Origin of the sequence: Nocardiopsis listeri NBRC 13360 (assembly GCF_001570765.1) — a bacterium.
GTDB lineage: Bacteria > Actinomycetota > Actinomycetes > Streptosporangiales > Streptosporangiaceae > Nocardiopsis > Nocardiopsis listeri.
In genome coordinates this window covers 1-163,369 of the sequence record NZ_BCSH01000008.1, presented here as the reverse complement: position 1 = coordinate 163,369, position 163,369 = coordinate 1, and the positions used below count along the sequence as shown (strand labels likewise).

Below are 163,369 nucleotides of genomic sequence, written 5' to 3'. Positions count from 1 at the left end.
GCCCCACCCCCACACCCCACACCCGCACGACCACCAGCAAGGCCCTACCTTGGTTCCCGTCTTCGCCCCTTCCCGTTCGGTCCCATCCGGCCCCATCCCATCCCATCCGGTTCCGCTCCTCCCTCTCCAGCTCCAAGCCTCCACGCCCCCGAAATCCCCTCAAGCCCTCGAACCCTCACCTCAACCTGAGCGCCGCAGGCGCCAGGCCGGCGGCTGTTCCTCGTCGTGGTCCGCCCCCGATTCAGCGAATCGGGAACGTACCCGCGCACCACCCAACTTGCCGCGTTCCAAGTGAATGGTCCCGCCGGTGGTCTCCACCGCGTGGCGCACGATGTCCAGGCCCAGCCCGGTCGAACCACCTCCGCTGCTGCCGCGTCGCAACGCCGCGGTCGGATCACCAAAACCCGGTCCGGCGTCCTCCACCAGCAACGAAACCCATCCCGCGTGTCCCACCAGGGTCACCGCGAACGGGCTTCCGGTAGGGGTGTAGCGGAACACGTTGCCAACCAGGGCGTCCAGCACCGCGACGCCTTCCTCCCTGCCGAGTGCGACCCGAGTCGGGTGCGGTGGCAGGTTCACCTCCACCTTGCGCCCCTGGTCCTCGGCCAGCACCGACCAGAACCCCATCCGGTCGAGGACGACCTCTGACAGGTCGCACTCGGCTACTCCCGCTCCGGCCCCCGCATCACCCTCGGCTCCGACCACGCCTTCCGAGGCCTCCTCGACCTCCCTCGGGCGCACGTTGCGGATGATCTCGTCCACGTCGCGTTCCATGACGGCCACGGCCCCGCGAATGCGTTCGCCCTCCGCGCCGGGCAGGGACTCGGTGTCCAGGCGCAGCGCCGTCAAGGGGGTGCGGAGCCGGTGTGAGACGTCCGCGGCCATCTCGCGTTCCTTGGCCAGCAGGTCCTGCACTCGATCACCGATCGCGTTGATGGAATCTCCCAGAGCCATCAGGTCGCGCGGGCCGCTCACCTTGATGCGGGTGTTCAATCGCCCGCGCCCGATCGCCACCGCGGTTCGCGCCAGTTCGCGTAGTGCCCGACGTGAGGGGGCGCTCAGCCGGTCGGTCAGCACCACCGCGCCGATGACCACCAGCGCCGCCACCGGTACCGACCACCCCAGACCGCGGCCGAGGGCGGCGGCCACCTCACCTCCGGGTCGGAACACCTCCACCACCGCCGGTTCGCCCCCCGGCGTTCGAGTGCCCACCAGGAGGGCCCGGCCACCCTCGACCCGGACCTCCCGAACCCGCTCGGAAACGGCACCCCCGTCGACCCCGACGCCTCCGACCCCGAGAGCCGCCACGTTCGCGTCCCCCGTCCGGCTGGCTCCCACAGTCTCCCCTCCGGGCAGGTGCACCGCCAGGTGCCCCTGGGCCCCCGCCGGTGTGGAGGCCACCAGTTCGCGCAGTACCTCGGGTTCGGCGTCGACCGTGACCACGGCCGCCACCAGGTCCGCCTGCGTGCGCGCCTCCACCGTCGCGCGGTCGGCGGTCTCCTGCCACGCCCACACCGCGGTACCCGCCAGCACGCCCGACGCCACCAGCGTCGCCACCAGGGCGGCGGTCCGTGCCAGCAGTCCCCTCACCGGGGAGCCTCCAACTTCAGCCCCACCCCGCGCACTGTGTGCAGGTACCGGGGTCGGCTCGCGCTCTCCCCGAGCTTGCGGCGCAGCCAGGACATGTGCACGTCGATGGTCTGGTCGTGGCCCATGTAGGGATGTTCGTGCCAGACGGCCTCCACGAGTTCGCGCCGGGTCACCACCCGCCCCTGGCGCTCGGCCAGGTAGGCGAGCAGGTCGAACTCGCGCCGCGACAGCGCCAAGGTCTTCCCCGCCAGGGTCGCCCGACGTTGGGCCAGGCCGATGCACAACTCGCCCACGGTCAGTTCGCTCTGCTCGGTCGCGTCGGCCCCGCCCCGGGAGGAACGTCGCAGCAGCGCGTTCATTCGGGCCGCCAACTGGGCGCTGGAGAAGGGTTTGACCACGTAGTCGTCGGCCCCGTCGTTGAGCAGCCGCACGATCGAGGGTTCGTCGGCGCGCGCGGTCGCCACGATCACCGGAACGTCACTGTGGCCGCGCAGCATGCGCAACGCCGAGGCCCCGTCCAGGTCGGGCAGGCCAAGGTCCAGGATGACCAGGTCGGGTTCGTGTTCGGCGGCCTGCCTGAGCGCGTCCAGGGCGGTGCCGACCGGGAACACCACGTGTCCCAGTTCGCGCAGCGCCCGCACCAGGGCGTCACGCACCATCCGGTCGTCCTCGACCAGCAGCACGGTTGCCATGCGGACACGGTAACGAAGGGGAAAGTCCGCCGCGATGGTCCGAGACCACCTGGACCCCGAATCGAGATGCGGAGGAAGCGGAGTCGAGGCTTCCTCGGGGGGAGGTCCCATTACTGTCTTGGCAAACGGTCGGCGGTGGCCCGCCTCACATCCCACCGGCCCGGCCCTGACCCACAGGGGGCGTCGATCGGGCGCCCGTCGTTCGGAGGTGTCGTGGCGGAGATCGTGATCGAGGGCCTGGGCAAGGTCTACCTGGACGGAACCCGCGCCGTGGACGACCTTTCCCTGGAGGTCCAGGACGGGGAGTTCCTGGTGTTGGTGGGCCCCTCCGGCTGTGGCAAGACCACCGCTCTGCGCATGCTCGCCGGCCTAGAGAGCGTCACCGAGGGCACGATCCGTATAGGTGACCGCGTCGTCGACGACGTGCCCGCCCGTGACCGAGACGTCGCCATGGTCTTTCAGTCCTACGCCCTGTACCCGCACCTGAATGTCTACGAGAACATCGCCTTCGGGCTGCGACTGCGCAAGGTCCCCAAAGCGGAGATCGACCGTCTGGTGCGCGAGGTCGCCGAGGTCCTGCGGCTGGAGGAGCACCTCACCCGCAAACCCGGCAACCTCTCCGGGGGCCAGCGCCAGCGCGTGGCCATGGGCCGGGCCATCGTCCGTGAACCCAGGGCCTTCCTCATGGACGAGCCCCTGTCCAACCTGGACGCCAAGCTCCGCGTGCAGGTGCGCGCCCAGATCGCCCGCATCCAGCGCGATCTCGGTGTCACCACCGTCTACGTCACCCACGACCAGACCGAGGCGATGACCCTCGGCGACCGGGTCGCGGTGATGAAGCGCGGCGTCCTACAGCAGGTCGGCCCGCCCCAGGAGCTCTACGACCGCCCCGACAACCTGTTCGTCGCCGCTTTCGTGGGTTCTCCCGGCATGAACCTGATGTGCGTGGAACTCACCGAGGACGACGGCCGGTTCCGCGTCCACATCGGAGATCAGACCCTCGACCTCCCCGACGCCCTGCTGCACCGCCGCCCGGCCCTGCGCGCCCACGCGAACCGGAAGGTAATCGTCGGTATCCGCCCCGAGGACATGGAGGACACCGGGATCGTCGGCGCCGCCGAGGGAGCCACCCTCACCTCCGTCGCCGACCTGGTGGAGGCCATGGGCTCCGACGTCCTGGTGCACTTCCCCCTGGACGCGTCTCCGGTGGTCACCGAGGACACCCGTGAACTCGCCCGCGACGCCGGCGCCGACGAGACCCTCCCCGCCGTCGATCACGGTGTCGTGTGCGTGGGCCGCTTCAGCCCGCGCACCCACGTGTTCGAGGGGCAGACCATCACCGTCGCCGTGGACACCGACCGCATCCACTTCTTCGACCCGGCCACGGGCATCGCGATCGACCACTCCTAGAGGAGCATCCCCTATGCGCCCCCGACCCCCCCCGCACCCGCCTCCGCTCTCGACCCCTCGCCCGCACCGCCACGGCCCTGCTCGCCCTCGGCCTGACCACCACCGCCTGTGGCGACGGCGGTGGTCTTCCCGCCGACTCCGCCCTGGCAGGGCAGCGCCTGGAGATCGTGGGCCCCTGGGCGGGCGACGAACAGCGCGCCTTCGAACGCGTCCTCGCCGTCTTCGAGGAACGAACCGGGGTCACGGTCTCCTACAGCGGTGCCGGCGACGACCTCCAGACCCTCCTGCAGACCCGCATCCAGGGCGGCGACGAACCCGACGTCGCGCTCATCCCACAGGCCGGCCTCATCGAACACTTCGCCGACGAAGGGGCGCTCGTTCCCCTCACCACCGACGTCGTCGACGCCCTCGACGAGAACATGGCCGGCGCCTGGACCGGGTTCGGCTCGGTGGAGGGCACCCCCTACGGCGTCTACCTCAAGGTCGCCGACAAATCCCTGGTCTGGTACAACGACGCGCTCTTCGCCGAGATCGGCGCCGTGCCCCCTCGGACCTGGGACGAGTTCCTCGAACTCTCCAACGACCTCGCCGACATCGGCGTCAGCCCGCTGTCCATCGCCGGCGCCGACGGCTGGGTGCTCACCGACTGGTTCGAGAACGTCTACCTGCGCACCGCCGGCCCCCGGATGTACGACCGGCTCGGCCGGCACGAGATCCCCTGGACCGATCCCAGCGTGGAGGTCGCCCTGGAGACCCTGGCCCAGGTCTGGGGCCAGGATCGCCTGATGTCGGGCGGCCGCGGCGGCGCGCTCCAGACCGACTTCCCCACCTCGGTGGTGGACGTCTACGGCGACGACCCCGACGCGGCCATGGTGGTGGGCGCCGACTTCATCGGCGGGGTGGTCATCGCGGGCACCAACGCCACCGTCGGCGACGACGCCCGGGTCTTCCCCTTCCCTCCCATGGAAGAGGGGGACGACTCCGTGGTCGTGGCCGGTGACGCCGCCGTGGCCATGAACGATCGCGCGGCCACCATGGAACTACTGCGTTTCCTGGCAGGCGCCGACGCCGCAGGGGAGTGGGCCGCCATCGGCGGGTTCGTCTCGCCCAACCGGCACCTGACCGCTGACGACTACGCCGACCCGGTCACCGGTCGGGTCGCCGAGCGGGTCGTCCGGGCCGGTGACGGTGTGCGCTTCGACCTGTCGGACCAACAGCCCACCGTGTTCGGTGCCACCGTCGGCGACGGCATGTGGCAGACCCTCCAGGACTTCCTACGCGACCCCTCCGACGTGGAGGGGACCATGTCGCGCTTGGAGGAGGAAGCCACCCACGCGTACGGCGAAGGATGAGCATGCCCCACGACCTCCCCTCGGACCCTGCCGACCACCGCGCCTCCCGGCCGCGCCGCGTCCTGGGTCCGGCGATCCTGTTCCTGCTGCCCGCGCTGCTGTTCCTCGCCGTGTTCCTGCTCTACCCGGCCGCGTACTCGGTGGTGCGCAGCCTCTACGACGCTTCCGGCGCACGGTTCGTCGGGTTCGACAACTACGCCCACATGTTCACCGACGACCGCACGCTCACCGCGATCCGCAACACCGGGATCTGGGTGCTGGTCGCCCCCGCCCTGGTCACAGGGCTGGGTCTGGTCTTCGCCGTCCTCACCGAACACGTGCGCTGGGCGACCGCCTTCCGGGTCCTGCTGTTCATGCCCATGGCGATCTCCCTGTTCGCCTCCGGCATCGTCTTCCGGCTCGTCTACGACGAGAACCCGGGCCGTGGCGTGGTGAACGCGGCGATGGTGAGCGTGCACGATGCCTTCAGCACCCCTTCGGAGTACCCCGGCGCCGCGCCTCGCGAGGCCTTCCTGCTCCCCGACACCACGCTCGGCGGCTTCAGCGGTACGCACACCCACGAACCCGGCCGCGTCGTCGAACTGCCCATGGTGGGGGTGCGCCCCGACGACCTGCCCGAACAGGCCTCCCCGGCCTCCGTCCCCGAACCCGCCGACCCCTTCGACAACGCCGTGCGGGGCGTGGTGTGGTTGGACGTGGACCTGGACGGCGACCCTGGTGTCCTCGACGACGGTGAGTACGGCATGCCCCGCATGACCGTGCAGGCGGTTCAGGACGGCCGGGTGGTCGCCTCCACCACCACCGGCGACGACGGCCGCTTCACCCTGCCCCGGACACCACCCGGCGAGTACACGATCCACCTGGCCGCCGACAACTTCACCGAACCCTTCCGCGGCCTGACCTGGCTGGGCCCCACCCTGGTCACACCGGTGCTCATCTCCTCCTGGGTGTGGATCATGACCGGGTTCGCGGTCACCTTCATCGCCGCCGGGCTGACCGCCATCCCGCGCGACGCCCTCGAAGCCGCCCGGGTCGACGGGGCCACCGAATGGCAGGTGTTCCGCAAGGTCACCATTCCGCTCCTGGGGCCCCTGCTGCTCGTGGTGTTCGTGACCTTGACGATCAACGTGCTGAAGATCTTCGACCTGGTGTTCGTCATCGCGCCCGGATCGGTGCAATCGGACGCCGGTGTCATCGCCCTGCGCATGTGGCAGGTCTCCTTCGGCGCGGGCGGCGACCAAGGCCTGGGTAGCGCACTCGTGGTCCTGCTCATGGTCCTGGTCCTGCCGATCATGTACTTCAACATCCGCCGGTTCCGACGGGAGCGCCCATGACCACCCCGGCCAAGAAGTCGCCCTCGGTCGTCGAGGTATCGGTCACCGGCGCCCCGCGTCGCGGCACCGCCGCGCGCCTGGTCGGCGCTCTGGGATCGGGCGCCCTGCGACTCCTCCTGATCACCGTGGCGCTGTTGTGGATGGTCCCGCTCATGGGCCTGCTTTTGGTGTCACTGCGATCGGGGGCCGACAACACCAACAGCGGCTGGTGGACGGTGCTGCTCAAGCCCACCGAGCTGACCCTGGCCAACTACCAGGGTCTGGTCCAGGACGGCGTCGTCCTGCGCTCGTTCCTCAACACCGTCTACATCTCGGTGCCCTCCACCGTCCTGGTCGTGGGGATCGGCGCGATGGCCGCCTACGCCCTGGTGTGGTTGGACTTTCCCGGACGTGACTGGATCATGGTCGCCGTCGTGGGCCTGCTGGTGCTGCCGGTCCAAGCGGCCCTGATCCCCATCTCCCGGCTCTACGGTGCCCTGGGCGTCTTCGGTTCCATCACCGGCGCGATCCTGTTCCACGTGGCCTTCGGACTGCCCTTCGCGGTGTTCCTGCTGCGCGACTTCTTCGTGGGCATCCCCCGCGACCTGCTCGAAGCGGCCCGCATGGACGGGGCCCGCGAGTGGCGGATCTTCCGCAAGGTGGTCCTGCCGGTGTCCCGGCCCGCCCTGGCCTCCCTCGCGGTCTTCCAGTTCCTGTGGGTGTGGAACGACATGCTCGTCGCCCTGGTCCTCACCAGCCCGGATTCGGCACCGCTGACCGTGGCGCTGCGTTCCGACCTGCGCCAGTTCGGCACCAACGTCGACGTCCTGGCCTCGGGCGCGCTCCTGTCCATGCTGGTGCCACTGCTGGTCTTCTTCGTCTTCCAGCGCCACTTCGTACAGGGCGCGTTCGCCACCTCCCCCAGATGAGGCCCCCGGCGAGGCCGCGCCGCAGTCAGGGCGGTGGTGGCTCCGGGGCGCGCTCGCCGGCCATCCACAGACCCAGGGCGTGCCGGTCCACCAGGACCATCCCGTCGCCGGCCTCGCGCACCGCCTCCGCGGTGAACCCGTTCGAGGCGACGAACATGCCCAGGTAGCCGCGGTGGCTTCCGGCCAGCGCGCCCAGGAACGCCCGCACCTCGTTGGGTGGCACCGGTTTGCGCCAGCGTTTGCACTGCACGGCCAACGCCCTACCGTCGGGGGTCTGCGCGCGCAGGTCCACCCCGCCGTCGGAGGCCCCGCCGACCACCGCCACCCGCGTGTACCCGTGGGTGCGCAGCAGCCGCGCCACGTACCGCTCGAACTCGATCCCCGACATCGTGTCGATGCCGGCGATCGCGGTGCGCGAGACGATCCACCGCTCCCGGGCCAGACGCAGCCGCGACCACACCCACCAGCCCACCGCGGTAGTCGCGAGCACGACCACCACACCGACGAACAGCCACACGAGTGGGCGATCGGCGTTGTCCCGCAACCACCCCAGCCCCAGCAGGAGCACCACCAGCGCCAGTGGCAGCGAACCACGGACCCACCGGACCCACCGTCGTCCGCGCCCGCGCCGCCTGCGTCGACTCCGCCGTACAGTCACGTTCCTCCCAAGGGGTGGGGACAGAGGATGGGAGACATAGCGGGGCACATCTTCGCACGGGGCACCGACGTTTTCGGGGCGGGCCCCCAAGGACGTGGGACCGGACCGTCCCCGCGCACTGCCACAATGGCCCAGGCGTGGTGTTCGCACACGGGGGTGCGGACCGTGAGCCACGAGACACGGGGGTGGAAGCTGTGGTCGAACGCGCGGCGCTGGATCTGGACGCGCTCACCGTCAGCGACCGATTCCGCCTGTTCAACTTCACTCGGCGCGACGACCACGTCACCTACCTGTGGATCCTGCGCGCAGTGGACCGGCGACGCGAGGTCCACCAGGTCCAGGTCGGCGCGCACGAGGTCGAGTCGACCCTGCGCGAGCTCGCCGCGCACCACCTCGACGCCCCCGTCATGGACGCCCCCGGTCTGCGCCGCCGTCTCGACGAACTCGCCACCGACGGCGTCGTGCACCGGTTCGACGACGCCTCCCGCGCCGGCAGCCTGGCCGGCTACCGCAACCGCCAGTCCGTCTACCAGTTCAGCGAACTCGGCTACCGCGCCTACCGGGCCGTCGAAGGCGTCCTGGGTGCACGCGTGGAGGACGTCAACCTCTCCCGCCTGGTCTTCTCCGACGTGCTGGAGGACCTGGGCGCCCTGTCGGAGGCCAACCGCACCGGCCGCGTGGAGGACGTCTACCGTCGCCTGTCCCGACTGGACTCGGTCATGGAGGACATGGGACGCCGCTCCGCCCAGTTCCACGTCACCCTGGGCGAGATCCTGCGCTCCACGGAGGCCTCGCCCGAGGTCTTCCTGCGCCACAAGAACGCCCTGCTCGTCCACATGTCCGACTTCATGGCCGAACTGGATCGCTACCTGCCCCGTCTGGACCGGGCCGTCCACGAGGTCGAGGCCACCGGCCTGACCACCCTGCTCTCCCGCGCCGTCGACGCCGACGAACGCCTGTTCATGGATCGTTCCGAGCGACTGGAGGACTGGCACCGCCGCTGGCGGGCCCTGCGCGCCTGGTTCGCCACCGAGGGCGGGACACCCACCCGGGCCGCCGAACTCGGGCAGGCCACCCGCTCGGCCGTCTCCGGCGTGGTCGCGCTCCTGCGCCAGATCACCGAGGCCCAACGCGGCGGCGTCAACCGCTCCACCCAACTGCGCCACCTGGCCGCCTGGGTGTTCGACACCCCCGACGACGGCGCCGCCCACGCCCTCATGGGCGCCGCCTTCAACACCCGCTCCGCCCGCCACCTGGGCGTGGCCCACGAGGACGGCGACGAGTTCTCCCCCGCCGACTCCTGGCACGACGCCGCCGGGGTGGAGGTCTCGGTCACCCTGTTCCGCAACGACCGCTCGCCCACCCCGGGCGTGCCCAAACCGGTCCGCCGGGACCGGGGCGCCCGCACCGAACTGCGCCGCCGCCAACGCGAGGACCGTGAGACCGAACGCGCCTCCGCGCGACGCCTGGTCCAGGACGGCGCGCACGAGCGCGTCCTGGACGACAGCGACACCCGCGTCCTGCTGCGCCTGGTCACCAAGGCCCTGGAATCCCGGTCCGTGGTCGCCGGACGCCTGAGCTCGGCCACCGGAGACGACGCGGGAACGCTGGTGCGGCTCGTGCCCAGCGACCAGGGCGCCACCGTGCGCACCGTCCAAGGTGACCTCCACCTGCCCGGGTTCCGCCTGGAACTGGCCACCAGGAAGGGGAAGTGATGGCCAAGGTCACCCGCCCGCGCGTTGCGGACGTGGATCTGGGCAGCTACCAACAGGCCGTGCGCAGAGTCCTGACCTGCGACGTCATCACCGCCGCCCGGCCGCGCCCCGGCGTACTCGACCAGGTCCTGTTCTGGGCCGACCAGATGGCCGAGGACCTGCGCGTGCTGTTCGGCTACCGGCTCATCGCCACCACCGACCACGTGCGACTGGTACGCGAACTCGACCTGCTCGACCCCACCCAGCGCCAGGTCTTCGCGCGCAAGGGCAAGCCCTTCGACCGGCGACGCCTGGCCTACCTGTGCCTGGTCCTGGCCTCCTTCCAACGCTCCCAGGTCGAGATCAGCCTCGGCGACCTGGTCCGCCGCTTCACCCCCTCGGCCAACGACATCCAGGGCCTGGGCTACGACCCCACCGACTCCACCCACAAGGCCGCGCTGGTCGACGTGGCCCATTGGCTGCTGGAACGCGGCGCCCTGCACCTGTCCGATGGTTCGGTGGAGGCCTGGGCGCGTGGTGGCGAACACGCCGACGCCCTGTTCGACATCGACCACGAGACCTGCGAGATCCTCTTCCGTCCCAGCCGGCCGGTCCAGCACCTGCACAGCGCCGCCGGGCTCCTCGACGACCCCCTCGGCCCGGACGCCGCCCCCGAACGGGTGGCCCGGCGCGCCCGCCGCCTGCTGGTGGAGTACCCGGTGGTCTACTACGCCGACGTCGAACCCGAGGTCGCCGCCGCCCTGCGCACCAAAGACCTGGTCACGGAGGTGGCGCGCCTGACCGGCCTCCAACCCGAACGCCGCGCCGAGGGCGTGCTGCTGGCCGACCCCGGCGGAACCTTCACCGACCGCGCCTTCCCCGGCAGGGGAGGGGCGGTGACCCGCGCGTCCGGCCTGCTCCTGGCCCAGATCGCCGACCACTTCGAGGAGTCCTGGGCCGCACTGACCCACCTGCCGGCCCCCGGCCCCGTGCACGAGCAGGTCGACCTGGTCGGTCGGGTCGACTCCGGGGTTCCCAGGGACGCGGTCGTGGCCGAACTCGCCTGGGACCGCTCCGAGGGCCTGCCACACCCGGGCGAATCGACCCTCGCGCCCCTGGTGGAGCGCGAACGCCTGGAGGAGATGGTCGCCGACCTGTTCGAGGAGTTCGGCGCCTCGTCCTTCACCGTCGCCTGGCAGCGCGACCCCCACGGCCTGCTCGACGCGGCGCTGGACCTGCTGTCCGACCTGTCGCTGGTGCGTCCGGTCCCGGGCGGGGTCCTGGTCACCCCCGCCGCGCTGCGCTACCGCAACATCCGCGGGGCGCTGCCCGAACGCCCCGACACCGGCCTTTTGCCCTTCGGCCCCATCGAACCGACGGCCGAACCCACCACCGAGACCGTGCCAGACCCAGGAACCGAGGACACCGCACCATGATCCGCAGGAGCGACCGTTTCCGACCCGAGCGGGCGGGGATCGTCAACATCTGGGACTACCTCGACGAGGAGTTCGTCTTCGCCGACGGGCGTCTGGTGCTGCGCGGACACAACGGTTCGGGCAAGACCAAGGCGCTGGAGGTCCTGTTCCCCTTCATCCTGGACGGCTACACCGACGCCCGCCGACTCGACCCCTTCAGCGGCCAGAACCGCACCATGAAGTCCAACCTGCTCTACCGGGGCGACGAGTCCGCCTACGGCTACGTGTGGATGGAGTTCGCCCGCGAACGCGACGAGGCCGAGCGCGCCGAGGTGGAGGGCGGTGCCACCGAGACCGTAACCCTGATCATCGGGCTGCGCGCCCACCGCCACCGCGATGGCGTCATCCCCTCCTTCTTCGTCACCGACCAACGCCTGGGAGTCGACTTCGGACTGCTCTCCGCCGACGACCGACCCCTCACCGAACGCCAACTCAAGACCGCCCTGGGCGAGGACTCCCACCACAACAGCGCCGCCGACTACCGCCGCGCCGTGGACGCCCGCCTGTTCGGACTGGGTGATCGCTACGTCCAACTCCTGGACCTGCTGCTGGCCCTGCGCCGCCCCCTGCTGGCCAAGGACCTGGACCCCGAGAAGGTCTCGCACACCCTCACCGGCGGCCTGAGCCCCCTCGACGAGACCCTCGTCGACCAGGCGGCCCGCGACTTCGCCAACCTCTCCGCCGTCCAGAGCCGCTTCGCCGCCGCCAACGCCTCCCACGAGGCCGCCCGAACCTTCGGCGACGTCTACTCCGACTACCTGGCCCTCAACGCGCGCCACCGACTGCTGCGGGTCGAGGCCGCCACCGAACAGGCCGACGCCCACGCCCGCACCGTCGCCGAGGCCGCCGAAGAACTCCACAAGGCCTCCGCCGACCGCGACCGGGCCCGTGCCCGGGCCGAGGAACTGGGCAAGCGCTCCGCCGAGCTGACCGCCGAACGCGACGCCCTACGACAGCACGACACCCTCCGCGACCAGCAGGCCCTCCAGGTTCGAAGGTCCGGCCAAGAGGAACGCGCCCGTCGCATCGCCACCCAGCAGAGCCGGGTGCGCGGCCAAGAGGAGGAGATCACCCGCCTGAGCGGTGAGGCGGGCCGCGTCGCAGACCGGGTCGACCGCGAACTCGCCCGCGCCGAGGAACTGCGCGTCGAACTCGTCGGGGCCGCCGAACGCTCCGGCATCGTCCACGACGCCGAGGGAGAGGTCGACACCGGCGACGACCTGCCCGAGACCGCCAAGGCCCGGGCGAGCGCCCGACTCGACGACGTCCGCGCCGTCCGCGAGCGCCTGCGCGACCAGGAACGCGCCGAGGAGGGCCGCCGCCGCGCCGAGACCGCCGCCTCCCGCTCCGAACAGACCCTCGGCGAACACGAGGGCGCTTGCGAGGCCGCCGAACACCACCTCGCCCAACGTCGCCGAGCGGCCGCCGAGAACCTGGACGCCTGGGCCCGACGCTGGGACGTCACCGGGACGGACGGCCCCCAGACCCTGCGCGCAACCCTGGACACCTACGGCGAACCCGGCACCCCCACCCTCGCCCAGGTCTTCGACGAACAGGTGCACGAACACCGGCTGGAGACGGCCGCCCACGTGCACGGCCTGGAGGCCGAACGCGAGAACCTGGGCCGCGAACTCTTCGAGGCCCGCCGCGAACGCGACCACGTCGCCGCCGAACGCGACGACGCCCCACCCGCCGACCCACTGCGCCCCGAGCCCCGCACCGACCGGCCCGGCGCGCCCCTGTGGCGACTGGTCCGCTTCCGCGAGGACCTGCCCGCCCAACGGGGCGCCGCCATCGAGGGCGCCCTGCACGCCGCCGGACTGCTGACCGCCTGGATCCACCCCGACCCCGCACTCACCCACCGGGCCCTGGACACGGCCGAGGCCGACGCCCACCTGCTGCCCACCGGCGCGGCCCCGACCGGCCCCACACTGGCCGACGTCCTGGTCCCCGAGACCCAGGAACACGTACCCACCGACGTCATCGCCGCCGTCCTGGCCGACGTCCCCCTCACCGACGACGACGTACCGGACGCCCCGGCCCCGGACGTGCCGGTCGGCGTGGACACCCGAGCACGCTTCCGCCTCGGCCCACTGGTCGGGGCCCACCCCAAGCCCGTCGCCGAGTTCATCGGGGCCACCAACCGCGCCCAACGGCGCCGCGAACGCCTGGCCGCCTGCGACACCAGCATCGACGAACTCACCCGACGGTGCGCCGAACTCGACGACCGGCTCGCCCGGGCCGGCGAACGACTCCAGGACTTCGCCCACGCCCGCGTCGACCTGCCCGAGGCCACCGACGTCGCCAAGGCCGTGCGCGCCCTCGAACACCACTCCACCCTCCTGGCCTCCGCGCGCGCGGGCCGCGCCGAGGCCCGCCGCGAACTCGACGCCGCCATCGCCCAGGTGGAGGCCGAACGCCGCAAGGTCCGCGCCTTGGCCGCCGAACGCGCCATGCCCACCGGACCCGAGGACGTCGACGCCGTCGCCGCCGCGCTCGACGCCTTCACCGAGACCGCCCGCGCCCTGCACGGTGCCCGCGCCGACATCGCCGAGTACACCCGCGACCTGGAAGAGCGCCGCGACACCATCGCCCGGCTCACCGAAGCCCTCGAAGGCGACCGGGCCGAACTCGACCGAGGCCGGGCCGACCACGAACGCGAGACGGCCGAGCTGGCCACGCTGGAGGCAGCCATCGACGCCCCGGCCCGAGAACTCCTCGACCGGCTCGAACACACCGAATCCGAACTGCGCGAGGTCGGCGAACGACACCGCGACGCCGAAAGGGAGGCCTCCGACGCCCACGACCTGGCCGTTCGATCCGAGACACTGCGCGACAGCGGCGGCCGGTCGCTGACCGAAGCCCTGGCCACACTCTTCGAACACACCGCGGCCCTCTCCGCGCTCACCCGACCCGCCGTGCGCGCGGTCCTGGACGTGGACACCTGCGGCACCTGGCCCGCCCCCGACCAGTGGCCCGCACCCGAGCAGGCGGCCCAACGCCTGCTCACCGGCGAGGTCGACTCGGTCCGTGACACCCTGCCCGGCGACGCCGCCGCGCTGATGGACGCCCTCACCGAACGCGTCGGCACCGCCAAGGTCACCGACGGCGAGCTCAAGAGCGCCGGAACCCGCATGTCCCAGGCCCTGCGCACCTTCCAAGAAGCGCTCGGCGGCGACGCCGAGGGCTACCGGGTCGACCACGAGGTCGGCGCCAGCGGCCTGGTCACCGTGCACGTCAACGACGAGAACGGACGCACCCCCGTCTCCGCGTTCACCCGCGCCGTGGCCACGCGTGTACAGGAACAGGGCGCCCTCCTGCGCGAAGAGGAACAAGGACTCCTGGAGGACGAACTGCTCGGCGGCATCGCCCAGCAGATCCACGAACGCGTCCGCACCGCCAAACAACTGGTGCGCGCCATGGACCGCGACACCCGTGCCCGCCCCATGTCGTCGGGCACCCGGGTGGGCATCCGCTGGTCCCGCTCCGACGGACTCGGCGACCACCAGCGCAAGGCCGCCGAACTGGTCGGCCGCGACGGTGACGGACTCGGCCCCCGCGGACTGGGGGAGTTGCGCGGGGTCCTGCGGCAGATGATCCGCGACTACCACGCCGCCCACCCCCGGGCCGGCCACAAACAGGTGCTGTCCGCCGTACTGGACTACCGCACCTGGTACCGGTTCGAGCTACGCCTGGCCGTACCCGGCAAGGACGAGGTCACCCTCACCAAGAACAAGCACGAACAGATGTCCGGCGGTGAGAAGTCCGCCGCCATCCACCTGCCGCTGTTCGCCGCCGCCAACGCCCTGTACACCTCGGCCACCCCCACCTGCCCGCGCGTGGTCGCCCTCGACGAGGCCTTCGCCGGCATCGACGACCGCTACAAACCCGAACTCATGGGCCTGACCGTCACCTTCGACCTCGACATGTTCATGACCGGCCACGACCTGTGGGTGCACTACGACAGCGTCCCCATGGCCGCGCACTACGACATGCACCACGACAAGGCGAGCGGTACCGTCTCCGCCCTGCTCATGCTCTGGGACGGCGAACAGACCCTGGACGCCGACGCCGGGTTCGCCGGCAACGAAGAACTCGCCGCCGAACTCCTGGGCATCACCCCGACCCGGTATGTCCCTCGGTCCACGGCCGGGACTCTCCTGGCCGAGGCGGAGGCCGCCACATGAGGCCGGGCGCGCTCCGACCGACCCTGGTGCTTCCACGCCCATCACCTGGGGGGTAACGTGCTGCCGGCCGGAAGGAAGCCCCCCGGACACCACGTGGGAAGAAGTACACGATGACGATCGTCAAGCAGGTCGCCGACTTCGTCGGCAGGTGGTTCGCGCTCCTGGTCCTGTTGGGGGCCGTGGTGGGCCTGGTCGTACCCGACCAGGCCTCCCACCTCACACCGCACGTGTCCCTGCTGCTCGGCGTCATCATGTTCGGCATGGGGCTGACGATGCGCCCGGCCGACTTCGCCATCGTCGCCCAGTACCCACGGGCCGTGGTGCTCGGCGTGCTCGCCCAGTACACGATCATGCCGCTGCTGGGCTGGGGCATCGCCCACCTGCTGAACCTGCCGCCACAGCTGGTGATCGGCATGATCCTGGTGGGGGCGTCCCCCGGCGGGACCGCCTCCAACGTCATCGTCTACCTGGCCCGCGGCAACGTCGCCCTGTCGGTGGCCATGACGTCGATCTCCACCATGCTCGCGCCGTTCGTCACCCCGCTCGTGGTGCTGATCCTGGCCGGATCCACCCTGGACGTGTCCATGGCCGACATGTTCGTCTCCATCCTCCAGGTCGTCCTGCTCCCGGTGGTGGCCGGCCTACTGCTGCGCACCTTCGCCGACCGCGCCGTGTCCAAGGTCCTGCCGATCCTGCCGCTGGTGTCGGTCACCGGCATCGTGTTCGTCGTCGCCGGCATCGTGGGCGCCAACGCCGACGCGGTCCTGAGCACCGGACTCCTCCTGGGCCTGGCGGTCATCCTGCACAACACCCTGGGCCTGGGACTGGGCTACCTCGTGGGTGCGCTCGGCAAGCTGCCCGAGACCTCCCGCCGCGCCCTGAGCGTGGAGGTGGGCATGCAGAACTCCGGGCTCGCCGCGACCCTGGGCGCCACCCACTTCGAGCCGCTCGCCGCCCTGCCCGGCGCCCTGTTCTCGGTCTGGCACAACCTGTCCGGCGCGCTGGTGGCCACCTACTGGGCGCGCAAGGACCCCAAGGACGAGGAGCCCAAGGACACCGACGAGCCGACCGAACCCGAACACGACTGACCTCGGGACTTGCCCGACCTCGGGCCCTCATGCCAGGCTCTGGCCCCGATCGTCCCCCGACCAGGAACGGAAAGAACCAAGGTGGGCAAGAAGAAGAGCAAGCGCAAACCCGGCAGGGGACGCACCGAAATCCACCGCGGCCCCACCCGCGACCCGGGCGCCACCGGCAACGTGGGCTGCTACTTCATCTTCGCGGCGATGCTGGTCATCGGTCTGATCGTGGTGCTCCTGGAGGTCTTCGCCTGAAGTGGGAGGCCCTACCCCCACGCCCGCCACGACACACGCCTGATCCCTGACCTCAACCGGACACGGTACGATCACGCGAAGTAGCCGTGCGCTCACTCTCGCCCTGCCAGTCTGGGCACATGTTCGAGCGATTCCGTCTCTTCGCCCCGTGCTCCGGGCTCCTGTTGTTCACGCTGCTGTCCACCCCCGTGGTGTTGGTCGAACGCACCGTCGCCTGGGCGACCCTGCCGACCCCACCCGGACTCACCGCCCCGGCGACCTGCCCGGGTGTCCACCCGCGCATCCCCCACCCCCGCAAACCCCCGCACTGCCGCCACTGAACCCGGGAGAGAGCATGAAACCCAGAAGACCCATGCCCACCTGACCCCCAGGTGGGCCCGAACAGCCCGCTGACCCCCGTCAGTGACTGACGGGGGTACCAACTCGGGAGTCTGCCGGAGACACTCGGGGCTCTACGGACCGGATCGGCCCCGCCGCGATCGGGGCCCGTGGAGCTCCCGAACCCCGGGAGCCCCACACGTCCCGTCCCCCATTGGCTCACCAGGAAGGGGCGGGAACTACCCAGAGAATCCCAAGCAACCCGCGAGGTCGGTATCCCAAGGGTTTAGGACAGGAAACTTCCAAAAACCCAGAACCCGACTCTGAACTGCGAAAACACGCCCCCGGCCCGCGTTTCGGCGCGGGCCCTCATCCACCCGACAGCGGCTCCGGCGCCTCCACGCCGCTCATCCACCGAGCCAGGGCGTCCCGATCCACCAACACCATGTGCCCCTCGCCCTGCGCCGCGGCGGCCTCGGTGAAACCGGACGAGGACACGAAGACCCCCTCGTAGCCCTCATAACCGCTGTGCAGCACACCGATGAACGCACGCACGTCGTTGGGCGGCACCGCGTGGTTCCACCGCTTGCACTGCACCACGACCTCCCGGCCGTCCGGAGCACGTCCCACCACGTCCGCCCCGCCGTCGTCGGCGCCGCCCACCACGGTCACCGCCGTGTAGCCGCTCACCCGCATCAGCATGGCGACGTGCTCCTCGAACTCCACGCCCGTCATCAGGTCGACCTCGGACAGATCGACCCGCTCCAGGGCCCGGCGTTCCCTCGTCCGAAGCCACCGCCCGCGTATCCACCAGACCAGGAACGCGCCCACCAACGCGCCCGCCGCCCACAACATCGGACGCGCCGCGCTCTGCGCCACCCACGCGCCCACCATCAGAGCCACGACCAGGGCCAGGATCACCGCGTGCCGGTGGCGCCACACCAGTCGCCACTCTCGGGGGCCCTTGGTCTCACTGTCGGGGGAGATACCTGTCATGGAGGGCACCTTCCCGCTGTCCGGTCGACCTCACCGCTCACCGACAGATGTCGCTGTGTCCCTCGCCACCCCGTTCGCCAGGCCTGCCCGATAAGGTCTCGATCGAGGTGTTCTGTCCTTTTCTTTGGAAGGTGAGAGAGACCGAGTCATGAGCGAACATCGCAGGATCCTGGACCGTGTGTACGCCCTGAAGAACCCCCAAGAGGCCGAGAGCGCCTACGACGAATGGGCGGCCACCTACGAACACGACACCACCGAGGGCATGGGTTACGCCGCGCCCACCCACGCCGCCGAACGCCTGAGCGCCCTGCTCACCGACCGGCCCGAGGCCGAGGTCCTCGACGCCGGCTGCGGCACCGGGCTGGTCGGCGCCGCCCTGTCCGGCCACGGATTCGAGGTCATCGACGGCTTCGACCTCTCCACCGCCATGCTCGACAAGGCCCGCGCCAAGGGCCTCTACCGCGACCTCGCCAAGGCCGACCTCACACAGCGCCTGCCCGCCGGGGACGACGCCTACGACGCGGTCATCTGCGTGGGCACCCTCACCGAAGGACACGTGGGCCCCGAGGCCTTCGACGAACTCGTCCGCGTCGCCCGCCCGGGCGCCCCCATCGTCGTCACCGTCCTGGACCGCATCTGGGAACCCTCCGGCTACAAGGCCAAGGTCGAGGCCATCGAAGAGGCCGGCCTGGCCCACCTGGAGGAGTCCACCCCGCAGAGCGTCTACCACGTCAAGGAGAACATCACCTGCAACCTGGTGGTCCTCCGCGCCCAGTAGCCACCGCCCCGCCCCGCCGCCCACCCCGGGCGGCGGGGCGGGTATCCCTCAGAGCGTGTCCTCGCACATACGGGTCAAGAAGATTCCACTGGTCGGACTCTCGGATCAGGTCCTGGTAGCCATCGTCCACCCCAAGCCCTCCCGCAGGGAAGTGGGCCCCGCCAGGAGGGCTGACCGAACGGGAGCGGCGTGTCCTTCCGACGTTGCCCACCTGCTCCCGGTCGCGCGGGAACGAGCACGAAACACGTAGCGAACACCGCTCGGAGGCTGTTGGCTCAGGATCCACTCGGCCTCTCGGGCCTCGCAGTCGAGGCGACCGGGGAGTGTATCGATGGGTACGACTCCTGCCGCCACCGAATTTGCTGGACCAAGCCCACGCAGAGCGGTCGGTCGACGTGTCGGGGGCGATGAAGCTTCTCGGCCGGCTCTCCGAAGAGTGGAAGGGGACGGGCCCGTTCCTGAGCCCGGCGGATGGGGAAGGCCTGAACCTTTAGCTCTCCTCGGCGTAGTCCTCAAGGTACACCGGAATGATTCTCTCCAAGAGCCGACGGTCCGCTTCCGTGAGGTTCTCGGGGAGGATGAGAAGGGCGTGCTTTCCCTCGCGCAGAGGGAGCTTCAGCTCGACCTTCTCCTTCTTGGGTCGAGGAGTGGTCTGGAGCTTCCGAGTGCCCTTGTCCCCGCTCTTCCGTTTGGTGGGTGCTTCCCATGCGGCGGGGTCTCTTAGGTAGTCTCCGTAGGAGAGAACAGCCCTTCTGAAGACGTACTCATAGGTGTCCAGAGTGGACTCCTTGAGCTGCGGGTTGGTAGTGCGAAAGAGATGGACCGCATGCTCGATGTCCAGTTCTAGGACATTGATTCTGGAGGGATCCTTTCTCAGGCTCTCAAGAACGAGTTGGCAGGCGCGCACGTGCTGCTTGGCTGTGGACTCGGTCATTTTCTTGCTGTCCTTCGCCCACTCCCAGAGTTGGATGAAGTTTTCGCCGTTGGCCCTTGGTGTCATCGCGTATCCCGTCTGCTCATGCTCCTAGAAAAAGGATAGGGGATGTACGGAGCTAGGGCAGGATACAGGGAGGATATTCTCGCTTTCAAAGAACGATGTTATGAGAACTCCGCCTTTTGTTCCTATGCGCATCCTGTCGGTCACTCTGTGTTCGGGTTGTTGTTTCGGGGGAACGAAAGGAGAGCCTTCGGTGTGCGCGAGCGGAGGTATGTCCTTCCGTAACAGTTCGCGTGCGGGGGCCCGTGGTGATGCTCTGGGGCCGGGAGTGGAATCTCCCGGCCCCAGGTCTTCAGCCTCGGCTCAGCAGTGACTCCAAGGCGTGCGACGCCGCGTCTCGACGAAGCCGATCGTGGAAGTACTGGTTGCGGTAGTTGCGCAGGCAGCTGTAGCAGGAGGTCTCCACCCCGCAGTCACACGCCGTGACCCGGTCCAAGGCCGCCTTCAGGACCTCGGGGAAGTTCGCGGCGATCCGAGTGGCGCCGCCGGCACCACCGGGAACCGTGTCGAACAGCACCAGGGCCATGGTGCCCGGCGTCCTCCGGAAGGTCGCCCCGTCGATGTCGTCACGGCTGATGTCCAACGCCGAAGAGGCGCCCTCCAGCAGCGCGTACAACAGGGAGTACCGGACCGGTTCGGAGGCGCGTCCGATGTCCAGACGGCCACCGAAGGAGATCTCCACGATGTCGGTCTCGTACCGATGGGCCAGGGAGAGATGGGCGAGTGGGCCCTGGCACCGATTCCCCTTCAATGGATTCTCGTGCTCGGTGGGCGTCTTGCCGGTGGCCGTCCCGGTACCCCAGCCGCACCAGCCACAGATCAGGAAACCGCTTCCTCTGGGGCCGTCGGAGATCGCCACCAACTCACCTCTGCTGCCCGCCTGACACAGGACCTCGCCCCCACCGGGCAGGGGCCAGATGTGGTTCTCGGGATCGGCCGCCAACCGCAGTACGTTGGTGGAACCATGCCAGGAACGCTGCGGGGGCGTCATTCCCGCGGGTTGCACCTTGGCACCGGCGACGAAGCCGAACTCGGGAACGATGTACTTGGTCCTGCCTTCTCGGGCGGCCACACCGCAGGAGCGACACACACCTTCCAGTGGGTCCTTGGACTCCTCGTAGAAACCACAGTCGGCGCACACCCGGTAGTGGTGGGGGTGCAGTTCACGTCCGGGGAGCCGGTAGATGCCCGCCGAGGTCCACTTCTTCCCGCCCGCGATGATGGAGCTTCCAGGGGCGTACTCGTAGATGGCCGAACTACGGTCCCGCGCCAGTTCCAGGCGCCTGCCGACGGGCTCTCCCGAGTGATGGGTGCGCAGTTCGACGGTGTCCACCGGGAAGCCGTACTTGGGCAGCACGTTGCGAGTGGCCAGGAAACCCAGGAGCGGGCGCCGTACCACCGTGTTGATCGTCTTACCGAATCGCTCCGCCAACATGTCCTTGCGTGCCTCGAAGGCCTCCACCCGGCGCCGTTCGAAGTCCTCGACGTCTTGGGTCACCTCCAGATGGATCCTCTCCAGGAGCTCGGTGAGTCCGCCGACCCAGCCGCCTCCCGCCACGTCGATCTCCTGCGCGATCTCCGCGGGCAGGATCCTGAGCAGGGCCTCGGTGACGTGGCCCGGCACGGGGGAGAGGAAGTCGACGACCCGGGTGGCGGGAGCCGGCCGGTCCTCGTCGCCGGACAGGAAGAACTCCCCCACCTTGTTCCAGGACTCGCCGGTGGTCTGGAACCAGTACCGGAAGAACGCCGCCATCGCCACCGAGTGCGCGTGCCGGCGATCGATTCGGATGTTGGCGAGCGGCACGTAGGGCGCCCGCACCTCTCCGGCGATCATCTTCTCGGGTTCCTGGTATCGGAACAGGTCGTGGGAGCGACGTTGCGCGTAGGTGACCACCAACGCCGCGGAGTCCGAGCGCCGTCCGGCCCGCCCCGCACGCTGTACGTAGTTGGCCGTGGTGGGTGGCATGTTGCGCATGAACACCGACTGGAGCTCACCCACGTCCACACCGAGTTCGAACGTGGTCGAGCAGGACAGCGCGTTCACCCGACCCCTGACGAACTCCTGCTGCACGTTCGCCGCCTCCCGCGCCGACCACTGCGCGGTGTGCTCCTGAGCGGTCAACGCGACCGGGTTGAGCGTCCGGTACAGGTGCCGGTAGTGGTCGGTGTCCTTGTCGGCGTCGGGGAGGTCGTAGGGGCGCAACGTTCCGGGACAGTTCATGGTCGGACACACACCGCGCACCGACACCGGATGCAGACGCCGACAGGCGTCGCACTGGTAGGGGGCCTTCTCCGGAGTCACCAGGGACACCTCCAGCCCCTCGTGGTCGACCTGGTAGAGCGTTCCCAGCACACGATCGTCCGTCGAGACGAACCAACCCTCCGGCATGTCCCGGAGCAGGTCCCACACCTTCTCCAATACCTTCCGCGCCGGTGCGTCGTCCTCGGAGACCCCCAACCTCTTCAAGACCCGTTCCAGGTAGTTGAGCCGTCGGTTCTGCCCCGAGGTCGGCACCCAACTGATCACCTTGCGCGCACGGTCGGCGCCATCTCGACGCACGTACACCGGACCGAGCCGGGGCATGAACGCCTCGTCGTCGGCGGCCACGCCCTCGGGCATGCTGAGGGCGCCCTGTTGACGCAACGTGCGCACCAGTTCCCCGAACAGGTCCCACACCTCGTCCTCATCCAGCCCGAGCCACTCGGTGAACGCCCGAGGCAGAGACACCCCCTCGGGACGGGTCAGGTCCGCCCTGAGCAGGCCGCGTCCCTCCAACGACTGGCGGTCGTCGGTACTGACCAGCTCACTCATCACCCAGGGACCGACCCTGGACGCGCGCTGACGCTTGGACACCTTGCGACCGAACAACCCGGCGCGCTTGGCGGCTTGAGCGGTCTCGTCGATCAGGTCGTCGATTCTCAGCTCATCGCCCGGGTCGTGGATCGTGGTCATGCCCTCCAGGACGAGACGCCGGTGCTGGAACGTTCCATAGCTGGTCTCCAGGTAGGGCGCGAAGAACGCTGCGGCCTGGCGGCTGTCGTTGAACATCAGGAGCTTGCGTCCACCCCCGGGTTGGTCGGCGACCTGGGCGTCCGTGTCCTGGGGCAGAGCCTGGTACAGCGCGGTGGCCACGACGGCGGCGGAGGCGTCGTTACCGCTCTCGAACCGGCGCAGGGTGTGGGTGCCGAGCGCGCCACAGTTCAAACACCTGGCCGCGCGGTCTCCCTGGGTCTTGATCAGTCGGACCTCGCGTAGGGAACGATCGGGACACTCGATCGCGCACGAGCCGGAGGGTGAGCCGAGTAGGGAGCCGCAGCCCACGCACAGGTAGGCGTTCCGGGTACTGACTCTGCTCGCCTTCTCCAGGGTGTCGTCATCGTCGTCGACGGTGATCGGCGTGCCGCCCAAGTGCAACCACTCGGGCTTCTTCTGCCGCGAGGTTTGTGGGAGAAGCCGTTCCCCGCGCCCCTCCGCTTCGATGCTCCCCACCAGGTACAGGTCCCCGCACCTTTTGCAGGAGCCGATCTCGAAGCTGGGCGCCGAGCAGGTCTCGCAGGTTTCGTGCCGGGCCAACGACACGTGCGGTCCCTGGTCGGTCAGACAGGCGAACGCGCCGTCGGTGGCCCGGGTGAACAAGTGGTATCGGGCCGACAACAGCGGTGTGCCGTCGGTGTCGCGGATCATGCTGGCCAACGCGACAAGGTCCGCCAATGCCCGTACCCGATCGGTGGCGGTCAATCCTTCGGTTCCGGAGGCGGTCTCGGGGACCGCGTCGAACAGCTCCTCCGCCAGCTGCTCCAGAGGCTTGGGCCCGCCACGGGCCAACAACACGCGCAGATGTTGCAACCGGCGTTCCCCGGCCAGGAGCGTGAAGGCGGAAGGAGCCTCGGCTCCGTGTTCGGCCGCGACGCTTCGCAGGGCGCGGCCGGGATCGTCGTCCTCGCGTACGTTGCGGTAGTCCAACGCGGACAGCGGACCCCATGTGGAGTGGGGCATGGTGTCCTTGTGGGTGGCACGGATCAGGTCCTGCCTGGTGGGATCACCGTCCTCCCAGTCGAATGGTGCGTCGAAGAGACGCTGTGCGAAGGTGGTGACCGCGCTCGCGTCGTCGCCGACGGTCGCGCTGGTGGCGATGCACTGGAGTTTTTGGCCCCGAGCGACACGATCACGCAGCCGGCGCAGCAGCATCGCCAGTTCAGCGGCCTTGGCCCCGTCGTAGACGTGCGCTTCGTCCACGGCGATGAACTTCCAGTGTCCGGCGTGCTCGCCCTCGAACAGGTCCAGGTCCGCCGGGCGCAACAGCAGGTACTCCAGCATCGCGTAGTTGGTCAGCAGCAGATGCGGCGGGCTCTTGCGCATCTGCTCCCGGCTGAGGAGTTCGTTGGGCGGAGGGTTCTGGCCCGGGTGCAGGGCCCTGAAGGAGTCCAGGGCCTGCTGTTCGGTCTCCTTGGTCTCCCCGGTGTAGCGACCGAAGGTGATGTGCGGGCTGGTGGCCAGCAGCGTCTCGCGCAGTCGTTTGAGCTGGTCGTTGGCCAGCGCGTTCATCGGATACAGCAGGATGGCTCGAACCCCGGGGCCCAGCTCGCCGCGTTCGTGCTCGGCCTGGAGTTCGTTGAGGATCGGCAACAGGAAGCTCTCGGTCTTCCCAGATCCGGTCCCGGTCGCCACCACCAGGTTGCGGCCCTGACGGGCCTTGCGGATCGCCTCCTCCTGGTGGTTGTACAGCGGTCGGTCGAGATGGACGGCCGGGCCGGTGGGCGAGGCGAACCCGGGGGAGAGGACACCCTCCTCGACCAACTCACGCGGTGCTCGACCGGTTTCGTAGGCCGGGGTGGCCTCCAACAGCGGCCCCTTGCTCAGCAGGGGGCTACCGGCGATCTGCTCGGAGAGCGCGTTCGCCAGGGACGGGTCTCGCAGCGGCAGCAGCGAGCCCAGGTAACGGCGGTAGCCGTCACCGATCATCGCGCTCACGTCGATGGGGTCGAATCGGGAGGTCATCGGTTCTGCTCCTTGGCGATGTGGGCGCGTTCGGCCCCGGCGAGGGCCAGTTCGGCCAGGACGATGTCGATGCGGACGAGGTCGGGGGCGTGCCGGGCCAGGTCCCCCCAGACGGCGCGTTGCCCACGGGCCAGGGAGGTGAAGGCGGGCACTCCGCGTGCGGCCAATCGTGCGGACAGGGCCAGGGCCAGGGACGCGGCGGGCAGGTTGCGCCATCGGGCGGCGCCCGGGGCGTGGCGTGGTTCCAGCAGGTCCAGGACGGGGCGTCGGTAGGTCTGGTCGAGGCGTTTGGCCAGGTGCAGCACGTTCCCGGCGATGGCGGGCGCGGCGGAGCGCATCCGGTGCATGGCGGGTCGATCACGCGCGCTGAACAGTCCCAGAGCGGCCTGGGTGCGCGAGTCCTCGTCCAGCAGGGCGCGTGGGACCACTCGGGCCGCCTGCCAGATCGCGGTGACCTGGTCCGGTGACATCCGGGCCAGGTGCTCGGCGTTGGCGTCGAACCTGCCCGCGCCCGAGGCCGGGTCCGCTTTCCCCCGAAGCAGGGTCATGGCGATCCCACCGCACCGCCGTTCCAACTGTTCCATCAGCTCGGCGTGGTCGGGGTCGGAGACCTCGGCGTCGATCAGGGGCATGAGGTCGCTGGTGGCCAGGGCGGCCGCCGCGGGCAGACGGTGCCATAGTTCCGCCGCCTGCCGCACGGGCACGCGTCCACCCGCCGGAGAGGCGACGAGTCCTCCGGTGACCAGTGCCCATACGCTCTCGGCGGCGGACAGGTCGGCGTCGCCGTGGGCCATGAGCGCCGGAAGCGGTGTGTTGCCCAAGGCGTCGGCACAGGCGATGATCCGCTCCGGGGGCACACCGGAGCTGATCAGGAGGTCGGAGGCCCCCAGCACACGCCACAGGCGAACGGCGTTGTCACGCGAAAGGGGAAGCGAGTCCAACCCGTCCCCGGTGGCGAAGGCGGCGCACAGCCTTTCCTCCTCCTCGTCGGAACCGGTGGGTCGTCCCCCGGCCGGACAGCCCAACACGTTCGGGTCGTCGCTCTTGGGCCAACGGGGATGGTCGGTGACCGACCACGGGTCCTCCACGGCCAACAGCAGACGCATTGGACCGGCTTCGCGCAGTTCGTCGGGAAGGGGGATGCGCCCGTCCGTGGGCACGGCCAGCACGACCGGTGCCCGCCATGGCGCTCCGCGCAGGTACACGGCCGCGCTGACGTCGTCGATGCCGGCGAACCCTTCGAGTTCGATCACCCCGCCGCGGACCTCCGCGCCGCTCGCGAACCTCCTGGGCCGCACGACGGCCACGGGCATCGGTGTCGAGCCATGACCCACGACCAGACGCAGATGGCGCCGCGCGGCGGCCGTCTCCACGAGCTGCCCGAGGGGATAGCGGTGCGTGTTCGTCCCGAGCACCGAGACCGCCTCCACCCGCTGGACGACGTCCGTTCCCTGCAAGGCGAGCAACTGGCCCGGATCCGGTTCGCCCTCGGGCACCCGCACGAGCAGGTCACCGGACTCCGCGATGGACTCACAGTCCAAACGCGCGGCTTCGACCCGCCACCGCGGGGACGTCTCTCCGGTGGTGAGCAGACGCAGGTGCGGGGGCTCGACCAGTAGGGACACCACCGAGGTCCCGGCGCGCACCGTGACGGGACGGGCCACCTCCTGAGGACCGAACCGCGGATGGGCGGGCTCGACCTCGACACCGTCGGCGGCGCCCAAACGCGTCTCGGCCGGCGCCAGTCCTCCTGGTTCGATGACGCGCACCCGCGGTGCGTGCCGGGCGTCGAGCCCCTCGACGATGGTGATCTGCCGGCTCAACCCACGCCCGAGCGGGCCCCGAACGTTCACGGTGTAGGAGCCCACCACGGGCGATCGCAGGTCCGCCAGAAGGACGACGACCTCACCGGAGTCCGCCCGTACGCGAGAGATCAGGCGGCCCTCCTCCGCCGACCGCACCTCCACCGACCACTCCACCGACACGCCCTCCGCATCGGGCAGGACCACGGAGGGTCGGTGCGGATACACCGGTGCCCCGAGCGGGGTGGTCGCGCCGGGAACCGGTTCGGGCAGTTCCAACCGGGGTCGCTCCCGACCCTGGGCACGGTGGTGGGAACCCCCTTCCAACCGGATCGAGTCGCCTCGGTACAGCCGTAGCCGGCGCAGGGACCACCCCTCCCAGCCATAGGGCACGTCGAACCCACCACCCAGGTCCGCCACCGTCTCGGACTTTTCGAGCACGTGGTCGCCGGGATGCATCACCCATACCGGTCCGGGCGACAAGGTCGCGTCGGTACCGGTCAACGCGCCGGAGTCGTCGAAGACCAGGAGTGGGTCCAGCGGATCGATCAGGTCCAGTTGCTCGCGTACCCCGAGCCCCTGCGGGGTGACGTTCACCGAACGGGTGGGGCCGGCGAGCGCGAACACGGTCGGTTCGGCCGCCGCGCCCCAACGACGGCGGGTACGCACGGTGTGGGTGCCCTCGTCGGTGGTGACCTCCCACGAGACGTCGAGGTCGTCGGTGCCGTCCAGGACCGGCAGGACGACGTGGATTCCGTGGACGAAGGGGTCCAGACGCAGACGTGCCCGGGCCGCGCGGGGCGTGGCGGATTGCCAGAGCGGCTGTCGGGGGAGGGCGCCCCGACTCGCCGCGCGCTCCAACGCGGCTACCGCCGGGGCGTGGAACCGCTGGGGTAGCCCCACCTCCCGAGGAGCGGCGTCGGGGTCCTCGCGCAGGAGGTCCATCAGTTGCATGCACCGCTCGATGGTCTCCAGGGCGTAGTCACCGCCGGAGGAGATGAACCTGTCGGCCGGCATGTCCATATCCCGGAGCCGGTGACGACCGGAGACGGCCCACAGGTGGAACCCGTAGGCGTCCAACCCGGGTTCCACCGCGCTCCGGTGCAACAGCAGGTCGAAGACGTCCCCCAGACAGTAGGTGGGGATGCCCGAGTGCATCAGGATCGGATCCACGTAGGGGTAGGTCATCCCGGGGAAGGTGTCCACGCCCAGGATTTCCAGGGAGCGCAGGAAACGGGTGCCCCAGGCCTCGGTCTTGCGACGGGAAACGGGGACCTTCGTGCTCTCCCACAACGCCGGCCAGAAGGTGCCGTGGGCGTAGTGCCGGGTGGCCACCCCCACGGTGACCGCCGCTAGACAGGCGGGCCAATGGTGCAGGTTCGAGCGCCCGTAAACGTCGAGTTCCCGGGTGAAGATCGCCCCCAGCGCCCGAGCCGCCTGGTCGAGTTCCTTCACGTTGAAGGGGGACTCGGAGACGAGGGAGACCGACTCCAGGCGCGGACGCCACTCGGCCTCGCGAACGTCGAGCAACTGCCGTGGCGTGACCTTCCGCGGGTGGGCTTCCGGTTCCTCCTGCTCGAAGGGCAGGGGAAGGGGCAAGGACATGGCCGGACTCCAGGGGGTGTGTCGTCGGATGGAGCGGTGATGCCGATGCCATCAACATAGGGACCGGGTGAAAACATTGTCAACCTGAGTAAGGCTGTGGTGTACTGTTCACGACCGAGGAAAGGAGGCTTCGATGGCGGAGAACACGAGCGTCACCGCGGCCGACATCGCGCGTATCGCGCAGGTGAGCCGGACCACGGTCAGCAATTGGCGCCGACGCCACGGGGACTTTCCGGATCCCGTCGGGGGCAGCGGGAACCGGGTGCTGTTCGACCTGGACCAGATCGAACGGTGGCTCGCGGACAGCGACCGCATGCCCGAACGCGCGCCCCACGAACAGGTCTGGGAACGGATCCGGGTGACGTCCACCGAGGACGGCGACCTGGGAGAGGTCGTCGCCGACGTCCAGGAACTGTTGCTCCACCTGTCCCAGGGGCGGGCCACGAAGAAGGCGGTGGACCGGGTGGCCACCCACCAAGGAGGAACCGACCTGGCCGAAGCCGTGCGAGGAGCGGCCACCACCCCGGACGCCGCCCGGGAACTGTCCGCACACCTGCACGAGGCCTACCTGGCCGCCTTGGGCGGCAAGGCGCACCTCACCCCCGTCCCACTGGCGCGGTTGATGGTCGACCTGGCCGACGTACGCGGAGCCGAGGTGTTCGACCCCGCCTGTGGCACGGGCTCCCTGCTGCGCGCCGCCTCGGAGGAGGGAGCGGTGGGCCTGTACGGACAGGAGGTCGAGGAGGCCGGCGCACGCCTGGCCCGGGCACTGGTCGGGCTGGTGCCCAGCGGAGCCCCGGGACGGGTCAGGGGAGGAGACTCCCTCATCGCCGACGCCTTCGACGGACGTCACTTCGACGCGGTGCTGTGCAACCCGCCCTTCAATCAGCGCGACTGGGGCGCCGACGAACTCGCCTACGACGAACGATGGGCCTACGGGGTCCCACCTCGCTCCGAATCCGAACTCGCCTGGATCCAACACTGTCTGGCCCACACCCGCCCCGGCGGCCGCGACGTCGTACTCATGCCCCCGGCGGCCGCCTCCCGGCCCTCGGGCCGCCGCATCCGGCGGGAACTGCTGCGGCGGGGCGCGCTGGCGGCCGTCATCGCTCTGCCGATCGGCGCGGCCGCGCCCCTGCACGTGGGGCTGCACCTGTGGGTGCTGGAACAGCCGGAGGCGGAGGCCGTGCAGCGGCATCGGGTGCTTTTCGTCGACACCGAGAGCAATCGGGGTGGGGGAGAGGACCGCAGGCCCGCGGACTGGGACGAGCTACGCGATCGAGTGGGTCGGAGTTGGCGAACGTTCCTGGACGGGCCCGACACGGTGGTGGACGAGACAGGGTTCAGCCGGGCCGTGCCCGTGGTCGAACTGCTGGACGACAGTGTGGACCTGACCCCGCAGCGCCACCTTCCCGCCGCCGTCCCCGAGGTGGGCCCGGCCCAGGCGCACGAGTGCGTGGGCAAGGTCAGACGAAGACTCCTGCGTACTCTGGAGGACACACGTTCGTCCGTCCCCGGTGTCGGGTGGGGCGCTCGGGAGCCGGGGGAGTGGCGGATGACCACCCTCGACGACCTGGCCCGGTCCGGGGCCTTGGCCGTCTACCGGGCACCGGTTGTGCCCGTCGTTGATCTGGACGAGGGCACCGGGCCAAGGGTGTTGACCCCCGGCGACGTCAACGGGGGTGGCGAGGCGAGCAAGCGCCTCGCCGAACCGGTGGACCCGGAGACCACGGGGCACCAGGTGATCCAGGACGGGGACGTGCTCATCCCTTCGGCCATGACCAGGAGCGGGGCCTCCAAGGTCCGGGTGGCCGCCGAGGTCGACAGCGGTGCGCTTCTGGGAAACCAGTTGTATCTGGTGCGCCCGGACCCCGCCCACATCGATGCGTGGTTCTTGGCCGGCTTCCTCGCCGATGAGGACAACCTGCGCCGGGCCGGGCAGGGCTCGACGATCCTGCGCGTGGACTTTCGGCGGTTGCGCGTGCCGCTGCTGCCGCTGGAGGAACAGCGCCGCTACGGCGCCGCGTTCCGCGAACTGCACGAGTTCCGGCATCGGCTGGAGCATGCCCGTGAGGTCGCCAATGAACTGGGAGAACGCCTCACCAGCGGACTGCGAACGGGGCTCTTGGAGCCGCCGGTCGAGCCGCCGGCGGGCGACGAGGAAGCCGTGGAAGAGGTCACGGGCGCCCCGTGAATCAGACAGACTTGAACCAACCCCGCTGCATGCCCCTTCAGGCGCACACCCCTTCGAAAGGACCCCGGTGAATTCGAGTACCCATCAGGAGATGGTGAGTTTTATCTGGTCGGTCGCGGACCTGCTCCGCGGCGACTACAGGCAGTCGGAGTACGGCAAGGTCATCCTGCCGTTCGTCGTTCTGCGTCGCTTGGACTGTGTCTTGGAGCCGACCAAGCAAGCGGTGTTGGACGCACACGAGAAGTTCAAGGACAAGCCGGTCCACCACGAGTTCGTGCTGCGGGCGTCGGGGCACAGCTTCTACAACACCAGTCCGTTGACCTTCGAGCGCATCGCCGCCGACCCCTCCCAAACGGCGAACAACCTCACTCACTTCATCAACGCTTTCTCCTACAACGCCCATGAGGTGCTGGAGAAGTACGAGTTCGAAGGTCAGATTCGGAAACTGGACAACTCCGGCCTGCTCTACCAGGTGGTGGGCAAGTTCGCCGACCTGGACCTGTCTCCGGATCGGATCTCCAACGTCCAGATGGGTTACATCTTCGAGGAGCTTCTCCGTAAGTTTTCCGAGATGTCCAACGAGACCGCTGGTGAGCACTTCACCCCGCGTGAGGTCATCAAGCTGATGGCCAATCTTCTCTTGGCTCCGGATGAGGACGTTCTACGTACTCCCGGCATCATCCGCCAGATCCTGGACCCGGCCTGTGGCACCGGCGGGATGCTCACCGAGATGCACGATCACATCACGGCTCTGAACCCGGATGCCAAGGCGGTCGTGTTCGGCCAGGAGCTCAACCCCGAGTCTTGGGCGATCTCGCGATCGGACCTGATGATCAAGGGACAGGACCCCGAGCACATCAAGTTCGGCAACTCCTTCAGCCACGATCGGCACCAGAGCCGCAAGTTCGACTACATGCTCGCCAACCCGCCTTTCGGTGTGGAGTGGAAGAAGGTCAAGGACGATGTGGAGGCCGAGTACGAACTGGGTTCCTCCGGTCGTTTCGGGGCCGGTCTGCCGCGTATCAATGACGGGTCGCTGCTGTTCCTGCAACACATGATCTCCAAGATGAAGCCGGTCCAGCTCGACGAGGAGGGTGAGAAGCGTGGCGGTAGCCGTATCGCCATCGTCTTCAACGGATCCCCGCTGTTCACGGGTGCTGCTGGCTCCGGTGAGTCCGAGATTCGCCGCTGGATCCTGGAGAACGACTGGCTGGAGGCGATCGTCGCCCTGCCGGATCAGTTGTTCTACAACACCGGCATCTCCACCTACTTCTGGGTGCTGACCAACCGCAAGGACCGCGCCCACGAGGGCAAGGTCAAACTGATCGACGCCCGCGAACACTGGACCAAGATGCGCAAGTCCCTGGGGGAGAAGCGCAAGGAGATCAGCGCCGAGCAGATCACCGAACTGACGCGGTTGTACGCGGACGCGCTGGGAGTGGTCGAGGACCCCGAGCTCCCGCTGCACGGCAAGGTGAAGGTGTTCGGCAACGAGGACTTCGGATACCAGCGCATCACCGTGGAAAGGCCGCTGAAGCTGCGCTTCGAGGTCACCGAGGAGACGCTGGTGGAGCTCGCCGCCGCGCTGGACAAGGGCAAGACCACCGCCAAGTACGAGCAGAAGACGGAGCTGGTCGAGGCGATGCGGTCGCTGGTGGGTAGTGAGCCGAGCTTCAAGAAGACGGAGTTCGCCGATCGGATTCAGCAGGCTTTGGCCGAGGGCGGCATCGCCAAGCCGCCGACGCCGGTGATGAAAGCCGTGTGGGGTGCGGTCTCGGTGCGGGACCCCGAGGGTGAGGTTCAGAAGAAGAAGGGGCAGCCGGAGCCGGACGCGGACCTGCGCGACTTCGAGAACATCCCGCTGGACGAGGACCTCGACGCTTACATGGAGCGCGAGGTTCTGCCGCACGTTCCGGATGCGTGGGTGGATTATTCGAAGACGAAGATCGGCTACGAGATTCCGTTTACGCGGCACTTCTACGTGTACACGCCGCCTCGTCCGCTAGAGGAGATCGACGCGGAGCTGAAGGAACTTGAAGGCGAGATCCAGCGGTTGTTGGGAGAGGTGACGAAGTGAGTCCTGTTGATAGCTCTGTTCCCTTGTGGTCTATTGCTCGTGAAGTTCGCCGTGTAGTTGAACCGCGTGCTCTTGGTGAGCAAGTAATTCATTACAGTATCCCCTCGGTAGATGCTACGGGAGGTGGATTGGTTGAGGATTCCTCTACAATCCAATCAGCCAAGTTTCATCTCTTCGGGGACGAACTCCTTGTAAGTAAGCTCAACCCTCGCAAAACTCGTGTGGTTGAGGTGCAAAGCCACGAGCTTCCGGCTGTGGGATCTACGGAGTTCGTTTCTCTCGTTCCTTGGGGGTGTGATCGCCGGTTTCTAGGTTACCTGTTGAAGTCAGAGACGACTCGCCAAGAGTTGGATTCCCGCGTTCAATCAGTTACGAGAAGCCACCAGAGAGTTTCACCAGAAGAGGTACTACGCCTCTCTGTCAAGCTCCCTCCTCGGGATGATCAGCGACGCATCACTGACTTCCTCGATGCTGAGGTTGCTCGGATTGATGCGCTGGTGGCTGCAAAAAAGCGCGCTTCTGATCTAATTGATGAGCGAAGGGTGGCTCTCACGTCGAAGCTGTGCCTTCGCGGTGTGCGTGAGTATCCCGCCGTGAAGGATAGTGAAATTGGCCCATTGGGCACTGTTCCTTCACATTGGAGTGTTGTTCGCAATAAAAACCTTATTAGGGAGGTCAGTGATCTATCGGTTGATGGTTTTGAGGAGCTTTTGACAGTTTCTCATTTGACGGGGGTGACTCCTAGGTCTGAGAAGAATGTTTATATGTTCATGGCAGAGTCCATGGCTGGTTATAAGAAATGCCAGTCAGGTGACTTGGTTATTAATACTCTATGGGCGTGGATGGGGGCGCTGGGATTTTCAAAGTATGATGGAATTGTCAGTCCGGCGTACGGTGTTTATCGGTTCACGTCCGATGGCCTCCTGTCGGATTATTTTGACCTCCTTTATCGTACTCCGGAATATGTTTGTGAAATGACTCGTTACTCTAAGGGTGTCTGGTCATCACGTCTGCGTCTATATCCAGAGTCATTTCTTGCTCTTGGTGTCCCTGTTCCACCGCTGGACGAGCAGAAGGAGATTGTTCGAACGTTGGAGGAGGAGTTGGAGCCTGAACGGCGTCTCCAGGAGAAGATCCGGCAATCAAACTCCCTCCTGCTCGAACGACGACAGGCGCTGATCACCGCCGCTGTCACTGGTCAGATCGATGTCACCACCGCGCGAGGAGCTGACGTGTCATGAGTCCCGTGTACGACGAGAGCACCTTCGAGAGCCACATCGTGGCCTCGATGCTGGACCGTGGTTGGACCCAGGGCGACAACAGCTCTTACAGGCCTGAGCTGGCCCTGGACACCGCCCAGCTCTTCACCTTCATCGGTGCCACCCAGCCCGACACCTTCGAGGAACTGGCCACCCGTTGCGGCGGCTCCCAGGACCAGGCCCAGGCCACCTTCGCCAAGACGCTCGCCAAGCGAATCGACACCGAGGGCACCCTCCACGTCCTTCGTAAGGGCATCACCGTCGAAGGGCTGAAGTTTGCTCTCGCCTACTTCAAGCCCTCACACACCATCGCTGAGAACGCCCTCGCCGACTACGACGCCAACCGGCTCAGTGTCACCCGACAGCTGCGTTACGCCACACGGGACGACAGTCAGGGCAGAGCGCTGGACCTGGGACTGTTCGTCAACGGTGTCCCCGTAGCCACCGCCGAGTTGAAGAATCCCCTCACCGGGCAGAACGTCAACGACGCCAAGCACCAGTACGTCCGTGACCGGGACCCGCGCGAACTGCTCTTCAACAAGCGCGCCCTCGTACACTTCGCCGTCGACCCCGATCTGGTGTTCATCACCACCAAGCTCGCCGGCAAGGACACCCGCTTCCTGCCCTTCAACACCGGTTCCGAAGGGCCGGGGAACACCGGTGGGGCCGGCAACCCACTCCCCGCCGCCGACCAGAGCGGATACCGCACCGCCTACCTGTGGGAAACGGTCTGGGACGTCGACAACTGGCTCGACCTTCTAGAACGCTTCATCCACGTCAAGCGTGGCAAGGACGACAAGGGCCGCCGACGCGACACCGTCATCTTCCCTCGCTTCCACCAGTGGCACGCCGTGCGCCGCATGGTCGACCACGCCGCACGCCACGGCGCCGGGAACAACTACCTCATCCAGCACTCGGCCGGCTCGGGCAAGTCCAACACCATCGCCTGGCTCGCGCACCGGCTCTCCTCCCTGCACACCCCCGCCGACGTCTCCCTCCTGGACCCGGCCGCCGTCGCCAAGGGCCTCCAGCCCAACACCCCCGTCTTCGACAAGACCGTCATCATCACCGACCGCTCCGTCCTGGACAAACAACTTCAGGACACCGTCGGTGACTTCTCTCAGGTCGAAGGACTGGTCGGGCGGATCAGCGGCAAGGGTGGTTCCAAGTCCGCCCAGCTCGCCGAGGCACTGTCCACCTCCACCAAGCGCATCATCGTCGTCACCCTCCAGACCTTCCCCGCCCTGCTGGAGTACCTCAAGCGCGAACCCACCGAGATCCGGGGCGGCCGGTTCGCGATTGTGGTCGACGAGGCCCACTCCTCCCAGAGCGGTGAAGCGGCCAAGGACGTGAAGAAGGCCCTACGCGACCTGGGCCTGGACACCGACGACGACACCGACGACGACGGCGCTGAGACCAACGGCGAGGTCACCCCCAAGTCCACCGAGGACGCGCTACGCGAATCGGCCGCCTACCGGGGCCGTAGCGCCAACCTGTCCTACTTCGCCTTCACCGCCACTCCCAAGCACAAGACCCTCAACCTGTTCGGCGTGCGCAACGAGGCCACCGGTCTCTACGAGCCCTTCCACACTTACTCGATGCGCCAGGCCATCGAAGAGGGCTTCATCCTCGACCCGTTGCGCAGCTACATCACCTACGGCACCCAGTACCGGCTGCTGAACGCCAACACCGAGGACCGTGAGGTCGACGCGGCCAAGGCCAAGTCGCAGCTGGCCAGGTTCGCGCTGTTGCACGACTCCACGCTCGCCCAGCACGCCGAGACCATCGTGGAGAACTTCAACACCGTCACCCGCAAGCAGATGGGTGGGCGGGCCAAGGCCATGGTGGTCACCCGGTCCAGGCAGGCGGCCCTGTCGTTGTACGAGGCGATCGGTAGCTACCTGAAGGACAGTGGTGCTCCCGACCCTGGCGCCCTCCTCGCGGTCTCTGGATCCTTGAAGAACCGAGCAGGCGAAGAGGTCAACGAGCAGAAGATCAACGGGTTCCCAGAGGGTGAGCTGCCGCAACGCTTCGCCGCCACCCTGGCCGATGACCCCATCGCGGTGAAGCGCAACGGTAAGGAGTACCGGCTCCTCATCGTCGCGGACAAGTACCAGACGGGCTTCGACCAACCGTTGTTGACCACGATGTTCGTGGAGAAGTCCCTCAAGGGTGTGGCGGCGGTGCAGACCCTGTCCCGGATCAACCGGACCCACCCGCTCAAGTCCCAGAGCGACCTGCGGGTGCTGGATTTCGTCAACGACGCCGAGGAAATTCGGGACGCCTTCCTGCCCTACTACGAGCAGGCGGTCACCGCCGAGGCCGACCCCGACATCCTGCACACCATCGCTCACCGGGTCACATACGAGTTCAACGTGCTGGTCCGGGACGAGATGCAAGGGTTCGCCGATGCCTTCCACAAGCTGGACGTCCAGCCCGGTGCCGACAACCTGAAGAACCACCCCGAGCTCAACAGGTTCACGGCCCTGGCCGTCGAGCGGTTCGCTGCCTTGCTGGAGAGTGAGGAAGAGGACGAACGCACCGACGCCGATCGCTTCCGCGCGGACTTGAACGACTACGTCACCAAATACGCCTTCCTCTCCCAGATCATGCGCTACCCGGATACGGATCTGGAACGTCTGTACCTGTACGGCCGGTTCCTGCTGCGTGTGCTGCCCGCCCGCAAGGATGGGGGAGTGGACATCGGTGAGGTGGACCTGAGCCACCTGAAACTGTTCCGCAAGGGCGAGAGCGACCTGAAGCTCAGTTCCGATGAAGACCAGGAGCTACCCGGGTTCTCGGACGGGGCCGGCAGCGCCTACGACCCGAAGAAGGAATTGCTCTCGGAGATCATCGAGATCTTCAACGAGCACTTCGGCCAGGACCTCAGTGAAGCCGACAAGCTCATGATGGAGGAGCGCCTCCAGACGGTCATGGATGATCCCGATGTCGAGATGGCCGCCGTCAATAATGATGAGGGCGCCTTCCGGCACAAGTTCGACCCGGCGATGAAAGAAGCTGTCATGGATCGCTACGAGAGCGGGGCCGACTTCACCAATCGCTACATCGGTGAACCGGATTTCCAGAGCTCCATCAACCGAGCGATGAGTCGGGCGGCCTACCGGCTGCTTCGCCAACGCAACGGCCTCAGCGCTGCCTGAGGGAGGCTTGGCCGTCTCCGGAAGCGGCGGCCCCTCCGGCTGCAAGTCAGCAGGAGGGGCTGAATATCCGTGATCTTGTACCTGTGGTAACCCTCGGTGCCACCACAGGTACAAGATCGTTGAGGAGGGGAATGGCTAGCGGGGGTCAGACGCCCTTGGCGGTGCCGAGGAAAGCTTGCCACTCACCAGCGTCGAAGAAGAGCGCCCCGAGCTCGCGGCTCTGGGTGTCTCTAACCCCGGTGACCGGCCCCTCGGCAACCTCCACGCAAGCGCCTTGTTCGACGCTGTAGCTGGAAGTGCGGAAGTCAGTCGGTAGGTGCGCCGCCTCCACACAGTTGTTGTCGCCTCCGCTATAGCTGGACTTGAACCACTGGATCATCGGTACTCCCTTGCCAACGAGTCGATGCGGTCCATCGTGTCAGACGGTGAAAGCGCGGCCTGGCTCAGGTTCTTAAAGGCTTCTCTGTAGCGGCTGACGCTCTCAACACTCTCAAGGTACAAATCGCCCATCATGCCCTCGATGTAGACCACATCAGGGTATTGGTCCTCAGGGAACGAGAAAATGGTGAAGGCACCTTCCATGGCCGTGTGCGCGCCTGAACCGAACGGGAGCAGGCGTAGCGTCGCTGATTGACTGCTTGCGGTCTTGTGCAGAGCCTCCAGCTGTTCGGCCATGACCTCTCTGCCGCCGATAGCACGCCTGACCACGGCTTCGTTGAGGATGAAATCCAGGTGGAGGGGCTTTTCTCGCTCGAAGATTCTTTGCCGTGCCATGCGTGCCGAGACACGGCGCTCGACGCTCTGCATGTCATACCCGGGGCGTAGGGCTTGGATGATGGCGCGTGCGTACTTCTCTGTCTGGAATAGACCCGGAACGAGTTCTGAGGAGTAGTACCGGATCAGGTTGGTCTCGTCTTCCAGGGCGACGAACGATCCGGTGAAGACATCCTGGTAGGAAGTCCACCAGCCTCGCTTCTTGGCATCCTTCGCCAGCTGGATGAGGGCTTCCCGCTGAGGGCTGGCCACACCGTAGAGGTCGAGCAGCCCCTGGATGTCCAACCAGTTCACCCGAGGGCTACGCGCGTTCTCTAGCCGGAAGAGTTTGGAGACGTGCCAGTCCATGTGGGCGGCGACCTGCTCTTGGGTCATCTTCGCCTCGGTCCGGAGTTCACGCAGGGCCTGAGCAAGCCGGTACTGCCGCACGGTGGGGATCGGTTCAGCCATCGCGTCCTTCGTTCTTCAGCGTCGTGTTCTGACTCTGGCGTGCCTGTGAACTGCGTTCTTGTGCCCAAAACGGATCTTCTTGGGTAATCTACACGCCTTTAACTTGCAGGCTTGTAAGTTGATGCCTGCTGGGTTTTACTGTAGTCGGCTTCACACACTCCGTGGTGCTGAAGCCGTGAATCACGGCCGGGAAGCTGACGTCGCTGATGCCAGGCGACTTCGGTCTCTCTTCAGGTCGTGGAGGTCGCCTGGCTACGGGTTGGTGACCACAAGAAAACGGGCTCTGGGGGCGATTACGGCGCCCCCAGAGCCCAACGACAACACAGGACTCTCTGCATGAGGAGTTGTGCGTCATGAACATTGTGCCGCGTCCCCGCGCGCCGTTCCACACCCCCACCCCGCCCTTCGCCGGGCGCCGGTGGGCTTCGCGCGCCTACCCGGGCGATCTGGCCCAGGCTTCCTGGGTTCGTGAAGATCTGCGCGCGGATCTGTACCGCATCGAAGGCCTGTGCTCGGATCTGACCGACACGGTGATCCTGTGCGCGAGCGAGATGTTTTCAAACGCGTGCGATCACTCTCGCTCGGGTCAGCTCGATGGCCGGGCCATCCGGAACCTGTTCATGCCCGACGCACACACCTTGTACGTGGGCATCATCGACGACGGGGCCCGCACCGACGCCCCCACCTTCCCCCACATCCCGCACCAGCGCACCGTCACCGATTGGGAAGAGGCCGAACGGGGCCGGGGCCTGCTGCTCATCGACCACCTGGCCACCCGCTGGGGTAGCCGAGCGGTGGTGGACTTCCCGTTCTGCGCCGGCCTGGGCACCCTGGTCTGGGCCGAGTTCACCCTCACCACCGCCGCTGACACCACTGGCAGCACCGGGGCTCAGGTATGAGCCCGGGACCGGTCTCGGCCGAACTCCGAGCGGTCCTGGACGCACCCCGCGGCCGGCGTTTCTCTCGCCCCCACGCCCCGACTACGACCGCTCTCGCCCGCGAACAACGTCTCCTGGCCCAGATGGCCGACAACCCCCACGGGGTCCTCCCACTCTGGGCACCCCTGTACTCCACCCGCATGACCGAAGACGAGCGTCGCGCCCACGAAGTTCCTGAACTCTCCGAGCGTCCTGAGAGCCCGTGGAAACCCACACCTGCTCCGCAATACCGGCCGCGGCCCACGATCCCGCGCCCCAGGCCGGCCCCGGACGACGGCCCGCCCCCGCCCCGGCCGCCGCGCCCACCACTTCCGCGTCGGCCCCGCCGCCCGCACAGCCACCGCAAACCCCGTCGCCGCCACTCACGGGTGGGGTGGCGCCTGTGCGGCTACGCCCTGGCCACCGCCGCCGGAGCCCTGGCCCACCACCTGGCCTCACCCCTGCTCTAAGAACCACCCGACCCAGCCACCACAGGGCCGCGCCGCACCCAGCCCGGCGCGGCCTCCAATGGCCCATCCTGGTGTTTCGCGATCGCGGTAACGTCACCACCATGGACGCGATGGAAACCCGCCAGGGTCGCTGGGTGGTGCACGCAGAGCGCAGCCTGTACGACAACCCGTGGGTGAGGTTGGGCAAGGCCGACATCACCACCCCCTCGGGGAGCAGGTTCGAGCACCACACCGTGACCCTGCCCTCGGCCGCGGTCATTGCGATCCTGGACCAGGGCGAGGAACACGTCCTGATGAGTTACCGGCACCGCTTCGTGCCCGACGTATGGGGGTGGGAGCTCCCCGGAGGACTCCTGGACCCTGAGGAGAGCCCAGAACAGACCGCTGTCCGGGAGGCCTTGGAGGAGACCGGACACCGAGTCGGTTCGGTGGAGCACGTGGCCACGTTCGAGCCGATGATCGGCACGGTCCGCAGTCCCCACCACGTCTTCGTTGGGCATGAGGCCGAACTGGTCGCGGACCCGACCGAGTTCGACGAGGGTGTCTACGAGTGGGTGCCCCTGCTCAAGGTCCGAAGCCTGATGGGGGAGGGGAAGGTGCAGAGTTCGGGCACTCTCGTCGCCCTACTCCACCTTCTTGTCTCCTGACAGGACCCGGGCCCCAGCAACCGGGACAAGCGAGCGCGTGGGCGGACCGAACCGGAACGCTCGGACGACTCGACGGCGCGTCGTGCCTGTCGGCGGGCCTGAGTGAGGTCACCATGAGCGGAATAGGCCAAGGCCAAGTCGGTGCGTAACCTGGCCTCGGCACGCCCCAGCCCCATGGGCGCGATCCCTTCCAAAGCCCGAGAAAGGTCCTCGATCGCCTCGGTGTGCCCGAGGCGTGCCGAACAGTGTTCCCGTCAGCGCAGCAGATGGGTGTGGCCCAGCATGAGAAAAGGCAGCGCGGCATCATCCGGTTGTTGAGGAAGGAGAGCGAAAGCCCGCTCCAAAGCTCTCTAGGACTCGGACTCCTGGCCCAGACAGGCGCGCACTTCTCCTCCGGTGGTCCACAGCAACGAACGCGACAGCGAGGGCAATGACCCGTGTCCGTTGGCGCGCGGATTCCAGTACCGCGAGCGCCTCGCGTTTCCTGCCGCTATCCAGCAGCACGTAGATCTACTCGGCACCCACATGGGCCGGCGGTATGGATCTGAACCGCGAGAATTCCGGTCCCTGGGTAAGTCCAAGAGCAGTCTCGGTCAGACCCTCGGCATGACGAATCGGATCTCATGGGCGGTCGAGCCATCCCTTTGTCCGATCGAGGCCCTTTGACAGCATGCTCGTCGTCGTGACCCCGTCGAATCGCCATTCGAGGACACAGAAGCCGTGTTGCCGGGCAGGGTGGGCGGTGGGTCGTGCCCGAGGCGGCCGGGGCCCGTACGATGACGGGCCCCAGAGGCTCAAGTACAAGTCAGTGACTCTGCGGCATGGCGGCCTTCTCCTGTCTGTCGCGCATCCTGGTGACCATGGCGATGGTCACAGTGGCGAAGAGTCCCAAGATGGGCAGGCCGATCCGGGTGAGTGTCCACAGGCCCTGTCGCATTCCGGCGTTTTCGACAACATCCTTGGAAGCGATACCGAACTCGGTGTCCGGATTTTCGCAGACGATGTCATGGGTGCCGGTCTCAGTGATCTCCAAGGTCTGGACCAGGTCCCATTCCTCGGCCCCGAAATCGTAGCCACTCGTCCCCTGCCGGTGGGATTCTCCGCGAGCGCCAGAGGGAGTCGTGACCGTGCAAAAGCCCTCGAACGTCAGACCATAGACCCCGAGTTCACCGATGTCCTCTTCCTCGACGTCCAGCCGGACCTCCAGATTACGGCCTACTTCGCTGATGAAGTCGGGTGTGGGATGACGTACCCAGGGGCCCAACACGAGCAGGATTCCGAAGACCACCAGCGTGACGGCGGCGCAGACCAAACTCGCGACGTAGCCGCTGCGCAGAGGACGCTCACGTGGAGCCTTCGGGGACTTGGGGGACAGGGGCGCGGAAGGGGAAGACATGGCGACATTATGGCAGTGGGTCACGACCAAGAGTGAGTGACGGATCGGTGATGCCTCTGGGGTAGCTGTACCTAGAGATCGGGGCCGGTAGCCGCTTGTCCGATTGAGGACCTCCGGCTGCGAGCCTCACTCCGCGACCCCCGTAGGATCGCCATTCGATGACGCATGAGCCGCGTGGCCGGGCCGGTTGGCGATGGGCCGCGCCCGAGGCGGATTGGGGCCCGGTGCACACCACACCCGAGCGGATCGCCGGCCGGTACGAACTCGTCGGTAGTATCAGCACCGGCGGCATGGGGCAAGTCTGGCGAGGCTACGACACCGTCCTCGACCGCGAGGTCGCCGTCAAGGTGATCCGTCCCGACGCGGTCGCCGACCCCAGGCTCTACGACGAATACGCCCGCAGGTTCAAACGCGAGGCCCGTGTCACCGCCCAGATGGAGAACCCCGGTGTGCCCGCCGTCTACGACGCCGCCATCGACAAGGACAAGGGCTCGCTGTACCTGGTGATGCAGCTGGTGCACGGGGTCTCGCTCTCCGACACCATCAACGAGGCGGCACCCCTGCCGGTCGCCACCGCGGCGGCGGTGGCCGCCCAGATCTGCGCCGTACTCTCCGAGGCGCACGCGGTCCCCATCGTGCACCGTGACCTCAAACCCGGGAACATCATGGTGGCCGACGACGGCACGGTGAAGGTGCTGGACTTCGGGATCGCCGCCGTTCTGCGCACCGACGTCACCCGCCTCACCCAGACCGGCACACCCTTGGGCACCTACGCCTACATGCCCCCCGAACAGGTACGCGGCCTCCCGGCCACCCCCGCGAGCGACCTCTACTCCCTGGGGTGCGTCCTGTACCAGATGCTCACCGGGCAATCGATCTTCCCCGACGACTACACCGTCTTCCAGTTGCAGGTCGCACACGTGGGGGAGACCCCGCTCCCTCCCTCGGTCCACTTGGACGGGCTGCCCCAAGACCTGGAAGAACTCACCCTGGACCTGCTCGCCAAGGACCCGGAGGACCGCCCCGCCTCGGCACAGGACGTCTACGAACGCCTCGTCCCCCATCTACCGCTACCCGAGCCGTCCGTCCCGGACCGGCCTCTGCCTCCGGGAGCCCTCCCCGACCCCACCCGCCCCTACCGGCGCCCGATATCGCCCCGGCCCAAAGCCGTCATGGTCGCCCCGACCAAGCCACTGCCGCCCAGGTCGGGGGAGACCACCTTCGGTGCGGCCCCCATCGTCGGCCTGGCCCCGGGCGAACTGGCCGAAGCCGACCAACACGCACAGGCGCTCATCGAGGAGGGGCGCGTCACCCAGGCCATCGGTGTCCTGGACGACGTGATCGACCCGGCCGCCACCGCGCTGGGAGCAGAGTCCGCCCAGGTCGTGGAACTACGTCTGTTGCGGGCCAACGCCCTGGCCATCAACGGGGACGCGCGCCGAGCCCTGCCGGAATTCACCGACCTGGCCGACATCCTCGAACGCCAGGCCGGTTCCCGGGACGAACGAGCACTCCTCTGCCGCCAACAGGCCGTGTACTGCATGGCGCAACTGGGGGAGAACACCCGGGCGCTTCGGGAAGCCGAACACGTCCTGGACCGGTTCCGGCGCGTCTTCGGGGAACGTTCCGAGGACGCCCTGGACCTGCGCAGGGAGATGGCCATGTGGAGACTTCGCTCGGGTGGGACCGAACAGGCCTCCTCCGAATTGCGCTCGCTGTACGCTGACCTGCGCGCGGCCTACGGCCCCGGTGCCCCCGAAACCCTCCAGATCGCCGAGCTCCTGGTCAGGCTGGGAGACGGTCCCCGCTGACCCCGGACCCAGGCCACCCCAAAGCCGCAACAGCCAGAAGGAGACCTCCCCCATGCCTCAGCTCTTCCTGGGACAGCAGTTCTTCGAAAGCGGAGAGTACGACGAGCTTCCGCCGTCGGCGCGCAAGAACGTCCGGCTCGCCATGGAGAAGTTCGGCCTGCTCACCCCGGCCGAGCTGAAGGCCGACAAGGGCCTCAACTTCAAACCGCCCAAAGCGCGTCGCAGCCGCGACATCTTCACCTTCAAGGTGGACAACTTCTACCGCGGCGTGGTCCTGGCCCCGCCGAGCGGTGACAGTTACGTCCTGCTCAAGGTCATGAACCACGACCCCGCCTACGACTGGGCCAACAAACAGGACGCCGACGTCAACCGGCTCACCGGCTCGGTGGAGATCTGGGACGACGAGGGGCTGGACCGCCTGACCTCCGGGCTGGAGGAGAAGACCGATCCGGCCGCCGCTGGACAGGGCCTGTTCGCCCAGGTCTCCGACGGGGACCTCCGCACCCTGGGCCTCAGTGAGAAGGTGCTGCGTGCGGCCCGCACCGTCGTGGATTCCGACGCTCTCCCCGGCATCGTTCCGCTCCTGCCCGAGGACCAAGCCGAGGTGTTGCAGTACCTGGCCGCCGGATTCTCCGTGGAGGAGGTCTGGCGCGACATCGTCGCCCACCGCCCCTCCGGCCCGGTCAGCGGCGACATGGACACCGCCATCCGCAACACACCCACCCGTGTGCGTCTGGTCTCGGGTCTGGACGAGTTGGAGGAGATCCTCTCCCAACCCTTCGCTGCCTGGCGCATCTTCCTGCACCCGGCGCAGCGCAAGGTCGCCTACAAGGCCAGCTACCCCGGCAGCTACCAGGTCACCGGGGGACCGGGCACCGGAAAGACCGTGGTGGCCATGCACCGGGTCAAACACCTGCTCACCTACCTGCGCCCTGACGAACGCATCCTGCTCACCACCTTCACCAACGCCCTCGCCGACGCCCTGGGGACGGGGATCCGTCGACTCGTCGACGAGCCCGCACACATGGAGCGGCTCGACATCACCACCGTCAACTTCCAGGCCAGCAAGGTCCTGACCGAGGAGAACGGTGGGCGTGCCCCGCGGTTCATCAGTGACGTCCAAGAGCTCGACCGCTGGCGCACGATCGTCCAGGACCAAGGTCTGGAGTGGAACGCCGAGTTCCTCCAACAGGAGTACCGGCACGTCGTCCTCGCCCAGCGTCTGGACACCCTGGAGGAGTATCAGGACGCCACCCGTAGCGGAAGGGGAAGCCGTCTCGCCGCTGCACAGCGGGAACGGGTGTGGAAGGCCATGACCGCTTTCACCACCGGTCTGGACGCCGACGGGACGCAGACCCACCTTCGCGGCTGCGACCTGGCTGCCCGAGTCCTGGAGGAACGAGGTCCGCGCTTCCGACACGTGGTGGTCGATGAGGCCCAAGACTTGCACCCCGCCCAGTGGCGGTTCCTGCGCGCCGCCGTGACGCCCGCGCCCGACGACCTGTTCATCGCCGGTGACCCCCACCAACGCATCTACGACGCGAAGGTCTCCCTGAAGACCCTCGGCATCAACGTGGTGGGCCGTTCCCAGCGGCTGCGCCGCAACTACCGCAGCACCCAGCAGATCCTCACCTGGTCCCGGCCGTTGTTGGACGGGTCGAAGGTGGAGTCTCTGGCCGACGGTGGAACCGAGTCCCTGGCCGGATACCGCTCGGCGCTCCAAGGACCCAGGCCCACCACCTACGCCGCCGCCGACCACGAGCAGGAACTGGACGGGCTCGTGGAACGGGTGCGTGAGTGGATCGACGCCGGGGTGGAACCGTCATCGGTGGCGGTGGCCACCCGGGTCCGGTGGGTGGCCAAGGACGTGGTGACCGCCCTGAAGGAGGCCGGGATCCAAGCGCGCGATCTACGTGGAGCCGACGAGGAGACCCCCGGTGTGCGCGTGGGCACGATGCACTCGCTCAAGGGCCTGGAGTTCCGGTGTGTCGCCGCGGTCGGGGTCTCCGACGGAGCGGTGCCCAACCCCAAGGCGATCACCCCCGAAGAGGTGGACGAACTCCAGCACAAGGCCGACATGATGGCGGAGCGGTGTCTGCTCTTCGTGGTGTGCACCAGGGCACGCGACCACCTGCACATGTCCTGGCACGGCGCACCGAGCCCCTTCCTGACCGAAGCTGGCATCGCCTGACCACGCGTTTCGGATAGAGGATCGTAACGGCGTTCAGGCGGGCCCAGGTCGGGCTCGGAAGGGCCGAAGTCCTCTTCAAAACGCCACGCTCGGACCGTCGACCGCCGTGCACTCGGCGGGCTTTTCACGAAATCACAGGGCCTCACCGGTCCCCAGTGAGAGGGCTCTCAACACCGGACCACCGGCGGCGCTCACACCACCGGCCACGTTCTGGCTGAAGGAGCCCTCATCGATCCCGATGTCACCGCCGCTGGACCCCTTCGATTCGGCCTCTCGCAGCACCTCGTCCGTGAGTGGTTCGAGTTCGACCAACGCGGGTCCTTCCCCGGGGGCTCGACTTCGATGGCCGGATAGTCTCCCGAATGCGATGCGTACACCGCGCGGGCATCCTCCACTACGCGGTACCGCCACAACTCCCCACCTGTTCCCCCGCCAGCGCCGCGGAGCCGTCCTCCCAGGGGAGCGGCAAGACCGACAGGTACCGAAACGGTGTCGATGAGCCGAGCCTCCTCCGGGACCCCCACAGCCAACTCATCGGCTCGACCCGTTGTGGGTGGTGGCATCAGCCGTGGAATGATTCGTGCCCGAAGACAGCCCGCAGCCGGCCAAAGGAAGAAACAGCGCCGCGCGCACCACCGCGGACAGTCGGGCCCGTCCCACCACACCCTCATGATCTGTCCTTCACCACTTCTCCCAAGCCGTTCCCAAGGTCCCACGAAGTCATCGACCGTGCTCTTCGACCGACACCTTGGAGACGGAAGCGGAGCCCTCTTCGTTGAATTATTCCAATGTCGCCAGGACCCCCATCGCAGTTCTCCCCGGCGATGCCGAACACCTTCAGAAGACCGCGGAACGCTTCGCGGCTATTCACCAGGAAGCGGAACCGGCTCATGCCCAATACGTCCAGCCCCTGAACCAGAGCGAGATCGCCCTCGGTGTCGATCAGCGCCCAACCCTAGAAGCCTCGGCCCTTGGTCCGTTTCCAACGGGGTCGCGCTGCCATACGGGGCCGGGTGGTTCTTCTCCGCACCCAGGGGACTGTCGCAGGGGAGCCCTACAGTCGACGACCATGGAACTCTCAGAAGCACGATCCCTCCAGCTTCCCGCCGGCCGTATGGTGTCCCCGGCTCAGGGGGAGCCGATCCTATGGCTGAGTGACGCTCCGGTTTCATCGGGCCTGTGGTCTCGGATGCTCGCCGAACATTCCCGTTTCGGTCTGTGGCCCTTGTTGCTGGATGGGCGTCACCACGAACCCGATCGACCATGGGAGTCACAGGAGTTGACCGTCTCAGGGTTCTCCCGTCTCACTGAGCATGACCCGGAGGAACTGCTCACCACGTGGTGGAACGAGCACGCTCACGTCAAGGACGGTGTTGCCCCTCCGGAGTCACTGGAGACCGCGCCGTTCGGGCTCTGGCCGGGCCGGGCGCCCGCCCATGGCGTTCAGCGAGGAGCCGCTGAGCAGAGGGCGTGCGAATACGCCGAACTCCTCGTGGAGTACAGGCACGGCTACAGACTGGGGCTGGTCCGAGCCAGGTCGGGGGCCGAGGCGATGACCGAGTCCGGATGGACGGGGCCGCTCAACTACGACAATGACACGGCCGTGTTCGCCTGCGTGGTGGCCGACTGGGAGCGCCGCTTCGGCGCGAGAGTTCTGGGCTTGGGGTTCGACACCCTGACCCTGAGTGTGGCCGCCCCACCCACCGACATCGATCAGGCTCTGCGCGTGGCGGCCGAACACTTCGCGTTCTGCCCGGACAACATCCTGCAGAATCCTCCGCACCGACTGAGAGCCTACGCCGAAGCCTTGATCGAACGTCCCCTTTGGAACTTCTGGTGGGACTGACCGTGTCCGGACACCCGGACGGACAACGGCCGCACACACGCCGTGCAACCGACTCTGGCGGAAAGTTCCGCCGAACCGGAGTGCGTTCGGCACCGCGGCCCATGTCGAGGGTGGGGTGCCCTCTCGGCACGGGTGGGACCTCCGGATAATGGTGGCTCATCACGACGTGAACCGGCACGACGATCACGCCGTGTTCGCCATGGCGTCGACCGATCGGATACCGGACTGACATGCGTGCCTACCTATCCTTCCTGACCACCAACCGGCGACCGCTGCTGGGCTGCTTCGCCCTCTTCCTGTTCTCCGCCTTCGGTCAGACCTTCTTCGTCTCCCTCTTCTCCGCCGACATCCGCCAGGACCTCGACCTCACCCACGGCCAGTTCGGTTCCCTGTTCATGCTCGCGACCCTGGCCGGTGCCCTGGCGATGACCCAACTGGGCAAGGTGGTGGACCGTCACGGCGCCGGGCGGATCGTTCCCGCGCTCACGCTGATGCTGGCGTTGGGTGCCGCGATCATGGCGCTGGCCACGCAGGTGTGGATCCTCTTCCTGGCCCTGTTCGTCCTGCGGCTGTTCGGGCAGGGCATGATGACCCACACCTCCTTCACCCTTACCGGACGGTGGTTCGACCGGGAACGTGGCCGTGCGACTTCGGTGGCCACCCTGGGATTGAACGTCGGTGAGGCCGTGCTGCCGCTCGCGATCGTCGCCCTCCTGGCCGTCGCGGGATGGCGGGAGGCGTGGTGGATCGTGGCCGCGCTGCTCCTGTTGCTCGTGTGGCCGATGTCCGTTCTCATGCGTTGGAAGCGTACGCAGACCGGCGCGGTCGATGGTCGACCGGTGACCGGGGTCCGCGGTTGGACACGACGTCAGACTCTGCGGGACCCCTACTTCTACCTGCTGCTCGCCGCCATGGCCGCACCGGCTCTGGTCGGTAACACCGTGTTCTTCCACCAGGCGTACCTGACCGAACTGCGTGGGTGGTCCCCGGCCCTGTTCGCCTCGGCCCTGTCGGTCTACGCGGTCACGACCGTGGTGTTCAACCTGGTGGGAGGCGTCCTCGTCGACCGCCTCACCGCACTGCGGATCGTCCCCTTCTACCTGGTTCCCCTCGGCCTGGGGCTGCTCGTCCTGGCGACGGTGGAAGGGCCATGGAGCGTCGTGCTGTTCATGCTGCTGTACGGGATCACGAACGGGTTGTCCCTGAGCCTGTTCGGGGCGGTGTGGCCGGAGGTGTATGGGGTGGAACATCTGGGCTCCATCCGGTCGATCATCGTGGCGGTCCTGGTGTTGGGATCCGCTGCGGGTCCCGGTGTCACCGGGCTACTGATCGACGCCGGCGTCGGTTACCCGGCCCAGGTCATGACCCTGGGCACCTACTGTCTGCTGGCCTCCGCCGCCGCGGCGTGGTTCGTCTCGCGTATCCGGACTCGACTACGGGATGAGCGGATCGAGGTGGTGTGAACCGGCCGAGCACCATGGACTGAGGAAACCCGGTACCTGGACGCCGTTCCGTCTCTTCGTCGACCTCGCGCGCGGCGTCCTCCTGGGGTGACCCACCCTCCATCACGCCGCCGATGGGGATTTCATGGCCCAGGTCTCGGTCATGAGGCGATGCCGCCACAGAGACAGGACGCTGCCCTTGCCCGCCCGAAGCGGGCCGGGTGCTTCCGACAGGATCGACCGGAAGCACCCGGGGCACGCGTTCCTTGGGTCAGGCCAGGCCGAGACGGTAGCGGCCGGTTTCGCTACGTCGACCGTTCCGGTAGGCCCATCGAGACGGTGGTCGAGACGGGTGACCTCCAGCGCGATCTCCTTGGAAACGGTGGCGGTCACCTTTTCCAGTGGAAACCCCGGAAGAGGCCTCTGGGCAGGGAGTACCGGTGGTCATCCAGGCCGGTTTCACACAGGTCGGGTGAAACGCGGCTAGGGCGGCTTCACCGAATGCCTTGCCCGGGTCGGTCACCAGCTGCCGGGGGAGGTGCCGAACGGCGCCTGCGAAGCCCCGTCAAGGGACCTCCACCACGGCTACCTCGGGTGCCGATTCCGCTGACAGGTCGATCACGGTCAGTTCGGTGTTCTCGGGAACGTCGAACACCAGCTCGTACTCGGTGCTGTTGCCGGGGTTGGTCTCGTCCGCGAAGGCGCAGATGTTGTCTTCCGTGGAGTACTGGGTGCCGTTTTCGGAGTACGCGTACACCCCTTCCCAGGAATCCGACGGCGGGTAGGCCGGCGTCGACCCCACGTTCTGCGCCCTGATGGTGAGCACGTGGTACTCGCCCGACGCGGAGTACTGCTCACCACACGAATCATCGTTGTAGGTGGCCGAAGTGCGCGAATCGGTGACCTCGTAATCGAACACACCGTCGCTCGGCTCGCCCTCCGGAGGCCCGGCGGGTACTTGGGAGCCGGTGGCCGGCGAACGTATTCGTGATCGTCCCGCGGCGGATGACCCGGCGGTATTCGACATCGAGTCCGGCCACCGATCCGCCACCACCTCGCGTTTCCGCTCGACCTGTCCGGCGAGACCGCCCTCCGGCGTGCTCCGCATTCGTGACTCACCTTCTCGGGGCGTTCCGATTTTGTGGACATGGGCCGGACGATCCTTCCGCGCTGCGTGCTCTCGTCTTGGTGCTGTCGAGGCCACCTGTTGGTGCGGACGGGGCCGTTCACGCGCCCCGGTGGCCGATGGGGGTGGAGGGCGGGGAGATCGCGGGGGTGATGGCCGCCGGCGTAGGAGAAGGGGCGAGAGGCTCCAGGCGTACGGTCTCGTTTTCATCGCAGCCGGTCAGGAGCAGGCCGAGGGTGGCGGTGACGAGGCCGAGGCAACTGCGCATGGGAACTCCTTGAGCTGGTGTCGTATGTGAACACTATAGGGTTAACTAGGTTCACATATACATGGTGTATGTTGTGTGAAGCGATGATAAAGAGTCTTTCCCGCCTCGCTCCCGATCCTCGGCGGAGTCGACTCCGCCGGTATCCACATCCACCAGACCGGAGTGATCCCATGAGTTACGGCCACTACCCCCACGGTCGACCCGCTCCCGGTCCCCGACCGGGCATGTCCACCGGTGCCAAGTTCGGCCTCGGATGCCTCGGATGCCTCGGGTGCTTGGGCATGGGCGTGATGGGTTTCTTCGCTCTGCTCTTCCTCGGAGCGCTGGTGTCCACCACCGACGACGGGGGTGACACCACGGTGGCCGACGCCCCGACCGGTACCGACGAAGAGGGCGGTGGAGGCGAGACGGAAGACGAGGGCGCGGAAGATGCGCAGCCCGAGGAAACGCCCCCGAGCCTGGGAGAGAGCATCGAGCACGGAGACTGGGAGATCATCGTGCACGCGATCGAGTACGACGTCCCCACCGCGCAGCTCGACGAGTTCTTCGCCGAGGAGCCCTCGGGGCAGTGGGTCACCGTTGAGTTGACGGTGAAGAACATCAGCGGTGAGCCGCGGTCGTTCGGTGAACGAGACCAGGTCCTCATGGACGAGGCCGGTTCCATGTACCGGTATGAGCTGTGGGCCTCCACGCTGTTCGGCTTCGACACCAACCCCGGTTCCGAAGAGACCGGCGTGCTCGCCTACGACGTGCCGGTCGACTTCGAGGTCGACCACATGCTGGTCAACGGACAGGGCGGCTTCGCCGATGGAGTCCGCGTCGACCTGGACTGAGCCGGGCCGTGGGCCTTCGACGTTGAGGCTCTGGTTCGCAATCCCTCGTCCGAGTGAGTCAAGAGTCCTTTCCGGTTCGGAATTCGGTGCGGACGGCACCGGGAAAGCGGTGATCTGCCATGGCCGATGATTCGGTGCGCACGGAGGACGGTGCACTCGACCAGGTGCGGGAGGGCGGCCGTAGAAGGCCGCCGCTGCCCCTGGTGCTGATCGTGGTCGGGGCGCTCGGCGTGGGAGCCCTCCTGGGGTGGTCGTCGCGAGTGCCGGAGCGCACACCGGTCTACCTGGAGTTGTCCGAACGGCACGAGTCGGCCGGATCCGACCTGGAACAGGCTCTGGAGAAGGAACTGGACTACCAGGACACCATCAGTGGTCTGCGCGAAGAGGTGGAACAGCTTGAACGCCCCTTCCGGGAGCTGGACGAACGCGAGGACGGATTGGACGACCGGGAGGAAGGGATGGACACCCGAGAGGGTGAGCTCGACGACCGTGAAGGCGATCTGGACGAACGCTCCGAAGAGCTGGACCAGCGAGAAGAGGACCTGGACACCAGGGAGGGCGAGGTCACCGACCTGGAGACCGAGGCCGAGGAGAACAGTTTTCCCGGTTCCGGGACCTTCCTGGTGGGCGACGAGATCTCACCGGGAACCTACCGCTCCGAGGGCACCTCGAACTGCTACTGGGCCAGGCTGTCCGGAACCGACGGTTCCTTGGATTCCATCATCGCCAACAACTTCGGCGGCGGCAGCCAGATCGTGACCATCAGCGGTTCGGACGTGGCCTTCGAGACGAGCGGCTGCGGTGAGTGGAACCGGGTCTGAGTCTCGGGCGGTCCTTGAACCCGTGGCTCGATGCCGACCAGGGTTGTTCGTCTCGGGTGGACGCCCTCCCTTGCGACACCGCTGCGGGACGTGTCGTCGAAGGTCAGTGGGCCAGAGTGCGCCTTGTCCGCACCGAGATTCAATTGTTAACTATATTCACAAGCAGTCCGTGTATGGTGCTATCTGTGAAGTGATCGATGTCCTTGATGATCAAGACGACGGAGCAGCCCTCCCGGTTTACCGGGGTGGGTGAAATGCCCCCAGAGGCGAAGCTTGTCCTGAATCCGCATGTCCCTGCGGCCCCGTCGTGAGAACAAGCCCTGCCTCTGACATCGATCCTTCCGATTGCCTGGTTCTCCGGCCGAACTTCGTAGGAAGGTCGCTATGGAATTCTCCGAGAAGGTCTCCGCTCTCAGCACCAAGGTGCAGAACCAGCGGGAGATGACTCAGACCGAAGAGGCGGCCAAGACCGCCTTCGTCATGCCCTTCATCGCGACGGTCCTCGGATACGACGTCTTCGATCCGCGTGAGGTGGTCCCCGAGTTCACCGCCGATGTGGGGGTGAAGAAGGGGGAGAAGGTCGACTACGCCATCATGCGCGACAACGAAGTACAGATGCTCATCGAATGCAAGAAGTCGAACGGGACTCTGACGATCGAGAACGCCTCACAGCTGTACCGGTACTTCTCCGTCACCAACGCGCGGATCGCCGTCCTCACCAACGGCGTCGAATACCAGTTCTACACCGACCTCGACGCGCCGAACCGGATGGACTCCAGGCCGTTCATGGTGCTCGACCTCGGTGACGTCGACGAGAGCCTCCTTCCCGAACTGCGCAAACTCACCAAGTCGTCCTTCGACCTGAATTCGGTGATCGACGCCGCCGAGAAGCTCAAGTACATCGGCGCGATCAAACGCACCTTGGCGGAACAGTTCCAGGAGCCCGAGGACGAGTGGGTCAAGTTCTTCGCCGGCCGCGTCTATGACGGATCCTTCACCAAGCGGGCGCGCGAGCAGTTCACCCCGCTGGTCCAAGAGGCCGCGTCCACCTTCCTCGACGACCAGGTCAACATCCGGCTGAAGAAGGCCTTGGAGACGACACGTCCCCAGTCCGATTCGGCGTCGATCGACAGCGCGGAGGTCGCCGAGGAGGACCTGGTCCGAGGCACCGGGATCGAGACCACCCTGGAGGAGCTGGAGGGATACCAGGTCGTCAAGGCGATCGCGTGCAGCGAGGTCAAACCCCAGCGGATCGCACAACGGGACTCCAAGAGCTACTTCGCGATCCTGCTGGACGACAACAACCGTAAGCCGATCGCGCGTTTGCACTTCAACGCCAAGTCGAAGAAGTACCTCGGCACCTTCGACGCGGAGAAGAACGAGACCCGCCATCCGCTGGGATCGATCGACGAGATCTACCTCCACGCCGACAAGATCCGTGAAGCGGTACGCGCTCATCTGGAATGAGGGCCGTGATTCCTCTCCTCCTCTGGCCGGTTGTTCAGCTGTTCGGTGCTCCCGTGTCGGGGCTCTGCTCCGTCGGCACCGCCTGTGAACCGGCCCAGGTGGTGGAGAAGAAATGGAGGGCCGCCTCGTAGAGCACACCCGGAGCACGCACGTACAGGCAGGGGGAGTGCCGCCCGTGCCTACCCCGGTCGTAGAAGGTGATGTAGGCGGCCTGGTCCGTGACGATGACGCGGTACAGATGAGGCAGATCGAATCGGCGGAGTTCGATCCCCTCCCGGCCCTTCGCCACGGAGCTCAGATAGGAGGTATTGGCGCGGATCTGGTTTCTCAGCAGATCGGGGGTGAACCCCGGGTCGATGGGTTCCAGCTCCGCGGCCCGAAGCGCCAGCCATTCGCCGGGAACCGCGTCGGGATCGGGCAGCAGCACCCGCACGGATTCGACCCGGCCGGTGGTATCCGACCACAACGGCGTGAAAACGTCCCTGGTGAGGGTGTTGCCCCGGCCGGTCAACACCCTCACCCAGCGAGCCCGCGCCAGATCCCGAGCCACATCCTTCTCCGCCGACGACTGCCGTCGGTACACGCGGTGCACACCGGTTCCGGTCAGCCGGGCGAGTAGGGCCACCAGCCACCAACGAGGGCGGGAGGATCGCATCCACCCCACGAGGACGAGGATCATCGTGGCCAGGATCGAACTGAGCACACCGAGGACGAACGCGACCATGTGATCACTTCCCTTGTTCGGATCGCTGGGGACCAGAGCGGGTCAGAGTAGATACGGGAGCAGTTCGTGGACGACGTGCGCCGCGTTGTGCGCGGCCAGAGCATGGGCGTCGTCGTCCTTCTGCGCGTCCGCTCCGTCCGAGATGCCCCGAACCACGACCCAGTCCGGGTTGCCCTCATCGCGCACCGAGTTCTCCTGCCAGAACTGGCTGAGCCCGCCCGACTCCATGTCCACGGCCATGACCTTGTCGTTGTAGTGCTTCAGCCACTGCCGCTCTTCGGCGTCTTCGTGGGCGATCACGGCCTCCCCTGAACCGATCAGGCCATGGTGGACCTCGAAGCTGCGCTTACGGTGCCCGTCGACACGGCCGCGGATCACCGCCGGCTCTCCCCGGTCGGTGAAGTAGGCGTTCGCCGCGTGGACGACGCGGGCCGGTGCCTGCCGTTCCTCACCACGGCGCTGAACGCGGTCGCCGGCCGTGATCTTGCGTGAGTCGTAGTAGACGATCCGGGTCGAGACGATGACGTCACCGATACGGCCACCGCCGGCGCGGCTGGGGGAGCTCCCAAGTCCGCCTCCGATGCCGACCAGGACCCACAGACGTGGGGAGAAATGGTGGCGCAGATGGTCCAGTGCCGACATCACCGAGCGTTGCCCGGGACCGAGGGTCTGGGTGGCCACCACGCTCGCCGTACCACTTTCGGTGGAGACGTCACCGGCGCTGAAGAACAGGCCTTCTTGTTTGCGGGGCCGCTCCAGTCCCAGTTCGTCGAGGATCGCTCGTGTCTCCACGGGCAGGATCGTGACGATTCCGACGTCCTTCCGTTGGTCGGACTCGGAGTGCGCCGAGGAGGTGCGTACCTGGGAGGGCCGTGTGGGGTCCGAGGGCGTGATCATCTTCGCCTGGTCGCCGACCGCGGTGTTGGTGAAGCTGTTGGTTCCGCCCATGTTGACGATGCCACTGTTGTTCGGAGGTTGGTGGAGGCTCATGCGGCTTTCCCGTTCTGTGAGTCATTGGGGGTGGAAGGAGGGTTCTGCGTCTGCTGGTGCGCCTGGTCGCCGACCGCGGTGTTGGTGAAGTCGTTGGTTCCGCCCATGTTGACGATGCCGCTGTTGATGATCTGTAGCGCGCGATCATCGAAGTCGGAGACGTCGACACCGTGAGAGTCGAGGAAGTCGCTGGTGGCTTTGAGCAGCCGCTGTTCGACGTTCTTGATGTGGCCGAGAAGCGTGGTCTTGTCGAGTTGGACCTTGCTCCAGTCCTCCGCCAATTCCTGGCGAACGCTGATTCGACTGCCGATCCCGATATTGCGTCGAGGAACGAGGGTGAAGTCGATGCCGCGGAGCACCAAGGCCCGGTGTAGGAGGCCGGAGAGGGCCTTGGCCAGGTAGAACGGGTAACGGGTGATGCGCCCCAGTGAACGGATGTGGCGAGGGAGGCGGAACAGGTCGTGCCAAGCGGCACTGACGATGGCCCGTTTTCCGTGCTGGCCGAACTCTTCCGCCTTACGGAAGTCGTCCGGATTACGGGTCAGTGCGCAGGCCGCGAACGCCAGGCTCAGCGTTCGGCCACGCACCCTTACCTGGAGCAGCACCGTGGCGACCAGCTCTCCTCCCGCGTCGGGGACGCTCACTTCGAGGAAGTGCTGGTGCGCGGAGTCCTGTCGGTCGATGATCCGGCGCATCGCGACCGGATCCACCGATTCCCGCAGGATGGAGCGGTCAGTGGACACGTCCGAATGGGAGACGTAGATACGGTCGCGTACCTGCGCCGGAAGACGGACGTTCTCATGGTCCTCCCGAAGGTCGGCGACGGCCGCGCGCAGGTGGTCCATCAGTTCGTGCGGCTTGAAGGGCGGGTGCCGGTGTTCCCGTTCGTGCAGGGGTTTGTCGTCGCTTCCCTTGCGCAGGAGTTGGACACTCATGGGTGGATTCCACTGGTGGATCAGTTCCCCCGCTCCGATGAAGGGTGATTCCTCACCGAAGAGCGTGAACACACCCGCATCTTCGTCCTCGCCGTCCTTCTTGTGGGCGGGGCGCTGATAGACCACACAGGGATGCTTCTGCTGCTCGTCGACGACCTTCTCCCGATGGGAGAGGCGCTTGGGTCTGAGAGCGGTGGCCTTGTGAGCGTGGTTGATGCACGCCTGGCGCAGACCACCGACGATCGCGGTGAGGAGGGCGACGGCGCAGCCCAGGTAGAGGGCCAGAGTTCCCTGAATGGGATGGGAGAAGGCCAGGACCATCATGGCGAGGGCAAGGACCAGGGCGAACGCGCCAGTGTTCTTGAGACGTTTGCTCTCCTCCCCGTACTTCCAGCTGGACCTGGAAGGCAACTTCGGTCGACGCTTGCGCCTCTTCTTCGTCAGTAAGGGCTCTTCGGGTCGTGTGAGCTCCTTGGAGATCCGCCAGGCGTGGTCAAGGAGTACGAGAAGTACGTATCCACCGGCGACCAAGAGGGTCGTCACCGTCAACCCCCAGAAGTAGGGCGCGGCGAGGGCGGTGAGCAACCCCGACCTCGACAACGAGGTCAGGTGCAGGGACAACCACGCGTGGCGCATCACCGGAACGAGGTCGAATTCGTAGGAGGGGGCCGCGCGTCGTGAAGGGGCCGTACACACCTGTTTGATGACGAGGTCTCGGAAGTCCTCGTCGATGTGCACACCGGCACAGAGGTGACGGGTGGCCCCGGTCGGTTCCTCCTGTTCCGGAGGAGGGCGAAGGACAGGGGATGGAGAGACGTGAGCGGTGATGGACATGCACTTCTCCTGTGCCGATCCAGTTAAGGTCGGGATGACCATAAGTGGATCGGATGATTAAAGTCAAGATGACCTTTAAGGGGGGCGTAGTGGACGAGCGCTTGGCGCGAGCCGTTGACGTGGGGTTGTCCCTGGTCACGGTGGACCTGGCCATCTTCACCATCAGGAACGGGGCGTTGATGGTCCTGTTGATCGAGAGAGGGGAGGAGCCGTTCCAAGGGTGCTCGGCCTTGCCCGGCGGGAGGGTCCGAAGACAGGAGACCCTCGACCAAGGTGCTCGGCGCGAACTCTTGGAGGAGACCGGGATCGACGGCTCTCGGCTTCACCTGGAACAACTCGGTGCCTTCGGCGATCCCGGCCGTGACCCGCGGGGGCGGGTCGTCACCATCGCCTACCTGGCCTTGGGGGCGGACCTGCCCGAAGCCGTGGGAGGAAGTGACGCGGCCCATGCCCACTGGGTGCCGGTGGGGGAGATCCTGGAAGGTCCCCTCCTCCTGGCCTTCGACCACGACCGCATTCTCGGCGATGCGCTGGAGCGCGTTCGGGAGAAGCTGGAGTACACCACCGTCGCCACGGTCTTCTGCCCCGAACCGTTCACCCTCAGCGAGCTAAGGGAGGTCTACGAAGTGATCTGGGGGCGTGAACTGGATCCCAGCAACTTCCGACGCAAGGTCACCAAGGCGGAGGGGTTCGTGGAACCCAGCGGGGGGCAGCGCGCCCAGCGGGCGGGGCGTCCGGCCGCCCTGTACCGCAAAGGAGGCTCTTCGTTGCTCACACCGCCTCTGCTGCGTTCGGCCTCCTGAGCGGGGAGGGGTGGCTGCCCGCGCGGCCGGGTCGCGTTCGCTGAGAAGACGAACGAATCCGAACCGGTGAAGTTGCTCGACGCTACGTCCCCAGGCCATCTTCAACGCGTTCGAGCTCAGCGAGGGCGGAAATCTTGTCCTCAGCGGTCATAGCGAGAGGACGCTGCTCGCCTCTGACGTCGAGCGGGAGACGAGCGAGGTGCCGGCCGGTGGCCCGAGACGGTGCCTATGGGCTACCTTGATCGGCAGTGACACGGGGTGCCCTGAATCCACTGATTCGGGCTGAGATAACACCCGTCGAACCTGATCCGGGTCATACCGGCGAAGGGATGTCCGTACACGGCCGGTGGTATCGGTGGTCGAAGGGACGCCTTCGCCCATGTCAGAAAGGCCACCGATGAGTTCTTCCCGCACCGCGCTCCCCATCGACCAGCAGACGGTCGTCGTCACCGGCGGGGCCCGAGGGCTCGGGTCCCGGCTGGTCCAGGCCTTCCTGGGGCAAGGCGCCCGTGTGGTGATCAACTACCTCCACAGTGCCGAAGCAGCCGGCGAGCTCACCGCCACCCACCCCGATCGCGCCTTGGCCGTGCGAGCGGACGTGCGCGATCCCGAACAGGTCGCCGCGATGGTCCAAGCCGCGGAGGGCCATTTCGGCTCCTCCATCTCCACCGTCGTCAACAACGCGCTCGCCGACTTCTCCTTCAACGGCGACGCACGGCCTCACGCCGACACGCTCACCCCACAACACCTCGACCAGCAGTTCAGCGGTACCGTCCACGGCGCACTGAACACCGTCCAAGCCGCCCTGGTCTCCATGCGCGGCCAGGGGTTCGGTCGGGTCATCAACGTGGGCACCAACCTGTTCCAGCACCCGGTGGTCCCCTACCACGACTACACCGCGGCCAAGGCGGCGCTGTTGTCGCTGACCCGTACGCTCGCCCATGACCTGGGCCCCGACGGCATCACCGTCAACATGGTCTCCGGTGGTCTGCTGCGCACCACCGACGCCAGCTCCGCCACCCCCGAGGGCGTCTTCGACATGATCGCCTCCTCCACACCGCTGCGCCGGGTCACCACCCCTGCCGAGTTCGCCGACGCGGCCCTGTACTTCGCCTCCCCTTGGGCGCGCGCGGTCACCGGTCAGAATCTGGTCGTCGACGGCGGGCTGGTGATGAATTGATGGCCTCCGCTCCCGCGCCCGACCAGGATCCCGACCGCCGGATGCACCTCAACCTGTTCATCTTCGGCTGCGGTCACCACAAGGCCGCCTGGCGTCACCCCGACTCGCCGGCCGAACGGATCGGTGACATCACCTACTTCGAAGGACTGGCCCGCACCGCCGAACGCGGCCGCCTGGACGCGGTGTTCTTCGCCGACGGCCACGCCACAGGCGACGTCGCCAGTGGCCCGTGGTGGTTCCTCGAACCATTGACCACTCTGGCGGCTATGAGCCGGGCCACCCGGCACATCGGTCTGGTCAGCACCGTCTCCAGCACGTTCTACACGCCCTTCCACGCGGCACGCCTGCTGGCCTCCCTGGACCACATCAGCGGAGGACGAGTGGGCTGGAACGTGGTGACGTCCATGTTCGACACCGAGGCCCGCAACCACGGATACGAGCGGATGCCCGCGCACCAGGAGCGCTACGCGCGAGCAGAGGAGTTCGTGGAGGTGGTGCTGGGGCTGTGGGACTCCTGGAGCGACAAGGCCTTCCAGTATGACCGGGACGGGGTCTTCGCGGACCCGGACCTGGTGCGCCCCATCGGCCACCGGGGAGAGCACTTCCAGGTCGACGGACCGTTGAACGTGCCGCGCCCGGTACAGGGCAACCCGGTGCTGTTCCAAGCGGGCTCGTCGGAGCAGGGACGCACGCTGGCGGCCCGCCGCGCCGAGGCCATCTACTCCGTGGCCTATGACCTGCCCAGCGCCCAGGACTACTACGGCGACGTCAAGGCGCGGATCCGGCAGGCGGGCCGCGACCCTCGGTCCGTCGCCATCATGCCCGGACTGGTCACCTACGTCGGTTCCACCGAACGGGAGGCCCGAGCCAAGCAGCGCGAACTGGACGAATTGCTGCCGACCGAGGAGTCATTGCGGCAGCTGGGCCTGTTCACCGAACAGGACTGTTCTGACTGGGAGTTGGACGCGCCGGTTCCCGAGCTGCCGTCACTGGAGGAGTTCACCGGTCCCAAGGGACGCTACGAGACCATCTTGCGCATCATCGACTCCGAACGGCCCACGGTGCGGCAACTGCTGGGCCGTCTGGCCGCCGGCGGCGGACACTGCACCATGGTCGGAACGCCCGAGCAGATCGCCGATCGGATGACCCGGTGGTACGAGAACGGTGGCGCGGACGGGTTCAACCTCATGCCGCCGTCGTTGCCGGGCGGGATCGAGGACTTCGTGGACCATGTGGTTCCCGTCCTGCAACAGCGAGGGCTGTTCCGTCGCGAGTACGAGGCGGACACGCTTCGGGGCCATTTGGGTCTGGAACGGCCGCCGTCACCGCACTGAATACGGTCGGGAGGTCCGGGAGACGGGAGGCCTGAAGAGCCGTCCTCGACCTGTCCGGACCCTCCCTGCCCGTAGGAGAGGCGCGCGGCAGCAATCGTCTCAGGGCTGCTGAGGGCCGGCAGACCACCGTGTCGGGAGCCCCGTTCGGATGTGACCGCCTTGCCCCGAACCCTGTGTGCCGAGCACGTCGCCCTGTTGGAGAAGGTGGGCTTCCGGAAAGGGGACCCACCGCTGTAGCGCACCTCACGGAGGGAGGGCGTTACAGCGGTGGAAATCGCTTTCCCTATCGTGTGATCACGGGATGACCACTGGCGATCGAGACCCGGTTGAACGCGTTGATGAGCGTGGTCGTCCACTCCACCGCGGAGATCTGGGCGGTGGTCAGGTGGGCGGCCGCACGGGCGTTGATCGCCTGCCGATCGACGGTGGGGTCGATGACGGTGAGGGACTCCGCCAGGAGCAGAGCGGCCTTTTGCATGTCGGTGAACACGCCGGCCTCACGCCAGGACGGCAGCACGTCCAGGACGCTCTGCTTCACCCCGGCCTTGCGGGCCTTGGGAACGTGGATGCTCAGGCAGGTCGGGCACCCGTTGATCTGGGACACCCGGACGTTGATCAGCTCGATGGTGTCATCGCCCAGACTCGCCTCGTGCGAAGCGGCCCGGGAGGCCACGGCCGCCTTGCCGAGCGCCTTGTACACCGTGGGGTGTTCCTTGTCGATGTAGGGACGCTCCGCGCTCATGCCTGCTCCTCGGTCGTCTTCTGGACCAGCTGCAGGTCCGCGGGCCTCGGCTTGCGGAACCTGCCGCCCTGGGCCGTGTACTCCTCGCCGTGCTCCTTCGGGTACTTGGCGAACAGTGGGCACACGGGTACGACGGTGATGTTCCTGCGGACGCTGTCGGCCAGGGCCTGGCGCATCACGAGTCCGCCCAGACCCCGCCCACCGAACTCCGGTGAGACCTCGGTGTGGAAGAAGACGCGTTCGTCCTCGCCTTCCGGCGGGTCGATGAAGTCCGCGCGGCCCGCGAGGGTGCCGTCCTCCAGGGTCACGGTATAGGCGCTGATGGCGCGCGTTTCGTCAAGGGCGATATGCACGACAGCGCCGGTTTTGTCGGTCTGTGGCTCGGTCATGGCGAAGACCTCTCCATGGGGATCGTGCCGGTCCGGTCGATGGCTGGCACGACGGCGCCTCGGCCCGGCGGGGTGGGTGACCGGGGTGGTTCAGTCCTGGATCTGTGCGTGGGGCGGTGGGTTCTTCCTCGGCCTCATCCTGACCGGTGGCAGTTCAGGGGCGGGGATCCACCCCATCCCTTCGCGGTTCTTTCCCGGGCCGCCGTGACCCACGTAGCCTTCGACGCGACCGAACCGCTCACCGTGGTTCTGCCATTCCTCTCTGTACTGCCGGATCTCCTCGGTGGTACGGCCCAGGAAGTTCCACCACATGACGAGCTCTTCGGTGAAGGGGGCTCCTCCCACGAGCACGAGCCTGGCCGGCTCGTCACCGCCGTTGGCGATACGCAGGTTCCGGCTCCCCACACCGGTGTAACCCACGGCGTCCTTGGGCACGCGCACGCCCTCCAGCGTGATGGCCTCGCCCGTGTCCACCAGCAGGCCGTGCTCGAATCCGGAATCGACCGTCAGGTCGAGGGCCGCGCCGGGATCGAGCCTGATCTCGGCCCCCACCAGCGGCGAATACATGCTCACCGGGGACTGTGAACCCAGCAGTGAACCGAGGAAGACGAGCGCGGAACCGCCGTCGAAGGTGACGGGCTCGGGGACGAAGTGCTCGAAGTCGCGGCCCGGCCGGTTGCGCGCCTCCTCGGGGAGGGCGATCCAGAGCTGCACCCCGTGGAGTCGGTCGGTGTCCTCCGTGGAGGTCTGGGAATGGCAGATGCCGGCGCCGGCGGTCATCAGGTTCATCTCACCGGGAAGGACGTGGGCGCTGTTGCCACCGGAGTCGATGTGGGCGACGGTACCTTCGAACAGCCAGCTCAGCGTCTGAAGTCCCGTGTGCGGGTGCGGAGCCACGTCCATACCGCCGCTGGCCGATACGTCGTCCGGCCCGTAGTGGTCGATGAAGCACCACGCGCCGATCAACGAACGCTGCCGTTGCGGCAGGGTACGGCGCACGTTCATGGCACGCGGTCCGCCCAGGGGCACGTCGCGGGCGGTGATGAGCTCGACGGGAGCTCCACCCTCCCGCTCGGCCCACGGCCCCGGAAGGCCACCATCGACGCACACGTGGGTGTCCGGGTTCGCCTCGGGGTTGGTCATCGGGCTGGTCCTTCCGCCGCGGGTTCGGATACGACGGTTGTGATCTTGATGATCTCTCCTCCAGGCCAGGCAGGTGTAGGAGCGTGCAAGCTCCGCCTGTACTCAGCCCCAAGGTACGCGCACGCGCCTTCCTCGCGCCAAGGCCCTACCGGGAGGTAACGGGCGGACTACGGCGTGGAATGACAGCGGCCGCCACAGTCCGGGCTGTGGGGCCTTGCACCCGATGTCAACGAACCAAGATCACGATGCGAAATCTCCGTGAGTGACCAGCGGTCGAGGCATGAGCCTTAGAGCGTGTTTGAGAAGGGTCAGGAAATGAGGTCTTCGCTCGTCCAAGCACGCTGACGGACGGTATCTCGTCCTCGGGCGAGGCGTCGGGCCATCTGACCGATCGCGGCCCAGCGCACCATCGCCTCGGACACCGCCGGGTCGCGCTCGTAGTCCCGTGCCAGACGACGGTGAGCGGTCAACCACGCCAGCGAACGCTCCACCACCCACCGCCGCGGGATCACCGCGAACCCCACCTGGCCAGGAGCCTTGCGCACGATATGCACAGTCGTGGCCACGAACCTCTCCGCCCAGGCCACCAGCTTTCCCGCGAACCCCGCGTCAGCGAACACGAACCGCACCGGCGTGCACAGGTACAGACTCAACAAGGTGGTCCTGGCCCCGTCCCGGTCCTGAACCGAGGCAGCCATCACGCACACCACCAGCAACAACCCCAGGGTGTCGGTGACGATGAACCTCTTACGGCCGTTGACCTTCTTGCCCGCGTCATAGCCCCTGGTCCCCTGGCCGACGGTGTCGGCGCCCTTGACGCTCTGGGAGTCGATGATCCCCGCCGAGGGCTCGCCCCCGCGTCCTTGAGCGGTGCGCACCCGACGGCGCAGCACGGCCATGACCTGCTCGGTGACCGTGGCTTCCTCCCAGCGGGAGAAGTACCAGTACACGGTTTGCCAGGGTGGGAAGTCCACGGGCAGGTGCCGCCAGGAACAGCCGGTACGCACCACGTACAAGATCGCGTCCACCACGTCGCGGCGGGGGTGCTTCTCGGGTCGGCCTCCGGTGTTGGCCGGTGGGAGCAGGGGCTCGATCAGGGCCCACTGCTCATCGGTCAGGTCAGAGGGGTAGGTCGGGCGTCGCGGCATGGGGCTCATGCTTGCGGCCTGACAGCAGCAGCGTGGGGGAAGTGCCCGGACCGTTACCCCTTCTCAAACACGCTCTTAGGGTTCGTTCGATGTTCCTGCTCAGCTCACCTGCGACGAGTGCGGTCTGTTTTTTCAGGTAGAAGGGTCGGTCTGCCATGGAGTTCTGTGAAACCACAGGTACCCGAATCCCTATACGTCCGCTTCCCCAGCGAGCTTTTGTCGGAGCCAGGTGGGTATGTGTTCGTAGTCGCGAGGAAAGTACTTGAGGTCGTTGGTGTATCCCCATGCCGCGGGAAAGAGAATGTGAGGGTCTTCGTCGTAGTTATATTCGACCTGGAAATTTCCAGGTCGAGTGATTGTGAATTTAATCGAAAACCAGGCTCCCTCGCCTTCTCGATACATCCCTGCGCGCAAGTTGTCGAGTAAAGGTCCGATAGTATTAGGACCCCAGCCTGCTATGTTTTTTCCGTATGTATCGCGCACCTGAAACTTAGAAGAACTGTGGTCGATTACGGCGTTGCTTCTATACATTATGTTTTTCCATCCTTGTGGTGCCCGCAAAAGAATGGACTGGCAGATCTTCTTGATTAGGTCAAGCTGTTGAGTTTGATTAAGGTGTCCCCTTTTGAAAAATTTGCTTACCAAAGGATGTTCCTTGTGTCAATTAAGCGGTGGTAGGTTGCTGTACCGCTGAGGTTCCAGTGAGGTGATCCCAGCGGGTTTCATTTCAGGCGTCCATGCTCGAAACACGTGAGAACGAGCGCGGCTCTGACGATGCCTCCGATCTTGCCGGGGCTGGCGGTGATGACGCCGATGCCAGCACCCTGATATCCCAGGTCGGCCAGCGTGGGCAGGCCTTGGGCCGCAGGGGCGTAGAGCGCACTGAGCACGTGGGCGCGGGTCGGGGGCAGGCCGTTCGCTGATCGGGGCTCGACACCATTGATGAACAGGGGAAATCCGTCCGGTTCCATGACGCCTTGGAGGTTGCCTCCGTGGTGGCGGGACTTTCCCGAGTACCAGAGGTCGATGCTGCGACCCTTGAGGCTGGTGGTCTTCTCCAGGCAGCGGTCGGTCAGGATCACCATGTCGTCGAGTACTAGGTGGCCCGCGCTCGCCTTGTGGGCCTCGTGCCGTGCTTGGCGAAGGTCACGGTCCTGATCGGCGAGTTCGTAGGTGGCTTGGTCGATGTAGCGGTAGCCGGTGGAGCGGCCGATGCCGTGGTCGCGTGCCAGGGTGGCAGGACCGGTCCCCTCGGGGAAGTGGCGCAGGGCCATCACCGCTTGGTGGAAGCAGGTCAGGGCGCGGGTTCGGTTACGGGTACCACGGAGCTTGCGTTCGGCGGGCAGAAGGCGGGAGAGGAAGAGAACGGCTTCCCTGGGGACGTCAAGGATGGCACTATAGGCGACCAGGTGGAGCCTTTCACGGTAGCCCGGCAAGATTCGATACCTCGCCTTCTGCCTGGGGCTCACGTCTATGTCTGCCGAACGGTCATATCTCCACTCGAGTCCCGATTTCCGCTTTCCTCCTATCTCAGGGACGCTGGGATCACCTCATTGTAACTGAATCCTTCCGAATTGGCTTCAGGGGTGACTATTCCATATTTTTCTGGTTCGGCAAAATAAGTGGGGTCTCCCGGGATGGTATCGGTCCCTAGTATCCCCTCGATTTCCTTGAGTGCTTCAGATAGGCGCGTTTTGTTGTTGTAGTAAACTTTTGGATGTGGTTTTCCTGAAAAATCGAACCACATCCAAATGTCATGTCGGACTCCGAGTGCCACACTGATATCATCTGGATCCAGGAGAATTGAGACATCGACAAGACGGTTTACTCTCTTCTTCTCCCCATCAGCGTTGATCCAGTACCCTGAGCCCAGAAGTTCGATCTGGCCCACATGTGTATCCGTATGGCCTACCGGTTGGCTCTCCGTGATTCGCTCAGTAATGAACTCTTCGTTCAACCTTTGGAGATCGCAAAGGGAGACCCGGGAGCGAAATCCGATCGAACCTTGTCCGTGTCGGTGCCAGGATATTTGTATCCCGGCAAGTTCCATAAGGGCTTTTTGGTCGAGGGCTCTGGATATTGACAGCGTCATAGCAGAAGCACTATCAAGGACTTTTCCATTCTCAATTTCGACATACCAGCCCCAGGAAGCAATTTCGCTAGATGCGCTGAGTATCTGAGTCATTTAAGACCTAGTCCGGGTAGATTTGTGCGTCTTCCGGAACGGTCATGACTCCGTCTAACCTGCGGCAGGTTCGGTCTGTTTCGTCCAGGCGGGAGAAATGGGATTCCGTGGTGTTCTGCGAAGCGATATGCAACCGAATCCCTACCCATCCGCTTCTCCATCGAGCTTTTGTCGGAGCCAAGCAGGGATGTGTTCGTCGTTGCGAGGAAAATACTTGAGGTCGTTGGTGAAGGCTGGGCCGGTGAGAGTCGGGATTTCAGGATCCTCATAGTTGTATTTTACGGAGAATCGTCCGGGACGGGTGACGGAGTAGCGAACCGAGAACCAGGTTCCTTTTCCATCTCGGTAGAGGCCCGCCTTCAAGTCCTCGAACAACAGGTTGATCTCAGCTGGTTCGCTGGATTCGAGGGTGTCCCCGTTTTGGTGTTTGACCGTGTACGTGGTGAACGACTGATCGGCTACCGAAGCGCGGGTGTAAAAAATCTCAGCCCAGTTGTCAGGTGCCTCTTCGACCATTTTCCGGCCAATTTTCACCAAAAGCTCTTGTTGCTTTGCTGGATCCAGTTGCTTCCCGGTGAGTTCGAGAAGTCCTGCATCTGAGTATCGTTTTCCCATGGATTACTCCTCTTCTTGGTGAGAGATGGTCGTGGCAGTCGGCCCCGAGACTGCTTCGCAATCCATCACTCGCTCCTATTATCACTCGGATTGCATGCGGGGTTCCTCGCTGAGTTTCTGTTGGAGCCAGGCAGGGATGTGATCGTCTTCTCGAGGGAAATACTTAAGGTCGTTGGTGTACCCCAATGCGGCAGGGAAGAGGATATGAGGATCTTCATCGTAGTTATATTCGACGTGGAATTTTCCAGGCCTGAGGATGGTATAGCACATTGAGAACCATGTGCCTTCTCCTTTTTGGTACATGCCAGGGCGAAGCTCCCTTAATAGAGGATTCAGTGTGCTTGGCCCCCAGCCGGCTATATTGGCGCCATGTTCATCTTCCACACGATAATCGGACGAGCTGTGATCGAATACTGAAGCCCTTTCGTATACAATTTTCGCCCACCCTTGGGGTGCCTTGTCTAGAAGTTCATGGCCAATCTTATTGAGGAGTTCTAGCTGCTGATCGTGGCTTAGGTGCCCCCTTTTGAAATGCTTGCTGGCCAAGTTTTACTCCTTGTTCTAATGCAATGGTGGAAAGTTCTCATAGTCTAGTGGCTTCATGGGTACGCCATTAATGCTCCATTCGATATGGAAGGAGGATGGCGGTGGGTTGATGAACTTGCCAGATTTGGGTGGATATTCGATCCGAGGCATGCTTGGATCGAACTCGCTAGTGATCTTCGCCTGGATGTCGGGCTTTCCAGGTTTTAGGGCAACCGCATCGTTCCATTCACCATTATTGAAATCCGGATTATTGAAATTATGCCATTCGTCTCCATGTTTCAGTAGTCCGCGCCAGCTGCGCTCCAAGTTATAGAATGACCCGTCGATCGTCCCGTGTTCTTCGGGGAGTCGGTCCGAGAAGGCGGTATTGGTTTGATTTTGGTTGATGTCGAAACGCATGGGAGGCATATTAAGAATCTCTCCCGGCCCAAAGAACTGTGTGCCGAAGAGATGTCCTCCCTGAAATTCAACTTTCTGATATTGAGGAACCTCTCCCGGTCCTAGCTATCGTTTTTCTGTCCCTGGGCTCCTCGTAGGATTTTCGTTGGAATCGGTCAGAGGGGAGGCAGACTACTTCAGGGGAGGTCTGTAAACCAAGGGGTGATCATCATTATCGAACCGTGATGCTATCTCCCATTTTGTCCTCCGGGCGAGAAGGTCAAAGAAGGCCTGAACCTTTTCGGGTGCGTCCATCCATCGAGCCTGGTCAACATCTATGACCGTGGGGTAGTCGTCGCTGACGTCGGCTTCGATTCCGATCGTAATTCTTCCCACTTCTGGGCGCACCCCCTCGAAGGAAAATCGGAAATCTCCTTCGATGATTTCCTGCTCTGAGGTCAATTCTGGGAAGTCTCGAATTTCATTCAAAGCATCATTGAGCTCAGCGGAAATCCAGATGAACTCTACTCTCGACATGTCACTCCTTAGGGCCAGACAATCACGTAACCGTCGCCAATGATGATCAATTCATCTAGGTCTCCTCCATTTTGATGCAGGGTCCGCCCAATGGATTTCATGACTGTTTCGCTGTCGACTTGAGGCCCACGCAAATCCAAGGCCATCATGCTCGACTGCTTCCTCCCTTTTCGGATGTTCGCTTCAATGGCTCGGGGGCTACTGGATTCGAGAATTTTGAATTCAATTGTTTTTTCTGTGCCCGAAATGACGGCATCCGGAGTTGTTCTCCCGTCCACTGTCGATTCAGTGACCGACTGGACCCTTAGCCCGTGATCCAAGAGGAATTGAGCAACTTCTCGCTCCTTGGACTCAAAGCTTTCCCAACCTTCATCGATCAGGCCGTCGCGTCGCAGGTCGTCAACCGAAACTTGGGATTCTGAATATCGGCCCGGAGCAGTCTGATCGGGACGAGGGACTCTGCCTTCCGTGTCCACCTTATTCGGAAAAACATCCAGTAGTCTTTCCTGGTTTTGCGTCGGCGAGTTCGTGGCATCCTCGCCATCGCCGGTGCCGTCACCACGGTCGTTGGTGCCATCATCGCCGAGTCCGGTGCGGTCGTGGGGAGGTTGGTCGCCCCCACCTTCGCCTCCGCTGCCGGTGGCGGGTGTGGGTTGCTCGGTCTCCTCGCGTGGACCGGTCCTGCCCCGTGCATCATTATCGTGGTGCTGGTCGGGAACGTCGTCCTGGCGGTCGGACCCATCGTCGCGGGGTCCTTGACCGCCCTCCTCATTCCGGGGAGTGCTGGAGCCCTCGGATTGGGGGTCGTTGCCAGAACGCGGCTTCGACGTGGAAGTCTCCAACTCCCGGTCGGGGTTTCTCTGTGCGTCCGTGTCTTCGCGTCGAGACGGGGATGCTGACTGATCGTCCCCAGCAGGACGACGTTGAGAGTCTTCGCTGCGGGGGCGGTCGCTCGACCCCTCGCCTTCCTGCGACGGGCTGCTCTCGTCCCGATGTGGTGTGGTCGGGGCCTGAGGGGCCGAAGCGTCACCGGAAGTGGGACGGTCTGTAGGGGGAGATGGCGTGGGCCGGTGCTGGTTCGGGTCCAGCAGCGATTCCTGCGTCATCGCGAGTTGGTCGGCGAAGCGCTCGGTGGTCGGCGTGGCGCCATCCGGACGATCCTGAGGGAGCGGGCTGCTGGGCCAGCCCTCGGCCCCGGGCCCACCACGCGCCCTGAAAACGTCGGAGCTCTCTGAACCGGATCCGCCAGAGCCGGTGCCAGGGGACCCGCCGGAGCCGGAATCCCCGGAGGGCATGTCCACCCCCGACCCGACCACGATCTTGACCAGCTTGAGCGGTAGACCTCCGGTCATCATCACCGCGTTGGTGGCGATGGTGGTGTTGGAGTAGGCGACGCCGTCCTCACGGGTGGACCAGGCGGTATGGCCTTCGATCAGCTCGTCCTTGGTGTCTCCTATGTTGTCGACCCACCGGTCCCACCCGGCGCCGGCCCCTTCTTGCCCGTCTTCGCCTGGTTCCCACAACCACCCGTGCTCGTCGTGGATACCGATCAGAGCGGCTGTGTCCATCCCCGCGTCGATCCAGGCGGCCTTGGCGTTGTCCTTGCGGCCGGTCGGATCGAAACGCCACCCGTTGTCGGGATGCCAGAAGCCGATTTTGGACTGGAACCCCACTGCTGTTCCCCACAGCACGTCGGTGACCACCGTGTCCCACACGGCTTGGCCGTAAGGGTTGTCGAACTTCGCCAGGTCGGGATGGAACTCCTCCCTCGCCCAGTTCGCGACGTTGTTCACCGTGTTGTTCACGTAATCGAAGGACAGTTCCGGGTCCAGCGGATCCATGTCGACGTCACCGGCGTCGGTGGGCAACCCGTAGACGAGAACGTCATCTCCGCTCGCCTGGTCGGGGGAGGCATAGGCGGGTCCGTCGAAGAGGTTCGAGATCCGGGTGGCACAGTCGTTCTCGGCCTCGTTGAAGGTGGCCCAAGCTGCGTTGACCGCGCTCTTGAGTCTGAGGTTCTCCTGCAGGGCCCACTCGTCGGTTTCGTCGTCCTTGTCCAGCCACCACAGCTTGTTGTCGTGGTTGCGGTTCCAAAGACTCTGGGCCTCGATCTTGAGGGTGTTGAGTTCGCCCCTGGCGGTTTTTGCGGCTTCGGCGAGATCTTCCAACGCGCCGGCGACGGTGGCCAGGTCGCTTTCCAGGCCATCACCACGGTCCACGACCGGGTCCATCTTGGCGAAGAGCGTCTCGCTCTCGGGGGCCTCGTAGTGGGCTTGGAGTCCCTGCCAGGTGGAACGCATGTCCTCGGCCCCACTGGCGATGTCCTCCCCGCCGCTGCGTAGCGTTTCAGCGGCGTAGTTGAGGGACCACACGTCGGTCAGGGGATAGGGAATGGCCTCAGGGTCGATCAGCGTGAACGGATTGGGGTCCACGCCGTCCTGGGGCTCGGTGGGTTCGAAACTCACCAGGAAGCCTTCCGGGGAACTGGAGCGGGGGTGGGGGTGGGGTTGGTCAGGGGGAGGTCAGAGGTCGAGGTTCTCCGCGGTGCCCGCCTGGCGTTGTGCTTCGGCGGCCATGTCCTCCTGGCCCTGGGTATAGGCCGTGGTGGCGTCGGTGGCGCCCTGAAGACAGGACAGGCTCCGTGTGAACATGGCGTCGGTTTCGCCGCTGAAGTGTTCGAAGAATCCGGATAGGGCGGATTCCACCGGTGGGCTCTTGGCATTGGACAACGCCATGTCGATCCCGTCCGAGGTGGAGTCGATGGTGGAGGAGAAACCTCCTCCTTCCAAACCGATCTGGTCTCCGAGGTCGGTCAGTACCAGTGAGACCCCGTAGACGTCGATGCTCCATTCGCTCATCGGTCCTCCTTGCCGGGGGAAGGGGTGAAACGGTGGGGGTGGAACTCCGCTCCGGGGTCGCTCTCCACCTGGCCGGCGGCGATACGGTCGGCCTCGATCATGTCCTGCTCGATGACGTGCGCCCTCAGGCGGTTCAACGAGGTGCGGACACCACCGACGGCTTTGGCCATCCGCTTTCCGATGGGTTTGGTGCCGAGCCGTTCCTTGCCGGTCTTGGCGAGCTGTGGTTCCTTGAGACGCTCAGCCGTGGACGTGGGGCGCGCAAACCCGGACGTCGCACCGTCGTCGACACCCTCAGGAGGCTCGACCATCTCGAATTTCATTCAGGAGCCTCCTCGGTTCTTTCCTGACCCCGCGGGGGTCTGTGGCCTTACCTCAGCAGTATGCACATAGGGGGTGACTCTCCATGAAGGGCCATGGTTCGTAGGAAAGGTACATCGATGCGATTGAAGAGGCAGCGCACCGGTATTCGTCGCAGAACATGCAGATGAGAAAGCTGAAACCCTCAAAAAAGTGACGCACGGCACTTTTTCTCGTTGGTGGTCTTCGTTGGAGTCAGGGGCGCCGAGCAGGCTGCAACGGGCGTGCCTCTCCTCAGGTCGACGCGAACAGGTGGGCCGATTGCCGCTGGGCGAGATCCAGTGCGCGCAAGGGGGCGCTCGCGTCCGCCAACACCGGATACCAAACCGCCTGCTTGTCGCCCTCACCCAGGAGCACACCCGGAATGGGTCCGGCCTGGGCGGCGCCAGATCCGATACGGAGCAGGTGGTCAGGTCCTATCGCGAGCCCGACCGGAACGGCGGGTCCCGTCCATACCGGTTCGTAGGTGAGGTCGGGGCGACCGGGAAGCCGGCGCACCCGCAACGCTCCCAAGAGCCCCTCCCCGGCCAAGTTCTCCACCAGGGTGGGGAGTTCCTCGAAAGGCACCGTGTTCTCGTTCTCGAACCCGATGACCACCGAAATTCGCTCCAGGACTTGACTTCCACGCCAGGAGAGACGGGACTGTCCCGAGAACGCAGGACCCTGATCCAGCGGTCCGGACAGGTACAGGATCCATGGTCGGGGCCTGCGGCGAAGAGCCGATTCGATGATTCGCGCACGGTCCCAGGCCAAGAGCGCGGGCTCATGCGGGCCCCAGACCGATGGTTTCGCTCCGGTGAGGTGCTCGGTGATGATCTGCGTGGCCCGACCCAACTCCGGGGTGAAGGGGTCTTGATGCAGAACGGACACGTCCACCACCAGGTGGGTTCCCGATGTTTCGGCGAAGTCGGCGAGGAACCCAGAGACCGGTGCCGCGTCGGGGTGCCTTGCGGTCCAGTTCGGCCCGACCGGTTCCTCGACCGGCCGGAAACCGTAGGTCTGGTCCCAGTGCACGGCCAGTCCGGTGAGGCCGTCGAAGTGTCCACCATCCTCGCCCTGAACGACCCAGCGCCCTAAAGGGCCGGCCAGGAAGGCGCGGGTCGCGTAGGTGAGCCGTGCGGTGGCAGGGGTGAGTACCTGTAGCGTCTTCTCCCGTCCGTATGTGGTCACCGCGTCGCTGAGCCAGGAGGAGAACGGCACCACGTCCCGATCCTGGGCGACCAGGAGCGCCCGGTCCGCAGTTCGCTCGGCCGCGGGGTGCCGGGTGTCCTCTCGCAGGTCGAAGTCGGCCCTTCCCGAGGTCCACACCGCCCCGCCGAGGCGTAGCGCGAGTCCATCGGAGAACCGATGCGCCACTTCACGGCCCTGTTCGTCGGGGCATGCGCGGGTCTCCATCCACCAGTAGGACTCCGGGAGGCCGGCCACGACGTCCTCGCCGAGCAGACGGACTACGTCGTCGGTTCGCTCCACCTCCCGGCCGGGCTCCAGGGTGGCCAGCAATCGCCCGTCCTGGTCTCGAACCTGGAGGACGTCAGTGTTCCCGTGCCAGTGCAGTCGCAGTTCCGGATCGACGTCCTGCAAGGCGTCGACGATCGCCTGTTCATCGGGGCGTCCACCGACCAGGGCCACCACGTCGTAGCTCAACGACTCTCCTTCGTTGTCCGGCGAGGGTGACCGGCCATCGTCTGAAACAGCCACGGGCGGGCCACTTTTCGTGGCTGAGCATAACCAGATCCCCACGGAACATCCGACGCGTCCCCTTGAGCCCTCGCTCCCCACCGGCTAGTACGGTCGGCTTCCGAGCTGGGAAGCCGACCACTGTACGTGTTCGCGGATCCTGCCCTGGTCCTCGGGAAAGACGGTTTCCCAGTCGTGCTCCAGGGGGATCCAAGCGGCCGGTTGGCCGTCCTCCTCGGACAAGGGGAGGGCGCGGTCGATGGTCGTCACGTATGAGAGACCCAGCGTGGGTTCCCAATCCGAACGGTAGGAACGCACACTGACGGCGGCGGGCACGGGATCGAGCTTCCCGGCCACGCCGGTTTCCTCCAGGAGTTCGCGAGCGGCCGCTTCGATCGGTGTTTCCCCGAAGTCGACCTTGCCCCCGGGAGGTACCCAGCCGCGCCGGCGGTGCCGAACGAGTAGGACATGGCGGTGCTCGTGATCGAGTGCCCAGACCTCCGCCGCGATGGGTGGAATGGACCCGTGGCGTGCTTGCTCCAGCCAGGCACGGGCGTTGTCGAACTCTTGGGTGGCCCGAAGGGTGTCGGCCGACACCGCGTCCAGGGTTCTCGGTGTGATGGGGGAGCGTGTCACCCGAACGACTGTAGAAGAAATGTCCACCTGGGTCGGGTGGAGCGCGCCCCTGAGAATTCGGACGTGCCTGTCAGCGTGGTGGTCGTTCGAGAGGAGATGCCGATGGGAGGCATTCGTTTCCACGCCGGGTACCGAGTCCGGTTCTAGGATGACGGGCATGACTGAGGACAAGGTACGGCGTGGGCGTCCACGCAGTGAGGCTTCGCGGCGGGCCGTGCTCGAGGCGACCGCGAGGTTGGTGGGCGCCAAGCCCTATGACGATCTGACGATCGAGGGGATCGCCGCCGAGTCAGGGGTGGCCAAGACGACGATCTACCGGCGGTGGAACTCCAAGGCGGAGATCGTGCGCGAGGCGACCCTTTCCGGGTTTCTTCGGGTCGGAGGTCTGGAGGTGGGGGACACCGGGGACCTTCGAGCGGATCTGCTCGCCTGGGTGTTGGGATTGCGGCAGGAGGCGTTCGACCCCGATCACATGAGCCTGGCGCGCGCGGTGCTCTCGGCGGATCTGGACGCGGTGGGGCGGAGCGCCGAGGGCTACGTCGGGGTGTGGGACGACCGGCACCTTGTTCAACGGCTGCACAGGGCGGCCCAGAGCGGTGTCATCGAGCCCAAGGAGGACTTCTCGGCGGCGGCGGCTTCCCTCAGCCACACCATGGCGGTTCGCATCCTGGCGGGGGTCCAGCCCTCTGAGCAGTGGTGCGAGGATCTCGTCGATCTCGTTCTCAGGGGTTTGTCAGGGTGAACCCTGATATTCGATACGCTACGTAGCGTTTAGTATTGCCGTCATGGCACTACTACTCCATCGTCTTGGGCGCCTGGCCGCGCGCCGGGCCAAGACCGTCATCGCGTCATGGTTCGCCCTCTTGTTGCTCGCGTTCGCGGCCGTCGCCGGCTTCGGCGGGCAGCTGACCACCGAGATATCCCTGCCGGAGCTGGAGACACTGGAGGTGGCGGACCGCGTCGATGAGGAGTTCCCCGACTCCGAACTCGCCGGAGGCAGCGCCGACGTGGTGGTGCGAACCACGAACGAGGCGCCGTTCACCGCAGAACAGGAAAGCGCTCTCAGGCAACTGATGGAGCGACTCGAAGACCACGAACCCGTCACCACGGTCGCCGACCCGTTCGCCACCGAGACCGACATCGCCGCCGGATACGACGAGATCGACACCGCACGCGAGGAACTCGACTCCGCCCGAGCGGAGATCGACACCGCACGAGAGGAGACCGAACCCGCGCGGGAACAGATCGAAGGCGCACAGGAAGACCTCGACGAGGCCATCGAGCAGGCCCGCGACGACGGCACCCACGAGGCCGCCGCAGCCGAGTTCGAACAACGCCAAGAAGAGCTCGACCAGGCCCTCACCGAGCTCGAGGCCGCCGAGCAGGACCTGGAACAGGCCGAGCGTGAACACACCGAAGGCGGCGCGGAGCTGAAGCGCGCCGAGGCGATGCTGGAACTCGTCGAGGACGCTGCACTGGTCTCCGACAACGGAGACACCGCCATCATCACCCTGCGGTTCGACGGCGAACTCGACGGCGTCGCCCCCGAACGTCTCGACGAACTCACCGACACGCTCACCGAAGCCGACATCGACGGCGTGGAGTTCCTCACCGGTGAGGAACTCTCGGTCCAAGAAGCGCACCTGATGAGCATCGTCGAAGTCATCGGCCTCGTGGTGGCCACCGTCGTGCTGTTCGTCATGCTGGGCACGTTCATCGGCGTCGGCCTTCCGCTGCTCAACGCGCTGCTCGGCGTCGGAGTGGGCGTGCTGCTGACCGTGTCCGCCTCGGCGTTCGTGGACATGATGGCCATCACGCCGACCCTGGGTCTGATGCTCGGCCTCGCGGTGGGCATCGACTACGCGCTGTTCATCCTGCACCGGCACCGCACCCAGCTCAAACAGGGCATGAGCGTGGCGGACTCCATCCCGCTGGCGAACGGCACGGCCGGCAACGCGGTGATGTTCGCCGGAGCCACCGTCATCATCGCGCTGCTGGCGCTCAACGTCACGAGCCTGCCCTTCCTCGGCATGATGGGGACGGCGGGCGCGTTCTGCGTGGCCATCGCCGTGCTCATGGCGATCACGATGACCCCGGCACTGCTGTCCCTGGTCGGTCCACGGATCCTCGCGCGAAGGGAACGCAGGGCCCTGGAGGAGGTGTGGCACGAAACCGTCGCCGGCGAGGCACCCGCACGTGAAACCGCGATCGACCGGCCGATGAGCACCCCCAAGGCGATCGGTGTCGTGGTGCTGAGCCTGGTCGGATTGGCCGTACTCGCGGTGCCCACCCTCGACCTGCGTCTGGGCCTTCCCGACAACAGCGCCCAACCGGAGGACACCGCCCCCTACCAGGCCTACCACGCCACGGCGGAGGCCTTCGGAGCCGGCTGGAACGGCCCCTTCCTCGCCGTCGCGGACCTTCCCGGTGGTCTTGGGGACGAGGCCGCCGAACAGTACCGGATCGACATCGCCGAGGAACTCGGGCGGCACTCCGGCATCGTTTCGGTGATGCCGGTCGCCCTCAACGACGAGAACACGGTCGCGGCCTTCCAGATCATCCCCGTGGACGGCCCCACTGCCGAATCCACCGAAGCGCTGGTGCACGAGTTCCGTGACGGTGACCCGCTGGAGGGAACCCGGCTGGACGACGCGGAGCTGTCGGTCGCCGGTTGGCCCGCGGCCAACATCGACATCTCCGACATCATCGCCGACGCGCTACCGCTCTACCTGGTGTTGGTCATCGCCCTGTCCCTGGTGCTGATGATCATGGTGTTCCGGTCCCTGTTGTTGCCGGTGATCGCCACCCTCGGCTTTATCGGATCCTTCGCCGGGGCGATGGGAGTCGTCGTCGCGGTGTACCAGTGGGGCTGGTTCGGTGGGCTCTTCCCCTTCGGTGATCCAGGGCCCGTGCTCACCTTCATGCCGGTCCTCGCGGTCGGTGTGCTCTTCGGGCTGGCCATGGATTATCAGCTCTTCACCGCCTCGGGGATGCGCGAGGCCTATGCCCGGGGATCGGACCCACGGCTCGCGGTCCGACAGGGTCTGCGCGCGGGACGTTCGGTCGTCGTCGCGGCCGCGCTGATCATGGCGTCGATCTTCGCGGGTTTCGCGTTCAGCCCGGATCCGATGTCGGCTCCCTTGGGACTGGGGTTGACCGTGGGTGTGCTCATCGACGCCTTCGTGGTCCGACTGCTGTTGGTGCCCGCCCTGCTGCACCTGTGCGGGCCCGCCGCCTGGTACCTCCCGAAGTGGCTCGACCGGATCCTGCCCGACGTCGATGTCGAGGGCGCGGCGTTGGAACGGCCACAGGCCCCCCGGGCCTTGGATGGGCCCGCCGAACGAGTCGGCGCGGGCCGGCCCTGAACCCGTTCCGTCAGGGCGGTGGTCATCGGGTCGACGAGGATGGGGTGGCCGCCGGTCCGTGAGCCCGCCGCGTCGGCTCGGCCGCGGGCGGGCAAGGGACGAAACGGGTCCGTACACGGGCTCCCGTGGTCCGGCGCGTGACCCGAGTGGCGGAATGGATACACCCGGGGGTATGTTGTCATCCACAGGGTGAAAGGAGGCCGATATGAAGCCTGAAATGGTGGGCGACGCGATCACGCGACTCAAACGCGCCCAGGGCCAACTCTCCGGTGTCATCTCCATGATGGAGGAGGGGGAGGACTGCACGGCCGTCCTCCAGCAGTTGGCCGCGGTCTCCCGCGCCCTGGACCGGGCCGGGTTCAAGATCGTCGCGAGCGGCATGCGGCACTGCAACACCGCGCGCGAGCGGGGTGAGGAACCCGAGCTCACCGAGGAGGAGCTGGAGAAGCTCTTCCTGGCCCTGGCCTGACGCTTCGCGGGTGTGCGACCCATGGGCGCGCACCCGCGAAACGAACCTTTGTGAGGCACCCTTGTTCTCGATCAAGGTGCACCCCTGGCCTTCGGATACTCCCCCCGGTATAGAACGAACTCGGACGTCACTTTCTCGCACCAAGGGCCCCATCCGTTCTCCAGATACTCCCCGGGGTATCCAGGTCGGATTCGTCACCACGGAAGGAAAATCATGAGCGACCACGACATCGACGCGCGCACCGTGCGCGACCTCCTCGAAACCGATCCGCACACCCTGCTCGTGGACGTGCGCACCCCCGCCGAATACGAGAGCTCCCACATCCCCGGTGCGATCAACCTGCCCTTGGGTCGCGTGGACGCGCACCTGGAGCGCATCGTCACCGACGCCGACGGCCGCCTCGTCCTGGTCTGTCAGTCCGGAAACCGGGCCGGGCAATGCCGGGACAAGCTGGCCGGGGCCGGGCTGAGCGACACGGTCGTGATGAACGGCGGCATGAACGCCTGGGAGGCTCAAGGCGCCCCCGTCGTGCGGGGACGTCAGAAGTGGGCGCTCGAACGCCAGGTCCGGTTGGTGGCCGGCACCATCGTCCTGACCTCCGTACTCGTCTCCCTGGCGTGGCCCCCCGCGGTGGCCCTCGCCGGGATCGTCGGCGCAGGACTGGCCTTCGCGGCCGTCACCGACACCTGCGCCATGGGCATGGCGTTGGCGCGTCTGCCCTACAACCGGCCCTACAACGACGTCGACATCGAGGACTCCCTCTCGCGGATCGGCGCTCGCCGTTGAGCCCCGTGGCCAGGGTCGAACCTTGCCCCTTGGATACTCCCCGGGGTATCGATCCCGCGTGGGCACACCACCTCGAACTCTCCACACCGAACTCTTCGTCCAAGGAGTGAACATGTTGCTGGAACGCGTCTACGACAACGACCTCTCCCAGGCCGGCTACTTCATCGGCTGTCAGGCCAGGGGAGAGGCCATCGTGGTCGACGCCCGTCGAGACATCGACGACTACCTCGACCTGGCCCGCGCACACGGCATGCGGATCGTGGCCGTGACCGAGACCCACATCCACGCCGACTACCTCTCCGGCACCCGTGAACTCGCGGCGGCGACCGGCGCCACGGTGTACGTCTCCGGGGAAGGCGGCCAGGACTGGCAGTACGGCTTCGAAGCGCGAAGACTCCGCGACGGCGACACCATCACCATCGGCAACGTCACCGTGCGTGCACGCCACACACCCGGACACACACCCGAACACCTGTCGTTCCTGGTCACCGATGGCGCCTTCAGTCAGGAACCGGGCTACATGCTCTCCGGTGACTTCGTCTTCGCGGGGGACCTGGGCCGCCCCGACCTGCTCGACGCGGCCGCCGGAGGGATCGACACCCGGTTCGAGGGCGCACGTCTGCTCTTCACCAGCCTGCGCGAGGTGTTCCTGACCCTGCCCGACCACGTACAGGTCCTGCCCGGACACGGCGCGGGCAGTGCCTGCGGTAAGGCCCTCGGCGCGCTCCCGGCCACCACGGTCGGCTACGAACGGCTCAACGCCTGGTGGGGGCCGTACCTGCGCGAAGACGACATGGACGGCTTCGTCGGGGAACTGCTCGACGGCCAACCCGACGTCCACGCCTACTTCGCGCGGATGAAGCGTCAGAACAAGGAAGGGCCGCGGATCCTGGGACCGCTCACCCCGCCGCCCGAACTCGGCACCGAGGAGATTCGGAAGTCCCTGGACCAGGACGCGATCGTCCTCGTCGACACCCGATCCCACACCGACGTCCACCGGGGAACCGTGGCCGGGGCGCTGAACATCCCCGGCCCGGACAAGGCCGCGTCCTTCGGGGCCTGGACCTATGATCCCGAGACCGAGACCCGGCCCCTGGTGCTGCTCACATCCGACGCGGACGACGCCCGTAAGGTGCGCGACCATCTGCTCCGCGTGGGCATCGACCGCGTGGCCGGTCACACCACGACGATGGAGGGCCTGCCGACTTTCGTGCCGGAACGCCTCGCCCCGACCGAGCTGGCCGAAGCCGACGTCGCACTCGTCCTGGACGTGCGCAACAGGACCGAACACGCCGAGGGGCACATCCCGGGATCACGGCAGCTCAGTGCCGGTCGGGTCCTGTGGAACCTCGACGCTCTGCCGAACGAGGGCACCATCGTGAGCTACTGCCAGGCGGGCGCGCGTAGCTCCGTGGCGGCCGGGGTGCTGCGCCGTGCCGGATACCACGTCGTCGAGCTCGACGGAGGGTACTCGGACTGGGTGGCACGGGGGCGAGGTCGGTCCGCCCCCGAGACGATCAGCGGTTGATCACCCCGACCGGGGCGGTGCCGGACCCGCTGGCCGGTCCGCCGGGGGAATGGCACCGCCCCGCTCCCTTGACGGCGGCCGGTCGTGTCCACGGCGCCCGGCCTCGAGAAGAAAGTCGAACATGGAGTTCCAACCGGTCCTTGTCCTGGGCCTCGCGGTGGTGGTCGGGCTCGCGCTCGGTCTGCTCGGAGGCGGCGGTTCCATCCTGATGGTCCCGCTGTTGACCTACGTGGCGGGGATGGAGCCCAAGGAGGCCATCGCCGCGTCCCTGTTCGTCGTCGGTGTCACCTCATTGGTCAGTACGTTCACGCACGCGCGGGCGGGCAACGTCCGTTGGCGCACCGGGCTGGTGTTCGGAGCCTCCGGTATGGCGGGGGCCGTCCTCGGCGGACTGGTGGGCGGGTACCTGCCCGGCGCTCTGCTGATGATCGCCTTCGCCCTGATGATGGTCGCCACCGCCGCGACCATGCTCCGGGGGAGGGCCGGGGCCACCGATCGGGCCGAAGAACCCGGAGCGCTTCCCCTGCGACGGATCATCCCGGACGGTGTGGCGGTCGGGGCGATCACCGGGCTCGTCGGTGCCGGGGGAGGATTCCTCGTCGTGCCCGCCCTCGCTCTGCTCGGTGGCCTGGCCATGCCGGTGGCGGTGGGAACCTCCCTGCTCGTGATAGCGATGAAGTCCTTCGCCGGACTCACCGGCTACCTGACGAGTGTGAGCCCGGACTGGGCGTTGGTGGTGATGGTGACCGCCGCCGCGATCGCGGGATCGCTCGTGGGCTCGCTCCTGACCTCCCGAGTGCCCGAGGCCGCACTGCGTAAGGGTTTCGGGGGTTTCGTGCTGGTCATGGGCGTGCTCGTACTGACGCAGGAGCTCCCGGATCCCTTCGGTCCGATCCCGGTGGTGGCCGTGGCGGTCCTGGCCGGGGTGGTGCTGGTGTGTCGCCTGATCGGTGATCGTTGTCCGCTGGTGCCACTCCTGCGAGCACGGAGCTGACGGCGACTCGCCGATGCCACTTCAGCCTCGCGAGACCTCGGGGAGTCGGCCACCGCCGACCACTCCGGCCAGACCCAGGGCGGCGAGGAAGAGCAGCGTCCACTCCACGCCCAAGAGCGTCAGCAGCGAGCTGACACCGCCTACCACCAGCAGGATCAGCCCCATCGCCGAGTTCGACACCGCCACGTAGGTGGTGCGCAGGTCGCCTTCGGCCATGTCGATCACGTAGGTCTTGCGGCCCACCCTGATCCCTGTGTGCGTCAGCGTGAGCAGGAAGTACGCCCCGATGAAGACGGCAGACCCCCACGCGGTCTCTCCCCTGAAACCTGGCAACGACACCACCAGTACCAGTACCAGGATGATGGCCGAGGCGATCGCGGCCCCGAACGTCATCAGTTTGCGGCTCGACCAGTCGGCGAGCCGGCCCGACAGGCGACCGCCCACCAGGGCCGCGACCCCGGAGGCGATGACGTACCCGCCCAGACCGGACAGACCGGTGGTGCCCGAGTCGGTGGCCAGGGTGACCACGAACGGTGGGCTCAGGGCCGAGACCAGCAACAGACCGCGCACCGTGACGAAGTGTCGGAAGGCCCGGTCATCGCGCAGCAGGCGCAGGGTTTGGACGAACCAGTCGTGCCACCGCACCGGCTCGTGGTCGGAGGCCCTCCCCGATCCTTCGGCCGCCGAAGCCGACTCGTCGGCCGGTTCCCGAACCCCCGCGTAGACCCAGGCCACACCCGCCCACAGGACGGCGCCACCGGCCAGGACCCAGGCGAGCCGGCCGGCGTCCAGGTCCTCCCCGCCCAGTACCCGGATCGCCACCCCCAGGGTGATGGCCACGAGCCCGGCGGCGGTGGTGGCCAGCCCGTTGATCTGCCCGCGTTCGCCGCTGGGAACGGTGCGCCCTTGGACGTCCTTGGAGGAGATCGAGCACAGACACCGGCCCAGGGAGAAGATCGCCAGGGCCACCACGATGACCACACCGGCGGCGAGCCCCTGCGCGAGCGCGGCCGTCGCCGCCATCACCGCCACCGACATCGCCTGGACCAGCGCACCGAAGACGAACACCCACTTGCGGTACCGCACCCGCAGGATCAGGGGGGTCAGCAGTGCCTGCGGCAGCATCGAACCGGATTCACGGATGGGCACGAGCAATCCCACCAGTGCCGTCGGCACACCCAGGGCGTGGAAGAGCCAGGGCAGCACGGTCGAGGCGTTGACCGTCTGGTCGCCGGAGGACTGTAGGGCGTTGGCCGACACCAGGCGCAGGCCGTTGCGCGCGACGTCGGCGCGTACGGGATCGGGCAGGTCGGACTCGCTCTGCCGATCGCGTCTGACCAGAGCTGAGTAGATTCTCTCGGTCGGGGTCATGTCCTCAACGCTAGGGATGGAAGGTGTCGTGGCCCGGGTGCGCCACTCCGGATCCGGGGTGAATCCGGGTACATAGTGGAACCCCTACCCCCCGTTCGTTCATCGAAGGCCGACTTCGACGAAGAGTCGGATCTAAGAAAGGAGCGCCGAATTTTGGGTACCTACGCCGTTACCGGAGCCGCTTCGGGCATGGGCGCCGCGAGCGCCGCCGCCTTGACCGAGGCCGGGCACACGGTCATCGGGGTCGACCTGCGCGACGCGGAGATCATCGCCGACCTGGGCACCCAGGAGGGACGCGCCGGAGCGGCCGAAGGGATCCTCCAAGCGAGTGATGGGTCCCTCGACGGAGTCGCGGCGGTCGCGGGTGTGGGGCCCGACATGAAGGACCCCGCCGCCGTCATGTCCATCGACTATTTCGGCCCGGTCGCCCTGTTGGAGGGGCTGCGGCCGGCCCTGGCCCGCTCCGAGGCCGGGCGGGCCGTGGTGATCGGATCCAACTCCGCCACCACCGTGCCGTTCATCGACCAGACCCTGGTGGACCTGGCCTTGGCCGGTGAGGAGGAGGCCGCCCGCGGGCACGCGGTCCGAACGCAAGAGGACGTACCCGACAAGGTCCGGGCGTTCGCCCCTTCCATCAGCGCCTACGCCACCTCCAAGTTCGCGCTCGCCCGATGGGTGCGCCGCACCGCGGTCACCCCCAGGTGGGGTCGCGAAGGCGTGCTCCTCAACGCGATCGCGCCCGGCGCGGTGCTCACCCCGCTCATGATCGGTTCGACCGGCACCGCCCCTGACCCGGACTCCTTCAACACCCCTATGCCGCTGGGCGAGTTCGGTCGCCCCGAGGAGGTCGCGTTCTGGGTGCACCAGTTCCTGCGCCCCGAGGCCCGTTTCACCACCGGGTCGGTCCTCTACGTCGACGGCGGTACCGACGCCGCCATACGTCCCGAGGACTTCCCCACGGCGATGACGCTCTGAACCTTCCAGAGGAAGCGGCGCACCGGAGGGTGCGGCCGGACCGTCTCGGGCGGATACTGGGACCATGGCGATCATCTACGACGCGACTCTGACACCGGACAAACCGACCCTGATCGGTTCCTGGCTGGATGGTAGACCGTGGACGGGAGAGGGGCCCGACGAGGTTCTGGGTACCTACCGGTTCGACGATCCGAAGGGAGAGGTCGGGGTGGAGGTGTTCCTGCTGCGGCGCGCCGGCCACCTGCACCACCTCCCACTGACCTACCGGGGTGCGCCCCTGCCCGATCACGAGGAGTACCTCGTGGGAACCCTGGAACACTCCGTCCTGGGGGCGCGCTGGGTCTACGACGGCACCGCCGACGAGGTGGCGCTCGACTGTTTCCGGCGGGCGCTGAACGGCGAGCAGGAACAGGCGGAACTGGAGGTCTGGAAGGACGGCCGTTCGGTGGGGCGACGTCCACAGAAAGTGCTGATCACCAGGGAAGCCGGTGAGGAACCCGAGGTCGGTGAATCCGGCGATCGGGTCCTGGTCCCGCACGTGCTGGAGTCCGAGCCCCGAGGAAGGTGGCGGCTGCGTGCCAGGTGGGACGGAGGGGAGGCAGTGGTCGCCGCGCTGACCTGACCGTTGGTCCCAACCGGCCGTGTCCCCGTCCGCCCTCGCTTCACCGGCGAGGGCGGACTGCGGATAGGTTCGAACCCGTGAGCGTCGACACATGGGATCGGGTCGCCCGCGTCGACCGGAGGGCACGGATCGCGGGCGCCGCCCTGTTCTTGACCAACGGTGCCCTGTTCGCCAACCTCGTCCCCCGGTTTCCCGAGATCAAGGCTGACATCGGTATCGACAACGCCGTCTACGGCGTGGCCGTGGCGGCCTTCCCCCTGGGGGGCGTTCCTGGCCGGTCTGGCCGCCGCGGTACTGGTACGGCGGTTCGGGTCGGCGAACGTGGCCGTGGCGGGCACCGTCCTCACCGGGTTCGGGTCGATCACGGCCGGTCTGGCGCCCTCCACCGCCGTCTTCGTGGCGGGACTGTTCTTCGCAGGGGCCATGGACGCGGTCACCGACGTGGCCATGCACGTTCACGGCATGCGTGTGCAGCGCCGCTACGGCAGGTCGATCATCAACGCCTTCCACGCGGTGTGGTCCGTCGGCGCCATCCTGGGTGGATCGGTGGCCGCGGGAGCCATCGCGTTGGGGCTGTCGGCCGGTGTGCACCTGGGCCTGTCCACGGCACTCTCGGCCATCGTCGCGGTCACCGCGCTGTGGTTCTGTCTTCCCGGCCGGGAGGAACGCGCCGAGCGTCGGCCGATCCCCGAGACGGCGAGGAGCGAGGCGGTTCCGCCCACGGGAGCAGGGAGGGGAACCGTGTTGGTGGTGGTCGCCCTGGTCCTGATCGCGGTCGCCGGAACGGGCGTGGAGGACGCCGGGAACACCTGGGCCGCGCTCTACCTTTCCGGTCCGCTCGGCGTGCCGGCGGCCCTGGCCGCGGCGGGGTACGTCGCCCTGGTCGCCGGACAGTTCCTGGGTCGGGTCTTCGGTGATCGGCTCGTGGACCGCTTCGGGCAGCGCTCCGTGGCGCGGGTCGGCGGGTCGGTCACCGCCGTGGGCATGGGTTCGGCGCTGCTCTTCCCCACGGTCCCCGGAACCGTCCTGGGCTTTTGTCTGGCCGGTCTGGGCGTGGCCACGCTCGTCCCCGCCGCCCTGAACGAGGCCGATGAACTCCCCGGCCTGCGCCCGGGGACCGGACTCACGGTGGTCTCCTGGCTGATGCGCCTGGGTTTTCTGCTGTGCCCTCCACTGGTCGGCTTCATCGCCGAGGCCACGGAACTGAGGATCGGGCTGATGGTCGTCCCGGTCGCCGGAGTACTGGTCATCATGCTCGCCGGGGTCCTACGTCCCGGACCGACGGCAGGGCCCCGAAGAGGGTAAGGGCCAAGGGTCATCCGGAGCCGACCCCGGGGCGGGCCGTGGCGGCCCGCCCCGGGCGTCACTTCGTCGGTTCCCGGTGGTCGGCTACCCGGCCGAGCGCAGCCGTTCGATCGTGCCGTCGAGGTCGCGTTGGACGAGGTCGGGCCGGATGAAGTGGCCGCCGTCGGGCTCGTGCGCCTCGTAGGCGATGCCCGCCTCGTCGAGTGCGGCGCGGAACTCACGCTGGCCGAGGCGCACTTCGTTCTCGGTGATCTGGTCGAACCAGTTGACGGGATCGGGGCTGGACCCCGCGGCCAGGAAGACGCGCTTGCCCCGGTAGCTCTCGATGTTCTCCACGGCGTTGTCCGCACTGACCCGGGCCTCGTTCCAGGGCACGCCGTAGACCGTGCCACCGCCGAGTTCGACCGCGGCCGAGGTGACGTTCGCCCAGTGGGTGACCGCCCCGAGGTCGCGGCGCATGCTGGCCGGGCCCGAGTGCGAGCTCACCGAGGCGAAATGGCCGTAGTACTTGGCCGTGTACTTGAGCGCTCCGAAGCCGCCCATGGAGAAGCCCGACACCCCGCGCCCCTCGGGATCGGCGAAGGTCCGGAAGTTGGCGTCGATCCATGGGATGACCTGCTCCATGTGGAACGTCTCCCAGTTGCGCGGGCCGACGTTGGAGCCGACCGGGTTGCTGTACCACCCGCACGGTCCACCGTCGGGCATCACGATGATGATGGGCCTGCCCGCGGACAGGTCCCGGATTCCGCTGCGATCCCAACTGATGAAGTCCTGGCCGACTCCGCCGCCGTGCAGCAGGTACAGGACCGGGTAGGTTCGGCCGTCGTCCCGGTAGCCCTCGGGGAGTAGGACGTTGACGGCGGGGTTCCAACCGATCTCGGGGGTCTCGAAGCGGTAATACCACATGCGGGGGTCGGACTCGTCGCTCTCCACGACGTTCAGCCCGGCGGCGGATACGGTGTCCGCGCGGGCCGAAGTGGTCGTGGCGAGGAATCCGCCGGAGGCGGCGGCCAGGCCGAGGGAGATGCCGCCGATGGTCTTGAAAGCGTTTCTACGGCTGGGGTGGTGCTGGTTCACCGTGACTCCTGCGGGGGTGATGGGGGGTGTCACGCGGCGGGGCGCCGGTGTCGTATCGGTCTCGGGAGAGACGGCCCTTGGTGGGGCGCGCGGGGACCGGCCAGGACAAGGGCGGTGGGTCGGAGGAAAGGAGCGGTGACCCCCTGTTCAAGCGGGTCCGAAGCCTCTACTCTCCCTCGTGTGTAGGAAACCAACGCCGAAGATGCTACACGCGAAACTAATCTTTGTGGAGACCATATGTGCGGTTCCTGCTCGGCCCCCACCCCCGCTCCGAGCGGTACCGACCCATCCCCTACTCCATGGTCCCGACGCGCGCTCATCGGGCTCGGACTGGGCGCGACCGTCGCCGTGGCCGGCCTCGGCGGCGCCACGGCCCACGCGGCCTCGGCCATGAACGGCGCCTGGTGCAACCCCGCACTCGGATACTTCCCCAACGGGGGGCACTACGGCGCCCCACGCGGCGGCGGCCCCCACGCGGGCCAGGACGTCACCAACTCCACCGGAACGGCCGTCTACGCGGCCGCCGCGGGCACCGTCGTCCGCCGATCCTGGGGCGGTGGCCTACCCGGACGCACCGGTGAGGCGCTCGTCCTCGACCACGGAGGCGGTGTCTACACCTACTACGGCCACCTGAGCGCCTACCGCGTCGCCCTGAACGCCTCGGTCTCGACCGGGCAACGCATCGCGGACATGGGCGCCACCGGCAACGTCACCGGACCCCACCTGCACTTCGAAACCCACAACGGGTCACTGGGATCGCACACCGACCCCGTCCCGTTCATGTCCGCGCGCGGAGTCGACCTGGGCGGAGGGTGGTCCAGCATCGACCCCGAATCCAACGGATCCCGCGTCCGCGCCATCCAGCACCTGATGAACCAGCGCGGAAGCTCACTGGAGGTCGACGGCTACCACGGGCCCGTCTCCGTGGCCGAGATCAAGGCTTTCCAACGCGACCAAGGTCTGGTGGACGACGGCCAGGTCGGCCCCCTGACCTGGCCGCACCTGATCTACGAGCTGGAGGAGGGTGTGGCCGACGGCTCGCACGTGCGCGCCCTGCAAACGGTGATGAACAAGCGAAGCGCCGGGGTCGAGGTCGACGGCAACTTCGGGCCCGTGATGCACACCGCGGTGAGCAACTTCCAAAGCGCCAACCGTCTGGTCTCCGACGGCCAGGCCGGCCCCATCACCTGGCGGGCCCTGGTCGGTTGACGAACCTCGGGCCGGGATCGTCGGCCCCGGCCCGAGGCCACCGGCGCACGGGACCGACCAGGTCCGGGCGGGCGCGTCGCGAACGAAGACCGCCCCTCGACGCACCCACACGGACCGGGCACGCGGCGCACATCATGGACACCGACGGGTCAACGGTCGTCGGTGACCGATTTGCCGCCCTCGCCCTTGTCGATGGTGAAGGCGTCCACGACCTCACCGGCTGCGGTGGTGGACACGTACTCCAGGGTGGAGCCGTCCACCGAGACCGACTGGAAGGTCTGGGTGTGGCTCACCTGAACCCGCGCCTCGGCGCCGTTGGAGGTCCAGTTCACGTCGTCGGCCTCGTACATCTTGGGGCCGGTCACCGCGACCACGTAGACCGGCCCGGTGTGCATGTCGGGGTCCTCGGTGCGGTTCTCCACCAGGTTGCCGCGACTGTAGGAGTGGTCGTGGCCTTGTAGGACCAGGTCCACGTCGTACTCCTCCAATACCTCCAACCATGCCCGGCGCAGCGGCTCGTTGTCCCGGCCGGGGCTGTTGGAGAACAACGGATGGTGGAAGGTGACGATGGTCCACTCGTTCGGGTCGTCCTCCAGAACCTGGACCAGCCACTCGGTCTGCGACTCCAACCACGCGTCGACGTCGTCGACGTCGGCGTCACGGTAGTTGGAGTTCAGGCTGATGAACCGCACACCCTGGTAATCGGTGTGGTGAACCGTCTCGTTCAGGTCCACACCCTCCGCGGGACCGTTGCCTGCGCCGGGGAACTGCGGATTCCAGTGGCCGCTGAGTGCGTTGGAGGAGTACTCGTGGTTTCCGGGCGTGGTCACGTGGTTGATGCCGCCGGTGCCCTCGGCCCCGAAGGCTTCGTACCACTCGCCCCACTGCGAGTCGTTCTCGGCGTGGTCGATCAGATCGCCCGCGTGCACGGCGAGTCGGGCTTCGGGCTCGGCGGTCAGGGCGGCCCGGACCACGGGCGCGGCCCCGGCGGAGATGTCGTTCTGGATGTCGCCGAAGTAGAGGAAGTCGAAGGGCACCGCGTCACCGTCGGCGGTGGTGAAGCTCTGCCAACGCCCGGCCGCGCCCTCACCGGGGACGACGCGGTAGCGGTACTCGGTGTCGGGGGTCAAGTCGGTGAGGGTGACCCGATAGTACTGACGGTCCGCGGTCCGCCCGGTGGGTTCGGCGGGCAGGAGCGAGGTCGAGGACGCGCCGCGCACCGGAATGAGCTCCAGGTGTGCTCCCTCGTCCAGGTTCTCGGTTCGCCAGGTCACGTGCTGGGAGGTGGCGGGGTCGGCGGTGGGGGAGAGCAGGACACGTTCGGGAGAGGTCTGGGCCCAGGCGGTGGAGGGCAGGGCCACCGCGGGCACCACGTTGAGCGCGCCGAGGGCGAGCAGGGCGAGGGGACGGTGGGCCTTCGAACGGCGGGTGACCGACATGGTCGGGCTGCTTTCCGGGTGGGGGCGTGAACACGGCGAACCTAGCCAGTCCGCGGTAACGAACCGTGAACACGCCGCTGCCACCGCTGTGCCCATCGATGAACGGGCGAGTCGGTGCGCGAACCGGAGCGGATCCTGGAATCGGCGGTCCGGACATCGGACCTGGACCGCCCGATCGCCCTGATGTTCATGAGGACCCTGGGACACCTCACCGATCATGGCCAGGCCCGGGACCTGGTCCTTCGGCTGCTGGACTCGCTGCCATCAGGGAGCTTCTCGACGATCAACGATGGCACCAACGTACTCGGTACGGCCAACTCGGAGGCGCACGAACAGTACGACCAGAGCGGGGGAGCCCCCTACCTCCAGTGCTCATCGGAGGAGAGCGCGGCCTTCTTCGAAGGCCTGGAGCTCGTGGAAGCGGGGCCCGGTGAGCCGGTGGCGCGACGAAGAGACGGGGTTCGGGCTCCCACCCGAGGTCGACAGGTACGAGGCGTGGCTCACACGCCCTGAGCGGCGACTTCACGACCGTTCCAGGGCGGACAGGTCCACTTCGGGGGCGCTCACGTACTCCACCCCGGCCTCGGGCGGCACGGGTTCCCCGGACGCGGCGTCAATGCAGTGGGCGTTGAACATCTGGGCCTCGTCCAAGGGGACCAGTCGGCGGTACTCCACCCGCCATCCGCGGACCAGCTTGAGGGGGATGATCGTGCCATCGGGACGGGTCTCGTGGACACGGTCGGTGAAGGTGCGCACGATCAGGGCGGCCGGGGTCTGCCCGGTCAGAGCCATGTGCAGGCGCTCGATCACCACCGGGTGTTCCACTTCGAAGTGATCCGCCCACCGGTCGACGGCGGTGGACATGACGTATCGGAAACTCAGGTTGAGGATGTGACGGTCACCGGACAGGTCTTGGAAGAGGGAACGCAACAGGGTGTGCGCGCTGGTGGAGAGCATGATTCCAGTGTGCGCCGCGACAGGGGCCCGGATGGGGTTGTCCACAGGCCCGATCCGAAGAATTCCGGGCGACCCCTTGCCGGGGAGTCATGGGCTTGAGTGTTGTACAGGATGCCGGGGTGCGGAACCAGACCCGGTACGGGTGATCGGGAAGGTGGGTCTGGGAGAAGGCGACCAGACGCTCGCCGTTGGGTCGGCCTCGCGGATGAGCGCGCGAGCCCGTTCCACTTCGGCCACCGGGCCCGGGAACGGCGCGGCGGCGTGGACGGCGGGGACCCTCACGGTCGAAGAGGCGCTGTCCATGGCACCGAGGTGGGCATCGGCCGGAGCGCTCACCTGGATATGCGTGCACGTGGCCGGTGCCTTCTCCCCTCGGGGAATTCGACTCAAGGGGCCGGGTACCGAGTCCTGGGGATCGGTACCCGGCCGGGACGGTCGGAAGGATCAGATGATCGGACGACCGTCCTTACGTGCTCGGCTCCAGTCCTTCAAGAAGCCGCGCGCGAGGAAGTAGAAAACGAAGGCCACGATGATGGGCCAGATGAGCACGTAGCCGGTCAACAGCAGGGTCGACATGGGGTTCCTCTCTTGCTCTCTTGGTCAGTGCTTCGGAGCGTTGTCGTCGAGGGCCTTCTCGGGCTCCTCCTCGCTGTCGAACGAACCGATGCGCTTCTTGATCAGGGCGAAGTCGAAGGACTCCTTGTTGCGGAAGCTCATGAGGTAGCAGACCAACGTGCTCACCGCGTAGGCGACGAGCGACCCACTGAGCACGTGGTAGTCGTGCAGGAACCCGATCCCGAACGGTGCGGTGATGAGCGCGGCGATCGAACCGATCCACAGCGCGGGCTTGAGCCCGAAGAAGCCGAAGGACATCAGGCCCAGGACCACGCCGACACCGACGACCGACAGCACGTCCACGACGAGACCGACCGGGGTGTCCATCGGCAGCATCTCGAAGCGGACGGGGATGAAGATCGCCACGGCCGCCAGGGTGGACACGGTGAAGGCCACGTTGGTGACCTTGCCCCAGTAGAAAGAGGCGATGACCGGGAAGACCAGTGCACCCCACAGGGCGCCGACGAACACGAGCAGGTCGAGGATGCTCATCTGACCGCTGGCGAAATACAGGGCCGCGGCGGTGGCGACGATCATGGTGACGCGGCCGATCAGCAGCATCGTCTTCGGGTCGGCCTTCTTGCGCCCGGCGACGTTTTGACCGTAGACGTCGGCCATCATGATCGACGAGAGCGCGGCCAGGTCGGAGTCGGCCGTGGAGGCCAGCGCGCCGATGATCATGATGAAGAAGACGCACAGCAGGATCGGGCCCAGGAAGGTGGTCGCCATCTGGGGAATGAGGTTGTTGACGTCCCCGTTCATCGGTTCCAGGCCCAGGTAGAGGGCCATCACACCGAGCATGCCGATGCCGATGACGGTGGCGCCGTAACCGATGGTGGCGGTGATGAAGGTGGGCTTGATGAGGTCTTCTCGTACCGCGAAGAGGCGCTGGGCGATGGTCTGGTTGCCGATCGCGTAGGCCAGGACGGCGGCGATGTAGGGCGCGCCCTGATTCAGGAAGGCGTCCGAGGAGAAGAAGTTCGACTGCTGGGGGGTCAGGTTCTGCGCCCCGGTCTCGAACATGCCGGGGCCGCCGGCGGCGTAGAAGACGACCGGGATGATGACGACCACGGCGCCCAGCATCGCCATCGCCTGGGCGAAGTCGGTGAGTACCGAGGCGCGGAAGCCGGACCACAAGGTGTAGAGCAGGACACCGGCCGCCATCACCACGATGCCCTGGGTGAAGCTGAAGGGCGAAAGCATCGCGACCAGCGCACCACCGGCGATGAAGTTGGAGGTCAGTGAGATGACGCTGCCCAGAACGTTGGAGCCGGCGAGCATCAACTGACTGGAACGTCCATGGCGGGCGTACATGACCTCGGCGAGAGTGTGCGCGCGAGGGGCGACCGCACGGATGCGTCGCCCGAAGGGGTAGATGAACAGGATCATCAACGCGCCCCACAGTCCGTAGTGGATGGGGCCGGAGATGCCGTAGGTGTAACCCGCCGTGGCCGAGGCGTACATGGAGGACGCCCAGATCCATGTCGCGGTCATGGAGGTGGCTGCGATGCCGAAACCGATGTTATGCCCGGCATTCATGTAACCATCGGCATTTTCCTTCTTCTTGCTGATCATGATCGACATGAACAGCGTTCCACCGAAGAAAAGTGCGATGAGAAAAATGGTGACGGGGCCACTCAGTTGCTGGGCCGCCATTTCCTCCGAGCTCATTCATTTCCTTTCTGAGGACGGGCGCCGGATCACCCGTCGGTTTTTGTGGCACGCAACGACCATGGAGCTTCGGCCCGTGCGCACGACGCTGTGCGCTGGGCATCCGGCCGTGGTTTCGTCGTCGCGTGGGCCCGCCGATTGCGGATCGGCGGGGAAGGTGGCCGTTTGTCCGCCGCCCGATGTCGCGTGATCCGTGTGGGACGCATGGGGCGGTTGGGACCAACAGACGGACTATAGCAAAAGGTGCAAGTCGGGTGATTTTCGGGTGTCGTATAAGTCTGAAGTGGGTCACGGGGGGAGTGATTTGGCGATATCGTTCTGTTATTTCCACGTGATCTTCTGTGGCAGAATGCACTGCATTTCGGGACCTTCGGCGTGCGCTGTGAGCTGTGGGAACGCCGCTTCTGACCGGCTTCCCGCGTTCGGGGTGGTGTGACTCGCGGCGAGGGGTGAGGTGCTCGATGGGCGTGTGTCCCTGGTGGGCGTTCGAGCGTGTCGGCGTTACATACCGACCAGTCGGTTTCCATGGTGGGCATCACCGCTCACGCTCGGTGCGTCCAACGACCGCACAAGGAGTGGCCCATGGCCGTCGGCCCCTCCGGGTCGGCCCCCGCGGACATGTCGGTGCGGGGCGGGGAGGATCCCGTTGTCATGCTCGACCTGCCGCGCCTCACCCCCAGAAGGTCGCTCCTCCTGCGAAGGGGACTCACGACGAGCGGCCCTTTTTCGCGGAAATACGGAGCCGAACCGCTCTATGCCGGCGACGTGTTCGCGCCCCTTGATCGCTGAAGACGTGCGCGGGTGGGGCGCGGTCCTGCCGGTGCGTTATCCCGATCGAGAAACGTTCGGTCGCATGGTCGCCGACCCCGAATACCAGAAGATCGCCGATCTGCGCTCCGCGGCTTCGAGTGAGACAGTGCTCTGGCCGACCCGGCCTCGGGGCTCGCGCCTTGATTCCCGAACGTGTCCTTGGGCGACCGCGAGGCCCGAAACCCTCAGGAGAACATCGACTCGCGTTCGTTCACCGAGCAAGGTCCTACGAAGCCGATCGGGCCGGAGCTCGCCGGCCGTTGTGGGGATCCCTTCCGAGCCTCAGGGGGTGGGGCGGACGCTCACTGCTCGAAAGTGTCCGAAAAGTTTCGGAAACCTAGTTGATCCCGGCAGATGCGGAGGAACCGGGTTCCAAGGTTATCTGAGGCTAGAGTCGTAAGAAAGGTGACTGACCAGGCAAGATGGCAACTGAATAGCCGTTAATGTTTCCGAAATATTCCGGAAATTGTTGACGAGCGTACGTGTGGAACAGATACTTCATGGCACGGCGAAAAGCCGACCCCGCTGCGCCGCACGGCGCCGACACACGGTGACGCGTCCCTGGTCACCAAGGGTCCTTCCGTGCCGCGCCGCCTGGCCCACCAGGAGGAAGACGACCATGAACGACACCCCCCACCCCACGTTCGACCGCAGGAAATTCATCGGACTCACCGGAGCCGGCGCCCTGGCCGTGGCGGTGCCCCCGCTGCTGCTGCCCGGCACCGCGCATGCCCAGACCATCACCGAGAACCAGACCGGCACCCACGACGGGTACTTCTACTCGTTCTGGACCGACGGTGGCGGTTCGGTCTCCATGACCCTGGGCGCCGGGGGCTCCTACAGCACCCAGTGGAGCGATACCGGCAACTTCGTGTGCGGCAAGGGCTGGAGCACCGGAGGCCGAAGGAACGTCGACTACTCGGGGAGCTTCAACCCGTCCGGCAACGGCTACCTGTGCCTGTACGGGTGGACCTCGAACCCGCTCGTGGAGTACTACGTCGTCGAGAACTTCGGCACCTACCGGCCCGAGGGTGACTTCCGCGGCACGGTGAACAGCGACGGCGGAAGCTACGACCTCTACCACACGATGCGCTATGACGCCCCGTCGGTGGAGGGCGACAGCGATACGTTCCCGCAGTTCTGGAGCGTGCGTCAGTCGACCCGTACGGGCGGGACCATCACCACCGGAAACCACTTCGACGCCTGGAACGCCGCGGGCATGCAACTGGGTGACTTCGTGCACTACATGATCCTGGCCACCGAGGGTTACCAGAGCAGCGGAAGTTCCGACCTCAACGTCAGCGGTTGAGACCGGGGGCGCGACGGACGCCGGCCGTCGTGCCCCCCGTGCACCGGGCCCGGTCCGTGGCCCGGTGCACGGGCGCGCCTCGAACGTGCGCCCCACCGTCGAGCGATCTCTCCGACCCCTGCGGGGCTTCGACTCAGGCCCCGGTGCCGGCCGCGGCCCGAGCCGGGGTGTGGAAGTACTGGTGCGGTTGGAAGAGACAGATGTTGGTCTCGCTCTGCACGTTGGAGTCGGTGGCCTCCACGAAGTAGGCGTAGGGGGTGTCGGCCGCCAGGTCGGCGCCCACCCGCACAGAGGAACGGTTCAGGCCGGCGTCGGTGTGCCCGCGCATGCGCTCGACGAAGATGTTGTCCCACCAGGTGAGGTTCTGGGTGTCGAATTCCTTGGCCGACCCCCCGGTGGACAGACGGAAGATGTAGTGGGCGTCGGGTCCGCCCAGGTCCTTCAAGGTCGACCAGGAACACTCCAGCTCATCGTCGGCCGGTACCGTCCCCAACCGGGTTCGGCCCGAGGGAGCGAAGGACTCCGCGAGCTCGCTCCGGTGCGAGGTGTAGAACTCCACCAGGCGCCGCGAGGCCGCGATGTCGTGGTGACGCGAACGGGTCCGGACCTCACCGTCGACCCCCGACACCTCGATGGAGTACACGCCCCCGGGCAGGAAACCGGTGGGGAGGTTGACCATGTACCAGTAGTGGTCGAGGGCGTGGTCATAGATGTGGCCATTGGTGTTGGCGGGGGTGAACTCCTGGTCGGCGAACTCCACCCGGTACCCGTCCGGGCCGCGCGCGGTGATGGATCGAATCAGTTCCGGGGTGGGGACCCCCGGGGTGGGATGGAAGGAGACGAGGAACTTGTGCTGCTCCGCGGGAAACGGTGTTCCGTCGAAGTCCCAGAAGACGTCGCAGGCCATGAAGTCGTAGATGCGCAGGGGGCTGTCGTCCACGCGGGTCTCCCTTGTCGGTCGGATGTTCTCCGTCTCACTCTCTGCCTCGGGCTCGGGGCGCGCATCGGTGGAACACCGCGATCTGTTCGCGGTGCGGGGGTCGGGGATCGGTGATCCCACCCGTTCGTCGACAGGCCCCGTTGACGCCCTGGTGCGCGGCGCGGATATTCACTCCCTGAACACCGGATGGCCGGTGTTCTCCTCCATCCAAGGGAGACAGCGATGGGAACATCGACCCCCGCCCGAAGATCCGCCGCACTCCTGACCGGGACGCTCCTGGCCGCCGCCCTGGTCGGGGTCCCCTCGGGGGCCGCGGCCTCCGCCGACGTCGTGGAGGTCGCCGGTGGTAGCGGTCCCCATGAGGCCGGATACGTCACCGATCGTCGCCTGCCCGCCCACACCGTCTATCGACCCCTGGACCTGCCCGAGGACGAGCCCCTGCCGATCGTGGCCTGGGGCAACGGCGCCTGCCGCGCCGATGGGACGTGGTTCGAGAACATCCTCACCGAGTTCGCCTCACACGGTTTCCTGGTCATCGCCAACGGTCGCCCGGACGGTTCGGGCAGCACCGACGCGGAGATGCTCATCGAGTCCGTGGACTGGGCGGTCGATGAGAACACCCGGCTGTTGAGCGAGTACCGCGGACACGTGGACACCGAACGGATCGCCGTCATGGGGCAGTCGTGCGGTGGGCTGGAGACCTACGACGTCGCCGACGACCCTCGCATCACGACCACGGTGATCTGGAACAGCGGCATGTTCAGTGATAGGGACCCGGGCCGCCTCGACCACCTGCACGCCCCGATCGCCTACTTCACCGGCGGGCCGAGCGACATCGCCTACGACAACGCGCTCAACGACTGGCGCGATCTTCCGGAGGGGTTGCCCGCGTTCATGGGCCACCTCGACGTGGGGCACTACGGGACCTTCCCCGAACCCGACGGCGGCGAGTACGGGCGGGTCGGTAGCGCGTGGTTGCGCTGGCAACTCAAGGACGACACCGAGGCCGCGGGCATGTTCGTGGGCGAGGAATGTGGTCTGTGCGTCGACCCCGAGTGGGACGCGCAGAGCAAGAACCTGTGATCGGCGCGGTGGGCCGCATCGCCTCGGCCCACCGGCCTCACCCCGCTTCACACCGGACCCCCACGGGTGCGCACCCGTTCTCTCGGATGTCTTCGGGAAGAAGGGCGCGGGTTTCGGACCTCTTGACGGAAAGCGCTTTCAGTGTCAATTTGTTCCCCTTCGCACCAGGAGGTGGAACCTTGTCCCCCGGTACCCCCGTGCACATCCCTTTTCGGTTGACCGCACTCACCGCCGCCGCACTGCTCCTCATCCCCGGCTTCGCCGCGGCCGCACCAAAGACCCACACGGACATCGGCCCCCGACATCTGATGGAACTCGAGCGGCTCGACCGTGGACTGGTCGCCGTCGACACCGACGAAGGCGTCCACCTGGGATGGCGGCTGCTCGCCCACGAGGTCACCGGACACTCGGACACGGGACTGACCGGCCCCGACTTCCGCGTCTACCGGGACGGGGAGCCGATCGCGACCGTCGCCGACGGCACGAACCTGTTGGACGTCGAAGGATCCACCGACTCCGAGTACCGGGTCGCCGCGGTGGTCCGTGGCCGAGAACAGGATGCCTCCAAAGCCGTCGCCGCCTGGGTCGACGGCCACCTCGACATCCCCCTCGAACAACCCGAGGGCGGCACCACCCCCGCCGGAGACGAGTACACCCACACCGCCAACGACGTCTCCGTAGGTGACGTGGACGGCGACGGACAGTACGAGTTCGTGGTCAAGTGGGACCCCACCGATTCCAAGGACGTCTCCCAGCCGGGCTACACCGGTAACACCCTCATCGACACCTACACGCTCGACGGCGCCCTGCTGAACCGGATCGACCTGGGCGTGAACATCCGCTCCGGTGCCCACTACACCCAGTTCCTGGTCTACGACCTCGACGGCGACGGCCGCGCCGAACTGATGTTCAAAACCGCGCCCGGAACGAAGAGCACCACCTACGGGCCGGACGGGGAGGTAGTCGAGGAAGACCACATCACCCTGCCGGACGAGGACGTCGCGGCGGGCGTCACCCACGAGGACGACCACCGCATGAGCGCCGAGGACTACTACGACCACGTCGTCGACCTGTTCCTCGGTTGGCACGAACACCCCGAGGTGGTGGCGGGCGACTGGCCCGTCACCCTGGAGAAGGCCTTCGGGATCGTCCCCGAGTACGACTACCCGCTCTCACGCGCCGACGCGGAGGCCTTGACCGACCACTTCATGGACGTCTACGCGCCGGGGCGCAGCGAGAACAACCGGTTGCGCGAGTTCGAGGGGTTCATCGTGGACGGGCCCGAGTACCTCACCGTGTTCGACGGTCTCAGCGGCCAAGAGTTGGACACCGTCCCCTACGAGCCAGGCCGCGGGGACGACGGCCTCCTGTGGGGCGACTACGCCATGAGTCGCATCGAACCAGGCAACCGGGTGGACCGTTTCCTGGCCGGCGTCGCCTATCTGGACGGTCGCACCCCCTCCGCGATCTTCGCTCGCGGCTATTACACGCGATCGGTGATCGTGGCCCACGATTTCGATGGTGAACGGATCCGGGAACGCTGGGTGGCCGACAGCGGGCACGTGCCCATGGACAACCCCTTCGACGCCGCCCCGCACGAAGGCGTGGGCACCGACCCCCGACTGGGCACCCTGGCCGGGCAGGGTTTCCACTCCCTGAGCGTGGCCGACGTGGACGGCGATCACCGCCAGGAGATCGTCTATGGGGCCGCCACCCTGAACCCGGACGGCGCTTTGCGTTACTCCTCCCACGACACCCTGCCGCCCGGAAGCGGATCTCCGGGTGAGTACGTCAAACTCGGCCACGGCGATGCCATGCACACCGGCCGGTTCACCCCCGATGGTGACGTGCGGATCTGGACCGTCCACGAGGGCGCCACCATGGCGCCCTACGGTCAGGCCATGCGCGACGCCGACACCGGCGAGGTGCTGTTCGGCTCCTATTCCGGGCGCGACACCGGCCGCGGCATGGTCGGCGACGTCGACCCCGGTAGTCCCGGTCACGAGGTGTGGTCGTCGATGCCCCCGGGTGAGGATGGCGATGGTGGCCTGTGGTCGGCCGACGGCGAGCGGCTGGGCGAGCAGGTCCCCGGCACCGACATGAGTATCCGCTGGGCGGGTGACATGACCACCCAGATCATCGAGGGCGCCGAGGTCGACGGCGAGGCGGAGTCCCCCACGATCGAGGACTGGGACCGTGGCACGCTGCTGAACGCGGAGGGCACCTCGACCAACAACGGGACCAAGGGCAACCCGTCCCTGGTCGCCGACGTGCTCGGCGACTGGCGGGAGGAACTCGTCCTGCGCACCGAGGACGGATCGGCGCTGCGCGTGTACACCTCCACCGAGGAGACCGAACACATGCTGCACACACTCATGCACGATCCCGGGTACCGGGTCGGGATCGCCTCGCAGCAGACCACCTACAACCAGCCGACCTATCCGGAGTTCTACTTGGGCTCGGACACCGACTGGTCACGGGTGACCGTGCCACGCCCCCTCTATCCCCGCCCCTGACCCCTGGTACGGGTGGTGCCGCACGGGGGAGTGCCGAGCCACCGAACGGCGGCCTCACATCCGATGATTCTCTTCGCGAAGAACCTTGAACAGGCCCGCCTCCGCCGGACCGTGGGGGACCACGAGCAGACCATGCGGGGTGGCTTCGGCATGGAGCGCCTGTTCGGAGAGCGTCCACCAGGCGTAGTGGATCTCGTCGCGACTGATGAGCCGGTCGCCTTCGTAGACCTCGTAGGTCATGTTCCAGGAGAGCTGTTCCGTACCGATCGGCTCCGCCTCGGCCCAGCCGACGTAGTGCCGCCCTCCGATGTGGAGTTCGGCCATCCTGGTGCGCCCGACACGTTCCGGCTCGACCGGTGCGGGCAGGTTGAGCAGGACGAACGCTCCCGGAGTCAGGCGGGCCACCAGGTCTTCCCAGAGCCGATCCCGCTCGTGCGGGCTGAAGTGGCCGATGAGGTTGGCCGCCACCACTCCGCCGAGCCGGTTCGGCAGCCGGGCCGAGAGTAGATCGTCGCCGTCCACGGTCACTCGCGGACGTAGGTGCGGGTCCTCGAACACCCGTGACAGCAGGACCGAGCGCAAGGGAAGCGACGGCTCGATCGCGAGGACGTGTGCTCGGGGAAGGGTGCGGGCGATGAGCCGTGTTCCCAGGCCGCCGCCGGCACCCGCGTCGACCACGGGTCCTGCGTCTGTGGGAAGGTCTCGCAGGGCGTCGGCGACCGTCGTGCCGTGGTGTTCCCACCACCCGGTGATCATCGGGTCGATGAACTGACCGGAGTGGTCGTAGGGATCGTCGTGTTCGGGCAACGTTCGTCTCCTTGGTCGTACCTGGGAAGTGGACGAGAGCGGTTGCTCGGTCTTCCCATCGATGGGTGTCGGTGGACAACGGTTGGAAGGGACTCTTGGTCGGTGGGTCGTTTCCGCCACCCCGGTTCCCTGGTCACGTCGAGCGGGCAGGGGCCGGGAGGGGAGGGGAGGGGAGGCGATCGCTGTCACCGTCCCGCCTCTGGTCATCGGCAAGGGGAAGGCGACCTCTTCGCGTGAGCCGAATCGAACACCCTTGGGCCCGTGTCCGATTCCGAAAAGATTTCCGGGGCAGGTGAAAAGCCGTTCTTGTTCGACGCTTCAAGCGGCGATGGAAACCATTGTCATGATCGCATCGATGCAGGTGATGGCTTTGCTTGGCCGTCGAACCCGTTCCGCTGTGCATGTCGGGGCAAAGTATTGTTTCCGTCTTCGCGGACCCTTGAAGGGCGGATGGCGAATGGATACGTTATTGCTGTTTTCGGGATCATCGTGAAGGAACCGTATTCGGGGGAGAGTATGGCGACCGCACATCTGACGCACCAGGGCCACGCACACGAGCATGGTGAGGGGTGTGGTCACGTCTCCGTGCCCCACCACGACCATGTGGACTACGTGCACGACGGGCATCTGCACCACGTCCACGACGACCACTGGGACGAGTGCTCCACCGAGGAACACGTCGCCCACGAGGACCACCCGCACGAGCACGGGGAGGGCTGCGGGCACGTGTCCGTACCGCACGAGGACCACGTGGACTACGTACATGATGGGCACCTCCACCGTCGGCACGACGACCACTGGGACGAACACCCCGCTTCCTGAGCACGATCGTGGTCGCGGGCCCCGGGAGAGGTGTACACCCGGGACCCGCGGGCCGGTCGGATCGCGAACGGCGGTCCCCGCCCGGGGTCACCAGCTCGACTTGGTGATCCCGGGCAGCTCCCCTCGGTGGGCCATCTCGCGGAAGCGAATCCGGGACAGGCCGAACCTGGTCAGGTGGCCGCGGGGTCGACCGTCCACCGAGTCGCGGTTGCGCACCCTGGTGGCGCTGGCGTCCCGGGGCTGTCGGCGCAGTTCGGTGACGGCGGCGGCGCGTTCGGCCTCGCCGGTGTGCGGGCTCTTGATGAGCCGCTTCAGCTCGGCACGGCGCTCTGCGTAGCGGGCGACGACCGCTTTGCGCTGTTCGTTGCGGGCGATCTTGCTCTTCTTGGCCATCAGACCCTTCCTCCTCGGGCGCGAATGTCGGCGACCACGCGTTCGATGCCTCGGGCGTCGACCACCTTCATCCCCTTGGTGCTGATCCGGAACTTGACGAATCGCCGTTCACTGGGCAGCCAGTAGCGCTTGTTCTGGATGTTGGGGTCGAAACGGCGTTTGGTGCGGCGGTGCGAGTGGGAGACGGAGTTACCGAAACCGGGTGCTTTTCCGGTCACCTGGCAGACACGGGACATGCTGGATTCCTCCTGGTCAGCTCTGTTTCGTCGAGGATGGGTAGGGCAGCAAGGCCATCTCGCGGGCGTTCTTGACCGCCGCGGCGATCAGGCGCTGTTGGCGTGCGGTCACGCGGGTGACCCGGCGGCTGCGGATCTTTCCCTTCTCCGAGATGAATTTGCGGAGAAGGGCGGTGTCCTTGTAGTCGACGCGGTCGGCGTCGCCCAACGGGTTGGCGAAGCGGCGTTCGCGGGGTGGCTTGAGGGTGCGGCGATGGCGGGTGGGCATGGTCACCTTTCTGAGAACTCGGCGAAGGGATCGTTCTGGAAGTCCTGGTCGGCTTCGGCGTCGGTGACCAGGCACGAATCCAACAGGGACAACAGGCGCCCGCTGTCCATACCGACCCCCGTGAAGGACAGGTGCTGGCGGCGATCGCCCACCACCGGGTCCCAGTCCAGGAGGGCGGAGGAACGCCGGGCGGGTGAGACCAGGTCCATGGCGGCGTCGGGGAGCGCGGCCATCCAGGGGCCGCCGTTCTCCACCATGAGCAGGTCCTGGTGGGAGTCCCACACCAGGAGGGTGTCGGGCTGACTGGCCAGCCAGAACCTGCCCCTGCCTCGCAGGCTCAAGGAGACGATCTCCTCCAACGCGTCGGAGAGCCGATCGGGGTGTAGCGGCCGGGTCCTGGACCAGGTCACCGAACTCACGCCCTGCTCTTCGGCGTGATCCGTGTACTGGGCCCAGGCCGGGTTGATCCGGGTATGGGTCGACTCGGGGTCGAAGCGTCCGCCGAGAAAGTCCTGGAGGTCCGAGCCCGAACGGACGATCGCGGCCGCGGGGTTGAGCTGTTGGAGCAGTGTCTGCGCATGACGGTCGGACCCCGCGCCGTGCAGGACGATCACGTTCGGGTACTCCACCTGCCGGTTGAGGACTTCGGCGACCGTGCGGGAGTCGTCTTGGGCGATGTCGAGTTCGCGGTCGCTCAGATCGTGGTCGCTGCCCAGGTCCACGGTCAGATGGGCGATGTCGACGGCGGTGGCGACGGTGACGAGGTGCAGCCTCTCCTGCGCGGCGATGTTCTCGGCGGTCAGCCGGGGCTCCACTCCGTCCCAGGACTCCACGACGCACAGGTCGTGTCGGCCGGCGTCCGCGGTGCGCAGGAGGAAGGGGATGAGGTCCTCACGCAGGGTGCAGGAGGCACAGGCGTGGTCGAGGTTCACCTGCTCGCTCCCAGCGGGGCCCGTGCGGTCGCGCACCACACGGTGTACGGCGCCGTCGCCGATGTCGTCCAGGTCGTGGTGTACGGCGATGGAGCGCGGAACGGTGGCCAGTAAGTCGTCCACGGCCTGACGTCGCGCGGTCGCGTGCAGCCCGGTGACCAGTGCGATGCGCATCGGGTACTCCTCTCCGAGGTGCCTTCTCCGGCTTGGAAATGAAAATCGTTTCCATACTCTACACAGTCTCGAGGGGGCTCGGTGCGCCCGTTCGGGGTGGAGGTGGTTCGGGCGGGCCGGTCCTCGCGCGTGCTACGGTACTGATAATCATTTTCATCTAATCGAGTCGCGTCTCCGGGAGTCCTCCTCGTGTGCGTAGGGCGATGCCGACACCGATTCGGCCGCTTGCCTCTGGTGACCCCACACCAGGCGGTCGACTGACATGGTCAACACACCCAAGTACGACGAAGCCGTGCTCCAGGTCCTGGACCGTAGTTCCCGCTTTCGCAGCTGTCGGGAGATCCTGCGGGACCTGGATCGGTCGCACTCCTGCGCCACGGGTCCGCCGAGCCTGTCCACCATCTACCGCACGGTCCACCGGATGTCCCAGGAGGGTGTGCTGGACACGATCCAGTCGCCCGAAGGGGAGCGTCTGTACCGGCGGTGTGGAACACCTGTCCGCCACTACCACCTCTTCTGTCGTGTCTGCGGTGAGGTGGAGGAGATCGCGCAGGTCGCCGAGATCGCAGCGGTCGTGGAGAAGATCCGCTGCCTGAGTGATTTCGCTCAGGTCGACCACACCTTCGAACTGACCGGTGTCTGTCCACGTTGTCTGTGATCGCGTGAGCCCGCCCTCGTTGGTCTTGGAGCTCCGGACGCGGCGCGGAACGCTCGTGAAGGGAGCGCTGTGACCTCTCATCCCGATAGACCGGGAAAGTCAGATGGATCCGACGAGGGTGTCGCCCTGGTCACCGGTGCCGCCGGAGGTATCGGTGCCGCCGTCGTGCGGAGCCTGGCGGCGGAAGGCCACACCGTCGCCGCGGTCGACCGCCGTGAGTCCCCGGCCCGACGGTTGGCGGCCGAACTCGAACACGAAGGCCACCGGGTGGTCCACTACGGCGTGGACATCGGCGACGAGGACGCCGTGGAACGGTTGGTCCACCAGGTGGAGCAGGGTCTCGGGCCGATCACCGCCGTCGCCAACGTCGCCGGTCTCCTGCGCCACGGGGCGACCTCGCACTTCCCGACCCGGCACTGGCACGAACTCTTCGCGAGCAACGCCTTGGGGGTTTTCAACGTCTGCCGTGCGGTCTCTTCGAGAATGGTGTCTCGCGGGCACGGGAACATCGTCACCGTAGGATCCGACGCCGCCTCGGTTCCCAGGGTGTCCATGGCCGCCTACGCCGCATCCAAGGCCGCCGCCACCCAGTTCACCATGTGCTTCGGCCTCGAGATGGCCCCTCACGGGATCCGGTGCAACGTGGTCTCTCCCGGCTCCACCGAAACACCGATGCGTCGGCGGTTGTGGGGCGATGGCACTTCCAGGGAGAGCCTCTCTCCGAACGGGCCGGACCTCACCGACTTCCGGGTGGATGTTCCCCTGGGGCGAGTGGCCGCCCCCGAGGACATCGCCGACGCCGTGGCCTTCCTCCTCTCCGCCAGGGCCCGACACATCACCCTGCACGACCTGCGCGTGGACGGCGGAGCCGGTCTCGGAGCCTGATCTCGACCAACGCGGCCGACCACGTGTGGGCCCTGCCCTGCCCCCGATCCCCACGCCTTCACACATAGAAGGAGACTCCTGTGTCCGCCCTGCCCTCCATCGAGCCCTATCCCATGCCGGGGGCTCCGTCCGCCGAACGGATGGACTGGAAGATCGACCCCGCGCGCTGTGTCCTACTGGTCCACGACATGCAGCGGTACTTTCTCGACGCCTTCACCCCGGGAAGTGAACCGGTCCCGGAACTGCTGGCCAACATCGGTGCCCTCCTCGACCGGTGCAGATCGAGCCGGGTGCCCCGGATCTTCACCGCCCAACCCGGTTCACAGAACGAACAGGAGCGTGGCCTGCTACGGGACCTGTGGGGAGAAGGGCTCAGGGACGATCCCGCGCACAGCGGGATCGTCGAGGACCTGGCCCCGACCCCGGACGAGGTGGTCCTGACCAAGTGGCGTTACAGTGCCTTCGTCCGTACCGACCTGGAGGAGCGAATGCGTGCCCTGGGACGGGACCAGCTGGTCGTGTGCGGTGTGTACGCCCACATCGGTGTCCTCATGACCGCCTGTGACGCCTTCATGCGGGACATCGAGGCGTTCGTCGTCGCGGACGCGGTGGCCGACTTCTCCGCTCGCGATCACGAGACGGCCCTGTCCTACGCCGCTCGCCGATGCGCCGTCACGGTGACCACCAAGGAGACCCTCGTCGCGTTCCAGTCCTGACCGGTGGTGGGGGCGGAAACCGCCCCGCCCCCACCACCGTCCGTTCTCCTAGGCCCCGGTCAGTTCCCGCCGGAGGCGTTTCTTGTCCACCTTGCCCACCCCGGTGAGTGGAAGCCGTTCCACCCGGCGTACCTCGTCGGGCACCTTGAAGGCCGCGACTCCACGTTCGGACAACTCCGCGCGCACCTCCTCCTTGGTCGGGCCCTCCTGCCCCGGAGCGACCAGGAGCGCCACCGAGCGCTCACCGAGCACCGGATCGGGAAGGCCCAGAACAGCGGCGGCCCGTACCCCCGGCAGGCCCATGAGAATCTCCTCGACCTCGATCGCGGCGATCTTCTCTCCCGCCCGGTTGATCTGGTCCTTGACCCGGCCCACGACCGTGAGGTCGCCGTTCTCGGACCGGGTGACGAGGTCTCCGGTGCGGTAGAACCCGTCCGGAGTGAAACACAAGGGGTTCAGCTCCGGCGCGCGGTAGTAGCCCCGGAGGGTGTAGGGGCCCCGGGTGAGCAATTCACCGACTGAGCCCGCGGGGAGCGGATCTCCCTGTTCGTCGACCACCAGGACCTCGTCGGCAGGGGAGAGCGGACGGCCCTGGGTGGTGCACACCAGGTCTTCGGGGTCGTCCAGGCCGGTGTAGTTGTTCAGACCCTCTGCCATGCCGAACACCTGTTGTAGACGGCAGCCCAGTGTCGGTCCCACACTGCGGGCGGTGGCCTCGTCCAGGCGTGCTCCTCCCACTTGGAGGACCTTCAGCGAACCCAGGTCCCGCTCCGACCTGCGGGCCTCGTCCAGCCATGGACCGACCAGGGCCGGGACGAGTGCGCTGATGGTCACCCGCTCGCGCTCGATCAGTTCGAACGCGGTCGTCGGACTCGGGTCCGGGCAGAGGACCACGGTGCCCCCGACCGCGAAGGTGCCCACGATGCCGGGGGAGACCATCGTGAAGTTGTGGGCGACGGGAAGGACGGCCAGGTAGACGGCGTTCTCGTCCACTCCGCTCGCCTCGGCCGAAGCCCGTGCGTTGTAGCGGTAGTCGGCGTGGGTCCTGGGGATCAGCTTGGGGGTTCCGGTGGTGCCCCCGGACAGCAGGAGCAGCGCCAGGTCGTCGGGGGAACGTTCCGAGGAGATGGACGCGGGGCGGGGTCCCTCGGAGGGGGTCAGGAGCGAGTCCCACGGCACCGCGGTGCCGTCCCCGGAGCCACCGGCCACCACCAGGTGCCGTACGGACGGGGCGGAGAGAGCGATCTTCTCGGCGACCGTCGATGAGGCCCTCGGTCCACGACCCGGGGCGACGATCATGGCGCCGGCCTCACCGATGCGCACCAGCGATTCCAGGTCCGCGGGGCCCAGCGCCGGTAGGGCCAGGATCGGTACGGCCCCGATCCGGAAGAGGGCGAAGACCGTGACCACGTACTCGGTGTGGTTGGGCAGTTGCACGAGGACGCGTTCGCCTCGACGGATCGGGAGTCCGGCCAACCCCGAGGCCAGACGGTCCACACGCGCGTTCAGCTCCGCGTAGGTCAGACGCTCCCCACCCGAGACCAGCGCCGGATGATCCGCCCTGTGGGCGGCCTGTTCTTCGAGCAGGTCGTCCAGCGATCCGTCCTCCCAGAAACCCTGCTCGCGGTAGTGACGGGCCGACCTCTCCGGTCGCCGCGGCCAGTCCTGTGACATCGATCCCTCCCGATTCCGCGGGGCCCGGGGTCGACCCCGGGCTCCCGCCGGTGCTATACATGGACATACCGACAATGAAAACGGTTTTCATTATTGCTTGTCGGATTCAACGTGACCACAGGGGGTGCGCGGTTCAGTGACCAGAGAAGCCGGACCGGTGATCGAGGCCATTCGCGAACAGGTGGCCGAAGTACTCGGAACCAGGGGTTTCGTCGACACCGACGACCTCTTCGAGCACGGGCTCGACTCACTCGGGATGATCCGGCTCTCGGGTGCCTGGAGGGAGAACGGATTCGACGTCACCTTCGCGGACCTCTCGGCCGTGCCCACGGTCGCCGCCTGGACCGCGCTGCTCCACCAGGCACACGCGGCCCACCTACCGGAGCCTTCGGGGAACGCCCGACAGCGGGCCGAGGGGGAACCGTTCCCGATGGCGACCATGCAGCACGCCTACTGGATCGGCCGGCAGGACGACCAACCCCTCGGCGCCGTGGCCGCCCACTTCTACACCGAGTTCGACGGCGCCGGGATCGACCCCGACCGCTTGGCGCGGGCGCTTCGGATCGTGGTGGACCGCCACCCGATGCTCAGGGCCCGATTCGACGACGACGGCCACCAACGTGTCGAACCCGTCGGGGCCGAACCCGTGGTCACCGTGCACGACCTACGCGATCTGCCCGCGACCGGGGTCGAACGGACCCTGGAGCGGATCAGGGAGGAGGCCACCCACCGACGCATGGACGTCGCCGCCGGCGAGGTCCTGGACATCGCCCTGAGCCTGCTCCCCGGGGGCGCCACCCGACTGCACGTGGATCTCGACATGATCGTCGCGGACGCACTCAGCCTTCGCGTGCTCTTGGAGGACCTGCGCGGCGCTTACCTGGGAGTGGACGCTTCGCCCCTGGAGTACGACTTCGCCGAGTACCTCGTCGACCGGCGTGAGCGCGGGCGCGAACAACGTGAACGGGCACGCGCCTGGTGGCAGACGCGCCTGCCGGAGATTCCGTCTCCGCCCACCCTGCCGGTCCGCCCCGACGCCGAGGCCCCGGCCCGTCCCACGGACCCCATGACCCGCTCCCGCCGTCTGCACCACCGGCTCACCCCGGAACGGGCGCGAGCGTTCGAGCGACGGTCCCGTGACTTCGGGATCACCCCCGCCGCCGCCCTGGCCACGGCCTTCGCCGAGGTGCTCGGCGCCTGGAACGCCGACCCGGCTTTCAGTCTCAACCTGCCGCTGTTCGACCGTGCGCCGTTGCACCCGCAGATCGACCGGCTCATCGGCGACTTCAGCAGTTCCGTGCTGCTGGGCGTGGACACCGGTGCCCCGATGACGTTCGTCGAACGTGCCCGCACCATCCAGGGCGACCTGCACCGTGCCGTCGACCACGGCGCTTATGGGGGAGTGGAGGTGCTCCGTGACCTGACCCGTCGCAACGGTGGAACCCCGGTACTGGCACCGGTGGTCTATACCAGCGCCATCGGGCTGGGGCCCCTGTTCACCGACGACGTCCAGGAGTGCTTCGGCCACCCCTCCTGGATCATCTCCCAGGGTCCCCAGGTCCTCCTGGACGCCCAGGTCACCGAACTCGACGAAGGACTACTGCTCAACTGGGACCTGCGTGCGCGCGCCTTCGAGCCCGGCACCATGGAGGAGGCCTTCGACTGTTACCGGGACCTGGTCGAGGGTCTGGTGGACGATCCGCGGGTGTGGGAGAGCCGCTTCGAGCCCCTCCTCTCGAACGCGCAGGTGCGGGCCCGAGCCACGACCGCCCTCGACCTCCCCGAACCCGCCCCTCGCCCGCTCCACGCACCCTTCTTCGCCCACGCGCGCACCCGTCCCGAGGACGTCGCCCTGGTGTCGACCTCCGGGGAGGCGCTCACCTACGGTGGCCTGGCCGATCTGGCGCTACGCGTGGCCGGAGCCGTCCAGGCCGGGGTGCCCGTCGGAGCGACCGTCGCCGTGCACCTGCCGCGGGGAGCGGACCAGGTCGCCGCGATCCTGGGGGTACTCGCCGCCGGCTGCGCCTACCTCCCGGTGAGTCGGGCCCAGCCCGTGGTGCGGCGCGACCGGATCCTGACGCTCGGCGCCCCCGAACTGGTGATCACCGACGCCCCCGACCTCCTGACCGGTTCCCAGGTGCCCGTCCTCACCGTCGAACAGATCCGGGACCTGGCACCGGGAACGGAACGGAACACGTCACCGGACTCCGTGGCCTACGTACTGTTCACCTCCGGATCCACCGGTCACCCCAAGGGGGTGGAGATCGAACACCGCTCCGCCGCCCACACCATCGACGTGCTCACCACCGCCCTGGGCGCGGGTGGAGACGACCGGGCGCTCTGCCTGGCCGAGTACGACTTCGACATGTCCGTCTTCGACCTGTTCGCGCCTTTGTCCGTGGGAGGTGCGGCGGTACTGGTCGAGTCGACCGATCGTCGTGACGCGGAACGCTGGGCCCGGGCCGCGTCGGAGGCGGCGGTGACCGTCCTCAACTGCGTACCCGCCTTCCTCGACATGCTCCTGTCGGCGGTGGAGACCGGTACGGCACCGATGCCGCCCCTACGGGCCGTGCTGTTGGGCGGTGACCGGATCCCGCCCGCCCTCGCGCACCGGCTGCGGACCCAGGCCCCCGAGTGCCGTTTCCTCGCTCTGGGCGGCATGACCGAGGCGGCAGTCCACTCCACCCTGTTGGAGGTCCACGACACCGACCCCTCCTGGACCTGCGTGCCCTGGGGGCTTCCACTGCCCGGAGTCTCCTGCCGTGTGGTGGACGTCCAGGGTCGCGACCGCCCCGACCTGGTCCCGGGAGAGTTGTGGGTCGCGGGCGCGGGGCTCGCCCGCGGGTACCGGGGAGACCCTGACCTGACCGCCGAACGCTTCGTCGCCGACCGCGGCCGACGCTGGTACCGCACCGGGGACTCGGCCCGCCACCTCCCCGACGGCTCCCTGGAGTTCCTGGGCAGGACCGACCACCAGGTGAAGGTCAACGGTGTGCGGATGGAGACCGGTGAGATCGAGGCCGCCCTGACCACCCATCCCGACGTTCGCGCCGCGGTGGCCGTCGTGCTCGACAGCCCAGCCCCCAGGCCGGCCGCCGTGGTCGTCCCGCGCAAGGCAGTCGGGAACGACATCACCGAACGGCTCCAAACGCTCGCCGAACACCTGCGCGCCCTGCTGCCCCCGGCGATGGTCCCCGAGCCGGTGCTGGAACTCTCCGAGGTCCCGCTGACCCCGAACGGCAAACCCGACCGCGCCGCCGTCGCCCGACTCCTACGGGAGCATCTCTCCGGCGGCACCGGTCGGCACGAGCCCCCTCAGGGCGAGCCCGAGGCCTTGGTCGCCCGGATCTGGTCCGAGCTGCTGGACACACCGGAACCGGCCCGCACGGACTCCTTCTTCACCCTGGGCGGCGACTCGCTCCTGGCCACGCGCGCCGTGGCCGCCCTCCGCCGCGCGGGCCACGTGGGGGCGCGTGTGTCTCGACTGTTCGCCCACCCGGTGCTCAAGGACTTCGCCGCCACCTTGACCGAACGCGGCGAGGCCACCGACGACCGGCGCATCCACCACGACGCCGACACGCGTCACGACCCGTTCCCCGCCACCGGGGTCCAACGGGCCTACCTGACCGGCCGCAGCCAGGACTTCACCCTGGGCGGGGTCGGCACCTACCACTACACCGAGTTCGACGGCGACGACGTCGACCTCCGGCGCATCGAACACGCCCTGGACCGTCTCGTGGCCCGACACGACATGCTCAGAGCGGTGTTCGACGCCGACGGGAACCAGCGGGTCCTGCCCGGCGCTCCGCCCGTACGCGTCCTGGTGACCGACGCTCGCGAACAGGATGATCCCGGGCCCGCGCTCGAAACCTTCCGCGACACCATGGCCCACCAGGTCCTGGACCCGACCCGGTGGCCGTTGTTCGACGTGCGCGCCCTGCGTTACACACGCGAGGGCGTCGAACGGGTCCGGCTCGGGGTGGGTCTGGACTACCTGGTGCTGGACGCACTGAGCATCATGACCCTCTACACCGAACTGGACCTGCTCTACCGCGAACCCGACGCGCGCCTGGAACCGGTGGACGTGACGTTTCGCGACTACCTCACCCAGGTCGAGACCGATCCCGACGCGGAGAAGCGCTCCCGCCAGTACTGGCGGGAGCGGATCACCGAGCTGCCTCCCGCTCCGGACCTGCCCCTGCGCGTGGACCCGGACCAGATCGAACGGCCCCGGTTCACCAGACGTTCGCAACGCCTGGACCCACAGGAGTGGAGTGCCCTCACCGAGCTGGCGCGCAGGGCCGCGATCACCCCCTCGACGCTGCTCCTGGCCTGCTACGGAGAGGTCCTGAGCGCCTGGAGCGGCCAGACCGACCTGAGCGTGACCCTCACCCTCTTCAACCGCCAGGACCTGCATCCTCACGTCGAACGTGTCCTGGGGGACTTCACCTCCCTCTCCCTGACCTCCTACCGGCGCCGGCCCGGAGAGCGCCCGATCGCGGCGGCCCGGGCGCTCCAACATCTTCTGGGCCAAGACCTGGACCACCGGGAGGCCTCGGCGGAATGGGTGCTGCGCGAACTCGCCCGGCATACCGGAACCTCCCGACCCGGGATCCCGGTGGTGTTCACCGGATCCCTGGGGGTGGGCTCGGGCGTGTCCATGGACCGGTCCGCCGAGTTCCCCCGACGGGTCTGGGGGCTGTCACAATCGCCGCAGGTCCACCTGGACAACCAGGTGATGGAGAGCGGCGGAACCCTGGAGGTCTCCTGGGACGCGGTCGAGGAGCTCTTCCGTCCCGGCGTGCTGGACGGCATGTTCGACGCCTACCTCGACATGTTGCGCACCCTGGCCCGAGAAGGGGAGCGGGCCTGGGACCACGCGGTGGCGACCCTGCTGCCCGAGGGACAGCGCCGATCCAGGGCGTCCGCCCACCGACCCGCGACGGACCCGCCCGCGGGCTTGTTGCAGGACGCCTTCTTCGACGGTGTCCCCCAACGCTCGGACACCCCCGCCCTCATCACGGACCAGGAGACCCTCACCCATGGTCAGGTCGCCGACCGGGCCCTGAGGATCGCCTCCGGTCTGACGGAACGTGGGGTTCGCGTCGGTGACGCGGTGGCGATCTGCCTGCCCAAGGGACCCGACCAGGTCTGCGCGGTCCTGGGAGCACTGGCCGCCGGAGCCGTGTACGTACCCATCGGGGTGGGCCAACCCGAGCTGCGCCGTGAACGCGTGCACCGGACGGCGGGCACGGCCTGGGCGATCGGTGACGGAACCGGCGCCCCACGATCGGTGACGGTGGCCGCCCTGCTGGAGTCCGCGCCCCTGGCGGCTCCGGTACGTCCCGACCCCGCTCAGGCGGCCTACACGATCTTCACCTCCGGCTCCACCGGTGAGCCCAAGGGCGTCGAGGTGAGTCACGCCGCGGCCCTCAACACCGTCGCCGACATCAACGAGCGCTACCGCATCGGCCCTCGCGACCGGGTCCTGGCCCTGTCCGCGCTCGACTTCGACCTGTCGGTCTACGACGTCTTCGGACTCCTGGGAGCGGGCGGCGCGCTGGTGCTGCCCGACGAGGAGGAGCGCCGCGACGCCGAACGCTGGCGCGCACTGTGCGCCGACCACGGGGTGACCGTCTGGAACACCGTCCCCGCACTCCTGGACATGCTGATCCTGGCCTCCCGCGAGGACGGGTTCCCCCATGCCCTACGGCTGGCCCTGGTCTCCGGCGACTGGGTCGGTACCGACCTGGCCCCCGCCCTGCGCCGGGCCAACGGCGTCGGCACGCACCTGGTGGCCCTGGGCGGGGCGACCGAGGCGGGGATCTGGTCCAACGCGTTCGAAGGTGGGCACGTCCCTCGCGGCTGGCCCTCGGTGCCCTACGGGTACCCCCTGCGCAACCAGTGCTACCGCGTGGTGGACCCCCATGGGCGGGGCTGCCCCGACTGGGTGCCCGGGGAATTGTGGATCGGTGGTGCCGGAGTGGCCCTGGGTTACCGGGGAGACCCCGAGCGCACCGCGGACCGCTTCGTCGAACATGAGGGACGACGCTGGTACCGGACCGGGGACCTGGGACGTTACCGACCCGGCACGATCCTGGAGTTCCTCGGACGTACCGACCGCCAGGTCAAGGTCGGTGGACACCGACTCGAACTCGGTGAGGTCGAAGCGGCCCTGGAAGCGCACCCGCACGTGCGCCGCGCCGCCGTGGTCGCCCTGGGGGAACGGGGCACCAGCACGATGGCGGCCTTCGTCGCCTCGGGCGCCGGCACACCCACCCCCGACGAACTCACCCGGCACATGGCCCGGTACCTGCCCGGCCACGCCGTTCCCGGACACGTGACGGTGCTGGACGAGCTCCCCCTCACCGGTAACGGCAAGGTCGACACCACGGTGTTGGAAGACTCGGCCTCGGCCTGGAACGGCCCGAACGGCGAACCCCTCACGGGCCCCACCGAGGAGATGCTCGCGCAGCTGTGGAGTGAGTTGCTCCAGGCGCCGATCGAGGACCGTCACGCCAACTTCTTCGTCCTGGGCGGGACCAGCCTGCTGGCCGTTCGGATGATGACCCTGCTGCGCCAACGGGTCGACGACCGGCTCTCGGTCCGCTCCTTCCTGGCCGACCCCACCCTGGCGGCCCTGGCCGACCAGGTCCGCGCCTACACCGGCGACGACGTTCGGACCGGGGTGATCTGACGCCGTTCGCCGATCCCCCACCGGGCCCGCCGCTCCAGCCCACGCCCAGGCGCACCCCCATCACTTCTTCGGGAGAACCCACCGTGCACACCACCTCCGCGACCCTGCCCGCACTACTCGACGACCTCCGTTCCCGCGGGGTCCAACTCTGGTCCTCGCAGGGGCGCGTCCACTTCCGCGCGCCACAGAACGCCCTCACCGACGAAGACCGCACGATGCTGCGGGACCACCGCGAGGAGGTCCTCGCCCTCCTGGCCGAGGAGTCCGAACCGACCCTGGTCCCCGACCCCGCCTCCCGCCACGAGCCCTTCCCCCTGACCGACGTGCAGACCGCCTACCTGATCGGTCGCGGCTCCGCCTACGACTTCGGCGGGGTGGCCTGCCACGCCTACGTGGAGCTCGCCTTCGACGATCTCGACCCCGCTCGCCTGCGCCGGGCCTGGAACGACCTGGTCGCCCGGCACGACATGCTGCGGGTGGTGGTCTCCCCGGAGGGACACCAGCAGGTCCTGCCCCAGGCACCGGGGGATTCGCTGACCGTCACCGAGATCGGTGACGCCGACCTCGACCTGCACGCGGCCCGCACCCGCGAACGCATGCGCGATCTGGTGCCCGACCCCTCCACCTGGCCACTGGTCCGCCTCCACCTGACCCGGGGCGAGACCGGCGCGCGACTGCACCTGTCCGTGGACCTGCTCGCCGTCGACTACTCCGGCGTCCGGCTGCTCCTGGACGAGCTCGCGGCCCGATACGAGGACCCGGATCACCCCCTGCCCGCCCTGGAAGCGACCTTCCGCGACTACGTCATCGCCCGTCGTTCCCTGCGCGAGGGACCCCGCTACCTGCGGGACCGCGCCTACTGGGCGGAGCGTGTCGACGAACTTCCCCCGGCCCCCGAACCGCCCTTGGCCGAGAACGCGACCGACACCTCCGGCCGGTTCACCCGCCTGTCCACCACCCTGGCGCCACGCCTCTGGGACGCCCTGCGCGAGCGTGCCGCGGAGCACGGCCTGAGCCCCTCAGCGGTGGCGCTCGCCGCCTACGCCGAGGTCCTGTCCCTGTGGTCCCGCAGACCCGACTTCACGCTCAACCTCCCCGTGTCCCAACGCCTGCCGCTGCATCCGGACACCGACCGGCTGATCGGCGACTTCACCTCCCTGTCCCTGTTGGCCGTGCACGCCGATGACGGCGAGACCTTCGTCGAACGCGCGCGCACACGACAGGCCCGCCTGGCCGAGGACCTCGAACACGGCCTGTACACCGGCAACGAGGTGCTGGCCGAACTCTCCCGCCGCCGCCAGGAGAACGCCGTGCTCATGCCGGTGGTCTTCACCGGAGCGCTCAGCGCCGAGACGGAGGCCCACACCAAGACCAAGGCCAAGACGCCGACCGGGTCCTGGGCCGACCGCGAGGTGCACGGGCTGTCCCAAACCCCTCAGGTCTGGTTGGACTGCCAGGTCTCCCGCGTCGGCGACTCCCTGGGGGTGCGGTGGGACGTACGCGAGGGCGTCCTACCGTCGGGGACGGTCCCCGACGCGTTCGGTGCCTACACCGAACTCCTCACCCGCCTGGCCCTGCACGACGAGACCTGGGCCGAGAAGTCCCCGGTGGCCCTCCCCGAACATCAGGAGCGGGTGCGCGCCCGGGTCAACGCCACCGATGCGCCCGTGCCCGACGCGCTGCTGCACGAACGTCCCCTCGCCGCGGCCCTGCGCGACCCCGGAGCCCCCGCCGTCATCAGCGTCGACGGCACGCTCTCCCACGGTGACCTGTGGTCACGCGTGTGGGGAGTGGTCGGGGCGTTGCGGGCCCGGGGCTGCGCACCGGGGGACCGGATCGCCATCGTCATGGACAAGGGCGCCGAACAGGTCGTCGCCGCCTACGCGGCCCTGGTCCTGGGGGCCGTCTACGTTCCGGTGGACACCACCCAGCCCACCGCCCGGCGTGAGGCCATCCTGCGGGACGCCGCGGTGAAGCACGTCCTCACCCAGTCCTGGCTGGGGCGCACCGACGAGCAGGACGAACACGTCCGGACCATCGAGGTGGACACCGTCCCAGCCGAAGCCGCCCCGACGCGGGTCCCGCCCCGGCCCGTGAGCCCCGACGACCCGGCCTACGTCATCTACACCTCCGGCTCCACCGGAACCCCCAAGGGGGTGATGATCAGTCACCGGTCCGCCCTGAACACCATCACCGACGTGAACGGCAGGTTCGGGATCACCGACCAGGACCGCGTCCTGGGGCTGGCCGCGCTCGGGTTCGATCTGTCCGTGTACGACCTGTTCGGTCCCCTGGCCGAGGGCGGCGCGGTGGTCCTGCCCGCACCCGGACGGCGCGGCGACCCCTCCCACTGGGCCGAGCTGGCCACCGAACACGGGGTGACCCTGTGGAACTCCGTGCCCGCCCAGATGGGGATGCTCGTCGACTACCTCACCACCGCCTCCGCGGCCGCACCCACCTCACTGCGTCTGGCGATGCTCTCCGGTGACTGGATCCCGCTCACCCTGCCCGAACGGGTGCGCGCCCACCTGCCGGAGGTGGCCATGTTCAGCCTGGGCGGGGCGACCGAGGCATCCATCTGGTCCATCCACCACCCCATCGGAGAACTCGACCCCGCCTGGCCCAGCGTCCCCTACGGGCGTCCGCTCGCCAACCAGACCTTCCACGTCCTGGACGAGCACATGCGAGACCGCCCCGACTGGGTTCCCGGGGAACTCCACATCGGCGGCGTGGGCGTGGCCATGGGGTACCTGGGCGACGAGGCCCGCACCGCCGAACGGTTCGTCACCCGACCGGACACCGGAGAACGCCTGTATCGCACCGGTGACCTGGGCCGGTACCGCCCCGGCGGCGACATCGAGTTCCTGGGACGCGAGGACGACCAGGTCAAGATCCGCGGACACCGCGTCGAACTCGCCGAGATCGAGTCCGCGCTGCTGGCCCACCCGGCGGTCCACGCCGCCGCGGTCCTCGCCGTGGGCGGCCGGGAGGAAAGGAGGCTGTCCGCCTTCGTCGAGCCCGCACGCCACCGCCCGCGCCGATACCGCACCACCGACGAGGCGATGGTCGCGGCCGCCGAAGGCGCGGTCGCGGCCGCCACCGACGACCTGGACCGGGACGCGCTGGAGACCTTCCTCGAGGCGATGCGGTCCACGGCCCTGGGCGCCATCACACGCACCCTCACCGAGGCCGGCCTCTTCCAGGGGGCAGGTCACACCGTCGACGAGGTCATCGCGGCCCTGGACACCGATCGACGCCACCACCGCCTGGTGCGACGGTGGCTGCACGCCCTGTGCGAGGCCGGACGGCTGCGCCGCGAGGGCGACCGGTTCGAGGGCCTCACCCGAGTCTCCGCCCGGGACCAGGGCCGGGCCTGGACCCGCCTGGACGAGCTGGAGCGTTCCGTCGACTACGGGACCGAGGTCCTGGAGTACATGCGCACTTGCTCGGAGCGCCTGCCCGAACTCCTGCGCGGCGACCTGGACGTGCGCGGACTCCTCTTCCCCGGCAGCGGGACGGACACGGCCGCCGGCGCCTACCGGGACAACCTGGCCATCCGCCACCTCAACTCGGCGGCGGCCGCCGCCCTGGCCGAGGCGGCCTCCACCAGGACCTCCGATCGGCCCCTGCGGGTCCTGGAGATCGGTGCCGGGGTCGGTGGAACCACGGAGGAGGTCGTGCGGACACTCGCCGGACACGACGTGGAGTACCTGTTCACCGACGTGTCGCCGTTCTTCGTCAACGAGGCCGGGGAGCGATTCGCCGACTTCCCCTGGGTGGACTTCGGACTGTTCGACCTGAACCGTCCGCTCACCGACCAGGGACACGCACCGAACTCCTTCGACGTGGTCATCGCCGCCAACGTCCTGCACAACGCCATCGACGCCGGTACGGGCCTGGCACGGGTCCGCGAACTGCTCGCCCCCGAAGGACACCTGCTGTTCATCGAGACCACCCTCGAACGGGACCCGGCCCTCCTGGTCTCCATGGAGTTCCTGGAAGGCCTGGACGGCGGCCACCGGGACGCGCGGGCCGAACAGGACCAGACCTTCCTCACCCGAGAGCAGTGGGCGACCGCCCTGGAATCGGCGGGGGCCACCGAGCCCCTGGTCCTGCCCGCCGCCGACGACCGCCTGTCGGAAACCGGGCAGAGCCTGTACCTGACCAGGCTCAAGACCGACCGCGTCCCCGTCACCGCCGACGAACTCGTCCGGCACACCGCAGAACGCCTGCCCGAGTACATGGTCCCCGGCCGGTGGGGGCTGCTCGACTCCCTGCCGCTGACCACCAACGGCAAGGTCGACCGGGCCGCCCTGGTGCGCTCCCTGCCCGAGGAGGAGGGCGGCACCGACACCGTGAAGGTCACCGCCGAACCCCGCGACGACCTCGAACGAGCCCTGAGCGCCCTCTGGGCCGACCTCCTCGAACGCGCCACCGTCGGCCGCGAGGACGACTTCTTCGACCTGGGTGGGGACTCCCTCCTGGTCGCGCGCATGGTGGGCCGACTCGGCGAGGCCCTGCCCGACCTCGGCGACATCGAATGGGAGGTGGTCCTGCGCCACATGCTCCGCACCCCCACCATCGCCGGCCTGGCCTCCTACCTGAGGGACCTGTCCGGCCAGGTCGAGGCCGCCGAACCCGGCCGAGCCGACCCCTACGTCCCCCTCAACGGCCCCGGTGGGGGCGCGGTCACCGCCCTGGTCCACGCCGGGACCGGAACACTGATCCCCTACCGTTCCCTGATCACCGAGATTCGGCGCCGCTCGCGCGCGGAGGCCACCCTGGTCGGCCTCGAACTGCCCGACGTCGCGGCCTTCCAAGCCGCCGAACCCGCCACCGTCATCAAGGGGTGGGCCGCCGACTACGCCCGCGCCCTGCTCGACCGGGGCGGTGACCGCTTCCACGTCGTCGGCTATTGCCTGGGCGGGCTCATCGCCACCGAGGTCGCCCGGACCCTGACCGAGGCCGGCGCCGAGGTGGCCTCCCTGACCGCCATCAGCACCCACCGGCCGCCGTTCCGCCTGGACGACGAACTCATCTCCGAGTACGCCTTCGCCGTCATGATGGGCATCGACCCGGTCGCGGTCGGATTCCCCGCCGACGAGAACCGGGTCTCGGCCGCCTCCGACCTGCTCCTGGCCGACACTCCCGGGTTGCTGCCCGACGGCGCCATCGGACGCCTGACCGGGGAGTACGCCGACGTCGCGGCGTGCTTCCACGCCCTGGCACAGGTACCGCGCGCGGTGCGCATCGAGCGGATGTGCGCCGCGGTGCCGCCCTCCGCCGGGACCTACACACCCGAGGCACTGACCGAGATGTTCCACATCTTCCGGCAGAGCGTCTTCGCCATCTCCCGGTACGAACCCGAGCCCTACGCGGGCGACGTCACCTTCCTGCGTCACGGTGGCGCCTACCCCTTCCCCGGCAACAAGGAGAGCGTCATCTCCTACTGGGAGCGCCTGGTCCTGGGCGACCTGGACGTCGTCGAGGTCCCCGGCGACCACTTCAGTCTCCTGGGCGCCCCCTACGCCCCCGGTGTGCTCAAGCACCTGGAGGCCGTCACCGGAGGGGACGTGGTCCGGTGAGGTCCTTCAGCGACGCCGTGATCGGCGTGGTGGGCGCCTCCGGTGCGGTCGGCCGTCACGCCGCGTACGCCCTGCGCTCCCTGGGGCATGGAAGGCTCGTGCTGGGCGCCCGCCGCATCGATCCCCTGCACACACTCGCCGATGGGCTCGGCGGCCCGGTCGAGGTGGTCCCCGTGGACGTGGACTCGGCCGAGTCCCTCGAAGCGTTCTGTCACCGCTGCGACGTGGTGCTCAACTGCGCGGGGCCCTCCTACCGGATCCTGGACCGGGTCGCGGTGGCCGCCCTGGCCACCGGCGCGGACTACGTGGACGTCACCGGGGACACCCCTGTCCAGGACCGCCTGACCGGCTCACCCCTGGCCGGGGAACACCGTGTCCTGCTCTCGGCCGGGGTCCTGCCGGGCCTGTCCGCGCTGCTGCCCCGCTGGTTCGCACGAGGCCACGGACTGCGGGAGATGACCGTCCACGCCGGCGGCCTGGAACGGTGCACCGGGGCCGCCGCCGGAGACCTGCTCCTCTCCCTCCCCGGGGCAAGCGCCTCGGAGGCGGTGTTCGGGCACCCACTGTCGGCCTGGCGTGACGGAGCCGTCGCCGAAGGAGCTCTACGCGCCCGGGAAGGGGTCCGTGTCCCGCACTTTCCGGGAACCGCCTTCGTCCAGCCCTTCCTGACCGGTGAGGCCCAGAGACTGGCCGACGCGATGGGACTCCACCGGCTGGACTGGTACAACGTCCACCCCGGCGAACGGACCAGGGCCGTGCTCACCTCGGCGGTGGGCCGGGCCGACGTCGGATCGGAGACGGCCGAGCGCCTGCGCCGCGCGGCCGACCTGGACCTGATCGGGAACACGTCCTACTACCACTTGGTCTATTCGTTGGTCGACGGAGCCGGCGCGACGCACACCCTCCTCGCCCGCCTCACGGACAGCTACCGGATGACGGGCCGGGTCGGGGCCGCCGCGACCGCCGCGGTGGTCCGGGGCCAGACACCGGTCGGGGTCCACCACGCGGCCGACGTGCTCGACCCCGAACCCACGGTCGCGGCCCTCTTCGACGGGGACGGGGACGCGGCACTGCACCTGTGGCGGGGCGCCGCGACCGCCGACCTGGAGGAGGGCGCCCTGTGAGCGGACCACCCCTGCGCGTCGTCGTCTGCGGTACCGGCTTCGGGCGCTTCTACGTCCGGGCCCTGCGGGGCATGCCGGACACCTTTCGGCTGAGCGGGCTGCTCACCCGGGGAGGGGAGTACTCGCGACGCTACGCCGAGGAACTCGGGGTGCCCCTGTACACCGGCCCCGACCAGCTCCCCGACGACATCGACGCGGCCTGCGTGGTCGTCGGATCGGCGGTGTCCGGGGGAGCGGGCGGTGAACTCGCCCGCTCCCTCCTCGAACGCGGCCTCCACGTCATCCAGGAGCACCCGGTCCACCACGACGAACTGGCCGAAGCCCTGCGCCTGGCCCGGCGCAACAGGGCGATCTACCACCTCAACCCCTTCTACCGCCACGTGGAGCCGGTCCGTCGGTTCCTGGCGGCCGCCGGCGCCCTGCGCAGAAGCGGCCCCTTCCTGTTCATCGACGCCACCTCCGCGATCCAGGTGCTCCACCCGCTCCTGGACATCCTGGCCCGAGCCCTGGGCGGACCCCGACCGTGGGCGCTGAGCCACCCGCTCCAGGCCGACCCCGAAGTGATGGCCCTGGCGGCGCACGCCCAGCCCTACCGCGTCCTCCAGGCGACCGTGGCCGGGGTCCCGCTCACCCTGCGGGTGCAGAACCAGCTGGACCCCTCGGACGGGGACAACCACGCGCTGCTCTGGCACCGCCTCGCCCTGGGAACCGCGGACGGGGTCCTCACCCTCGCCGACACCCACGGCCCCGTGCTGTGGCACCCCCGGCTGTACGCGCCCCGCGACGAGCACGGCCGACTCCTCACCACCGGGCCGGGGACCGAACACCTGGACCAGCCGGCGACCTCGCTCCTGGCGGGCACCGCGGCCCCCACCCACCGGGAGGTCTTCGACCTCCTGTGGCCCCGAGCCCTGGAACGGGCGCTGACCGGTTTCGCCGCCGACGTCCGAGCCGGGACCGACCCGATGGCCAGGGGTCAGTTCGACCTCGGCGTGTGCCGCCTGTGGCACGACACCACCGCCCGGTTGGGGCGCCCGGAGATCATCCGCCCCGATCCACCCCGCCCGCCGACCGCCGACGAACTGGGCCGCACCGCCCTGGAGGAGATTCCGTGAGCACCGCCCATCGCTGGCTGCGTCGCTTCCGTCCCCGCCCCGCCGCACGTCTCAGGCTGGTGTGCCTGCCCCACGCGGGAGGAGGCGCCAACGCCTACCGTTCCTGGGTCTCGGTCCTGCCGCACACCGTCGACCTGGTGTGCGTGCAGTACCCCGGTAGGGAAGACCGTTTCGGGGAGGAGCCCGTCGACGACATGGCGGTCGTGGTCGACGCCGTGGCCCAGGAGCTGGCACCGCTCCTGGACCGCCCCTACGTCGTCTTCGGCCACAGCATGGGCTCCGCGGTCGCCTACGAACTGGCCCGCGCACTTCGCGATGTGGGCCACCCGGAGCCCGAACGGCTGATCGCCTCGGGCCGAAGGGCACCCTCCGACGCACCGCCCGGACGGGTCCACCTGGCCGACGACGACGCGCTCGTCGAGGAACTCATCCGGCTGGGCGGTACCGACCGTGAGGTGCTGGCCGAACCCACCCTGCGGGAGGCGGTGCTCTCCTACGTGCGCAACGACTACCGGCTCATCGAGCGGTATGGACCGTTCCCGAAGCCACCCCTCAGCTGCCCGGTCAGCGTCTTCCTCGGCCAGGACGACCCCGAGGTCGACGCGGTCCTGGCCCGGCGCTGGTCGCAGACCACGACCGGAAGCGTCGACGTAAGGGTCTTCCCCGGCGACCACTTCTACCTCGCTCCGCAACGGGAGCAAGTGGTCTCGGCCCTGGTCGATCGGGTCGACCCCTCTTTGTCCCGCGGTTCGGGAGCCTGGCCCAGCACACCTTGATCCCACGGGCGCAACCACCCGGGGCCGAGCCGCACGTACGCGAACCCACACTTCCCCTTTCTCCCGGAGGAAACGATCCCAGCCATCGACCACTACTCACCGGCCGCCGAGTTCTTCGACCTCGTCGGCCACCGCCACATGGCCACCAGCACACCCGTGCTGCGTTCGGTCCTGACCGGCATGGACACCGGCCACGGTCCCGTCGTCGACATCGGCGCGGGTACCGGTCTGGTCACCGCCGCCATCGCCGAGATCCTGCCCACTGCGCGCATTCACTCGGCCGAGCCCTCGCCGAACATGCGGGCGATACTCACCAGCCGGGTGTTCTCCGACCCCGACCTGCGCCGACGGGTCACCGTCCTGCCCGAACCGGCACAGGAGATACCGCTGCCCGACTCCATCTCGGCGGCGGTGGTCTTCGGGGTGGCCGGCCACATCCCCCGAGCGGAGCGTAAGGAGCTGTGGCGGCGATTGGCCGACCGCCTGCCCCCGGGCGGGATCGTGCTCGTCGAGCTCATGGGTGTGGACACGCCCCGCTCCATCCCCTACGTGCGCATGTGCCGTGAGCCCCTCGGCGACCAGGTCTACGAGTGGTGGATCTCCGGTGAACCGGTCGGCCCACTGACCATGCGCTGGCGCACCCAGTGGCGGGTCTTCCGCGACGGCGAACGGGTGCGCACCGTCGACGACGAATACGACTGGGAGACCTTCGGGGTCGACCGGCTGGCGGAGGAGTCCGGGCTGACCTTCCGGCCACTGCCGGGCGGCGGGCGCGAGGCCACCCCGGAGATCGGAGTGTTGGTCAAATGAGTCAGACCCAGACCGCACCGAACGGCGAGGCCGGGCCGAAGGCGGCGCAACAGCGGTCGCCTTCGCCGTTGCGGACCCTGCTGCGACCCATCAGGGGGCGGATCGGGGCCGCGATGGTGCTCCAGGGACTGGCATCGGCGCTGGGGCTCGTCCCGCTGATCTGTCTGGTCGAACTCGCACGCGCGTCGGCGGCCGACGGCACGATGGACACCGCACGCGTGTTGCTCCTCCTCGGCATCGCCGTGAGCGCTTCGGTCGCCGCACCGGCCGCGGGCACGGCCTCCACCTTGGTCGGTCACCTGGCCGACAACGACATGCAGCTGTCGGTCCGCCGGGCCCTGGCCCACCGCATGTCCCGGGTACCCCTGGGCTGGTTCACCGGCCGCGGATCGGGTCGGGTCAAGAAGGCCGTGCACGACGACATCGAGGACGTCCACTCCCTGGTCGCGCACACCCTGCCCGACCTGGCCTCGGTCGTCACCGTGCCTCTGGTCGCCCTGGTCTACCTGTTCACCGTGGACTGGCGACTGGCCCTGGTCTCGGTCCTGCTGGTGGCGGCGGGGATCCTCCTGTTCTCTCGCGCCATGGCCGGGAGCATGGCGAAGATGGCCCGGTACGCCGAGGCGATGAACCGGATCAACTCCTCCGCCGTGGAGTTCGTGGACGGCATCCAGGTGGTCAAGCATTTCGGTGGCCACCGGCGCTCCCACGAGCGCTTCACCCGCGCCGCCGACGACTTCGCGGACTTCTTCCTGGACTGGTCACGCGGCACCACCCCGGTGACGGTCGGATCCTTCCTGCTGCTGTCGGCGCCCATGGCCACCGTGGTCACCGTGCTCGCGGGCGTGGGGTTCGCCCTCGCCGGGTGGACCGAACCGGTTTCGATCGTGGCCTTCGCCCTGCTGGCTCCGGCCCTGTGCGCGCCGATGAACGTGATCGGCTCCCGGGTACAGCAGACCCAGGCGGCCGGGGCCGCGGCCGGGCGGGTGACGGCCCTACTCGACACCCCCACACTGCACCGGGGGGAAAAAACACCGCCGATGGAAGCCCGCGTGGTCTTCGACGGCGTGTCCTTCTCCTACACCGACCGCACCGACGACGCGACGGGCGACGGGACAACGGAGGAGGCACCCCGAGCCTTGGCCGGAGTGGACCTGGTCCTGGAAACGGGCACCGTGACCGCTCTGGTAGGTCCCTCGGGCGCGGGCAAGAGCACCCTGGCCGCCCTGCTCGCCCGCTTCCACGACGCCGACACCGGATCGATCACCGTCGGCGGAGTCGACATCCGCGAGATCGCCGACCTCTACCGCACGGTCGGCTTCGTCCTCCAAGACGTCCGCCTGCTCGGGGAGACGGTCGCCGACAACATCGCCCTGGGACGTCCCGGAGCCACCCGCGAGGAGATCGAGGCCGCCGCACGCGCGGCACAGATCGCCGACCGGATCGAGGACCTGCCGCGGGGCTACGACTCCGTGGTCGGGGAGGACGCCGATCTGTCCGGCGGCGAGGCCCAACGCGTCTCCATCGCCCGCGCCCTGCTGGCCGACACCCCGATCCTGGTACTGGACGAGGCCACCGCGGCCGTGGACCCGGTCTCGGAGGCGGCCATCCAGGACGCGCTCAGTGAACTCGCCCGTGGCCGCACGGTCCTCGTGGTGGCCCACCGACTGAGCACCGTCACCGGCGTGGACCAGATCGCGGTGATGGACGCGGGCCGGGTGGTGGAGATCGGAATCCACGACGAACTCCTGACCCGGGGCGGCCGTTACGCCGAACTCTGGCGCGCCCAGGCACACCGACGAGACGAACCGGGAGCAGACCAGTGATCCGTGCTTTCCTCAGGGCCCTGGGACCGGAACAGGCCGGTCCCGTGAAGAGGAGTCTGGCCCTGACCACGCTCGTCTCGGCGTTGCAGGGGCTGGTCTTCGCCCTGCTGGTGCCCGTGCTGACCGAACTTCTGCGCCAGGGCCCCCGAGCGGCCCTGGGCTGGGCTGGGGCCCTGGCCCTGGCCGCCCTGGTCTACGCCCTGCTGCGCACCCTCAGCCTCTTCGTCAACTTCCGGGTGGGCGGGGCGATCTCCCGTGGCCTGCACCACCGCATCGGGGAGCACCTGGTCCGGCTGCCCCTGGGCTGGTTCACCGGGAACCGCGTCGGTGAGCTCAACCGGGTCGTCACCGAGGGGGTGTCCCGCAGCACCAACGTGCCAGTGCACATCTACCCACCGCTGGCCGACGCCGTGGTCACCCCCGTCGTGGCGGTACTGGCGCTGTTCCTCTGGGACTGGCGGATCGCCCTGGCCGCCGCGGCCTGCCTGCCCGTGGTGTGGATGGTCTTCGCCCTGTCCAACGACGCGGTGGGGCGCAACGACGCCGCCCGGGACATGGTTTCGGACGAGGCCGCCTCCCGGGTCCTGGAGTACGCCAGGTCCCAACCGGTGTTGCGGGCCTTCGGCCGCACCGAACAAGGCGGTCAGAGCCTGGATCGGGCCCTGAACGCCGAACACGGTGCCGCGCGCCGTCTGCTGCTGCGCATCGTCCCGGTGATGTCGGTCTACTCCTTCGCGGTCCGGCTGATGTTCGCGCTGCTCATGGTGTGCGCGGTCGTGCTCGTCCCGGACGGCGGACTCGACCCCGCCCTGGCCGTGGCCCTGCTGGTGCTGGTGGCCCGGTTCACCCACCCCCTGGCCACGGCCGCCGACCAGGGCGCCGCCCTGCGCATGGCCACCAACCAACTCGACCGGATCAACGCCGTCCTGGACGCCAGACCCCTCCCCGAACCGGAGTCGCCGGTCCCGCCGCGGGGAGCGGTCGTGGAGTTCGACGACGTCACCTTCGCCTACGACCGCAAGGACGACACCCCGGCACTGGACGCGGTCACCCTGCGCGCCGAACCCGGAACCCTCACCGCCCTGGTAGGACCCTCCGGATCCGGCAAGACCACGGTGGCCCGTCTGCTCGCCCGCTTTCACGACGCCGACCGCGGCCGGGTCCGCATCGGCGGGGTCGACGTCCGGGACATCGGCGGCGATGAACTCTCTCGGCACGTGGCCCTGGTCTTCCAGGACGTGTACCTCTTCGACGCCACCGTCGCCGAGAACCTGCGCCTGGCCGCCCCCGACGCCACCGATGAACACCTCGACCGGGTGGCGGCCCTGTCCGGGCTCGACACGGTCCTGTCCGACCTGCCCCAGGGCTGGGACACCAGGGTCGGGGAGGGCGGAACCGCACTGTCCGGCGGGCAGAAACAGCGGGTCTCCATCGCACGGGCTCTGCTCAAGGACGCGCCGGTCATCGTCCTGGACGAGGCCTCCTCGGCCCTGGACGCCGAGAACGAGGCGTTGGTGACACGCACAGCCGTCGAACTCGCCAGGGAGCGCACCGTGCTGGTCATCGCCCACCGCCCCGCCACCGTGGCCGCCGCCGACCAGGTCGTCTTCCTCGAAGGGGGCCGCGTCGTGGAGTCCGGAGCTCCGGAGGAACTCCTCGAACGGGGAGGGCGGCACGCCGATTTCGTCCGGACCCGTGAACGCGCCCGCGGCTGGCGCCTGACCACTTCGGACGTCACGACCCCTCCCGCATCCACCACGAAAGGCCATGAGAATGACCCGGCCCGCACCTGAACCCTTCACCGACCCCGTCGCCGCCACCGCGCCCGACCCCGCCGCCGAACCCGTCCGGACCCACGAGGACACGCCCTTCCCCCTGGTCCGCTCCTGCCCCTTCACCCCTCCCGACGACTACGCCGGGATGCGCGAGCGACCCGGCCTGACCCGCGCCCGAATCCCCAGCGGCAAACGGCCGTGGCTGGTGACCCGGCACGAGGACGTGCGCGCGGCCCTGTCCCACCCGGCCGCGAGCTCCGACGCCCGCCATCCAGCCTTCCCCGCGCTCGGGGACGGGGAACAGGCCGTCGCCGCCGAACTGCGCCCCTTCATCCGGATGGATCCACCCGACCACACCCGTGTGCGCCGCATGCTCGTCGGGGAGTTCACCGTCCGCCGAGTGCGCGCGATGCGTCCGGCGATCGAGGCCGTGTGCGCCGAACAGGTCGAATACCTGCTCGGTCGCCAGACCCCGGCGGACCTGGTCGCCGACTACGCCAACCGGGTGTCCACCACCGTCATCTGCCGGCTGCTCGGCGTCCCCTTGGATGACCTGGAGTTCTTCCGGCGCATCACCTCGATCTCGGGCAGCCGGGACAGTACCGCCGAAGAGGTCAACGCCGCCCTGGGCGAACTGTTCGGCCTGATCGACCGGCTCATCGACGACAAGTCGAAGGACCCCCAGGACGACCTGATCAGCCGCCTGGCCACCGGGCCCCTGGCCCGAGGCGAGATCACCCGGCACTCCCTGCTGTCCCAGATCGGCATCACCCTCAACGCCGGGCACGAGACCTCCCGCAACATGATCCCGCTGGCCGCGTTGGCCCTGCTCGAACACCCCGACCAGATGGCACTCCTGCGTGAGGACCCCGACCTGTGGCCGGGCGCGGTGGACGAACTGCTGCGCTACCTGTCCGTGGCCGACGTGATCACCCTGCGGGTGGCCACCGAGGACATCCCCCTGAGCTCGGGCACCATCCCCGCGGGCGACGGCTACATCGCCCTGCTCGGCGCGGCCGACCACGATCCCGAGGTTTTCCCCGAACCCGAGCGCCTGGACGTGCGGCGCGCCCAACGCAACCACGTCGCCTTCGGTTACGGCACCCACCAGTGCGTGGGTCAGAACCTGGGTCGGCTGGAGATCGAGATCGCCTTGCGCGTCCTGTTCGACCGTGTCCCCACACTCCGGTCCGAACTGGCCTTGGCGGACCTGCCCGCCCGCTCTTCCTCGGCGATCTTCGGGCTGGACGAGGTTCCGGTCTCATGGTGACGCCCACAGGTTCCACCCTGCGCCTGACCGCGGACCGGGAGGTCTGCGCGGGCGCGGGCCAGTGCGTGCGCGCAGCACCGGACCTGTTCGACCAGGACGACGACGGCCTGGTGGTCGTGCTCCGTGCCGATGTGCCCCCTGAGGCGAGCGAACGCGCCCTGACCGCGGCCGACTGGTGTCCCTCGGGCGCCGTGGCCGCCCACCGACCCCGCTGATCCCGCTTTCCACAACCCCGGGTCCACAGACCCCTTCCGGGGACGTGTCGAACACGGCCCCGCCCCCGAGAAAGGCCGAACGATGAGACGACGATTCCTGCCGGTGGGCACCCTCACGGTGCTCCTGGCGGCCACCGCCTGTGGTGGCGGTGGAGGCGACCGGGCCTCCGCCGACGACGCCACCCTGCGCTACGCGGCGGTGGGAGCCCCGGCGGCCACCACCCACGATCCGCACGGGCGCGTCGGCAACGAATCCGACTACCTGCGGTTCGCCATGCTCTACGACGTTCTGACCGTGACCGACGAGGACGGGGCCCTCCAGGCCCGCCTGGCCCGGTCCTGGGAACCCGACAGTGACGACCTGGACCGATGGACCATCGCCCTCCGTGACGACGCCGTCTTCTCCGACGGTGAGCCGGTCACCGCCGACGACGTCCTGTTCTCCCTGGAGCGCATCCAGGGCAAGGGCGCCGAGAACAACGGCCGCCTGTCCATGTTCGACCTGGAGTCCTCCTCCGTCGTGGACGAGCACACCCTCGAACTGGTCACCCACCAGCCCTACGCGGAGGTCGGCGGCGCCCTGGCCTCCCTGACCTTCGTGGTGCCCGAGGGCAGCGACGACATCACCGAACCGGTGGTCGGCTCCGGCCCGTTCCAACTGGCCGAACACGACGACACCACCGCCGTCCTGAACCGGCACGACGGCTGGTGGGGTGCGCCGGCCGACTACGACACACTCCAGATCAGCGCCATGCCCGATCCGGGGGCGCGGGCCGACGCGGTGGCCTCGGGGCAGGCCGACATCGCCGGAAGCGTGGCACCCGCCGGCGCCCGGCAGTACGAAGAGGACGACTCCGTCCAGGTGGTCACCCGGCCCGGGGGAGTGAACTACCCGCTGGTCATGGACCTGGGCAGCGAGCCCTTCGACGACGCCGACGTGCGCGAGGCCGTCAAGCTCGCCCTCGACCGGGAGCAACTCGTGGAGACGGTCTTCCTCGGTTACGGGGAGCCGGGCGCGGACCTGCTCAATTCCGAGGAACCCTTCGCCCCCCGGGTGGAGCCGGTCGAACGCGACCTGGACCGCGCTCGTGAACTGCTGGAGGAGGCCGGACACGGGGACGGCGTCGAACTCACCCTGCACGCCACCAACTCCTACCCGGGCATGGAGGAGACCGCGGCACTGGTCGCCGAACAGCTCTCCGAGGCGGGCATCGACGTTCGGATCGAGATCGGAGCGCCCGACACCTACTGGGCCCAGGTGTGGAACGTCGAGCCGCTCTACCTCAACAGCCTCGGCGGGAACGGGTTCGTGGACTTCGCACGGATGGCCCTGGTGTCCGACGGCCCCATCAACGAGACCGGCTGGAACGAGCCCGAATGGGACGCCGACTTCGCCGAGGCACTGGCCACCGCCGATGACGACGAACGACACACCCTGCTCGCCGACCTCCAGCAGCGGGTCGCCGACGACGGCGGCTACGTGGTCTGGGGCACCGGAGACGGTATCGACCTGGCCGCACCCGGTGTGAGCGGACTGCCCACCGGTCCCGGCTTCCACCGTCTGTTCATCGAACAGGTCGAGGCCACCGGTTGATGCCCGGCCCCGCGACCGCCCCCGCGGTGGCCCTTCCACGCTCACGGAAGGCCGCCGCGGGGGTCTCACTCCTGTTCTCCCTGGTCCGGGCGACGCTGCTACTGGGCCTGGTCTCGGTAGCGGTCTTCACCGTGACCGAACTCCTTCCCGGGGACGCCGCCGACCTGCGGGCCTCTCCCGGGGCCGACGAGGAACAGGTACGACACCTACGGCAGGAGCTGGGACTGGACGTCGAACCCTGGCGGCGTTACCTGGACTGGGTCGGTGCCCTGATCAGCGGGGATCCGGGCACCTCCCTGGTCAACGGTCGCCCAGTCGTCGACGCACTCGCCCAGAGGCTGCCCGCCACCCTCACCGTCGTGGCAGGAGCCATGGCGCTCGTTGTTCCCGCGTCTTCGGCCCTGGCCTGGTGGGCGGGCACGACACGGCGAGGACGCCGGATGCCCACCGCCGTTCTGACGGGGGGCGCCGCGGTCCCCATGGCGGTCGTGGCGGCGGCCCTGGCCGCGCTGTTCTCGGGCCATCTCGGCCTGGTGCCACCGGTGTCCCTGATTCCCCCCGGCGCCGCACCCTGGCACCACCCGGAACTGCTCTTCCTCCCGGTGATGTCCATGGCGCTGCCCACCGCGTTCTTCGGTGGGAGCCTCCTGTCGGGCTCGGTCGCCGACACCGTGCGCATGCCCCACGTGGTCGACGCCCGACGCAGGGGCGTGCCCTCCTGGCGAATCGCGCTGGTGGACGTCCTTCCCTTCCTCCTGACTCCCTTCGTCCGGGTCGTGGCGGTCTCGGCGGGTGGCCTGATCGCCGCCGCGACCGTGGTGGAGGCCCTCTTCGGGTACCCCGGCATGGGCTCGCTCCTGGTCTCGGCCATCTCCACACGCGATCTGCCCGTCGTGCAGGCCACGGCCGTGCTCGCCGCCGCGATCGTGCTGCTGGGACTGTTGCTCGCAGACCTGTCGGCCGCCCTGACCGAACCCGAGCACGGGAGGACGACATGAGAGGGCTGTTGGTGCCGTTGTCACTGGTCGTGGCAACGGCCCTGGTGCTCTTCGGTGGATGGTCCACGCCCTACGACCCCAACGCCACGGCCGGTGCCCCCTGGCAGGCGCCGAACCCCGAATACCTGCTCGGGACCGACGCCCTGGGACGGGACGTGTGGTCTCGGGTCCTGGCCGGGGGAGGCCGGCTGCTGACCGTTTCGGTGGTGGCCGCCGTGTGCGCCTCCGTCATCGGCATCGCGGGTGGTCTGGTGGCGGGATGGTCCGGTGGGTTCGTCGCGCGCCTGCTCACCGCCTGCGCGGACCTGTTCTTGGCCCTGCCGTCCCTGTTGCTGGCCCTGGTGGCCGCGATCGCCCTGCCCTGGCAGTCGGCGGTCGTCGTGGCGACGGTGTGCGGAGGTGCCCCGCTCACGCTGAGGGTGGTGCGCGACGCCGTCCGCTCCGTCCGTTCCTCCGGGTACGTGGAAGCGGCGCTCCTGCGTGGCGAGCACACGAGCTCGGTGCTGCTCCGTGAAGTGTTTCCGGCCATGCGCGGACTGGTCTGCGCCGACCTGGGGCTGCGGCTGGTGGTGGCGATCCAGGTCTGCGCGGCACTCGGCGTCCTGGGACTGGGCGTGAGCCCGCCCGAGCCGGACTGGGCTCTCATGCTGAGGGAGAACATGAGCGGGGTGGCGAGCAATCCGTGGGCGGTGGCCGCACCCGCGATCGCACTCGGTGTCACGACGCTCCTGTTCGCACTCGCCGCCCGACCGCCCTCTCGGGAACACGATGACCGCCGCCCGGCAGGGACGGGGCGAGAGGAGACGGACCATGCCTGAGGGACTGGACGTGCAAGCGCTACTGGTCGAGGACACCCGGGGTCGAGTGGTCGTCGGGCCCGTGGACCTGCGAGTCCCCGACGGAGGGGTGATGGCGCTCATGGGGCCTTCCGGCAGCGGCAAGACCAGTGCGCTCCTCGCGGCGCTCGACGCCCTGCCCCCAGGGCTGCTCCGCCGTTCCGGACACGTCCGGTGGCGGGGAGCCCCGGTGCCTCGGGGGCGGGGTGGGCGGCGCTGGCGCCTGACCAGGGTGGGGATTCTCGGCCAGGACCCCGCGTCGGACCTGCACCCCCTACGGTCGGTGGCCTCCCTCGTGGCCGACGCGCTGCCCCTCGGAACACGACGGGAGAACACGGAGAAGGTGCGCGTGACGCTCACCCGGCTGGGACTGGACGCCGACCTTCTGTGGCGTCGGCGTCCGCGCGAGCTCTCCGGTGGCCAGGCCCAAAGGGTGGCCCTGGCCCGCGCGATCGTCGGTGACCCCGAACTCCTCGTGCTGGACGAGCCCACCAGCGGCCTGGATCCCGCCACGGTCGAGCTCGTGCTCGACGTGCTGGAGCAACGGCGAGGACGCCCGAACCGAGCCACCGTGGTGATCACCCACGACCGGGGGTTCGCCGCCCGAGTGGCCGACACCCTCATCGACATCGATGAGCCCGGGGCCGCCCACCGGAGCGCCACCGGTGTCCTGGCCTCCCGAACCCCACACGGCTCCCTGGCCCTCGGCCTCCATGGGATCCGCCTCATCGGACCGGATGGTCGGGAACTGCTCGAGGAGTCGGAGCTGGCCGTCCGTTCAGGGGAGGCGGTCGCCATCCTGGGGCCCTCCGGAAGCGGTAAATCCACACTGCTCAGGAGTCTTGCCGGACTCCATCCCCCGGCAAGGGGTTCGTTGTCCCTGGACGGACGTCCCCTCCCCACCGGGTACACGGACCGCACTCGGGAGTCACTGAGAGCCGTCCAACTGGTCGGCCAGAACCCTGTCGGTGTCCTCAATCCCGCCCAACGCGTCGGAACGGCGCTGGCACGCCCGGCCATGGTGCTCCGGGGCCTGACACGAGAGCAGGCCGTGGCGGAGGTCCCCGAACTCCTGAGGCGGGTAGGCCTGCCCGCGGAGACCGCAGGCGCCTACCCCGGCCGCCTCTCGGGCGGCCAACGGCAGCGGGTGGCGATCGCCCGCGCCCTGGCCGCGCGTCCGCGGGTGTTGTTGGCCGACGAGGTATCCGCGGCCCTGGACACCGCGAGCGCGCGTACGGTCCTGGATCTCCTGGACACCCTCCGTGCGCGGGAGGGTCTGGCCGTTGTCACGGTCACGCACGATCGGGAGGTCGCCGCCCGCGCGGACCGCGTCCTCACCCTTGATCCGGAGCGCCGGACGCTACTGCCCGCCTCACCTCGAACGTGAGGGAGGCTCCGGGCGCGTAGGGGACCACCTTCCTTCGTGCACACGAGACGGAGCGACGACGTCGAAGGCCATGCCGATCGGCTCCCGGTCCGGGGCCGGTAGGGAGGACGATGATGAGTCTGATTCGAGGTGTGAGTTGGAAACATTTGGCGTGGTTGGTTGTATTCACATATTAGCGTGTATGGTGTGGGTGTCTTCGGGTTGAGTCATAGTTCCGGAGACCCTTCTCCCGTTGCGCGCCGAACCGACCGGTTCGGTGTTCACGCCCCACGGCCTCGTCGCCACCGCACAGACCCGGAGCCCACCATGACCCGACCCCAGCAGCCCTTCCAGCCCCAGCCGCCCTACCAGCCGATGCCGTCGAAGCCGGGTATGTCCACCGGCAAGAAGCTCGGCCTGGGCTGCGGGGCGTTCCTGCTCCTGCTCTTCCTGATGGGCGGCTGCGTGGCCGTTCTCTCGTCGGGATCCGACGGCTCCGGTGCCTCGCAGGACGCCTCGGAGCAGACCGGGGAAACGACCGAAGCGGAGGTCGACGAGGTCGCGGAGGAGCCGGTCGAGGACGGGCCCGTCGTGCTGACCGCCGAGGTCGCCGACTTCGTGCCGAGCATTCTGCACGACGGCGGCGACTACACCAGCGTGCACGTCACCGTCGAGAACAACGGCGACGAGGCCATCGAGGTCAACCCGTTGTACTTCGCGATCGTCGCCGACGACGGCACCAAGAAGGACACGACCAGCGCCCTGGGCATGTCCGAGTCCCAGATCGACACCGTGACGCTCGACTCCGGGCAGCGCGCGGAGGGCGTGGTCACCGCCGAGGGGGCCTTCACCCCGGCCTCCGTCGAGTTCGAGGAGAATCTCGGCCTGGGCGTGACCATCACCGCCGACGTCGGCTGAGCGCCACCACGTCCTTGAGACGACACGAGGGCCCGACCACCACTAGAACCCAAGGAAAGGTGGTCGGGCCCTCGCCGGCGTCGAGCTAATGCAGGGTCGTCCGGTCGGTGGTGAGCTCCACGGCCAGATCAACGGCCTGGTCGGCCAGTTCCGTGCCCAGTTCCTGCAGCTCCCGTAGCGCCCGACGGAACCGTTCGACTCGACGGAAACGCTCACCGTGGGCACGTTGCTCCTGGATGGACAGCACAGGGAGGCGGAACCGCTGCGGTTCCAACCGCAGCGAGCCGCGCATGCTGCTGCTGACCCGGGCGATGTGTCCACGCTCGGCCTCGCTGCTGACGAAACCCGCGAGGAACCACGGGTCCACGGCCGCCGGGTTGGTGCTCACCACGTACAACCCGCCGTGGAGGTGGGCCCCGGCGTCCTCGGCGGTGACCACCCGGGCCAGCGGGCGTTCGGTGACCACGGGGATGACCACATCGCCCTCCCTCAACGGTGGGTTGCGCATGGGATCGGCGTCCACACGTTCGGTCCGGGTCGCCGGTGTACCGCGCATCACGTCCTGCGGCGTCAGCACCCGCGCTCGGACCTGTGGACCGCCCTCCTCCTCGGGGCGACGGGCACGGTGACGCCGGATGGTGACCGAACCGGCCTTGGCCAGTTCGCCCAGGGTGACGACCGGGGTGGGCGCGGCCTCGGGCAGGGTCTCGGGGACCTCCGGAAGCAGTGACCGCAGTGACCGTAGCGACCGTTCCATCTCGGTGCGTCGCCGGGCGAACAAGTCGAGGTCTCGGGCGCTCGAACGGGGCAAGGGCAGATGGCGGCGGGGGGTGAGATCGATCTCCTCATCGAGCAGTTCCACCGGTTCCACGGCCCGCGCCGCACCCGGGACCTCCTTGAAATCCTCCGGGGAGTCGTGGAAGTCCTCCCAGAGCCCGCGGATCCGGCCGATCACGTCCTCGGGGCGTTCCACCTGTTCGGGTTCGGTCGGCTCGGTGTCCACCAACAACAAAGGAGTGGGTGTCGTCGTCTCGTCGGTTCGGCGCAGCACCCACAGCTGTAGCGGGACGGCGTAGTGCGCGGCGAAACCGGCGGGCAGCGACACCACCGCGAGGAACGCGCCCGACCGCAACAGCGAACGGCGGATCCGCCGTCCGGAAGGGCGTTGGGCCGCGGCCGGGGGCATCAGCAGCACGGCGGTGCCGCCCGGTCGCAGTTGGGACAACGAGTGCTGCACCCAGGCCAGGTCGGATTCCAACCGAGGCGGTAGGCCGTGCACCCACCGCGGGTCCTCGCCCAGGTCCTCCACACCCCAGTTGCGTTCACCGAACGGGGGAGCGGTGACCACCGAGTCGGCCGGATCCGAGGTGAAGGCCGGTTCACGAAGGGCATCGCCGACCCGCAGTTCGGCCCGTTCGTCCAGGGCGTCGTCGAATGCCAGGCGCAGCGCGGTCAGCCACAGCGCCGACCGGTCCCGGTCCTGGGCGCGCAACGGTGCGTTCCCGGCGCGGGCTCCCGCCACCAGGACCTCGCCCCCACCACAGGCGGGATCGGTCAGCGCGCCGCCTCCGGCGAGGTGGACCATCAGGGTGGCCAGGTCCGGGGGGAGGTTGTGCGAACCGGCGGGGGAGCGTTGCTCCGACCTTCGGCTCATACGCTCCAGCACCGGAGCGGGTCCGCTCTCGGCGACGGCGCGCACGGTCGTCTCCACCAGGGCGGGGAGTAGTGCTTCGGGGACCTGGGCGGGCCGATGGTCGGCCAGGCAGGCCGAACCGGAGGCGCGCAACCGTGTCTCGAAGCCGTCCAAGGCCGCGCTCACCAACGCGGCCGGGTCATCGGAGGGGAGCGCGGGATGGTCGCGCAGATGCAGGGTCAGCGCACCCACCAGCCCGAGGAGGTCCTCTACGGGAGCGGAACCACGCAGGGAGTCCACCACCTGCCACAGCCGCTGGTCGGGGTCGATGGTAGGCACACCGCGGTGGGTGGACAGCCACTCCTCGATCTCCGCCAGGTCGAAGCGGGGACTGCGGTCGGTGCCGCCGACGGGGGTGGGAAAGTCGTCGTGGCGTCGACGCCAGTTGCTCACCGCTGTCGGTTTGACTCCGGCGATACGGGCGATGTCGGCGGAGCTCACCTCCACGTTGTCCATGTCCCAACCCTTCCTGGCCGACGGTCGGACCGACTATACACATGTCCTCAGGTATCGATGCGGAAGCGCGCATCCGTGAGTGGTTGGGCGACTTCACAGACCAGACTTGGTGTGGAGGAGCGCGAGATGGCACATCCCGCCAGGGCCGAACGGTGATATCCGGGTGCCGGAAGCGGACATCCCGCGTGTTTCGTTCCACCGCTCGGGCTGGGTATCACCCCGGGGGATGGACATGGACTACGCCCACGTGTACGCGCTCCCGATCCCTCAACCGCGCCCTGCCCCCGATGACGGTCCGCCGCCGCGGTGGTTACCGCCACCTCCACCGCGCCGCCCGGGCGACAGCGGAGCCTGACCCCTCCGTCCGAACCGTCCGAACCGTCCGAACCGTACGAACCGTCCGACCCGATTCCCCTCGATCGGGCCGGACGGTGTTCCCGGCACGCCAGAATGGATGCATGGCCCAGCAGCGATCCCGCCGTTCACGGCGCTCCACCGCCCCGCGACCTCTGCCCACCGAGGCGTCCTGCCCGTGCGATCGGGATGAGAAGTACGGAGACTGTTGCGGTCGTCTGCACGCCGGTACGGCCCGTGCGACCACCGCGGAGAATCTCATGCGTTCGCGCTACAGCGCCTTCGTCGTGGGCGACGAGGACTATCTCCTGCGCTCTTGGGATCCCACCACCCGGCCCCGGCACGTGGGGCTGGACCCCGACACCGAGTGGACGGGGTTGGAGATCCTGCGAACGGGTGAGGGGACCCCCTTCCATACGCAGGGCACCGTGGAGTTCCGCGCCCACTACAAGGAGGAGGGCCGGGCCGGTGCACTGCGCGAGCACAGTCGGTTTCGCCGCCACGAGGGCGAATGGGTCTACCTGGACGCCCTCGCCGACCGACCCCTTCCCGCGATGGAACGGGCGCACGGCGATGGGTCCGACACCGAACCGGTCCCCGCGCGCACCGCACCGCCGCGCGCGGCCGGCCGCCTCTCTGATGTCTCCGAAGGGACGTCGGCCCGCGCGATCGCCGAGGGGAAGGCCTGACCTCTCACTGTTCCATGGGCCGCCCGAACGCTCGAAGCCGATCGGCCAGTTCCGCGGACCGGGCCGCGGCTTCGGGAAGCGGGTGGTGACGGGCCAACGCGTCCAGGACCGTCAGGGCGTCGGGGTGTGCCCCGAGCACGATCGGGTCGGCGTCCATCAACAGCAATCGGTGCACGTCGGGGCTGTCCTCGGCGGTCAAAAAGGAAGTCGGCCCCGAATCGTCGGAGGACATGGCCGCGGCCACCATGTCGATCACCACCCATGGTCCGTACTGGGCCAACAGCCGATCGATGCCGCGTTGGTCCAACATTCCGGAGGAGAGCAGGACCATCGCGGCCAGGCAGGCCTCGGTGCTGTGCGGTGAGGTCAACAGGGCGCGCAGCCGCGGTTGGAGTTCGGAACTGGTGGTGTTGAGCACCTGGGCGGCCACCCACCGGCGCAGGGCCAGACCGGGCCCTCGCACCACCTCGATGATCTGTCGCAGGGCCTCTTGCGGTCCACGCCGGTCCGACCACCGCGCGGCCTCCAGTGAGCGTTCCTCGAAGGGCAGCACGGCCAGGGCGTCCAGGAACCGGGAGGCGCACGCCTCGGCGAGGGTGTCCACGATGGGGGCGTGGATCCCCACCTCCAGGAGTAACCGTCGCACCCCGTGGCGGCCCAGCGCGGTGAGTTCCACGGTGCATCGGTCCACGCTCTCGTCCTCGGGAGCGTGATCCAACGCCACGGCCCCGGTATCGGAGAGCTGCCACAACACGTTCAGGAGTAGATCGGTGATGTGGGGCGTATCGGTGGACTCGGTGCGAGGGACCGGTCCGGACAAGGCCTCCAGCGCCAGGGTGTCCAGGTCGGGCCGGTGCCCGTCGGGGGCCTCGTACAGGAACCGCAACACCTCCGGAAGCAGGTCGGGACCAGTGGTGCCGGGCACGGGATCGTGAGGACGCGACAGGTCACCTCGGGCGTGCGCGATGGTGTGTTCGAACTCGTGGAACCACCACTCCAGGACCTGTTCGGGGTCGCGCACCCGACGTTCCAGGTCGGGATCGGGGCGGGCCAGGGAATCAGCGATGTGGACCAGCCCCAGACGCAACGCGGCGGACCAGGGCACCACGAAGTGGGCGACATCGGCGACCGAGTGCAGTGCGCCGAGCCAGATCACCCGTTGATCCAGGTGACCGGGCAGGTCGTGCGGCCACAGGGAGAAGCGGGAGATCGCCGCCCGTGCGTCGTCGATGCCGGGGACCCCACCGGAGGTGACCGGGGTGGCGGGGGCGCTCCAGCGGGCGAGACTCAGGGCGTCGCACAGCAGTGGGGAGTCCAGAGCCATGCGGGCCAGGACGTCGGTCGGTGGCAGCGATACGGGCCTGGCGGACAGGGGAGGTCGTCCCCGCCGTGGCGGTTCGTGAGAGGGCATGTCCGGCCCCGTTTCCAGCATCGGGTGTGAGTGTGAGCGAGGGTGACCCCTTACTACCGTTCCACGCCGGCCCGGTGGGGTGGTTTCGCGCAGATCGGTACGAATCCGGGAGCGAGGAACCCGTGGCCGGGTCGTCCACAGGCCGGGAGATCACCGGTGCGCGTGGGGACGACGAACCCTAAAATCGAAACCATGGACCGACTCGCCGCGTTGGACGCCCACCTTCGCACCATGCCGCCGGAACGGGTCGCGGACATCTTGTCCACCATCCCCGATGGCGCCGTCCGCTACCGGACGGCCACCCCCGACACCCTGCTCGACCTGATCATGATCCTGGCCTTTCGGCCCACGGTCTTCGAACGGCTGCCCCTGCCCCACCACCAGATCCTGCGAGCGGTGGTCGCGGTCGCCGAGAACGCGCAGGAGCTGCTTCCGGGCGGGCCGGAGGGCACTTGGCCGCGCAGACGGAGATCCCTCGTCCAGGACCCGTTCCTCCTGGGGCCGGTCGACCACGAGGCCCTGCTGGCCAAGGTGGGCGCCGACCGACCCGGGCCGACCAGGATGCGCGCTCAGGAATGCGTGTCCGACCTCCTGGACCTGGCGGTCCTGTGGCCGGACGGTGACGGCGGCTACCACCTGCCCGACGACGCCGGATACCAATTCGGCACGCGAGGTTTTCCCTGGGCGGTGGAGGAGGCCCTGGACAGATACGGTCTGGCGACGTTGCGCCGGATCGCCCTGGCGTTGGGGCTCGACCCCACCGGGGACTGGTGGGAACTGAGGAAGACGTTGGCGGGGGCGCTCACCGACGAACAAAAGGTGGTGTCCCTGGTACGCCGTGCGCCGCACGAGGTGCGGCACCGGATCCTGCAGATGACCTTCTTCTCCGATCAGGTGGAGATCGCCTGGACCCACCTGGTGGGGCGCATGGACCTACCGATGGACGGAACGGGCGACGACGAACAGGACTGGCTGCTGGAACACGGGTTGTTGCTGCCGGCCGAGTACGAGACCGACGACGCCCTCATCTTCGAGGCCGCGCGCGAAGTGGCCCTGACGATCCGGCGTTCCTTCCCACACTGGTTCGATCCGACCCCGCCACGGGTCACGGGACCCCCGGTCGAGGGGGAACCCTCGGGACGTGCGCCCGGTGCGGTGGAGGAGATCTCCCGGGAGGCGCTCACCTTCCTGGCGGGGGCGGACACCCGACTGGTGGCCACGCTCATCGAACGCCCCGGGAGGTTGCGTCGTGACGGTCACCTGGCGGTGCCGTCGCGACGCAGGCTCACCAAGGCGGCGGGAGGGAACGAAGACCTGGCCAGGATCTGGCTGGAGGTGGGAGCGCGGACCGGGCTGTTGATCGCCGAGAACGGTCACGTCACCCTCTCCGACCAGGTAGGAGCATGGTCGGCCGCCGCTCCGGAGATACGCCTGGTGGCGCTCCTGGAGGGCTGGGCCCGGCGTGCGGAGGACGGCCTGTGGTGGCCCACCGACGACGAACCCGTGGCCTCCGGGGCAGTGGAGGAGGGCGCCGACGCCCGCAGTAGATGGGCCGTGGTGTGCGCGCTGACACACGTGCCGAGCGGAACCACCCTGTGCATCGACGGCGCGCGGGCCACACGGGATCTGGTCGAGGAGAACAAGAAGGCACCGGGAACCGAGTGGCTGCTCTCCGCCGCACACTGGTACCAGCCGTTGACCGCCGTCGACCCCGAACATGAGTTCCGGGTCCTGCGTGCCTTCCGCGAAGCCGAGGCCCTGGGGGTGGTGTGCGTCGGCGCCACCACCCGTGTGGGTCGCGCGCTCTCCCAACGGATCCGCTCGGCTCCACGGGCCGAGGATGCTCCGGGGGAAGAAGTCCTGGCGGCGGTTCGGGAGACCCTCGGTTTGGGAGCACCGGAGCCGGGGGAGAGCTGGGGCGGGCCACTGGACCTGGTCGGTCCGGAACACGCCCGCCACCGCGAACTGACCCGGTGGGCCCGAGAACTGTTCGGGCGGCCCTGGACGTCAGGACGGGGCGACGCCGACCCCTTTGGAGCGGGCCCGGGGAAGGACGAGTAAGCGTCCCGGTCGGGGAGGGCGTGCACAGGAGTGCCCAACGGCCGGCCGGGGTGTATGAGGATCCCCACCGAGATCGGGTGGGTGATCGGTGTGTACGACGGTCGGTTCCGGGTACCCGCCACCACCCCGGTGAACGCTGACGGAACGTGAAAACGGCGAGGGTGGAGCTTTTCGGCTCACACCTCCTTCACTACCGTCCCCGTGGGGTTATCGGGATGTTATCGATCGTTCGTCACGTTCTCTCCAAACGCGGAGCGGGCGAGTCCTGACGATCCCATCACCGTGTGTAAGATTCCCGGGTGTTCGCGTCAGCCGAGTCACTGACACATGCGACCTACCTCCCAGCCACAACCCCTGCCCGGGTGGACCACGTGCCCAGCCACGCGCGTGTCCGCGTACCAGGGGTTACACGTCCGCCCCGTGCCGTTCCTCCTCGGGGCCGTTCCGAGAGGTGGATATGTCCCCTGACACCGTGGGCCTCGCACTCCTACTCCTAGGATTGTTGCTGCTGGTCTCCAAACTGGTCCGGGTCAAGTGGAAGCTCACCCAGAAGCTCTACCTGCCCGGCTCGATCATCGGCGGCGGCATCGCCCTGTTGCTCGGCCCCGACGTCCTCGGCTGGGCGATGGGCCTGCTCGCGGACCAGGGCGTGGCGGTGGGACTCGCCGACCGCGTGGCCGAGGGCGGCCTGTTCGGTGTGGATGTCATGTCGGTCTGGTCAGCCCTGCCCGGCCTGCTCATTTCGGTGGTCTTCGCCAGCCTTTTCCTCGGTAAACGACTGCCGAAGCTGCGCGAGGCCGTCGACCTGGCCGGCCCCAACCTGGCCTTCGGTATCACCGTGGCCAGCGGCCAGTACGTGATCGGTATCCTCTTGGCCCTGCTGGTCCTGGTGCCCTTCCTCGACGTTCCTGTGGTCTCCGGAGCGCTCATCGAGATCGGGTTCCTGGGCGGCCACGGAACCGCGGCCGGACTCGGCACCACCTTCGAACAGGTCGGCTGGGCCGAGGGCCAAGACCTCGCGCTGGGCATGGCCACCGTCGGCCTGCTTTCCGGGGTCATCATCGGCATCGTCCTCATCAACTGGGGCGTGCGTCGGGGCAAGACCTCGGTGATCAACGCCGACAACAAGGGCACCGATCGTGAACAGGCCGGTCTGATCGAACGCGCCAACCGCACCGCCGGTTCGACGATGACCGTGCACCCCTCGTCCATGGACCCCCTGACCCTGCACTTCGGTCTCGTGGCGGTCGCCGTCATCATCGGTCAGCTGATCCTGTCCGGACTGCAATGGCTGGAGCAGGCACTGTGGGCCGAGACCATCGAGGTCATGGCGTACGTGCCGCTGTTCCCACTGGCCATGATCGGCGGCATCGTCGTCCAGATGGTGATCGACCGTTTCGACCGCAACGACATCGTCGACGAACGCTCCGTGGAGCGGATCCAGGGCCTGTCCTTGGACGTGCTCATCATCGCTGCCATGGCGACGCTGTCGCTGCAGGCCATCGCCGACAACATCCTCACGTTCGCGATCCTGGCGATCTCGGGCATCTTGTGGTGTCTGTTCGCCTTCCTCTTCCTGGCGCCGCGCATGATGCCGAACTTCTGGTTCGAGCGCGGCATCGGCGAGTTCGGCCAGTCGATGGGCGTGACGGCCACCGGCATGGTGCTGATGCGCGTAGTGGACCCGGAAGTGCGTACCCCCGCCTACCCGGCGTTCGGATACAAACAGCTCATCTTCGAACCCTTCTTCGGCGGTGGACTGGTCACCGCCGCGGCCATCCCACTGATGGTCAGCCCGCTGGTGGGCCCCTGGGGTTTCCTGGGCATCATGGTGGTGACCATGGCCGTCGCACTCTTCTTCGGACTGGTGGTCCTGCGTCGCCGACACCGAAGGGTGGAGCGGGCCGCGACCGAAGAACGAGGCAAGGCCACGGTGTAGCGTCCGAGCGGGTGGCCGGAGGTGGGCGCCCACGCTTCAGGGCGAGTGCGGTGCGCGGGCCCGGGCGGCCCTCGCCCGCGCCGCCACCTCCGGATCGGGATGATGACTGCCCAGGGCCCGCAGAACCTCACGGGTATCGGGATGCTCCGGGTCCCAGAGCCGGTCGACGTCGTCGAACAGGTGTCGGTCGATGCCCTCGGCGGCCTCCGAGACCAGGAAGGAACGCATCCCGGCCTCGCCCAGGGCGGCGGCCGCGGCGAAAACGTCGATGGCGGTCCAATGCCCGAACCAGGCACTCAACGACTCGCGTTCCTCCTGCGGGAGCATGTGCGAGGACAACAACACCACCGAGGCCAGGCCCGCCACCGTGGGCTCGGGCTCGACCAACAACCGACGCAGACGCTGACCGATGCGTGAACTGATCAGGCCCAGGACCAAAGCGGCGTTCCAACGACGCAGTGCCCTCCCCGGCCCGGCACAGACCGCGACGACCTCCCGCAGGGTCTCCTCGGGCGCACGTGCGTCCGACCACGAGGTGAGCCCGACGAGCCGGCCGTCGGGGGAGAACGTGGCCAGCGCGTCCAAGAAGGCGCCCGCGTCGAGCCGCACGAACTCATCGAGGAGAGGAGCCGAACGGCCATGCGCCAGCAGGATCTGCCGTACCCCGTACCGGCCCAGGTCGGTGAGTTCCACCCAGAGCGGGTCGGTCCGGTGATCGCGAGGAACGTCCTTGGGCGCCCTGGGAGTGCTGTGTCCGACCTCGACCGCGCCGGAATCGCGTAGCTCCCACGCTCCACGAGCGAGCCTGGCGGTGCTGTGCCCCGGGCATACCGTCGGCAGATGGACCTCCTCCTGAGCGGGCACGACCTCCTGGGTCAGCATGCGCAGCGGGACACGAGCACCGTTGGGGGACTCGTACAGGCGGTCCAGAGCGGTATCGGGTGAGACACCGGCCACCTCCCGCAGTGAGCGCTCCACGCACTCACGGAAACCGAGCATCCACCAGCGCAGGACCTGTTCGGGAGCGCGCACTCGGCGGTCCAGGTCCTGAGCGGGCCGTGCCTGGCCCGTTTCACACTGGATCAGCCCCAGCCTCAGGGCGACACGCCAGGACCGGATGAAACGGTGTGCCTGTTCGGGGGAGCCGATCCGCCGCAACCACTCGTCCCGGCGGTGGGGATCCCGGCACAGGTGGTGAGGCCAAAGACCGAACCTGCGGATCGCGTCGCGGGTGTCGTCCAGGTCCGGTAGACCGTGCGCGTCGACGTGGGTGATGGGGCCGCACCAACGGGCCAGATCCAGGGCGTCGCCCAGCAACGGGGTCGCCAAGGCGGACCGGGCCAGTTCCCGGTGTGATCGCAGAGACACCGGTCGGGCGGCGAAGCGATGGTGGGCCGACGCGTCCGAGTGGTGCGATGACATTCCTGCCCCCGAGTCCTGGTGTCTCGAACTCCCTTTCTCTCCCTTGTACAACGCCTCGCCACGTCCGTGTGGTGGTTTCGTCGACATCGTGGCGACGAAAGCGATAGAAGCGTGGTTTCGGGCATGACGCACCGAGCCCTTCGTCATGACCCCTTGAGATCGGCGGCCGGTGGGTGTCCTTCGTGGCCTACCGTCAGGGCCCACGCGGAACGTACCCGGAGACCAACGTCAACGGGGTGGATCAGTGCAGGTACGAGGCCCCGTTCAGATCCAGGACGGAGCCCGAGGCCCACTCCGCTTCGGGGGACGCCAAGAACAGCACGGCCGCGGCGACCTCCTCGGGGGTGGCCACCCGCCCGAAGGGACTCTGCGCGCGCACCTGGTCGGTGACGCGGTGGGCCACCCGTTCGGTCGCGACGAAACCCGGAGCGACGGACGCCACTCCGATCCCGTGCGGAGCCAGTGCCACGGCCAGGGACTGGCCCAACGCATGCAAGGCGGCCTTGCTCGCACCGTAGGCCGGGTGCTCCGGCTCCCCCTTGAACGCACCCCGCGAGCCGATGTTGACGATGCGTCCGCGCACCCCTTGGTCGATCATGTGCCGGGCGGCGCGGTGACCGACGTGGGCCGCGCCCAGGACGTTGACGTCCAGGGTTCGACGCCACACCTTCACCCACTCCTCGAAGGGCGTCTCGGCGATCGGGTGGGGCAGGTTCACGGCCGCGTTGTTGACCAGGACGTCCAGCCCGCCGAGTCGTTCCAGGACCGTCTCGACCAGTTCGGACGCGGCGGCCGGCTCGCTCAGGTCGGCACCGACCAGTACGTGGCCGTCACCGGACAGCAGCCGGAGGGTCTCCTCGGCGCCCTCCCGGCTCGAGTCGTAGTGCACGGCGACCCGATCTCCCGCGTCGGCGAAGGCGATGGCGGTCGCGCGACCGATACCCCGCGCGGCACCGGTGACCAGGACGTGACGACTCATGAACGAAGACCCTTCGATGACGGCGACGGCGCACCGAGGCTACTCGAGAACGACCCCGCCGACCCCGCCGCCCTGGAAACGGTCGAGACCGCGCTGCTGTGCCTGGCCCTGGAAGGGAAGACCCCGGCCGACGACCGGGCCACGCCGAGCGGATCCTGCACGGCGACAGCGCGAACCGCTGATTCGACAAGGCCCCGCACACCGAATCCGAGGATCCGGTGCGGCCTTCTCCGACTACGCGGCCCAGGGTGCCAACGCCACGTTCAGCAGCCGCGATTCCAACAGCGAACACGCCAAGGCACATGGCCCGGGACCGACCCTCGGCCCCGGGGCGCTCACCGTCCGGTGGTTCGAAGCGTGGGCTTTGAGCCACCGGACGGCGGGACGTGCACCCTTGCCCGCCCCGCCGGTCCCCCGGTCGGGGCGGGCAAGGGTGAGAGCGCGGGCGCCGCACCGAGATGGCCTTACCCGTTGTAGAACACGGGTGTGCGACGGGCGGCGCGGGCCGGACGCGGCCCCAACGCGCCCAGGGCGATCGCACTGAGCACACTGTCCGCGGCCGGATGCCCCGATCCCCACATCAACTTCGTGACGGTCTCCGGGTCACGCCAGAGTTCGCGGTCCTCCGGCAACGGCAGCCCCGAATCCACCCGAACGGCGTAGGTGTCGAGCACGGCCATCACCAGCTGCGCGATCCGGACCCGCCCGGCCCGATACCGGGCGTGCGCCACCCAACCGCCCAGGACCGGGTGATCGCGGTAGGTGTCCAGTACCTCGTCGGCCTCGGCTCCCACTCCCCGAAGCACCCGGAAGGCGTGCACACGCAGCCGCCAGTCCGCGGGGTCGGTACAGGCCGCCAACAGCGACCGGGCCGCCTCTCGCGCACAACGCTCGGCGACCCACTCCGCCCCCATCGTCTCGATGTCGACCGACCGTGAGTTCCAAAGGAGCAGCAACAGTGCCCGCGCCGAGAGATCGCAGACCCGCGGATGCTCCAACAACGGCTCGTCCCGCTCGTGTCGACGATGGGCCATGCCGTGGTCACCCAACCTGGTGATGCGCACCTGGCCGTTCGGGAGGGGCTCCACCGCACCCGAACGGATCAGGGAGTGCACCGCCGCAGGAATCCCTGCGACATCGTCGAGTTCGTGCGCCAACTCCTCCAAGGACCGACCACAGCCGGAGGTGAAGAGGACGTCCAGAACACGAAGAGCCGGATCAGGGCCCGCCAGGACAGGAAGGGCCCGCGACCAGGCCCGCACGAGGCGCTCATCGTCACGCCAGATCCCCATGGCGTCCTCGGGCAGGACGTCGGAGGCGCTGGTGTACAGGAACCCGGCACGCAAGGCCGCTTCGAACACTCGCGGGATCTCCTTGGGGGTCAAACCCAGATCGGCGGCCGCACGCCTCCGGTCCTCGGAGCGGAATCGCTCAGGCCCGCCCCCGCGAACCAAGGGCACCGCCGAACCCACCCATGAGGTCAACCGCAAGGCGTCGATCAGGCCCGGGCAGCCCCGCGCTTGAAGAGCCGCCTGACCCACCGGTACCAGACGGATGGTCAGTGGACCCTCATCGCGGGTCTGCGGACGCCACCGAAGGTCCACTTCCTCCTCCGACGAGGACATGGTCTCCCCGAAGGAAGCGTCGCAGTGTTCCCCCCGCTGGTCGGACGTTTCGAGGGTGCTTCCGTCCATCGGCGCGGATGTGGTGTCCACGGTGACCTCATCGATCGGTTCACGGTGGTGTCGACCGGTCGCCGGGTCGGGGCACCGATCGACCTTGGAACGATCACCGGTCGGCCGCCACATTGCCCTCCGCGCGCAGCCGTCACCCGCGCCTCGCAGGGGGACCCCCATCCCACAACGGGGCCGACCTGTGGGCGGGGTCTTGGTCTCGTCGTGCTGTCGGCACATATCGCTCATCGCGGTGTGCGGGCTCCTGGTCCTGGGCGGAGGCTCTTCGGGGGCGCCGTGCCCCCGAACCCGCTCGGGGCGCTTCGGGCCTGGAGGGGTGAGGGTGGGCCGAGGCCGGAGGAACTCGTTGAGGGTGCGCAACCCCTCCTCGACGGCGAGGGAGAGCAGATACGGGATGGTGCCTCGGAGCAGGCGGAAACGGACGGGTTCGACGATGGTCATGGTGCCCCACGGGAATCAGGTGTCGGGATGGCCGTGACTCCATCGTCGACGAAGACGAAGAAATCCGCAGAAGGCCTGTGGATAACCTTGTTGTCCCAGGTCAAGTGAGCGAAGAGAAAGTGGAGGCAGGGTCCGAGACCATTCTGGCTGAATACCGGGATGATGATCGGCCCGCTCCTGCCGCACGGCACACTCGATCACGACGGGGAGTACATGGTCCGCCCCTGGCCGCGCGAGGTCTGCCGGTACGGGCCCTTCACCGCACCGTTCAACGTCGCGGACGATCCGGCGATCAGCCTGCCTCCGGGGTAGAGCTCCGAGGGGCTGGCGACCGGCGTGCGGTCGGTGGCCGGGTATGGGTCAACTACCCGTGGCTGAAGCCACGGGCTTGGGGGTGGGCGCCCATCTGGTGGATGGGTCCCTCCTCCCGCGTCCAACACACCTCCTATGTGGAGGGTGGGGGGCGGTTGACTCGCGCCCCGCGATCCACGCCGCTTCGCCTCGGTGGGCGAGGTCGCGTGCGGCGTTCACATCGGCGTGCAACACCACACCACAACTTCGGCACACGAACCGGTTCCGGGTGGGCCGGTTGCGTCTGGAGGTGTGGTCGCACTCCGAGCAGGTCTGGGAGGTGTAGGCCGGATCCACCACCAGGACCGGCACCCCCACCCTGCGAGCCTTATAGGCGATGAAGTCCCGCAGTTGGGCGAAACTCCACGCATGCAACGCGGCGCGTTGTTATTTGGCCTGCCGTACCCGGCCACGGATGCCCCGAAGGTCTTCAAGGACGATGCCGTGATCGGTGCGTTCGGCCCGCTCCACGATGCGTTTGGAAATCCGATGGTTCACATCCCGCGCCCGCCGTGCCTCCCGGCGGCGCAGGCGCTTCAAGACGCGTTTGGCGCTTTTGGTGTTCTTGGCCTGGAGTTTGGCGCGAAGTTGGCTCTGTTGCCTGCGCTGCCGGTTCAGGTGACGTCCGGCGAACCGGTCCCCGGTGGAGGTGGTGGCGATCTCCACGATCCCCAGATCCACCCCCACCCACCCGGCAGGATCCGGGTTCTCCACCCGTTCGGGCACCTCACAGGTAGCGGACAGATACCACTGCCCGTCCTGGCAGGTCAGATCGCTCTCACCCTGGCGGCACTCGGCCAACAGCTTCAACTGCTCCGGCGAAGAGGTGAAGCCCAGGTTCTTCATCCGCCCGGCCACCGTCCAGATCGAGACGGTGCGTGCGTCCATCTGCCAGGACAGACACCGATCATCGAAGGGTTGGGCCGCATGAGCGCGGAAACAGATCGGGGTGGACTCGATCCGTGCCCGGCGCGCAGAACCCTTCCGGCCCAGGTTCTGGGCTTTCAGGTTCGCCTGGAGTGCCTGTGCCTGTTCTGGCGAAGGCAGCAGCTTGACCCGCGCCACCAGCTTCATGGTCCAATACGCTAACCACCTCTGATCCGGCCATGGGGCCGAATCAGAGAACTTCTCCGCCTTTCCTGGTCTTCGATGGCCGGGAAGGGTGGGCGGGGGTGTTTCCTCCCGGCCCTGAAGGACCGGGCTTCCACACCCAGAAATCAGGTGAAAGGGCCTGCTCTTCGAGGTGGCCGTCCAGCTGGAACAGGACGTTTCCCTGGCGGAACGCCGGCCTTGGTGAGGAGGCTTGTGTGTCCCGCGCATCGTGGGTTCGTCTGAGGAGCGTAGCGGGGCCCACCTTCTCCGCTCTGGCGGGTCAGTGGCTCGACTCCGATTCCCAGTGCGGACTCGACTCCATGTAGGGCTGATCTTCGGTTTCGAAAGGGAACCTGTACCCATCGTCTGGCCCGTAGGGGGACGCGTACTCATCGGCGGGGTCTTCGGTAGACGCGTACTCATCGGCGAAGCCGAAGCAGGACTCGTCCTCGAACCGGTCCACACCGACTCTGGCGAAGGGCGACGGCGAGGGACCACAGGGCTCTGCGGAGTCGGCCCGCCGTACGGCATCGGACAGGCGCGAATCCTGGCCTGCATATTCCAGGACGGTGTCACCCCGAGGACGGTCGGTCATGGAACGAACGAAGTCCTCGGGATCACCCGGTGCCAAACCGGCGTCGAGAAGTTCACGGGCGGCCTCGGACGGCTCCCGACTCGCCGACCACTGGTCCAGCAGGGGTTCGATGTCGATCGGTCGAGCCGCTGCCGCCAGTTCCAGGAGTTCGGTGGAGTTCAACTCCGTGACCGGTGGTGTGGCGGGTACCTCGACCCCACATGCGCTCAGCCGGCGGGCGACGCAGTGATCGCCCAGCCCCGTGATCAGGTGCCGACCGTCGTCGGTGGCCGTCACCGCCCCCAGGTCGGTCAGTACCTCCAACACCCGGGGCAGATATGACTCCGGGTTCGGTTCGGCGCACACGTGGACCAGCTCGCCTGGAGACAGGGCCCTTCCGGTGAGGAAGAGTTCGCCGAGTACCAGGAAGGGTGTGGCCCCGGGCCGGGCGGTCATGGTGGACAGGGCATCGGCCCAGGCGTCGGCGACCGCACCCGGGGTCCTTCCCACCCACGCGTGCGCCGCCGGTCCGGGACGGGCGTGCAGATAGTCGGTGCGCACCAGGCCCGCGGCGCGGGCGACGGAGAACAGGAACGGGATCTCGCCGGAGGGGACACCGAGGGCTCTGGCCGCCTCGGTGATGTCGTTCTCGCCGAGAGCGTCGTGCTCGGTGTAGGGGCGAAGCAGTGCCTGCGGGTCCATCCACGCGGACAGTCGTGCGGCCAGGTGCAGGATGGGGCACGCTTCGGCGCGGATGTCCAGGTCGGCTACGGGCATGGGCAGGTAGGGGCGTGGTTGTTCGGGGTTCTCGGTCTCCCCGTACCCCAGGCGTTCCAGGAGAGGGGCGGCGACCTCCAGCGGCGCCTCGGAGACCGGCTCGGCGTGCTCGGGTCGACTCAGGTCGACCTTCTCGATCGCCGTGCGCAGCCGGCGCGGGGTCTCGGTCGACACCAGGCGTGCGTCGGTGACCAGGTGGTCGCACCAGCTGAGCCAGGTCTCACGGATCAGTTCGGGCAACCGGTCACGGTGACGGAGCAGGGCCGCCACCTCGTGGACGTCGTCCACGGTCCAGTCACCGGGGTCGGTGGCGCCCGTGTCCTGGTGGGCGCTGAGTAGGAGTACCAGTGCCTCGATGTGCAGGGCGGGAGGTTCCTCGACGGTGTGCGCCCAGTCGATGCAGGCGGAGATGGCGGTGCGAAGGCGCTCAGTCATTAAGTCTTCACCCAAAGTGACGGGGGTGGCCGAAACGGCATCAGACTAGCCGCACGCGGGGGGCTTGTAGGGGGAAACGCGGAAACCTGCGCCCCCGTACGCCCGGCATGCCTGTTCGGACGGTCGTCCGGTTCGCGGAGGAAGGGTCCACCATTCCTCGCGGTCGCGGATCGTCATGACGAAGATGGTGAAAACCCTGGAAAGGGTAGCGAAGGATCCTGGTTCGGGATGTGAGTGGGAAAGGGATCGCTACCGCGTTTCGGAGTCGGGTAATCATCGAAGTGCCGGCCGGTATCGGCCATGGGGCGAAGTTCGTCGATCGAGGGACTGTCTCGGGCTGTCGCAGGATAAACCCGGACGGATCGGACGTAAAGGGCAGGTTGGCGCTACCGGAAGGCGTGGATGGACTACCCGTCGGTGAGGTTTGTGGATACCCCATGAGAGTACGTATTCCGGTAAATGCGATGATCAATCGTATTTCGCGCGTGCCCTCACCATAGGAGGACCCCCGGCGTGACAAGGAGTGTCGGATCGGAAAGACCCACCGAATGGCCCGAAGACATGGACGTCGACGAACTTCTCGGTCAGGGTTGGCGTCCCACGCCCTTTCGCGAGTTCATCCTCAAGATCCACAGTCGCTGTAACCTCGCCTGCGACTACTGCTACATGTACGAGATGGCCGACCAGGGTTGGCGCTCCCAACCCAGACGTATGGCCAAGCCCACCGTCGACCGGGTCGCCGAACGCATCGCCGAACACGCCCGCACCCACGGCCGTGACCGTGTCGACGTCGTCCTGCACGGCGGCGAACCCCTGTTGGTCGGTCCCGACCACCTGAGGTATGTCGCCGAGTCGTTGCGCAAGGCCTGTGACCCCGACGTACAGATCGCCCTGCGCATGCAGACCAACGGCGTGCTCATCGACCGGCACTACCTTGACCTGTTCGAGGAGTTCGGTATCCGGGTCGGTGTCAGCATCGACGGTGCGCGCGAGGACCACGACCGGCACCGCACCCGGGCCAACGGACGCGGCAGCCACACCGAAGTGCAGGCCGGCATCGAACGCCTCAACACCCGCGACCGCCGACTGCTGTCCGGACTGCTCACCACCGTCGACCTGGAATCGGATCCGGTCGCCACCTTCGAGCACCTGATCGGCTACGACCCGCCCGGTATCGACTTCCTCCTGCCGCACGGCCACTGGGACGAGCCGCCACCGGGCTGGTCTCCCACCGAACCCCACTACGGTCGCTGGATGGCCGCGGTGTTCGACCGTTGGTACGGCGCACCCGAACGCGAGACCAACGTCCGTATGTTCAACGAGATCATCCGCCTGATCCTGGGTGGTTCCTCCCGCGCCGAGAGCATCGGGCTCTCACCGGCCGCGCTGGTGGTGGTGGAGACCGACGGGAGCGTCGAACAGGTCGACAGTCTCAAGTCCGCCTTCGAGGGGGCCGCGCACACCCCCTTGCACACCTTCACCCATCCCTTCGAGGACGCCCTCTACCTGCCCTCGGTGGCCGCCCGCCAGATCGGTGCCCGTGCCCTGAGTCCCACCTGCGCAGATTGCCCACTGGCCAAGGTGTGCGGCGGTGGACTCTACCCGCACCGTTACCGCTCCGGCCATGGTTTTCTCAACCCCTCGGTCTACTGCGCCGATCTCTACCACCTGATCACCCACATCCACCGGACCGTGGCCGCGGACGTGGCACGGATCAGGAAGGAACTCTAGATGCCGGGACCGGTCCCCGCCCCGCTGTTCGACGACCTGGCCCGAGGATCAGGTGGGAGGGCCGCCGCCGCCCACCTGAGCTCCGCGCAGTACGGCAAGCACCTGCTCCTGCTGCGTCGCGTCGTGGACGTCGCCAACCAGACGGGGCACCCCGGGGCCGTACGCGCCCGAGACGCCTACGAATTGCTGGCCCGCGCCCAACAACACGCGCCCGACCCGGTCGCGCGGGTGTTGCGCACCCCCACCGTCGGGGTATGGGCGCGCCGTACCGCTTTGGCCCTGGCCGGTCACCGCGCCGAACCCGCCCGCATCGGGGCGCTGTCCGCGCTCGCCGTGTCAGCGGCCCTGCGCGCCGGCGTGGACGCCCGCGTCGAGGTTCCCCTGGACGGCCCGACCGTCCCGTTACCCTCCCTGGGACGTGCCCTGGTCGGCGAGGCGCCCTCCGCGCTGGTGGAGATCGACGACGGACGGGCCATTATCGGGGTGGCGGGCAGGTCCGTGGTGGAGGTCCCCGAGGACCCGCACGAGGACGCCCCCGGATGGCACGCCTTGCGAAGACTCGCGGCCGAACACCGAGGTAGGCGGCTCGAACTGCTCCTTGACGATCAGGACCCGGATCGCATGCCCGGTACCGATCTGGTCGCTCGGCGTCTGGACGCGGAGGAGCTGCACTGGTGGCGAGGCACACTGCAACAGGCATGGGAGTCCCTGGTGGACCACCACTGGACCATCGCGGAGGAGACGGCGGCCATCGTCACCACACTGACCCCCATCACCGCGCCGGGCGGCAAGGTGTACACCAGCGCGACGGCCCGGCACGCCTTCGGGAACCTGGGGTCGTCCCGTCCCACCGGACCGGTGCCGTTCGCGCTCACCTTCGCGCACGAGGTGCAACACGCCAAGCTCACCGCCCTGCTCGACCTGGTCGACCTGACCCTGCCCGAGGACGGGAGTCGCTACTACGCACCCTGGCGCCCCGATCCTCGTCCCGCATCCGGGTTGCTGCAGGGTGTGTACGCCCATCTGGGTGTGGCCGGGTTCTGGCGCCGTTACCGGCATGTCGCCGAAGGCGAGGAGGCTCGCCGTGCCCACGTGGACTTCGCGCACTGGCGCCGATCCACGGTCGACGCGGCCCACGTCTTGGCCGACTCGGGGCGGCTCACCACCGACGGTAAGCGCTTTCTCGCCCTGACCGACCACACCCTGCGGGAATGGCAGAACGAGCCGGTCCCGGACTCGGCCGAACGCGCCGCGCGGGACGCGGCCCGTCGCCACCTGGACCGGTGGCGCGCCCGCAACGGGACCTCGGGCTGAGCCCGGAGGTCCCGTCGTCACACGAGGCCTTGCCGCTGGTGTGCGGCCCTCACAACAGGGGCGGATCGAAGTCGGCGACCAGACGATGGTTCTCCTCGCACGCGCCGGTGAAGGGGTGTTCACGGCCCAGGGCGCGCACAAAGGCGTCGTAGGTGTGGTCGGACAGTTCCTTGGCCGCCGTCGACTTCTTCTCGGCTCGCAGGTCCAGCACCAGGTTGGAGGCACAGGCCAAACTGCTGGGGTGTTCCTCTCCCACCAACTCGCGGTAGCGACGCAGTGTCCCCTGACCGAGCCGTGCGGCGTTGTCGGTGTCGCCCAACGCCGCCAGGTCGCCGGCCAGGTTGGTGGCGGCGGCCAGCGTGTAGTGGTGGTTGCGGCCCAGCCGGGCCTCCAAGGCGATCAGCGCGCTCTCGTTCATTGATCGGGCCCGCTCCGGGTCGCCCAACAGCCGGTACAGGAGCGCCACGTTGCTGGTGCAGCCGTGCTTGTAGGGGTGATCGTGACCGTAGGCCTGGGCGTAGCGCAGGTCGGTGTCCTCGGCCAGTTCCAGTGCGCCGTCCAGCTCCCCGGTCATCCGCCACAGGTTGGCCAGGCACATCGCCGCGGCCAGGGTGCTGGGATGGTGGATACCGTGCAGACGCAGGTAACGGGAATGGGCGTCCTGGCCCAGGTCGAGGGCTTCCTCGACCTCACCGGACAGGCGGCGGGCGATGGCCAGGTCCACCTGGGTGCGCAGGGTGCGAGGGTCCTCCACCCCCAACTGGTCGCGACCGTAGGCCAGGGCGTCTTCGCCCAGATCACATGCTTCCGTGTAGTCCCCGGACAGGCGTACCGCCTGTGCCAGCGCGTTCCAGTAGGAGAGCAGCACGGGTGAGCCGCCGGTCGGGCCGACCCGTTTGAACAACATGTAGGAACGTTCGTGCCTGGCCTGGGAGCCGCCGAAGTCACTGGTCAACGCATGGTCCAGGGCGAGGTTGTTCAGAGCCCGTAGGGTGGCGGGATCGTTGGGCCCGAAGGCCCCCTCGTACTGGCGCAGTACCTCCTCGTCGTGTTCGCGGGCCTTCCAGAAGTCACCGCGGGCACGGTAGTCGGCGCCGCGACCGGAGAGCACCGACAGCGTGTCGGAGTGGTTCGCGCCCAGGACCCGCGTCATCGAGGGAAGGATCGCCCGGTTGATGTCCTGGGCTTCGGTGAACCTGCCCAGGTCGCGCAGCCGGTTGGCGTACTTGGCCTGGGCCCGCAGTATGTGCGGATCCTCGTTGCCCGAGTCGGCGCTCCACTTCTCGATGAATCTTTGTGCGTGCTCGCTCGCGGTCTCATAGTTGCCCGAGGTGTACAGGAAGTCGAGCATGTCCAACCCGAACTCCCGCACCTGCGGGATGGCCGACTCGGCGACCCGCGCCGGACGCATGTGGGAGAGCAGCTCCAGGTAGCGGGCCTGAGAGGCGGGGTCGGTGAAGTTCTTGGGAGCCGCGGCGCTGAGCAGCGTCCACACCTCCAGCCGGATCTCCTCCTGGGTCTGTTCGTCCAGTTCCTCGCGTACCAGCGCCTGGATCAGTCGGTGCACCTGGACGGTGCGGTTGGAGTTGTCCAGACGGACCAACGCGTACCGGCCCAACTGGCCGATGGCCTTGCTGAGACGAATCGGGTCGGACATCAGCTGTGCCATCTCCGGGCGCACCTTGCCCTCGTCCACGGGGAAGAACAGGTCCCGGGGAATCGGTTCGGGCCCGAAGAAGGCGCAGCACCGCAGGAGTTCCATCGCCTCGGGCAGGTTCTCCTGCAGCTTGGCCACCGACAATTGCCAGGCCGCCGTCATGGGCTGGGGGTATTCGGGCGGCTTGCCCTCCCGGAGCAGAGGGCCGGTCCGCTCCGACAGCAGCCCCAGGTACTCCCCGACCGACATCCCGGTCTCGGACTGTAGGGCACCCGCCTGTTCCAGGGCCAGGGGCAGATGCCCCAGTGCCTCGGCCAGCTCGGTGGCCTCGTCGCCACTGATGCCCCGAGGGATGCGCTTTTTGAGGAACTCCACGCTCTCGTGCTCGGCGAAGACGTTCACCGGGACGGTCTCGGCGACCCCGCCCCACCGGTGGTTACGCGTGGTGATGAGGACGTGTCCGGGACCTTGGGGGATGACGTCGTTGAGCTCTTCGGGCTCGTCGGCGTTGTCGAAGACGAGCAACCACCGAGAGTAGGGATCGCCCTTGCGCAACGCCTCCAAGACCCCGTTGGCGGCCTCCTCCACACCGGTGACGGCGGGCCCGGGCAGTTCCAGATGCGGTGCCAAGTGGGCCAGTGAGGAACGGACCAGGCCGGGCTGGTCGGCCATCACCCACCACACCAGGTCGTACTCCTCCCGGAACCGGTGTGCGTACTCCACCGCCATGAGCGTCTTGCCCACGCCCCCGTACCCGTGAAGGGTCCGAGGCACCACCGGCTCGGGGGTGGGTACGACCGCGGTCACCTGGTTGAGCAGGCCCGCGCGTAGTTCGTTGAGTTGTTCGGTGCGTCCGGTGAAGTTCTTGTGGCGTGGAGGAACCCTGCCCCACACCTCCGGGAATCGGCTTCTGCCCTGGCCGGGAAAACGCCCCTGGGAAGTGGTCACTCGGTGTCCTCCGTTTTCACATAGGCCTCACCAGGCTCCCTATTCCTCACACTGTGGAAAAACCCTGGTGTTGTGTTGTTGGAAGTCGATCGGGAATCACTTGTGAAAACTCAGCGTAGGCGATGATGTTAGTCGGCAACAGGTGTGTGGTAAGAACTCCCTACGACAACCGGTTCGAATGATCACGTGAAAGGGCGGTCCCCGCCGTCCTTTCACGGTGGTCTGTCGAAAGACGGTGACACGGAGGGAAGGACATGGCGGAACACGAGTTCGGCGGCGCCACCGCCTTGGTCGACGTCGGCGGGTTGTCCCTGCGCGACCTCGATGGAATCGGGGATTCGGTGATCGCGGAGGCCCTGCGCTCGGTACTCGACCCGAGGGAGGCCGGCGTCGAGGTGGTCGCCGGGTTCGTCAACGACCCGGAATGAGAAAACGGCATGGTGGTCACGGGTACGGACATCATCCGTGTCCGTTGTCGTCACCCGATCGACAGCCATGATTATGTCGCGCTCGTGTTGGGCAAGTTCTCCAGAGAAGCGCGGACACGTTCCATGGTCGGATGCAGCCTGAAAGCCACAGGAATGTCGCCGGGGCTCGAAAGGGAACCTGGTTCGTGGCACTATGGACAGCGCTGTTTCGCGCCAGAACCGTCCTTGTTCTCGCCGGCCGGGAGCCCTCCCATGACACGAGCCGTCCTCGGGCGCGCACACGGTCCCTTCGTCGGGCTGCGCCACTATCTGGCCCGGGACCGCCCGCTCTTCCTCGGCCGAGACGAGGAGACCGAGGCGGTGGCCCGGGCATGGACCGGGCATCGCCTCACGGTGTTGCACGGCGACAGTGGCGTCGGCAAGACCTCCTTGGTGCGGGCCGGGGCGGCTCCCGCCCTGGCCGACCAGGGCTACACGGTGCTGCCCACCGGGGAGCTGCGCTTCGACCCCGTTTTTCCCTCCGCGGTGCTACCCGCCCAGAACCCCTACACCCGAGCCCTACTGGCGGTGTGGAGCCCGGACGCATTCCCCACCCACGTGCCGGGCACCTCGCTCATCGACTTCCTGCGCGCCCGCACCGAAACCGACCGCTACGGCCGTTCCCGCCCCGTGTTCGCCGTATTGGACCAGACCGAACTCCTCCTGCGTCGCTCGCACGTACCCGAGCGCTGGCGCAAGGACTTTTTGGAGGAACTCTTCGGCGCCCTGGAAGCCTGTGCGGACCTGCATCTGCTGGTGACCGTGCGCAGTGGACACCTCGACGAACTGCGCCGACTCGTCGACAAACGGGAGGTCGAACACGCCGAGGTCGCACTGGGACCCTTCACTCCGGACACCGCCCGTTCCGTGGTGGCGGGCTGCCTGGCCACGGTGGGATCGCGGATCGGGCCGATGGAGCCCGGGCGGCTGGTGGAGGAGGCGCGCACCGTCCGTACCCCTGATGGACACCCCGACCACCGCACCAAGGACGTCGAGCCGGCGCTCGTGCAGTTACTGGGGCTCACCCTGTGGGAGGAGGCGGCGGAGCAACAGACCACCCTCGTCCCCGAAGACGACACCGAGATCGACCGGGCCCTCACCGGACGTCTGGCCGAGCTCCTGGAGGAATCGGCGGCCGAACACCTGGTCCCACCCGATGTCCCACAGGCCTGGCTGCGCAGACTCGTGGTCTGCGGAGATCGAGGCCCGACCGGCCCCTCGCACGTCGACCCCAACGGCCCCCTGCCCCTCGGCATCGTCCACACCCTGGAGGATCGGCGGCTGGTCACCACCCATACCGAGGGCACCACCTGGGTCTTGCGCCACCCCCGCCTCATCCGCCCCCTCATGGGCTTGGCCGTGTCCCCCTACGCCCAGGAGATGCGCGCCTGGGGCGAGGAGGACCGGCTGAGCGTAGCGATCAGCGCGCGCACCCGAGGGGAGTTCGTGCTGTCCGCCGAACACTCCACGCAGGCATTGCGGTCCCGCCCCGCATCCGGCCCGGGCACGCACGCGCTCTTCACCGCCCTGTCTGCCGACCTGGCCTTCGAACGAGGTGAACTCCGGGTCGCGGCCGAGTACTACGCAGAGGCGGCCCGAACCCGGGAGTCCGTCGGCGAGGGTGCCGCGGTGCTCCGCCTTCTGGTGGCCGAGGCGCGCAGCCGGCTCCTGGGCGGGGAACGCGCGAGCGCCCTGAACCTGGTCTCCGCCATCACTGGTCGTGTGCGCGGTGACCCCAGTCTGCGGGCCGGTATCGGCCAGGTGCTGTGGCTGGCGGGACAGCCGGAGGCCGCCTTGGACGAGTTGGAAGGCGCCCTGCGGGGCGGAGGTGGCGTCTCCGAGGCGCGGCGTACGCGCGATGAGATTCGAGACGTCGAAGCCAAGGAACAGACGCCCCAGAGACACCGATGGAGAGGGTGAGGAGTGGATCCGACCGTTCTGGTGGCGCTGATCACCGGCGTGGTGACGGCGACCAGCACCCTGGGTGCCACGGCCCTGGCCGCCTGGCGGGCCGAGACGGTGGAGCGATGGCGCGCCGGGCACAATCTCGACTTGGAGCGGGAACGACGGACGAACGAACGCGAGCGAGCCCGCGTTCGTGAGGTCCGACAACGTCTGGAGGACGTTCGCCACGGGGTACACCGGCTCGACCAGAGCATGCGGCAGATCGGCGCGCTGCGCAGACTCGGACCTCCCGGAGAAGGTGGGAACGACCTGGCCGAAGAGGTGCGTGAGTGCCGAGGTCACCTGTACGAGGCGGTGATCGCCGTCGAACGCGTGCGCGACCTGGTGCCGACGAGTGAGCAGGAGACGGTCGACAGGCTCAGGGACGCGGTGGACCGGACCCTGGGCCACGTCCAAGCACGGCCGGACCCGGATGGGGGAGCGGAGCCGGTTCATCGTGAGCTGATGGAGGGGCTTCGAGAGCTCGCGGAGGTGTTCGGGCGGGGCGGGCACGATTTGGTACCCGCCGTACCTGAGGAACCAGTGTGACGGTCAACGCGACGGACCCGGTGATGGTCACCACCAAGAGCAGGGTGGTGTGCACGCCCAGGTGTTCCAACGCGTAGCCACCGACCAACAACCCCAGGGGCAGTGCGGCACCGGTGAGGAACCGCAGGGTTCCGGTGAGCCGACCCAACATTCGGGAGGGGACGTGGGTGGTGTGGTAGGTGGTCACGGTGACGTTCATGTGCGCGCCGACGAACCCGATCCCGCCCCAGACCAGCGGCAGGACCACCGTCGCCCAGTCGGGGCCGGCCCGGTCCGCGCCCAGCAGCACCACGGTCAGCAGCAGCCACGCCCACGTACACACCCGCACCATGCGGGCCGGGTCCAGCCGGCGGACCAGGTACGGCGCGGCGATGGCGCCGAGCAGGCCGCCCGCCCCGGTCGCGGCCAGCACCAGTCCCAGAACGAAGGGTGAGATGCCCTCTTGGCTGGTCATCAGCATGATGACCAGCCACACCACCTGGAACAGGGCGTTGGTGACCGTGCACACCATCAATGAGAGCAGCAGGAAACGGTCACCGCGTACCAGGACGAATCCTCCGGCGAGCTCACGGGTCAACCCGACGACCCTGGACCCGCGTCGGCGGTCGCGGCGATCACGGTGGGCTCGTCGACCTCGCGCCGAGGCGCTCTGTCGGCGCATGGGGGGAAGCAGCAGCGTGGCCCACAGCGATAGCAGGCACACCAGGACGTCGAACAACGCGGGCAGACCATGCGCCAACCCGTACAGGGCTCCGCCCAGAGGACGCCCGAGCATCTGGGTGGCGTCGTTGCGCGCCTCGTTCTTGGCGGCGGCCCCGGCCAGCTCTTCGTGTGGGACCAGATGGGGGACGGCGGCTGCGCCGGCGGTGGAGTGCAGGGTTGCGCATACCCCGTGCAGGGCCGAGGCGAGGGCGAGGATCACCACGGGGGCGTCCAGTAGCAGGACGGGGGCGACGAACAGGGCCACGCACAGGATGCGCCCGATGAGGCCGGCGACCATGACGCTGCGGGGATCGTGTCGGTCGACCACCAACCCGACCGGGATGTGCAGCAGGGTCCGGGGAACCATCCCCGCCGCCCCGATCCACCCGGCCAGGGAGGGGGAGCCCGTGTGGAACAGGGCCAGGAGTGGGACGGCCAATCCGAACGTCATGGTGCCGAGGCCGGAAAGGGCCACACCGCTCCACAGCAGGGCGAAACGGTGACGCCAATCGACGATCGCCCCTGACGGAACGGGATCACCATTGATTTTGTCTGTGCTGGACATCGCTATCCGTGCCGGTGGTCGAACGGTGTGGCTCAAAAGGCCCGAAAAGGACGTTCAGGTGATAAACGCAAATTCGGCATGTACCGTGTGCTCGAGCCTGTGGTGCCCCGGTCGCGTGATCGACGCCGTTCTCCAAGACAGCGATCATCGTAGCGGGAAAGAATTCACCTTGCCCGTGGTTGTAGAACGTGGGGCGCCGGGTGGCAAGGGGGGAATCGTGCTTTGTCGAATTTTTCCCGCGGTTTTGACTCGGTTCGGCCCGAACACGGATGTGGTCGATTGACCTGAACCGGGGTCGAGGTCCTAGCCTCCTCGGGTGGACCGAAACGAAGGAGAACCGTGAGCGGCGATGACACCCTGAACCCGGTCCCCACGCCCCGAGGCGTCCTGCGACGCTTGGCGGACGACCGCAACGTCTGGCTGTGCACCCTGCGCGCGGACGGCTCCCCGCACCTGGTGCCCGTGTGGTTCGTCCACCTGCGTGAACGCTGGTGGATCGGGGCCTCGACGTGCTCGGTCAAGGTCCGCAACGCGCTGCGCGACCCCCGAGTGAGCCTGGCCCTGGAGGATGGTGACCACCCCGTGGTGGCCCAGGGCCTGGCGACCGTGCGCGAGGACTTCCCCGACGACGTGCTCGCCGCCTTCGAGGAGCGCTACGGCTGGGATCCCCGCACGCCCTACGGAGCCGACCCGCGCCGATCCCTGCTGGAGGTCGGCGTCACCCGCTGGCTGATGGCCGGGGCCGCCCCCGAGAGCGCTCCGTCCGGGACGGCGCCGGGCACCTCCTGAACTCCGACCGGCCCCTGCCGGACCCGGATCAGGAACGGGTTCACCGCGTCTTGGGTGTGGAAGCCCGGTCTTTCAGAGCCGGGAGGGAACACTCCCGCCGGCACTTCCCGGCCATCGGAGACCGGAAAAAGGCGGAGGAGTTCTCCGATTCGGTCCCCTGCCCGGGTCAGGGGTGGTCAGCGTGTTCGGTGATGAAGCCGGTGGTGCGGGTCGAGCTGCTGCCTTCGACGGAACAGGCGCAGGCTCTCAAAGCGACCCTGCACGTCTGCAACGAGGCGGCCGACCACACCTCCCAGGTGACTCAGGCCACCGAGGCTCGCGACAAGTACGCCCTGCAAGAGGCCGTCTACCACGAGTTGAAGGGCCGGTTCGGGTCGTCGGCGCAGCCGACGGTACGGGTACTGGACAAGGGCGCGGACGCCTACACCACCCGGCAGGCGAACCTGAAGGCCCGGAACCCGGACATTCCGGAACCCGGTCGGACCGAGAGGCTCAGCGGGTGACACCGCTGCGGGCGCCCAGGGACGCGGCATCGGCGGCGGCCCTGCCCGCATACCACCCGTCGGGGTCGGCCGGGCCCCGCACCCGCGAGGTGGTCAACGCGCCGAACGCCTCATCCACTGCGGCCTCCACAGCGGCCTCCCGCGCGGCGAACATCGGAACCAGGTCGGTGCCGGTCTCGGCGCCGACCGCTTCCTCGGTCGACCGCGCGGACTCGGTGAGCCGTTCCCCGACCCGCACGGCGAACGCCGCCATGAACGAGGCCCGGTAGTCCTTGCGCGCTCCGCGTCCGGACCTGTCCCGAGCCGATCCGCTCACCCGCATGGCCTTTTCCGCTTGGACCAACAACGACGTGTAGAGCAGGTCCACGGCCTCCACGTCGCCAGGGAAACCCATCACGGTGCTGAGCCCCAGTTCGCGGTGCCACACGGCCCGACAGTGGTTGGCCTCGGCCACCTCGTTGAGCAGCACGGCGCGGTGATCGTCGTAGGGGGAGTCCACTGGAAGCCTGCGCGCGGATGCGGCCTCCGGTTCCTCGGGATCGGCTTCCACCAGGGCCAGGTCGATACTGTGTCGGGCCATCATCTCCTGGGCGCGGGCGGTCAGTGCCTCGGCCTCTTCGGGAAACTCGGTGGACTCGGCCTTGGCCAGCAACGCCCGAACCCGCTGCAACCGGCCCTGGTCCACGGCTGCCGGGGCCCGGGCACCGGGCCGAAACGTCCCGGGCGGTGGGCCCAGACGACGCATCGGCGGAAGGGTGCGCAGGATCGCCAGTAGCCGCAGCACCACCTCGACCGCCTCGAACCTCATCAGCCCGTGTTCGGCGGACAGGTGGTCCAGATGCCGTTCCTCCGACAGGTGCGCGGGGTCCACACCGAGGTCGCGCACCTGCTCGGTCCATCGAGGGTCGACAGTGGCGCGGGAATGGCGTTCCAGGTCGACGGTGACGGCGTCGGCGCATACCGCCGCGGCCAACGAGTCCGCTTCACGCCGCACGTGGCGGACGGTTTCGGCGGGTTGCCAACCACGTGCCCAGGCGTCGGCCACCCCGAACAGCAGGGTGTCGAAGAGCGAGCGCGCGGCCGCCCCCGCCCAGTGGGTGTCCTCCACGTCGGCCAGTCGGGCCGCGGCGAGGTCCACCCCGAACCCTTCGCGGCGACCGACGATGGCGTCGACGGCTTGGCCGATCACCTCCATGGGGGTGTCGTCGGGGGAGGGCCCGGCCCACTCTTGGACGTCCCGGTCGGTGCCGTGTCGGCGACCTTTCCTGCCCACGTGTTCTCCCTGGTCGAAGGGGATCTGAACCGACAGACCATCCTACCGGCCGGTACAGGTGCGCTTCGTCCGTGGGTGTCAGGGCTTGCGGACCACGCCTCCGTACTGGGCGGCCTCAGGGAACTCTCCGACCCGGGACGGGTCGGGACGCCGGTACGGGAGGGGGACGATGCCGGGATCCAACAGATCCAGCCCCTCGAAGTAGGCCTCGACCTGTTCGGGAGAGCAGGCGGATGGGCAGGGCGGCGTTCTGGTTCCACGCGAGGGCCGAGTCGATGGCGGGGGCGGCATCGGTCATGGGTTCCCTTCACGGTGGGCCGCCATGGAGGCGGGACAGCCTTATCCTCCCCTTGGGAAAGCGGATTCCACAAGGTTGAAAGCCGTACCCCATCGGGCTTTGAGGCTTCTCGCAGGTGGTGCGGGGCAGTGAACGGAAAAGTGGGGGGCCGGCACGTCAGGGTCGACGTGCCGGCCCCACCGACGGGTGGAGAAGGGCCTCACTCCTCCGGGCCCACCTCGACCAGTTCGGGATGGACGCTCTGCGGGTCGTCCAGGATCGGTTGCTCTTCGCCACGAAGGTGGTGGTCGAAGAACCCGGTGGAGTAGTCGCGCGTCAGCCGCACACCGTGCTCGGGTTCCAGATCACCGAACTGTGCTCGCCACTGCTCCGGGGTGAGGAGGTCGCGCAGGCCCAAGCGGTCCATGACCACGCCTTTGTCCAAGGCGTTGGAATGACCCGAGTCGGTGACACGGATCCACTGTCGCCAACCGGTCAGCCCCTCCCAACGTTCGTCCCACCCCTCCCAGGGGTTGCCCTGGTCGTTGGCGAGCAGTGCCAAGGGTCGGCCGATCTCACCCTGCAACTGGGAGGCGTAATAGGGCCCGTCCAGGTTGATTCCGGCGGCCACCCGATCTTCATCCAACATGCTCTGGGCGACCGCGCTGCCTCCCCAGGAGTGCCCGATCATGCCCACGGCCCCGGTGTCCAGGGCTGGTGACCATTCCAGGACCTCGCCCCTTTCCAGCTCGTCGAGCAGGAAGGTGACGTCGGCGGCGCGGGTTCGAGCGCCCAGGTCCCAGTCCTTGGCCTGGCAGCCGGCGCACTCCTCGACCAGTCCGTCGGGGAACTCCACCGGGGCGGCCTCGTTCCGGTGGTCGATCCCCGCCACCGCGAATCCGTGCGAGGCCAATTCCGTGGCGAGTGACGACGCCCACACCCGGGAGAGGCCGGAACCGGGGGAGAAGAGCACCAGCGGCAGAGCGGTCTCGTCGATGGGGGCGGTGTTCGGTGAGGTGTGCGTGTCCACTTGGACGAGTGACTCGGCGGGCAGGTCGTCCCGGCCGAGTTCGGCCACGGTCGCCTCGGCCTCCGCATCGGTCAGGTAGGGCGCACGCTCCCCTGTGTCGTCCTCGGTCGGATACCACATCGTCACCATGAGTTCCCGCTCGCCGCCGACCCACGGGTCCTCGCGTTCGGCGTCCACAAGGTGGAATTCGGTGCCGCCCACCGCGTACTCGCCGGTGGGTTCGGGCAGGGACACCCGGGGCGGCGTGGGAGGTTCCTCCTCGGCGCCGGTCAGGACGGCGCTTTTCGCGCCGCAGGCGGCCACGGTGACCAGGCCGAGCACCCCGGTCAGGGCGACGATCGTTCGTAGGGGGAATGCCATGCGATCCGTCCCTCGTGTCGACTCCGTTTCCGTCAACGCTAGGGGTCCGGGGCCGGCGCGTACGAGGGGGCGGAGTGGAGGAGTGGTC

126 protein-coding genes, 1 pseudogene and 1 riboswitch are annotated in these 163,369 nt (G+C 67.9%); of the genes and pseudogenes, 71 read left to right on the top strand and 56 right to left on the bottom strand.

Annotation, left to right across the window (positions count from 1 at the left end; translation table 11 throughout):
• Positions 1-180: 180 nt before the first annotated feature.
• Positions 181-1,590 (bottom strand): sensor histidine kinase, encoded by a 1,410-nt coding sequence (locus NLI01S_RS03910; protein WP_067599257.1) that lies wholly within the window; start codon positions 1,588-1,590, stop codon positions 181-183.
• Complete coding sequence (locus NLI01S_RS03905; RefSeq protein ID WP_190318352.1) at positions 1,587-2,282, bottom strand: response regulator transcription factor; 696 nt, start codon at positions 2,280-2,282, stop codon at positions 1,587-1,589. The genes NLI01S_RS03910 and NLI01S_RS03905 overlap by 4 nt, the downstream gene beginning before the upstream one ends.
• A 213-nt stretch (positions 2,283-2,495) precedes the next feature.
• Between NLI01S_RS03905 and NLI01S_RS03900 the strand changes: the two genes are divergently transcribed.
• The 4 genes from NLI01S_RS03900 (at position 2,496) to NLI01S_RS03885 (ending at position 7,286) form a co-directional block, all read left to right on the top strand.
• Positions 2,496-3,692 (top strand): ABC transporter ATP-binding protein, encoded by a 1,197-nt coding sequence (locus NLI01S_RS03900; RefSeq protein ID WP_067599254.1) that lies wholly within the window; start codon positions 2,496-2,498, stop codon positions 3,690-3,692.
• A 167-nt stretch (positions 3,693-3,859) separates the two neighbouring features.
• Positions 3,860-5,044 (top strand): ABC transporter substrate-binding protein, encoded by a 1,185-nt coding sequence (locus NLI01S_RS03895; protein ID WP_223809101.1) that lies wholly within the window; start codon positions 3,860-3,862, stop codon positions 5,042-5,044.
• Positions 5,045-5,046: 2 nt separating this feature from the next.
• A complete protein-coding gene (locus NLI01S_RS03890) occupies positions 5,047-6,378 on the top strand; it encodes an ABC transporter permease subunit (RefSeq protein ID WP_223809100.1) in 1,332 nt (443 codons plus the stop codon).
• On the top strand, positions 6,375-7,286 hold the full coding sequence (locus NLI01S_RS03885) for a carbohydrate ABC transporter permease (RefSeq protein WP_067599249.1): 912 nt from the start codon (positions 6,375-6,377) through the stop codon (positions 7,284-7,286). Before NLI01S_RS03890 ends, NLI01S_RS03885 begins: the two co-directional genes overlap by 4 nt.
• 25 nt (positions 7,287-7,311) lie before the next feature.
• Here NLI01S_RS03885 and NLI01S_RS03880 read toward each other — a convergent pair whose 3' ends face one another.
• Positions 7,312-7,944, bottom strand: a complete 633-nt coding sequence (locus NLI01S_RS03880; protein ID WP_067599236.1) for a restriction endonuclease — start codon at positions 7,942-7,944, stop codon at positions 7,312-7,314.
• Positions 7,945-8,138: 194 nt separating this feature from the next.
• Here NLI01S_RS03880 and NLI01S_RS03875 point away from each other — a divergent pair, with 194 nt between their 5' ends.
• The 6 genes from NLI01S_RS03875 to NLI01S_RS03855 all read left to right on the top strand — a co-directional run bounded on the left by NLI01S_RS03875 (position 8,139) and on the right by NLI01S_RS03855 (position 16,954).
• Positions 8,139-9,659, top strand: coding sequence for a TIGR02677 family protein (locus NLI01S_RS03875; RefSeq protein ID WP_067599232.1), 1,521 nt, complete (start codon positions 8,139-8,141; stop codon positions 9,657-9,659).
• Positions 9,659-11,074 (top strand): DUF2398 family protein, encoded by a 1,416-nt coding sequence (locus NLI01S_RS03870; RefSeq protein WP_067599229.1) that lies wholly within the window; start codon positions 9,659-9,661, stop codon positions 11,072-11,074. The genes NLI01S_RS03875 and NLI01S_RS03870 overlap by 1 nt, the downstream gene beginning before the upstream one ends.
• Positions 11,071-15,300 carry a TIGR02680 family protein gene (locus NLI01S_RS03865; protein WP_067599226.1) on the top strand — a complete coding sequence of 1,410 codons (4,230 nt, stop codon included), beginning with the start codon at positions 11,071-11,073 and terminating at the stop codon, positions 15,298-15,300. Before NLI01S_RS03870 ends, NLI01S_RS03865 begins: the two co-directional genes overlap by 4 nt.
• Before the next feature lie 110 nt (positions 15,301-15,410).
• Positions 15,411-16,388: a bile acid:sodium symporter family protein gene (locus NLI01S_RS03860; RefSeq protein WP_067599223.1), complete on the top strand. Its 978-nt coding sequence runs from the start codon at positions 15,411-15,413 to the stop codon at positions 16,386-16,388.
• A gap of 81 nt (positions 16,389-16,469) precedes the next feature.
• A complete protein-coding gene (locus NLI01S_RS25925) occupies positions 16,470-16,634 on the top strand; it encodes a hypothetical protein (protein WP_190318351.1) in 165 nt (54 codons plus the stop codon).
• 119 nt (positions 16,635-16,753) lie between these two features.
• Complete coding sequence (locus NLI01S_RS03855; RefSeq protein ID WP_067599220.1) at positions 16,754-16,954, top strand: hypothetical protein; 201 nt, start codon at positions 16,754-16,756, stop codon at positions 16,952-16,954.
• Positions 16,955-17,321: 367 nt separating this feature from the next.
• On the opposite strand, the gene NLI01S_RS03850 is transcribed toward NLI01S_RS03855, so the two are convergent.
• A complete protein-coding gene (locus tag NLI01S_RS03850) occupies positions 17,322-17,948 on the bottom strand; it encodes a restriction endonuclease (RefSeq protein WP_067599217.1) in 627 nt (208 codons plus the stop codon).
• Positions 17,949-18,096: 148 nt separating this feature from the next.
• On the opposite strand from NLI01S_RS03850, the gene NLI01S_RS03845 reads away from it, so the two are divergent.
• On the top strand, positions 18,097-18,726 hold the full coding sequence (locus NLI01S_RS03845) for a class I SAM-dependent DNA methyltransferase (protein WP_067599214.1): 630 nt from the start codon (positions 18,097-18,099) through the stop codon (positions 18,724-18,726).
• A gap of 490 nt (positions 18,727-19,216) precedes the next feature.
• Here NLI01S_RS03845 and NLI01S_RS03840 read toward each other — a convergent pair whose 3' ends face one another.
• From NLI01S_RS03840 to NLI01S_RS03830, 3 genes are all read right to left on the bottom strand, one after another.
• Entirely contained in the window at positions 19,217-19,660 is a 444-nt protein-coding gene (locus NLI01S_RS03840) for a hypothetical protein (protein WP_157090946.1), read from the bottom strand.
• A 355-nt stretch (positions 19,661-20,015) separates the two neighbouring features.
• A complete protein-coding gene (locus NLI01S_RS03835; RefSeq protein WP_067599208.1) occupies positions 20,016-24,722 on the bottom strand; it encodes a DEAD/DEAH box helicase in 4,707 nt (1,568 codons plus the stop codon).
• On the bottom strand, positions 24,719-28,129 hold the full coding sequence (locus NLI01S_RS03830) for a hypothetical protein (RefSeq protein ID WP_067599205.1): 3,411 nt from the start codon (positions 28,127-28,129) through the stop codon (positions 24,719-24,721). Before NLI01S_RS03830 ends, NLI01S_RS03835 begins: the two co-directional genes overlap by 4 nt.
• A 133-nt stretch (positions 28,130-28,262) precedes the next feature.
• Between NLI01S_RS03830 and NLI01S_RS03825 the strand changes: the two genes are divergently transcribed.
• The 4 genes from NLI01S_RS03825 to NLI01S_RS03815 all read left to right on the top strand — a co-directional run bounded on the left by NLI01S_RS03825 (position 28,263) and on the right by NLI01S_RS03815 (position 36,820).
• Positions 28,263-30,323: an N-6 DNA methylase gene (locus NLI01S_RS03825; RefSeq protein ID WP_067599202.1), complete on the top strand. Its 2,061-nt coding sequence runs from the start codon at positions 28,263-28,265 to the stop codon at positions 30,321-30,323.
• Between the two features lie 91 nt (positions 30,324-30,414).
• Positions 30,415-32,400: a type I restriction-modification system subunit M gene (locus NLI01S_RS03820; protein ID WP_223809099.1), complete on the top strand. Its 1,986-nt coding sequence runs from the start codon at positions 30,415-30,417 to the stop codon at positions 32,398-32,400.
• Positions 32,397-33,641, top strand: coding sequence for a restriction endonuclease subunit S (locus NLI01S_RS25590; RefSeq protein ID WP_157090945.1), 1,245 nt, complete (start codon positions 32,397-32,399; stop codon positions 33,639-33,641). The genes NLI01S_RS03820 and NLI01S_RS25590 overlap by 4 nt, the downstream gene beginning before the upstream one ends.
• Positions 33,638-36,820, top strand: coding sequence for a type I restriction endonuclease subunit R (locus NLI01S_RS03815; protein WP_067599198.1), 3,183 nt, complete (start codon positions 33,638-33,640; stop codon positions 36,818-36,820). The genes NLI01S_RS25590 and NLI01S_RS03815 overlap by 4 nt, the downstream gene beginning before the upstream one ends.
• A 145-nt stretch (positions 36,821-36,965) precedes the next feature.
• Here NLI01S_RS03815 and NLI01S_RS03810 read toward each other — a convergent pair whose 3' ends face one another.
• On the bottom strand, positions 36,966-37,199 hold the full coding sequence (locus tag NLI01S_RS03810) for a DUF397 domain-containing protein (protein WP_067599195.1): 234 nt from the start codon (positions 37,197-37,199) through the stop codon (positions 36,966-36,968).
• Positions 37,196-38,044: a helix-turn-helix domain-containing protein gene (locus NLI01S_RS03805; protein ID WP_067599192.1), complete on the bottom strand. Its 849-nt coding sequence runs from the start codon at positions 38,042-38,044 to the stop codon at positions 37,196-37,198. Before NLI01S_RS03805 ends, NLI01S_RS03810 begins: the two co-directional genes overlap by 4 nt.
• 353 nt (positions 38,045-38,397) lie before the next feature.
• On the opposite strand from NLI01S_RS03805, the gene NLI01S_RS03800 reads away from it, so the two are divergent.
• From NLI01S_RS03800 to NLI01S_RS03795, 3 genes are all read left to right on the top strand, one after another.
• A complete protein-coding gene (locus NLI01S_RS03800; RefSeq protein WP_067599189.1) occupies positions 38,398-38,943 on the top strand; it encodes an ATP-binding protein in 546 nt (181 codons plus the stop codon).
• Complete coding sequence (locus tag NLI01S_RS25585; RefSeq protein WP_157090944.1) at positions 38,940-39,431, top strand: hypothetical protein; 492 nt, start codon at positions 38,940-38,942, stop codon at positions 39,429-39,431. Before NLI01S_RS03800 ends, NLI01S_RS25585 begins: the two co-directional genes overlap by 4 nt.
• Before the next feature lie 101 nt (positions 39,432-39,532).
• Complete coding sequence (locus NLI01S_RS03795) at positions 39,533-40,078, top strand: NUDIX hydrolase (RefSeq protein WP_067599186.1); 546 nt, start codon at positions 39,533-39,535, stop codon at positions 40,076-40,078.
• A gap of 805 nt (positions 40,079-40,883) precedes the next feature.
• Here the strand turns inward: NLI01S_RS03795 and NLI01S_RS03790 are convergent.
• Entirely contained in the window at positions 40,884-41,474 is a 591-nt protein-coding gene (locus tag NLI01S_RS03790; protein ID WP_223809098.1) for a hypothetical protein, read from the bottom strand.
• Positions 41,475-41,632: 158 nt separating this feature from the next.
• Here NLI01S_RS03790 and NLI01S_RS03785 point away from each other — a divergent pair, with 158 nt between their 5' ends.
• Entirely contained in the window at positions 41,633-43,285 is a 1,653-nt protein-coding gene (locus NLI01S_RS03785) for a serine/threonine-protein kinase (RefSeq protein WP_084392286.1), read from the top strand.
• A gap of 52 nt (positions 43,286-43,337) precedes the next feature.
• Positions 43,338-45,476, top strand: coding sequence for a UvrD-helicase domain-containing protein (locus NLI01S_RS03780; RefSeq protein ID WP_067599180.1), 2,139 nt, complete (start codon positions 43,338-43,340; stop codon positions 45,474-45,476).
• Between the two features lie 132 nt (positions 45,477-45,608).
• On the opposite strand, the gene NLI01S_RS03775 is transcribed toward NLI01S_RS03780, so the two are convergent.
• Positions 45,609-45,788 (bottom strand): hypothetical protein, encoded by a 180-nt coding sequence (locus NLI01S_RS03775; protein WP_067599177.1) that lies wholly within the window; start codon positions 45,786-45,788, stop codon positions 45,609-45,611.
• Positions 45,789-46,545: 757 nt separating this feature from the next.
• On the opposite strand from NLI01S_RS03775, the gene NLI01S_RS03770 reads away from it, so the two are divergent.
• Both NLI01S_RS03770 and NLI01S_RS03765 read left to right on the top strand, forming a co-directional pair.
• A complete protein-coding gene (locus NLI01S_RS03770; RefSeq protein ID WP_067599174.1) occupies positions 46,546-47,322 on the top strand; it encodes a DUF4253 domain-containing protein in 777 nt (258 codons plus the stop codon).
• Between the two features lie 230 nt (positions 47,323-47,552).
• A complete protein-coding gene (locus tag NLI01S_RS03765; protein WP_067599171.1) occupies positions 47,553-48,785 on the top strand; it encodes an MFS transporter in 1,233 nt (410 codons plus the stop codon).
• A gap of 544 nt (positions 48,786-49,329) precedes the next feature.
• Here the strand turns inward: NLI01S_RS03765 and NLI01S_RS03760 are convergent.
• Positions 49,330-49,683 (bottom strand): hypothetical protein, encoded by a 354-nt coding sequence (locus NLI01S_RS03760; RefSeq protein WP_157090943.1) that lies wholly within the window; start codon positions 49,681-49,683, stop codon positions 49,330-49,332.
• 307 nt (positions 49,684-49,990) lie between these two features.
• Positions 49,991-50,158, bottom strand: coding sequence for a hypothetical protein (locus NLI01S_RS25575; protein WP_157090942.1), 168 nt, complete (start codon positions 50,156-50,158; stop codon positions 49,991-49,993).
• Between the two features lie 281 nt (positions 50,159-50,439).
• On the opposite strand from NLI01S_RS25575, the gene NLI01S_RS03755 reads away from it, so the two are divergent.
• The 3 genes from NLI01S_RS03755 (at position 50,440) to NLI01S_RS03745 (ending at position 53,279) form a co-directional block, all read left to right on the top strand.
• A complete protein-coding gene (locus tag NLI01S_RS03755) occupies positions 50,440-50,991 on the top strand; it encodes a DUF4352 domain-containing protein (RefSeq protein WP_190318350.1) in 552 nt (183 codons plus the stop codon).
• 119 nt (positions 50,992-51,110) lie between these two features.
• Complete coding sequence (locus NLI01S_RS25570; protein WP_067599162.1) at positions 51,111-51,812, top strand: hypothetical protein; 702 nt, start codon at positions 51,111-51,113, stop codon at positions 51,810-51,812.
• A 384-nt stretch (positions 51,813-52,196) separates the two neighbouring features.
• Positions 52,197-53,279, top strand: coding sequence for a type I restriction endonuclease (locus NLI01S_RS03745; protein WP_067599159.1), 1,083 nt, complete (start codon positions 52,197-52,199; stop codon positions 53,277-53,279).
• Between the two features lie 34 nt (positions 53,280-53,313).
• On the opposite strand, the gene NLI01S_RS03740 is transcribed toward NLI01S_RS03745, so the two are convergent.
• Genes NLI01S_RS03740 through NLI01S_RS03730 form a run of 3 tightly spaced genes read right to left on the bottom strand, consistent with a single transcriptional unit; the run spans position 53,314 to position 56,762 of the window.
• A complete protein-coding gene (locus NLI01S_RS03740; protein ID WP_067599156.1) occupies positions 53,314-54,003 on the bottom strand; it encodes a hypothetical protein in 690 nt (229 codons plus the stop codon).
• 42 nt (positions 54,004-54,045) lie between these two features.
• The gene (locus tag NLI01S_RS03735; RefSeq protein ID WP_067599153.1) at positions 54,046-54,993 is read right to left on the bottom strand and encodes a 5'-methylthioadenosine/S-adenosylhomocysteine nucleosidase family protein; all 948 of its coding nucleotides are present in this window, start codon (positions 54,991-54,993) and stop codon (positions 54,046-54,048) included.
• A complete protein-coding gene (locus tag NLI01S_RS03730) occupies positions 54,990-56,762 on the bottom strand; it encodes a hypothetical protein (RefSeq protein ID WP_067599150.1) in 1,773 nt (590 codons plus the stop codon). The genes NLI01S_RS03735 and NLI01S_RS03730 overlap by 4 nt, the downstream gene beginning before the upstream one ends.
• Before the next feature lie 68 nt (positions 56,763-56,830).
• On the opposite strand from NLI01S_RS03730, the gene NLI01S_RS03725 reads away from it, so the two are divergent.
• The 3 genes from NLI01S_RS03725 (at position 56,831) to NLI01S_RS03715 (ending at position 60,079) form a co-directional block, all read left to right on the top strand.
• A complete protein-coding gene (locus NLI01S_RS03725) occupies positions 56,831-57,565 on the top strand; it encodes an NUDIX hydrolase (protein ID WP_067599147.1) in 735 nt (244 codons plus the stop codon).
• Positions 57,566-57,809: 244 nt separating this feature from the next.
• Positions 57,810-57,912: riboswitch (TPP riboswitch) on the top strand.
• A gap of 50 nt (positions 57,913-57,962) precedes the next feature.
• A complete protein-coding gene (locus NLI01S_RS03720) occupies positions 57,963-58,745 on the top strand; it encodes a 3-oxoacyl-ACP reductase (protein ID WP_067599144.1) in 783 nt (260 codons plus the stop codon).
• On the top strand, positions 58,745-60,079 hold the full coding sequence (locus NLI01S_RS03715; protein ID WP_067599141.1) for an LLM class flavin-dependent oxidoreductase: 1,335 nt from the start codon (positions 58,745-58,747) through the stop codon (positions 60,077-60,079). The genes NLI01S_RS03720 and NLI01S_RS03715 overlap by 1 nt, the downstream gene beginning before the upstream one ends.
• Before the next feature lie 283 nt (positions 60,080-60,362).
• Here the strand turns inward: NLI01S_RS03715 and NLI01S_RS03710 are convergent, their stop codons facing one another.
• The 15 genes from NLI01S_RS03710 to NLI01S_RS03660 form a co-directional block, all read right to left on the bottom strand.
• The gene (locus NLI01S_RS03710; RefSeq protein WP_067599138.1) at positions 60,363-60,821 is read right to left on the bottom strand and encodes a carboxymuconolactone decarboxylase family protein; all 459 of its coding nucleotides are present in this window, start codon (positions 60,819-60,821) and stop codon (positions 60,363-60,365) included.
• Positions 60,818-61,210: a GNAT family N-acetyltransferase gene (locus tag NLI01S_RS03705; protein ID WP_067599135.1), complete on the bottom strand. Its 393-nt coding sequence runs from the start codon at positions 61,208-61,210 to the stop codon at positions 60,818-60,820. The genes NLI01S_RS03710 and NLI01S_RS03705 overlap by 4 nt, the downstream gene beginning before the upstream one ends.
• A 90-nt stretch (positions 61,211-61,300) precedes the next feature.
• A complete protein-coding gene (locus NLI01S_RS03700) occupies positions 61,301-62,353 on the bottom strand; it encodes a pirin family protein (RefSeq protein WP_067599132.1) in 1,053 nt (350 codons plus the stop codon).
• A 308-nt stretch (positions 62,354-62,661) separates the two neighbouring features.
• Positions 62,662-63,501: an IS5 family transposase gene (locus NLI01S_RS03695; protein ID WP_017603014.1), complete on the bottom strand. Its 840-nt coding sequence runs from the start codon at positions 63,499-63,501 to the stop codon at positions 62,662-62,664.
• 722 nt (positions 63,502-64,223) lie between these two features.
• Complete coding sequence (locus NLI01S_RS03690) at positions 64,224-64,937, bottom strand: IS5/IS1182 family transposase (RefSeq protein WP_223809096.1); 714 nt, start codon at positions 64,935-64,937, stop codon at positions 64,224-64,226.
• A gap of 89 nt (positions 64,938-65,026) precedes the next feature.
• Positions 65,027-65,686 (bottom strand): hypothetical protein, encoded by a 660-nt coding sequence (locus NLI01S_RS25560; protein ID WP_157090941.1) that lies wholly within the window; start codon positions 65,684-65,686, stop codon positions 65,027-65,029.
• 141 nt (positions 65,687-65,827) lie between these two features.
• Entirely contained in the window at positions 65,828-66,301 is a 474-nt protein-coding gene (locus NLI01S_RS25915) for a hypothetical protein (protein WP_190318349.1), read from the bottom strand.
• Positions 66,302-66,382: 81 nt separating this feature from the next.
• Positions 66,383-66,847 carry a hypothetical protein gene (locus NLI01S_RS25035; protein WP_084392283.1) on the bottom strand — a complete coding sequence of 155 codons (465 nt, stop codon included), beginning with the start codon at positions 66,845-66,847 and terminating at the stop codon, positions 66,383-66,385.
• Positions 66,848-66,862: 15 nt separating this feature from the next.
• Positions 66,863-67,246 (bottom strand): hypothetical protein, encoded by a 384-nt coding sequence (locus NLI01S_RS25555; protein WP_157090940.1) that lies wholly within the window; start codon positions 67,244-67,246, stop codon positions 66,863-66,865.
• Positions 67,247-67,417: 171 nt separating this feature from the next.
• Positions 67,418-67,762, bottom strand: coding sequence for a hypothetical protein (locus NLI01S_RS03685; RefSeq protein WP_067599129.1), 345 nt, complete (start codon positions 67,760-67,762; stop codon positions 67,418-67,420).
• Between the two features lie 8 nt (positions 67,763-67,770).
• Positions 67,771-70,227 (bottom strand): CdiA C-terminal domain-containing protein, encoded by a 2,457-nt coding sequence (locus NLI01S_RS03680; RefSeq protein WP_067599127.1) that lies wholly within the window; start codon positions 70,225-70,227, stop codon positions 67,771-67,773.
• Positions 70,228-70,284: 57 nt separating this feature from the next.
• Positions 70,285-70,620 carry a DUF6507 family protein gene (locus NLI01S_RS03675; protein WP_067599124.1) on the bottom strand — a complete coding sequence of 112 codons (336 nt, stop codon included), beginning with the start codon at positions 70,618-70,620 and terminating at the stop codon, positions 70,285-70,287.
• Positions 70,617-70,943 (bottom strand): hypothetical protein, encoded by a 327-nt coding sequence (locus NLI01S_RS03670; protein WP_067599121.1) that lies wholly within the window; start codon positions 70,941-70,943, stop codon positions 70,617-70,619. Before NLI01S_RS03670 ends, NLI01S_RS03675 begins: the two co-directional genes overlap by 4 nt.
• Positions 70,944-71,214: 271 nt before the next feature.
• On the bottom strand, positions 71,215-72,624 hold the full coding sequence (locus NLI01S_RS03665; RefSeq protein WP_067599118.1) for a DUF6177 family protein: 1,410 nt from the start codon (positions 72,622-72,624) through the stop codon (positions 71,215-71,217).
• Positions 72,625-72,762: 138 nt separating this feature from the next.
• Positions 72,763-73,293, bottom strand: coding sequence for an NUDIX hydrolase (locus NLI01S_RS03660; RefSeq protein ID WP_305778452.1), 531 nt, complete (start codon positions 73,291-73,293; stop codon positions 72,763-72,765).
• A 157-nt stretch (positions 73,294-73,450) separates the two neighbouring features.
• Here NLI01S_RS03660 and NLI01S_RS03655 point away from each other — a divergent pair, with 157 nt between their 5' ends.
• The 6 genes from NLI01S_RS03655 (at position 73,451) to NLI01S_RS03630 (ending at position 80,435) form a co-directional block, all read left to right on the top strand.
• Positions 73,451-74,035 (top strand): TetR/AcrR family transcriptional regulator, encoded by a 585-nt coding sequence (locus NLI01S_RS03655; RefSeq protein ID WP_190318348.1) that lies wholly within the window; start codon positions 73,451-73,453, stop codon positions 74,033-74,035.
• A 43-nt stretch (positions 74,036-74,078) separates the two neighbouring features.
• Complete coding sequence (locus NLI01S_RS03650; protein ID WP_067599112.1) at positions 74,079-76,658, top strand: MMPL family transporter; 2,580 nt, start codon at positions 74,079-74,081, stop codon at positions 76,656-76,658.
• A 217-nt stretch (positions 76,659-76,875) separates the two neighbouring features.
• A complete protein-coding gene (locus tag NLI01S_RS03645; protein WP_067599109.1) occupies positions 76,876-77,127 on the top strand; it encodes a metal-sensitive transcriptional regulator in 252 nt (83 codons plus the stop codon).
• Between the two features lie 213 nt (positions 77,128-77,340).
• Positions 77,341-77,913 (top strand): rhodanese-like domain-containing protein, encoded by a 573-nt coding sequence (locus NLI01S_RS03640; RefSeq protein WP_067599107.1) that lies wholly within the window; start codon positions 77,341-77,343, stop codon positions 77,911-77,913.
• A gap of 112 nt (positions 77,914-78,025) precedes the next feature.
• Complete coding sequence (locus NLI01S_RS03635) at positions 78,026-79,441, top strand: MBL fold metallo-hydrolase (RefSeq protein ID WP_067599105.1); 1,416 nt, start codon at positions 78,026-78,028, stop codon at positions 79,439-79,441.
• A gap of 121 nt (positions 79,442-79,562) precedes the next feature.
• On the top strand, positions 79,563-80,435 hold the full coding sequence (locus tag NLI01S_RS03630) for a sulfite exporter TauE/SafE family protein (RefSeq protein WP_067599104.1): 873 nt from the start codon (positions 79,563-79,565) through the stop codon (positions 80,433-80,435).
• Between the two features lie 21 nt (positions 80,436-80,456).
• Here the strand turns inward: NLI01S_RS03630 and NLI01S_RS03625 are convergent, their stop codons facing one another.
• Positions 80,457-81,806, bottom strand: coding sequence for an MFS transporter (locus NLI01S_RS03625; RefSeq protein WP_067599103.1), 1,350 nt, complete (start codon positions 81,804-81,806; stop codon positions 80,457-80,459).
• Between the two features lie 153 nt (positions 81,807-81,959).
• On the opposite strand from NLI01S_RS03625, the gene NLI01S_RS03620 reads away from it, so the two are divergent.
• The 3 genes from NLI01S_RS03620 (at position 81,960) to NLI01S_RS03610 (ending at position 84,708) form a co-directional block, all read left to right on the top strand.
• Positions 81,960-82,781, top strand: a complete 822-nt coding sequence (locus NLI01S_RS03620; RefSeq protein WP_067599101.1) for an SDR family oxidoreductase — start codon at positions 81,960-81,962, stop codon at positions 82,779-82,781.
• 64 nt (positions 82,782-82,845) lie between these two features.
• The gene (locus NLI01S_RS03615) at positions 82,846-83,403 is read left to right on the top strand and encodes a maltokinase N-terminal cap-like domain-containing protein (RefSeq protein WP_067599099.1); all 558 of its coding nucleotides are present in this window, start codon (positions 82,846-82,848) and stop codon (positions 83,401-83,403) included.
• 327 nt (positions 83,404-83,730) lie between these two features.
• Entirely contained in the window at positions 83,731-84,708 is a 978-nt protein-coding gene (locus tag NLI01S_RS03610; RefSeq protein ID WP_223809095.1) for an MFS transporter, read from the top strand.
• Positions 84,709-84,792: 84 nt separating this feature from the next.
• Here the strand turns inward: NLI01S_RS03610 and NLI01S_RS03605 are convergent, their stop codons facing one another.
• Entirely contained in the window at positions 84,793-85,785 is a 993-nt protein-coding gene (locus NLI01S_RS03605; protein ID WP_067599096.1) for an alpha/beta hydrolase, read from the bottom strand.
• A 237-nt stretch (positions 85,786-86,022) separates the two neighbouring features.
• Here NLI01S_RS03605 and NLI01S_RS03600 point away from each other — a divergent pair, with 237 nt between their 5' ends.
• The gene (locus NLI01S_RS03600; RefSeq protein WP_067599093.1) at positions 86,023-86,994 is read left to right on the top strand and encodes a peptidoglycan DD-metalloendopeptidase family protein; all 972 of its coding nucleotides are present in this window, start codon (positions 86,023-86,025) and stop codon (positions 86,992-86,994) included.
• A gap of 149 nt (positions 86,995-87,143) precedes the next feature.
• On the opposite strand, the gene NLI01S_RS03595 is transcribed toward NLI01S_RS03600, so the two are convergent.
• Positions 87,144-88,433: a purple acid phosphatase family protein gene (locus tag NLI01S_RS03595; RefSeq protein ID WP_067599090.1), complete on the bottom strand. Its 1,290-nt coding sequence runs from the start codon at positions 88,431-88,433 to the stop codon at positions 87,144-87,146.
• Positions 88,434-88,547: 114 nt separating this feature from the next.
• Between NLI01S_RS03595 and NLI01S_RS03590 the strand changes: the two genes are divergently transcribed.
• Positions 88,548-88,946: an SAM-dependent methyltransferase gene (locus NLI01S_RS03590; protein ID WP_067599087.1), complete on the top strand. Its 399-nt coding sequence runs from the start codon at positions 88,548-88,550 to the stop codon at positions 88,944-88,946.
• Between the two features lie 9 nt (positions 88,947-88,955).
• On the opposite strand, the gene NLI01S_RS03585 is transcribed toward NLI01S_RS03590, so the two are convergent.
• The 3 genes from NLI01S_RS03585 to NLI01S_RS03580 all read right to left on the bottom strand — a co-directional run bounded on the left by NLI01S_RS03585 (position 88,956) and on the right by NLI01S_RS03580 (position 91,676).
• Positions 88,956-89,390, bottom strand: coding sequence for a hypothetical protein (locus tag NLI01S_RS03585; protein ID WP_067599084.1), 435 nt, complete (start codon positions 89,388-89,390; stop codon positions 88,956-88,958).
• 444 nt (positions 89,391-89,834) lie between these two features.
• Entirely contained in the window at positions 89,835-89,966 is a 132-nt protein-coding gene (locus tag NLI01S_RS26235) for a putative transporter small subunit (protein WP_223809094.1), read from the bottom strand.
• 24 nt (positions 89,967-89,990) lie between these two features.
• On the bottom strand, positions 89,991-91,676 hold the full coding sequence (locus NLI01S_RS03580) for a sodium:solute symporter family protein (protein ID WP_067599081.1): 1,686 nt from the start codon (positions 91,674-91,676) through the stop codon (positions 89,991-89,993).
• 1,429 nt (positions 91,677-93,105) lie between these two features.
• Between NLI01S_RS03580 and NLI01S_RS03570 the strand changes: the two genes are divergently transcribed.
• Positions 93,106-93,795 carry a glycoside hydrolase family 11 protein gene (locus tag NLI01S_RS03570; protein WP_067599079.1) on the top strand — a complete coding sequence of 230 codons (690 nt, stop codon included), beginning with the start codon at positions 93,106-93,108 and terminating at the stop codon, positions 93,793-93,795.
• A gap of 133 nt (positions 93,796-93,928) precedes the next feature.
• Here the strand turns inward: NLI01S_RS03570 and NLI01S_RS03565 are convergent, their stop codons facing one another.
• Positions 93,929-94,735, bottom strand: a complete 807-nt coding sequence (locus NLI01S_RS03565) for a hypothetical protein (RefSeq protein WP_067599076.1) — start codon at positions 94,733-94,735, stop codon at positions 93,929-93,931.
• A gap of 222 nt (positions 94,736-94,957) precedes the next feature.
• Between NLI01S_RS03565 and NLI01S_RS03560 the strand changes: the two genes are divergently transcribed.
• The gene (locus tag NLI01S_RS03560; protein WP_067599073.1) at positions 94,958-95,818 is read left to right on the top strand and encodes a hypothetical protein; all 861 of its coding nucleotides are present in this window, start codon (positions 94,958-94,960) and stop codon (positions 95,816-95,818) included.
• A gap of 215 nt (positions 95,819-96,033) precedes the next feature.
• Positions 96,034-98,334 carry a rhamnogalacturonan lyase gene (locus NLI01S_RS03555; RefSeq protein WP_449289441.1) on the top strand — a complete coding sequence of 767 codons (2,301 nt, stop codon included), beginning with the start codon at positions 96,034-96,036 and terminating at the stop codon, positions 98,332-98,334.
• A 54-nt stretch (positions 98,335-98,388) separates the two neighbouring features.
• On the opposite strand, the gene NLI01S_RS03550 is transcribed toward NLI01S_RS03555, so the two are convergent.
• Positions 98,389-99,141, bottom strand: coding sequence for a class I SAM-dependent methyltransferase (locus tag NLI01S_RS03550; RefSeq protein WP_067599070.1), 753 nt, complete (start codon positions 99,139-99,141; stop codon positions 98,389-98,391).
• Between the two features lie 516 nt (positions 99,142-99,657).
• Here NLI01S_RS03550 and NLI01S_RS03545 point away from each other — a divergent pair.
• Positions 99,658-99,963 (top strand): threonine dehydratase, encoded by a 306-nt coding sequence (locus NLI01S_RS03545; protein ID WP_067599065.1) that lies wholly within the window; start codon positions 99,658-99,660, stop codon positions 99,961-99,963.
• Positions 99,964-100,050: 87 nt separating this feature from the next.
• Here the strand turns inward: NLI01S_RS03545 and rpsN are convergent, their stop codons facing one another.
• From rpsN to NLI01S_RS03525, 4 genes are read right to left on the bottom strand one after another with little or no spacing between them, the layout of a single operon-like run.
• Positions 100,051-100,356, bottom strand: coding sequence for a 30S ribosomal protein S14 (rpsN, locus tag NLI01S_RS03540; protein WP_067599061.1), 306 nt, complete (start codon positions 100,354-100,356; stop codon positions 100,051-100,053).
• The gene (rpmB, locus tag NLI01S_RS03535) at positions 100,356-100,592 is read right to left on the bottom strand and encodes a 50S ribosomal protein L28 (RefSeq protein ID WP_067599058.1); all 237 of its coding nucleotides are present in this window, start codon (positions 100,590-100,592) and stop codon (positions 100,356-100,358) included. The genes rpsN and rpmB overlap by 1 nt, the downstream gene beginning before the upstream one ends.
• 16 nt (positions 100,593-100,608) lie before the next feature.
• Complete coding sequence (rpsR, locus tag NLI01S_RS03530; RefSeq protein WP_067599055.1) at positions 100,609-100,860, bottom strand: 30S ribosomal protein S18; 252 nt, start codon at positions 100,858-100,860, stop codon at positions 100,609-100,611.
• 2 nt (positions 100,861-100,862) lie between these two features.
• Entirely contained in the window at positions 100,863-101,966 is a 1,104-nt protein-coding gene (locus NLI01S_RS03525; RefSeq protein WP_067599052.1) for a CobW family GTP-binding protein, read from the bottom strand.
• A gap of 262 nt (positions 101,967-102,228) precedes the next feature.
• On the opposite strand from NLI01S_RS03525, the gene NLI01S_RS03520 reads away from it, so the two are divergent.
• From NLI01S_RS03520 to NLI01S_RS03510, 3 genes are all read left to right on the top strand, one after another.
• Complete coding sequence (locus tag NLI01S_RS03520) at positions 102,229-102,624, top strand: Fur family transcriptional regulator (protein ID WP_067599049.1); 396 nt, start codon at positions 102,229-102,231, stop codon at positions 102,622-102,624.
• Positions 102,625-102,693: 69 nt separating this feature from the next.
• Entirely contained in the window at positions 102,694-103,509 is an 816-nt protein-coding gene (locus tag NLI01S_RS03515; RefSeq protein WP_067599046.1) for a 2,3-dihydro-2,3-dihydroxybenzoate dehydrogenase, read from the top strand.
• A 113-nt stretch (positions 103,510-103,622) separates the two neighbouring features.
• Positions 103,623-104,225, top strand: coding sequence for an isochorismatase family protein (locus NLI01S_RS03510; RefSeq protein ID WP_067599274.1), 603 nt, complete (start codon positions 103,623-103,625; stop codon positions 104,223-104,225).
• A 48-nt stretch (positions 104,226-104,273) separates the two neighbouring features.
• Here NLI01S_RS03510 and NLI01S_RS03505 read toward each other — a convergent pair whose 3' ends face one another.
• On the bottom strand, positions 104,274-105,899 hold the full coding sequence (locus NLI01S_RS03505) for a (2,3-dihydroxybenzoyl)adenylate synthase (protein WP_067599043.1): 1,626 nt from the start codon (positions 105,897-105,899) through the stop codon (positions 104,274-104,276).
• Between the two features lie 136 nt (positions 105,900-106,035).
• Between NLI01S_RS03505 and NLI01S_RS03500 the strand changes: the two genes are divergently transcribed.
• The 15 genes from NLI01S_RS03500 to NLI01S_RS03430 all read left to right on the top strand — a co-directional run bounded on the left by NLI01S_RS03500 (position 106,036) and on the right by NLI01S_RS03430 (position 132,804).
• Complete coding sequence (locus tag NLI01S_RS03500; protein WP_223809093.1) at positions 106,036-112,596, top strand: non-ribosomal peptide synthetase; 6,561 nt, start codon at positions 106,036-106,038, stop codon at positions 112,594-112,596.
• Between the two features lie 83 nt (positions 112,597-112,679).
• A complete protein-coding gene (locus NLI01S_RS03495) occupies positions 112,680-118,181 on the top strand; it encodes a non-ribosomal peptide synthetase (protein WP_084392280.1) in 5,502 nt (1,833 codons plus the stop codon).
• A complete protein-coding gene (locus NLI01S_RS03490) occupies positions 118,178-119,305 on the top strand; it encodes a saccharopine dehydrogenase NADP-binding domain-containing protein (RefSeq protein ID WP_067599037.1) in 1,128 nt (375 codons plus the stop codon). Before NLI01S_RS03495 ends, NLI01S_RS03490 begins: the two co-directional genes overlap by 4 nt.
• Entirely contained in the window at positions 119,302-120,420 is a 1,119-nt protein-coding gene (locus NLI01S_RS03485; RefSeq protein WP_067599034.1) for a Gfo/Idh/MocA family oxidoreductase, read from the top strand. The genes NLI01S_RS03490 and NLI01S_RS03485 overlap by 4 nt, the downstream gene beginning before the upstream one ends.
• Positions 120,417-121,196 (top strand): thioesterase II family protein, encoded by a 780-nt coding sequence (locus NLI01S_RS03480; protein ID WP_067599031.1) that lies wholly within the window; start codon positions 120,417-120,419, stop codon positions 121,194-121,196. Before NLI01S_RS03485 ends, NLI01S_RS03480 begins: the two co-directional genes overlap by 4 nt.
• A gap of 138 nt (positions 121,197-121,334) precedes the next feature.
• Positions 121,335-122,006 carry a class I SAM-dependent methyltransferase gene (locus NLI01S_RS03475; protein ID WP_067599028.1) on the top strand — a complete coding sequence of 224 codons (672 nt, stop codon included), beginning with the start codon at positions 121,335-121,337 and terminating at the stop codon, positions 122,004-122,006.
• Positions 122,003-123,832, top strand: coding sequence for an ABC transporter ATP-binding protein (locus NLI01S_RS03470; RefSeq protein WP_067599025.1), 1,830 nt, complete (start codon positions 122,003-122,005; stop codon positions 123,830-123,832). The genes NLI01S_RS03475 and NLI01S_RS03470 overlap by 4 nt, the downstream gene beginning before the upstream one ends.
• On the top strand, positions 123,829-125,625 hold the full coding sequence (locus tag NLI01S_RS03465; protein WP_067599022.1) for an ABC transporter ATP-binding protein: 1,797 nt from the start codon (positions 123,829-123,831) through the stop codon (positions 125,623-125,625). Before NLI01S_RS03470 ends, NLI01S_RS03465 begins: the two co-directional genes overlap by 4 nt.
• On the top strand, positions 125,606-126,877 hold the full coding sequence (locus tag NLI01S_RS03460; protein WP_223809092.1) for a cytochrome P450: 1,272 nt from the start codon (positions 125,606-125,608) through the stop codon (positions 126,875-126,877). The genes NLI01S_RS03465 and NLI01S_RS03460 overlap by 20 nt, the downstream gene beginning before the upstream one ends.
• A complete protein-coding gene (locus tag NLI01S_RS03455) occupies positions 126,871-127,092 on the top strand; it encodes a ferredoxin (protein ID WP_157090938.1) in 222 nt (73 codons plus the stop codon). Before NLI01S_RS03460 ends, NLI01S_RS03455 begins: the two co-directional genes overlap by 7 nt.
• 82 nt (positions 127,093-127,174) lie before the next feature.
• The gene (locus NLI01S_RS03450) at positions 127,175-128,686 is read left to right on the top strand and encodes an ABC transporter substrate-binding protein (protein WP_067599019.1); all 1,512 of its coding nucleotides are present in this window, start codon (positions 127,175-127,177) and stop codon (positions 128,684-128,686) included.
• Positions 128,686-129,684: an ABC transporter permease gene (locus tag NLI01S_RS03445; RefSeq protein WP_067599016.1), complete on the top strand. Its 999-nt coding sequence runs from the start codon at positions 128,686-128,688 to the stop codon at positions 129,682-129,684. The genes NLI01S_RS03450 and NLI01S_RS03445 overlap by 1 nt, the downstream gene beginning before the upstream one ends.
• Entirely contained in the window at positions 129,681-130,502 is an 822-nt protein-coding gene (locus NLI01S_RS03440; protein WP_067599013.1) for an ABC transporter permease, read from the top strand. The genes NLI01S_RS03445 and NLI01S_RS03440 overlap by 4 nt, the downstream gene beginning before the upstream one ends.
• Complete coding sequence (locus NLI01S_RS03435; protein ID WP_067599010.1) at positions 130,495-131,907, top strand: ABC transporter ATP-binding protein; 1,413 nt, start codon at positions 130,495-130,497, stop codon at positions 131,905-131,907. Before NLI01S_RS03440 ends, NLI01S_RS03435 begins: the two co-directional genes overlap by 8 nt.
• A gap of 306 nt (positions 131,908-132,213) precedes the next feature.
• The gene (locus NLI01S_RS03430) at positions 132,214-132,804 is read left to right on the top strand and encodes a DUF4352 domain-containing protein (protein WP_223809091.1); all 591 of its coding nucleotides are present in this window, start codon (positions 132,214-132,216) and stop codon (positions 132,802-132,804) included.
• Positions 132,805-132,889: 85 nt separating this feature from the next.
• On the opposite strand, the gene NLI01S_RS03425 is transcribed toward NLI01S_RS03430, so the two are convergent.
• The gene (locus NLI01S_RS03425) at positions 132,890-134,953 is read right to left on the bottom strand and encodes an N-6 DNA methylase (RefSeq protein WP_067599004.1); all 2,064 of its coding nucleotides are present in this window, start codon (positions 134,951-134,953) and stop codon (positions 132,890-132,892) included.
• A gap of 458 nt (positions 134,954-135,411) precedes the next feature.
• On the opposite strand from NLI01S_RS03425, the gene NLI01S_RS03420 reads away from it, so the two are divergent.
• On the top strand, positions 135,412-135,996 hold the full coding sequence (locus NLI01S_RS03420; protein ID WP_190318346.1) for a YchJ family protein: 585 nt from the start codon (positions 135,412-135,414) through the stop codon (positions 135,994-135,996).
• 4 nt (positions 135,997-136,000) lie between these two features.
• Here NLI01S_RS03420 and NLI01S_RS03415 read toward each other — a convergent pair whose 3' ends face one another.
• A complete protein-coding gene (locus tag NLI01S_RS03415) occupies positions 136,001-137,407 on the bottom strand; it encodes a hypothetical protein (RefSeq protein ID WP_067599001.1) in 1,407 nt (468 codons plus the stop codon).
• Positions 137,408-137,599: 192 nt separating this feature from the next.
• Here NLI01S_RS03415 and NLI01S_RS03410 point away from each other — a divergent pair, with 192 nt between their 5' ends.
• Together NLI01S_RS03410 and NLI01S_RS03405 are read left to right on the top strand one after the other, a co-directional pair.
• Positions 137,600-139,468, top strand: a complete 1,869-nt coding sequence (locus NLI01S_RS03410) for a hypothetical protein (protein ID WP_067598998.1) — start codon at positions 137,600-137,602, stop codon at positions 139,466-139,468.
• Positions 139,469-139,925: 457 nt separating this feature from the next.
• Positions 139,926-141,407 (top strand): sodium/glutamate symporter, encoded by a 1,482-nt coding sequence (locus NLI01S_RS03405; protein ID WP_067598995.1) that lies wholly within the window; start codon positions 139,926-139,928, stop codon positions 141,405-141,407.
• Between the two features lie 36 nt (positions 141,408-141,443).
• Here the strand turns inward: NLI01S_RS03405 and NLI01S_RS03400 are convergent, their stop codons facing one another.
• The 3 genes from NLI01S_RS03400 to NLI01S_RS03390 all read right to left on the bottom strand — a co-directional run bounded on the left by NLI01S_RS03400 (position 141,444) and on the right by NLI01S_RS03390 (position 145,943).
• Entirely contained in the window at positions 141,444-142,775 is a 1,332-nt protein-coding gene (locus tag NLI01S_RS03400) for a hypothetical protein (protein ID WP_223809090.1), read from the bottom strand.
• A 295-nt stretch (positions 142,776-143,070) separates the two neighbouring features.
• Positions 143,071-143,808 carry an SDR family NAD(P)-dependent oxidoreductase gene (locus tag NLI01S_RS03395; RefSeq protein ID WP_067598989.1) on the bottom strand — a complete coding sequence of 246 codons (738 nt, stop codon included), beginning with the start codon at positions 143,806-143,808 and terminating at the stop codon, positions 143,071-143,073.
• A gap of 464 nt (positions 143,809-144,272) precedes the next feature.
• Positions 144,273-145,943, bottom strand: a complete 1,671-nt coding sequence (locus tag NLI01S_RS03390; protein ID WP_157090937.1) for a hypothetical protein — start codon at positions 145,941-145,943, stop codon at positions 144,273-144,275.
• Between the two features lie 162 nt (positions 145,944-146,105).
• On the opposite strand from NLI01S_RS03390, the gene NLI01S_RS25550 reads away from it, so the two are divergent.
• On the top strand, positions 146,106-146,255 hold the full coding sequence (locus tag NLI01S_RS25550; protein ID WP_157090936.1) for a hypothetical protein: 150 nt from the start codon (positions 146,106-146,108) through the stop codon (positions 146,253-146,255).
• 141 nt (positions 146,256-146,396) lie between these two features.
• Here the strand turns inward: NLI01S_RS25550 and NLI01S_RS03385 are convergent.
• Together NLI01S_RS03385 and NLI01S_RS03380 are read right to left on the bottom strand one after the other, a co-directional pair.
• Positions 146,397-147,368, bottom strand: a pseudogene (locus NLI01S_RS03385) (RNA-guided endonuclease InsQ/TnpB family protein); the annotation flags it as partial.
• A 298-nt stretch (positions 147,369-147,666) separates the two neighbouring features.
• Positions 147,667-149,172 carry a hypothetical protein gene (locus NLI01S_RS03380; RefSeq protein ID WP_190318345.1) on the bottom strand — a complete coding sequence of 502 codons (1,506 nt, stop codon included), beginning with the start codon at positions 149,170-149,172 and terminating at the stop codon, positions 147,667-147,669.
• 561 nt (positions 149,173-149,733) lie between these two features.
• On the opposite strand from NLI01S_RS03380, the gene NLI01S_RS03375 reads away from it, so the two are divergent.
• Together NLI01S_RS03375 and NLI01S_RS03370 are read left to right on the top strand one after the other, a co-directional pair.
• Positions 149,734-150,903 carry an FxsB family cyclophane-forming radical SAM/SPASM peptide maturase gene (locus tag NLI01S_RS03375; RefSeq protein ID WP_067598984.1) on the top strand — a complete coding sequence of 390 codons (1,170 nt, stop codon included), beginning with the start codon at positions 149,734-149,736 and terminating at the stop codon, positions 150,901-150,903.
• Entirely contained in the window at positions 150,904-152,217 is a 1,314-nt protein-coding gene (locus tag NLI01S_RS03370; RefSeq protein WP_067598981.1) for an HEXXH motif domain-containing protein, read from the top strand.
• Positions 152,218-152,266: 49 nt separating this feature from the next.
• Here the strand turns inward: NLI01S_RS03370 and fxsT are convergent, their stop codons facing one another.
• Positions 152,267-154,822, bottom strand: a complete 2,556-nt coding sequence (gene fxsT, locus NLI01S_RS03365; RefSeq protein ID WP_067598978.1) for an FxSxx-COOH system tetratricopeptide repeat protein — start codon at positions 154,820-154,822, stop codon at positions 152,267-152,269.
• Between the two features lie 254 nt (positions 154,823-155,076).
• Here fxsT and fxsA point away from each other — a divergent pair, with 254 nt between their 5' ends.
• On the top strand, positions 155,077-155,250 hold the full coding sequence (fxsA, locus tag NLI01S_RS25030) for an FxSxx-COOH cyclophane-containing RiPP peptide (RefSeq protein WP_084392278.1): 174 nt from the start codon (positions 155,077-155,079) through the stop codon (positions 155,248-155,250).
• 252 nt (positions 155,251-155,502) lie between these two features.
• Entirely contained in the window at positions 155,503-157,209 is a 1,707-nt protein-coding gene (locus tag NLI01S_RS03360; RefSeq protein ID WP_067598975.1) for an ATP-binding protein, read from the top strand.
• A gap of 403 nt (positions 157,210-157,612) precedes the next feature.
• On the opposite strand, the gene NLI01S_RS03355 is transcribed toward NLI01S_RS03360, so the two are convergent.
• Positions 157,613-159,049: an MFS transporter gene (locus NLI01S_RS03355; RefSeq protein WP_067598972.1), complete on the bottom strand. Its 1,437-nt coding sequence runs from the start codon at positions 159,047-159,049 to the stop codon at positions 157,613-157,615.
• Positions 159,050-159,388: 339 nt separating this feature from the next.
• On the opposite strand from NLI01S_RS03355, the gene NLI01S_RS03350 reads away from it, so the two are divergent.
• Together NLI01S_RS03350 and NLI01S_RS03345 are read left to right on the top strand one after the other, a co-directional pair.
• On the top strand, positions 159,389-159,838 hold the full coding sequence (locus NLI01S_RS03350; protein ID WP_067598968.1) for a pyridoxamine 5'-phosphate oxidase family protein: 450 nt from the start codon (positions 159,389-159,391) through the stop codon (positions 159,836-159,838).
• 191 nt (positions 159,839-160,029) lie between these two features.
• Complete coding sequence (locus NLI01S_RS03345) at positions 160,030-160,341, top strand: hypothetical protein (RefSeq protein ID WP_067598965.1); 312 nt, start codon at positions 160,030-160,032, stop codon at positions 160,339-160,341.
• Here NLI01S_RS03345 and NLI01S_RS03340 read toward each other — a convergent pair.
• The 3 genes from NLI01S_RS03340 to NLI01S_RS03335 all read right to left on the bottom strand — a co-directional run bounded on the left by NLI01S_RS03340 (position 160,331) and on the right by NLI01S_RS03335 (position 163,281).
• Positions 160,331-161,614, bottom strand: coding sequence for a DUF2786 domain-containing protein (locus NLI01S_RS03340; RefSeq protein WP_371850600.1), 1,284 nt, complete (start codon positions 161,612-161,614; stop codon positions 160,331-160,333). The genes NLI01S_RS03345 and NLI01S_RS03340 overlap by 11 nt on opposite strands.
• A gap of 78 nt (positions 161,615-161,692) precedes the next feature.
• The gene (locus tag NLI01S_RS25020) at positions 161,693-161,905 is read right to left on the bottom strand and encodes an SAM-dependent methyltransferase (protein ID WP_157090935.1); all 213 of its coding nucleotides are present in this window, start codon (positions 161,903-161,905) and stop codon (positions 161,693-161,695) included.
• 206 nt (positions 161,906-162,111) lie between these two features.
• Positions 162,112-163,281 (bottom strand): alpha/beta hydrolase family protein, encoded by a 1,170-nt coding sequence (locus NLI01S_RS03335; RefSeq protein ID WP_084392277.1) that lies wholly within the window; start codon positions 163,279-163,281, stop codon positions 162,112-162,114.
• Positions 163,282-163,369 lie beyond the last annotated feature (88 nt).

What these genes read in the sequence shown, in the direction of transcription:
- NLI01S_RS03905 (WP_190318352.1), bottom strand. Translation starts at nt 2,282, where the DNA reads ATGGCAACCGTGCTGCTGGTCGAGGACGACCGGATGGTGCGTGACGCC.
- NLI01S_RS03890 (WP_223809100.1), top strand. Translation starts at nt 5,047, where the DNA reads ATGCCCCACGACCTCCCCTCGGACCCTGCCGACCACCGCGCCTCCCGG.
- NLI01S_RS03885 (WP_067599249.1), top strand. Translation starts at nt 6,375, where the DNA reads ATGACCACCCCGGCCAAGAAGTCGCCCTCGGTCGTCGAGGTATCGGTC.
- NLI01S_RS03870 (WP_067599229.1), top strand. Translation starts at nt 9,659, where the DNA reads ATGGCCAAGGTCACCCGCCCGCGCGTTGCGGACGTGGATCTGGGCAGC.
- NLI01S_RS03865 (WP_067599226.1), top strand. Translation starts at nt 11,071, where the DNA reads ATGATCCGCAGGAGCGACCGTTTCCGACCCGAGCGGGCGGGGATCGTC.
- NLI01S_RS03860 (WP_067599223.1), top strand. Translation starts at nt 15,411, where the DNA reads ATGACGATCGTCAAGCAGGTCGCCGACTTCGTCGGCAGGTGGTTCGCG.
- NLI01S_RS03855 (WP_067599220.1), top strand. Translation starts at nt 16,754, where the DNA reads ATGTTCGAGCGATTCCGTCTCTTCGCCCCGTGCTCCGGGCTCCTGTTG.
- NLI01S_RS03850 (WP_067599217.1), bottom strand. Translation starts at nt 17,948, where the DNA reads ATGACAGGTATCTCCCCCGACAGTGAGACCAAGGGCCCCCGAGAGTGG.
- NLI01S_RS03845 (WP_067599214.1), top strand. Translation starts at nt 18,097, where the DNA reads ATGAGCGAACATCGCAGGATCCTGGACCGTGTGTACGCCCTGAAGAAC.
- NLI01S_RS03840 (WP_157090946.1), bottom strand. Translation starts at nt 19,660, where the DNA reads ATGACCGAGTCCACAGCCAAGCAGCACGTGCGCGCCTGCCAACTCGTT.
- NLI01S_RS03835 (WP_067599208.1), bottom strand. Translation starts at nt 24,722, where the DNA reads ATGACCTCCCGATTCGACCCCATCGACGTGAGCGCGATGATCGGTGAC.
- NLI01S_RS03830 (WP_067599205.1), bottom strand. Translation starts at nt 28,129, where the DNA reads ATGTCCTTGCCCCTTCCCCTGCCCTTCGAGCAGGAGGAACCGGAAGCC.
- NLI01S_RS03825 (WP_067599202.1), top strand. Translation starts at nt 28,263, where the DNA reads ATGGCGGAGAACACGAGCGTCACCGCGGCCGACATCGCGCGTATCGCG.
- NLI01S_RS03820 (WP_223809099.1), top strand. Translation starts at nt 30,415, where the DNA reads ATGGTGAGTTTTATCTGGTCGGTCGCGGACCTGCTCCGCGGCGACTAC.
- NLI01S_RS03815 (WP_067599198.1), top strand. Translation starts at nt 33,638, where the DNA reads ATGAGTCCCGTGTACGACGAGAGCACCTTCGAGAGCCACATCGTGGCC.
- NLI01S_RS03810 (WP_067599195.1), bottom strand. Translation starts at nt 37,199, where the DNA reads ATGATCCAGTGGTTCAAGTCCAGCTATAGCGGAGGCGACAACAACTGT.
- NLI01S_RS03805 (WP_067599192.1), bottom strand. Translation starts at nt 38,044, where the DNA reads ATGGCTGAACCGATCCCCACCGTGCGGCAGTACCGGCTTGCTCAGGCC.
- NLI01S_RS03800 (WP_067599189.1), top strand. Translation starts at nt 38,398, where the DNA reads ATGAACATTGTGCCGCGTCCCCGCGCGCCGTTCCACACCCCCACCCCG.
- NLI01S_RS25585 (WP_157090944.1), top strand. Translation starts at nt 38,940, where the DNA reads ATGAGCCCGGGACCGGTCTCGGCCGAACTCCGAGCGGTCCTGGACGCA.
- NLI01S_RS03795 (WP_067599186.1), top strand. Translation starts at nt 39,533, where the DNA reads ATGGACGCGATGGAAACCCGCCAGGGTCGCTGGGTGGTGCACGCAGAG.
- NLI01S_RS03790 (WP_223809098.1), bottom strand. Translation starts at nt 41,474, where the DNA reads ATGTCTTCCCCTTCCGCGCCCCTGTCCCCCAAGTCCCCGAAGGCTCCA.
- NLI01S_RS03785 (WP_084392286.1), top strand. Translation starts at nt 41,633, where the DNA reads ATGACGCATGAGCCGCGTGGCCGGGCCGGTTGGCGATGGGCCGCGCCC.
- NLI01S_RS03780 (WP_067599180.1), top strand. Translation starts at nt 43,338, where the DNA reads ATGCCTCAGCTCTTCCTGGGACAGCAGTTCTTCGAAAGCGGAGAGTAC.
- NLI01S_RS03770 (WP_067599174.1), top strand. Translation starts at nt 46,546, where the DNA reads ATGGAACTCTCAGAAGCACGATCCCTCCAGCTTCCCGCCGGCCGTATG.
- NLI01S_RS03765 (WP_067599171.1), top strand. Translation starts at nt 47,553, where the DNA reads ATGCGTGCCTACCTATCCTTCCTGACCACCAACCGGCGACCGCTGCTG.
- NLI01S_RS25575 (WP_157090942.1), bottom strand. Translation starts at nt 50,158, where the DNA reads ATGCGCAGTTGCCTCGGCCTCGTCACCGCCACCCTCGGCCTGCTCCTG.
- NLI01S_RS03755 (WP_190318350.1), top strand. Translation starts at nt 50,440, where the DNA reads ATGGGCGTGATGGGTTTCTTCGCTCTGCTCTTCCTCGGAGCGCTGGTG.
- NLI01S_RS25570 (WP_067599162.1), top strand. Translation starts at nt 51,111, where the DNA reads ATGGCCGATGATTCGGTGCGCACGGAGGACGGTGCACTCGACCAGGTG.
- NLI01S_RS03745 (WP_067599159.1), top strand. Translation starts at nt 52,197, where the DNA reads ATGGAATTCTCCGAGAAGGTCTCCGCTCTCAGCACCAAGGTGCAGAAC.
- NLI01S_RS03740 (WP_067599156.1), bottom strand. Translation starts at nt 54,003, where the DNA reads ATGGTCGCGTTCGTCCTCGGTGTGCTCAGTTCGATCCTGGCCACGATG.
- NLI01S_RS03735 (WP_067599153.1), bottom strand. Translation starts at nt 54,993, where the DNA reads ATGAGCCTCCACCAACCTCCGAACAACAGTGGCATCGTCAACATGGGC.
- NLI01S_RS03730 (WP_067599150.1), bottom strand. Translation starts at nt 56,762, where the DNA reads ATGTCCATCACCGCTCACGTCTCTCCATCCCCTGTCCTTCGCCCTCCT.
- NLI01S_RS03725 (WP_067599147.1), top strand. Translation starts at nt 56,831, where the DNA reads ATGACCTTTAAGGGGGGCGTAGTGGACGAGCGCTTGGCGCGAGCCGTT.
- NLI01S_RS03720 (WP_067599144.1), top strand. Translation starts at nt 57,963, where the DNA reads ATGAGTTCTTCCCGCACCGCGCTCCCCATCGACCAGCAGACGGTCGTC.
- NLI01S_RS03715 (WP_067599141.1), top strand. Translation starts at nt 58,745, where the DNA reads ATGGCCTCCGCTCCCGCGCCCGACCAGGATCCCGACCGCCGGATGCAC.
- NLI01S_RS03710 (WP_067599138.1), bottom strand. Translation starts at nt 60,821, where the DNA reads ATGAGCGCGGAGCGTCCCTACATCGACAAGGAACACCCCACGGTGTAC.
- NLI01S_RS03705 (WP_067599135.1), bottom strand. Translation starts at nt 61,210, where the DNA reads ATGACCGAGCCACAGACCGACAAAACCGGCGCTGTCGTGCATATCGCC.
- NLI01S_RS03700 (WP_067599132.1), bottom strand. Translation starts at nt 62,353, where the DNA reads ATGACCAACCCCGAGGCGAACCCGGACACCCACGTGTGCGTCGATGGT.
- NLI01S_RS03695 (WP_017603014.1), bottom strand. Translation starts at nt 63,501, where the DNA reads ATGCCGCGACGCCCGACCTACCCCTCTGACCTGACCGATGAGCAGTGG.
- NLI01S_RS25560 (WP_157090941.1), bottom strand. Translation starts at nt 65,686, where the DNA reads ATGACTCAGATACTCAGCGCATCTAGCGAAATTGCTTCCTGGGGCTGG.
- NLI01S_RS25915 (WP_190318349.1), bottom strand. Translation starts at nt 66,301, where the DNA reads ATGGGAAAACGATACTCAGATGCAGGACTTCTCGAACTCACCGGGAAG.
- NLI01S_RS25555 (WP_157090940.1), bottom strand. Translation starts at nt 67,246, where the DNA reads ATGCGTTTCGACATCAACCAAAATCAAACCAATACCGCCTTCTCGGAC.
- NLI01S_RS03685 (WP_067599129.1), bottom strand. Translation starts at nt 67,762, where the DNA reads ATGTCGAGAGTAGAGTTCATCTGGATTTCCGCTGAGCTCAATGATGCT.
- NLI01S_RS03675 (WP_067599124.1), bottom strand. Translation starts at nt 70,620, where the DNA reads ATGAGCGAATGGAGCATCGACGTCTACGGGGTCTCACTGGTACTGACC.
- NLI01S_RS03670 (WP_067599121.1), bottom strand. Translation starts at nt 70,943, where the DNA reads ATGAAATTCGAGATGGTCGAGCCTCCTGAGGGTGTCGACGACGGTGCG.
- NLI01S_RS03655 (WP_190318348.1), top strand. Translation starts at nt 73,451, where the DNA reads ATGACTGAGGACAAGGTACGGCGTGGGCGTCCACGCAGTGAGGCTTCG.
- NLI01S_RS03650 (WP_067599112.1), top strand. Translation starts at nt 74,079, where the DNA reads ATGGCACTACTACTCCATCGTCTTGGGCGCCTGGCCGCGCGCCGGGCC.
- NLI01S_RS03645 (WP_067599109.1), top strand. Translation starts at nt 76,876, where the DNA reads ATGGTGGGCGACGCGATCACGCGACTCAAACGCGCCCAGGGCCAACTC.
- NLI01S_RS03640 (WP_067599107.1), top strand. Translation starts at nt 77,341, where the DNA reads ATGAGCGACCACGACATCGACGCGCGCACCGTGCGCGACCTCCTCGAA.
- NLI01S_RS03635 (WP_067599105.1), top strand. Translation starts at nt 78,026, where the DNA reads ATGTTGCTGGAACGCGTCTACGACAACGACCTCTCCCAGGCCGGCTAC.
- NLI01S_RS03630 (WP_067599104.1), top strand. Translation starts at nt 79,563, where the DNA reads ATGGAGTTCCAACCGGTCCTTGTCCTGGGCCTCGCGGTGGTGGTCGGG.
- NLI01S_RS03625 (WP_067599103.1), bottom strand. Translation starts at nt 81,806, where the DNA reads ATGACCCCGACCGAGAGAATCTACTCAGCTCTGGTCAGACGCGATCGG.
- NLI01S_RS03615 (WP_067599099.1), top strand. Translation starts at nt 82,846, where the DNA reads ATGGCGATCATCTACGACGCGACTCTGACACCGGACAAACCGACCCTG.
- NLI01S_RS03600 (WP_067599093.1), top strand. Translation starts at nt 86,023, where the DNA reads ATGTGCGGTTCCTGCTCGGCCCCCACCCCCGCTCCGAGCGGTACCGAC.
- NLI01S_RS03595 (WP_067599090.1), bottom strand. Translation starts at nt 88,433, where the DNA reads ATGTCGGTCACCCGCCGTTCGAAGGCCCACCGTCCCCTCGCCCTGCTC.
- NLI01S_RS03585 (WP_067599084.1), bottom strand. Translation starts at nt 89,390, where the DNA reads ATGCTCTCCACCAGCGCGCACACCCTGTTGCGTTCCCTCTTCCAAGAC.
- NLI01S_RS26235 (WP_223809094.1), bottom strand. Translation starts at nt 89,966, where the DNA reads ATGTCGACCCTGCTGTTGACCGGCTACGTGCTCATCTGGCCCATCATC.
- NLI01S_RS03580 (WP_067599081.1), bottom strand. Translation starts at nt 91,676, where the DNA reads ATGAGCTCGGAGGAAATGGCGGCCCAGCAACTGAGTGGCCCCGTCACC.
- NLI01S_RS03570 (WP_067599079.1), top strand. Translation starts at nt 93,106, where the DNA reads ATGAACGACACCCCCCACCCCACGTTCGACCGCAGGAAATTCATCGGA.
- NLI01S_RS03560 (WP_067599073.1), top strand. Translation starts at nt 94,958, where the DNA reads ATGGGAACATCGACCCCCGCCCGAAGATCCGCCGCACTCCTGACCGGG.
- NLI01S_RS03545 (WP_067599065.1), top strand. Translation starts at nt 99,658, where the DNA reads ATGGCGACCGCACATCTGACGCACCAGGGCCACGCACACGAGCATGGT.
- rpsN (WP_067599061.1), bottom strand. Translation starts at nt 100,356, where the DNA reads ATGGCCAAGAAGAGCAAGATCGCCCGCAACGAACAGCGCAAAGCGGTC.
- rpmB (WP_067599058.1), bottom strand. Translation starts at nt 100,592, where the DNA reads ATGTCCCGTGTCTGCCAGGTGACCGGAAAAGCACCCGGTTTCGGTAAC.
- rpsR (WP_067599055.1), bottom strand. Translation starts at nt 100,860, where the DNA reads ATGCCCACCCGCCATCGCCGCACCCTCAAGCCACCCCGCGAACGCCGC.
- NLI01S_RS03525 (WP_067599052.1), bottom strand. Translation starts at nt 101,966, where the DNA reads ATGCGCATCGCACTGGTCACCGGGCTGCACGCGACCGCGCGACGTCAG.
- NLI01S_RS03520 (WP_067599049.1), top strand. Translation starts at nt 102,229, where the DNA reads ATGGTCAACACACCCAAGTACGACGAAGCCGTGCTCCAGGTCCTGGAC.
- NLI01S_RS03510 (WP_067599274.1), top strand. Translation starts at nt 103,623, where the DNA reads ATGCCGGGGGCTCCGTCCGCCGAACGGATGGACTGGAAGATCGACCCC.
- NLI01S_RS03505 (WP_067599043.1), bottom strand. Translation starts at nt 105,899, where the DNA reads ATGTCACAGGACTGGCCGCGGCGACCGGAGAGGTCGGCCCGTCACTAC.
- NLI01S_RS03475 (WP_067599028.1), top strand. Translation starts at nt 121,335, where the DNA reads ATGGCCACCAGCACACCCGTGCTGCGTTCGGTCCTGACCGGCATGGAC.
- NLI01S_RS03470 (WP_067599025.1), top strand. Translation starts at nt 122,003, where the DNA reads ATGAGTCAGACCCAGACCGCACCGAACGGCGAGGCCGGGCCGAAGGCG.
- NLI01S_RS03460 (WP_223809092.1), top strand. Translation starts at nt 125,606, where the DNA reads ATGACCCGGCCCGCACCTGAACCCTTCACCGACCCCGTCGCCGCCACC.
- NLI01S_RS03455 (WP_157090938.1), top strand. Translation starts at nt 126,871, where the DNA reads ATGGTGACGCCCACAGGTTCCACCCTGCGCCTGACCGCGGACCGGGAG.
- NLI01S_RS03450 (WP_067599019.1), top strand. Translation starts at nt 127,175, where the DNA reads ATGAGACGACGATTCCTGCCGGTGGGCACCCTCACGGTGCTCCTGGCG.
- NLI01S_RS03445 (WP_067599016.1), top strand. Translation starts at nt 128,686, where the DNA reads ATGCCCGGCCCCGCGACCGCCCCCGCGGTGGCCCTTCCACGCTCACGG.
- NLI01S_RS03440 (WP_067599013.1), top strand. Translation starts at nt 129,681, where the DNA reads ATGAGAGGGCTGTTGGTGCCGTTGTCACTGGTCGTGGCAACGGCCCTG.
- NLI01S_RS03435 (WP_067599010.1), top strand. Translation starts at nt 130,495, where the DNA reads ATGCCTGAGGGACTGGACGTGCAAGCGCTACTGGTCGAGGACACCCGG.
- NLI01S_RS03430 (WP_223809091.1), top strand. Translation starts at nt 132,214, where the DNA reads ATGACCCGACCCCAGCAGCCCTTCCAGCCCCAGCCGCCCTACCAGCCG.
- NLI01S_RS03425 (WP_067599004.1), bottom strand. Translation starts at nt 134,953, where the DNA reads ATGGACAACGTGGAGGTGAGCTCCGCCGACATCGCCCGTATCGCCGGA.
- NLI01S_RS03420 (WP_190318346.1), top strand. Translation starts at nt 135,412, where the DNA reads ATGGCCCAGCAGCGATCCCGCCGTTCACGGCGCTCCACCGCCCCGCGA.
- NLI01S_RS03415 (WP_067599001.1), bottom strand. Translation starts at nt 137,407, where the DNA reads ATGCCCTCTCACGAACCGCCACGGCGGGGACGACCTCCCCTGTCCGCC.
- NLI01S_RS03410 (WP_067598998.1), top strand. Translation starts at nt 137,600, where the DNA reads ATGGACCGACTCGCCGCGTTGGACGCCCACCTTCGCACCATGCCGCCG.
- NLI01S_RS03405 (WP_067598995.1), top strand. Translation starts at nt 139,926, where the DNA reads ATGTCCCCTGACACCGTGGGCCTCGCACTCCTACTCCTAGGATTGTTG.
- NLI01S_RS03395 (WP_067598989.1), bottom strand. Translation starts at nt 143,808, where the DNA reads ATGAGTCGTCACGTCCTGGTCACCGGTGCCGCGCGGGGTATCGGTCGC.
- NLI01S_RS03390 (WP_157090937.1), bottom strand. Translation starts at nt 145,943, where the DNA reads ATGACCATCGTCGAACCCGTCCGTTTCCGCCTGCTCCGAGGCACCATC.
- NLI01S_RS25550 (WP_157090936.1), top strand. Translation starts at nt 146,106, where the DNA reads ATGATCGGCCCGCTCCTGCCGCACGGCACACTCGATCACGACGGGGAG.
- NLI01S_RS03380 (WP_190318345.1), bottom strand. Translation starts at nt 149,172, where the DNA reads ATGACTGAGCGCCTTCGCACCGCCATCTCCGCCTGCATCGACTGGGCG.
- NLI01S_RS03375 (WP_067598984.1), top strand. Translation starts at nt 149,734, where the DNA reads ATGGACGTCGACGAACTTCTCGGTCAGGGTTGGCGTCCCACGCCCTTT.
- NLI01S_RS03370 (WP_067598981.1), top strand. Translation starts at nt 150,904, where the DNA reads ATGCCGGGACCGGTCCCCGCCCCGCTGTTCGACGACCTGGCCCGAGGA.
- fxsA (WP_084392278.1), top strand. Translation starts at nt 155,077, where the DNA reads ATGGCGGAACACGAGTTCGGCGGCGCCACCGCCTTGGTCGACGTCGGC.
- NLI01S_RS03360 (WP_067598975.1), top strand. Translation starts at nt 155,503, where the DNA reads ATGACACGAGCCGTCCTCGGGCGCGCACACGGTCCCTTCGTCGGGCTG.
- NLI01S_RS03355 (WP_067598972.1), bottom strand. Translation starts at nt 159,049, where the DNA reads ATGTCCAGCACAGACAAAATCAATGGTGATCCCGTTCCGTCAGGGGCG.
- NLI01S_RS03345 (WP_067598965.1), top strand. Translation starts at nt 160,030, where the DNA reads ATGAAGCCGGTGGTGCGGGTCGAGCTGCTGCCTTCGACGGAACAGGCG.
- NLI01S_RS25020 (WP_157090935.1), bottom strand. Translation starts at nt 161,905, where the DNA reads ATGCCGCCCCCGCCATCGACTCGGCCCTCGCGTGGAACCAGAACGCCG.
- NLI01S_RS03335 (WP_084392277.1), bottom strand. Translation starts at nt 163,281, where the DNA reads ATGGCATTCCCCCTACGAACGATCGTCGCCCTGACCGGGGTGCTCGGC.